This window comes from Pseudomonas sp. NC02 (assembly GCF_002874965.1).
In the GTDB taxonomy this organism is placed as follows: domain Bacteria; phylum Pseudomonadota; class Gammaproteobacteria; order Pseudomonadales; family Pseudomonadaceae; genus Aquipseudomonas.
Map to the genome: position 1 here is coordinate 228,396 of NZ_CP025624.1, position 230,168 is coordinate 458,563.

A 230,168-nucleotide genomic window follows, 5' to 3' on the forward strand; every position below is an offset into this window, starting at 1 on the left:
GACCCGCATCTGGGTGATCGACACCCAAAGCCAGACCGTACAACCCCGAGACGTCACCATCGTCAGCCGTGACGCCGACAGCGCCTTGCTCAACGCCGGCGTCAAACCCGGCGAGCGGGTGGTGAGTGCCGGCGTGAACAGCCTGAAGCCCGGGCAAAAAGTTAAAATCGACGAGGACAGCCCGCGATGAAAGGGAGCTTCAACTTATCCGACTGGGCCCTCAAGCATCAGTCCTTCGTCTGGTACCTGATGTTCGTCGCGCTGCTGATGGGCGTGTTCTCGTACATGAACCTCGGTCGCGAGGAAGACCCGTCGTTCACCATCAAGACCATGGTGATCCAGACCCGCTGGCCGGGTGCGACTCAGGAAGAGACCCTGAAGCAGGTCACCGACCGCATCGAGAAAAAACTCGAAGAGCTGGACTCCCTCGACTACGTGAAGAGCTACACCCGGCCCGGCGAGTCCACGGTGTTCGTGTTCCTGCGGGACACCACCAGCGCCAAGGACATCCCGCAGATCTGGTACCAGGTCCGCAAGAAGATCGACGATATTCGCGGCAGCTTCCCCCAAGGCTTGCAGGGGCCGGCGTTCAACGACGAGTTCGGGGATGTGTTCGGCTCGGTGTACGCGTTTACCGCCGACGGCCTGTCGATGCGCCAGCTGCGCGATTACGTGGAGCAGGTGCGCGCCGAAATTCGTTCGGTACCGGGGCTGGGCAAGGTCGAGATGATCGGCCAGCAGGACGAAGTGATTTACCTGAATTTCTCTACCCGCAAACTCGCAGCGTTGGGGATCGATCAGCGCCAGGTGGTGCAGAGCCTGCAATCGCAGAACGCGGTGACGCCGGCTGGGGTGATCGAGGCCGGGCCGGAGCGGATTTCGGTGCGCACCTCCGGGCAGTTCGCCTCGGAGAAGGACCTGGCCAACGTCAACCTGCGGCTCAATGACCGTTTCTATCGGCTGGCCGACGTGGCGGAAATCACCCGTGGCTATGTCGACCCGTCGACGCCGATGTTCCGCTTCAACGGCAAACCCGCCATCGGCTTGGCCATCGCCATGCAGAAGGGCGGCAACATCCAGGACTTCGGCAAGGCCCTGCACAAACGCATGGACGACCTGACCGCCGACCTGCCGGTGGGTGTGGGCGTGCACAAGGTTTCCGACCAGGCCGAAGTGGTGGAGGAGGCCGTTGGCGGCTTTACCAGCGCGTTGTTCGAGGCGGTGATCATCGTGCTGGTGGTGAGCTTTATCAGCCTCGGCGTGCGTGCCGGGTTGGTGGTGGCGTGCTCGATCCCGCTGGTGCTGGCGCTGGTGTTCGTGTTCATGGAGTACAGCGGCATCACCATGCAGCGGGTGTCGCTGGGCGCGTTGATCATCGCCCTCGGCCTGTTGGTGGACGACGCGATGATCACCGTGGAGATGATGATCACGCGCCTGGAAAAAGGCGAGACCAAGGAGCAGGCGGCGACGTTCGCCTACACCTCCACCGCATTCCCGATGTTGACCGGCACGCTGGTGACCGTCGCCGGGTTTGTGCCGATTGGCCTCAACGCCAGTTCGGCGGGGGAGTACACCTTCACGCTGTTCGCGGTGATTGCCGTGGCAATGCTGGTGTCGTGGGTGGTCGCGGTATTGTTCGCGCCGGTGCTCGGGGTGCATATCCTCAGCAGCAAGGTAAAACCCCACAATGCCGAGCCGGGCCGTGTGGGCCGGGCGTTCAATGGCGGCATGCTGTGGGCGATGCGTAACCGCTGGTGGGCCATTGGCATTACTGTGCTGCTGTTTGTAGCGTCGGTGTTTTCCATGCAGTTTGTGCAGAACCAGTTTTTCCCGTCCTCGGACCGTCCGGAAATTCTCGTCGACCTCAACCTGCCGCAAAACGCCTCGATCAACGAGACCCGCAAGGCCGTCGACCGTCTTGAGGCGATCATCAAGGACGACCCGGACATCGCCCGCTGGAGCACCTATATCGGCCAGGGCGCGATCCGTTTCTACCTGCCGCTGGACCAGCAACTGGAGAACCCGTACTACGCGCAACTGGTGATCGTCAGCAAGGGCCTGGAAGAGCGCGGCGCCTTGATTGCGCGCCTGCAAAAACGCCTGCGGGAAGATTTTGTCGGCGTGGGCAGCTTCGTGCAGCCACTGGAAATGGGCCCGCCGGTGGGGCGTCCGATCCAGTACCGGGTGTCTGGCAAGGACATCGACCAGGTGCGCAAACACGCGATCGAACTGGCGACCATGCTCGATAAAAATACCCACATGGGCGAGATCATCTACGACTGGAACGAGCCGGGCAAAGTCCTGCGGGTGGACATCGCCCAGGACAAGGCGCGGCAACTGGGGCTGTCGTCGGAAGACGTGGCGCAGTTGATGAACAGCGTGGTCAGCGGTGCGTCGGTGACCCAGGTGCATGACGATATCTACCTGATCAACGTGGTCGGCCGCGCCGAAGATGCCGAACGCGGTACGCCGGAAACCTTGCAGAACCTGCAGATCGTCACGCCCAACGGCACCTCGATTCCGCTGCTGGCGTTCGCCACCGTGCGTTATGAGCTGGAACAGCCGTTGGTATGGCGTCGCGACCGCAAGCCGACCATCACCATCAAGGCGGCGGTGCGCGACGACATGCAGCCGACCGACCTGGTGAAACAGCTCAAGCCGGACATCGACAAGTTCAGTGCTGGGTTGCCGGTGGGCTACAAGGTCGCCACCGGCGGCACCGTGGAAGAAAGCGGCAAGGCCCAGGGCCCGATTGCCAAGGTAGTGCCGTTGATGCTGTTCCTGATGGCGACCTTCCTGATGATCCAGCTGCACAGCGTGCAGAAGATGTTCCTGGTGGCCAGCGTGGCGCCGCTGGGGCTGATTGGCGTGGTGTTGGCGCTGATTCCCACGGGCACGCCCATGGGCTTTGTGGCGATTCTGGGGATCCTTGCGCTGATCGGCATCATCATCCGTAACTCGGTGATCCTGGTGACGCAGATCGACGCCTACGAGCGCGACGGCTACACGCCGTGGGACGCGGTGGTGGAAGCTACCGAACACCGGCGCCGGCCGATCCTGCTGACCGCAGCAGCGGCCAGCCTGGGCATGATCCCTATCGCCCGTGAAGTGTTCTGGGGCCCGATGGCCTACGCGATGATCGGCGGGATCATCATCGCCACCTTGCTCACGCTGCTGTTCCTGCCGGCGCTGTACGTGGCCTGGTACAAGATTCGCGAGCCGAAGAAAGAACAAGCCTGACGGCCACAGCGGTGACATTCCTACACGGACGTGGGAATGTTCCCTGAAACATTTTTTTGCCCTTCGCACCCGATCAATTGTTTTACCCTCCGGGCCTGATCCTTTGCCAAGGCCTGCCCCATGCGTTGTTTCCTGCTGGTTTGTAGCTTGTTACTGTCGCCCGTGGCCCTTGCCGGCACGGTGCTGGAGAACGCCCTGTGGCGGGTTGAGATCGACCCGGCGACCCTTGCGATCCACGTTATCCCCAGCGACAAGACCGCCGTGCAGGCTTCAAGCGGAGGCCCTGCGCACAGGGTCAACCAGCTCTCCCAAAGCACCCGTCAGGCCAGTTGGCAATGGGACGATGGCGCCTATCGCCTGAGCGCCACCCTCGAGCAACGGGATCTTGCCCTGACGATTACCGCCCGTGATGCCGGTGAGTTGGCGATCCTGCGCCAACCCGCCAGCGCCATGGGCAAGGGCCTGATCTGGCCCCTGGCCGAAGGGCATTACGTGCCGGCGGGCAATGGTGTGTGGCAGGACTTCCTGCTGGAACAGGGCGACGTCAACACCACCCAGGACCTCAGCTTGCCGCTGTGGGGCGTGGATCACGGCGCGTTTACCCTCAACTGGCTGATGACCAATCCTTACAACAACCGTCTGCACTGGCAGGCCGACGGCAAAGGACTGGCGTTGTCCGCCTTCCATGAATTCACCACGCTGGACCCCGCGGCACCGATGACCGTTCTGTTGCACCTGGGCGAAAGCGACCCGCTGGCCGGCGCCAAGCGTTATCACCAGTGGCTGGTGGAGCAGGGGCTGTTTGAACCGTTGGCGGACAAGTTGCGGCAAACCCCGGAAGCGGAAAAGCTGCTGGGCGCCAGCCATATCTACCTGTGGGGCAATGATCTGCTGGCTCCGGGGGATGTGCGCGACTGGCCGCAACTGCTCAAGCTGCTACGCAGCGGCAAAGGCTTGGCGGCTGAATTGAATGGCTTGCTGGACAAAGAGGCTGCGCAGGTTCGGCAGGTCAAGCAACCGTATGAGCAGGCTGTCCTGCTGCGCGGCCTGAACGCGGCGATCAACACAAAGGCCCGGCAAAGCTGGCAGCCCTCCACCGAGCCGAATATGACCCAACTCGCTGATGGCTATGGTGCGCTGCGTCGCGAGTTGGCCGTGGCTTTTGCCGGTGCCTTGAGCGCCACGCCTGAGACTTGGGGCAACACCTTGTCCGTCACCAACGCGCTGAAAGGCGCCGGTCTCAAGCGCCTGCTGGTGACCCAGGGCGAAGGCTGGGAAGGCGGGCTCTGGCATCCTGAGGCGGTGAAGACCGGGGTCGAAGCCGGTTACCTGATGGCGCCCTACGACTCTTATGAAACGGCACTGTCTGCCACTGAAAATCCCGACTGGACCACCGCGCACCTGGGCAGCAAGGCCTATGGCGAGTGCGCGATCGTGTTGAAGGGCGGCCAGCTCAAGACAGGCTTCCAGAAGTCCGGCCACTACACCGACCCGCGCTGCGTGCGGCCGTTGCTGGAGGCGCGGATCAAGGCGGTGCAGGCCAAGTCCGGGTTCAACGCCTGGTTCCTCGACGCCTATGCCACCAGCATGTTGTTCGACAGCTATCGCACGGGTGCGAGCATGACCCAGGCACAAAACGCCGAAGGCAATATCGATGCGGCCCGCTGGATCAATACGGCGCTGAAGTTGCCGGCAGGTTCCGAGGACGGCAACGCGATCACCGCCCGAGGCATCCTGTTTGCCCACGGCATGCAAACGCCGGTGCTGGGCTGGGGTGATCGTGAGATGACCAAGGACAAGCAGTCGCCGTATTACGTCGGGGCTTGGTACCCGCCGGAACAGCCGGCGGTGTTCTTCAAGTCGGTGCCGTTGAAAGAGCCGTTTCGCACGGTCTACTTTGACCCGACGATGCGCCTGCCGCTGTATCAGGCGGTGTTCCATGGCTCGGTGATCACCACCCACCATTGGCTGTTCGACAGCCTGAAACTGAGCAACGTGCGGGCCGAAAGCGAGCTGACGCAACTGCTCTACAACGTGCCGCCGCTGTATCACCTGAGTGCGGCGACGGTGAAGCAGCGCTTGCCGGTGATTCAGCGCCAGGACGCGTTCTTCCGGCCGCTGCATGAACGGTTGGCGACTCAGGCGATGACCGATTTTCGCTGGCTGACGGAAGATAAACAGGTGCAGCAGACCACGTTTGCCGATGGGACGCGGTTGGTGGCGAATTTTGCTGAGGGGCGTATTACGGCTTTTGTGCCTGGCGCCCAGGCTGTGGTGTATCAGGTGGATGAGTGGCGGCTGTGAGTCCTTCGCGAGCAAGCCCGCTCCCACAGGGGAATGCATTCCAAAATGTGGGAGCGGGCTTGCTCGCGAAGGCGTAAGCCCAAACAACAAAGACCTACAGCTTGCGCCACACACTTGCCAGCCACGGCTGTTGTTCCCGAGGCAATCCCGCTGGCCGGTAGTAATGCTCCAACTCCATAAACCCCGCAGCCGTCAGCAATTCCTGCCAGGCCTGCAAGTCGTGATACGAGCCATACCGCGGCCCATTCCAGCCCTCCTGGTTTTCACCCCGAGGGTTTGAGCTGAACAACACTCCACCGACCTTCAACGCCCCATGCAACTGCCCAAGAATGCGCGGCAATTCCTGCTTGGGAATATGAAACAGCACCGCATTGGCGAAGATCCCGTCGAAACGGCCGGCCGGCAAATCCAGCTTCAGGAAGTCCTGTTGCAGCACTTCACAGCCGCTGTCTTCCCGGGCCATCTGTGCAAAGCGCTCCGAACCATCGAGCCCCACCGCGATGTGGCCCATGCGGGTAAACGTCTGCAAATCCCGCCCCGGCCCGCAGCCGAAATCCAGCACGGTAAACGGTGCGTCGCCCTGGATATGCCGCAGCAACGCATCAATGTTCTGGCTCACATCGTGATCGCGGGTGCCTTCACGAAAATCCTCGGCCACTTTGTTGTAGTGGCCAAGGGTGGTGGAGGTGATCTGGTCGAGGTCGTCGGGGGCAAGTTTCATGGCAGGTTATACCGGGCGCTGAGATGGCCCGACTATACCTCACCTCTTGTTCAGAACCCTGGCCAACCGATCGCCGCCCAACTGAATCACGGCTACCAGGATCACCAGCAGCACAATCACGGTGAGCATGATCTGCGTGTCAAAACGCTGATAGCCATAGCGATAGGCAATATCCCCCAGCCCACCGGCGCCAATTGCCCCGGCCATGGCCGAGGAGTTGATCATCGTCACCAGGGTAATCGTGAACCCGCCGACAATCCCCGGCAGCGCCTCCGGCAGCAGCACATGCCAGACGATATGCCAGCGCCGGCAACCCATGGCCTGCGCCGCCTCGATCAAGCCGTGGTCGACTTCGCGCAAGCTGACTTCGGCGATCCGCGCGAAGAACGGCGTGGCCGCGATGGTCAACGGCACCACCGCCGCCCACACGCCATAGGTGGTGCCGACGATCAACCGGGTGAACGGAATCAGCGCCACCATCAAAATCAAAAACGGGATCGAGCGGAACAGGTTAACGAACGCCCCCAGCACCCGATTCAAGGCAGGCGCCTGATAGATGCCGCCCTTGTCGCTGGTCACCAGGAACACCGCCAGCGGAATCCCCACCAGCAATGCAATCAACGACGACACTCCGACCATCAACAGCGTGTCGATGGCGCCCTGCAATAAACGATCAAACCACATAGCCCAGCACCTCCACCTGTTGTGCCCATCGCCCGGCGCGGCTGCGCAGTTCTTCGGCGGTCAGGGACGAGCCGCTCACCGCCAGCAGCAATTGCCCCAAGGCGTGGCCCTGGATGCGTTCCACACCGCCTTGCAGCAAGCGCACGCGCCCGCCGAGGGCGCTGAACAACGCAGCAAGATCGGGTTCGTCTTCGGCACTGCCAGTCAGTTGCAAGCGCAGCACCACGGCGGCGTCCTTTGAGGTCGGATTGGCCTGCAGGCGGCTTTGCAACTCTTCAGGCAGGCCATGTTGCAGCGGCGCCAGCAGGGTTTTACTGACCTCATGCTGCGGGTTGCCGAACACTTCCCACACCGGACCTTGCTCGACCACATGGCCGTGTTCCAGCACCACCACGCGATCGCAGATTTCGCGAATTACGGCCATTTCGTGGGTGATCAGCACGATGGTCAGGCCCAGGCGTTTGTTGATCTCCCGCAGCAGGCCGAGGATGGATTGCGTGGTCTCAGGGTCGAGCGCCGAAGTGGCTTCGTCGCACAACAGAATCTGTGGGTCATGCACCAGTGAGCGGGCGATGCCCACCCGCTGTTTCTGCCCGCCGGACAGCTGGGCCGGGTAAGCCTGGTGCTTATCCTGCAAACCGACCAATTCCAGCAGTTCACGCACCTTCTTCTCGCGCTGCTCCTTGGGCACGCCTGCGACTTTCAACGGCAGTTCGACGTTCTGCCATACGGTCTTGGCCGACATCAGGTTGAAGTGCTGGAAGATCATGCCGATGCGTCGGCGCAGGGCGACCAGGCGGTCTTCGTCGAAGTCGCCGATGTCCACCTGGTCAATCAATACCCGGCCGCTGCTCGGTTGTTCCAGGCGGTTGATGGTGCGGATCAGCGACGACTTGCCGGCGCCGCTGCGGCCGATGATGCCGAAGACTTCGCCGCGCTGGATCGCCAGGTCGATGCCTTGCAGGGCGGGCACGGATTGGCCGTCATAGGTCTTGCCCAGGTTGATAAAGCGCACGTGCGCGCGGTTCAGGTCCGGGTGCAGTTCTGTCTGCTCGGCGTCCCTGGGCGGCAAGCCCAAGTCGCGCAGTTGAGAGTGGGCGGCGGTCATTTTTTATCTTCCCAGCCCACTTGGTAGAGCTTACCAAGGGATTTATCCAACGCGGCGCGCACCACCGGCGAGTGCTGGTAGATGTCGACGAACTTGATCACCCGCGGGTCGGTTTTGCTCTTGGGCTGGACCACGAACTGGATCACGTATTCCGGGTGGTCGAGGCCGTCGAACAGCAGCGCCGACTCGGCATCGAAGGTCTTGGACAGGCGGATATACGCCGGGTAGCCCTGCACCAGGTCGGCGTCGTCATAAGCGCGCACCAGTTGCACGGCTTCGACTTGCAGGATCTTGATCTTCTTCGGGTTGGTGACGATGTCTTCTTCAGTGGCCTTGTAGCCCACGCCCGGCTTGAGCGTGATCAAGCCGGCCTTGGCCAGCAGTTGCAGGCCGCGACCACTGTTGATCGGGTCGTTGGCAATCGCCACGCTGGCGCCCTGGGGCAGGTCGTTGATGCTCTTGTACTTCTTCGAATACAGCCCGACGTTGTTGATGATGCCCGGCGCGTACGGCACCAGGTCAAAGCCTGCAGCGGCCTTGGCGTTTTCCAAAAACGGGATGTGCTGGAAGTAGTTCACGTCGATATCGCCGGCTGCCAGGCTGACGTTGGGTGCGATCCAGTCGGTGAATTCCACCAGTTCGACTTTCAAACCCTGTTTGCCGGCCTCTTCGACGGCGGCTTCCAGGGGAATGGCGAAGGCGGCGGTGGTGCCGACTTTCAAGGGAGCGTCAGCGGCGAATACCGCCGAGCTGAACAATCCGAGGGCGAGCGCCAGTGCTTTGACTGGGTGGCTGAGCAATGTTTTTTTCATAGTAGATTTCCAGTCATAAGGTGTGAGTGCAAACAACTCGGTCAACTGTGGGAGCGGGCTTGCTCGCGAAAGCGGTGTGTCAGTGAATGCATCCGGCGACTGATACAGCGCTTTCGCGAGCAAGCCCGCTCCCACATTTTGGTTCAGTGGCGGTAGGTGGAGCCGGTGTGTTGTTCAGGTAAGTGCGCCGAGTGGTGGAAGACTTTCTCCCGCAACGTCCCGGTGTCATACGCGGTCTTGTACGAGCCCCGGCGCTGCAGCTCCGGCACCACCAGTTCGATAAAGTCGACGTAGCTTTCCGGGGTGACGATGCGCGTCAGGTTGAAGCCATCCAGGCCGGTTTCGCTGATCCATGATTCAAGTTCATCCGCCACCTGTGCCGGCGAACCCACCAGGGTGATGTAGCGCCCGCCAAGAGCGTGTTGCTCAAGCAACTTGCGCCGGGTCCAGTCATTGTTCTGCAGGTTCTTGGTCGCGGACTGGATGGCGTTGCTCTTCACGTACTGGATCGGTTCGTCGATTTCGTACTGTGAAAAATCAATCGCCGTGGATGCCGAGAAATGCGCCACGCCGGCTTCCGCACTGGCGTAGCTCAGGTACTCGGCGTGCTTGGCCCACGCGGCTTCTTCGGTGGCGCCGACAATCACGTTCAGGCCCATGAACACCTTGATATCGTCCGGGTTGCGCCCGGCTTCCACGGCGCTGGCGCGCACCTTGTCCACCTGGATCTTGGTCGAGGCCTTGTTCTGCCCGCTGATGAACACGCACTCGGCGTGACGCCCGGCAAACAGCAGTCCACGGTCGGAGCTGCCCGCCTGGAACAGCACCGGCGTGCGTTGCGGCGACGGCTCGCACAGGTGATAACCCTCCACCTGATAGAACTCGCCCTTGTGCTCGACCTTGTGCACCTTCTCCGGCTGGGCATACACCCGCGCCTGCGGATCGTTGATCACCGCGTCGTTTTCCCAGCTGCCTTCCCAGAGTTTGTAGAGCACCTGCAGGTATTCGTCGGCCTGGTCGTAGCGCCGGTCGTGCTCGACCTGCTCGGTCAGGCCCATGGCCTTGGCGGCGCTGTCGAGGTAGCCGGTGACGATGTTCCAGCCCACCCGGCCACGGCTCAGGTGGTCGAGGGTCGACATGCGCCGGGCGAACAGATACGGCGGTTCGTAGGTGAGGTTGGCGGTCAGGCCGAAGCCAAGGTTTTTGGTCACCGCCGCCATGGCCGAGACCAGCAGCAACGGGTCGTTGACCGGCAGCTGGATCGCCTCCTTGAGCGGCACGTCCACCGAGTTCTGGTAGACGTCATACACGCCGACGATGTCGGCGATGAACAGCCCGTCGAACAGCCCGCGTTCCAGCAATTGCGCCAGTTCGGTCCAGTACTCGATGGTTTTGTACTGGGTCGAGTTGTCCCGTGGATGGGTCCACAGGCCGTGGTTGATGTGCCCGATGCAGTTCATGTTGAAGGCATTGAGCAGGATCTTTTTCTTCGCCATCAGATAGTCCCCCGCAGTGGCGGGTTTTCATCGTTGAGGTAGTAATTGCCCACAGCAAAGTACTTCCAGCGCACCGGGTCGTGCAGGGTGTGTACCCGGGCGTTGCGCCAGTGGCGGTCCAGGCCGTGTTCGGCTAGGGTCGCCTGGCTGCCGGCAAGTTCGAACAGGGTGCTGCCGGCCGCCAGGGAAATCTCGGTGCTGAGGGCGCGCACTTCGGCGACCGCGATGGATGCGGCCGCGACGGTGTCGGCATTGCTGTCGGCCTGGGCGCGGTCGAGGAATTCGCCTGAGCGTTCCAGCAGGGCTTCGGTGGCGTGCAGGCGGATGCTCAAGTGGCCGAAGCTTTTCAGGGTCAGCGGATCTCCGGTGGCCTTGTCGCTGGTGGCGTCGATCCACGGCCGGGTCTTGGTGCGCACGAAGTGCAGCGCATCCTCATAGGCAGCGCGGGCGATACCGGTGTCGATGGCGGCGTGAAGGATCTGCGCCAGCGGGCCGACAGTGGTCGGGCGTTCGAAGGCACTCTGGAATGGGATCACGTCCTGGGCCGCGACCCACACGTTATCGAACACCACCGAACCGCTGCCGGTGGTGCGCTGGCCGAAGCCGCTCCAGTCGTCGATCACGCTCAGGCCCTCGCTGTCACGGGTGACAAAGGCCAGTTGCTGCACACCGTTTTCGTCCACCACTGACGTGGGAATACGTTGGGCGTAGATCGCGCCGGTCGAGTAGAACTTGCGGCCGGTGATACGGAAACCGTCACCGTCGCGGGTGATCTTGGTGATGCGGTCGTGGGCGGTCTTGGTGCCCAGTTCTGCCAGCGCATTGCCGAAGCGCTGGCCGGCGAGCACTTCGGCGTACAGGCGTTTTTGCTGCGCCGGGCTGCCGTTCACCCGCAGCACTTCGAGGGCATAAAAATGGTTTTGCGGGATCTGCCCCAGGGACGCATCCGCCTGGGCAATCAGTGCCGTGACCTTGGCCAGGGTGACGTTGGAAACGCCGGCACCGCCGAACTCCTTGGGTACGCTGATGCCCCACAGGCCGGAGCGGGAAAACACGTCCAGCTCAGGCAAGGGCAGGCGGCGTTCACGGTCACGCAAGGCGCTGTCGCGGCGGAAGTCTTCGGCCAGGTCGCTGGCGACAATGAGGGCTTGTTCATCGCTGGTAATAACCGCGACGTGATGAGAAAGGGTCATGCGTATTCTCCAGAGGTCTGGTCGGTTAAATCCAGGAATGTCGGGCAGGTAAAGTGCCGTTCAGGTGATAGGCGCCCACCGCGTGGTACTTCCAGCGCACCGGGTCGTGCAGGGTGTGCACCCGGGCGTTGCGCCAGTGGCGGTCGAGGTTGAATTCGGCGAGGGTCGCGCGGCTGCCGGCCAGTTCGAACAGCTTTTCGCTGGCGAGCAGGGAAATCTCGGTGGTCAGCACCTTGGCTTCGGCTACGGCAATCGAGGCGCGTGCGGCGGACTGCGCGGTGATCGGCGCGGCGCTGACTTGGTCCAGTACCTGGCCGGCCTTGCGCAGCAGGGCTTCAGCGGCGTGCAGTTCGATCTTCAGCTTGCCGATATCGGCGATCACATACAGGTCATCGCTGGCCCGTTCGACCTTGGCGTCGATCCATGGCCGCGAGCGTTCGCGTACAAAGCTGATGGTGTCGTCGATCGCGCCACGGGCGATGCCGGCGTCGATGGCCGCCTGGATCAATTGCGAGACTGCACCCTGGATGCCCGGTGTTTCGCCGAGTCGCCAGGTTTCCACCACCAGTTCGGCGTCCACCGCTACTTGATCCAGCAGCACTGTGCCGCTGGCGGTGGTGCGTTGGCCAAAGCCTGACCAGTCATCGACGATACGCAGGCCTTCGGTGCCACGGCGCACGAACGCCATGACGACTTTGCCGTCATCGTTCAAGGCCTTGACCGCCACCCAATGGGCGAACAGCGCGCCAGTGGAGTAGAACTTCTGGCCACTGACGACGTAGCCGTCACCTTCGGCGGTGATGCGTGACTTGAGGTCCAGGGTGTTTTTGGTACCGCGTTCCGGGCCGCCGTTGCCGATGCGCCAGCCGTCCAGCACGCTCTGGAACAGCTGCTTTTTCTGGCGCTCGCTGGCCGCACCTTGCAGCACGTGCAGGATGCCGAAATGGTTCTGCGGGATTTGCCCCAGCGCCGGGTCGGCCGCGCTGATGATCGCGAACACCTCGGCCAGGGTCACGAAGGACACCTGCGGGCCGCCGTACTCACGGGGAATGGAAATACTGCCCAGGCCGCTGCGGGTGAAGTGTTCGATTTCAGCCCAGGGCAGTTTGCGTTGCTGATCGCGCCTGGCCGCTTGCAGGCGCGCGGCCTGTGCCAGCTCATGGGCGGCGCTCAGGGCCTCGGCGTCGTTGCGCAGCACTTTGGCGGGCAACAACAGCGGGGCAACGTCCAGATCACTCTGGGGGGGTGTTTGTGCCAAGTTAGACATCAGCGCCGCTCCTTGGCTGCACGCAATGCCCTGGCGTTACGCACCGGGGTAATTTTGACCATACCTACCTCACATCCGTTGAAAAGATAAAAAAATCAGGAATGTCCGGTGGTCCGGTGCATATACCCTAAGCGTGTTAAATTTTTTAATAAACTAACTTTTAGGAATATGCATAGAAGGTCTGTCACCCCGGTTCACAAGGCGAGCCGGGGCGACGGGGTTGGTAGGCCAGCGGGGCCCTGGCGGGGCTGGTCGGGGCCTGGGGAGCGAGCGCGGCGATGCGCAGGATGCGGGCTGGCGCCCAGCTTGAATTGTTGCCGACCCGGTCGAGAATGCAGTAGGTCACTTCGAGGCGATGGTCGTCCCCAGCCTCGACAATGATGGCCGACGGCACCCACACCTGCACCGCCTTGCCCACATCGCCAGCCTGGATGCTCGGCAGGTCCAGGCGCACGTCACCCCAGCGCAGGGTGATCTCGTCATCGGTCGCCATGTTCAGGTACGGCTCGATGGTCAGGGGCACGCCACGGCGGATCTGGCTGCTGTTGACGCCATGGCGACGGATGGTCTCGGGCAGGCTGACGGCGGCCAGGTTCTGGTTTTCATCAAGGCTCAGTGCCGAGGGCATGCCGCCGGGGTAGTCGGTCTTGACCTGCACCCGGGTGATGGCCGAACGCGCCGGGCCGTGGCCGACCTGCATGACCCGGTAATGAATCCGTGCCGGGCCATTTTGCACAAAGCTCTCCGGCACTCGCAGGCTGGTGGGCATGCCGATCTTGCCGGCGGTGATACGCCGGGAGGCGGCAAAGCAGTTGTTCCAGAACAACTCGATCAGGTCGCCCTCGTCCATGCCGCAGTAAGGCGCGATGTCGACCTGCAGGTTTGTCGCAGCGAGGGCATTGATGCCTTCTCGATGGGCCTGGGGCAAGGTCGGGGCAGTGAGCAGCGCCTGGGTGGAAATACGCTTCATAAATAATCTCCTTGGTGCAGCCAGCAGCAATCGTTCCGGACATCAGGCGCGGGCAGGCGACGTAGTCCGAAAGAAACGATTTAATAAAAAACCAGAATGGATCCAATCCTCTGGGCGTTAGATAAGAGGCTTGGTTAGTTGGCGTCAAGAGGCTGGGCGGGGCAAACAGGGGGTTATGGAATATTCAGAAGGGTCTTACTGGGAGGGCGCTGCAAGTGCGTGCTTCAGGGTGACTTTTACCCAATGAATAAAGGGTGTTTCCCCAAAAACACTAAAGAGGCGAGTTGCCTTTCGGCAACTCTATAAAGCGAAGCTTCTTACAATGAATCGGCGCAAGTTAGTTGTTGATGAACTTGCTGAGAAACTGCCGGGTACGTTCTTCTTTCGGGTTGGCAAACAGCGCCTTGGCTTCGCCTTGTTCAATAATGACGCCCTTGTCGAAGAAGATCACCCGGTTGGCCACATCCCGGGCGAAACTCATTTCGTGGGTCACGATGACCATGGTGCGGTTTTCTTCCGCGAGGCTGCGAATGGTCGCCAGCACTTCGCCTACCAGCTCCGGGTCCAGGGCCGAAGTCGGCTCATCGAACAGGATCACCTCCGGCTCCATCGCCAGGGCCCGGGCAATGGCCACCCGTTGCTGCTGCCCACCGGAGAGGCGGCGTGGGTAGGCGTCTTCCTTGCCTGCCAGGCCGACCCGGGCCAATAGCTTGCGGCCCAGGGCATCTGCGGCGGCCCGGGGCATCTTCTTGACCACGATCGGGCCTTCGATGACGTTCTCCAGGGCCGTGCGGTGCGGGAACAGGTTGAAGTTCTGGAACACAAAACCCACGTGCTGGCGCAGGCGCCGCACCAGGCTTTGCTGTTGGTTGAGCGGGCGGCTGCTGTCGATCTCGATGTCACCGACCTTGATTCGGCCACTGGTGGGTTCTTCGAGGAAATTCAGGCAGCGCAGCAAGGTGGTCTTGCCGGAACCGCTGGGGCCGATGATGGCGACGACTTCGCCTTCCTTGACCTCAAGGTCGATCCCGTTAAGCACCACCTGACCCTTGAATTGTTTGGTCAGTTTTTCAACCACGATCATGCTTCAAGACTCCAGGTCATGCCGGTTGACTCGTGCTTCCAGGCGGTTTTGCACGTGTGCCAGGACGCTGGCAAGAATCCAGTAGATCAAGGCGGCGGACAGATACATGGTGAAAATTTCGAAGGTACGGGCCGAGACCAATTGCGCCTGGCGGAACAGCTCCGGCACCTGGATGGTGGCGGCCAGGGCAGTGTCCTTGACCAGGGAAATAAAGCTGTTGCCCAGCGGCGGCAAGGCCGTGCGCATGGCCTGCGGCAGGATGGCCCGGCGCAGGGTCTGCGCACGGGTCATGCCGATACTGGCCGCAGCTTCCCACTGGCCGCGCTCGATGGAACCGATGGCGGCACGCAGGATTTCACAGGCGTAAGCAGCCATGTTCAGCGAAAAGCCGATCATGGCCGCCGGGATCGGATCCAGCTCGATGCCCACTTGCGGCAAGCCGTAGTAGATCAGGAACAGCTGTACCAGCAAGGGCGTGCCGCGAAAGAACGACACGTAGACGCGGGCGGTCCAGCTCAACAACTTGAAGCGCGACAGGCGCATCAAGGCCAGGCCGAAGCCCAGCAGCAAGCCGAAAAACATCCCGCCGAGGCTAAGGATGACCGTGAAGTACGCGCCCTTGAGCAGAAAGGGCGCGGAGTCCAGCGCGAGTTGGAAACCTGCTTCCATTATTGAGTAACGTCAGCGTTGAAGTACTTCTCGGACAGCTTCTTCAAGGTACCGTCGGCGCGCAGTTCGTCCAGAGCCTTGTTCACGGCGGCCAGCAGTTCAGGCTCGCCTTTGCGCAGGGCAATACCGGCTTCCTGACGGGAGAAAGCAGCACCGGCAGCGGCGGTGTCCTTGGCTTTCTTGGCGTATTCCAGCGCGGCGAGGCGGTCGATCAGGATGGCGTCGACACGGCCGATGCGCAGGTCCTGGAACTTGGTTGGGTCATCGTTGTAGGTTTTGACGATGGCTTTCGGTTGGTTTTCCTTGAGCCATTGTTCGTAGTTGGTGCCCAGGCCCACACCGATTTTCTTGCCGGCCAGGTCGTCGGCGGTCTTGATGGTGTCGACGTTCTTCGCCAGGGTCAGCGCCTGGATCCCGGAAACGGTGTAAGGCTTGGAGAAGTCATACTTTTCCTTGCGCGCATCGGAGATGGTCACCTGGTTGACGACCGCGTCCAGGCGCTTGGATTCCAGGGCGGCGAGGATGCCATCCCACGGCGTGGCTTGCAGCTTGACCTTGACGCCCAGCTTCTTGGCCAGCGCTTCAGACAACTCGACCTCGAAACCGCTGAGCTTGCCGCTTTCGTCGACGAAGCTGAACGGCGGGTAGGTGCCTTCCAGGCCAATCTTGATTTCGCCGGCTTTCTTGATGTTGTCCAACTGCTCGCCGGCAACTGCCTGACCGAGCCACCCGGCGCCAAGCGCCAGCCCCAATGTGCCAACCAGTAACGTGCGACGGAATACGGAAATAGTCATGAAGAGCCCCTGTGTTTTTTATGTTGAGCGATGCAGGTGACGCGGTAGTCGTATCCTGCCTTAAAAGCGCCGTGTGTGGGAGCCGGGCTTGCCCGCGATTGCATCAACTCGGTGTTTTGGATCTGCCCAGTCATGCGTATCGCCATCAAGCTCGCCTACGGCGCGACTATAAAGCCGGTTTTTAAGACTTGAAAATAATATAAAATCAGATTGATATTTCTTTATGGAATATCAAAAGCTCGAATCATAGGCAAACAACGCCGGTGCGCCACCCGTGTGCAGGAAGATGATCGGCCCCTCTTCAAAGCGCTGGCGTCCAATGCCATCCAGCAACCCGGCCATGGCCTTGCCCGTGTAGACCGGGTCCAGCAGCAGGCCTTCCTGGCTGGCTACCAGCTTGATCGCCGCCAGCGTGCCGGCACTCGGCTCGCCATAACGGGGGGCGAAGTACTCGTCCCACAGGATCACCTTGAACGCGTCCGGCAGCGGCACGCCGAGCAGTTCGGCGGTACGTTCGGCCAGGCCCTGCACCTTGGGGCGCTGGGCTTCGTCGGTACGGGACACCGTGATGCCAATCACTTGCAGCTCGGGCAGCACTTCGGCCAGCGCCAGGGCCAGGCCGCTGTGGGTGCCGGCGCTGCCGGAGGCCAGGACCACGGTGGAGAACGGGATGCCGCTGTCTTCAATCTGCCCGGCCAGCTCCAGCCCGGCGCGCACGTAACCCAGGGCGCCGAGGGCGTTGGAGCCGCCGATGGGCACCAGGTACGGCTTCTTGCCGTTGCTGCGCAGGCGGTCGGCGAGGGCGTTGAGCTGGTCGTCGACGTTGTCCAGGTTCTCCACCAACTCGACCTTGGCGTCGAACAGCTCCAGCAACAGGCGGTTGCCGTTGGCCAGGTAGTTGGGGTCTTCGGTGCCCGTCGGGTTTTCCAGCAGGGCAACGCAGCCCAGGCCCAGCTTGGCGGCCAGCGCAGCGGTCTGGCGTACATGGTTGGACTGGATCGCGCCGGCGGTCACCAGGGTGTCGGCACCCTGGGCCAGCGCATCGGCGGCGAGGTATTCGAGTTTGCGCAGCTTGTTGCCGCCCATCGCCAGCGGCGTGGTGTCGTCGCGTTTGACGTAGACGTCACGCCCCAGCCAGGCCGACAGCCGCTCGAGTTTTTCCAGGGCGGTGGCGCCGCCCAGCAGTTCCAGACGGTTAAAGCGGTCGAGCTGTTGTTTGATCATGGCTACGCACGGGTGGTCAGAGATGCTGGGACTATAGGCAGGCACTTTTGCGTCGGCAACCGCCAATCGCTTATGTCGACGGGTTATTAGCATTGCACTATTGGTTCTTAAGGACGCTCAGGTTCCTTGCCGTAAAGTGATGGGCATTTCGTCAGGAGTGAAGACCGTGAGTGAGCGTTCCAGTCATTGGCAATTACAGACCATCGTCAGCCAGCTGCGCAGCGCCCGGGACCAGTGGCGCACCCGCAACGGCCGGGTCAGCGGCGAGCAGGGCGGGCGCGAGCTGCCTTCACGGGAAGCCGTGGCGCAGATTCTCGAGGCGTTGTGTGGTGCGCTGTTCCCCATGCGTCTGGGGCCGGTGGACCTGCGTGAAGAAAGTGAAGACTTCTACGTCGGCCACACCCTGGATGTGGCGCTGAATGCATTGCTCGCCCAGGCGCGCCTGGAGCTGCGATATGCCGCGCGGCAAGGTGGCCAGGATGACAGTGAAGTCGACGCCCATGCCATCCACCTGATCCAGGATTTCGCCCTGGCGTTGCCAGGCTTGCGCAGCCTGTTGGACACCGACGTGCTCGCCGCCTACCACGGCGACCCGGCGGCGCGCAGCGTGGATGAAGTGCTGTTGTGCTACCCGGGGATTTTGGCGGTGATTCACCATCGCCTGGCGCACCACTTGTATCGGGCAGGCTTGCCGTTGCTGGCGCGCATCAGCGCGGAAATCGCGCATTCGGCGACCGGGATTGATATTCACCCGGGCGCGCAGATCGGCCCGAGCTTCTTTATCGACCACGGGACGGGTGTGGTGATTGGCGAGACGGCGATCATCGGCGAGCGGGTACGGATCTACCAGGCCGTGACATTGGGCGCCAAGCGTTTCCCGGCGGATGAGGATGGGCAATTGCAGAAAGGCCATCCGCGGCATCCGATTGTCGAGGATGATGTGGTGATCTACGCCGGGGCGACGATCCTGGGGCGGATTACGATCGGCAAGGGCTCGACCATTGGCGGCAATGTGTGGCTGACGCGCAGTGTGCCGGCGGGGGCGAACCTGACCCAGGCGAATCTGCAGCATGATGATGGGACGCAGAAATAGAGCAGCGCCCTCTCTAACGATCACACAGATCCAATGTGGGAGCGGGCTTGCTCGCGAATGCGGTGTATCAGTCGCCAGAAGTGTTGGCTGACACGCCGCATTCGCGAGCAAGCCCGCTCCCACATTTTGTCTGCATTCCAAATTTGAGCCGCACTACTCAAATTCGAGCCGTATTTCCCTCAGCAATCGCTGAACGTTTCGTCATCCCCATACGTCATACCTTTCCTTGAGCTAGTGTAGGAAACACCTACCACTCGGCCCTGCGATTAGTCCTCAAACCCCTATCCATGTTTAACTTGACTGTTCGTTCAAGTTAAATCGGTGGTTCGCTGCCCGCTCACAACAGGAGGCTTACCTTTGCTGAGTCCGTTTTTTACAGCCACATCCCATACCCTTGAGGTGCGCCCTACATGAGTGCATCGTCCACACCTTCCAGCGGTCTGGTCCGCATGAACCCGCCGGTGTTTTACTTCGCCGCGAGCTTCATCCTGCTGTTCGGCCTGACCGTCATCGCGATTCCCGAACAAGCCGGCGCCTGGCTGCTGGCCGCACAAAACTGGGCGGCCAACACGGTCGGCTGGTACTACATGCTGGCGATGACCCTGTATCTGGTCTTCGTGGTGGTCACCGCGTTATCGGGCTACGGCAAGATCAAACTCGGTGCCGACCACGACGAGCCCGAATTCAGTTACCTGTCCTGGGCCGGCATGCTGTTCGCCGCCGGGATCAGCATCACGCTGTTTTTCTTCTGCGTGTCCGAACCCCTGACTCACCTGGTGCAACCGCCCCAGGGCGAGGCCCTGAACGGTGACGCGGCGCGCCAGGCCATGCAGATCCTGTTTCTGCACTGGGGCCTGCATGGCTGGGGCGTGTTCGCCTTCGTCGGCATGGCCCTGGCGTACTTCGCCTACCGGCATAACCTGCCGCTGGCGTTGCGCTCGGCGCTGTACCCGCTGATCGGCAAGCGCATCAACGGCCCCATCGGTTATGCGGTAGACGGCTTCGGCATCATCGCCACGGTGTTCGGCCTCGGCGCCGACATGGGCTTTGGCGTGTTGCACCTCAACTCCGGGCTCGATTACCTGTTCGGCGTGGCCCACACCCAGTGGATCCAGGTCGGCCTCATCACCTTGATGATGGGCGCGGCGATCCTGGTGGCGGTCTCCGGTGTCGATAAAGGCGTGCGGGTGATGTCCGACATCAACATGCTGCTGGCCTGCGCGCTGCTGCTGTTCGTGTTGTTCGCCGGCCCTACCCAACACTTGCTCAACACCCTGATCCAGAACATCGGCGACTACCTCGGCGCCTTGCCGACCAAGAGTTTCGACCTCTACGCCTACGACAAACCGAGCGACTGGCTGGGCGGCTGGACCGTGTTCTATTGGGCCTGGTGGATCGCATGGTCGCCGTTCGTAGGCCTGTTTATCGCGCGCATTTCCCGCGGTCGTACCATTCGTGAATTCGTGTTCGGCGTGCTGTTGATCCCGCTGGGCTTCACCCTGGCGTGGATGTCGATCTTCGGCAACAGCGCCATCGACCAGGTACTCAACCACGGCCTTACGGCGCTGGGACAGTCGGCCATTGATGACCCGTCGATGAGCCTCTACCTGCTGCTGGAAACCTACCCGTGGAGCAAGACGGTGATCGCGGTCACGGTGTTTATCAGCTTCGTGTTCTTCGTCACCTCGGCCGACTCCGGCACGGTGGTGCTCTCGACCTTGTCGGCCAAAGGCGGCAACGCCGATGAAGACGGGCCGAAGTGGCTGCGGGTGTTCTGGGGCGCGATGACCGCGTTGGTGACCAGCGCGCTGCTGTTTGCCGGCAGCATCGACTCGCTCAAGTCGGCCGTGGTGCTGACCTCGCTACCGTTCTCGATGATCCTGCTGCTGATGATGTGGGGGCTGCACAAGGCGTTCTACCTTGAGTCGCAGAAGCAGATTGCGCAGATGCATTCCCTCGCGCCGGTATCGGGCTCACGCAAGGGCACGGGCGGTTGGCGCCAGCGCCTGAGCCAGGCGGTGCATTTCCCGTCACGGGATGAGGTGTACCGTTTCCTCGAGACCACGGTGCGCCCGGCCATCGAAGAAGTGACGGCGGTGTTTGTCGAAAAAGGCCTCAACGTCGTCACCCAGCCTGACCCGGCCAATGACAGCGTCAGCCTGGAGATCGGCCACGGCGAGCAGCACCCGTTTGTGTATCAGGTGCAGATGCGCGGCTATTTCACCCCGTCATTCGCACGGGGCGGCATGGGTTCCAAGCAGCTCAACAACCGCCGCTACTACCGGGCGGAAGTGCACTTGAGCGAGGGCAGTCAGGACTACGATCTGGTGGGCTACACCAAGGAGCAGATCATCAACGACATCCTCGACCAGTACGAACGGCACATGCAGTTCCTGCACCTGGTTCGTTAAGGCTCAGGCCCTGATAAACAGGGCCAGTGCCACCAACGGCGCACCGAATACCCCGCTGCCGATCACCAGCTCCGAGACCAGGGGCTGGCCGGCAGTGACCACGCCTACCGCGCCGTTCACCACCGACACCACCAGCCAGATCCCGACAAAGCTGTAGGCCAGAATGTGCCGGCTGACGCCCAGCTTTTGGCCGATGAACAGCATCAGCGCGAGGAGGATCAGGCCGGCGGTGATGACGAGGGCGGTGTGCATATCTTAAGTCTCCTGATACCCGCTGATTTTCCATGAACACCAAACCTGTGGCGAGGGAGCTTGCTCCCGCTGGGCTGCGCAGCGGCCCCAAAAAAGATGGGAGCGCTGCGCACTCCAGCGGGAGCAAGCTCCCTCGCCACAATATTAGTGCGTCGTAGAGTGAGTGCTGCGTGGCCTTCAGACCAAACCACCATTGGCCCGCAGGATTTGCCCGTTCACCCAACCACCGGCCGGGCTCACCAGGAACGCCACCACGCGGGCGATATCTTCCGGTTGGCCCAGGCGTTCCAGCGGTGCCATCTTGGCCAGGCCCTGGATCTGCTCTTCGCTTTTGCCATGCAGGAACAGTTCGGTCGCCACCGGCCCCGGGGCAACGGCGTTGACGGTGATGCGCCGGCCGCGCATTTCCTTGGCGAACACCTGGGTCAGGGATTCCACCGCCGCCTTGCTGGCGATGTACACCGCATAACCGGGGAAGTTGAGGCCGACGGTGCTGCTGGAGAAATTGACGATGCGCCCGCCGTCGTTCAGGCGGGTGGCGGCTTCACGCAGGGCGTTGAAGGTGCCGCGGGTATGGATGTCGAAGTTCTGGTTGTAGAGCTCATCGCTGTGTTGGGCCAGCGGCAGCACCTTGAGAATCCCGGCGTTGTTGATCAGCACATCAACCTTGCCCAGCTGGGCTTCGGTCTCGTCGAACAGGCGCTTGACGTCGGCGGCGCTGGCCACGTCGCCCTGGATCGCTATGGCTTGGTGGCCGGCCTGGCGCAACTCCACTACCAGCCTTGACGCTTCGGTGGCGCTGTTGGCGTAGTTGATGGCGACGGCATAACCGTCGGCGGCCAGTTGTCTGGCAACCACGGCGCCGATGCCGCGAGAGGCGCCGGTAACGATAGCAACTTGGGTAGTCATGATCGGGTTTCCTTGGGGCAGTGGTTGGGTGTGGAGGCAGATTCACATGTTTACCCAGGCCGATAAATGCGCCAGAGTTGCCTTGACTGTTCAAGAATCGCCAACAATGGAGACGCGCCGTGGACCAGGTCAAAGCGATGAAAGTGTTCGTGAGGATTTACGAACGCAGCAGCTTCACGCTGGCGGCCGATGACCTGAACCTGCCGCGCGCCACCCTGACCCACACCCTCAACCAGTTCGAGGCCTGGCTGGGCACGCGGTTGCTTGAGCGCAGTACCCGCCGCGTCCGCCCCACGCTGGATGGCGAGGCCTATTACCTGCGCTGTGTGCAACTGCTGGCGGAGCTGGAAGAGGCGGAACTGGCCTTCCGTTCGGTGGCCCCCAAGGGCCGCCTGCGGGTGGATTTGCACGGCACCCTGGCCAAGTACTTCGTGATTCCGGCGCTGCCGCAATTCATGGCGCGCTACCCGGAAATCGAGCTGTCCATCAGCGAGGCGGACCGCTTCGTCGACCTGATCGCCGAAGGCGTGGATTGTGTGCTGCGGGCGGGCACCCTGGGGGATTCGGCGTTGATCGGTCGCCGGGTTGCGACGCTGCGCCAGGTGACCTGCGCGAGCCCGGCCTACCTGCGCAAATACGGCGAGCCGAAGCGCCTCGCCGACCTGGGCGAGCACCGTGCGGTGAACTATGTTTCACGCACCACCGCGAAGCTGTTCCCCTTCGAATTCATGGTCGACGGCGAGGTGCAGGAAGTGACGATCGAGGGGGCGCTGTCGGTGTTCGGCGCAGAGATTTATGCCGCCAGCGCAGTCGCCGGACTGGGCATTATCCAGTGCCCGCACTACCGCATCGCCGAGCTGATCAACCAAGGCGTGATGCAGGAAATCCTCATTGATACACCACCGCCGCCCATGCCGGTTTCGGTGCTCTACCCGCAAAACCGACACATGTCGCCGAGGGTGCGGGTGTTCGTCGATTGGCTCGCCGAAATCTTCGCCACTGCCCGCTAACCCGCGTCTTTACTGGGTTTCTTAAATTTAATTTCATCCGGGTAAAGGGTGTTTTGACTCCGAACTGTCACATGGCCATCGCCTAATTGTGTGAAGCGTTTGACGCTTTCATTTCAGAACAGTGACGGAGACCGGTACCAATGAAGACGTTATTAAGCCCCATGGTGGGTGCCGCCATGGCGAGCTTTATGCTGTCCGCCCACGCCGATTTTATCGATGACAGCCACGCCGACGTGACCCTGCTCAACCGCTACCTCAACCAGCAGGGGCGGGATGTGGTGAACAGCAATAACAAGGCCCACAGCATCCGCGATTGGGGCCAGGGTTTTGAGTTCAACTTCAAGTCCGGCTACACCGATGGGCCGGTGGGCTTTGGCCTGGACCTGCAGGCGTTCTACGGTTTGAAACTGGACTCCGGCGGCGACCTCAATGACAAGGATCACCAGGGCCGCTACCCCGGCAGCATGTTCCCGCTGGATAACGGCAAGTCGGCCGACCAGTTCGGCGTGCTCAGCCCGACCTTCAAGATGCGCTTCGCCCAGGATGAATTGCGCGTCGGTACGCTGTACGGCAACAACCCGGTGCTGGCTAACACCGACGGCCGCCTGTACCAGCAGACCAACACCGGCGTGCAGTTGGTTTCCAAGGACTTGACCGACTTCACCTTTACCGCCGGTGACATCCTCAAGACCAAGATCCGCAACGAAACCGGCGACCAGGGCATGATCACCGCCGGCGGCACCAAAGAGAGCGATCGCTTCCTCTACGGCGGTGCGGACTACAAAGGTTTGCCGGACACCACCGTCAGCCTGTGGTACTCCAACCTTGAGGATTACTACCAGCAGTTCTTCCTCGGTGCCAAGCGTCATGACGCCTTGCCTGTCGGCGCGATTGACACCGACGTGCGTCTGTACCGCAGCCTGGGTGTGGGTGAAAACGCCGCGGGCGACAAAGACTATTCCGCTGCGGGTCTCTACGGCGATGGCACCTCCAAGGGCCGCATCAACCAGTCCACCGTCAGCCTGTTGGAAAGCTACAGCCTGGACGGCCATACCGTCGGCCTGGGCATCCAGAAAAACAGCGGCGACAGCGACTTCCCGTACCTGGATTCCGGCCTGAACAGCGGTGCCAGCAACCAGGGCCCGGGCTCGGGCGCCGACACCCCGGCACTCACCAACATGCAACTGAACAAATTCCAGCATGCCGGCGAGCGCACCTGGCTGGCGCAGTACAAATATGACTTCGGCAAACTCGGCCTTAACGGCCTGACCTTCGCCACGTCCTACGCACACGGTGATGACATCCGCACCACCCAAGGCACTACGAGCGAATGGGAACGTAACGTCACCGTGGCTTACCAGGTGCCCACCGGCACCCTCAAAGGCCTGGGCGTGACCTGGCGAAATGCCCACGCCAGCCCGGATATCACCGGTGCCACGGTGCAAGATGAAAACCGCTTCTATGTAAGCTACGTCGTTCCACTCTGGTAGGACTTTGCTGTAAAAGGGATAGGCAGACTTAAGCGATTCAGCTGCTTAAAAGGCCCGGGAATATGCTTATTCCCGGGCCTTATTTGCCCCAAGTCCAAGAGAGGATTCGATGACTTACATTGCTGCCGAAAACCGCTATGAATCTATTCCTTACCGCCGCGTAGGTCGCAGCGGACTGGTGCTGCCGGCACTGTCCCTGGGGCTGTGGCACAACTTTGGCGACAGCACCCCGATCGACACCCAGCGCGCCTTGCTGCGCACCGCGTTCGACCTGGGTATCAACCACTTCGACCTGGCCAACAACTACGGCCCTCCATACGGCAGCGCCGAGATCAACTTCGGTCGTTTGCTGCGGGAAGACTTCAAGCATTACCGCGATGAACTGATCATCTCCAGCAAGGCGGGCTGGGACATGTGGCCGGGCCCTTATGGCCAGGGCGGCGGTTCGCGCAAGTACGTGCTGGCGAGCCTCGACCAGAGCCTGCAACGCCTGGGCGTCGATTACGTGGACATCTTCTATTCCCACCGTTTTGATGCCGACACCCCGCTGGAAGAAACCGCCAGCGCACTGGCCACCGCCGTGCAACAGGGCAAGGCGTTGTACATCGGGATCTCGTCCTACTCCGGCGTGAAAACCCGGGAAATTGCGGCGCTGCTCCAGGAGTGGAAAGTCCCGCTGTTGATCCACCAGCCGGCCTACAACCTGCTCAACCGCTGGGTGGAAAAAGACCTGCTGGACGTCACCGAAGAACTCGGTGCCGGGGTGATCGCGTTCACGCCATTGGCCCAGGGCCTGCTGACCGACAAATACCTCAACGGCGTACCGGCGGATGCGCGGGTGAATCGCCCGGGGGGTGGTTCGTTGCAGGCCAAGCACTTGTCCGAGGCCAACATCGCCCACGCCCGCGCGCTGAATGAAATTGCCAAGCGCCGTGGCCAAAGCCTGGCGCAGATGGCGTTGGCGTGGACGTTGCGTGATCCACGGGTCACCAGCGCCCTGATCGGCGCGAGCCGGCCGGAGCAGATCATTGAAAACGTCGGTGCGTTGCAGAACCTGAGCTTCAGCGCGCAGGAGCTGGCGGAGATTGACCGGTTTGCCCAGGAAGGCGGGATTAACTTGTGGGAGAAGCCGTCTACGGCTGAATAAGCGGTAGAGCCCGATTCCTGCATCAACCTCTTCCCAATGTGGGAGCGGGCTTGCTCGCGAAAGCGGAGTGTCAGTCACTGGATATGTCGACTGATTCACCGCTTTCGCGAGCAGGCCCGCTCCCACATTTGATTTGTGGTGTGCCTGCTAGAACGGCACATCTCCAAGAATCGTTGCCCGATGCATCACCCGCCGCTGCGGCCGGTAATCATCCACCGCGTAATGCTGGGTCACGCGGTTATCCCAGAACGCCACGTCATTTTCCTGCCAACGCCAGCGAATGGTGAATTCCGGCCGTGTTGCATGGGCAAACAGCAGCTTCAACACCACGTCGCTTTCCGCCGGCTCCAGTTCGTTGATCTTGCTGGTGAACCCCTCGCTGACGAACAGCGATTTACGCCCGCTCACCGGGTGCGTACGAATCACCGGATGAGACAGCGGCGGGTTCTTGCGCCGGGCTTCTTCCCAGCGCGCTAAATCTTCCGGCGTGTTGCCATAACGCTCCAGCGGGAAGGAGCGGGTGAAGTCATGGGTTGCCGTCAAACCGTCCAACAGCTTTTTGAACGGCTCGGACAACGCCTCATACGCGGCAATCCCGCTGGCCCACAACGTATCGCCACCAAACTCCGGCAGCAGCTTGGCGCTCAGTACCGCACCGAGGGCCGGGGTGGGCAGGAAGGTCACGTCGGTGTGCCAGATGGCGTTGTCGCGCACATCGGTCACGGCGGTGTCGAGGATCAGCACTTCTGGCTGCTCCGGCACGTTGGGGTAGATCGGGTGAATGTGCAGGTCGCCGAAATTCGCCGCGAACCGCGCCTGTTGCTGCGGGTTGATCGGCTGGTTGCGGAAGAACAGCACCGAATGCTTGAGCAGCGCCTGTTCGATGGCGTCGCGGTCTTCAATGTTCAGCGGTTGGGTGATGTCGACGCCACTGATCTGGGCGCCAAGGGCGGTGCTGAGAGGTGTTACGGTCAGGCTGCTCATGGGATTCTCGTCGAAAATTTTTCAGTGTGCCTGGCCATGCCACGGCACCAGTTTGCGCTGCAGGGCACGCAAGCCCATTTCCATGGCGAAGGCGATCAGCGCGATCACCAGAATCCCCAGCACCACCACGTCGGTGACCAGGAACTGCGCGGCGGACTGCACCATGAAGCCCAGGCCGCTGGTGGCCGCGATCAATTCTGCGGCTACCAGGGTCGACCAACCCACGCCCAGGCCAATCCGCACGCCGGTGAGGATGTCGGGCAGGGCGCTCGGCAGGATCACATGGCGAATCAGTTGTGCCCGGGTAGCGCCCAACGACTGCGCGGCGCGCAGTTTGGCCGGGTCGACGGTACGTACGCCGGTGGCGGTCGCGATGGCAATCGGCGCAAAAATCGCCAGGTAGATCAGCAGTACTTTGGACAGCTCGCCGATGCCGCACCAGATCACGATCAGCGGCAGGTAGGCCAGTGGTGGAATCGGCCGGTAGAACTCGATCAGCGGGTCGAGAATGCCCCGGGCGATGCGGTTGGAACCGATGGCAATCCCCACCGGCACGGCGGTCAGCACGGCAAAGCCGAGGCCCAGGCCGATGCGCTTGAGGCTCGCGCCCAGGTGCTGCCACAGGGTGGAATCCATGTAGCCGGTGGTCGCCAGCAGCCAGCCTTTTTGCAGCACGGCCGAAGGCGGTGGCAGGAACAGCGGCTCGATCAGCCCGCTGGCGGTCACGGCCCACCAGATGGCAACCAGGGTCACCAGGGTCAGCACGCTGATCCAGCGGGTGCTCAGGCTGCGGCGCACGGGCACGACGGGTTTGCTCGCCGGCTTGGTGGCCGTGGCCGGTAATTCGTAACTGCTCATGCGGACACCTGCCGTTGGGAGAACACCCTGCCCAGCACGTGTTCGCGGGTTTCGATAAAGCGCGGGTCGGACTTGATCGCGCGTGCCGACTCACCGGCGGCGTAGCGCTGGCCGAAGTCCAGGCTCAGGCGCTCGACGATCTGGCCGGGGTTGGGCGCCAGCAGAATCAAATCCGTGGCGAGGAACACCGCTTCTTCGATGTCGTGGGTAATCAGGAATACCGGTTTGGCCGTGCGCCGCCAGACTTGCAGCAACAGCTCCTGCATCTGTTCGCGGGTGAAGGCATCAAGGGCGCCGAAGGGTTCGTCCATCAGCAGTACGCGGGGGTCGGCAGCCAATGCACGGGCCAGGCCGACACGTTGCTTCTGGCCACCGGAGAGTTGCCAGATACGACGGCTGTCGAAACCGGCGAGGTCCACCAGGGCGAGCATTTCCCGGGCGCGGATTTCCCGCTGGTCCTTGGGCACGCCTGCCAACTCCAGGCCGAAGCCGACGTTGGCCAGCACGTCCTGCCAGGGCAGCAGGGCGTCGTCCTGGAACACCACGCCGCGTTCGGCGCTCGGCCCCTTTACCGGCACACCGTCAAGGGTGATGCGCCCGGCGCTGGGTTCGACAAAGCCGGCAATCAGGTTCAACAGCGAAGTCTTGCCACTGCCGGAAGGGCCGAGGGCCACCAGCAATTGCTGGGGCCCAAGGCTCAGGGAAATATCTGCCAGTACTGGCTCCGGGCTGCCTGGGTACTGTGCGCTGATGCGCTCCAGTTGTAGCAAGGCCATCGCGGTTAACTCCTGGTATCAGTTAGTGATGAACTTCGGGCTGACGTACGGGGCGTAGTCCGGCAGTACGGCGTCGACCTTGCCTTGTTCCTTGAGGAACGCGGCGGTATCGGTGACAGCCTTGGTGGTCGGTGCGCCGAGCAGGGTGACCTGGTCAGCCGCCAGCGGGTAGACGTTGCCTTGCAGCAGCAGCGGAATGTCGCTGGCCTTGGCCCCGGAGAGCTTCACCAGTTTGTCGACGTTGCCTTTGTCAGCCAGCCAGGCTTGTGGGTCTTTGCGGTAGGCGGCGTAGGCATCCAGGGTGACCTTGGCAAAAGCCGTGACGATTTCCGGGTGCTTCTCGGCGAAATCCTTACGCACGATCCAGGCATCGAAGGTCGGCGCGCCGAACTTGGCCAGTTCGCCGGAGGTGATCAGCACCTTGCCGTTTTCCTTGGCTACGCCAAGCGCTGGGTCCCACACGTAGGTGGCGTCGATATCACCACGTTTCCAGGCGGCGATGATGGCCGGCGGGGCGAGGTTGAGGATGGTCACTTTGGACGGGTCGATGTTCCAGTGCTTCAACGCGGCCAGCAGGCTGTAGTGGCCGGTGGAAACGAATGGCACGGCGACTTTCTTGCCGATCAGGTCCTGCGGGCTGTTGATCCCGGAACCGTTGCGGGCCACCAGGGCCTCGGCGCCGCCGATCTGGGTGGCGATCAGGAAAGTTTCTACCGGGACCTTGCGGGTCACGGCAGCGGTCAGCGGGCTGGAGCCCAGGTAGCCGATCTGCACGTCACCGGAAGCGATGGCGGCGATGATGTCGGCACCGTTGTCGAATTTGCGCCAGTCGATCTTGGCGTTGGTGGCTTTTTCGTAAGCGCCGTCGGCCTGGGCGACTTTCGCCGGGTCAACGGTGGTCTGGTAAGCGATGGTCACGTCGGCGGCCTGGGCAAACAGGCTGGCACCGGCCAGGGACAACGCCGCCAAGAGGCGAAGGGGGAAGTGCAGTTTCAAGGGGGAAGTCCTCATCAGGCGGCCGGAGGTCGGCGTGTGAGAAGACTAAATGATCTAAGAATCCGAAAATAAATAACATTTTCGAATTAGCTTATGAGGAGAAACTCGCGCGCCAGGCTAGAAGGCGCGTAGGTCAAATGTGGGAGCGGGCTTGCTCGCGAAAGCGGTGAATCAGTCACCGAATACATCGACTGATACAACGCTTTCGCGAGCAAGCCCGCTCCCACAGGGGTCTGTGTCAGGCTTTTAGTTGCTGATAGCGAGGATGCTCGCCTGGTACGACCCGACAAACACGTCAAAATCACCCACTTCGTTCTGCTCAAGCTCCGCCTGCTGCGCCAGCGAACTGCGCGCCAGCTCTTCAAAGCGTGCCTGTTCCTCTGCCTTCAACGGCTCGCTGCGGAAGTACTCCGCATGCACCTGGCTCTGATGCAGCGAGAACTGCGCAAAGCTCTCTTTACGCTCGCTCATCGCCGCCAGCACCTGGGCCGACGGGGTCAGGGACGAATCCTTGACCTTCGCCAGCTGCGCGTCCAGCGCCTGGCTGTGTTCATTGATGCCCTGGCTCTGGTCCAGCATCGCCGCCAGCGGAGCAATCTGCTCCAGCAGCTCTGCCGCCCATTCCTTCATGTCCACCGATTCGCCACGGCGCTGCAATTGCAGGCCCGGACGGCGGCCTTCCTTGACCACGCTGAGGAAGTTGGAGGTGGCGTTGCCGCACTCATTGTCGGCGAACAGCGGGCTGTCATTCAGCGCGCAATACAGCAGGAACGCATCGAGGAAGCGCGACTCTTGCAAGTCGATGCCCATCGGCAGGAACGGGTTGATGTCCAGGCAACGCACTTCGATGTACTGGATGCCACGGGCCATCAGCGCCTGGATCGGCCGTTCGCCGGTGTAGGTCACGCGCTTGGGCCGGATGTTGGAGTAGTACTCGTTTTCGATCTGCAGGATGTTGGTGTTGAGCTGAACCCACTCACCGTCCTTATGGGTACCGACTTCGACGTACGGTGCGTAGGGCGTTGCCACAGCTTCGCGCAGGCTGTCGGTGTAGCTCGCCAGGTCGTTGTAGCACGGCGTCAGGCCGGCCTGGGCGTTGCTCTGGTAACCCAGGTCGCTCATGCGCAGGCTGGTGGCGTACGGCAGGTACAGGGTGTCGGCGTCCAGCACTTCGAGCTGGTGCGAACGACCGCGCAGGAAACCCGCGTCCAGGGCCGGCGAGGCGCCGAACAGGTACATCAGCAGCCAGCTGTAGCGGCGGAAGTTACGGATCAGCGCGATATAGGCCGTGGACTGGTAATCCCGGTCGGTGCCCACAAAGCCTTCGGCTTCCTTGAGCAACGGCCAGAGGTCTTCCGGCAGGGAAAAGTTGTAGTGGATCCCGGCGATGCACTGCATGGTCTTGCCGTACCGCAGGGCCAGGCCCTTGCGATACACGTACTTGAGCTGTCCGATGTTGGAGGTGCCGTAGTAGGCAATCGGAATATCTTCCTCGGCCGGCAACGGGCACGGCATCGATGGACTCCACAGGTACTCGCTGCCGAGCTTGCTGTAGGCAAAACGGTGGATCTTGTCGAGGCTGCTCAGGGTATCGGCCGGGTTGGGCAACGCCGGCGTGATGAATTCAAGCAGCGACTCGGAATAGTCGGTGGTGATCTGTTCGTGGGTCAGTGCAGCGCCCAGGGCCTCGGGATGCGGCGTTTGTGCCAGTCGGCCTTCACCGGTGACGCGCAGGCATTCGCGCTCGATGCCGTGCAGGCATTGCTCGAGCAAAGAGAGGTGTTCGTGCTTGCCGAGCAGGGCCAGGCGGCGGTTGAGAAGTTCGCTCAAGTTGGATTCCTTCACGCGTCAGTCGCCCCAATATGGGGGTGGTCAGGACGGTCTACAAGGGTGAAGTGGAAACTGGCGTTATCGCCTGGTTTTTGAGCCGGATTGACCCACTCTGAAAGAGCCGCCCTCGTCCCTGAATCTGGCCATCGCGCACGAGGAAAAGTTCGGCGCAACTTTCGAAGCGCCGAAATTAACTCAAATCGATGACAGGGAGCTATAGGACAGCGAAGGTGCCTTGTGCTTTTGCGACCAGTTTTTCGTCCTGGTACACGTCCGCCTCGACCACCAGCGTGCGCCGACCCGGGTGAATCACTCGGGCGGTGCACAGCACATCGCCGTCGGAAACGGCGCGGATGTAGTTGATCTTGCATTCGATGGTCGCGCTCTGCTGGTCGAAACCATGGGAGCTGGAACACGCCAGCCCCATGGCAATGTCCACCAGGCTGAAGATCGCCCCGCCATGGAGCTTGCCAGCGCGGTTGCGCAACTGCGGTTCCAGGGTCAAGGCCACCTCGGCAACACCGGTTTCCAGGCGCTGCAGGCGGCAGCCAATGAGTTCGCTGAAAGCGCTGTGGGTCAAGCCGGCTGGCAGTTCCATTAACGTTTCTTCAGTTGTTTGGCGTTGGCGAACAGCGAAGCCATGGCGTTGTTGGCCGGGGCTGGCGCAGCGGTTTCCTTGCGGGGGGCGGCGCCTTGGGACTGGCGTGGCGCCGAGCCCGGGCGTGCGCCGCGGGCACCGTCGATTTTCTCGCCCGGGGTGTCGCTCATGCGCATCGACAGGCCGACGCGTTTGCGCGGGATGTCGACTTCCATGACCTTGACCTTGACCACATCACCGGCTTTCACCGCTTCACGCGGGTCCTTGATGAACTTCTCCGAAAGCGCAGAGATGTGCACCAAACCGTCCTGATGCACGCCGATATCCACAAACGCGCCGAAGTTGGTCACGTTGGTCACCACGCCTTCGAGGATCATCCCCAGTTGCAGGTCCTTGAGGTCTTCGACGCCTTCCTGGAATTCGGCGGTCTTGAACTCGGGACGCGGGTCGCGGCCAGGTTTTTCCAGCTCTTGCAGGATGTCGGTGATGGTCGGCACGCCGAAGGTTTCGTCGGTGTACTTCTTCGGGTCGAGGCGCTTGAGGAACGCGGCGTCGCCGATCAGCGAGCGGATGTCGCGGTCGGTTTCAGCGGCAATGCGTTGTACCAGCGGGTAGGCTTCCGGGTGGACAGCCGAGGAATCCAGCGGGTTGTCACCGTTCATGACGCGCAGGAAGCCGGCGGCTTGCTCGAAGGTTTTTTCGCCAAGGCGTGCGACTTTTTTCAGCGCTGCACGGGTCTTGAACGCACCGTTTTCGTCGCGGTGGGTCACGATGTTCTGCGCCAGGGTGGCGTTGAGGCCGGAGATGCGGGCCAGCAGCGCAACCGAAGCGGTGTTTACGTCCACGCCCACGGCGTTCACGCAGTCTTCAACCACGGCGTCCAGGCCGCGAGCCAGTTTCAGCTGCGACACGTCGTGCTGGTACTGGCCGACGCCGATGGATTTCGGGTCGATCTTCACCAGCTCCGCCAGTGGGTCCTGCAGGCGGCGAGCAATGGACACGGCGCCACGGATCGACACGTCGAGGTCCGGGAATTCCTTGGAAGCCAGTTCAGACGCGGAGTACACCGAAGCGCCGGCCTCGGAGACCATCACCTTGGTCATCTGCATGCCTGGGTATTTTTTGATCAGCTCGGCGGCCAGCTTGTCGGTTTCACGGCTGGCGGTGCCGTTGCCGATGGCAATCAGGTCCACCGAGTGCTTGGCGCACAGGGCGGCCAGGATGGCGATGGTCTGGTCCCACTTGTTGTGCGGCACGTGGGGGTAAACCGTGGCGTGATCCAGCAGCTTGCCGGTGGCGTCGACCACGGCAACCTTGCAGCCGGTGCGCAGGCCCGGGTCGAGGCCCAGGGTTGCGCGTGGGCCGGCGGGTGCGGCCAGCAGCAGGTCGTGCAGGTTGTGGGCGAATACGCTGATGGCTTCGGTTTCGGCGCCGTCGCGCAACTCGCCCAGCAGGTCGGTTTCGAGGTGGGTGTAGAGCTTGACCTTCCAGGTCCAGCGCACGACCTCACTGAGCCACTTGTCCGCAGGACGATTCTGATTCTGGATGCCGAACTGTTGACCGATCATGCCTTCGCACGGGTGCATGGTGCCTGGCAGCTCGTCGCCGACTTTCAGCGCGGAGCTCAGGATGCCTTCGTTGCGGCCGCGGAAAATCGCCAGTGCACGGTGGGACGGCATGCTTTTCAGCGGCTCGTCGTGTTCGAAATAATCGCGGAACTTGGCGCCTTCCTCTTCCTTGCCGGCGATCACGCGGGCACTCAGGGTGGCTTCCTGCTTCAGGTAGTTGCGCAGTTTTTCCAGCAGGTTGGCGTCTTCGGCGAAGCGCTCCATGAGGATGTACTTGGCGCCTTCGAGGGCGGCCTTGACGTCGGCCACGCCTTTTTCGGCATCGACAAAGCGTGCAGCTTCGGTTTCCGGGGCCAGGGACGGGTCGTTGAACAGACCGTCGGCCAGCTCGCCGAGGCCGGCTTCCAGGGCGATCTGGCCCTTGGTGCGGCGCTTCTGCTTGTACGGCAGGTACAAGTCTTCGAGGCGGGTCTTGGTGTCGGCGAGCTTGATGTCGCGTTCCAGCTGCGGGGTCAGCTTGCCTTGCTCTTCGATGCTGGCGAGGATGCTGATACGCCGTTCGTCGAGTTCTCGCAGGTAGCGCAGGCGCTCTTCCAGATGCCGCAACTGGATATCATCGAGGCTGCCGGTGACTTCTTTACGGTAACGGGCGATGAAGGGCACTGTGGAGCCTTCATCCAGTAGAGCGACGGCCGCTTCGACCTGTTGTGGGCGTACGCCGAGTTCCTCGGCGATGCGGCTGTTGATGCTGTCCATAAAACCACCTGAAATTCTGAAAGCAGGCTCGCAGGCCCGGAAAACAAGGCTCGCGAGGCTGGTTGAGCGGCCCGTCTGGCGCCGCTGCCTGGGTCAAGAGGCAGCCTATTGACCCTCGAAATCGAAAAAATCACTACAAGCGGGTGAAAAAAATCCCCTGGCAGTAAACGGTAACGAACTGACGTTGCCCTGCACAAAGGCGCCGCATTATAACCAGCGTTCTGCCCTTGGGGGGATTGCCGCCAAGGTTGTAGGGCGCGGGTTCGCTGGCGGTAGAGGAAAAATCTGCTAACAATGCACACGGTGCGTATAACGGCAGCTACGCCATAATGCGCGCCGAGATAAGAGGAGCATCTAATGAGCAGCACTGCACAAACTGCTGAAGGCGAAAAAATTCTCATCGTTGATGACGATCCGGGGCTGAGCAGCCTGCTGGAGCGTTTCTTCAACTCCAAGGGCTACCGTGCCCGCGCGGTGCCAAACACCGAACAGATGGACCGCCTGTTGGGACGTGAAGTCTTCAACCTGGTGGTGCTGGACCTGATGCTGCCCGGCGAAGACGGCCTGACCGCCTGCAAACGCCTGCGCGGCGCCAACAATCAGATCCCGATCATCATGCTGACCGCCAAGGGCGATGAGCTGAGCCGCATCAAGGGCCTGGAACTGGGCGCCGACGATTACCTGGCCAAGCCGTTCAACCCGGACGAGCTGATGGCACGGGTCAAGGCCGTACTGCGTCGCCAGGCCGCCCCGGTACCGGGTGCCCCAGGCAGCGAAGACGAAAGCGTGACCTTCGGTGACTACGAGCTGTCGCTGGCCACCCGTGAGCTCAAGCGTGGCGATGAAGTGCACATGCTGACCACCGGCGAATTCGCCGTGCTCAAGGCACTGGTGATGAACGCTCGCCAGCCGCTGACCCGCGACAAGCTGATGAACCTAGCCCGTGGCCGCGAGTGGGACGCCCTCGAGCGCTCCATCGACGTACAGATCTCCCGTCTGCGCCGGATGATCGAGCCCGATCCATCCAAGCCGCGTTATATCCAGACGGTGTGGGGTGTGGGTTACGTGTTTGTGCCGGATGGCACTGCAACCAAGTGACCGATGATTTGCAGAGGCGGGCGTGCCGGTGATGACTCGATAAGAGTCAGCCGGTTGCCCGGCGTTTGCAATTCTGCGAGCTTGGCTCGCTCCTGCAAGGTGTCCAGCTGTCTTTTATGAAAACCCCGTTGTGGTTCCCGCAGAGTTTCTTCTCACGCACCCTTTGGCTGGTGCTCATCGTCGTACTGTTTTCCAAGGCCCTGACACTGGTTTATCTGTTGATGAACGAAGACGTGCTGGTGGACCGGCAGTACAGCCACGGTGTCGCGCTGACCTTGCGCGCCTACTGGGCCGCAGACCCCGAGAACCGCGAGAAGATCGCCAAGGCCGCTACCCTGGTCCGGGTCGCGGGCGCGGGCGTGCCCGAGGGCGAGCAACATTGGCCCTACAGCGAAATCTACCAGCGCCAGATGCAGGCCGAACTGGGTGAAGACACCGAGGTGCGGCTGCGCATGCATGTGTCGCCGGCGCTGTGGGTGCGAGCGCCGAGCCTGGGGGAGGACTGGCTGAAAGTGCCGCTGTATCCGCATCCCTTGCGGGGGCAGAAGATCTGGAACGTGCTGGGCTGGTTCCTGGCGATTGGCTTGCTTTCCACCGCGTCTGCCTGGATTTTCGTGCGCCAGCTCAACCAGCCGCTCAAGCGCCTGGTGTTTGCGGCACGCCAGCTGGGCCAGGGCCGCAGTGTGCGCCTGCCCATCAGCGATACGCCGAGTGAAATGACCGAGGTGTACAGCGCGTTCAACCAGATGGCCGAGGATGTCGAACAGGCGGGGCGCGAGCGCGAGCTGATGCTGGCGGGGGTGTCCCATGACCTGCGCACGCCGCTGACGCGATTGCGGCTTTCCCTGGAACTGATGGGTAACCACACCGACCTTACCGACGACATGGTTCGAGACATCGAGGACATGGACGCGATTCTCGACCAGTTCCTGGCGTTTATCCGCGATGGCAGGGACGAGGTGGTGGAAGAGGTCGACCTGACGGACCTGGTTCGCGAGGTGGTGGCGCCCTACAACCAGAATGGCGAGCAGGTGCGCATGCGCCTGGAGCCGATCCAGCCGTTCGCGTTGCGTCGGGTTTCGATGAAGCGCCTGCTGAATAACCTGATTGGTAACGCGCTGCATCACGCTGGTTCCGATGTGGAAGTAGCAGCCTACGTTTCCGGGGATACCAGTGCGCCTTACGTGGTGCTGAGTGTCATGGACCGTGGGGCCGGTATCGATCCGGCGGAACTGGAAGGTATCTTCAACCCGTTCACCCGCGGCGACCGTGCCCGGGGTGGCAAAGGCACGGGCCTGGGGCTGGCGATTGTGCGGCGGATTGCTTCAATGCATGGCGGCAATGTCGAATTGCGCAACCGGCCGGATGGCGGCCTGGAAGCGCGAGTGCGCTTGCCGTTGGGGCTGATGTTGCCCAGGGACGCGGTCTAAATGTGGGAGCGGGCTTGCTCGCGAAGGCGGTGGGTCAGTCCATAGAAATGTCGACTGATCCACTGCCTTCGCGAGCAAGCCCGCTCCCACACTGGTTTTGCGGTGCTTTACAGGTTGGGTGTCCTCAACCTTTGCCTTTGGTCCTGGTCATATTCGGCCCACCACTCTTCTCCAGATGCTGAATGATGATCCCCGCCACATCCTTGCCGGTGGTGGTCTCAATTCCTTCCAGGCCCGGTGACGAGTTCACCTCCATCACCAGCGGCCCGTGGTTGGAGCGCAATATATCCACACCCGCCACGCTCAACCCCATGACCTTGGCTGCCCGCAGTGCGGTCATGCGTTCTTCCGGGGTGATCTTGATCAGGCTGGCACTGCCGCCACGGTGCAGGTTGGACCGAAACTCACCCGGCTTGGCCTGGCGCTTCATCGCGGCAATCACCTTGTCGCCCACCACGAAGCAGCGGATATCCGCACCGCCGGCTTCCTTGATGTACTCCTGCACCATGATGTTCTGCTTGAGGCCCATGAACGCCTCGATCACCGACTCGGCCGCAGTCGCGGTTTCACACAGCACCACGCCGATGCCCTGGGTGCCTTCCAGCACCTTGATCACCAGCGGCGCGCCGTTGACCATCTCGATCAGGTCGGGAATGTCATCCGGGGAGTGCGCAAAGCCGGTGACCGGCAAGCCAATGCCACGGCGCGACAGCAACTGCAGCGAGCGCAGCTTGTCCCGCGAACGGGCGATAGCCACCGATTCATTGAGGGGAGACACCCCCATCATTTCAAACTGGCGCAGTACCGCGCAGCCATAGAACGTCACGGAAGCACCGATACGCGGGATCACCGCATCGAAGCCTTCCAGCGGTTTGCCCCGGTAGTGGATCTGCGGCTTATGACTGGCAATGTTCATATAGGCGCGCAACGTATCGATCACCACCATCTCATGGCCACGTTCGGTGCCGGCCTCGACCAGGCGACGGGTGGAATACAGACGCGGGTTACGCGACAGCACAGCGATCTTCATGCAGCACCTGTGGCAGAGGTAGTAGAGACCGGGAACACCGGCTTGTCTTGAACGTATTTGACGCCGGGACTGACCACCAGTTGGCCGTCAATCAGGGCCTTGGAGCCCAGCAACAGGCGGTAACGCATGGCCTTGCGGCAGGCGAGGGTGAATTCCACCCGCCATACCCGATCGCCCAGGGCCAGGGTGGTGCTGATCACATACCGCACCTGGGCCTGGCCGTTGGAGCTTTTAATGGTTTTCATCGCCACCAGCGGTGCTTCGCAGCGCCGGTGACGCAGTTGCACCACGCTGCCCAGGTGCGCGGTGAAGCGCACCCACTTTGCACCGTCGCGCTCAAATGGCTCGATCTCGGTGGCATGCAGGCTTGAGGTACTGGCGCCGGTGTCGATCTTGGCGCGCAGGCCTGCCACTCCCAAGTCGGGAAGTGCCACCCACTCACGCAGACCCACAACGGTCAAATGGTCAAATGTCTTCAATATGAATAACCGGCAATTAATTCGCCCAGGCGGCGGGTGATACCTCGGCCAGGGCTTTGAATGCAGGCTTGGCGAACCAGTAGCCCTGCATCAGAAATATTCCACAGTCGGCGAGAAAGTCCCGCTCGCCGGCGCTTTCGATGCCCTCGGCGATGACAATAACGCCCAACTGCTCACAGATTGTGACAATCCCCCGGACGATCACCTGACGGACACGATCACGGTCGACATCGCGGATCAGCGCCATGTCGAGTTTGATCAGGTCAGGTTGGAAATCGGCCAGCAGATTCAGCCCCGAATAGCCCGCCCCGAAATCGTCGATGGCGGTCTTGAAGCCGAATTCGCGGTATTCACGCAGAATATTCGTCAAATGGCGATAGTTATCTACATGCTCGCTTTCCAGGGTCTCGAAAATCAGCCGATCCAACGGAAAATTATGCGCCCGGGCCGCCTCCAGGGTGCTGCGGATGCACAGTTCTGGTCGATAGACCGCATTGGGCATGAAGTTGATTGAAAGGTGCGTCTGCATGTTGAGTGTCGAAGCGGTGGCGATCGCGCGGGTGCGGCATTGCTGGTCGAAACGGTAGCGATTGCTGTCGTTGACCTGATCCAGCACCGACATCGCGCCCTCACCATTCACGCCGCGCACCAAGGCTTCATGGGCAAAGATCGACTGGTCACGCAGGTCCACGATAGGCTGATACGCAAAGGCGAACTCAAAGCCCAGCGGCTCACTTTGCTGGCAGCCCGCACAGGCTTGTTTGGGCGAGGTCAGTGAAATGGGAAAGTCGGTCACACGTTAACCTCGCGAAAACAGGATGCTACCTGGCGTATCTTAGGTGAGCTCAAGGGTTTATGCGTTGAAGGGTTTCAACGGTAAAGTTGCGACATTTTTCAGAGCGAGGAATTCAAGTGGCTCAGAAGCAGGAAGAGGAAGAAAAAGTCCGTTTGGACAAGTGGTTGTGGGCGGCGCGTTTCTTCAAGACCCGTGCCTTGGCCAAGGCGGCGATCGAGAGTGGCAAGGTGCATTGGCGCGGCGAGCGTTGCAAGCCCGGCAAGGAGCCACGCATCGGCGATGAGTTTCAGATCCGTGCCGGGTTTGATGAACGAACCGTCGTGGTCCAGGCGCTTTCAATTGTGCGAAGGGGCGCTCCCGAGGCGCAGGCGTTGTATACCGAGACCGAAGCCAGCATCGCCAAGCGCGAAAACGCGGCGGCCATGCGCAAGGCCGGCTCCCTGGGCATGACCACCGACGGCAAGCCAAGCAAGAAGCAGCGGCGCGACCTGTTCAAGTTTCGCGGCAGTGGCAATGATGATTAATCGGCAGACCGCAGGAGCCAGGTCGGCTCCTGCTATTTCAACTCAAACGCTGCGAATCACGCTCAAGCGCTTAACCAGCGGTACTCGCCGAAACAATTCAAACACCGGGCCCGTCACTCGCACCAGCCCCCGCGAAACCTTCGCTGCAAAGGGCGTGTAGTAACCCCAGCCCAACGCCAACAGCGCCAGCAACACCCCACCGATATAATCGTCCTGCCCCCAATGCGCACCGGCTACCAGCCGCGGCATCATGAACAGCAGCGCCAAGCCCCAGATCACCAGCACCTGCCCGATCCGCTTGGCAAACACGGTCATGAACATGCCCCAGATCAGCAATACCGATGCATGATCCCCCGGGAAGCTCTGGCTGGAGCGGTCCTTCAACTCCCATGTCTTCTCCAGGCCCGGGAAATAGTCGCTCATCTGAATCGCGCCGCTGATCACCATCGACGGGCTATGGTGTTGCCAGCCCATCTGCGCTGCCAGCTTGGAAAACAGCATGCGGATAAACAGCAACAGCAGCAGAATGCCCAGGAAGCCGAAAAACGCCTGGCGCACTTCAATCGCCTTGAACACCCAGTCGCCACGGATCAACAGCGTCAGCAGAATCACCCCGACCACCGCGTCAAACGGCCGCAAACTGGCCACCGCCCACACATGCAGCCACGCGGAGCTGCTTGCCAGCGGGTCATTGAGCAGATGAAACAGCCACTCGTCGAAAACCGTGCAGAGCGCCTGGCCCGCCGGCCAGAGCCAAAAACACAGCAGCCCCACAGCGAGTAAATTACACAGGGCCAATCGCCCGAGGTCCCACCTGGCTTGGAACAAACCCGGATTGTTCATAAACTGTTTCCTCTTTGCTTTGAAGCGCTTCGTTTTCCCACAGAAGGCCGCACCAAAACGGTGCTAAAGCGTGTAATTCTATAAACCTTGTCATCTTTTTGTCATCAATTCAGATACCCAGACCTATGACTGATCTACCGGATACCGACTTCACCCAACGCTTCATCTTCGACGACAGCGACGCCCGCGGCGAACTGGTCGCCCTGGAGCGCAGCTATGCCGAAGTCCTCGCCAAGCACCCCTATCCGGAGCCGGTCGCGCAATTGCTCGGCGAGCTGATGGCGGCTGCCTCGCTGCTGGTGGGCACCCTGAAGTTCGATGGTTTGCTGATCCTGCAGGCCCGCTCCGAAGGCCCGATCCCGCTGCTGATGATCGAATGCTCCAGCGAGCGCGAAATCCGTGGGCTGGCCCGCTACGACGCGGACCGCATCGCCGCCGATGCGACCCTGGCTGACCTGATGCCAGACGGCGTGCTGGCCCTGACCGTCGATCCGACGGTAGGCCAGCGTTACCAGGGCATCGTCGACCTCGATGGCGAAACCCTGTCCGACTGCTTCACCAATTATTTCGTGATGTCCCAGCAAGTGGGCACCCGCTTCTGGCTCAACGCCGACGGCAAGCGCGCCCGTGGCCTGCTGCTGCAACAACTGCCGGCCGACCGCATCAAGGACGAAGAAGACCGCGCCGACAGCTGGGCCCACATCACCGCCCTGGCCGGCACCCTGAAAGCCGAAGAGTTGCTGGGCCTGGATAACGAAACCATCCTGCACCGCCTCTACCACGAAGAGGCCGTGCGCCTGTTCGACGTGCAGTCCCTGCGCTTCCACTGCAGCTGCTCCCGCGAACGCTCGGCCACGGCCCTGGTCAGCCTGGGCCTGGAAGACGCGCAGGACCTGGTGGTGGAACACGGTGGCAACATCGAGATCGACTGCCAGTTCTGCAACCAGCGCTACCTGTTCGACGCTGCCGATATTGCTCAATTATTCGCCGGCGCGGGCGTAGATACCCCTTCAGGCACCCGCCACTAAAACGTTTAAGCACAGGTAAATCACCTGACAAACGCCGGATTTCCGCCGTTCTGACCGGAGGGCCCTACTCTTTTTGGGCTTTTCTGGCATAATCCGGCCCACTTTTTTCGCGGTAGTAGTGCGCAACTTTCTACTACAAAACGTTTGGAGCACTCGGCCACTGGCCGACGGGGAACCTCATGACGCAAGCCAATAACGCCGTATACACCGATCTGAGTGTTGACGATCTGGTCAAAGAAGCCCTGCAGCGCGGTGAAGGCGTGCTTGCCGATACCGGTGCGCTGGTCGTAGAAACCGGTCACCGTACCGGCCGTTCGCCAGTCGACCGCTTCATCGTTGAAGAGCCTTCCACCCAGGCTGCCATTGCCTGGGGCCCGATCAACCGCAAGTTCCCGGCCGACAAGTTCGATGCCCTGTGGGCTCGCGTCGAGGCATTCAACAACGCGCAAGAGCATTTCGTTTCCCACGTTCACGTAGGGGCTGCAGAAGACCACTACCTGGCCGTGAAAATGACCACCCAGACTGCCTGGCAGAACCTGTTCGGTCGTTGCCTGTTCATCAACCCGGCCCAGTACAACCCGGCCGGTCGTGAAGAGTGGCAAGTGCTCAACGTGGCCAACTTCGAATGCGTGCCAGAGCGTGACGGCACCAACTCCGACGGTTGCGTGATCCTCAACTTCGCCCAGAAAAAAGTCCTGATCGCCGGCATGCGTTACGCCGGTGAGATGAAAAAAGCCATGTTCTCGGTGCAGAACTTCCTGCTGCCGGCCTCCGACGTGCTGCCGATGCACTGCGCCGCCAACATCGGCGAAGCCGGCGACGTGACCCTGTTCTTCGGTCTGTCGGGCACCGGTAAAACCACCCTGTCCGCCGACGAAAGCCGCTACCTGATCGGCGACGACGAACACGGCTGGGGCGAAGGTGTGGTGTTCAACATCGAAGGCGGTTGCTATGCCAAGTGCATCGACCTGTCCGAGAAGAACGAGCCGGTGATCTGGAAAGCCATCAAGCACGGCACCGTGCTCGAAAACGTGGTGATCGACGATGCCAAGCACGCCGACTACACCAACGTCAGCCTGACCCAGAACAGCCGCGCCGCCTACCCGCTGGAGCACGTGGCCAAGCGTTCCGAGAAAAACCTCGGTGGCGAGCCAAACGCTGTGATCTTCCTGACCTGCGACCTGACCGGCGTACTGCCGCCCGTGTCGATCCTCAGCGAAGAACAAGCGGCCTACCACTTCCTGTCCGGCTACACCGCCCTGGTGGGCTCGACCGAAATGGGTTCGGGCGGCGGCATCAAGTCGACCTTCTCCACCTGCTTCGGCGCGCCATTCTTCCCACGCCCGGCTGGTGAATACGCAGAACTGCTGATCAAGCGCGTGCGCGGCTTCGGCTCCAAGGTCTACCTGGTCAACACCGGCTGGACCGGCGGCGGCTACGGCGTTGGCAAGCGCTTCAACATCCCGACCACCCGTGGCGTGATTGCAGCGATCCAGAGCGGTGCGTTGATTGGTGCCGAGACCGAGCACCTGGACACCATCAACCTGGACGTGCCATTGGCCGTACCGGGCGTCGAGACTGGCCTGTTGAACCCACGTAACACCTGGGCTGACAAGGCTGCCTACGATGAAGCGGCGAAAGCGCTGGCGGGTCTGTTCATCGAGAACTTCAAGAAGTTTGAAGTGAGCGATGCGATCAAGGCTGCGGGTCCGAAGTTGTAAGATTCGGCCGTTGTGAAAAAGCCGCCCCTAGTGGGCGGCTTTTTTGTGGGCGAAGGATCAGTCGACGAGGTGCAGAACCACGGCTCCCACTAACACCAGCACCACACCGGTCACTTGCACCGCTGACAGCCGCTCCTTGAAAAACACAAACCCCAGAATCGCGGCGATCCCACCGGACAGGGTGCTGATCACTGTCACCACGGAAACCGACCCCGCCATTGCACCCCACGAGAACGCCGAGAACCCACCCAGGTTCATCAGGCTCGCGCTGGTCAGCGTTGCGCAGTTTTTCAGCGGTGGGATTTTCAGGCCGTCTTTGATCTTAAGCACCATCAACACCAGGACGCACAGGCCAACCAAATACCCAAGCCAAAGCATCGTGACCGGGCCAAGCGTCGGCAGGGTGTAGCGGCCCTGCACCCAAAAGCTTGTGCCGTAGAGCAACGCTGCGAGCATCGCGTAGGCGATTGAGCGGCTGGAGCTGTTGTGAGGGATGCCATTGTCCTTGTGAATGCTGGACAGGATCACGCCAATTACGCAGAGAGCGATGCAGCCGAGTTGGATCAGGCTGATGTGTTCGCCGCTGGCCCATGACAGCAAAGTAGTCACGACACCGTAGGACGTCACCAGCGGCGCGACAATCGCCGCTTTGCCCAGCGAGAAGGCCTTGGACAGCGCAAGGGCGCCGGAGACGGTCAGCAGGGCTGCTGCGGCTCCCAGGAGCCACACACTCAAAGGCGCCGCGAGGGATTTGACGAGGAAAGCCGGGAATATGACCAGCAGCAGGGTCATGATCAGGAAGCCCAGCGCCTGGCCGAAGTACACCGCGCGTTTGACGCCGACAGCTCGGGCGTTGAGGCCCACGAGGAAGTCCGTGCCGCCCCAGAGCAGGGCGGCCAGCAGGCCCATTAGTACGTCCATGTAAGGTCCTTGTTATTTTTTGAAGGCTGCGGTGTATCAAATTAAGGTTTTTTGTTCGCCCGGTTTTCCAGGGCTTGCGTGTCCCAGCGTTGGGCCTTGATAGCCAGGTAAAGCATGCCGATGGTCAGCGGGATTTTGTCGCCGCGGCCTTTGGCTCTGTGCTTCAGGAAGACATCGAAGACGGGAGGTTGGAAATAACGATAAGCGTCGTAGTCGTTCAAGTCGACAGCGAAGTCTTGCTCCAGAGCTTCCATCAATTGATTGGCTTCGGTGCCGTCGCAGCCCAGTTCGAGGTTGATGGCGGTTTCAAGGCGCAACGTCTTATGTTCGGGCAGGCCAATTTCTTCATGCAGCAGTTGCAGGAGCTGCTGCATCGCGATGTCTTCGGGGAAGTTGGGGGCCAGGTTCATGGTGGTTACGCGAGAGTGGGTGGAGGCGACCGACTTTATCGATGGCACCGCGATCCTTCAAACGAAACTGGTCAAATGTGGGAGGCGGGCTTGCCCGCGATGGCGGTGTTTCAGTGGTAAAGGTGTTGTCTGACACTCCGCTATCGCAGGCAAGCCAGCTCCCACATTTGATCGTTCCCACGCTCCGCGTGGGAATGCATCCCGTGACGCTCCGCGTCACCAGTGTTCATGGCTTGGGTCGTGCGCGGATGACGGGACGCGGAGCGTCCCTGGCGGCATTCCCACGCGGAGCGTAGGGAACGATCGGGGCTAGCGCGGGGTGCTGATACACCGCTCGAAAATCGCCTCCAACCCCCGATAATCACACGCCACCGCATCGATGTTCGCCGGTATCCACGCCGCATTCTTCACCAGCCACCAATTCACCGAAAACCCGGCATTCACGATGATCTGCTCGAACAGAATCCGCTGCGCCCGGCCGTTCCCTTCGCGAAACGGGTGGATCACGTTGAGGTCGCCATAGGCCTCGGCAATTTGCGTCACCAACTCTGCCTGCGTCACCCCGACAAACCAGTTCGCCTGCGCCATGTGCTGGATGATCTTGCTCGCCTCAGGCGGGATACGCTCCGGTGTGCAGAACAGCGTGTCGCCTTTCTGGATGTTGACCGTACGCAGTTCCCCGGCCCATTCGTAAATGTCTGCGAACAGGGTGCGGTGGATGTGTTGCAGGCGTTCCAGGTCGTAGGGCGGGGGATACAGCGGAAGGCTGCCGACAGCGATTTCAGACAGTTCCCGCTCGGCCTGGTGCAGGCGTTCTTCGTCGAACAAATCGAGGCGGTTACGCAGGACGCTGCTACCGGGGTAGCAGTACGGGTCCTGGCCCACGCCATATTTGTCGAGCATCAGCGTGGGGTGTTGCGGTACTTGGCGAGGACGGCTTCGCGGGTCGGCAGGGGTTTGTCGACGTCGGCGGGCTGGGTGTCGAACCCTTCCAGGCGCAGGCTGGCGAGGTAGTTGGAACGACGGATCTTGTCGTAGTGATCCTGCTTTTGCTCAAACGTCAGTTCGGCCATGACAGCGTCCTCTCGGTGCGAAGGTTGATTGTAGCGCAATGAGTTTCGAGATGCGTCCCGCGTAAGGTTGGAACGATTCTTACGGGTGCCTACTCCACTTCCCAGGCTGTGTATCATCCAGACTCTTTTTTCCTTGCGACCTTTCTCGATTCGCTGAATGCGCTGGTCTATGTTTTGGGCTCGTTCAGCGGTCAATGGAGTGACAGCTTATGCACAACACCCTCCAACAGGTCTTTGGTTATCCACAGTTTCGTTTGGGCCAGGAGGCGGTGGTCAGTGCCGTGCTGGCCGGCCGTTCGGCGGCGGCGATTTTTCCCACCGGTTCCGGCAAGTCCCTGTGTTATCAACTTTCCGCCGTGTTGCTGCCGCACCTGACGCTGGTGGTGTCGCCGTTGCTGGCGCTGATGCAGGACCAGTTGGGTTTCCTGCAGCGCCACGGTATCTCGGCGGGCAGCATCGACTCGGCCCAGAGCCGCGATGATGCCAATGACGTCATGGCCCGGGCGCGTTCGGGCGAGCTGAAGATCCTGATGGTTTCCGTGGAGCGCTTGAAGAACGAGCGCTTTCGCAACTTCCTGCAAAGCGTGCCGATCTCGCTGCTGGTGGTGGATGAGGCTCACTGCATTTCCGAATGGGGCCATAACTTTCGCCCGGACTACCTGAAGCTGCCGGATTACCAACGCCAGTTCCGCATCCCCCAGGCGCTGCTGCTGACCGCCACGGCGACGCCCAAGGTGATCGCTGACATGCAGGCCAAGTTCGCCATTGCACCTGACGATGTGATCACCACCGGCTTCTATCGCTCCAACCTCAACCTGCTGGTTGAGCCCGTCAGTGGCCAGGACAAGCGACGACGGCTGGTGACGTGGATGCAGGAGCGAGCCAATCAGCCAAGCATCGTCTACGTAACGCTGCAAAAAACCGCGGAGCAGATTGCCGAGCATTTGAATCGCAATGGAATCCAGGCCGAGGCTTATCACGCGGGCCTGGCTCACGATAAGCGGGAGGCCATTCAGAAGCGATTCATGGGCGGTCAGTCCAACTGCATCGTCGCCACCATTGCCTTCGGCATGGGCATCGACAAAAGCGATATCCGCAACGTGGTGCACTTCGACCTGCCCAAATCCATCGAGAACTACAGCCAGGAAATCGGCCGTGCCGGGCGTGACGGGCAGCCGTCTGAGTGTCTGGTTCTGGCCAACCGCGACAGCCTGAATATCCTGGAAAACTTTGTGTACGGCGATACGCCGGAACAGGAAGGTATTCGCCGAGTCCTGGAGGAAATACAGGCGGTCCGTGCCGATGGACAGTGGGAGTTTATGCTCCGCTCACTGTCGGACCACAGCAACATCCGTGAACTACCGCTGAAGACCTTGCTCGTGCAGCTTGAACTCAAGGGTGTGATTGCGCCGCGCTACGCGTTTTATGCCGAATACCGCTTCAAGTATTTGATTGAACCAGAGGCATTGCTGGCGCGTTTTACCGGCGAGCGGCAGCAGTTTGTCGCAGCGATTATCCAGGTCTGCAAACGGGCGAAAACCTGGGCGACGGTGGACTTCGACGCGCTGTATCAACAGCACCAGGCCGAGCGCAGCCGGGTGGTGAAGGCCCTGGATTACTTTCAGGAACAAGGCCTGATCGAGATGGAAAGCCGGCAGATGACCGAGGTTTACGCCCTGCTGAATACCGACTTCGATCCACAGGCGCTGAGCACGGAGTTATACACAGGCTTCAAGCAGCATGAGGTGACGGAGGTGGCGCGAATTCACGCCATGCTGGATCTGTTCGCGACACAGGAGTGCCTGGGTTACCGCCTGGCGCACTATTTCGGCGATGAAAACGCGCCCCGGCAGTGCGGGCACTGCTCGGTGTGCCACGGTAACGTCGCCCACTTGCCGGCGCCGCCGAACTTGCCGCCGCTTGTGGATAAAAACTTTCTCGCGCTGTGCGGTGAATTTATCCACAGCCACCATGAGTACAGCGGCGACTTGCCAAGCGCGGAGCGGCTGACACGGTTTTTATGCGGTCTCAGCGTGCCGTTGTTTACCAAGCTGAAGGCACGAGGGATTCCAGGTTTCGCGGTACTGGAGGAGTATCCCTATGCAGAGGTTCGTGAATGGGCGGAGGCAGGGTTGGAGGCACTCTGATTTCCGGTCTGGAGGGTCGCGCTTTCCCTTCCAGTGGCAGACGCCGCCGACAGCCGGACCGTGCCCGCACGTGAGAAGGTTTGACGCTTCACTTCTTCTGCAAAGGAATTGCCCATGGCTTTTGGTTTTTCTCGTGGTGTTGTCCCCGGCGTCTTGCTGTTCGCCGGGTTGCTGGTGGCACAAGGCACGCTGGCCTCGGTCATCCCGTTGAGCGTGAATGACTGTCGGCAGATGCAGCTTCGCAACACTATCACCGCCGCCAATCCATTGCCCTGCGCACGCCTGGCGCGGGTGACGTTCAGCTATGTGGACTTTGGCGGAGTGCTGCATAACAACGGGCAGCTCGTGGTGCTGGATGCCATCGCACCCCATGTGGAGGAGATCTTCAGGCAGTTGCTGCAACGTCGGTTCCCGGTGCATCAGGCGGTCAGGCTGGAAACCTATCGAGGCAACGACAAGGTCTCGATGGCCCGCAACAATACCAGTGGTTTTAATGGGCGCCAGGTCAGTGGCGCTTCGGGGTGGTCGCTGCACGCCTATGGCGCCGCAATCGACCTTAACCCTCTGCAAAACCCATTCGTTTTGTTCGGGCGTAACCCGCGAGGTGAATTCACCGGCCAGGCCACTGTTGAGCCCAGGGCAAGTACCGCAAATGCTGTTAACCGCCTGGATGCCCGCCCCGGCAAGCCGGCGCGCCCTGGCCGGGCAGAAGAGGTGATTGACCTGTTCGCCGAACACGGTTTTTTGACCTGGGGTGGTTATTGGGATTTTCCGCTGGATTACCAACACTTCCAGATCGGCCGGCGTTCGTTCGTGGAGTATCTGGCGCGGGTCACGCCGCAGCAGGCCAGCGCTGCAGTCGAGACCTATATCACCGCCTATCGCCAGTGCCTGCAGCAATCGGCCGAGACGGATCAAGCGCTCAAGCGTATGGCGTGCGTCCAGCAAACGATTGAGCAAAGCCCAACCTAGGCTTGCGGGTAGTGCTTGAACCCAGTATCAAGAGAGCCTCCTCCTGCCCGGGTTTTACCGATGACCAACGCCATGCCACAACGCGCCGATTACCGCCACTTCCAGCCGATCATCACGCGCTGGCACGACAACGATGTATACGGCCATGTGAATAACGTCACCTACTACAGCTTCTTCGACACCGCGGTGAATACCTACCTGATCGAGCAGGGCGGGTTGGATATTCATGACGGCGAAGTGGTTGGGTTTGTGGTGAGTTCGGCGTGCGACTACTTCGCCTCGATTGCCTTTCCGGACCGCATCGAGATCGGCCTGCGGGTGGGCAAGTTGGGCAACAGTTCGGTGCAGTATGAGTTGGCGGTGTTCAAGGCGGGAGAAGAAGATGCCTGTGCTGCGGGGAGGTTTGTGCATGTGTTTGTGGATCGAGCGTCGAACCAGCCGGTGACGATCCCGGGGATGTTGCGCGAGGCGTTACAGCGATTGGTGATCTGAATACGATCTGCGAAGCAATGAAAGTCAAATGTGGGAGCGGGCTTGCTCGCGAAGGCGGTGGATCAGTCGCCGGATGTATCGGCTGATACAACGCCTTCGCGAGCAAGCCCGCTCCCACATTAAACCCGCGTTGTTCTTTCGATTCGCGCGTTACCGGTGGTGGCGATAGTGATGCTTGTTTTTGCGATGCCCATAAGCATGGCCGCGCCCGCGATGGTCATCGCGGTCATAACGGCGGTTATCGCGCCCACGGTAACGACGATCATCGTCATCGCTCTTGTTGCCCATGTAGTTGCCCAGTGCACCACCGGCGCCACCGCCGGCTGCTGCGCCGATCAGGCTGCCGGTGCTGCCGCCGACACTGCGACCCACCACGTTGCCGCCGGCCGCGCCCAATGCGCCGCCAATGGCTGCTTCACCGCGGCTGCGCTTGTCTGCGCCCACCGCACTGCCGCCTGCGCCGCCAAGAGCCGCACCGATGGCTGAACCAGTGTTACCGCCCAACTGCTGACCTACGACAGAACCTAGAACCCCGCCCAATGCGCCGCCCACACCGGCTTCGGTGGTGCCACCGGCCATGGCTGCGCCACTGACCAGGCCAAGGGACAACAAGAGAATCGAGGAGAACTTCATAGAGGAACCTCAAGAGGATGACGGCGCGATCCTGAGGTTGTATCGAGACGGTGACAATCGAAACCCGACCAGTGGTATGGGTTGTATACAATTCTCTAAGTTACTGTTTTGTATGAGGAACTTAAGTGAGTTTTGCGAGTCTTTAGTTACTTCGGAACGGCCGCTTTTATGCAAAAGCGGCCTTTTTTGTGCCCGTAAGAAACTCGGGTGCTGTCTGTGGCGAGGGAGCTTGCTCCCTCGCCACAATGAGGTGTCGCTTAGGCCGACTTCGCCATGATCAAGCCGGTTGCACTCGCTGCTTCCAGGCGGATCGCTACAAACTTCGACGTTGGCGTATGGCTGCCATCCCCCGTGCTTTCCAGCGGCACCAGCGGATTCACTTCCGGGTAATAAGCCGCAGCCTGCCCCGCCGGAATATCAAATGCCAGCAAGGTAAAGCCCTTCACCCGACGCTCACGGCCGTCGTCCCAGATCGACACGATGTCAGCCTTCTGCCCCGGCTTGAAGCCCAGGCGGATGATGTCGGCTTCATTGACGAACAACACATCCCGCTGGCCCTTGACCCCACGATAGCGGTCGTCCAGGCCATAGATGGTGGTGTTGTACTGATCGTGGGAGCGCATCGACTGCATGATCAGGTCCGGCAATTGCCCGGTGTTGCGGGTGCGTTCGTGCACCAGGTCCTTGGGCAGGATGTTCGGGCGGAAGTTGGCGCGGCCCGACGGGGTGTTCCAGCGACGGGCGCCAGCCGAGTTGCCCAGGTAGAAACCGCCCGGGTTTTTCAGGCGCTCGTTGAAGTCCTTGAAGCCCGGAATGGTGTCGGCGATCAGGTCGCGAATACGGTCGTAATCGGCCACCAGCCAGTTCCAGTCCACCGGCTTGCTGCCCAGGGTGGCGGCGGCAATGCCCGCCAGAATCGCAGGCTCGGATTTCATCTGTTTCGACAGCGGCTGCAGTTGGCCGTTGGAGGCGTGGACCATGCTGAATGAGTCTTCAACGGTCACGGCTTGCGGACCTTCGGCCTGGATGTCGATGTCGGTGCGGCCCAGGCATGGCAGGATCAGCGCGTCCTTGCCATGCATCAGGTGGCTGCGGTTGAGCTTGGTGCTGATCTGTACGGTCAGGTCGCAATTGCGCAGTGCTTCAAAGGTGCGTGGGCTGTCCGGCGTGGCTTGGGCGAAGTTGCCGCCCAAACCGATAAAGACCTTGGAGCGGCCTTCGAGCATGGCGTGAATCGCTTCCACCACGTTGTGGCCGTTATCGCGCGGCACCTGGAACTGGAAACGACGCTCCAGGGAATCGAGGAACGCCACCGGTGGCCGTTCGTTGATGCCCATGGTGCGGTCGCCCTGCACGTTACTGTGGCCACGCACCGGGCACAGGCCTGCGCCCGGGCGGCCGATGTTGCCGCGCAGCAGCATCAGGTTGGCGATTTCCTGGATGGTCGGCACCGAGTGGCGATGCTGGGTGATGCCCATCGCCCAGCACATGATCACGTTCTTGCCTTTGGCGTACATGCGCGCCGCTTGCTCGATCTCCACCAGGGTCAGGCCGGACTGCTCGACGATTTCATCCCATGAGGTGTCGTCGATCTTGCCCAGGTAATCCAGCACGTTGGCGGTGTGTTCGTTGAGGAAGTCGTGGTCGAACACGGCCTCCTTGCCTTCGGCCTGGGCCTGGCGTTCCCACAGCAGCAGGAACTTGGCCATGCCCCGCAGGATGGCCATGTCGCCTCCCAGCGCCGGGCGGAAGTAGGCGGTGTTGGTTGGCTTGTCGCCGTTGGTGAGCATTTCCAGCGGGTGTTGCGGGTGCTGGAAGCGTTCCAGGCCACGCTCTTTCAGCGGGTTGATGCACACCACCTGGGCGCCGCGTTTTACCGCTTCGCGCAGTGGCTCCAGCATGCGTGGGTGGTTGGTGCCGGGGTTCTGGCCCCAGACGAAAATCGCATCCGCATGCTCGAAGTCATCGAAGGTCACGGTGCCTTTGCCCACGCCCACGCTTTGCGCCAGGGCGACGCCGCTGGCTTCGTGGCACATGTTCGAGCAGTCCGGGAAGTTGTTGGTGCCGTAGGCGCGCACAAACAGTTGATACAGGTAAGCCGCTTCGTTGCTGGCCCGGCCCGAGGTATAGAACTCGGCCATGTCCGGGTTTGGCAGCGCATTGAGGTGCTTGCCGATCAAGTCGAAAGCCGATTCCCAACTGATAGGTTTGTAACGGTCGGTTTCGGCGTCGTAGCTCATCGGCTCGGTCAGGCGGCCTTGGTACTCAAGCCAGTAGTCGCTCTGCTCCAGCAGCGCGCTGACGCTGTGCTTGGCGAAGAATGCCGCGTCGACCCGGCGCTTGGTGGCTTCCCAGTTGACCGCCTTGGCGCCGTTCTCGCAGAACTTGACCATGCCGCTTTCCGGCGAGTCGCCCCAGGCGCAGCCCGGGCAGTCGAAGCCGCCGTTCTGGTTGGTCTTGAGCATCATGCGGATGTTTTTCAGCGCGTTGTCGCTGGTCAGCCAGGCTTGCGCCACGCTGATCAGTGCGCCCCAACCACCCGCCGGGCCTTTATAGGGCTTGTAGCGCGGGGTGGGTTTGTCGTCGGCTTGATGATGATTACTCACGCTTGATTCTCCATCGCAGGGCTATAGACCCGCGGCGCACTTTTCTGCGGCAGGTGGATGAGATTGAGGTTGTGCCGGCGAGCCCATTGCAGGGCCAGGCCGGTGGGCGACGACAGGCTGACCAGGGTCTGGATGCCTGCACGCAAGACTTTCTGGATCAGTTCGAGGCTGCAGCGACTGGTAACAATCGCCAGGCCGCCGTCGGTCGGAATCTTTTGGCGGATCAGCGCACCGATCAGCTTGTCGAGGGCGTTATGCCGGCCGATGTCTTCACGGCCCAGCAGCAATTCGCCCTGGTTGTTCATGAACACCGCCGCATGCACCGCGCCGCTGTACTGGCCCAGCGGTTGGAACGCGCTGATGCGCTGGCGCAGGCCATCCAGCCATTCGGCAGGCGGCAACGGCGCGCCGGGCAACACCTTGAGGTTGGGCAGCGCCTGCTCCACGGCTTCTACGCCGCACAGCCCACAGCCACTGGTGCCGGCAAGTTGCCGGCGCTGCTGCTTCATATTCCAGAACGCGCGGCTGGAAATCTGCACCTGAGCGTATTGGGTCGAGCCCGAACCGCTGATTTTCAGGTCATAAATGTCGCTAACGTCTTCGATAATGCCGCTACCGATGCTGAATCCGACAATAAAGTCTTCAAGGTCGTTCGGCGTCACCAGCATCACCGCCTGGCTGATGTCGTTATAGGCAATCGCCAACGCGACTTCCTCGGCAAGCGCGGTGCTGGCCGATTCGGTGTGTTCGAGATTACAAAACTGGTAGCTCTGGCTGGCGGCGGGCGCGGGCGTTTCGAGGGCGGGCGCCGCGCAGACTGGGCGCTGGGCGTTCATTGGGCATTACCACCGGGAGTATTCAGCTGTAAGACTAGGCGCGACAAAGGGTCGCGTCTAATCGTCAGTACTGATCTACCGATAGATGCCGTCGATCAAGTCTCGATCAGCGATTTCTGATATAGCGCAAAACACGCTTCCGCCAAGGCCGAACGGGGTGCACTGCGGCGCATGATTAACCCCAGGCGAGCCAAAGTGTGAGCGTCTTCAATGGGTTGCAGGCGCAGGTGCTCGGTGAGGGCGTCGAGGCCGCCGTCCAGTGGCATCACCGCGCAACACAGGCCGCCGTGCACCGCTTGTAACAATTGATGGACGGCATCGGTCTGCAACAGCGGCTGCGGGTTGAGGCCACGGCTGTGGAAGTTATGGTCGATGGACTGGCGAAAGTGCATGCCGCTGGTGAGCATGCCCAAGGGCAGTTCGATCAGCGCCTCCCAACTCAGGGGCTTGTCGCCGAAGCTGAAGAACCGTTGGTCGTACAGCAGGCCCATGCGGGTTTCGCCCAGGGCCAGGGAGTCGAAACGTTCGGCGTCCAGGCGCTCGAGGTACGACACACCGAGGTCCAGGCGGTTGCTGGCAAGTTGTTCAAGGATTTGCTCGGAGCTTAACGCGGACAACTCAAAGCGCAGGCTGGGGTGTTCCTTGTGCAGCTTCTGCATCAACGCCAGCGGATCGAAGCTCGACAACGGCACCACCCCCAGGCGCAACGTGCCTACCAGGTTGCCGCGACACGCAGCGGCCTCGGCCTGCAAGCCGTCATAGGCCGCCAGCACCGTGCGTGCCCAGGCCAGCACGCGTTCGCCGGGGGCGGTAAAGCCTTCGAAGCGCTGCCCGCGATTGACCAGCGGCAACTGCAGCTCTTCCTCCAGGCTGCGCAGGCGCATCGACAGGGTCGGCTGGGTGATATGGCAGCGCGCCGCCGCCTGGCCGAAGTGACGGGTTTCGTCGAGGGCGATGAGGAATTTCAGCTGTTTGATGTCCATCTTCGCTCCGGGCTTATTCCAATGCGGTGGGATTCTAGCGTGTTTGGGTCTTTGGTCAGGCTGGAACCCAATTCTGTAGGACTGGTCTAGTCTTTGGCATCTGGAAATTAAATCCCAAGGAGAGCGCACCATGAGTCTTTTAAGCTTTGTTAAGGAAGCAGGCGAGAAGTTGATTGACCTGTTGACACCGGGTAATGCCAACGCGAGCGAGCAGTTAAAAGAGCACGTGGCCAAGGTTGGATTGGGTAACCCCAATGTGCAAACCACCGTCGACGGTGACAAGGTGACCGTGACAGGTGAAGTCGCCAGCCAGGAAGAGAAAGAGAAGATATTGCTGGCGCTGGGCAACATCGCCGGCGTTGCGAGTGTTGATGACCAGATCACCGTTTCCGGTCCTGCTGTCGCGGCGGCCCGCTTTGTCGTGGTGAAAAAGGGCGACACCCTGAGCGCTATTTCGCTGGCGGTGTATGGCAACGCCAACCAGTACAACAAAATCTTCGAGGCCAACAAGCCGCTGCTGTCCCATCCGGACAAAATCTACCCAGGGCAGACGCTGCGTATTCCTGAGTAATCCGCGGACCCAATGTGGGAGCGGGCTTGCTCGCGAAAGCGGTGGATCAGTCAATATATTCAGGGCTGACACACCGTATTCGCGAGCAAGCCCGCTCCCACATTGGACCTTCAGCGTTGTTACAAACCTACGATCAAGTCCCGGTAATCCTCAACCGCTGCAAACTCCGCCGTGTCCTTGGGCCCCTTCCGGCTGTCCGGTTCCTTCACCGCCAGCAAGTGCCCCACGCCAAAATCCCGGGCGCTGCGCAGGATCGGCAAGGTGTCGTCGATAAACAGGCTGCGGGCCGGGTCGAAGGCGATGTCGGCGTGCAGGGCGTCCCAGAACTGCGGGTTTTCCTTGGCGAAACCATAGTCATGGGAGCTGATCAGTCGCTCGAAATAAGGCGCCAACTCGATGCGTTCCAGCTTCAACGACAGCGAATCCCGATGGGCGTTGGTGATCAGGATCACCCGCTTGCCCGCCTGTTTGATCGCCGCCAGGAAGGTGTCGGCATCCGGGCGCAAGGCAATCAGGTGTGCGGTTTCCAGCTTGAGCTCGCGCACCGGGATCTTGAGTTCGGCGCTCCAGAAATCCAGGCAATACCATTGCAACTGTCCGGCGTTACGCTCGAACAGCGGCTGCAGCTCCATCTCGGCCATGGCCCGGCTCACACCATGCAACTCGGCATAGCGCTGGGGCAGGTGCTCCATCCAGAAATGGTTGTCGAAGTGCAGGTCGAGCAAGGTGCCGTCCATGTCCAGCAGGACGGTGTCGATGGCGTGCCAGGGCAATGGAGGCATAAAGAACACTCATGTAAGAAAAGATATCCGACACAGACAATCGGAAAAGCCACGGTATAGTAACCCGATCACGCCAAGGAGCCGCTCATGCGCCAGAAACCCACCGTCCTCGCCCGCGAAATAGTCGCCAGTAGCCGTTTGTTCCGCGTGGAGGAAGTGCAATTGCGCTTTTCCAATGGCGTGGAGCGGACCTACGAGCGCCTGGTGGGCAGGGGGGCCGGTTATGGCGCGGTGATGATCGTGGCGATGATCGACTCGGACCATGCGTTGCTGATCGAAGAATATTGCGGCGGCACCGACGAGTATGAACTGTCACTGCCCAAGGGCCTGATCGAACCGGGCGAAGACGTGTTGGCGGCAGCCGACCGTGAGCTCAAGGAAGAAGCCGGTTTCGGCGCCCGCCAGTTGGAGCACATCACCGAGCTGTCGCTGTCCCCCGGCTACATGAGCCAGAAAATCCAGGTGGTGCTGGCCACCGAACTGTATGAAGAGCGCCTGGAAGGCGACGAGCCCGAGCCGATGCGCGTCGACCGGGTCAACCTGCGGGAGCTCTCGCAGTTGGCGCAGAACGAGCAGTTCAGCGAGGGCCGCGCGTTGGCCGCGCTGTACCTGGTACGCGACCTGTTGACTCAACGTGGAGCGTTCCAGCCATGAGCGAACTGTTCCTGGGTCACCCGTTTATTGCCCCCGCGATCGAATTGGCCCGCCAGGCTGGCGAGGTCATCCTGCCGTATTGGCGCGCCGATGTTGCCGTCACCACCAAGACCGATGATTCACCGGTCACTGCCGCCGACTTGGCTGCCCATCACTTGATCCTCGCCGGGCTGACTGCGTTGGACCCGAGCATTCCGGTGCTGTCGGAGGAAGACGCGGACATTGACCAGAGCGTGCGCGCCGGTTGGCAGCGCTGGTGGCTGGTGGACCCGCTGGATGGCACCAAGGAATTCATCTCCGGCAGCGAGGAGTTCACCGTCAACATCGCGCTGATCGAAAAAGGCCGCGTGGTGTTCGGTGTGGTGTCGATGCCTACCAGCGGTCGGTGCTACTTCGGGGGTGCCGGGCTGGGTGCCTGGCGTTCCGATGTAGGTGCTGCGCCCAAGCAAATCCAGGTGCGCCAGACCCCGGCGAGCGGTGAAGCATTTACCGTGGTTGCCAGTCGTCGCCACACGAGCCCTGAACAGGATCGCTTGCTCGCTGGCTTGAGTGCCGGATTGGGCGAGTTGAAGCTGGCCAATATCGGCAGTTCTTTGAAGTTTTGCCTGTTGGCTGAGGGCAGCGCCGATTGCTACCCGCGCCTGGCGCCCACCTCGCAGTGGGACACCGCTGCGGCACAGGGTGTGCTGGAAGGAGCGGGCGGTGAAGTGCTGGAATTGAATGGGCAGCCGTTCAGTTACCCGGCGCGGGAATCGCTGTTGAATCCATTCTTTTTGGCACTGCCGGCCAAGGCTGAATGGCGTGAGCGGTTGCTGACTCTGGCCCGTTCTTAAACACAGCGCCGGTCAAAAATGTGGGAGCGGGCTTGCTCGCGAAGGCAGTGTGTCAGTCACCAGATGTATTGGCTGATCCACCGCTTTCGCGAGCAAGCCCGCTCCCACATTTGTTATGTGTGCAGGACGTACTGCCCGGTAAAGGCCACGGCCCGCTCTTCACTGCCCTCGTTGACGATCCATGTCTCCAGCGCCAAGCGCGCCCGGCCATAACGCTTGTAGGTGGCGACGAATCGCTTCCACACCTTGTCATCAGGCGCCTGGCAAATCGCCGTCGCATCGGTAGTCACCGGCAGCGGATAACTGATCTGCCCTTCCTGAATCACGATATGCCCGTCTTCAATCCCTTCCTCGCGCAACTGCAAATGCAGCCAGCCCCAACCTGCCAGCACGGCGCCGCAATACAGGCTGCCGCCAAACATGGTGCTCTTGTGGTTGATGTTGGCGTCGAGCGGCAAGCGCAGTTGCAGCTGCCGGTCCTGCCAGTCGATAACCTTGAGGCCCATTTCCCGGGTCAGGGGAATGTCGTGGTGAAGGATCGATTCCAGGTAACGGCTATCGCGACTCATGGTGGCCTCGTGGCAGGGGGAAAAGGGTCATTCGTCGTCAGCGTGACTGTTGCCGCTGTCGGCGAAGTTCAGCCCGTGCTTGCGCAGTTTGTCGTGCAGGGTTTTACGCGGCACGCCCAATGCCTCGGCGAGGCTGCGCATGGAGTTGTGGGTGCGTGCCAGTTCGGCGGCGATCAGGCTTTTTTCAAACTGTTCGACCTGTTCGCTCAAGCCGCCGGGCGTGCTGGTGAGGATGCCCGGCGAAGGACTGTCCGGGGTGCTGTCCAGCGCCAGTTCAAGGCCCAGGGCGAAACGCTCGGCGGCGTTTTGCAGCTCGCGGACATTGCCCGGCCAGCTGTGACGCAACAACAACGCGCGCTGGCCCGGTTGCAGCTCTTTCATCGGTAGCCCGTGGCGTGTGCTGGCTTCGTCGGCAAAGTGCTGGAACAGCATCAACGCATCCTCACCCCGTTCGCGCAGCGGTGGAATGCGCAGCGGCGCAACGTTGAGGCGGTAATACAAGTCCGCCCGGAAGCGCCCCTGGTCGGCGGACTGGCGCAGGTCTTCCTTGGTGGCGGCGATGATGCGGATATCCAGCGGGATCAGCTGGTTGCCCCCCAGACGCTCGACCACACGCTCCTGCAACAGCCGCAGCAGCTTGACCTGCACATCCAGGCTCATGCTTTCGATTTCGTCGAGAAACAGCGTGCCGCCGTTGGCGAATTCGAATTTGCCGATGCGCCGCTTCTGGGCGCCGGTAAAGGCCCCGGGCTCATGCCCGAACAACTCGCTTTCCACCACCGACTCGGCCAGGGCGCCGGCGTTGATCGCCACAAACGGGCCGCTGCGGCGGTTCGACAGATCGTGCAGCGCACGCGCTACCACTTCCTTGCCGGCACCGGTTTCACCGAGGATCAGCACATCAGCCTTGGTCGCCGCCAGCGCGCCAATCTGCTCGCGCAGGCGCAGCATTTGCGGGGAGTGGCCCACCAGGCGTGTACTCAATTGCTGACGGTCGCTCAGGGCCAGGCGCAGGCTGCGGTTGTCCAGCACCAGGCGGCGCAGGGCCAGGGCGCGGCGCACGCTGTCGAGCAGGGCGTCACTGGCGAAGGGTTTTTCCAGGAAGTCGTAGGCGCCGGTGCGCATTGCCTGCACCGCCAGTGGCACGTCGCCGTGGCCGGTGATCAGCAGTACCGGCAGCTCCGGGTCCTGGGCGTGGAGTTCCTTCAACAGTTCCAGGCCGTCCATGCCGGGCATGCGGATGTCGCTCACCACAACCCCCGGCCAATCCCGGGACAGGCGCGCGGTCAGGCCCTGGGCTTCGCCGAGGGTCAGGACTTTCAGCCCGGCCAGGTCCAGGGTCTGGCAGAGGGCCTGACGCAGGTGTGGATCATCGTCGATCAACACCACCTGAATCTGGTTATCGATACTCATACACTGCGGTCCTCGGACGGTTGCAGACTGACACCCGGTGCTCCGGCGCGCAGTTTCAAGGTTAACAGTGCGCCGCCTTCCTTGTGGTTGGCGAACAACAGTTCACCGCCAAAGGCGCGCATCAGGGTGTCGCAGATCGCCAGGCCCAACCCCAGGCCCTGGGTGCGGGTCTTGGTGGTGTAGAAGGGCTCGCTGGCGCGGCCCAGGGCTTCCATGCAGAAACCCGGGCCGTTGTCGCGAATGTACAGGTTGACGCCCTGTTCGGTGGTTTGGGCACTCAGCCAGAGTTTGCGCGGCGGGCCTTTTTCGGTCAGGGCGTCCAGAGCGTTGGCCAGCAGGTTGCCCAGCACCTGGCGCAGGCGGGTTTCGCCGGCCGCCACCCACAAGGTGGCCTCGGGCAGGTCGCGGATCAGTTCCACTTCCATTGCCCGCCGCCGCTTGGCCAGCAGCGCCAGGGCATCGTCCAGGGCCGGTTGCAGGGCCACGCTTTCCGGCGCATGCCGGTCGCGTCGGGCGAAGGCGCGCAAGTGAGCGATGATCGAGGCCATGCGCCCGGTCAACTCGCTGATCAGCTTGAGGTTGCCACGGGCGTCGTCGGTGCGCTCATGGTCGAGCAAAATCCCGGCGTTTTCCGCGTAGCTGCGAATCGCCGCCAACGGCTGGTTGAGTTCATGGCTGATACTCGCCGACATGGTGCCCAGCGCCGACAACTTGCCGGCCTGCACCAGGTCATCCTGAGCCCGCACCAATTCCTGCTGGGCATGTTCGCGTTCCAGCACTTCCTGCTTCAGCCGACGGTTGAGGCCTTCCAGGTCGCTGGTCCGCTCGATCACGCGCATCTCCAGTTCGCGACGGGCCTTGGCTTCGAAGGCGATGCGTTCCAGGTAGTGACGACGGCGCTGCATCATCAGGCCGAGCAACAGCATCAGCACCAGCAAGGCGGCGCCACCCACCGCGACCACGGTGCGCACCGGGCGGCTGATCAAGGTGCGCGGCGCGAGAATCTCGACTTTCCAGCCGGTTTCGGCGATGTCGGTGGATTGGCGCACCCACGCCGTCGGGCTGAGGCTCAGCGGCTGCGGGTCGCGGGTCGGATAGGGCTGGATGGCGATGATGGCGCGGCGTTCTTCATCCGTCAGCGGCCGGGTGGCACGAAAGCGCCATTGCGGGCGCGAGGTCAGGATCACCACGCCGTTGTGGTCGGTGACCAGCAGTTGTTCGGGGGTGTTGCCCCACAGGCTTTCGGTGTGGTCCAGGTCGACCTTTACCACCAGCACACCGATGATCTTGTCGCCATCGCGTACGGCGGCGGCGAAGAAGTAACCGCGCTTGGCTGAGGTGGTGCCCAGGCCGAAGAAGCGCCCGAGGCGCCCGGCCATGGCTTCGCTGAAGTAGGGGCGAAAGGAAAAATTACGCCCGACGAAGCTGTCCTGCTTGTCCCAGTTGGACGCGGCGAGGGTCTTGCCGGTGGTGTCCATCAGGTACATCACTTCCACCCCGGCCTGCGCGGCAACGTCCTTGAGCAGGTGGTTGGCATTGACCAGGTTGGTGCTGACGTGAGGCGCGTCGATGGCGGTGCGCAGGGCCGGCAGGTCACCGAGAATTTGTGGCAACACTTCGTAGCGGTGCAGGGTGCCCAGCAGGTTGGCGACGTACAGGTCCAGCGTCTGGCGGTTCTGGCCGGCCAGTTCGTTGCGGTAATAACGCTCGGCCAAGTGCTCCAGCGGCCACAACAGCGGTGCCAGGCATAGCGCCAGCAATGCCAGGCTGCGCCAGCGGGGTCTTCGCGGAAGGGGTGGAGTCATCGGAGTCATGCGCCTGTGGGTACAGGCGCATTATGCCTAGTGCTGCTCGGCAAGACACTCGCGCAATGCGTCATGCCACTGCGGTTGCGAGACATGCCATTGCTGTTGCAGGCGGCTGCAATCGAGGCGCGAGTTCAGCGGGCGCCTGGCCGGCGTTGGATAGGCGCTGGAGGGAATAGCTTCCAGCTCGGCGCAGGCACGACCGTTGGCCCGTAGTTGCTCGCCGATGGCCTGGGCAAAGCCGAACCACGAGGTCTCGCCCTGGGCCGTCAGGTGGTAGACACCCCAATCCCCGGCCTGGCCCGCCTGCCAGCGCTCGATCAGTGTACGGGTGCTGTTGGCGATGGTCCCGGCCCAGGTCGGCGCGCCGATCTGGTCGGCGACGATGCGCATCTGCGGTTTTTCCTGCAGCAGGCGTTGCATGGTCAGCAGGAAGTTCTTGCCGTGGGTCGAGTAGACCCAGCTGGTGCGCAGGATCAGGTGTTCACCGCCGACGGCCGCGATCGCCTGTTCGCCCGCCAGCTTGCTTGCGCCATAGACGCCCAGCGGGTTGGTTGCGTCGTCCTCGTTGTAGGGGGCGGCCTTGCTGCCGTCGAACACGTAGTCGGTGGAATAGTGAATCAGCGGAATGCCCAGTGCCTTGGCTTCCTCGGCGAAAATCCCGGGCGCGGTGGCGTTGATGGCGAAGGCCACGTCCGGCTCGCTCTCGGCTTGATCGACGGCCGTATGGGCGGCTGCGTTGATGATCAGGCCCGGGCGATGGGCGCGTACCTGGTCGCGGATCTGCTCGGGATGCGCCAGGTCCAGTTGATCGCGGCCCAGCACGATCAACTCGCCCAGGCCCCGGAGACGTTGTTGCAACTCCCGGGAGACTTGGCCATGTTGGCCGCTGATAAGGATTTTCATGGGAACAGGTCGGCCTCTTGCAGGCTTTTCCCGGCCTGGTCCTTGGCGGACAGTTGCGGCGTCTCCGTCAGTTCCCAGTCGATGGCCAGCGTCGGGTCGTTCCAGAGGATGCAACGCTCGGCGCTCGGCTGGTAGTAATCGGTGGTCTTGTAGAGGAACTCGGCGTAGTCGCTCAGCACCACAAAGCCGTGGGCGAAACCTTCCGGTACCCACAACTGGCGATGGTTATCGGCGCTAAGCCGCACGCCCACCCATTGCCCGAAGTTGGGCGAGCTGCGGCGGATGTCGACGGCCACATCCAGCACTTCGCCGGCGATGACGCGCACCAGTTTGCCCTGGGTATGTTCGAGCTGGTAATGCAGGCCGCGCAGCACGCCTTTTTGCGAGCGCGAGTGGTTGTCCTGCACGAAATCACGCTTGAGCCCGGTGGCCTCTTCGAAGGCGCGGGCGTTGAAGCTTTCGTAGAAAAAGCCGCGCTCGTCACCGAACACTTTCGGTTCGATGATCAATACGCCTGGCAACGACGTGTCGGTGACCTTCATTTTTGCTCCCCGGCCAGTGAATACAGGTATTGGCCGTAGCCGGTCTTGCCGAAGTACTTGGCCCGCTCCAGCAAGTGGTCACGGTCGATCCAGCCGTTCTCGTAGGCGATTTCTTCCAGGCACGCCACTTTCAAACCCTGGCGGTGCTCGATGGTCTGCACATACGTCGAGGCCTCCAGCAGGCTGTCGTGGGTGCCGGTGTCGAGCCAGGCGAAACCACGGCCGAAGCGCTCCACGTGCAGGTCGCCACGATTGAGGTAGGCGTTGTTGACGTCGGTGATTTCCAATTCGCCGCGCGGCGATGGCTTGACCGCCTTGGCGATCCTGATCACGTCGTTGTCGTAGAAATACAGGCCGGTCACCGCGTAGCTCGACTTTGGCTTGGCTGGTTTTTCCTCGATGGACAGCGCGCGGCCCTGGCTGTCGAAGTCGATCACGCCGAAACGCTCCGGGTCCTTGACCCAGTAACCGAATACCGTGGCGCCAGATGGGCGTTCGGCAGCCGTGCGCAGTTGTTCGCCGAAGTGCTGGCCGTGGAAGATGTTGTCGCCCAGGATCAGGCATACCGGGTCATCGCCGATAAACTCTTCGCCAATCAAAAACGCCTGGGCCAGGCCGTCCGGGGACGGCTGCTCCGCATAAGTGAACCGCACGCCAAACTGGCTGCCATCGCCCAACAGGTTGCGGTATTGCGGCAGGTCTACCGGGGTGGAGATCACCAGGATTTCCTTGATCCCGGCCAGCATCAGCACCGAGATCGGGTAGTAGATCATCGGCTTGTCATACACCGGCAACAGTTGCTTGGAAACGCCCAGGGTAATGGGGTGCAAACGCGTGCCGGAGCCACCGGCCAGTACGATTCCCTTCATCATGCGATCAGATCCTTAAAGTCGGTGTTGCCCAGTCGTTCGCCTTGATAACTGCCGTCCTGGACCCTGCGGCACCATTCCAGGTTATCGAGGTACCACTGCACGGTTTTGCGCAGGCCGGTTTCAAAGGTTTCCTGCGGAACCCAGCCCAGCTCGCGTTCGATCTTGCTGGCGTCGATCGCATAGCGCTGGTCGTGGCCCGGGCGATCCTTGACGAAAGTGATCAGGTCAGTGAATTTCTCCACGCCCGCCGGGCGTTGTGGTGCCAGTTCTTCCAGCAGGCCGCAGATGCTGCGCACCACGTCGATATTCTTCTGCTCGTTATGGCCGCCGATGTTGTAGGTCTCGCCTACCACACCTTCAGTCACCACTTTGAACAGCGCGCGGGCGTGGTCTTCGACGAACAGCCAGTCGCGCACTTGCAGGCCGTCGCCGTACACCGGCAATGGTTTACCTGCGAGGGCGTTGAGGATCACCAGAGGAATCAGCTTCTCGGGAAAGTGGAACGGCCCGTAGTTGTTCGAGCAATTGGTCAACAGCACCGGCAGGCCGTAAGTGCGCTGCCAGGCGCGTACCAGGTGATCGGACGCGGCCTTGCTGGCCGAGTACGGCGAGCTTGGGGCGTAGGGCGTGGTTTCGGTGAACAGGTCATCGACGCCGTGCAGGTCGCCATACACTTCATCGGTGGAGATGTGGTGGAAGCGGAAGGCGCTCTTTGCCGGTTCTTCCAGCTTCTGCCAATAACCGCGTGCGGCCTCCAGCAGGCTGTAGGTGCCGACGATATTGGTCTGGATAAAATCCGACGGGCCGTCGATGGAACGGTCCACATGAGACTCGGCCGCCAGGTGCATGATCGCGTGGGGCTCAAAGCGCGCCAGTACGGCGCTGACGGTGGCCTGGTCGATGATATCGGCCTGGACAAACTCGTAGCGGCTGTTGCTCGCGATGCTGGCCAGCGACTCAAGATTGCCGGCGTAGGTCAATTTGTCCAGGTTGAGCACTTCGTGCCCGGTGTGTTGAATCAGGTGCCGGATCAGAGCGGAGCCGATGAATCCGGCGCCGCCGGTGATGAGAATGCGCATGTCGGAGGCCCTTTTCCTTAGACAGACATTAAGCGAATGGAGCATAGCTTGAGTTGTGGAGCCAGGTGGTGCAAGGGGCCACAGTCAGATTGACGGCACTGCGCGGGACTGGGGGTTGCGTAACCCCCGTCAACAATGGCGATATAAGCGCCTGATAAAAAAGCCAGGGGTCTTCACATGTTGCTCGCCACGTTGATTCATCGCGCCAGCCTGCCTTGCCCGCAAGTCGGGCCTGTGCCTGCGACGCAGCTACTTGAGCAGCATTACGGCCTGGGTGGGGCGTTGCAGTCCCTCGGCAGCCAGCAAGACCTCAACTACCGTATCGACAGCGAGCGTGGCCGCTTTGTGCTGAAAATCTGCCGGGGCGACTACGCCGCCGTCGAGCTGCAGGCCCAGCACGCCGCTTTGAAGCATCTGCAGGGCCATTCGGATGTACGGGTGCCCAAGGTGATCTCGTCGCTTGCTGGCGAAGAACTGCTGACCGAGACCGTCGCCGGGCAAACCGTGCACCTGCGGTTGCTGGACTACATCGACGGCCAGCCGCTGACCCATCTGCCCCATCTGGGGCGCGAGGTGATCGCAGGCTTCGGCGAACTCTGCGGGCGGATGAGCCAGGCGCTGGCCGACTTCGAGCATCCGGGCCTGGAACGTACCCTGCAATGGGACCCACGCCATGCCCTTGAGCTGATCACTCATTTGCTGTCGACCCTCGAAAACCTCCCGCATCGGGCCGGGCTGGAGCGCGTGGTGGAGCAGGTCGGGCAGCGTCTGCTGCCGTTGGCCGACCGCCTGCCCTGGCAAGCCGTGCACATGGACATCACCGATGACAACGTGGTCTGGCAGCGTGATGCCCAGCGGCATTGGCAGATTGAAGGCGTGATCGATTTTGGCGACCTGGTGCGCACCTGGCGCATTGCCGACCTGTCGGTGACCTGCGCGGCGCTGCTGCATCATGCCGAGGGTGATCCGTTCGCAATCCTGCCGGCGATCCAGGCGTGCCACCGGATCACGCCGTTGCAGCGCGAAGAGTTGCAGGTGCTATGGCCGCTGATCGTCGCGCGGGCCGCGGTGTTGGTGCTGAGCAGTGAACAGCAGCAACGCCTGGACCCGGATAACGCGTACCTGTTGAAGAATGCCGAGCATGAGTGGGAAATTTTCCACGTAGCCACCTCGGTGCCCTTTGAATTGATGGAGGCGGCGATCCTGAACTGCGTCGGTGCCGAATTGCCGCCGATTGTCGGTGAAGGCTTCGCGCCTTTGTTGCCGGGGCTCGTTGGGCGTGAATTCGCGTTGATCGATCTGGGCGTGCTCAGCCCGCATTTCGAGGCCGGTAACTGGGAACAGGAGGGCATTGATCGCCGATTGCTGGAACAAGCGGCCGTGGTCCATGGCCTGGCAGCCAGTCGTTATGGTCAATACCGTCTGTCCCGCACCCAACCCGACAGTGCCGTCGAGCCCGACACCTTCGCGCTTCACGTAGAACTGCACATGCCCTTGGGCGCCACGGTGGAAGCACCGTTCGCCGGCACCTTGCGCCATGGCGCCGACGGCCTGCTGAGCCTGCATAGCGCCCAGTTGAGTGTTCGGTTGTGGAACGTGAACGCCTTGTTGAAGCACGGCGCCGCAGTGGTAAAAGGCCAGGTAATCGGCGACGTGGTCGCGCCGCTGACAGTACAACTGTGCCGCGCCGAGCTTGAGCCGCCGCTGTTCTGCACGCCTTCCCGGGCGGCGGCATGGCAAGCGTTGTGCCCATCCCCGGCTACCTTGCTGGGGCTGGCCTGCGACGCCGAGCCGGAGCTCGACCCCGAAGCCCTGCTGGCGCGCCGGGACGCCAGCTTCGCCCGCTCGCAGAAGCACTATTACGTCGACCCGCCGCGCATCGAGCGCGGCTGGCGCAACCACCTGATCGACATGCAGGGCCGTTCCTACCTCGACATGCTCAACAACGTCGCCGTCCTCGGCCACGGTCACCCGCGCATGGCCGAGGTGGCGGCGCGGCAATGGTCGCTGCTCAACACCAACTCGCGCTTCCACTATGCGGCGATTGCCGAATTCTCCGAGCGTTTGCTGGCGCTGGCGCCGGACTCCATGGACCGGGTGTTCCTGGTCAACAGCGGTACCGAGGCCAACGACCTGGCGATTCGCCTGGCCTGGGCCTACAGCGGCGGGCGCGACATGCTCAGCGTGCTGGAGGCCTATCACGGCTGGTCGGTGGCGGCGGATGCGGTGTCGACCTCGATTGCCGACAACCCCCAGGCCTTGAGCAGCCGCCCGGACTGGGTGCACCCGGTGACCGCGCCGAATACCTATCGCGGCGAGTTTCGCGGGCAGGACAGCGCCCCCGACTACGTACGCAGCGTGGAACACAACCTGGCGAAAATCGCCGCGCAGAATCGCCAGCTGGCGGGTTTCATTTGCGAGCCGGTGTATGGCAATGCCGGCGGGATTTCCTTGCCGCCGGGATATTTGCAGCAGGTGTACGCGCTGGTTCGTGAGCAGGGCGGCGTGTGCATCGCCGACGAAGTGCAGGTGGGCTACGGCCGCATGGGGCATTTCTTCTGGGGCTTTGAAGAGCAGGGCGTGGTGCCGGACATCATCACCATGGCCAAGGGCATGGGCAATGGCCAGCCGTTGGGCGCGGTGATCACCCGCCGGGAAATCGCCGAGGCGCTGGAGGCCGAGGGTTACTTCTTCTCCTCATCGGGAGGCAGCCCGGTGAGTTGCCGGATCGGCATGGCGGTGCTGGATGTGATGGAGGAAGAAAAGCTGTGGGAAAACGCCCAGGAGGTGGGCGGACACTTCAAGGCGCGGTTGGAGGCGCTGGTCGAGCAGTATCCATTGGTGGGCGCGGTGCATGGTTCCGGGTTTTACCTGGGGCTGGAATTGGTCCGCGATCGACAGACCCTGGAACCGGCCACCGAAGAGACCGCGCTGCTGTGTGACCGGCTGCGGGAACTGGGGATCTTCATGCAGCCCACCGGCGACTACCTGAACATCCTCAAGATCAAGCCGCCGATGGTCACCTCACGGCACAGTGTGGATTTCTTCGTCGACATGCTGGCGAAGGTTCTAGAGGAAGGCTTGTAACAATAAACTCGATTGTTATCGGTAAAATTTGATCATTTTTCGATGAGTGGATATTTATTAGCTTCAAAAGCCGATTTTTATCCGCTATAAAGGCGTCCACTTGCCCGCCGCCGAGGAGATGATTCATGAGCCGTATCGTTACCGTTGCCGCGACCCAGATGGCTTGTTCCTGGGACCTTGATGCCAATCTCGAAACCGCTGAAAGGCTGGTGCGTGAGGCCGCCGCCAAGGGCGCGCAGATCATCCTGATCCAGGAACTGTTCGAGGCCCCGTACTTCTGCCAGAAGCCGAACCCGGACTACCTGCAACTGGCGACCACGGTTGAAGATAACGTCGCGATCAAGCACTTCCAGAAGGTCGCCCGGGAACTGCAGGTGGTGTTGCCCATCAGTTTCTATGAACTGGCCGGCCGCGCGCGTTTCAACAGCATTGCGATCATCGACGCGGACGGCTCCAACCTCGGGATTTATCGGAAAAGCCACATCCCGGACGGCCCGGGCTACCATGAAAAGTATTACTTCAACCCCGGCGACACCGGCTTCAAGGTGTGGAACACCCGCTATGCGAAGATCGGCGTGGGCATCTGCTGGGACCAGTGGTTCCCGGAAGCCGCCCGCAGCATGGCGCTGCAAGGCGCGGAAATCCTGTTCTACCCGACCGCCATCGGCAGCGAGCCCCACGACAAGACAATTTCTTCCCGTGACCACTGGCAGCGGGTACAGCAAGGCCATGCCGGCGCCAACCTGATGCCGCTGATCGCCAGCAACCGCATCGGTAACGAAGAGCAAGACGGCTACGACATCACCTTCTACGGCTCGTCCTTCATTGCCAATCAGTTCGGCGAGAAAGTAGAAGAACTCAACGAAACCGAAGAAGGCATCCTGGTGCACCGCTTCGATCTCGATGAACTTGAACACATTCGCAGCGCCTGGGGTTCGTTCCGCGACCGCCGTCCGAACCTGTATGGTGCGCTTAAAACCCTCGACGGTTCCCTGGAGTCCTGAATCGCCATGACCACTTTGCACAGCACCCCCCGCGCCGACGGCTTCTACATGCCTGCCGAATGGGCGCCACAGACCCAAACCTGGATGATCTGGCCCGAGCGCCCGGACAACTGGCGCCTGGGCGGCAAGCCGGCGCAGGCCGCCCATGTGGCGGTGGCCAAGGCCATTGCACGTTTTGAACCGGTGACCGTGGCGGTCTCGGCCGGCCAGTACGAAAACGCCCGGGCGCGCCTGGACGTGCCGAATATTCGCCTGGTGGAAATGTCCAGCGACGACGCCTGGGTCCGCGATACCGGGCCGACCTTCGTGATCAACAACAGCGGTGAAGTGCGCGGTGTGAACTGGGACTTCAACGCCTGGGGCGGTTTTGATGGTGGCTTGTACTCGCCGTGGAACCGCGACTCCCAGGTGGGCGGCAAGATCCTCGAGATCGAGCGCAGCCCGCGTTATCGCACCGAAGGGTTTGTGCTGGAAGGCGGTTCGATCCACGTCGACGGCGAAGGCACCCTGATCACCACCGAAGAATGCCTGCTTAACCGCAATCGCAACCCGCACCTGCAGCGTGAGGAAATCGAAGCGGTGCTCAGCGCCAACCTGGCGGTGGATAAGATCATCTGGTTGCCGGATGGCCTGTTCAACGACGAAACCGATGGGCATGTGGATAACTTCTGCTGCTACGTACGCCCGGGCGAAGTGTTGCTGGCCTGGACCGACGACCCGCAAGACCCGAACTATGCGCGCTGCCATGCCGCCATGGACGTACTGCAAAGCAGCACCGACGCCCAGGGCCGCTCGTTCACAGTGCATAAAATGCCGATCCCGGGGCCGCTGTACGCCACCGAGGAAGAATGCGCAGGCGTGGACCCGGTAGACGGCACCCAGGAGCGCAATCCCACCGTGCGGTTGGCCGGTTCCTACGTCAACTTCCTGATCGTCAACGGCGGCATCATCGCGCCGAGTTTCGACGACCCGCTGGACAGCCGCGCCAAGGAGATTCTGCAGAACCTGTTCCCGCAGCATGAAGTGGTGATGGTGCCTGGCCGCGAACTGTTACTGGGGGGCGGCAACATCCACTGCCTGACCCAGCAACAGCCGGCCCCGCACAAAAACTGAGTGCACTTGTAACAGCCTGGTGCCGGGTTTAACGGCAATCGAGTGCGCCATGTTTTGCGCGCTCACGGCAAGCCCGCGGCCCGTCAGGTTCGCGGGCTTTTTTGTGTGCATGTGCCGACAAACCGGGCACATTGGCATAGCTCTTGTATCGCTGTTGCGACACACAGCACGGTGTATGACTAAGCGGTTCTGTCATAAACCTTGAGTAAGTTAGCCGCTCATGCCGTCGGAGAGAGCGCTGAAATGAATGCCGATATCAACCTGATGTACACGCGCACGTTCCACCCTTTGCGGGTGAACGGTGACGCGATCCACGCGCTGGCGCTCTGGTTGAAGGCAAACGGTTCGCGGCAGATCAGGACGCCCGACCCGCGCCGGGTGATGAGCGAACGGTACCCGGCGGGGCTGTTCAGCGAGGACGAGGTGCAGGCGTTGTGTGAATTGATGCAAGGCTGACGGTTGTTTTCAATGTTGCACTGGACCTTGTGGTGAGGGAGCTTGCTCCCGCTGGGCTGCGCAGCAGCCCCAAAACAGATCATCGAGTTCTATCTGAAAAAACACAGTCGCCTATTTTGGGGGCGCTTCGCACCCCAGCGGGAGCAAGCTCCCTCGCCACGCAAGCCTGTTAGAAGCTATAGGTGCCAGTCACCACCAAGCTGCGCGGGTCGCCGAACTGAATCTGCGCTGCACTCGTCGCTGACGCGTAGTACGTCTTGTCGCTGATATTGTTCAGCGCCGCCCGCACATCCCATTCCTTCTGCCGAAACCCGGCCAGTGCGTCCCAGCGCCCATAACCCGGCAACGCCACCGTGTTGGCGTTATCCGCATAACGCTCACCCACCAGCGTCAGCCCGGTTTCCGCGTACCAGCCCATCTCCGGTTTCCAGGTGACGAACAGGCTCGCGTTGCGCTTGGCCACGTCGCTGATGCGCTTGCCTTCAAAGCCATTGTTGTCTTTCACCACCGTGGCGTCCTGCAGGCCGACGCCACCGCGCACGTACCAGTTGCCGACGATCTTGCCGGTAGCGGTCAACTCCACGCCACGGGAACGCTGCTCGCCGCTGAGCAGGGTGATGGTCGGGTCCAGCGGGTCGCGGGTGCGGCGGTTGTAGAGCTCCAGTTCATACACCGCCAGGGTGGTGCTCAGGCGGTCGTCGAGCCAGTCGCTCTTGACCCCGATTTCCTTCTGTTTGGTCAGCTCCGGGCTCAGGTCGTTGGCGTTGCCCGTGGCATTGGGCGTGATGCCGATCAGGCCGCCGCCGGTCGGCGAGAACGTCTTGCTCCACGAGGCATAGAACGAATGGTGTTCCAGCGGCGTCCAGACCAGGCCCACGCGCGGGCTGGTGCTGTGGCTCACGACCTGTTCCGAGGCGTTGGTCAGTTTGTTGGTGGACTCCACATCAAAGCGGTCATAGCGCAAACCGGCGAGCAGTTGCCATTGATCGTTCAGGCGCAGTTGGTCCTGCACATACACTCCCTGGCTTTGCGCTTCGGTGTGACTGCTGCTGAATGCCGGCAGGCGACCGTAGTGGCGCAGGTCCGGGTTGGGGTTGTACACATCCACGCTCGGCACAGCGGCGAGCGGCGCTCGATAGAGTTTCGGGTCACGGCGCTGGTTGCCCAATTCCACTCCGGTGAGCAAGCGATGCTCCAGGCCGAAGGTGGTGAAGCCGCCTTCCAGTTCGACGTTGTTGAGGATGTTGCGGGTGGTCAAGTCCTGCTGCCAGCGCTGGCGCCCGACCTTGCCGGTTTTTGGGTCGTAGCTGACGGCATAAGTGTTATCGAAGTCGCTGTCCAGGGTGAACACGCCCAACGTATGGCGCAGTTGCCAACTGTCGTTCAGCTCATAGGCAAGCCGCGAACGCAGGGATTGGGACGTGTCGTCGATGTAATCGCGCTTGTCACCATAAGTGGTGCCGCGGCTGACATCCGCCGGCCGCCCATTGACCCCGGGAATGCCCCGGTCCGGCGTGCGGTTGTAGCGGCTGTATTCGTACTGCACCAGCCAGTTCAGGTCGGGGCTCAGTTGCCAGCTCATGGACGGTGCAAACAGTTGGCGATTGCCGCTGACGCCGTCGCGGAAACTGTTGTTGTCCTGGTTGCCCATGTTCAGGCGCAGGCTGATGGTGTCGGTGGGGTCGGTGCTGAGGTCCGCGTACAGGCTGCGCAAATCATTGCTGCCGCCCTGGGCCTCGATGCTGGAGGCGCGACCGGCCTGGGGCAGCTTGCTCACCCGGTTGACGATGCCGCCCTGGCCGCCGCGGCCGTACAACACGGCTGCCGGGCCCTTGAGTACTTCGATGCGTTCGATGTTGTGCAGGTCGCGCACGTATTGGCTGTCGTCGCGAACGCCGTCCAGGTAGAAGTCGTTGCTGGCGTCGAAGCCGCGGATGCGCAGGCTGTCGAACCGTGTGTCGGCGCCGCTGCTGACGTTGGGTATACCGCTCAAGGCCTGGCCCAGGTCATTGGTGCCGTAGGAACGCAGGTTGTCGGTTTTTACCGAGTCGATGGCCTGGGGCACATAACGCACGGGTGTGGCCGTGCGGGTGGCGGTGCTGGTTTCCTTGACGCGCGGGTCGTCCTCGTCAGCTTCGGCGCTCACGGAGGTTTCCGGCAGGACAGTGGCAGCGCAGGTAAATCCGGCAGACAGCAGGACAGAGAGCCCAAGGGTCATGGGCGTCAGGCGAAGGGCAGGCATCGGGGTGTGTATCCAAAAAGGTTGGCAGGATAAAAGCGCGTTAATGATAATGCTTACTATTTGCGCAGGTTATCTATTCCTGGGCGGACCTTTCTGAAAAATGTTACGGCGTATGTTTTTCAAGGGTATTCGACCGATTCTCGAAACAGTCTGAAAGCCGATCCGGGGTTTTTCCCAATTGTGCGTAAGACTAATCTGCCGGTCATCAACATCCATCGGAGCCCGCCATGTCGGCAGCCACACTTCACTACATTTACGACCCGCTGTGCGGCTGGTGTTACGGCGCCGAGCCGCTGCTGAGCGCCGCCCGGAGCGTGTTATCAATCCAGTTGCACGGCGGCGGCATGATGACCGGCGCGAATCGTCAATCCGTATCGCCGCAGTTGCGTGACTACGTAATGCCCCACGACCGGCGCATCGCCGAGTACACCGGGCAACCGTTTGGCGAGGCGTATTTCGAAGGTTTGTTGCGGGACCACGGTGCGGTGTTCGATTCAGCCCCGCCGACCAGCGCCGTGCTGGCCGCAGAAAAAATCGCCGGTCGAGGCCTGGAACTGCTGGCGCGTCTGCAAACGGCGCACTACGTCGAAGGTCGCCGAATTGCCGATAAGGACGTGCTGCTGACCCTGGCCGAATCCATCGGTTTGGATCCCCAAGCCTTCACCGCCGCTTTCAGTGAAATCCTTGGCGCAGCAACTCAAGCGCACATCAATGACAGCCGCCAATGGCTGGCAAAAGTCGGCGGCCAGGGCTTCCCCACACTGGCCCTGGAGCAGAATGGGCAACTGCAATTGCTCGATATCAGCCCCTGGTTGGGCAAGCCAGAAGCCTTCGTTGAGTGGCTGAGACAAAGAGTCGCAATTTCGATTCAACCCACCCAATCGAGTGCACCAATGTGTGGCCTGCAGGGGTGTGCAGATCCAGGAAGCGCTTGATAGAGCCTTGCGCAATGATGGCTATTTAATGTTTCTTAGACTTTTTTAGCCTAAATACAGAAGATTCACGAAATTGACACACAGTAAAGGGCGCGGATAGGATTCGCCCCAACGCCTGTGGCTAACCGCCATGACTTCCCCAATAAAAAAAGGCCCGCGGCATTTCACGTCGTCCGCGGGCCTTTTTTTATCTGGGAAAGTCGACACCAGAAAAGCAACACGGAGCCTGGTGTCACAGCGCGTACTCAACCAGTAATAAGGAATATAAGAAAATGTTGAAGCAACGGATGGGGCTGATCGCTCTGGGGATTTTGAGCGCTACGCAAGCAATGGCTGACGACCAATCCCAATCGAAGGGTTTTGTTGAAGACAGCCACCTGAACATCGCGGCACGCAACGCTTACATCAGCCGCGACTACAAAAACGGCAAGCAAGACAAAGCCGAATGGGGCCAGGGCTTCATCGGCAAGTTCGAATCCGGTTTCACCCAAGGCACCGTCGGTGTGGGTGTGGACGTGATCGGCCAATACGCCATTCGCCTGGATGGTGGTAAAGGTCGCAGCGGCGCTGGCGGTATCGACTTCTTCAAGCAAGGCGACAGCGGCGAAGCGGCCAACGACCTGGCCAAGGGCGGCGCTGCCGTCAAGGCACGCATCTCCAACACCGTGATCAAGTACGGTGATCAGATGCCAGCCGTGCCGGTCCTGGAATACGACAACTCCCGCCTGTTGTCCGAAACCTATACCGGTACCTCGATCGTCTCCAAGGAAATCGCCGGCCTGCAACTGGACGCTGGTCACTTCACCAAGGAAGCTCGCAAGAGCGCCGAGGGTTCCGACAGTGGCGCGCTGAAAAGCATCGACTACATCGGCGGTAGCTACAAATTCACTGAAAGCCTGTCGGCAGCGCTCTACGCTTCCAACATGCAGGACGTGCTGAAGAAGCAATACGTCAACGTCAACTACGTGCTGGCCCTGCCAGAGAAGCAATCGTTGACCTTCGACTTCAACGGCTACAAGACCAAGCTCGACCGTAGCTTCGCCCTGGAAAACCAAGGTGACGCCGACGCTCGCGACAACAAAATCTGGAGCCTGGGCGCCACGTGGGCCGTTGGCCCGCACAGCTTCACCGTGGCTCACCAGCGCAGCACCGGTGACACCGGTTACCTGTACGGCGGCTACCGCAACGCAGGCGGCATCGGCGACGGTGGCAACACCATCCTGCTGGCCAACTCCTACTGGTCTGACTTCAACGGCAAGGACGAGCGCTCCTGGCAAGCAGGCTACGGCCTGGACTTCAGCGCCTTCGGCGTGCCTGGCCTGACCTACAACATCGCCTACGTGCGCGGCACCAACATTGACGACGGTTCCAACCGCGGCAGTGGCACCGAGCGTGAAATCTTCAACCAGTTCAAATACGTAGTACAGAGCGGCCCGGCCAAAGACCTGAGCCTGCGTGCCCGTGCGTCGTGGTTGCGCGTTTCCAACAACGCCAGCAACTACAACGTGGGTGGTAACGAGATCCGCCTGTTCGCCGACTACCCAATCAACGTTTTCTAATTGATTCGGCGTCGCGCCTGATTCAAGGCGATAAAAAACCCCGACTGGTTCGGGGTTTTTTTATGCCTGCGATCAGCGCTTGCTGGCGGCTGCGATGATCACATCTGCGACCTTTTGCGGCTGCGACAGCATCGGCACATGGCTGGTTTGCACCACGGTGGTGGTGGCATTGATTTTCTTCGCGTAGGCCTGCTCCAGGCCCGGGTCGATCATGCGGTCCTTGGCGGCGACGATGTAATAGTTGGGTTTGGTTTTCCAGGCGGCGACCGTGATTTTATCGTCGAACGCCTTGCCCAGAATCGGCCCCTGGGTCACGGCAATCAGGTTGGCCTGGTCGGCAGGCAAGTCCTGGGCGAAGTTTTTCGCCACGGACGCGGCGGGCAAATACAAGTAGCCGGAAGCGTCGGCACTGATGGTCTCGAGACCCGGCGGGGTTGGGTAGCCTTTCTCGGACTCGGCAGAACTCTGGCCCTCGGACGGCGCGAACGCGGCCACATAAACCAGTGCCTTGACCTTGTCGCTGGTGCCGCCCTGAGTGATCACACTGCCGGCCCACGAATGGCCCACCAGAACCACCCGCCCACTCTGGGCATCAATCACCCGCTGGGCGGCGGCCACATCATCGGCCAGGGACGTCAGCGGGTTTTGCACCGCCACCACCTTCAAGCCTTTGGCCTGCAACAGCGGAATCACCTTGTTCCAGCTGGAGCCATCGGCAAAGGCGCCGTGTACCAGCACCACGGTGGTGTCCGACAGCGCCGGTGTGGCGGCATAGGCCTGGCCGGTGAGCATCGCGGCGGCCATCAGTGTAGGCAGCAACAGGGTTTTGAATGTGGATTTAAGCATGTGGGGCACGTCCGTAAGTGAGGGGTTATCGGCCAGCACTCAAGGCGTTTGCAGCCTGCCTTAAGCATGTAGGCAAGACGCGCGGGGAGGGCGGTTATTCCAGGGAGCAGTAAAAAAACGCAGCGCCGGACGTCTCGATTGATTACATAGCATCACTAATGAAGTACTCCGCCCCACCTTTATCCACCTCAGGCAACCTCTTAAATTGGCCTCACTGCCTGCCCACCATGTCGATGGGCAAGTCACTGGAGCCTTGTCATGCCATTTGTCAGCGTACGTATCACCCGCGACGGCGTTACCTCGGAGCAGAAAGCCCAGGTCATTGCCGAGATCACCGAAACCCTCGAACGCGTCCTCAACAAACGCCCCGACCTGACCCACATCGTCATCGAAGAAGTCGACACCGATAACTGGGGCTACGCCGGCATCACCACCACCCAGTACCGCAAACAGCTCGCGGAAAACCCGTCATGAGCACGCCTGTCACCATCGACTTCATCTCCGACGTGGTGTGCCCGTGGTGCGCCCTCGGCGCCACCGCCCTGGAGCAAGCCATCGACAACCTGGCGGGCGAAGTGAAGGTTGAACTGACCTTCAAACCCTTCGAACTCAACCCCGACATGCCGGCCGAAGGCGAAAACGCCGTCGCCCACATGATGCGCAAATACGGGCGCAGCGCCGAGGAAGTTGCCAGCGGCAAAAGGATGCTGATGGAGCGCGGCGCGGCCATCGGCTTCACCTTCGACCTGGAAAAGCGCAGCCACTTCTACAACACCTTCGACGCCCATCGGTTGCTGTTTTGGGCGTTGCAGCAAGGGCGCCAGCTCGAGCTGAAAAAGGCGCTGTTGCGCGGGTATTTCAGCGATGGCCAGAACGTCAGCGATCACGAAACCCTGGCGCGTCTGGCCGCCGAAGCCGGGCTGGATATTGAAGGCGCACGACGGGTGCTGGGCTCTACCGCCTACGCCAATGAAGTGCGCGAGCTGGAAGCGTTCTACCGCGAGCACGGCATCAACTCCGTACCGGCCATGGTCCTCAATGGCCGCCAGCTGGTCTCCGGGTCGCAATCCGTCAGTTACTACGAACAGATGCTGCGGGAAATGTCCGCCGCGGCTGCTTGAACCATCCCATTTTCCCTATAGAGGTTTCATCATGAGCAATTCGAAAAAAGTCGTTGTGATCACCGGCGCATCCCAAGGCCTGGGCGCTGCTGCAGTGAAGGCTTACCGCGAGCTGGATTACCGCGTGGTTGCCACCTCCCGTTCGATCAAACCGTCGACGGATCCGGACATCCTCACCGTGGCCGGCGACATCGCCGACCCGGCCACCGCCGAGCGCGTCATCCGCGAAGGCGTAGCGCGTTTTGGCCGTATCGACAGCCTGATCAACAACGCCGGGATCTTCGTCGCCAAACCGTTCACCAGCTACACCCACGAAGACTACGTAAACGTGTTGGCGGTGAACCTGAACGGGTTCTTCTACATCACCCAACTGGCGATTACCGAGATGCTGAAACAGGGCGCCGGGCACATCGTCAACATCACCACCAGCCTGGTGGACCACGCGATTGATGGCGTGCCGTCGGTGCTGGCCTCGCTGACCAAAGGCGGGCTGAACTCGGCGACCAAATCGCTGGCGATTGAATACGCCAAGCGCGGGATTCGCGTGAATGCGGTGAGCCCGGGGATTATCAAGACGCCGATGCATGGGGAAGAGACGCATGCGGCGCTGGGCAGCCTGCATCCGGTGGGGCACATGGGTGAAGCGCGGGATATTGCGCAGGCGATTGTGTACCTGGAATCGGCTGGGTTTGTGACCGGGGAAATTCTGCATGTGGACGGTGGGCAGAGTGCTGGGCACTAAGCGATACGGCTGAATAAAAAATGCCCCGGACCGTGATGGTTCGGGGCGTTTTTTGTGTGGCGGCTTCTAGCCAGACACTCTAAAACAAACAACAAAGAACAAATGTGGGAGCCGGGCTTGCCCGCGATGGCGATGGCCCAGCCAACACACTCACAACCTGACACACCTACAGATTATTGCCCGGCGACTCCAACACCTTCACCACATCATCAATCACTGCCTTGCTCATCTCCTGCAGATAGTGCGAAGCCCAGGCGTACCGGTCCGTATCCCGAATCATCGCCGCGTCCTCCGCCAACAGCTTGGCCACATGCAGCAAATCGGAAACGTGAGACAGCGCTTCGCTCAGGGAAACCCCGCTGTTAACGCGGAACAGAGGCTGGTCGGAATGGAATGAAAAAGGGGTAACGCCGAGGGTAGTGAAGCCAGACGGATTTGGAGCGCTCATCGGTAAAACTCCCATATCTAGTGAGAGCTACCACGTTCGTTATCAGGCGAATGGGTGGCAGCTGTGCGCAGGCTGATAAACCGGAGATACAGGAACCCGGCAGACCCGAAGGTCTCCCACGCACAGCCGCCATTGCACGAAATGGTGGGCGTAAAAAAACGCCTGCACATCGTGGTTGTGGGGCGCTGTTGCGCCTGCATCTTGCCGGGTTATCAGGCCCGATCGCTGAATTGGCAGCGACGGGGGAGGGTAGCGTGGTGGTGGGGTGGGTGCAACTGGGGAAATAGTTGTTTCGTTTTTCTGCTGCCGTGCTTGCTTCTGGCGGCCTGAAGATGAGTCTGTCGCGTCTTCTCAGAACGCGGAGCTTGAAGGGCAGGTTTGCCATTCCTGCAGCCAGCTCAGGATGAAAAATCGTGCGGCTCGTGCAGTTATGCCGTTTTATGGATACGTCATAATTATTGGCTACCCATAATTTCGCATAAAACGCTGAAGGCGGGACTTCGCTACGGGAATTGGTCTATCTGGAGGCTCACCGGCTTGTTCAGTTTGGGCGCCAGGCGTAGACAGAATATGAACACCCCAGAAACAACAAAGCCCCCGCATTTCTGCGAGGGCTTCGTTTTGTATGGTGCGGCACCAGGAGTCGAAAAACGTCTTAACTTATTGAAAATAATGGATTTTATTTTCTTATTAATTAATTCTACCTCATGAACTATCCTTGTGGACAGCCAAATGATGCTGTCATCCGTGGGGCGAGGGGGGAGATATAGGAGCCAGTCAATAGGCAGTGGTGACAATAATAATAAGACCATTGGACCTACTTTGGGGTGGTGGTGCTTGTTGACGTGCAATGGCAAAAAAGTTAATTTTTAACTGTTAAGATTAGGTCTCACTTCACCGGCTTGTAAGATAATCAAATCAGGGATGTAAAATTGCGTAGGAAACGAATTATGTTTGAGCTTTGCTTGTTTGATCTTGATGAGACTTTGATTAAAACTGAAGATTTAAAAGAAGTGCGCGAGGCGTGTAAGCGCAATCAGAATCCTGCCCACCTTCAGAAGGTGGTAGACGGATTGAAGTCTAAAAAAGATCGATGCATTTACAGTTTAGAAATATTGAATTTGATTAGGTCGACATACCCGAAGCTCAAGATAGGTGTTTTTACAAGATCTCCAAATAGCTACGCGAAAACCGTACTAGATTGGGCATACCCGGGTTTTAACTGGGATATTTTAGTTGCCTATGAAGATGTGAGGCATACAAAGCCTTATGGAGAAGGTATCAAGAAAGCCATGACGGCTTTCAATATTGAATATTTAGATCGGGTAATGCTTGTTGGCGACAATGACGCCGATGTTCGCGCCGCTTATAACTGTGGGTGCTTGGTTACTTTAGATAAGGGAGCATGGCCTTATAAGTGGGGCCAAGAGCACTGGAGGGCATTAGATTACATACCCGATGCAGTGATCAGTGCTCCTGAGCAAATTATTGAGGTTTTGGCTAATCCGGTGGCTTTTCTCCCTGCCTTAGAGCGGGCTTTTGCTGGTGATGAATCGAAAGAAAACACCACTCGGTTTGATAAGGTAAATTATTTTGTCGCTAAGACCGCCGGTGGCGACAATACGGCCTATCCTATTTTTGTTTGCGGTCGTTCTTTTGCGAATTATGACTCGATAAGCGAGCGAAAAAAATGGCATGAGCTTACCGAGTCTATTGAAAAAAATAAAGATTCTGACGAGTTTCCGGTAGAGTGGGTGGAAACAGTAAGAGTCTTTATAAGAAAAAATTACATGGCCTTTTTTAGACCTATAAATATTGTTATTTCAGTCGTCCCTCATAGGCCTGGTCGAAAACCACGTTTAGAAAACTTTTTGACTCAGCTCAAAAAGTCGTTTGAAGAAGTACCTATGCTGAATTACAATGTCTCTATTGCACCTAAGTTGCTAGAGTATAAGGTGGGTGTAAAGTCTCAGCACAACGATCATCTCGGGCGAGATGATAGATTTATTAATGTACGAGATCATTTGGTTGTTAAGATGCCGGAGCTTATAGTTGCTGGTACTTACTTTCTTGTCATTGATGACGTGACAACTACCGGAGCGTCATTGATTTATGCGTCTAAATATCTGAAGGCGGCTGGCGCTATAGACGTTAAATGTCTCTCAATGGCTAAAAATATTGGTAACTTGTATACATGAGTACAATTTCGAGTTCGACGCAGTTTTTTCTAGCGCTTTCAATGCTTAAAGGCGTCGGGCCTGTTACGTTGCGGAAAATAGCCCGCGGATATCATTTGAATGAAATTGATATCGAAGTGGTAGCAAGTAATACCCCGCAAATTGCTAAGGCGCTACTAAGCGCAGATGCTTGGTCAAACGCTTTGCGGGAAGCGGAAAGACAAATTGAGCAAGCCTGCCAACATCAATCCCGTATTATATCTCCATGTGATAGCGACTACCCAAAATTGCTTTCTATCACAAAGGATGATCCTTTTATATTGTATATAAAGGGCGCCTTAGCTAAAAACCCAGAAAAGTCGGTAGCTATTATTGGGACACGTGAACCGACTCCTCATGGACAAATCATTGCGACAAGAATTACGCAATTTTTCGTTGAAGAAGGCTGGAGTATTGTCAGTGGATTGGCTATCGGATGTGATGGTATCGCGCATCAGGCTGCTTTAGATGCAGGAGGACATACAGTCGCCGTATTAGCTCATGGACTTCATACTGTTGCACCTTCTCGTCACAAAAAGCTAGCAGAAAACATAGTTGAAGCTGGTGGAGCGTTAATAAGTGAATACCCTTTTGGCCAAGATATCCAAAAACAACAGTATGTTAAACGTGATCGGACCCAAGCGGGCTTAGCGCAAGGTGTAGTCATGGTCCAATCTGACATTATTGGTGGAAGCTTGCATGCGTCACGCGCTGCAATAGACTATGGACGTTGGCTTGCTGTGCCATATCCCACTGGCAAGGACTTGGAGAACAAGGAGCTCAAAGTACAAGCAAATTTAGTAATTGCAGATGCGGGCGATGCGGAGAGAGTGGCTCTACTTAGGTGTTCGTTGAAGGATCTGTCTCTTGTTAAGGTCCTGCGCAGTAAGGAAGACTATTTTTCAATGCTTTTTCCGCGAGCCGGCGGCGAAACTGCGACGTCTCAGCTAGATACTTTTGACCAAGTTGATTCCGGTCGTCATATTACTCACGTTACTCCAGCGTCCGAAAATAAAATCAGTATTGAAATATCAAACCCCGCGCCCAATGCAGGTATGGGAACTGATGCTTTGCTCACGGAGCAAATACACATTTTTGATGAGACTAAGAAGGGTGATGCGTCAGTCTCTGTGGTTTCAAGTAATACGTCATCCCAGCACTTGGCAGAGAATATAAAACAATATCGTATCGTTTTGTTCAGAGTGGGTGGGAATCCAATAAGGATCGTGGGTGCAGAATCACTTGATTTTAAGAGGTATAAACCCCTTGAGTCCTCGCTTGAAGGTGCAGACGTATCGAGTTTGTTGGGGGCTAGACTAGGATATATTCAAGGCAAGATTGATGAACTCCTAATTGTTTCTAATGTTGAAGGTTTTAAATCGTCTTTTTTGATTGAAGATATAGTTAGCCATATTGAGAGGGTGATTGATCTTTTAAAGCTATCCATCACTCTCAATAGCTATAGTGAGAAGCGCATAGACTTTGATAAATGCGAGGTTAAGTGTTATCTACGCAATGATAACGTCTCGTCGGCATCGGTGATTGGCTCAGGCTTTAATGTTCCGCTCGAGAGAGTATTAGACGGTTTTCTAACTTTTCCATATAAATCGGGGGGCGCCCATCTTATTGAAGAGGTTGATGGGGGAGTCGTATATCTCGAAGATCTAGTAGAAGCGTTTAATAAGATTGTTAGTCGGACCTGTATGGCGGGCTAGTTTATATGGGTTTTAACAGATTGCTAGTTTGGATTTGATCATACCTAAAAGATGCTCGTTATTTGGCGCATAGATTTTAGGTATGATTTCCTCGCTGAATGTGTAAATTTGCTCTATGCCTGCTCTGTAGTTTGACCTTGTAAATTTGTAATTAGATCTATCTTAGGTGTCTCTTCGAGTGATTCCCTTTGAGTTCTTAAATTGTCAAGAAGGTAATCATTGGTTAACGAGAATTCGTCGAATATCGTGAACCAGTTCTTAACGTATGCCTTAATTTTTCCGTCTTTTGTTACTAGCCCAGGTTCGCCGTGCATTTGCATGCCTTTCATTCGACTCCCGATAGAGTAGTCGCTCTTAGATATACTCCGCCCCACCAGTATCAATTCAAAGCGCATTAACTCGCTGCTAAATATGGGGTAATTACTTAATATGCTTGCATACTCGTCAAGTTGTCGAAGGTGGTTGTGATTCAACGCAATGCCTGGGCGTTTTATTTCTATGATCACACATCTATAGAATTTCTTTCCCTGAGGATCAAACTCAGGTTTCTTTCTAGCCAAAAACAAATCGACCTGCCGATTTGCTCCTATAATATCAATTCCTTCTGCAAGAGCATCCTCTTCAATCTTGTGTATCCCAGCTATCTTTTCGCGCAGAGCTTTCGTGGTTTTTGTAAATGAGTCTTCTTCTGCGCCGAGAATGTCGTATGAAGGACCAAAAAGCCAAGTGTGGTTTTCGATTATTTTTTGTAGGTCAGGAGTTTCTTTAGTTTCTTTGTAGTGAACTTCCATTACTTCTTTTAACTGGTTAACGGCGAGTTCTCGGCGTTGTAGAATTTCAATTGTACTAATTATATGTTCAAGTTTTGAGCGCTGTAGCTGATCTGCAAAGGAATTTAATGTCTTTTGGTCTAAGTCCATTACGCTATCTAGGACATCTAACAGGCTGTCGTTTTGATTAGATACGAGAATTTTGTCCAAAAGCCTTACGATTATTTTACTTTGTTTAGGCTTTAATTTGTTGAAGATAGATGGGTCAGCTAAAAGGATATCTCTTAGTACGGACTTAAGGAATCCCAAACGCCATTTTGCATAATCAGCCTCCTCATGCTTGTACTCTGGGAATATCCCTTGGCTTTCGAAGTTTTCTATTTGTTGATCAGCCTGGGCTCGAAGAAAGTCGTAATAAATTATCTGGGTGAAGCTTACTGCTTCAGCTAGTAATTTTTTCCATACGGGGGATGATTGATTGTGGCCGTCTTGGGAAACTAGGTCCTCTTCGACATCTTCAAATTTTTCTGCCCATGGCGATGTTATATATATGCTTGGGTAGAAATTTGGTTTTTTATTGAACTTGCTGTATTGTTTGTGAATTATTTTGTTTTCAGAGTTTAGCAGGTAGTTATATGACTGCTCGGAGCCCGGTTTATTGTTCCATCGTATTACGCGTAGCTTGAATTCATTGCCTTCAATTTCACAACTGTGAATTCTAATTTCATGACTTGGAATTTCAATTTCTTTATCGTTAAGAAATAGTGATTTTTTAGTGTTTAGAGCTAGAAACCAGCTAAATTCGGTTGCCAGCTTACTTGCAAGTATTTCGTCGTTTGGTAAGTTTTTTGTGAATTCTGAAAGTTCTACACATGTGCCACTTTTTTTGGATGATAAGAGAGCGTGCTGATTTGAGACTTCTAGATGTCTAATTTTAAAATCTTTGATGTTAAGATCGCTGATTGATATTTTTGCATCGCCGTCTTCGTTTCTAGTGAACCAGGTCGCATCTTTACAGATACTGTGGAAGGCTAAGCGACCTCGTCCATGCGATCCGTGCTGAGTTTGATCATCTTTTTTCTGTGATTCGTTGAATTTCGCAAAGTTGTTTTTATGGTTTTTATAATCTATCCCCTCTCCGTCATCTAAGACTGTTACTGAACTGGGGGTTTCTAATTCGTCTCTAGTTATTTTGATTTTAATTGACGAAGCTTTGGCGTCGAAACCATTCCAAACTAATTCAAATAATGTTTGCCATGGTTCAAAGTTTCGAAAATGTTTTCGAATCCCTTCTCCAGTGATCTCCGTGGATCCTATAAAATCCACCCTTTCAGGATTCGTACTCATTTTTTTTCCCTATTGTTCAAGCTCAGTCCGGAAGATAGTCCATTAGTATTTATGCTAGCTATTTTTCTGATGATCCATGTGCATGGTTTAATTATAATAAGAGGCGTAAACCTAAAGTGTTACCATACTGGAAGAGATATCAGATCTGCAATTAAAAAAGCTCCTAATGAGGCGGCCGCCTAGGTGATGTCCTTATCGTCTTAACCTGTAGATCATTTCACAGCTCCCAAGATTTTCCGAGGCGGCGTGCTATAAGTTTTGCGGAAAGTAAGTAGTAGTAGCGCGTTGGCTTTTTGCTGCTTTTGAGCTTGTATTCAAGAAACCACGCAAGATGCTTTTGCTGCCACGTCCATGGATTTTCTCGGTACCAGCGTTCAGAAATTGCAGCTTGAATGGCCTTTGCTTGACGTAGGTGACGCTGGCGCGTGGCATGCGACCCGGTCATGACGCCTGCCAGGAACAGCTCCATTTCGAATGGCTTGCTCATGCTCGCCCGCCAATGTACGCCGAAACTACGTCGATACGACTGTGCCCCAGTTCATAGCTTATTTGTACTCGGGCCTTATGATCGAGGTGATGGTCGGTCTGGAAGCAATCGCCGCCGTTGATTGGCGCAAGGTGGTGCGTGATTTGCTCATAGCGTTCGCACGCATAGGCCGCTCTTAATTCGTGGAAGCCTTTGAGACTGTGCATTTGGAGTATGTGCCGGGCAGGGCGGACGATACGCTGTTGGAAATCGAAATAGCTTTCGCTCGATGCAAGCAGATTGCGGCTGCCGTCGGGTGAGACCTATTCGGCATACCTGAGAGCGTCGTGAATATGCTCATCCACCTCAATCCAACGAGGAGCTGACACACCAGAGGAGCGTAAAGGGGACGGATTTATTTATCGCTCTGCGCTGTTCCGTCTCAACCCAAAATTTCGCATGCAAAGATCGATGCGAGCGTCGTTACAGAAGGTGGGGGTTTCGAAAGGATTGCAGAGGGGCGTGGGAGCAGGTAGATGATCAGCGGAAAGTAGAGAGGCTGCCAGATCAGGATCTGTAGTAAGAGCAATCCAGAAACAACAAAGCCCCCGCATTTCTGCGAGGGCTTCGTTTTGTATGGTGCCGGCACCAGGAGTCGAACCCGGGACCTACTGATTACAAGTCAGTTGCTCTACCAACTGAGCTATACCGGCGTGTTAGGGCGACGATTATAGCGATTGGCAAGCATCTGTAAACCCCTGAATTCTGACTATTTTTGCAACCGACCGGGTTTTCTCTGCTCGGCCTCGTTTCAGCCACCCCAGCCCCGCCAATCCCATGCGCTGGATCACTGGAAAGGCCTGCGTGCAGAAAGCGGCAAGTGCCAGTTCCTGTCCTGGAACAACAACCTCGAGCCCGACGGCCGCTTCACCATCACGTTTTTCCGCGATGCGCAGCAAACCCAGCCGATTCAAACCGAGAACGGTACCTGGTGTGGCTGCGGACCCGACTGGCGATTGCCAGGAGGATTATGAGTTCACCGAGCACCGTATTCGCGGTTAATGCCTTTTAACTTCAGATGAAATTTTGTGGCGAGGGAGCTTGCTCCCGCTGGGCTGCGCAGCAGGCCCAAAACAGTGGGAGCGCTGCGCACTCCAGCGGGAGCAAGCTCCCTCGCCACAGGTTTTGTCGTTCAGCTTTTTAGTTGCCTTCGTTGCACGAGTCGGCAAATTTCTTGTACTCAAACACCCGCTTCTGCCCATGGGAATCCAGGTAGGTCATCCGCGCATTCACCACGCCACACGCCGCGCCTCCATCGTCCACGGTCGACAGTACCTGCTGTACATCCAGCTTGGGGCTGGCCTGGGCCGAAAAGGCGGCAACGTTGAGCAAGGCAAACAGGCTGCTGGCGATCAGGGTGTTGCGGTTCATGGTGGTGTCCTCTGAGGTTCAATAGGGTGTGTGTTGCGTTGGAGCCTATTGAGCGCCCGGGAGGTATCCGGCCTGTGTCATGCACCCGGCGTTTTGCCTCGGCATGTGTTGAGAAGGGGATTGCATACAACTTGATACAGAAACATATCCATTAGAGGTATTAGTGCCTCAGGGTCTTTCTCTTAGATGTTTTCGACATAACGGTCATCGTTTTTCCCTTGAATAAGGTGAGTCTTACCGTATTCTGTTTCGAAATATTAAGCGTCATATAAATAGCGGAATCGTTTAACCCGGTTTACGGAACGTTGGCGGTTAATTACTAAGTTGTAATTTGATTCGTCAGCTAAGCAATTTTTCCTGACCAGGCGGCCAGGAAAATTGTTAGAAGCCGCCGCAAGCTTCTGATCTGAAAGAAATTGATAAAAAATCGCCAAATAAGTCAAAAATACGGCACTCAGCCGCTCGTCGGAAATAATTAATCCCAAAGCATCAAAATACTGACACCATCAATCTGATATCACAGAATGCCGCCAGCCAACACATAACTAGAAAAACCAAGGTCAGCCCAACGGGCTGACCTTTTTAACGCCTTTAAAGCGTAATAACCGGGGAGGGCCGTGGGTGAGTCGCGCAGACGATATTTCAAAACTATTCAATAAGCTGGGCGCCAATCCAAATGGCTACCGGGAGATGTACGCCGTCCATGATTATCTTGAGGATGACGTGGTGGTTGAGCGTTTCGAGGCCGTGCCCATCCCGGCCCAAACCGCTTGCACCGTCGCGCTGGATGAGCCGCCGTCGGCGCCATTGCTGCGCTTGCTCGAAGAGCTGACCCAGGGCGAAGCCGATCACCTGCAACCTCCCGAAGTGGTCGAAGGGCCGACCGGTGAGGTGTACTCGGATCAATCCTCACCCAAGGTGATCGTGGTGGTCTCGCTCAAGGGCGGTGTCGGTCGCAGCACGCTGACCGCGGCCATTGCCAGCGGCTTGCAGCGTCAAGGCCACCCGGCCGTGGCGCTGGACCTGGACCCGCAAAACGCCCTGCGTCATCACTTGTGCCTGGGCCTGAATTTGCCCGGCATCGGCGCGACGAGCTTGAGCAATGAGTCCTGGGAAGGCCTGGCTGAGCGCGGCTTTGCCGGTTGCCGCCTGGTGGCCTTCGGTGAGACCAACAACGACCAGCAAAAAAACCTCAATCGCTGGCTCGGCGAAGACGCCCAATGGCTGCCCCGGCACCTGGCCGGCTTGCAGTTGAATGGCCAGGACACTGTGGTGATCGACGTGCCTGCCGGCAACACGGTGTACCTGCACCAGGCCATGGCCCTGGCAGACGTGGTGTTGGTGGCGGTGCAGGCGGATGTTTCCTCATTCAGCACCCTGGCCCAGATGGACAGCGTGCTGGCGCCGTACCTTGAGTGCGAAAAACCACCACAGCGTTACTACGTGATCAACCAACTCGACGGCGCCCACCGCTTCAGCCTGGACATGGCCGAAGTGTTCAAGGCCCGCCTCGGCGATGCACTGCTCGGCACGGTCCACCGTGACCCTGTGTTCAGTGAAGCCCAGGCCTGCGGCCGCGATCCCCTCGACCCTACCGTCAACAGTCTCGGCTGCCAGGACATTCACGCCCTGTGCCGCACGCTGCTCGAACGCATCGATTCGGACCTTCCATGACCGACATTACGTCCTCTACGCCCCACACTCCGGGGCGCGCCGAGCAGCGGCTGGACGCCGCGATTTCGCGCTTCAATCGCTGGCCCGATACGCTGCGCAAAGTGCTGGTGGTGATCAGTTGTGTGGTCGGCACCTTGCTGTTGGTGAGCATTGTCAGCGCCCCGCTGGACCTCTACAGCCAATGCCTGTTTGCCGCCGTGTGCTTCCTTGCGGTGCTGGTGCTGCGCAAGATTCCCGGGCGCATGGCGATCCTCGCGCTGGTGGTGTTGTCGCTGGTGGCGTCGCTGCGCTACATGTACTGGCGGCTGACTTCCACCCTGGGTTTTGAAACCTGGCTCGACATGCTGTTCGGCTACGGCCTGGTGCTCGCCGAGCTGTACGCGCTGGTGGTGCTGATCTTCGGCTACGTGCAAACCGCCTGGCCGCTGCGCCGCGAGCCGGTGTGGCTCAAGACCGAACCGTCGGAGTGGCCCACCGTCGACGTGTTCATCCCGACCTACAACGAGGCGTTGAGCATCGTCAAACTGACCATCTTCGCCGCCCAGGCGATGGACTGGCCCAAGGACAAGTTGCGCGTCCACGTGCTCGACGATGGCCGTCGCGACGACTTCCGCGATTTCTGCCGCAAGATCGGCGTGAACTACATCCGCCGCGACAACAATTTCCACGCCAAGGCCGGCAACCTCAATGAAGCGTTGAAGGTCACCGACGGCGAGTACATCGCGCTGTTCGACGCCGACCACGTGCCGACCCGTTCCTTCCTGCAAGTCAGCCTCGGCTGGTTCCTCAAGGACCCCAAGCTGGCGATGCTGCAAACGCCGCACTTCTTCTTTTCACCCGACCCGTTTGAAAAGAACCTCGACACCTTCCGCGCCGTGCCCAACGAGGGCGAGTTGTTCTACGGCCTGGTGCAGGACGGCAACGACCTGTGGAACGCGACGTTCTTCTGCGGCTCGTGTGCGGTGATCCGCCGCAAGCCCTTGCTGGAAATCGGCGGCGTGGCCGTCGAGACCGTCACCGAAGACGCCCACACCGCGCTCAAGCTCAACCGCCTGGGCTACAACACCGCTTACCTGGCGATCCCGCAAGCCGCGGGCCTGGCCACCGAAAGCCTGTCACGCCACATCAACCAGCGCATCCGTTGGGCGCGGGGCATGGCGCAGATTTTCCGCACCGACAATCCGCTGCTGGGCAAAGGCCTGAAGTGGGGCCAGCGCATCTGCTACGCCAACGCTATGCTGCACTTCTTCTATGGCTTGCCGCGGCTGGTGTTCCTCACCGCGCCGCTGGCCTACCTGATTTTCGGCGCGCAGATTTTCCACGCCTCGGCGCTGATGATTGTCGCCTATGTGTTGCCCCACCTCGTGCATTCGAGCCTGACCAACTCGCGGATCCAGGGGCGCTTCCGCCACTCGTTCTGGAACGAGGTCTACGAGACCGTACTGGCCTGGTACATCTTGCCGCCGGTATTGGTTGCATTGGTCAACCCCAAGGCGGGCGGCTTCAACGTCACCGACAAGGGCGGAATCATCGACAAGCAATTCTTCGACTGGAAACTCGCCCGGCCGTACCTGGTACTGCTGGCGGTGAACCTGGTCGGGCTGTGCTTCGGTCTTTATCAGTTGATCTGGGGCGACGAGTCCACCGCGGTCACCGTGGCGATCAACCTGACCTGGACCCTCTACAACCTGATCATCACCAGCGCTGCAGTGGCGGTGGCTTCCGAAGCGCGGCAAGTGCGCTCCGAGCCGCGGGTCAGCGCGAAATTGCCGGTCAGTGTGATCTGCGCCGACGGTCGTGTGCTCAAAGGCACGACCCAGGATTTCTCGCAGAACGGCTTCGGCCTGATCCTCGCCGACGGGCACCAGATTGCCCGGGGCGAACAGTTGCAGTTGGTGCTGTCGCGCAACGGACAAGACAGCCTGTTCCAGGCGCGGGTGGTGTTCAGCAAGGGCGCGCAGATTGGCGCGCAATTCGATGCACTGTCCCTGCGCCAACAAAGCGAACTGGTACGCCTGACGTTTTCCCGCGCCGACACCTGGGCCGCGAGTTGGGGTGCCGGCCAGCCCGATACACCGTTGTCAGCCCTGCGTGAAGTCGGTGCCATCGGCATCGGCGGCCTGTTTACCCTGGGTCGCGCCACGCTGCATGAATTGCGTCTGGCCCTGCGCCGCACTCCCTCACAACCGCTCGATACGCTGATGGACAAGCCATGACTTCCACACTATTTGCCCGCCCGCAGTCGCGCGGCGTGCTCGCGCTGATGATCGCTTCGCTGCTGGGCCTGGGCTCGCAGGCACAGGCCGCTGCACCCGCTGTTGCGGTGCAGAGCACTGACGACGGCTACAGCCTGACCCTCAAGCAACTGGGCCGTCGCGACACCATGAACCTGCAAGGCGTGGAAGCGTCCGACAGCGTCAACTTCGACATCCGTGCCGATGAAGTGGTGAAGGGCGCGCAACTGTTGCTCAAGTACAGCTACTCGCCGGCGCTGCTGGCGGACCTGTCGCAGATCAACGTGCTGGTCAACGACGAAGTCGCCGCCAGCCTGCCGCTGCCCAAAGAGGGCGCAGGTATCCAGCAGGAAAAACTGGTGCAGATTCCGGCGCACCTGATCACCGAATTCAACCGCTTGAGCCTGCAGTTCATCGGCCACTACACCATGTCCTGTGAAGACCCGCTGCACAGCAGCCTGTGGGCCAAGATCAGCAACAGCAGCGAGCTGAAAGTGCAGGTGCAGCCGATCGTCTTGAAAGACGACCTGTCGGTGCTGCCGCTGCCGTTCTTCGACAAGCGCGATGCGCGCCAGGTCAGCCTGCCGTTCGTGTTTGCCAGCGCGCCGGACAATGCCGCGCTGGAAGCTGCCGGTGCGCTGTCGTCGTGGGTAGGCGGCTTGGCCAGCTACCGGGGTGCGACGTTCCCGACCACCCTTGGCGAGATTCCGGCCAAGGGCAACGCCATCGTGCTGGTGCAAAGTACCCAGGCTGTGGATGTACACGGTGTGGCGGTCCCTGAGCCTAAAGGGCCGACCCTGACCCTGATCACCAACCCCAACGACCCGAATGGCAAGCTGCTGATCGTCTCCGGCCGTGATGGCGCCGAACTCAAGCGTGCCGCCACCGCCGTGGTGCTGGGCAACCCGGTGTTGACCGGCAACAGCGTGGTCATCACCAGGCTCGACACCCTGGCCCCGCGCAGCCCTTACGACGCGCCGAACTGGCTGCCCAGCAACCGTCCGGTACGCCTTGGCGAGCTGGTAGAACTGAAAAAACTCAACGTCTCCGGCTACAACCCGGGCCCGATCAGCGTCGACCTGCGCCTGCCGCCCGACCTGTTCAACTGGCGTGAAGAGGGCGTGCCGCTCAACGTCAAATACCGCTACACGCCGCAGCAGGTGTCCACCAACTCCTCCTTGCTGATCGGCCTGAATGACCAGTTCATGAAGTCTGTCGCGTTGCCGTCGGTGAGCAACCTGGGCGGCGGGCAGAGCCTGCTGGACCAGCTGAAGAAAGACGAAACCCTGCCCCGTGAAGTGACGACCCTGTTGCCGATCAGCTCGGCTTCGCCCAAGTCCAAGCTGCAACTGCGCTTCATGTACGACTACATCAAGGAAGGCGAATGCCGGGACATCATCGTCGACAACATGCGCGGTGCGATTGACCCGGACTCGAGCCTGGACCTGAGCAGCTACCAGCACTTTATCGCCATGCCGAACCTCGGCGTGTTCAACGATTCCGGCTTCCCGTTCACTCGCCTGGCTGACCTTTCGGAGTCGGCGGTGGTGATGCCGGACAACGTCGGCACCGATGAATTGAGCGCCTACCTGACTGTGATGGGCCGCTTCGGCGAGTCCACCGGCTACCCGGCCACCGCCGTCAAAGTGGTGCAGGCCAAAGACGTGCAAAGCGTTGCCGACAAAGACCTGCTGGTGCTCGCCACCGGCGGCAACCAGCCGCTGCTGCAGCAATGGCAGCAATACCTGCCGGCCACCAGTGACGGCCTGCAGCACCACTTCTTGTTGTCTGACCTGCCACGTTATGTGCGCAGCTGGATCAGCCCGGACGCCGCGGCCAACCAGCATACGGCCAATGCCGGCATCACCTTCAGCGGCCTGAGCAACAGCACCTGGTTCGCCGGCTTCCAATCACCGCTCAAGGCCGGGCGCAGCGTGGTGCTGATCGCCAGCAACCAGCCTCAGGGCCTGCTTGAAGCGACCTCGGCGCTGATTGGCGGTGACGACTACAAAGACTCGATCCAGGGCAGCCTGGCGGTGGTGCAGGGCACGCAGATCAGCTCGTTGGTCGCGGACCAGCAGTACTACGTCGGCGACCTGAACTACTTCAAATTCATGCAATGGCAGCTGTCCCAGAACCTGGGCTGGATGCTGGCGATTACCTTCCTGGGGCTGCTGGTGCTGACCTGCCTGATCTACCTGGCACTGCGTGCCCGTGCAAAACGGCGGTTGGCATGAACCCTTTGCGTAGCGCGATCCTGGCGGTGATTGGCAGCACATTGCTTGCCGGTGCCGCCCAGGCACAGACCTGCGATTGGCCGCTGTGGCAGAACTATGCCAAGCGCTTTATCCAGGACGATGGCCGGGTGTTGAACTCGTCCATGAAGCCGACGGAAAGCAGCTCGGAAGGGCAGTCGTACGCGATGTTCTTTGCCCTGGTGGGCAACGACCGGGCGACCTTCGACAAGCTCTGGACCTGGACCAAGTCCAACATGGCGGGCGCCGACATCGGCCAGAACCTGCCGGCCTGGCTGTGGGGCAAGCGTGACGATGGCAAGTGGGGCGCGATCGACAGCAACTCCGCCAGCGACGCCGATTTGTGGATGGCCTATGCGTTGCTTGAAGCCGCGCGCGTGTGGAACGCACCGCAGTACCGCAGCGACGCGCAACTGGTGTTGGCCAACGTTGAACGCAACCTGATCGTGCGCGTACCGGGCCTGGGCAAGATGCTGTTGCCGGGGCCGGTAGGCTATGCACACGCGGGTGGCCTGTGGCGCTTCAACCCCAGCTATCAAGTACTGCCGCAACTGCGCCGTTTTGCAAAAGAGCGCCCGAACGCCGGCTGGAACGAAGTGGCCGAGAGCAACGCGAAGATGCTCGCCGACCTGCCGAGCAATCCCCATGGCCTGGCGGCCAACTGGGTCGGTTATCGCGCCACCAGCGCGAACACCGGGCTGTTTATCGTCGACCCGTTTTCCGATGACCTGGGCAGCTACGACGCGATCCGCACTTACCTCTGGGCCGGCATGACCGCCAAGAGCGACCCGCTGGCCGCGCCGATGCTCAAGGCCTTGGGCGGGATTTCCCGTGCCACTGCTGCGTCGGTCAGCGGTTATCCACCGGAGAAAGTCCACGTGCTGACCGGTGAAGTCGAGAAAAACAACGGCTACACGCCGACGGGTTTCTCGGCCTCCACCATGGCCTTCTTCCAGGCCCGGGGCGAAACCGCCCTGGCGCAATTGCAAAAGCAGAAAGTCGACGACGCCCTTGCCAAGGCGCTCGCGCCTTCGGCCCCGGACAGCGCCCAGCCGATTTACTACGACTACATGCTCAGCCTGTTCGGCCAGGGCTTCGCTGATCAAAAGTACCGTTTCGAACAAGACGGCACGGTGAAATTATCCTGGGAGTCTGCATGCGCCGTCACACGCTAGCCATTGCGATTCTGGCGGCCCTGGCTTCCAGCGCCAGCTTTGCCGAAACCACTGACCCGCAAAGCCTGCTGATCGAGCAGGGCTATTACTGGCAGTCGAAAAAGAACCCGGAACGCGCCCTCGAGACCTGGCAGAAACTGCTGCGCCTGAGCCCTGAACAGCCGGATGCGCTGTACGGCATCGGCTTGATCCAGGTGCAACAACAGCGTCCGGCCGAAGCGCAAAAGTACCTGGCCCGCCTGCAGGCGTTGAGCCCGGTACCGCGCCAGGCCTTGCTGCTGGAGCAGGACATCACCGTCAACATCCCGGCCAACGCCAAGTTGCTGGAACAGGCCCGTGAACTCGGCGAGCCTGAAGAAGAGCGCGAACAAGCGGTGGCGCTGTATCGCCAGATCTTCCAGGGGCGCCAGCCCCAGGGCCTGCTTGCCCGCGAGTATTACAACACCCTGGGCTTCACGCCCAAGGGCACGAACGAGGCCATCGCCGGCTTGCAGCGTTTGTCCCGCGAGCGGCCGAACGACCCGATTGTGGCGCTGTTCCTGGCCAAGCATCTGGCGCGTAACCCGGCCACCCGCGCCGACGGCATCCGCGCCCTGGCCAAGCTGGCACCGAACAACGACGTGGGCGGCAACGCCGATGAAACCTGGCGCTTTGCGCTGATCTGGCTCGGCCCGCCGAAGAGCGACCAGGTGCCGTTGTTCCAGCAGTTTCTGGCTGCGCATCCGGACGACAGCGAAATCCGTGCGCTGATGAACAAGGGCATTGCCCAAGGCAAGACCGGCGCCGGTTGGCAGCGTGATCCGCAGATGACCAAGGCGTTCAAGGCGCTGGATGATGGCGACCTGAAAACCGCCGAGCCGCTATTGGCGGCGCGCCTCAATGAAAAATCCAATGACGTCGATGCCCTCGGCGGCATGGGCGTGCTGCGTCAACAGCAGCAGCGTTTCAGCGAGGCTGAAAGCTACCTGGTTCAGGCCACCCGTTTGCCGGGTGGCGCGGCATGGCAGTCGGCGCTCAATGATGTGCGCTACTGGAACCTGCTCAACCAGGCCCGTGACGCCCAGCGTGGCGGGCGCGGCAGCCAGGCCCGCGACCTGGTGGCCCAGGCCGAACGCTTGAACCCTGGCCAGCCCGGCGCTGCCGTGGCACTGGCGGGTTTCCAGGCCCAGGACAATCAGTTCGACACCGCCGAAGCCGGCTACCGCAAAGTGCTCGCCCGTCATCCTGGCGACCCGGACGCGCTGAGCGGCTTGATCAACGTGCTGTCCCAATCGGGGCAGCCGGAAGAAGCCTTGAAGCTGATCGACTCGGTGTCGCCCGCCGAGCGCGCGAAGTTCGCGCCGAGTGTGAAAATCACCGCGTTGCGCGCTACCCAGGTCGGCAAGCTGGCCGAGCAGCGGGGCGATTTGAAAGCCGCGCAAGCCGCCTACAAACAAGCCCTTGATGCCGACCCGGAAAACCCGTGGACGCGCTTCGCCCTGGCGCGCATTTACCTGCGCGACGGCCAGATTCGCAACGCCCGTGCCTTGATCGACGGCTTGCTGGCCAAGCAGCCGAACCAGCCGGACGCGCTGTACACCAGCACGCTGCTGTCGGCGGAGCTGGGTGAGTGGAAAAAGGCTGAAGAGACCCTGGCGCGTATCCCTGCGGGGCAACGTACCGCTGACATGAACGAGCTGGGTATCGATATCGCGCTGCACAAGCAGACCGACATCGCCATCGAGACCGCCCGCCGTGGCCAACGCCCGGAAGCCCTCGCGCTGCTGGGCCGCAGTGAAGCCATGACCCGGCAGAAGCCTGAGCGCCTGGCGGTGCTGGCGGCCGCTTATGTGGAAGTCGGCGCGACGCAGCAGGGCCTGGATATCATGCAGAAGGTTCTGGATAACAATCCGAACCCGACTGTCGACCAGAAACTGCTGTACGCCAATGTGCTGCTCAAGGCTAACCACTACACCGAGGCGGGCGACATCCTGCGTGAAGTGCAGGGCAAGCCGCTGAGTGAAACCGGTCGCCAGCGTTACGACGATTTGATCTACCTGTACCGGGTCAAACAGGCTGATGCCCTGCGTGAGAAAAACGACCTGGTCGCGGCCTACGACATGCTGTCGCCGGCCCTTGCCCAGCGTCCCAACGACGCAATGGCGGTAGGTGCCCTGGCGCGGATGTACGCGGCCAGCGGCAATAGCAAAAAGGCCATGGAGCTTTATGCGCCGCTGATTCAGCAGAACCCGAACAACGCTCGCCTGCAACTGGGCCTGGCGGATATCGCGCTGCAAGGCCGTGATCGTGGCCTGGCGGAAAGCGCCAGTGAAAAGGCGCTGTCCCTGGAACCGGGCAACCCCGAGATCCTCACCTCGGCTGCGCGCATCTATCAGGGGCTGGGCAAGAACAACGAAGCCGCTGCACTGCTGCGCAAGGCGTTGGCGATTGAGAACAGCCAGAAGAGCCAGACGCAATTGGCTCAGGCCGGCTCCCAGAGCGCGCCTTACAACCCCTTCGTCGGCTTGCCGGGCCAGCGTCGCCAGGTCACCGACCTGACCGTTGCCGGCGCCGTGCCGCCGCCGATTGATGCACCGACCAATGTCGTGCCGGACAATGCCCTGGCAGCCTCCGCGCGTCCGGCGTCGAACAACTGGAACGAGCCGTTCGAGCCACCGTCGAGCATTGCTGCACTCGACACCGCCAACCTCAGCCCGGCACGTCGTGCGCTGGATACGATCCTGCGGGATCGCACCGGTTACCTGGTGCAGGGCTTGAGCGTTCGCAGCAACAATGGCGAAAGCGGCTTGAGCAAAATCACTGACGTCGAGGCGCCGTTTGAAGCGCGGATGCCGGTGGGTGATCTGAACGTTGCGCTGCGCGTGACGCCGGTGCACTTGAGCGCTGGTAGCGTAAGCGACGATGCCTTGTCACGTTTTGGCAAGGGCACCCCGAAACCGGCCGGCTCGCAGAGCGACACCGGTGTAGGTCTCGCTGTGGCGGTGGAAGATCCGGACAAGGGGCTCAAGGCTGACGTCGGTGTTAGTCCGCTGGGCTTTACTTACAGTACCGTGGTCGGTGGCGTCAGTGTGGCCCGACCGTTTGAAGCCAATTCGAACTTCCGTTATGGCGTCAATGTATCCCGGCGTCCGGTCACCGATAGCGTGACGTCCTTTGCGGGTTCTAAAGACGGCGATGGGAATAAGTGGGGCGGCGTCACCGCCAATGGTGGCCGTGGCGAGTTGAGCTATGACAACCAGAAACTTGGTGTGTACGGCTATGGTTCGTTGCACGAATTGCTGGGCAATCACGTCGATGACAACACCCGTCTGGAATTGGGGAGCGGCATCTACTGGTACCTGCGCAACAACCCGTCCGACACCCTGACGTTAGGTATCAGTGGCTCGGCCATGGGCTTCAGTGAGAACCAGGGTTTCTACACCTACCGCCAAGGCGGGTACTTCAGTCCGCAACGCTTCTTCTCTCTAGGTGTTCCGGTGCGTTGGGCCCAGAGTTTTGACCGTTTCAGCTACCAGATAAAGAGCTCGGTGGGTGTGCAGCATATCGAGCAAGATGGCGTCGCTTATTTTCCAGGCCACAAAGAGCTGGGTAATCAAGCATACGACTCCAGCAGCAAGACCGGCATCGGCTACAGCTTCAATGCCGCCGCCGAATACCGCCTCAGCTCGCGCTTTTACCTGGGTGGCGAAGTCGGTCTCGACAACGCCCAGGACTATCGTCAGTACGTCGGTAACGCCTACCTGCGCTACTTGTTTGAAGACCTGAGCGGGCCTATGCCCTTGCCGGTCAGTCCGTACCGTTCCCCTTATTCGAATTGATTGATAGGAGTCATCCATGCCTGTTTCCGCTTCTGCTATTGCCGGCCTGACCCTGCTGGTATTGGGCGAAAGTCACATGAGCTTTCCTGATTCACTGCTCAACCCGCTGCAGGACAACCTCACCGCCCAGGGCGCCAAGGTTCACTCCATCGGCGCGTGCGGCGCCGGTGCAGCCGACTGGATCGTGCCGAAGAAAGTCGAGTGCGGTGCCGAGCGCCTGCCGGTTGGCAAGGCCGAGATTTTCGGCAAGAACGCCATGAGCACCACCCCGATCAAAGACCTGATCGCCAAGGACAAGCCGGACCTGGTGGTGATCATCATCGCCGACACCATGGCCTCGTACCCGGAGCCGCAGTTCCCGAAAGTCTGGGCCTGGAAAAGCGTGACTTCCCTGACCAAGGCCATCACCGAAACCGGCACCAAGTGCGTGTGGGTTGGGCCGGCGTGGGGCAAGGTCGGTTCGCAGTACAAGAAGGATGATGCGCGCACCAAGGTGATGTCGCAGTTCCTCGCCACCAACGTGGCGCCGTGCACCTACGTTGACTCGCTGACCTTCTCCAAGCCGGGCCAGTGGATCACCACCGACGGCCAGCACTTCACCATCGACGGCTACCAGAAGTGGGCCAAGGCGATCGGCGACTCCCTGGCGAAGTTGCCACCGGCCGCCGTGGGCAAAGGAGCGCAATAATGAAACGGATTACCCTGGGCCTGGCGACCTTGCTCGCCAGCGTCAGCGCCTACAGCGCCGACATCCCGCTTTACCCCACCGGCCCGGAGAAGGATTCGGCCTTCCTGCGCCTGGCCAACGGCACCGACGGCGAGCTGAAATTGTTGCCCCAGGGTTCCAAGGCCAGCCTGGTGTTGGGTGGCGACAAACTGGTGTCTGACTACCTGCCGGTGTCGGGCGGCAAGACCCCGATCAAGGGTGTGTTGAGCCAGGGCGGCAAGGATTCCGAGCTGGCCGTGACCGTCGCGCCGGGCGAGTTCGCCACCGTAGTGGCCGTGCCGGACGCCAAGGGCGGCACGCGCCAGTTGGTGATCCACGAACAGCCGGATGACTTCAACGCACTGAAGGCCTCGCTGGCCTTTATCAACGCCGACGCCGCCTGCGTCGACGCGAGCCTGGAAGCCGTGGCGCAAAAAGCCGAACTGTTCAAGAAGGTCGCCGAAGGCGCGATTTCGCGCCGCATGATCAACCCGGTGGAGCTGTCGGTGCAGCTCAAGTGCGCCAACGCGCCGGTGGGCCAGCCGCTGACCTTCACCCTCAAGGCCGGCGAACGCTACAGCGTGCTCGCACTGCCATCGGCCGCCGGTTCGAGGTTGCTGTTTACCTCCGACACGCTCGCTAACTGATCGGGCCCGACACCACCATGGTCTTTGCCTCACTGGAATTCCTCACGCTGTTCCTGCCGGCCTTCCTGTTGATTTATGCGCTGGCCCGTCCGGGCTGGCGCAACGTCATCCTGTTGATCGGCAGCTGGCTGTTCTACGGCTGGTTGAGCCCGCTGTTCCTGTTCCTGCACATGGTGTTGACCGTGGTGGCGTGGGTCGGCGGTTTGCTGGTGGACCGTTCCCGTGAAGACGGCAAGGGCCGGGTGCGGCTGTTGATCGCGTTGATCGTGTTCAACACCGCGGTGCTGTGTTGGTACAAGTACGCCAACATCGTCGCGGGCACCGTGAGTGAGGTGATCACCTGGTACGGCGCGATGCCGCTGGATTGGCAGCGCGTGGCGTTGCCGGCCGGGTTGTCGTTCATCGTGCTGCAGGCGATTTCGTACCTGGTGGATGTGCATCGGCACACGGTGCCGGTGGAGCGCAGCTTCATCAATTACGCGACCTATATCTCGATGTTCGGCCACTCGATTGCGGGCCCGATCATTCGTTATGACTGGGTGCGGCGCGAGCTGAACCAGCGTTATTTCAACTGGCCGAATTTCAGCCTTGGCGCCCGGCGTTTCATGATCGGCATGGGCATGAAAGTGCTGGTGGCCGACACCTTGTCGCCGTTGGTGGACATCGCCTTCCACCTGGAAAACCCGAGCCTGGTGGATGCCTGGATCGGCTGCCTGGCGTACTCGTTGCAACTGTTTTTCGACTTCGCCGGCTACAGTGCCATGGCCATCGGCCTGGGCTTGATGCTGGGCTTCCACTTCCCGGAAAACTTCAACCGGCCATACCTCGCCAGCAGCATCCAGGACTTCTGGCGGCGCTGGCATTTGTCGCTGTCCAGCTGGCTGCGGGACTACCTGTACATCGCCCTCGGCGGTAACCGCGATGGCGTATGGCGTACCTACCGCAACCTGTTCCTGACCATGGCGATTGCCGGGTTGTGGCATGGCGGCGACAGTTGGAACTACCTGTTGTGGGGTTCGGCCCACGGTATCGCGTTGTGCATTGACCGGGCGTGGTCGCGCTCGAGCCTGCCGAGCATTCCGCCGGTGCTGTCGCACATCTTGACGCTGCTGTTTGTGTGCCTGGCCTGGACGCTGTTCCGCGCACCGGACTTCCATTCGGCACTGACCATGTACGCCGGCCAATTCGGCATGCATGGCATGGCCTTGGGTGATGCGTTGGCCGTGGCCATGCGCCCGGCCCATGGCATGGCCGCGTTGCTCGGTTTGGTGTGCATCATCGCGCCGATCTGGCAGACCCGCTGCGAGCAGCGTTTTGGTACGCAGCCCTGGTTTGTGGTGGCCGCATCCCTGTGGCCGGTGGCCGGGTTTGTGTTGTCGTTCGCGCTGATTGCCAGCCGCGATGCCGTGCCGTTTCTGTACTTTCAGTTCTAAGGAAGCCTGACGATGCCCGCCCCTACCGCGCCGACCCCACCGAGTGAATTGGCCGTCCGCACCAGCCCCCTGGCGGGCTGGGTGTTGGTGCCTTTCCTGGCGGCGGGGCTGTTGTCTTGCGTCTGGCTGATGGTCAAGGGGCCGGTGAGTTTCCTGCCGCCCAAGGTCGACAGCGACATGCTGCTGCACGGTGAAGTGACCCATCGGTTCGCCAAGGAATTGTCCAAGGCACCGATGGCCATCGAAGCGGCAAACCTGGAGCGCGGCGCCAGTTGGCTGGCGTTCGGCGACACCGGGCCGCGGGTGCGCCAGGGCTGCCCGGGCTGGCTGTTTATCAGCGATGAGCTGAAGCTCAACCGCCACGCCGAAGACAATGCGCGCACCAAGGCCGACGCGGTGATCGACCTGAAAAAGCAGCTGGGCCAGCGCGGTATTGATCTGCAAGTGATGGTGGTGCCGGATAAAACCCGCATCGCCGCTGCCCAGCGTTGCGGCTTGTATCGTCCGGCCGTGCTGGATGGCCGGATCCAGCAATGGAGCACGCTGTTGCAAGCGGCGGGCGTTGAAGTGCTGGATTTGACCGACACCCTGAAACCCCTCGGCCCGGACGCCTACCTGCGTACCGACACGCACTGGAGCGAAATCGGCTCGAATGCCGGCGCCCGCGCCGTGGCCCTGCGCATCCAGCAGCGCGGTATCCAGGCCACGCCGGAGCAAGCCTTCGACATTACCCAGGCACCGCTCGCACCGCGACCGGGTGACCTGGTGCGCCTGGCCGGTCTCGATTGGTTGCCGCCGAAGTTTCAGCCGGTGGGCGAGCAGGTTGCGGCCAGCACCGCGCATGAGAACGGCCCGGCGGCGTCGAGTAACCCTGACGATTTGTTTGGTGACGCCGGCCTGCCGAACGTGGCGCTGATCGGTACCTCGTTTTCGCGCAATTCGAATTTCGTGGGTTTCCTGCAAAAAGCCCTGAACGCTCCGGTGGGTAACTTCAGCAAGGACGGCGGCGAATTTTCAGGCGCCGCCAAGGCTTATTTCGACAGCCCGGCGTTCAAGCAGACGCCGCCCAAGCTGCTGATCTGGGAGATCCCGGAGCGGGATTTGCAAACACCTTACGACCCGATAAAGATTAGTCAGTAAATTGACCATTTACCGCTCGTCTTAAAGATTTCTTCAGAAACAGCAAAATAATGACACTTTCATTCCTTTGTCACAGAATGCGTACACAAAGGCGCCCACAAAAAGACCTGCGGTAAGCATCAGTACAGCTGACCTTTCACGTCTTTAAGATGCGTCGTGAGGGAGTGTTGGCGATGAGCCGTACCGATGATCTTTTTTCGTTGTTCGATAAGACGACTGCCAGTGATGTTCAAGGGATGGATTCGATGCTGCAGTTCTTCGAAGACATGCCGGTCGACGACAGTGCCAGCCTCAATATGGGCAGTGGCGCGTCGTTCTCCCGACATTCCCCTTGTGCCAACGAGCAGTCCCGCGAAGTCGCGAACATCCGGGCGAAGGTGGTAGCGCTGGTTTCGGTCAATGGCGGCGTCGGCCGCAGCACCCTGGCCACGGCGCTGAGCAGCGGTTTGCAGCGCCTGGGGCAGCCAGTGGTGGCGCTGGACCTGGACCCGCAAAACGCGCTCTATCACCACTTCGGCCTGGGCCACACCTTGCCCGGCATCGGGCGCACCAGCCTGCACAACGAGCGCTGGAGCCAGATCCTTCATTCAGGCTTTGCCGGTTGCCAGGTGATCACGTTTGGCGAAACCGATATCCGTCAGCAGGAAGACCTCCAGCGCTGGCTGAAACAGGAGCCGCATTGGCTGGCGCAACATTTGTCGGCCCTGGGCTTGGGTGAGCAGGACACGGTGATCATCGACACCCCGGCGGGCAATAACGTCTACCTGCATCAGGCACTGAACGTGGCCGATGTGGTGCTGGTCATCGCCCAGGCGGATGCGGCTTCCCTTGGCACCCTGGAGCAGATGGAGCAGTTGCTGGCGCCACACCTTGATGATCGGCCGGCGCTGCGTTGCCATTTCGTGATCAACCAACTCGACGAGACCTCGGGCTTTAGCCTGGACATGGTCGAGGTGTTCAGGAAGCGCCTGGGTGACAGCCTGTTGGAGGTGGTGCATCGGGATCCGGCGATCAGCGAGGCCCTGGCTTTTGGCAGCGATCCGCTGGATAACCAAGCCGCAAGCATGGCCTGTGACGATATCAATGCGCTTTGTCGCCTGCTGGTTGCCCGCTGAAAAGCCCGGGTTATGCCGCTAACCTCAGGTGCTTATGCACAATCGGTTGGTTCGACCTGTCATCAAACCGCAATTTTGCGGAGCGGTTCTCATCACGCTGCAACTGCCTGTTTTGCGTGCGTTTTATTTTGTGAACAAAAAATGACCAGTCAGCATTTTGCGCCGCGAAGCTTGCCGGCAGGGCCTCTGCCAGAATTCCATCAACAGAGTTATCCACAGGGCACGTTGCGACAAAATGCCCTTTAATTGCGCTCGGCGAGCAGCATCAGGTTGCGCGGGGTGAGCGGTGTTTCGCAGAAGCTGCCGACTTGAACCCTGTAACCGTTTTCTTCGAGAAACAATGCCCGGTCCAGCACCAGCCACATTTCCAGCGGGCGCCGAAACAGACCACGCACTAATTCCAGGTTTCGCACCTGTGCCAAGCGCTGCCAGCCTTGGGCCTCCAGTGCCGACCAATCCTGTTCCCCTGTGGATAATCCCTTGAGGGCCGCCAGTTCGCGGCAGTAGTCGGCGAACGGCTTGGCCAGCCAACTCGCGGGCAGGGACGGAGTGGGCAGGTAAGCATCGCTCCCGCGCAGTTGCCGCTGCAGAACATCAAAACCCAGGCGCCTGGCCATCGACGTATCGCGCTGCTGACGCACTCGAGCGCCGGCGGTAACGGTTTCGCTCAGCGGCAGGCCGAGGTCTTCCACCGATAAATGCAGTGACGACGCCTGGGCGGCAATCGACAGCGGCTGGTACTGCTCGGCGCGGATGCGGTTGTAGCAGCAGGGCGCCACGGCCAACTGCTGGCAGCCGGCGGCGCTGGCCAGTCGGAGCAGGCGCACATGCAGGTCGCCGCAGGCGTGCAGTGCCACTGGGGTTTGGTCACGGTTGATCTGCACGTCGGCCATCACGTCTTGCAGGCGATGGCTGACGGGCAATTGATGGTGTTCGCTGAGGGCTTGCCCTGAGGCGATGAGGGCCGGGTCGTATTCCAGGCAGGTCAGTTGCTGCCCGGGTTGCAACAGGCGGCGGCCGAGGTGGCCCTTGCCGGCACACCAGTCGAGCCAGTGTTCGGGGGTTTGGCGAAATTGCAGCGCGGCGCCGAAGGCTTCGATCTGCTGCCATTTGCGGCCGGGTACATCGACGTTCAGGCGATGGCGGGCGGCGGGTAGCGGGCGGGATGGTAAGTTATCCACAGCGCTGAGATTCAGCGACTGCATGGCCAGCTCAGGGAAAGGCGCAGGCGCCGGCAAGTGGTGAGGCTGGTTATGGCTGGTTTCCGCTTCGGCCAGCGAGCGCTGGCGCAGCCAATGGGCCAGTTCGGGATGCTGGGTTTCCCACGGCAATTGCAGATGGGTAAAGGGCCGTGGTCGCCACAGCCCTTGATGTTCGGTGAGGAACGTATCCAGCGCCTGGAAGCGGGCGAGCAGGTGCTCACCCGTCAACAAGGCGTCAGCGGCCCTGGCAGGCATCGACCCGCAACCAGCGCTCCAGCAGCTTGAAGAAGCGCACCAGGACGTAGGACATCAGCAGGTAGAACAACCCGGCAGCGAAGAAGATCTCCACCGGCAGGTAGGTGCGGGCAATGATCGTGCGGGCCATGCCGGTCAGTTCCAGCAGGGTCACGGTACTGGCCAGGGCGCTGGCCTTGAGCATCAGGATCACTTCGTTGCTGTAGGCCGGCAGGCCGATGCGCGCGGCACGCGGCAGGATGATGTAGAACAGCGCCTTGGGCCTGGACATGCCCAGCGCCCGCGCGGCTTCGATTTCACCCGGCGGGATGGCCTGGATCGCGCCGCGCAGGATCTCGGCGATATAGGCGGCGGTGTGCAGGGTCATGGTGGCGGTGGCGCACCAGAACGGGTCCCGCAGGTACGGCCACATGAAGCTTTCACGCACGGCGTCGAACTGTGCCAGGCCGTAGTACACCAGGAACAGCTGCACCAGCAGCGGCGTGCCGCGGAAGAAGAAAATGTAGCAGTAGGGCAGGGTGCGCACGTACCACAGGCGTGACGAGCGGGCGATGCCCAGCGGGATTGCCAGCAGCAGGCCGGCGATCACGGCGATGGCCACCAGCTCCAGGGTCAGGGTTGCGCCCTGGGCCAGTTTCGGCAGCCATTTGATGATCACGGCCCAGTTCAGGCCCAGGTCGAAATGCGACAGCCAGCTGTAGTCGCCACTCATTGCGTGCTCCTCGCAAAGCCGCGCGCGGCACGTTTTTCCAGGAAGTGCATGCCGGTCATCGCCAGGACAGTGAGGCCCAGGTACATGAAGGCCGCGACCATAAAGAAGGTGAAGGGCTGCTTGGTGACGGTCACGCCGATCTGCGCGTGGCGCATGATTTCTTCCAGGCCGATCACCGAGACCAGCGCGGTGTCCTTCATCAGAATCATGAACAGGTTGCCCAGGCCCGGCAGCGCGATGCGCCACATCTGCGGCATGATCAAGCGGGTGAAGATCCGGACCTTCGACAAGCCCAGTGCGACACCGGCTTCACGGTGGCCCTTGGGAATGGCCAGGATCGCGCCGCGGAAGACTTCCGTGGCGTAGGCGCCAAAGCACAGGCCCAGGGCGATCACCCCGGCGGCGAAAGCGCTGAGGGAAAGGTCGGGGTTGCCGAAAAACTCCCCGAGGGAGCGCATCAGGTTGACCGTGCCGAAGTAGATCAGCAGGACCCACAGCAGTTCCGGGATGCCGCGAACCAGGGTGGAGTAGCTGCCGCCAAGCCATTGCAGCGGCTTGTACGGGGAAGTCTTGGCCAGGGCGCCGGCCAGCCCGAGCACCAGCCCGAGGCACAGGGCGGTGAGCGCCAGCTTGACGGTCATCAGCGCACCGGCGGCGAGCGCCGGGCCGAATCCGTAGAGGTCGAAATTCATGGTTTAGTCGTTTCGCAAGGCAAAGCTCAGGACCGGCGCACTCAAGCGAGCACGCCGGGCAGGCCATTCAGGATCACTCGATACTGAAAGGGAAGTACTTGTCGTTGATCTTCTTGTAGGTGCCGTCGGCCTTGATTTCAGCCAGGGCTTTGTTCAAGCGCTCGCGCAGCGGGTCGCCTTTGCGTACGGCGATACCGATCTTGTCGCTCTCGACCACCGGGTCGCCCTTGAATTCGTAGGCGGAGCCGTCTTTGCTTTTCAGCCACTCGTACTGCACGTACTTGTCGGCGAGCATCCCGTCCAGGCGGCCGGAAGTCAGGTCGAGGTAGGCGTTTTCCTGGGTGTCGTAGAGCTTGGCGGTGGTGTCCGGCAGCTTGTCTTCCAGGTAGGTACCGGCCAGCGTTGCGCGCTGTGCACCGATGATCTTGCCCTTCAGGTAGTCCGCGTCGGTCTTGAAGTCTTTGTTGGCTTTGGGCGCGATGAACTGCAGCTTGTTGGAGTAGTACGGGTCGGTGAAGTCGACGGCCTGCTTGCGTTCATCGGTGATGGACAGCGAGGAGACCAGGAAGTCGAACTTCTTGGCATTCAGGGCCGGGATAATGCCGTCCCAGTCGGAGACATACACTTCGCACTTCTCGACTTTCATCTTGGCGCACAGGGCGTCGCCGATGTCCTTGTCGAAGCCGACGACGTTGCCGCTGGCATCTTTATTGTTGAACGGCGGGTAGGCCGCTTCGATCCCCATTTTCAAGGTTTCAGCCATCGCCGTGGCGCTGAACGCCATCGAAACAGCGGCGGCCAAGAGGAATTTTTTATAGTTCTGCATGCATGTTGCTCCGTTAGCGGTTGCTGGACATGAATTGTTTGCAGCGCGCCGAAAGCGGGTTTTCAAATACCTGCTGTGGCGATCCTTGCTCTTCGACCAGGCCCTGGTGCAGGAACACCACTTCACTGGACACCTGGCGGGCAAAGCCCATTTCATGGGTGACCAGCAGCATGGTGCGGCCTTCTTCGGCCAGGGCGCGGATCACATTAAGTACTTCCTGAACCATTTCCGGGTCAAGGGCCGATGTGGGCTCGTCGAACAGGATGACTTTGGGCTGCATGGCCAGGGTGCGTGCGATCGCGGCGCGTTGTTGCTGGCCGCCGGACAGTTGCGCGGGGTAGGCATGACGCTTGTCACTGATGCCGACCTTGGCCAGCAAGGCTTCGGCGATTTCAGTGGCTTCGGCCTTGCTCTGGCCGAGCACGCGGCGCGGGGCCTCGATGATGTTGTCGAGGACGCTCATGTGCGGCCACAGGTTAAAGTTTTGAAACACAAAACCGATTTCGCTGCGCAGGCGGTTGATCTGTTTGCCGTCGGCGGCCACCAGTTCGCCGTTTTTCGCAGCCTTGAGCTTGAGCTCTTCACCGGCCACCAGGATTTGCCCCTGGTGCGGGTTTTCCAGCAGGTTGATGCAGCGCAGGAACGTGGACTTGCCGGAACCGGAGGAACCCAGGATCGAGATCACATCGCCGTCGCGGGCGGTCAGCGAGATACCTTTAAGCACCTCCAGCTCACCATAGCGTTTATGCAAGTTGCGGATTTCAAGCGCGGGCGTGGCCTCAGCCATGTGCGGTCCTCATTGTGTTCATTGCGCTCCTGCTGTTGGCCCGCCTTCCTGGCGAGGCGCCAAGCTAGCATAGCGTCCGGATGACAGCCAACAGCCCTGCAGGCGGTAAACAGACGGTCTGCGGCAGGGTGTCGCATCGGCACAGCAGTGTGTCGCGCCATCAACAACCGAACAGCCGTTTGAACCAGTATTCCTACAGGTTTCGCGTAAAAAAGGGCGCGATGGTGCCAGCTTTGGCCGGGTGTTGGAAGGGTTAAACCGGCGAACGGTCTTTATCAGCCCTTTTATGGGGCGTCACGTACAAATTGTGTGTGTTTTTGGTGCACTGATTCGTCTTTCAAGTGAGTCGCACAGTAACGCTATAGCGGAATGCCATTAGTGTCAGTGACTTACGAGAGCTATTGAGTTTCCCTACAGCCCGCGTCAATCGCGGCTCTGTAACATTTTGGCGCAAATCTTGCGTAAAAAATAAAGAACGCCCCGTTGGTTTCTTTTCACGAGAAAGACGCCAGACCGGGTGGACCGTATTCGCAATTCCTCGCAAAGGTGTGTCAATGAGTAGTACGCAAAGCTCCAATGACCTCGAACAGGGGCTCAAACCGCGTCACGTCACCATGCTGTCGATTGCCGGCGTTATCGGTGCCGGGTTGTTTGTGGGCTCCGGCCACGCGATTGCTGCGGCGGGCCCGGCCGTGCTGCTGGCTTATGCCGCCGCCGGTACGCTGGTGGTGTTGGTGATGCGCATGCTGGCCGAGATGGCCGTGGCATCGCCGGACACGGGTTCGTTCTCTACTTATGCCGACCGTGCGATCGGGCACTGGGCCGGTTTCACCATCGGCTGGTTGTACTGGTGGTTCTGGGTGCTGGTGATTCCGCTGGAAGCCAACGCTGCCGCGACCATCCTGCACGCCTGGTTCCCCGGCGTGGCGATCTGGGCCTTCACCCTGATCATTACCTTGCTGCTGACCGCGACCAACCTGTTCAGTGTGAAGAACTACGGCGAGTTCGAGTTCTGGTTTGCGCTGATCAAAGTGGTGGCGATCATTGGGTTTGTGATCCTCGGCATCCTGGCGATCTTCGGCTTCCTGCCGGGCAGTCAGGTCAGCGGCGTTTCGCACCTGTTCGACACCCAGGGCTTCCTGCCCAACGGCATGGGCGCGGTATTGGCGGCGATCCTGACCACCATGTTCTCGTTCATGGGCACCGAGATCGTGACCATCGCGGCCGCTGAATCGAAGAACCCGGGCCAGCAGATTTCCAAGGCCACCAACTCGGTGATCTGGCGGATCGGCTTGTTCTACCTGGTGTCGATCTTCATCGTCGTGGCCCTGGTGCCGTGGAATGATCCTGCGCTGGCAGCGGTCGGTTCCTACCAGACCGTGCTGGAACGCATGGGCATCCCGAATGCCAAGCTGATCGTTGACCTGGTGGTGCTGGTGGCCGTGACCAGTTGCCTGAACTCGGCGCTGTACACCGCTTCGCGCATGATGTTCTCCCTGGGCCGTCGCGGTGATGCACCGGCGGTGTCCAAGATCACCAACAAGAGCGGCACGCCTTACTGGGCGGTGTTGCTGTCTACCGGCGCGGCGTTCCTGGCGGTATTCGCCAACTACGTGGCACCGGCGGCAGTGTTTGAATTCCTGCTGGCCAGCTCCGGCGCCATCGCGCTGCTGGTGTACCTGGTGATCGCCGTTTCGCAACTGCGCATGCGCCAGAAACGCACGGAAGCGGGCGAGAAGATTGCCTTCAAGATGTGGCTGTTCCCGGGCCTGACGTATGCGGTGATCGTGTTCATCGTGGGCGTGCTGACGATCATGTTGTTCCAGGAAGCGCATCAGGTGGAGATCATTGCCACCGGGATCCTGAGCTTGCTGGTCGTTGCGGCGGGGCTGATGGTGTCGCGTCGGCGCAAGGGCCGGAAGGTTGGGGCGGCGGTGCTTAACTGACGGAGTGCTTTCGTCGCAATACCGTTGATCAAATGTGGGAGCGGGCTTGCTCGCGAATGCGGTGGATCAGTCGACATTTGAGCTGACTGACACACTGCCTTCGCGAGCAAGCCCGCTCCCACATTTCGTTTTGTATCAGTCTTCGGAATTCACCAGCGCCTGTGACGCCGCGACGTAATCGGCCTGGAATTCCGGCGACTCAATCCACGCCAGCGCTGCCGCTTCATCCTCGGTATCCGTGGCCCACTGGCGATACTCGATCAGCGCCGCGAGGATAAAGTCCGTCGCTTCTTCTTCGCCTTCCTGCTCCAGTACCACTGCCAGCAGCGGGTGCGCCAGGAACACGGCACACAGCGCCTGCTGGCTGGTTTCGCCAGCGGTGCGCATCTCCAGGAACAGCTCGGTCAAATCCACCGATTCAAGATCAATGCGGCTGTCATCGCCGGCAAAGGCATCCGGCTTGGTGGCGACGGCGCGTTGGGTGCGATTCTGCTTGGCCTTGGCTTTTGCCCGGTGGGCGCGTTTTTGCTGCTTGTTCGGCGAAGCCATGGGCTCACGTCCTTGGTGTCAGGATCTGGGGGTGGGGTATTGAAGCGCAGGTCTGGAGAAATCCCAAGGCTTTCTAGGTGCGATCCGTCACTTGGCGCCCCGGCGTGCCGTTGGCCAACTCTCCCCTTTGCAGCCAAGCCAATGCAATCGGCCACAACCGATCCTGATACTGGCTGCGAAAGAATGCGAAGTGTCCGACCTCTTTTTCGCCGATATCTTCAGGGGCGATCCGCAGGTGCGTGCGCTCGCTGCCGTCGAAGTAACCCAGCAGGCGCTCGATTGCCGCCACCGTGCCAAACGGGTCGTCGGTAATGCTGATGGCCAATATCTGTGCCTTCACCCGCGAAAACGGCAACTCGGGCAAGGCTCGCCCACTCGGACGTTTTTCATAACTCGGCGTCGGCGTACTCCAGTCGCGTACCACGCCCGCCGGGGTATCCTCCAGCCAGCCTATGCGTTTGCCCGGGAAGTAGCCAAAAACCGCTGTCACCAGCGGCATCACCACATGCCATTTGGCAAGCATCCGCCAGCGCCCGCTCGCCTCGTAGTCGCGCCAGTAGGCAAACTGCGCGCCTACCGTCACCAGGCGCCGAATCACTGCGCCGGAAGCCCCGAGTCCCGCCGCACATCCGCCAAAACTGTGCCCGACCACATCAATCGGTTGGCCGGCAAACTCCCGCTGGGCCCGCTGCAGGATCGCTTCGAAGTCCAGCACGCCCCAATCGGACCATGAGGCCTTGAACCCTTTCAGCGAGCCGCTGCGGGATTCGCCGATGCCGCGGTAGTCGTAGGTAATGACGTCGAAGCCATTGGCAAACAGGTAATCGGCAAACCGTGAGTAGTGACGGCAGCGTACGGAGGTGGCGGCGTTGATGATGACGACCGGGCGTTCAACGTCTGTGCGCGGATGGCGCCATGTGAAGCCGCCGATGGAATGCCCATCGGCTGTGGGCTCGCGGAATGCTTCGGCTTGAGTTCGGGCTGGCAGGTTCATGAACAGGCTCGATCATTGCGCTTTCGATGGGGTGTCAAAGGCCCGTGCGCAGTTTTATGAGAAGTCGAAACTAACAAATTTCTGCTACGAAGACCCCGGGGATTTTTCTGAGGCTCGACCTGAGCGGCACAGATGCCTAGGCTTAGACCCTTTCGCCCACCAGAGCCGGCCCATGACCCGCGACACCCTCGAACAAAACCAGATCCCGATCTACTTCGCCAGCGTGGTGCTGGCTGCCGTTGTTGGCCTGCTGGCGCCCTCCATGGCTCAAGGTGTGGCCGCCCTGGTTACGCCCGCCATCGCCGTGCTGATGTACGCGATGTTTCTGCAAATCCCCTTTCTGGACCTGCGCCAGGGCTTGGGCAACAAACGCTTTATGGCCGCATTGCTGCTGGCCAACTTCATCCTGATTCCGCTGCTGGTGTGGGCGCTGACTCGGGGCCTGGTGGAACACCCGGCGATCCTGGTGGGTGCGTTGCTGGTGCTGTTGACGCCGTGCATCGACTACGTGGTGGTGTTTACCCATATCGGCAAGGGTGACTCGCGGTTGATGCTGGCAGCGACCCCGATTCTGTTGTTGCTGCAACTGCTGCTGTTGCCGGTCTACCTGGGGTTGATGCTGGGGGCGCAGTCGCAGGTAGTGGTTGCAGTGGGGCCGTTTGTCGAGGCCTTCCTGCTGCTGATCGTTGCCCCCATGATTCTGGCGGTGCTGACCACTTCCCAGTCCCGGCGCTCACCGGTCGTCAGTGCCTGGAACGATGCCTGGGCCTGGCTGCCCGTGCCGGCCATGGCGCTGGTGCTGATGGTGGTGATCGGTTCGCAGATCACCGCCGTGGTCCGCGATATCGGCCTGCTGGCGCCGGTGATCCCGGTGTATATCGGCTTCCTGTTGCTGGCCCCGCTGATGGGGGCGCTGGCTTCGCGCCTGTTCAAGCTATCGGCGCCCACGGCGCGGGCGGTCACCTTCAGCGCCTCCACGCGTAATTCCCTGGTGGTGCTGCCGCTGGCGCTGGCGTTACCCGAAGAGATCCGTGGGCTCGCTGCTGCCGCAGTGATCACGCAAACCCTGGTGGAATTGGTAGGGGAGCTACTCTATATCCGCCTGCTGCCGCTGCTGATCTGGCCCGCTCGTCGTTAGGCGGATGAATGTTTGATTCCGTTCAGGGCTTATTCAGGGTGGCGTTCGGCAACATGAGCCGGTTTACCCCACCTGACAGGCTGAATAATGGATCAACACAATCGCTTTCGAATGGAATCGCTGGGTATTTTCCTCATCGCCCTGCTGCTGTTCACCCTGGGCATCTGGGACCAGCAGCCACAGGGCTTCGACGGCCGCTGGGCCGTGTTCATGCAAGAGATGTTTCGCCACGGCGCGAGCCTGTTTCCTACCACCTACGGTGAGCCTTACCCGGACTATCCGGGCACCGCGACCTACCTCAGCTACCTCTTTGCCCGTTTATTCGGCGCGCCCAACGACCTGGCTAACGTGATGCCCACCGCCCTGGCGTCTGCCGGGGTCATGGCGCTGATCTACCGCTTGCTGGTGCCGTCGGGCCGGGCGTGGGCGCTGCTGACGGTGCTGCTCACCGCATTGACTGCCCAGTTGCTGGAGAAGTCGCGCTCGGTGTGCCTGGACCAGATGATCTCGTTGTTGTGCCTGGGGTGTTTCTACCTGCTGCATACCGGTGAGCGCCTGGGCTCGCGGCTGCGCCAATATGCGATCTTTCCGTTGTTCGTGGTGGCGTTTGCCATTCGCGGGCCGCTGGGGTTGATCGAGGTGTGCGGGGTGGCCTGTGTCTACTGGGCGCTGGGCACCGCTCGTACGCGGCAAGAGCGGATTGCACTGCTGAAAAAGGTGATTGCCCACGGCGTGGTCGGTTTGATCCTGCTGGCCGGCTGTTGGTGGGCGCTGTTGAAACTGGCGCGGATCAGCGGGGGCGATGCTTTCGTCGATGATGTGCTGCGGATGCAATTCACCGGGCGCCTTGATGAAACCGGTGAGGCGTTCTACTTCTACTTCAAGCTGAGCCTGTACCGCTATTTCCCGGTGGTGCCGCTGGCATTGGCGACGATGATTGCCCTGCGCCACAAATGGTCGGCCCGCCACGACGATGCCGATGTGCAGTTGATGCTGCGTTTGGCCGCCTGCGGCCTGATGATTTTGCTGGGCTTGTCGGTGCCGCACTTCAAGCGCGCCTACTACATCGTGCCCATGGTCCCGATGTTTGCCGCGGTGGCCGCCTATGGCTTGCTCCAGGCCCAGGGCTGGTTGCTCGGCGTGCGGCGTGGCTATGAGTGGCTGGTGGCGGTCCTGCCGGTGCTGGGCATTGTCGTGGTGTTTGTCTGTCGGCATCTGTGGCACAAGCACGGCTACTGGCCGGACGTTTCAGTGCCGGCGCTGGTGGGTGTGCTGATCGTGCTGCAACTCGCAGCCGTGATTGCCTGGCGCCGTTTGCAGGGCAATCTCGGCCAGCGCCTAGTGGTGCTCAGCGTGATTGCGCTGGCCACCCAATGGCTGGTGCTGGTGAAGGTTGTGGAGCCGGCCAAGGACCTGCAATTCGACACCAGGAACTTCGTAAGCGCGGTGGAAAAGCTGCGTGCCGATAATCCCGGGACCCTGGTGTTCGTCGATCTGGCCAAGGACACCTGGGCGATTCGCTACATCATGAATCTGGATCACGACGAGCAGCCGCTGTTCATCGGGCGCAACCAACCCTTGCTGGTGGATACGCTACCGCGCCCCGCCTGGGTGATTGTGGAGCGCAAGCAAACCGCATTGCTCAGCGGCACGCCGCTGGAACACATGGCGCCGGTGTTCAATGGACGGTTGAATGACAACCCGCTGCTGGTGTTCCTGGTGAAGTGACTCAGTCGCCTTGACATCCTTGTCGGTGGTGACGCCGACGAGAGTGGCGATCACTGGGGAATTAAGGATGGATCAATGGGGTCGGAATGAGGTGTTGATAACCGGCACTTTGGATCGTCTTACTGTATGGTCGCCGCCTGGATGACCGGTTGGTCTGATTGGAGCGCTTTGCAGCCTGCCGCAAAACAGGCGCCTGCTAGGCTTGGGTACTTTCGTGGTGATGAGTTTGGGTGCGACATGGAAGCAGTAAAAATGGATTTTGAGTATGCCGGTGCCGAGAGCGTCGGTAGTGCCCACGTGATCGGCCGTTCCTGGCTTGGCGGCCTCAGCATCTGTTTCGACGGAGGCTGCAGCTACCCCTCGATGATCAGCGTGCTGGAGGCTGTGTTCAGGCGCTACGGACGCCTGGTGCGTTTTGGCGAGTCGCTCTCGGCGCAGGATTGGATTGCGCGCGTGGAGGAGAGTGGTTTTCACATCTCCGAGCAGGAGCGGGTTGCGGTGTTGACGTTGATGCGGGGCGGGGGCTGAAGGAGTCAAAAACGGCAGGCAACAAAAAACCCGCACCAGGCGGGTTTTTTGTGTGTTTCAGATGACATTTGCACCACCTGAAACTAATTAGTGGTGCCCAGAGACGGAATCGAACCGCCGACACGGGGATTTTCAATCCCCTGCTCTACCGACTGAGCTATCTGGGCAACGGGGCGCATTAAACGGGTTTTTCAGGGGGTCGTCAAGCAAGTTTTCAAAAAATATTTAATTATTACCGTCGCTTACGGGCCAACCCCCAAATTTGATCAATTATTCAGCAGGTGGCACGTAGCCGTCGGCCTTGGCGTAATCCTCGCCGGAAAAATACTTGTCCATCTCGCCCTGCAGGTATTTGCGGTCTTCGGCGTTCATCATGTTCAGGCGCTTTTCGTTGATCAACAGGGTCTGGTGCTTTTGCCAGTCAGCCCAGGCCTTGGCGGAGACGTTGTCGAAAATGTCCTGGCCCTTGGCGCCAGGGAACGGGGCGCGCTCCAGGGCGGGCAGTTCTTCGTGGTACTTGCGGCAGATGATGGTGCGGGTCATGACGGAACTCCTGCGTTCAATACTTCAGCCGCGCGCTTCAGCAGTTTTTTCACCGGGGCGGCAAGGCCCAGGCGCGGCGGGGTGGCGAGGTTATACCAGAGCCAGTCAGCCTCGGCCACGTGATGGGCAGACTCCTGGGCCTGGACCAGCCAGGGTTCGATAGCCAGTTGGAAGTGGCTGAAGGTGTGGATCAGGCTCGGCAGCTCCTGGAGTTTGCCCAGCGCCAGCGAGTGCTGGTTGGCCAGGTGTTCCAGGTCGGCCAGGTCATCCAGCTCCGGCAGGCTCCACAAACCGCCCCACAGGCCCGTGGAGGGGCGACGGTAAAGCAGGATCGCGCCCTCGCCATTGGCCAGCATCGGCATCAGCGTGCGCTTCTGGGGCACGGTCTTGCGTGGCTTGGGGATCGGGTAGCGGGTTTCCAGGCCGAGCAGGTGCGCTTCGCAGCCCTTTTCCAGCGGGCACAGCAGGCAGCTGGGCTTGCTGCGGGTGCAGAGGGTGGCGCCCATGTCCATCATGGCCTGGGTGTAGGCGTTGACGCGGTCATGGGGCGTAAAGCGCTCTGCGGTGGCCCACAGCTGTTTGGCGACCTTCGGCTCGCCCGGGTAACCCTCTTGCGCGGTAAAGCGCGCCAGCACGCGTTTGACGTTGCCATCGAGGATCGGCGCTCGCAGGCCCATGCTCAGGCTGGCAATCGCACCCGCGGTGGACAGGCCAATGCCGGGCAGTTCGGTGAGTTTTTCGACGTCACGGGGAAACTCGCCGCCATATTCGGCAACGACGATCTTCGCGGTCTTTTGCAGGTTGCGCGCCCGGGTGTAGTAACCCAGCCCGGTCCACAGGTGCAGCACTTCGTCTTCCGGCGCGGCAGCCAGGGCTTCGACCGTTGGCAAGGACGCCATGAACCGGTCGAAGTAGTTCAGCACGGTGCTGACCTGGGTCTGCTGCAACATGATCTCCGAGACCCACACCCGGTAAGGCGTGATGCCCTGTTGCCAGGGCAGGTCATGGCGACCGTGGCGGTCGTACCAGTCGAGCACCGCCGTTGAAAACTGCTCGTTTCTCATCGTTTGAACAGGCCTTTAAGCGCGTCTTTCAGCTGTGGATTGACCTTGTCGAGCTTCTGTTCAAGCTTCTCGCTGAGCTTGTTGCCCGCCGCCTTGATGGCGACCTGGCTCAAGCCGTCCTTGTCCAGGCGGCAGGCCTTGGCGCCCAGTTCCAGCGGGCCACGGCAGCGCAGCGGGACTTCGATGTTCTGGAAGTTGGAGCCCACCTGGCAAGCCGGGTCCGGCACGTCGCGCTGGTCGCCTTCGACGATGATGCCGACGCGGTAGTCCATGCCCAGCACGCGCAGGTCGACGTCACCGTCACCGTTGACGGTCAGGCCCGGGATGCGCACTTTCAGGTCGGGGTTGCTGGCCACGCCATTGCGCAAGGTCAGGTTGCCCTTGAGTTCCTGGAACGGGGTGTCCTTGCCGCGCTGGTCGCCGCTGAGGGTCTTGCGGTTGAGCAGGGCGATGCCGGTGCACAGCTGTTGCTCGATGTTGGCGTTGAGCAGCACGCCGTTGTTGATCGCGAAGCTGGCGGTACCGTTGAGGCTGTCGATCAGGGCTTTCTGGCTATTGCCGCGGCCGTTGAGGTTGCTGTCGAGGGTGAGCTGGCCCTTCACCGGCGGGTTCTGCCCCTGGGCTTGCAGGATGCGTTCGACCGGTACCTGCTTGATGCGGGTTTGCAGCGCCAGCAGCGGGATGTCCTGGCGCACGTCAAGGTTGCCGTTGGCCTGGAAGGTGCCGTTGTAGAGGCCGCCGCTCAAGGTATCGAGCTTGAGCTGGCCATCGAGGCCGGAGGCTTTCAGGGCGGCATTCTGGATCGGCAGCTTGCTCAGGGTCAGTTGGCCAAAGGACAGGTCGGCGTTTACGTCCAGGGTGCGCAGGCGGGTCAGCGGCAGCAGCTTGTCGGTACTCCACGCGGCTTTGGTCGGGGCGTCCGGCAACGGTGTGGTGCCACCGGCCGCCATGGCGCCGGCTTCGCTGTTCTGCACTTCAGCCTGGCGCGCGGCCGCAGCGCCCTTGGCGGCTTCGGACTTGGCCGGCAGGTAGTTGTCGGCGTTGAACGTATCGGCCTTGAGCTGCACCCGCAGGGATTGCCTGGCGAAATCATCCACGGCCACGCGACCGGTGAAGGTGCTGTCGTCGAGTTTCAGGTTGAGGTCTTCAAGCGCCAGGCTGGTCGGCGTGCCCTTGAGGCGGCTGACCAGTTCGACCTTGCTCAGGCTGCCGGCGGCCATCGGTGGCAGCGGGTTGCCGACGCTGTCGAGGAACTTGGCCAGGTCAAACTGGGCAATCGACAGGGCGCCGCTGAACTGTGGAGTCTTGTCCAGGTCGTTGACCTTCAGCTCGCCCAGGGCGCGCAGTTGGTTCAGCGACAGCTTCATGCCGGTCCATTCGGCGATATTCGCAGACTGGTCCACCAGCAATTGGCCCTGGGTCGAAAAGGTCACGGTCTTGCCTTGCAGCGGCTCGCCGGTGGCTTCACCAGTGACCTTCATGTCTTCGAACTGGTAGCGCTTGAGGGCGCGCTGAATGCGCAGGTTGCCGTTCACCTCGGTCTTGACGCGCATCAGCGGCTGGTTGGTGCCGAAGAACGCGGTGAGTTTGACCGGGATGCTTGCACCTTCGTGCACGGCGCCGGCACTCAGCTGGATGCTTTCGGCGCTGAACTGCTTGCCGGTCTGCTCGTCGTTGTATTCGACGCGGGCGTTGTTGATGGTCAGGCTGTCGATGTCCAGGCGGATCGGCTGCGGCGGCTTTTCAGGCTTGGGCGGTGTGGCCGCTTCAGTCACGGCAGGCGTGGTGGCGGCGGTAGCCGGGTCCGGCACATTCTTGCCGATGTCTTCCCAGTTGCCGTGGCCATGCACGTCTTTGTTCAGGCGCAGGTTCAGGCCTTCGACACGTACATCGCTCATCTGCACTTCACGGCGCAGCAGCGGCAGCACGCGCACCGACAGGCCGAGCATCTGCAGATCGGCAAACGGTTGGCTCGGATTGGTCAGGGTCGCAACGCTGGCCTCGTGCAATTCAAGACCGAGCCAGGGGAACAGGCTCCAGCCGATGTCGCCATTGAGCGTCAGCTCGATGTGGGCCTTGTCGCGGGCAATCTGGCGAATCTCGTCTTTGTAGTCGTTGGGATCGAAGAGATGGGTCAGGGCAAAGCCTAGAGCCACAATGATCAGCAACAGCCCGAGAAGTACCAGACCCAGGATTTTGCCGAACGCTTTCATGGGCGAGTCCTTGTATGTCGATTTTAAAATTTAGCCGAAGAGTATAACGCTCGTAGCCCTATGGCTGTTTAGGGATCGTTACATGGCGTCAAACAAATCAGATAACTCCAGAAAGGTGATATCAGTTTGGTTTTTCTGTCATCCACAGATGCTAATCTGCGCATGTTCGTCTGCCGTCTGCGACTAAACGTCGCGTTTAAAAGGAGCTTTACTCAACAAAACGGCCACGCCTTGCGTGTAAGGCCGAGGGAGAGAGCGCCCGACGGACACATACTAATAACTGGGGGAAACACCAATGAGCACTAGCACTGCGGCGGGTAATACTGCTGCACAGCCTGCGTTCCTGTCCAAGGAACGCATTATCGCCAAGCCCGGGTTCAACCGTTGGCTGGTACCACCGGCCGCCCTGGCGATCCACCTGTGTATCGGCATGGCCTACGGTTTTTCGGTGTTCTGGCTGCCGTTGTCCAAGGCGCTGGGGATCACCGCACCGGTCGCCTGCGCGCCGGACATGAGCTTCATCAGCCAGGTCTTCTCGTCGCAATGCGACTGGCCCATCTCCATGCTGGGCTGGATCTACACCCTGTTCTTCATCTTCCTCGGCTGCTCTGCGGCGATCTGGGGCGGCTGGCTGGAACACGCCGGGCCACGCAAGGCTGGTGTCGTTTCGGCCTTGTGCTGGTGTGGCGGCCTGCTGATCTCTGCGTTGGGGATCTATACCCACCAGATCTGGCTGATGTGGATCGGCTCCGGGGTCATTGGCGGTATCGGCCTGGGCCTGGGCTATATCTCGCCGGTCTCGACCCTGATCAAATGGTTCCCGGACAAGCGCGGCATGGCCACCGGCATGGCGATCATGGGCTTCGGCGGCGGCGCGATGGTGGGTGCCCCGCTGGCAGCCGCCTTGATGGGCCACTTTGCCTCGCCGACCAGCGTTGGCGTGTGGCAGAGCTTCGTGGTCATGGCCGTGATCTACTTCGTGTTCATGATCGGCGGCGCCTTGTCCTACCGTGTTCCGCCTACCGGCTGGAAGCCTGAGGGCTGGACTGCCCCGGCAAAAAAAGCCAGCAACGCGATGATCACCCACCGTCACGTGCACGTGAACGTGGCCTGGAAAACCCCGCAATTCCGCCTGGTGTGGCTGGTGCTGTGCCTGAACGTGTCTGCCGGCATCGGCATCCTCGGCATGGCTTCGCCGCTGCTGCAGGAAGTGTTCGGCGGCAAGTTGCTGGGTAACGGCCTGGCATTTGGCCAACTGGATGCCGGCCAACTGGCTTCCATCGCGGCCATCGCAGCCGGCTTTACCGGTCTGTTGAGCCTGTTCAACATCGGTGGCCGGTTCTTCTGGGCATCGTTCTCCGACTACCTTGGCCGTAAAAACACCTACTTCGTGTTCTTCGCATTGGGCTTTGCCCTGTACGCGCTGATCCCGAACCTGGGTCACCTGGGTAACGTCGCGCTTTTCGTGGCGGCGTTCTGCATCATCCTGTCGATGTACGGCGGTGGTTTTGCGACGGTGCCGGCTTACCTGGCGGACCTGTTCGGTACGCAAATGGTGGGTGCGATCCACGGTCGCCTGCTGACCGCTTGGGCAGCGGCGGGCGTACTGGGCCCGGTGCTGGTGAACTACCTGCGTGAGTATCAGTTGAGCATCGGCGTTGAACGCGCTGCCGCCTACGACATCACCTTGTACATCCTCGCCGGCCTGCTGGTGCTGGGCTTTATCTGCAACCTGCTGGTACGGCCGGTGGCAGACAAGTACTTCATGACCGACGCCGAACTGGCTGCCGAGCAGGCACTGGGCCACGACAAGGGCGCCGATTCCAGCACCGTGCTGGAGTGGAAAGCCTCCTCCGGCAGCGTGCCATTGGCGGTGGCTGCCTGGCTGGTGGTGGGTATTCCGTTGGCGTGGGGCGTGTGGGTCACCCTGCAGAAAACTGCGGTACTGTTCCACTAACACCGCGTAACCCTTGTGGGAGCGGGCTTGCTCGCGAATGCGATGGATCAGTCAGCACATGTATTGGCTGACACACCGCTTTCGCGAGCAAGCCCGCTCCCACACAAAGCTGCTCCCACACTTGTACTGACATGTCTATCCCCGACACTCCATCAGTCTTATCCCCTCCGATGTTTCTGTTTAGCGCCCGCGCCCCTATAATGGCTGCCTTTTTCGCCCAATGATTTTGCGGAGCTGGTGATGGCCGAACGTAAGGCGTCCGTCGAGCGCGACACTCTGGAAACCCAGATCAAAGCCTCGATCAACCTGGATGGCACCGGAAAGGCCCGATTTGATATCGGTGTACCTTTTCTTGAGCACATGCTGGACCAGATCGCCCGTCACGGGCTGATCGACCTGGATATCGTCAGCAAGGGCGACCTGCATATCGACGACCACCACACGGTGGAAGACGTCGGTATCACGTTGGGCCAGGCATTTGCCAAAGCCATCGGCGACAAGAAAGGCATCCGTCGCTACGGTCACGCCTATGTCCCGCTGGATGAAGCGCTGTCGCGTGTGGTCATCGACTTCTCCGGCCGCCCGGGCCTGCAGATGCACGTGCCGTACACCCGCGCCACCGTGGGCGGCTTCGACGTCGACCTGTTCCAGGAATTCTTCCAGGGTTTCGTCAACCACGCCCTGGTCAGCCTGCACATCGACAACCTGCGTGGCACCAACACCCACCACCAGATCGAGACCGTGTTCAAGGCTTTCGGCCGTGCCCTGCGCATGGCCGTGGAGCTGGATGACCGCATGGCCGGGCAAATGCCGTCGACCAAGGGCGTCCTGTAATGCAGACGGTCGCGGTTATCGACTACGGCATGGGTAACCTGCACTCGGTGGCCAAGGCCCTCGAGCACGTAGGTGCCGGCAAGGTGCTGATCACCAGCGATGCCGACGTGATTCGCGAAGCCGACCGGGTAGTGTTCCCGGGGGTTGGCGCGATTCGCGACTGCATGGCCGAGATTCGTCGCCTGGGCTTCGACAGCCTGGTGCGTGAAGTCAGCCAGGACCGGCCGTTCCTCGGCATCTGCGTGGGCATGCAAGCCTTGCTCGACAGCAGTGAAGAGAACGACGGCGTCGACTGCATCGGTCTGTTTCCGGGCCAGGTGAAGTTTTTCGGCAAGGACCTGCACGAAGACGGCGAGCACCTGAAGGTGCCGCACATGGGCTGGAACGAAGTGCGCCAGACCGTGGATCACCCGCTGTGGCACGAAGTGCCGGACCTGGCGCGTTTCTATTTCGTACACAGCTATTACATCGCCGCCGGTAATCCGCGCCAGGTGGTGGGTGGCGGGCACTATGGCGTCGACTTCGCCGCGGCCCTGGCCGACGGTTCGCGCTTTGCCGTGCAATTCCACCCGGAGAAGAGCCATACCCATGGCCTGCAATTGCTGCAGAACTTCGCCGCGTGGGACGGGCGCTGGTAATGGCCAAGAAGGTCAAGCCGCCGATCTTGAACCTCACTCCCCAGCAGGAGAGTGAGGCCACCGACAAGATCAAGCGTTTCATGGAAGACCGCTTCGAGCTCAAGCTCGGCTCGTTCGAGGTCGCAGAAATCCTCGAACTGTTCACCACTGAAATTGCTCCGCACTATTACAACAGGGCGATTTTCGATGTGCAGACGCACCTTAAAGAAAGGTTCGAAAGCATCGAAAGCGACTTGTGGGCGCTCGAGAAACCCTGATTTCCCGAGCAACGCTGAATATCGAATAAGGTTTGCCAGATGCTGATTATTCCCGCAATCGATCTCAAGGACGGCGCCTGCGTACGTCTGCGCCAGGGCCGCATGGAAGATTCCACGGTGTTCTCCGATGACCCGGTGAGCATGGCTGCCAAGTGGGTGGAAGGCGGTTGCCGTCGTCTGCATCTGGTGGACTTGAACGGTGCGTTCGAAGGCCAGCCGGTCAACGGTGAAGTGGTGACGGCGATCGCCAAGCGCTACCCGAACCTGCCGATCCAGATCGGCGGCGGCATCCGCTCCCTGGAAACCATCGAACACTACGTGAAAGCAGGCGTGAGCTACGTGATCATCGGCACCAAGGCCGTGAAAGACCCGGCCTTCGTCGCCGAAGCCTGCCGTGCGTTCCCCGGCAAAGTGATCGTGGGCCTGGACGCCAAGGACGGTTTCGTCGCCACCGACGGCTGGGCCGAGATCAGCACCGTCCAGGTGATCGACCTCGCCAAGCAGTTTGAAGCCGACGGCGTCTCCGCCATCGTTTATACCGACATCGCCAAAGACGGCATGATGCAGGGCTGCAACGTACCGTTCACCGCTGCGCTGGCTGCGGCCACCAGGATCCCGGTGATCGCTTCCGGCGGTATCCACAACCTGGGCGACATCAAGTCGCTGCTGGACGCGAAGGCGCCGGGGATCATCGGCGCCATCACCGGCCGGGCGATCTATGAAGGCACCCTGGACGTCGCTGAAGCCCAGGCTTACTGCGACGCCTACAACGGCTGAGGACTGACCATGGCGCTGGCCAAACGCATCATCCCTTGCCTGGACGTCGACAACGGTCGCGTGGTCAAGGGCGTCAAGTTCGAGAACATCCGTGACGCCGGCGACCCGGTGGAGATCGCCCGTCGCTACGACGAACAGGGTGCTGACGAGATTACCTTTCTCGACATCACCGCCAGCGTCGATGGTCGCGACACCACGCTGCATACCGTGGAGCGCATGGCCAGCCAGGTGTTTATCCCGCTGACCGTGGGCGGTGGCGTGCGCACCGTGCAGGACATTCGCAACTTGCTGAATGCCGGCGCGGACAAGGTTTCGATCAACACCGCCGCGGTGTTCAACCCGGAATTTGTCGGCGAAGCCGCACAGCACTTCGGTTCGCAATGCATCGTGGTTGCCATCGACGCCAAGAAAGTCTCCGGCCCGGGCGAAACTCCGCGCTGGGAGATCTTCACCCACGGCGGGCGCAAGCCGACCGGGCTGGATGCCGTGCAGTGGGCGATGAAGATGGAAGCCCTGGGTGCCGGTGAAATCCTGCTGACCAGCATGGACCAGGACGGCATGAAAAACGGCTTCGACCTGGGCGTGACCCGCGCCATCAGCGACGCACTGGGTATCCCGGTGATTGCTTCCGGCGGCGTCGGCAACCTGCAGCACCTGGCCGACGGCGTGATCGAAGGCCACGCCAGCGCAGTGCTGGCGGCGAGTATTTTCCACTTTGGCGAATACACCGTGCCTGAGGCCAAGGCCTACATGGCGGCGCGCGGTATCGTCGTACGCTAAACGTCACTGGACACCATGGCAGGCTCGCGGCACTCTCTGGGCTTGCCATGGATTCCGGTAACTTTCATGTTCAAAGACCTGCTGCTCGCCCTCGCCAGTACCACCGTTCTGCTGACGGGTTCGGCTTACGCTGATGAACCGTCCGACGGCGCTTCCCTGGTGTTGCTGACGGAAAACTTCCCGCCGTACAACATGGCGAAAAACGGCAAGAACTTCGCCAAGGAAGAGAACATCGAAGGCATTGCCGTGGACATCGTCCGCGAGACGTTCCAGCGTGCGGGTATTTCCTACAACCTGACCCTGCGGTTCCCTTGGGACCGGATCTACAAACTCGCCCTGGAAAAACCCGGTTACGGCGTGTTCGTGATGGCGCGCTTGCCGGACCGTGAGGCGCTGTTCAAATGGGTCGGCCCCATCGGCCCGGACGATTGGGTGCTGCTGGCCAAGGCTGACAGCAAGATCCAGCTGAGCGACCTTGAGCAGGCGCGGCGCTACAAGATCGGCGCCTACAAGGGCGACGCCATCGCCGAGAGCCTGGAGAAGCAGGGGCTCAAGCCGGTAATCGTGTTGCGGGATCAGGACAACGCGAAAAAGCTGGTGGATGGTCAGATCGACCTGTGGGCCACCGGGGACCCGGCGGGCCGTTATCTGGCACGCCAGGTCGGGGTGACCGGGCTCAAGACTGTGTTGCGTTTCAACAGCGCGGAGCTGTACCTGGCGCTGAACAAAAACGTGCCGGATGACGTAGTGGCGAAACTCCAGGCGGCCCTCGATCAGTTACGGCAGGAGGGTGTCGTCGATGAAATCATGGGGCGTTATCTCTAGGTCGTTTTCTGTGGGCTCGGGCACCGCTGCTGGTACTTCCTCTGGCTCCTCAACAGCAGTAACCGCCGCTTCAGGTTGCAGCAGCTCGCTGAAGTAGACGTTATCTCCGCTGGCATAGGTCAGGGTTGGCCCGAGCTGGCTGCCGTCAGCCCGCAATAGCTCGTATCGGCTTTTGACCAGGTAGGCAGCGATGGATTTATTCGCCGGGATGTAAGCCATCACATCCGCCACGCCCTCCCGTTCCCAGCCTTGTGCGGTCAAGCCCGTATGCGTGAAGTCGCGATTGAGGTTGGCACTGATACTCAACGGATGCCGGGGTGCCCAGGCAGCCTTTATATCGACGCCGGTCAAGGAGCGCAGGCCCAAGGAGAAATCACTGATCTCTCCTTTTGCGAATACCCAACTGAAGGTTTGGCTTGCTGGCGTGGTGTTTTGACCGCTGGCCACCAAGCTGTACTGGTCGATTCTTTTCAACCGATATACCGGGCACGTTTGCAGTTTTTCCAGGGGCGTCAGGGTCGGGTCGTTCACGGTAAACCAGGGCAGTTCGCACACATGAATACCCTCTGTTACCTGCTCCGGCATCGTGCGTCCTGGTGCCATTTCGGGTGAAAGTGGCGGCAAATCTTCGGAATGAAGCGCAAGGTCCAGCCGCAGGGCGTGCACCGGGCTTTGCCTGGTTGGCTTGGCATAGCCCTCGGCGCCGGTAAAGGTGCCCGGTGCCAGGTAGGCTTGGCCAGGAGCTGCTTGCGACGGGGAGACACCCCAGGCGCTGAAGTCCCGGTGGGCGCCGCTGCCTTGGTCGCTCCAGATCAATTGGTCGACATAGGCCTGAGTCACCAGGTCTTCTCTGACACAGCGGATGGTATTGCGTGGTGGTTTGTCGTTACCGAGGCCACAGACCAGCCCCATCGCCACATAACCTTCTGGAGCGGTGGGTCGCCAGATTGAGAAATTGGCGCGTGCCCTTGGTCCCGAGTGTTCCCAGACTCTCTCGAAGTCGACGGGGGGCCGCAAGGCGGTGCCATTCTCCCGGTCAACTTCGCTGACAACAGCGACGATGTTCAGTTGATTGATGTTGTGGTAACCCGCCACCGCCACATCACCCAGCGGGACGAAGTTGCCCAGCGCGTCGGAGGATGTGCTCGGGCGCCAGAAGGTCACGGGTTTTTCGGCGCGAGTGCCTTTGTCGTTCCATACAGGAACGAACTCGGTGGTGAAGTTGATCAGCAGGTCTTTGTATTGCAGTGAGTTCATCTACAGACTCTCCAGTGGATACGAAGATCCACTATCGAAGAGTCCGCTCGGTCAGGCGCGGTAGCTATATAGCACTAGCGGTAAGTGCCGTTTTTTCCGTGGCCGGCCATGGCCTGGTTGCTGCGCAGGCTGATCATCAACTTGATGTCGATCCACTCGACGCCCTGGGCCTTGAGCTTGGGCAGCTCACGTTCGAGTACCGCCAGGGTCTGTGGATAAGGGTGGCCGATCATCACCGCCGACCCCTGTTTGTGGGCCAGCTTGATCGCGGTCTGCAGCTGGGTGGTGATGGCCGCTTCGGTGCGTTCGTCGTCGAGGAACACATCCCGCGAGACGCTGGCCAGGCCAATCTTTTGCGCCTCGGCGGCGGCGACGGTTTTAGCGCTGGTGCGGCTGTCGACGAAGAACTTGTGGCGTCGTTGCAGCTCACCCATCAACCAGGCCATGGCCTCCGGCTGGGCGGTCATGCGACTGCCCATGTGGTTGTTGATGCCGGCGGTGTAGGGCACGGCCTTGAAGGCTGCGTCCAGGCGTTTGCCGAGCTCTTCGATGGGCAGGTCGGGGTGCCAGGCGAACGGGCCGGTGGCCGGGTCCATGGGCATGTGCAGGATGACGATCTTGCCGGCCTTGTGGGCTTCGCGGGCGAATTCGGCGGCGTGGGGTGTGTCGGGCATGATCGCCGTGGTCACCGGGCCGGGCAGGGCGAGCACACGACGATCCCGGGGCAGGTTTTGCCCAAGGTCGTCGATGATCAGGGTCAGGTAGGCTTTGTGTTCAGCGGGGGCTGCACTGGCGGGGTTGCCTTGGGCGACTCCCGCCAGACAGCACAGCAAAGCGATGATCAGTCCACGGCGCATATCAACGGCTGCGCGTAATGCTCAGGCCCTTGAGCAGGCTCAGCGCCTGGGCCAACTGATAATCGTCGTCCTGCGGCATCGGCTTGGCTTTCGAGCCGCTGCCGGTCGGCTGGTCGGCGCCGCCGTTGCCATTGCCCAAGTGGCCTTGCAGGTCCGCTTCCTTGTAGAACTCGCTGTCGGCTTCGTTGGTGATCTTGGCCTTGCGCACTTCGATGTCCGGCACGATGCCCTGGGCCTGGATCGAGCGACCGTTCGGCGTGTAGTACAGCGCCGTGGTGATCTTCAAGGCACGCTCGTTGTTCAGCGGCAGCACGGTTTGCACCGAGCCTTTGCCGAAGCTGGTGGTGCCCATCAGCACGCCGCGTTTCTGGTCTTGCAGGGCGCCGGCGACGATTTCCGAAGCCGAGGCGCTGCCGCCGTTGATCAGCACAACCATCGGCACGCCTTCGCTGAGGTCGTTGCCGGTGGCCGAGAAGCGCAGCTCGGAGTTGGCGATACGGCCCTTGGTGTAGACGATCAGGCCCTTGGTGATGAAGTGGTCGACCACCTCCACCGCTGCCTGCAACACGCCGCCCGGGTTGTTGCGCAGGTCGAGCACGATGCCGCTGAGTTTCTTGCCGTTGTCTTTGCGCAGCTTGGCGAGGGCCTTGGCCACTTCGTCGCCGGTCTTGACCTGGAACTGGGTGATACGGATGTAGCCGTAGCCCGACTCCAGCAGCTGGCTCTTCACGCTTTTGACCGTGATGGTGGCGCGGGTCAGGGTCACGTCGAACGGCGTGCCGCCGTCGCGCACCAGGGTCAGGGTGATTTTCTGGCCGATCTTGCCGCGCATCTTGTCGACGGCTTCGGTCATGGTCTGGCCGCGGGTCGGCTGGCCGTTGATCTTGACGATAAAGTCACCGGCCTGGATGCCGGCCTTGGACGCAGGGGTGTCATCGATCGGCGAAACGACCTTGATGTTGCCGTCGTCGGCGCCGACTTCAATGCCCAGGCCACCGAATTCACCGCTGGTGCTCTCCTGCAGCTCGGCGAAATCTTCCGGGCCCAGGTAGGCGGAGTGCGGGTCAAGGTTGCTGAGCATGCCCTTGATGGCATTTTCCAGCAGGGTCTTGTCGTCCACAGGTTCGACATAAGCGGCCTTGATCCGGTCCATGACCTCGGCAAAGGTGCGCAACTCGTCCAGCGGCAGCGGGGCCTTGGTGGTCGCGGCCGTGGCCGACTGGGCGGTCTGGTCGGCGAATGCCAAAGGCGCGCCGATCACCAGAGCGATCGTCAGGGCCAGCGATGTGAGGCGGGACAAATGCAGCATGTCGAACGAACTCCTAATGTAGATGCGACCCTTATCCTTGGGTACGGCACCATTGTGCCGGGTCGCTCGGGCGGCCCTGCTGACGAATAGCGAAGTACAGCGCCGGGGTGTCCTGGCCACCACTGTTACCGACAGTGGAGATGGATTCACCGGCTTTTACAACATCACCTGCCGCTTTAAGCAAAGTTTGATTGTGGCCGTAAAGGCTCAAATAGCCATTACCGTGGTCAAGAATCACCAGCAAACCTGCACCACGCAGCCAATCGGCGAATACCACACGGCCGCCGTGGATAGCGTGGACCTGGGTGCCGGCACCGGCACTGATCATCACACCGTCCCACTTGGCGCGGGTGTCATCGCCACGGGTTTCACCAAAGCGTGCCAGTAATCGACCATCAACTGGCCATGGAAGTTTGCCCCGAGCTGAAGCAAAAGGTCCGCCGAAGGATTCGCCGGCGCTGGAAACCAGCGGGCCAGGCGCTGCACGCGCCGGTTTACGCGGGGCCGGGGCGTCGGTAGTGGCGCTGGCGACTGCCTCGGCGGCTTCACGCTCGCGCTTTTTTTCGGCTTCCTGCTGGGCAATCAGCGCTTTTTGCCGCGCCTGCTCTGCCTCACGGGCCTGGCGCGCCAGGGTTTCCTCGATGGTTTTCAGGACTTTGCCCAGGTCGGCCTGGTCTTGCTCGCGGGCCTGGAGCTTGGCGTCACGGGCCTTCACGTCGTCATTCAGCTTGGCCAGCGCCTGCTGGCGCTCCTTGCGGACCTTGTCCAGTTCGTCGCGCTGGCTGTCGAGGGCGGTTTTCTGGTCGAGCAGCTGCGACTGCTGGTTGGCGATTTCCTGCTCGACGTTGGCCAGCTGGCGCAGGGTCTCGTTGAAGCTTTTCAGTTGCTCCAGGCGGGCCTTGCTCAGGTAGTCGTAATAGGTAAGGGTGCGGGCGAATTTTTCCGGGTTCTGCTGGTTGAGCAGCAGCTTGAGGTATTCCTGGCGGCCGTTCTGGTAAGCGGCGCGGGCCTGGATCGCGATCAGGCGTTGCTGTTCAACGCGTGCGCTCTGGAGTTTTTTTTTCTCACCGTCGAGTCGCTCCAGTTCCGACTCGCTCTTCTTTAGTTCTTTTTGCAGCTCCTGGACCTGCTTCTCCAGCTTGCCCATCTCGGTTTCCGTGCCGCGCAGGTCTTTCTGCACGCCGGACTTCTCTTCCTGGAGCTTGCCGAGCAGCTTCTTCAGCTCGGTAATGTCCTGACGCGTAGCGTCCAACTGTTGTTGGGTTTGTGCGCGCTCATCGGCAAACGCCGGTTGGAGCAGGCAGACAAGAGCAAGGGTAATCAAGGCGCGAAGCATAGAGGCGGGCGACACCAGGGAAAGGGACGGCCTAGTATGCCCGCCAAGCGCTGCAAAAAAAACGCCCAATTCGGCTTGGCAGGCAAGTTAGGTGCCCAGTGGCCGCATTCTGCAAGCAATTGTGGGCAAGTCCCATAGCCCTTTGAAGGCGACGAGCGGTAGAGAGCGTCGTGTCGTGCTTCTGCAGTTGTTTTGTGTGCTTCGCGAAATGCCTTGAAATGCTCCGCCCTGACGGTGCATTTGCGCTCGGAATAGACTCTTCGGCCCTGTTAATCCGACGGTCGGCATAGTCAGTAATGCCTTGTATTCACGAGTCAAAAGGCCAGCAAACGTGGCTTGATTATGGGCTTCCCGACCTTCGTAGTCTGGATCGGGCTTTGCGAGCGCGTCCACTTGAGGAAGTGGCCGCCGGCAATGACGTCGAAGCGGCCATCGATATAGTCGCAATGCATTTTGGCATTGCCCATTCGAGCTGTTCGGAAGTGGAAGTTGCCTCGCCTTTGGGGCAAATAGCGATCAGGCGTAGCTGTCTGCAGCACATTGTTGAAAAGCGGCAGGACGCCAGAGAGCGTTATGTCAGGTTCGCCTTGGACACATTGACGGGGCCTCTGGAAATATGGCGTGTTGCTTATAGCGATTGCTCCGCCCGTTTAGCATTCATTGGGGCTTATGAATCCAGGAGGCAGATACTGGTGGTGGTCAATATTCAGGCTGGCAATGTGCTGTGGAACTTCATGCAGGCAGACGCCAAGGCCTTGAACAAGCATCGTCATGGTGAGTTGCTCTACAAGCGTTACGAGCTTTTGTGACGCCCAAAGAAAAGGGCAGCTCTTTCGAACTGCCCTAAGTAGTGCTTGCTTGATATTCATATACACACCCTCAAGCAGGGGTGTGGAGGTCTCACCCTACGCGGATATCCAGCCATCTGCGGGGTTCCTACGCCAGTTATCGCCGCTGGAGGCAACTGGTTTCGCGCTCAAGTCCATTATTGACGGGCTGCCTGTTTTGAGCAACCCCTGAACTGTGTCAGACCAGAATCGAAGTGCCAGTCATCTCTTTCGGCTTCTCCAGCCCCATCAGCATCAACATGGTCGGTGCCACGTCGGCCAGCACGCCGCCATCACGTACTTTAAAGTCACGTTTGCCGACGTAGATGAATGGCACCGGCTCGGTGGTGTGGGCGGTGTGGGCCTGGCCGGTGGATTCGTCGGACATTTGCTCGCAGTTGCCGTGGTCGGCGGTGATCAGCGCTTCGCCGCCCACCTTGTCCAGGGCGTCGACGATGCGGCCGACGCACAGGTCCAGGCATTCCACGGCTTTTACCGCCGCTTCCAGGTTGCCGCTGTGGCCCACCATGTCACCGTTGGCGTAGTTGACCACGATCACGTCGTAGCGCTGGTGTTCGATGGCGTCGACGATCTTGTCCGTGACTTCCGGGGCACTCATCTCCGGCTGCAGGTCGTAGGTGGCGACTTTCGGCGACGGGATCAGGATGCGTTCTTCACCCGGGAACGGTTCTTCACGACCGCCGGAGAAGAAGAAGGTCACGTGGGCGTACTTCTCGGTTTCGGCAATGCGCAGTTGGGTCTTGCCGTTTTTCGCCAGGTAATCCCCCAGCACGTTTTCCAGGCTGCCCGGGGCGAATGCCGACGGGGCCGGGATGTTGGCGGCGTATTGGGTCAGCATCACGAATTCGACTTTCGGCTGGCGGGCGCGCTCGAAGTCCTTGAAGCCGGCATCGACGAATACGTGGCTCAGCTCGCGGGCACGGTCGGCGCGGAAGTTCATGAACACCACGGCGTCGCCATCTTCGACCTTGACCGGTTCGCCGATGGTGGTGGCCTTGACGAATTCGTCACTCTCGCCACGGGCGTAGGCGGCCTCCAGGCCTTCCTGGGCGGTGGCGGCGTTGAATTCGGCCTGGCCGTCGACGATCAGGTTGTAGGCCTGTGCCACGCGGTCCCAGCGGTTGTCGCGGTCCATGGCGAAGTAGCGGCCAACCAGGCTGGCGATGCGGCCTTTGCCGAGGGTCTTGAAGGTTTCATCCAGCAGTTCGATGGAGGACTGGGCACTTTTCGGCGGGGTGTCGCGGCCGTCGAGGAACGCGTGCAGGTAGATCTTCTCGGCGCCGCGCTTGAAGGCCAGTTCGGCCATGGCGATCAGGTGGTCCTGGTGGCTGTGGACGCCGCCGTCCGACAGCAGGCCCATGAAGTGCACGGCCTTGCCGGCCTTGACCGCTTTATCCACTGCCGCGCAGATGTTTGGGTTCTCGAAAAACTCACCGTCGCGGATCGCTTTGGTCACGCGGGTGAAATCTTGATAGACCACTCGTCCGGCACCGAGATTCATATGGCCGACTTCCGAGTTGCCCATTTGGCCGTCCGGCAGGCCAACATCCATGCCCGAGCCCGAGATCAGGCCGTTCGGAACGGTAGCGCTCAGACGGTCCAGTACTGGCTTGCTGGCCGAGTACACGGCGTTGTCGTGGTGGCTTTCACTGTGTCCGAAGCCATCGAGAATTATCAGGACCAAAGGTTTAGGCGTAGTAGTCATAGATCCTCTCGCGGCGGTAATGAATGAAGGGAATAGAAAAGGGAGTGGCAGTTTAAAGCGAAGTTCCGACCACGTCACCGCTTTACGGGGGTTGGCCGACCATGACGGCTGTGTATACTTACCGCCATTTTAACGCCCTGGAACCTCCTTGATGGTTGATCACCTGATTGCATTTGCCACTACCCACTATTTGCTCGCTGGTGCGTTCGTCGTACTGCTGGCGCTGCTGATCGCTCACGAATTGAGCCGCGGTGGCCGCAGCCTCAGCACGTCCGAGCTGACCGCCCTGGTCAACAAGGATGAGGCCGTAGTGGTGGACATTCGTCCCGCCAAGGATTTCGCCGCCGGTCACATTGTCGGCGCGCTGAACATTCCCCAGGACAAACTGATTTCGCGCCTGGCCGAGCTGGAAAAGCACAAGGCCAAGACCATTATCCTGGTCGACGCCCAGGGCCAGCACTCCGGCACCCACGCCCGCGAGATGCTGAAAACCGGCTTCAACGCCGCCAAACTGTCGGGTGGTATTTCCAGCTGGCGTGGCGATAACCTGCCGCTGGTGAAGTGATATGAGCCAGGTTGTCGTTTATTCCAGCGATTATTGCCCTTATTGCATGCGGGCCAAGGCCCTGCTTGTGAAAAAGGGCGTTGTCTTCGAAGAGATCAAGGTTGATGGCAAGCCCCAGGTGCGCGCCGAGATGACCAAGAAAGCGGGACGCACGTCCGTGCCGCAGATCTGGATCGGTGACAAGCATGTCGGTGGTTGCGATGACCTGTTCGCACTCGAGCGCGCCGGTAAACTGGATGCGCTGCTTCACGTCTGACTCCTAACCCCTAAAAGACCCCAAGATCACGAAGGATCTGCGATGACTGACCAACAGAACACCGAAGCGGCAGCAGAAGAAGCTCAAGGCCCACAATTTTCCCTGCAGCGTATTTACGTACGTGACTTGTCGTTCGAAGCGCCGAAAAGCCCGGCCATCTTCCGTCAGGAATGGACCCCGAGCGTTGCGCTGGACCTGAACACCCGTCAGAAGGCCCTGGAAGGTGACTTCCACGAGGTCGTGCTGACCCTGTCGGTCACCGTCAAGAACGGCGAAGAAGTGGCCTTCATCGCTGAAGTGCAACAGGCCGGTATCTTTCTGATCCAGGGCCTGGACGAAGCGTCCATGAGCCACACCCTGGGCGCGTTCTGCCCGAACATCCTGTTCCCGTATGCCCGTGAGACCCTGGACAGCCTGGTCACCCGTGGCTCGTTCCCGGCGCTGATGCTGGCTCCAGTGAACTTCGATGCCCTGTATGCGCAAGAGCTGCAGCGCATGCAACAGGAAGGCTCGCCAACGGTTCAGTAAGCTGTTCTGAGCAACGACGCCGATCCAATGTGGGAGCGGGCTTGCTCGCGAAAGCGGTACTTCAGTCGATATCTTCGTTGACTGGCACTCCGCTTTCGCGAGCAAGCCCGCTCCCACATTCGTTATGCAGTGTTACTTGAACCCCAGTTGCCGCCAACCTTCGTAAACCGCGACGGCCACGGTATTGGACAGGTTCAGGCTGCGGCAGCCTTCGCGCATCGGCAGGCGCAGGCGGTGGCCGTCTGGCAGGGCGTCCAGCACGTCTGCCGGCAGGCCGCGGCTTTCCGGGCCGAACAGGAAGGCGTCGCCTTCGGCAAAGCTGGCATCATGAAACGGCCGCGAACCCTTGGTGGTAAACGCGAACAACCGTGGGTGGTTCAGGCTTTCCAGGCAGCTGGCAAGGTCGGCGTGGCGTTGCAGGGTGGCGTACTCGTGGTAGTCCAGCCCGGCGCGGCGCAGGCGCTTGTCGTCCATGTCGAAACCCAAGGGCTCGATCAAATGCAGGTGGCAGCCACTGTTGGCGCACAGCCTGATAACGTTGCCGGTATTCGGCGGAATTTCTGGTTGAAAAAGGATGACGTGAAACATGCACGGCTCCGAAGGCAAAGATGCGCTGCATTCTACCCCTGAAGAAGACCCCAGGCCGAAGCTATTGCCACGGGTTTTAGGCTCGTTGGCGATTGTCGGCTTGATGGTAGGCCTGATGATCGGCCGGCTGACCACGCCAGACCCGGTTGAGCTGCAGCAGGTAGAGCCCGCCGCCGATGGCCTGGTGGTGTGGTTCAACAGCGAACCCAAGCTGCACGGCGAGCATATCGACGGCACCGTGGCGCTGCTGTTCGATGCGCTTGGCAAGGCCCAGGGCGGCCAATTGAAGGTCAATGACAAGGATGTGAACTGGCGCGTACGCAAGACCGATGGCGGCTTGCTGCTGAACCTGGTGGCGGCTCGGCCGTTGCGCGGGGAGTGGTCGGGAGAGAAGGCCGATGGACGCTGGCGGGTGGAGATCCATCTCCAGGAGCAATAAAAGAGGGAATCCCCGGCCTGCCTGTACCAAGGTTCCCAAAACGGGCTGGGGCTATGGGCGCGTTGCCTCATAAGCCCCGGGTGTAAAGAAGGGAGTTCCCGGCCTGCCTGTACCAGGGCTCCCAAAACGGGGTGAAGCCAAAGGCTTCGGTGTTAAAGAGGGAATCCCCGGCCTGCCTGTACCGAGGTTCCCGAAACGGGTGTGGGGCGCGACGCGATCCGCATCAAACACCCCGGGTGTTAAAGAGGGGATTCTCGGCCTGCCTGTACCAAGGTCCCCGAAACTGGGTAGTAACAGGGTTATTGCAGGGCGCGTGCCAGAATTGCGAAGTGGCGCCAAAAAATTTCTTCAGAAAGCGCAAAGCCCCGGAATACGGGGCTTTGGCTTTTTTGGGTTTTAATATTTTCTTAACAAGGCATGGGTTTCAGGCGTTGGATAAGTGCGCGATGCCGGTTCGTGGTGCATTGAAGCGGTGCACGGTCTTAGCCTGGTACAAAACAAATGTGGGAGCTGGCTTGCCTGCGATGGCGCTGTGTCAGTCGATAAATCCAGTGACTGACACAGCGCCATCGCGGGCAAGCCCGGCTCCCACATTAGATCTTCAGTGGATCAGGGATTAGTGATCAGGCCTCATCACCTTCGTCATCATCCCCACCGTCAACCTTCATCCCCAGCTCCTTGATCTTGCGTGTCAGCGTATTGCGGCCCCAGCCCAGCAGCACGGCGGCGTCGCGACGACGTCCAGCAGTATGCTTGAGGGCGGTTTCGATCATGATCCGCTCGAAAGCCGGCACAGCGCTGTCCAGCAGGTTCGACTGGCCACGTGCCAGGGCCTGGTCGGCCCATTGGCGCAGCGCCTGCTCCCAGTTGGTCACCGGTGCCGAATCCTGCGGCAGGCTCAGCAGCTCAGGCGGCAGGTCGCTGATATGCACTTCGCGCCCCGAAGCCATCACCGTGATCCAGCGGCAGGTGTTCTCCAGCTGACGCACGTTGCCCGGCCATGGCAGGTTCTTCAGGTATTCCTCGGTCTCGCTTTTCAGCAGCTTCGGCTCGACGGCCAGCTCCTGGGCGGCGCGGCTGAGGAAGTGACGGGCCAGGGTCGGGATGTCCTCGCGACGGTCCGACATCCGTGGGATGTGGATGCGGATCACGTTCAGGCGGTGGAACAAGTCTTCACGGAATTTCCCGGCGTGCACCAGGGTTTCCAGGTTCTGGTGCGTCGCCGCGATGATACGTACGTCGACCTTGACTGGCGTGTGCCCGCCTACCCGATAAAACTCGCCGTCGGCCAGGACCCGCAGCAAGCGCGTCTGGGTGTCGGCCGGCATGTCGCCGATTTCATCGAGGAACAGCGTGCCGCCGTCGGCCTGTTCAAAACGGCCACGGCGCAGGTTGGCCGCACCGGTGAACGCGCCTTTTTCATGGCCGAACAGTTCCGACTCCATCAAGTCTTTCGGGATCGCCGCCATGTTCAGCGCAATGAACGGCGACGCCGCCCGTGGGCTGTGACGGTGCAGGGCGTGGGCCACCAGCTCTTTACCGGTACCCGACTCGCCATTGATCAGCACGGTGATGTTGGAGTGGCTCAAGCGCCCGATGGCGCGAAACACTTCCTGCATCGCCGGCGCTTCGCCGATGATTTCCGGGGTACGGGTCAGGGCCGGCGGGGCTTCCTGGTTCTGCTGTTCCTGGGCGTGCTGGTTGGCGCGTTTTACCAGCGCCACCGCTTCGTCCACGTCGAACGGTTTTGGCAGGTATTCAAAGGCGCCGCCCTGATAGGACGCGACAGCGCTGTCCAGGTCCGAGTGCGCGGTCATGATGATCACCGGCAGGCGCGGGTGCTGCTCGCGAATCCGCGCCAGCAAGTCCAGGCCACTGGCGCCGGGCATGCGGATGTCGGAGATGATCACGTCGGGCTGCTGGCGAGCCAGGCGGCTCATCACCCCGTCGGCGCTGTCGAAGCTCTGGGTGGTCATGCCTTCCTGTTGCAAGGCTTTCTCCAGGACCCAGCGGATAGAACGGTCGTCATCGACGATCCAGACAGTTTCACTACGGCTCATGTCGATGGGGCTCCTTGTTCCAGTGGCAGAAAGATCGAGAAGGTGGTGTGACCGGGATGGCTCTCACATTCGATCAAACCCTGGTGCTGGCTGATGATGTTCTGGGTAATGGCCAGGCCGAGCCCGGTACCGTCCGGGCGGCCGCTGACCATTGGGAAAAAGATGGTTTCCTGCAGTTCTGCAGGGATGCCGGGGCCGTTGTCGATGATCTCGACCTTGGTCACCAGGCGATGGCGCACGTGGCCAATGGTGAACTGGCGCAGGGCACGGGTGCGCAGGCTGATGCGCCCCAGGCGCAGCTCGTTCTGGCTGCTGATGGCCTGCATGGCGTTGCGCACGATATTGAGCACCGCCTGGATCATCTGCTCGCGGTCGATCAATACGTCGGGAATGCTTGGGTCGTAGTCGCGCACCAAGGTGATGCAGCCCTGGCTTTCGGCCTCCACCAACTGGCAAACCCGCTCCAGCACTTCGTGCACGTTGGTCATTGCCAGCGACGGCAGCTTGTTGGAGCCGAGCATGCGGTCTACCAGGTTACGCAGGCGGTCGGCTTCCTCGATGATGACGTTGGTGTAGTCCTTGAGGTTTTCGTCCGGCAGCTCGCGGGCCAGCAGCTGTGCGGCACCGCGAATCCCGCCCAGGGGGTTCTTGATCTCATGGGCCAGGCCGCGCACCAGCATCTTGCTGGTTTCCTGCTTGGACAGTTGCGCCTCTTCCTTGGTGATGCGCAGCAGGCGATCGCGGGGATGCACCTCCAGCAGCAACAAGGTGGCGCCGTGGCTGAGGATCGGTGTTACCGCGTAGTCGACGGTGAGGGTCTGGCCGGTGAGGGCGGTGAGCATCGCTTCGCGCTTGGTGAACGGGTGCGCCTGCTCCACGGCCTGGCGCAACGAGCTCAAGGCCTCGGCCGACTCAGTGAACAGCTCACTGATGAATTGCCCATGGCTGCGCTGCCCGCTGATGGCCAGCAGCATCTCCGCCGCCGGGTTCATGTACTCAAGGCGCAGTTCGTCATTGAGCAGAATGGTCGCGGTGGTCAGGTTGTCGAGTAACAGGCGGTGCAGTGCGTCGCTGATGGTCATTAGGACCTCTTTTGGAGCAAGGCGCGGGCTTGAGGCACACGCTGATACAAGGAAAATGCAAAAACCAAACCAAAGCTCCGAAAAGAAGCGTTAAAGCCCTGAAATGGGGGCTTAAGGCGCGAAACTGTGGCGTTCTGCCAGCTTGGACGGGAAGTTTCGAACCAAAATGGGTTGCGTAAGTGGGAAGGGTGCAGCGTATCGCACCAATATAGTGCGAATTTGAAAAGTCTGTTCAGGAAGCTGGTGGCAGCGACTGATTGGCTGAATGGGTCGGATCTAAATTGTGGGAGCGGGCTTGCTCGCGAAGGCGGCGTGTCAGTCATGCATATATCAACTGACACACCGCCTTCGCGAGCAAGCCCGCTCCCACATTTTTGATGGCGTTCGCAATTTTAGATTTTATAGAGGCACAGCTCGGCGGTGGCGCGGATCATTGCCAGTTGGTGCAGCGCGTCTTTGGCAGGTGCGTGATTGGCCTGGGCCAGCCATTGCGGGCATTGCGGGTTGGTGCGCTCCGGGGTGAAGTCCGCCAGCTGTTGCAGCAGGCGTTTTTGCAGCAGGTCCAGTTTAGGGCGGATCTGGCCGACCAGATCCGGGCGTGGGTCATTCGGCGCCTTGCCTTGCAGCTGCCAGTCGGAAAGGTGGGCGTACTGCACCAGTTTGTTCGCCTCGATCTGGGCCGAGAAAAACTGCTCGGCCTGTGCCGGTGCCAGTTTGTAGCTCGGCGCCTGGGCGACGACGCTGGCGATCACGTCCTGCTCCCGTGGGCGGTCTTCGACGGGCTTGTGGCTGTCCCATTTGCTCAGTGCCACCTGGTCGGCAATCGCCAGGCGTTCGGCAATGCTGTCGAGCAGCGGGGCGAGGGTGGGTGGTGCTGCGAATACATTGGCGCTGATGGCCAGCAAGATGAACCCAATTTTGAGTTTCAAGGCAGATCCCTCTTCTGTAGGGGCGAGCTTGCTCGCGAAGGTCGTTAACGATAACGCGTAAGTATTGAAGAAATGCGGTGCCTTTGAATTTTTCGCGGGCAAGCCGGCTCCCACAGGGTTTTGCGGGCAAAAAAAAGACCTCCCGAAGGAGGCCTTTTTCATCACGCCGCGTTACGCAGCGCTACCGGATCAGCAGCTGTAGTACAGCTCGTATTCCAGTGGGTGTACGAAGGTGCGGACCTTGATTTCTTCTTCGCTTTTCAGGGCGATGTAGGCATCGATAAAGTCGTCGCTGAACACGCCGCCTTTGGTCAGGAACGCACGGCCCTTGTCCAGCTCTTCCAGGGCTTCTTTCAGGCTGCCGCACACTTGTGGGATCTCTTTGGCCTCTTCAGGCGGCAGGTCGTACAAGTTTTTGTCGGCGGCATCGCCAGGGTGGATCTTGTTCTGGATACCGTCCAGGCCGGCCATGACCAGGGCAGCGAAGGCCAGGTACGGGTTGGCTGCCGGATCCGGGAAACGGGCTTCGATACGGCGAGCGCGAGGGCTGGACACGTAAGGAATACGGATCGAGGCGGAGCGGTTGCGAGCCGAGTAGGCCAGCATTACCGGAGCTTCGAAACCTGGAACCAGACGCTTGTAGGAGTTGGTCGACGGGTTGGTGAAGCCGTTCAGGGCCTTACCGTGCTTGATGATACCGCCGATGAAGTACAGGGCAGTGTCGGACAGGCCGGCATAACCTTCGCCAGCGAAGGTGTTCTTGCCTTCTTTGGCGATGGACAGGTGAACGTGCATACCCGAACCGTTATCGCCGTACAGAGGCTTAGGCATGAAGGTAGCGGTACGGCCGTAGGCATCAGCCACGTTGTGTACGCAGTACTTCAGGGTCTGAACTTCGTCAGCCTTGGCAACCAGGGTGTTGAACTTCACGCCGATTTCGTTCTGGCCGGCAGTCGCCACTTCGTGGTGGTGAACTTCGATGACCAGGCCCATCTCTTCCATGGCGTTGCACATGGAGGTACGGATTTCGTGGTCGTGGTCGAACGGAGGAACCGGGAAGTAGCCGCCTTTGATACCTGGACGGTGGCCTTTGTTGCCGCCTTCCACGTCCTGGTCGGACATCCACGAACCTTGTTCGGAGAAGATCTTGAACATGGAGCCAGAGATGTCGGACTTGAACTTGACCGAATCAAAGATGAAGAATTCTGGTTCCGGGCCTACGAATACGGTGTCGCCGATACCGGTCGACTTCAGGTATTCCTCGGCACGCTTGGCGATCGCACGTGGGTCACGGTCGTAGCCCTGCATGGTCGAAGGCTCGATCACGTCGCAGACGATGATCAAGGTTGGGTCTTCGGTGAACGGGTCGAGTACGGCAGTGCTGTCGTCCGGCATCAGGATCATGTCGGAAGCTTCGATGCCTTTCCAGCCGGCAATGGAGGAGCCGTCGAACATTTTGCCTTCTTCGAAGAAGGCGTCATCCAGCGCGTCGCGAGCCGGCATGGTCACGTGGTGCTGAGTGCCTTTGGTGTCCGTGAAGCGCAGATCAATCCATTTGACGTCATGATCTTTGATGAGTTGAACCGACTTCGACATAGTGTCCTCCGGGTGGCTTCGGGCTGGGGTAGTGGAGTAGCCCTTAGAATGTGGGTGATGCCGGCGCGAATACTCGACCAAGGCAACCTGCCTCACAAGAGAGCAAATTGCATGCCAGTGCCCCGACATGGGTTTTTTGCCACAAAAACGCCCCTATAAAGGTGCAATCCGCTGAAACGGAAGAAATTGCGCACCGCAATGTAGCGCTTATTTTGGTTTATGACCCGTTTTGGTGCGCGAAAGGTCAGTTGCATATTAACTGGTTAAACCTTGAGCGATTTCCGCTATAATCCGCGCCCCCCTTTTTCGGCTGGGCCTGCGCGCGCTGTTTTCATGAAATTAATCGTTAAAGTCTTCCCCGAGATCACCATCAAGAGCCGACCGGTACGGATGCGTTTCATCCGTCAATTGGCCAAGAACATCCGTGCCGTGCTCCGCGATCTGGACCCGGCTGTGGTGGTGAATGGTGTGTGGGACAATCTCGAGCTGGAAACCCGCCTCACAGACCCCAAGGCCCTGAAGGACATGACCGAGCGCCTGAGCTGCGTGCCGGGCATCGCGCATTTCCTGCAGGTCGACGAGTACCCGCTGGGCGACTTCGACGACATCACCGAAAAGTGCAAGCAGCACTACGGCGATGTGCTGGCAGGCAAGGTGTTTTCAGTGCGTTGCAAACGCGCCGGCAAGCACCCGTTCAGCTCCATGGATGTCGAGAAATACGTGGGCAGCAAGCTGCGTCGCGAGTGCGGCGCTGCCGGAATTTCCCTGAAAGAGCCGCAAATTGAAGTGCGGATGGAAATTCGCGACCAACGGTTGTTTGTGATCCACAGCCAGCACGACAGCATCGGCGGCTACCCGCTGGGTGCCCTGGAACAGACCCTGGTATTGATGTCCGGCGGTTTCGATTCCACTGTCGCGGCCTACCAGATCATGCGCCGCGGGCTGATGAGCCACTTCTGCTTCTTCAACCTGGGCGGGCGTGCACACGAATTGGGCGTGATGGAAGTCGCGCATTACATCTGGAAGAAGTACGGCAGCTCGCAACGGGTGCTGTTTGTCAGCGTACCGTTCGAGGAAGTCCTGGGAGAAATTCTCGGGAAAGTCGATAACAGTCATATGGGCGTAGTATTGAAGCGTATGATGTTACGCGCTGCGTCCCGAATCGCGGATCGGCTGGAAATCGACGCACTGGTCACCGGTGAAGCGATTTCCCAGGTGTCCAGCCAGACCCTGCCGAACCTTTCGTTGATCGACTCTGTGACCGAGAAGCTGGTACTGCGCCCGCTGATCGCCAGTCACAAGCAAGACATCATCGACCTGGCGACCCAGATCGGCACGGCGGATTTCGCCAAGCACATGCCGGAATATTGCGGGGTCATCTCGGTGAACCCCAAGACCCACGCCAAGCGCAACCGCGTGGAGTACGAAGAACAACAGTTCGATATGGCGGTGCTCGAGCGTGCGCTTGAGAACGCCAAGCTGGTGCCGATCGATCGGGTTATCGACGAATTGGGCCAGGATTTGCAGATCGAAGAAGTCAGCGAGGCTCTGGCCGGTCAGATCATCATCGACATCCGTCACCCGGATGCCGCTGAAGACGAGCCGCTGGAAATTGCTGGCATCGACGTACAAACGCTGCCGTTCTATGCATTGAATGCGCGTTTCAAGGAACTGGATGACAGCCGTCAGTACCTGTTGTATTGCGACAAAGGCGTGATGAGTCGCCTGCATGCCCACCATTTGCTCAGTGAGGGGCATGCCAATGTGCGCGTTTATCGACCGAGCTAAGAGCCCGGGGCTGTTTGCCTGTGGCCTGCGTCACCGGCCCCCCGACTCTGCCGTCAAGCTGTAACGGCAAGGCCTGACTCTACTGTTAATCGCTGCCACGACCTGTCAGCACACCGAATCCTCTGATCGAGATACACAAGTGATCGAAAATCTACGCAACATCGCCATCATTGCTCACGTTGACCATGGTAAGACCACCCTGGTAGACAAACTCTTGCGTCAATCCGGCACCCTGGAGCGCAACGAGCTCAACGACGAGCGCGTGATGGACTCCAACGACCAGGAGAAAGAGCGCGGTATTACCATTCTGGCGAAAAACACCGCCATCAACTGGAACGGCTACCACATCAACATCGTGGATACCCCGGGCCACGCCGACTTCGGCGGCGAAGTTGAACGCGTAATGTCGATGGTTGACTCCGTTCTGCTGCTGGTTGACGCTCAAGACGGCCCTATGCCGCAAACCCGTTTCGTGACCAAGAAGGCTTTCGAAGCCGGCCTGCGTCCGATCGTGTGCATCAACAAGGTTGACCGTCCAGGCGCGCGTCCGGACTGGGTTCTGGACCAGATCTTCGACCTGTTCGACAACCTGGGTGCCACCGAAGAACAGCTGGACTTCAAAGTCGTCTACGCCTCGGCCCTGAACGGCATTGCCGGTCTGGAACACACCGACATGGCTGAAGACATGACCCCGCTGTACCAGTCGATCGTCGACAACGTACCGGCTCCGAAAGTTGACCGTGAAGGCCCGTTCCAGATGCAAATCTCGGCACTGGACTACAACAGCTTCCTGGGTGTTATCGGTGTTGGCCGTATCGCTCGTGGTAGCGTCAAGCCGAACACTCCGGTGGTCGCCATCGGCGCCGACGGCAAGAAGCGCAACGGTCGTATCCTGAAGCTGATGGGTCACCACGGCCTGCACCGCATCGACGTTGAAGAAGCGTTTGCCGGTGACATCGTGTGTGTGAGCGGTATGGACTCGCTGTTCATCTCCGACACCCTGTGCCAGCCGGACAACGTCGAGGCGATGAAGCCTCTGACCGTTGACGAGCCAACCGTTTCCATGACCTTCCAGGTAAACGACTCGCCTTTCTGCGGTAAAGAAGGCAAGTTCGTGACTTCCCGTAACATCAAGGAACGTCTGGACAAAGAGCTGCTGTACAACGTTGCTCTGCGCGTTGAAGAAGGCGACTCGGCTGACAAGTTCAAGGTTTCCGGCCGTGGTGAGCTGCACCTCTCGGTACTGATCGAAACCATGCGTCGCGAAGGCTTCGAAATGGGCGTTGGTCGTCCTGAAGTGATCATCCGTCAGGTTGACGGCGTGAAGCAGGAACCGTTTGAAAACGTCACCATCGACACCCCTGAAGAATCCCAGGGCAAGGTCATGGAAGAGATGGGCCTGCGTAAGGGCGACCTGACCAACATGGTGCCGGATGGCAAAGGCCGTGTGCGTCTGGAATACAACATCCCTGCTCGTGGTCTGATTGGTTTCCGTAACCAGTTCCTGACCCTGACCAACGGTGCTGGCATCCTGACCTCGATCTTCGATCGCTACGACACCATGAAGTCCGGCGACATGTCCGGCCGTCAGAACGGTGTTCTGGTATCGGTAGAAACCGGCAAGGCGCTGACCTACTCCCTGGAAACCCTCCAGGCGCGTGGCAAGCTGTTCGTTGAACACGGTCAAGAGATCTACAACGGTCAGATCGTTGGCCTGAACAGCCGTGACAACGACATGGGCGTCAACCCAACCAAAGGCAAGAAGCTCGACAACATGCGTGCTTCGGGTAAAGACGAAACCATCGCTCTGGTTCCACCTGTTCGCTTCACCCTGGAACAGGCTCTGGAATTCATCCAGGACGACGAGCTGTGCGAAGTTACGCCTAAGTCGATCCGCCTGCGTAAGAAGATCCTGGACGAAGGCGAGCGTACCCGCGCTGCCAAGAAAGCCAAGAACTGAGTTAACTCAGGCTGAATGAAAAACGCCCCCGGTCGAAAGGCCGGGGGCGTTTTTTTATGCCTGCAATATCTGTAGTGACTGTGCGGGCCCCTTCGCGAGCAAGCCCGCTCCCACATTCGACCGCGTTTTTTCAGGATGAATGAGGTCAAGTGGGGGAGCGGGCTTGCCCGCGAAAGCGGTAGTTCAAGCAATAAAAAATCTGGATCAGAACTTGTCGAGGGTCTTGAACCTGGTCTCGCGCACCACTTCCTTCGGCTTGTACGCGCAATACCCCGGGCGCGGCCCGATTTTCGGGTGATTGCGGCAAGTATCCGGGCGCTTGTCATAAATAGTGCAGAAGCGGCTCTTACGATCCAGGTACAGGCAATCGTTGTTGCTCATGCGCTGCAGGGTGAAGATCTCGGATTTGGCGTTGAAGCGCTCGACGATGCCTTCCTTCTGCAAGCGCTTGGCGATGTTCTTCGGCGGGTCGCCACGCTCGAACTCATCGACGATGCCGATGCGGATCAGGTCCTTGATCTTCACCTCAACCGGCAGGGTGCAGCAGCTCGACACACAGCCGCCACACATATGGCTTGAGTATTTCTGCCAGGTCTCGAGACGGTCGAGTTCCGCGGCGGCGATCAGTTGAGGCTTCATCAGGTTTCCAAGAGGGGTGTTATCCGGCGCGGGATCATACCGGAACTGGTGGTTTTTTGAACAATATCTTCCAGCTTTCAGCTCGAAGGCTGTGCCGGGCCACAAACGGGCACGGCCCCTGCATCAAATTCCCGCAAAGGTGAATGAGTTAAAAAACTGCCGAACCAGAGCGTCTACCGTCTGTCAGACCGTCTAGGCTCTAGCAACTCCTTCTATCTCGCCCGAGGTCGCATCGATGTCTCAGGAACCGCTTGTACGAGAAGCAGAGGTAGCCGCATTTCGCGATGCCGTCTTGACCAAACTTACCTATGCGGTGGGCAAGGACCCCGATCACGCCTTCGACCACGATTGGTTTGAAGCCATCGCACTGGCCGCCCGCGACCACATGGTCGACCACTGGATGGACCACACGCGGCACATCTACCGCAAGGGACAGAAGCGGGTCTATTACCTCTCGCTGGAATTCCTGATCGGCCGTCTGCTCTACGACAGCCTGAGCAACCTTGGCTTGCTGGACGTGGCCCGTGAGGCCATGAGCGAGTTGGGTGTGGACATGGAGCGCATTCGCCTGCTGGAGCCCGACGCGGCCCTGGGCAACGGTGGCCTTGGCCGCCTGGCGGCCTGCTTCATGGAAAGCATGTCGACCCTGGGCATCGCCGGCCATGGCTATGGCATTCGGTATGAGCACGGCCTGTTTCGCCAGGCGATTGTCGATGGCTGGCAGCAGGAGCAAACCGAACGCTGGCTGGATTTCGGCAACCCCTGGGAGTTCGAGCGCGCCGAAGTGATCTACCCGATCGGCTTTGGCGGTGGTGTGGAAACCGTGCTGGATGCGTCCGGCAAGTCGATCCAGGTCTGGTCGCCGAATGAAACCGTACGCGCGGTGGCGTATGACACCCCGGTCGTCGGCTGGCGCGGCGCCAGCGTCAACACCCTGCGCTTGTGGCGCGCCCGGGCCGTCGAAGACCTGCACCTGGAACGCTTCAACGCCGGTGACCACCTGGGCGCCGTCGCCGAAGTGGCCCGCGCCGAAAGCATCTCCCGAGTGCTTTACCCGGCCGACAGCACCGAAGCAGGGCAGGAGCTGCGCCTGCGCCAGGAGTACTTCTTCGTCTCCGCCTCGTTGCAGGATCTACTGCGTCGCCACAAGAATATGCACGGCTCGGTATTGAGCCTGGGCGAGCACGCGGCCATTCAACTCAACGACACTCACCCGTCGATCGCGGTGGCCGAGTTGATGCGTCAGTTGGTGGACCTGCACGACATCCCGTGGGATGCCGCCTGGGACGTCACCGTCGAAACGCTGTCGTACACCAACCACACCTTGCTCCCCGAGGCGTTGGAAACCTGGCCGGTCGGCCTGATGGAGCGCATGCTGCCGCGGCACATGCAGATCATCTACCTGATCAACGCCCAGCATATCGACTCGCTGCGGGCCAAGGGCATCCATGACTTCGACGTGCTGCGTGCCGTCTCGCTGATCGAAGAAGACAACGGTCGCCGCGTACGCATGGGCAACCTGGCGTTCCTCGGCTCCCACAGTGTCAACGGCGTATCCGGCCTGCACACTCAACTGATGCGCAGCACGGTGTTCTCCGAACTGCACAAGCTCTACCCGGACCGCATCAACAACAAAACCAACGGCATTACCTTCCGCCGCTGGCTGTACCAGGCCAACCCCAAGCTCACGGCGATGCTGGTGGAGGCACTGGGCCCGGACGTGCTGGATAACCCCGAACAGCGCCTGGCAGACCTGGAACCGTTTGCCGAGAAGCAAGCCTTTCGCAAGGCCTTCGCCGAACAGCGCCTGCACAGTAAGCGGGCACTGGCCGACATCATTCACGAGCGCCTGGGGATTTCGGTCAACCCGGCGGCGATGTTCGATGTGCAGGTCAAGCGGATCCACGAGTACAAGCGCCAGCTGCTGAACCTGATGCACACCGTCGCGCTGTACCAGGCGATCCGGGCCGAGCCGGGCACCGACTGGGTGCCGCGGGTGAAGATCTTCGCCGGCAAGGCCGCGGCCAGCTATCACCAGGCCAAGCTGATCATCAAGCTGACCAACGACATCGCCCGTACCGTCAACAACGACCCTACCGTGCGCGGGTTGCTCAAGGTGGTATTCCTGCCCAACTACAACGTCAGCCTGGCGGAAAGCATCATTCCGGCGGCCGACTTGTCGGAGCAGATTTCCACCGCTGGCTTTGAAGCCTCGGGCACCAGCAACATGAAATTCGGCCTCAACGGCGCGCTGACGATCGGCACCATGGACGGCGCCAACGTCGAGATGCACGAGCGCGTGGGTGCCGACCACATGTTCATCTTCGGCCTCAGTGCCCAGCAGGTGGAAGCGCGCAAACACGCGGGCGAGTTCAACGCCGGGCCAGAGATCGCCGCGTCCCATCGCTTGAATGATGTGCTGCAAGCGATTCGTGGCGGGGTGTTCTCACCGGATGATCCGGGCCGTTATGCCGGGTTGGTGGATTCGCTGATCGACTACGACCGCTTCCTGGTCTGTGCCGACTTCGATTCCTACTGGGATGCCCAGGCGCGGGTCGAGGCCCATTGGCACGACTCCAAGGAATGGTGGCGTTCGGCGGTGCTCAATACCGCGCGCATGGGCTGGTTCTCGTCGGACCGGACCATCCGCGAATACGCGACGGAAATCTGGAAAGCGTTGGATTAGACACTGCAATAAAAAATGTGGGAGCGGGCTTGCTCGCGAAAGCGCAGTGTCAGTCGACAAATTTGTGACTGATCCACCGCCTTCGCGAGCAAGCCCGCTCCCACATGGGGTCCGTGTCGATATACTGAGCATCGCCTTTGCCCGCTTCGGGCTGCTTATGGATATCGACCATGCAATGGATTTTCATGCTGATTGGCCTGGTGCTCGGCTGGACACTCGACGAGTCGTTCAGTGATGCGGGCATTGGTGCGCTGCTCGGTTTGGGCATTGGCCAGGCGATTCGCCTGTCGATGCTCGCCTCGCGTACGGAGGAACAAGGCCGTCAGCTGGAGTCTGCCCGCAACGCCCTGAAAGTGGTCGAGCAACGCCTGGCCTTGCTGGAAAGGCCTGCTGCCGTTGAAACCCCCGGACCTGTGTTTGTCGAAGAGCCGCTGCCGGTAGCGGCGCCGCCTGAACTCGTCTGGGAATTACCCGCCGAACTGGAACCTGCCTACTCAAGCGTGGTGGCCGAACCCAGCCAGCCATTGCCGGCTGATGTGTGGCGGGCCGAACCGAGCGCGAAAATCCCTGAACAGCCTGCCGCGCCTGCGGTGCCTCGCGGCCCCAACTTTATCGAGCGCGCAATCAGCGGTGCCCGCAACTGGCTGTTCGGTGGCAACACCGTGCTGCGGGTCGGCGTGGTGTTGTTGTTCCTCGGCCTGGCCTTCCTGCTGCGCTATGCCACTGAAGGCATGGTGGTGCCAATCGAGTTGCGTTACGCAGGTGTCGCCGGTTGCGCATTGGCACTGCTGGGCCTGGGTTGGTGGCTGCGGCTGCGCAACAGTAATTACGGGTTGATGCTGCAGGGCACCGGCATTGCGGTGTTGTACCTCACGGTGTTCGCCGCGATGCGCCTGCACCCGCTGCTCGACCCCGGCGCGGCACTCGGCTTGCTGGTGGCGGTCACCGTTTTCTCGGCGATCCTGGCGATTACCCAGGACGCCCTCGGCCTGGCCTGCGCCGCTGCACTCGGCGGTTTTGCGGCACCGATCCTCACGTCCACTGGCGCCGGCAACCATGTGGCGCTGTTCAGCTATTTCGCCCTGCTCAACGCAGGCATTCTCGCCATCGCCTGGTTCAAGGCCTGGCGCCTGCTCAATTTGATCGGTTTTGTCGGCACCTTCGGCATCGGCTTCGCCTGGGGCATGCGCTCCTATACACCGGAGCTGCTGTGGAGCACCGAGCCGTTCCTGATTCTATTTTTCCTGATGTACCTGGGCATCGGCCTGTTGTTCGCCCGGCGCAAGTTGCTGGAGATGCGCGACGCGCCGGACGATGACAGCCGTGGCGCGTTGCTGCGCTGGTCGGCGGCCAAGGGCGATTATGTCGACGGCAGCATGCTGTTCGGTCCGCCGCTGGTGGGCTTCGGTTTGCAGTTTGCGCTGGTGCAGCACCTGGAATTTGCCGCTGCGTTCAGCGCGCTGGCCCTGGGCATCATCTATATGGGCCTGGCTCGTTTGCTGAGTGGCGGGCGCGCCTTGCTGCTGGCGGAAACCTGCCTGGCGCTGGGTGTGATCTTCGCCAGCCTGGCGATTCCGTTGGGCCTCGACGCACGCTGGACCGCGGCGGCCTGGGCCGTGGAAGGCGCCGGGATTTTCTGGCTCGGCCTGCGTCAGCAGCGGCCTTTGGCACGGGCGTTTGGCTTGCTGTTGCAAGTCGGTTCGGCGCTGGCGTTCCTCAGCGAATTGCGGATTGGCGAGACCAGCCTGCTGGACGGTGCACCCTTGGGTGCGTTGTTGCTGGGGGCGGCCTTGCTGTTCAGTTTCGACCAATTGCGCAAGGCGCCGGTGGAGCACGCGGCGCAGTGGGAGCGTCGAGGTTTGCCGGTATTGGCCTGCGTCGGCCTGGGCTTCTTGTACCTGCTCGCACCGTTGCTGCTGTGGACCCAGGGCACGGCCATCAGTTGGGCGCTTGCCGGTCTTGCGACCTTGCTGGTGGGCCTGCGCATCGGCTCGCGTACGTTCCTCTTCACCGCGTTTGCCGTGCAACTGCTGGGTGGCGCGCTGTTCCTGCTGCGCCTGCAAGCGGGTGCTGATTCAGGCGCGGTGTTCAGTGCGGGCTGGAGCGGCTTGCTCACCGCATCGCTGATTGGCCTGGCATTGATCGGCGGCATGCTGCTGGCCGCGCGGGACACCATGGTGCGCAGCGATGTGCGGTTGTTGCGTGGCCTGTCGGTGGTGTTGCTCGCCGGGTTGGTGCTGATCAACCTGGCGGTGCTGTTTGTGCTGCCGTGGGAGACCGCCAGCGGCGTGTGGGCGGCCAGTGGTTTGTTGATCATCTGGCTGAGCCTGTACCTGCAACAGCGCGTCAGTTTTGTCTTCGGGTTGTTGCTGCAAGTGATCGGCGGCGCTTCGTTCCTGATCGCGGTGCCGGACCTGCTCGGGCCGCTGACCAGCGAAGGCTTGCGTCCTTTGGGTCATAGCGGCTTCTGGACGCCAATGGTGCTCGGGCTGGCAGCGCTGGTCGGTGCCTGGCGCTTGCAGCGCAGGCCTCATGCGCCGGTGTTCGAGGCGTTGAGTTTGCAGCGGCTGTCCGACGTGCTGCTGGTGTGGGGTGCGGGTTGGTGGACGCTGGCGTTGGTCAGCGAAGTGCTGCGTTTTGCACCGTCGATGCTGCAAGGCACCTGGCTGTTGGCGGTAGCGGCGGTGAGTGTGGCGATCTGGGCGGTATTGGCCCTGAGGCTGCAATGGGCGTCGCTGGGCTTGCTGTGCACGCTGTTGATGCCGGCGGTGGGCGTGGTGTTGCTGGGCGCGTGGGGCTCGCGTTATCACCCGGCGGCGAACTTCGCCTGGCTGGCATGGGCAGCGGTGTTTGCGGTGCACTTCGTGTCGCTGCGACGCCTGGCTTCGGTCATTCCGGAGAAAGCCCTGAGCGCCGCGCATGTGCTTGGTTGCTGGCTGCTGATCGGCGTGCTGGCGCTGGAGCTGCGCTACGGCCTGTTGCTGCTGTCCGAGGAATACAACGCCTGGCGCTGGCTGGGCTGGGCGATCCTGCCGAGCCTATACCTGGTGCTGGCCGTCGCGCCACGCAGTTGGCCGTGGCCGGTGTCGGCGTACCCGCGCGAGTACCGGTTGTATGCCGCGTTGCCGCTGGCGGTGTTGATGCTCGGCTGGTTCTGGCTGGCGAATATCTTCAGCGACGGCACCGCCGAGCCGCTGCCGTATGTGCCGCTGCTTAACCCGCTGGATATTGGATTGCTATTCGCGCTGTTGGGTGTGTACCTGTGGTCCCGCAGTGCCGCACCGCAACGCGGGCCGCGCGCCGAACTGGTCGCCCAGGCGGTCTCCGGTGTCTCGTTGTTCGCCTTCTTCACCGCGCTGGTGATGCGCACGGCTCATCACTGGGGTGGCGTGCCGTTCCATCTGGATGCGTTGCTGGAGTCGATGCTGGTGCAGGCCGGGCTGTCGATCGTGTGGACCCTGATTGCCCTGAGCCTGATGATCGGCGGCCATCTGCGTCATCGGCGTGAGGTGTGGCTGATCGGTGCGGCATTGATTGCCGTGGTGGTGGCCAAATTGTTCTTCGTCGAATTGAGCAACCGTGGCGGGCTGGCGCGGATCGTATCGTTTATCGGTGTGGGCGGGCTGTTGCTGGTGGTGGGCTATTTCGCCCCGCTGCCCCCCAAGCGCCCCGAGCCGGTGGTTGAAACTGAAGGAGTGGCTTCTTGATGGGCAAGTTGAGTGTGGCGCTGTTGGGGTTGTGCACGACGTTATCGGCCTGGGCCCAGGAGACGCCCGCCGATTTCACCACGCGTGTGCCGCTGACGGTCAGTGGCGAAGGCCCGTGGTACCGCCTGGAACTGCCGCTGGCGGTGCAATTGAGCGCCCGTCAGGCCGACCTGAGTGATGTGCGGGTGTTCAACGCCGATGGCGAGCCCCAGGCTTACGCGCTGGCGCGGCAGTCGGCGCAAAGCACCGAAAGCCGCAGCCTGTCCAACGTGAAGTGGTTCCCGTTGTACGCTGCGGCTGACTCCTCCGAAGCCGTGCCCAGCGTGCGTGTGCAATCCACGTCCACCGGCACGCTGGTGCAAGTGCAGCCGCCGAGCCAACTGGAGGCCGGCGAAGAGGTCCTGCGCGGCTGGTTGCTCGACGCGAGTGCGATCAAGGCCCCGTTGCAGCAACTGATCCTCGACTGGACGAGCGAGCGCGACGGCTTCCAGCGTTTCAGCATCGAAGCCAGCGACGACTTGCAGCACTGGCGCGCGTGGGGCGAAGGGCAGGTGGCGCGGTTGTCGTTTGCCGATGAGCGCGTCGAGCAGCATGAAGTGAGTTTGCCGGGGCAGTCGGCGCGGTATCTGCGTCTGCTGTGGAAAGGCCAGGCGGCACCGGCGCTGACGTCGGCGCAGTTGGAGAGTGTCAGCGCCCACAACCTGCCGTTGCCGCTGGTGTGGTCGCAGCCGTTGTCGGGCAGCCGGCTCAAGGCCGGGGAATACAGCTGGCAGTTACCCAACGCACTGAACGTCGAACGCTTGCGAATCGACTTGAGCCAACCCAACAGCCTGGCGCCGGTCACCTTGTCGGGCCGCCGGGAAAGTAATCAGGCCTGGCAGCCCATGAGCAGCGGTTTGCTCTACCGGTTGACGCAAAATGGCCAGGACGTTTTACAGAACGAACTGCAGTTGCCGGGCCAGGCTGTTGCGCAGCTCAAGCTCGACGTGGACGAGCGTGGTGGTGGCCTGGGCGTGGAGGCGCCGACCTTGAGCTTTGCGGTGCGGGCCACGCAGTTGGTGTTCCTGGCGCGGGGCGAGCCACCGTTCACCCTTGTGCTCGGCAATCCGTCGGTGAAAGGCGCGAACTTGCCGCTGTCGACCCTGATTCCGGACTACAGCGCCGAACGTCTCGCGGGGCTTGGGCAGGCCAAGGTGGCGGGCGAGGCGGTGGTCACATCGGCTGCGGTCGCGGCCCCGGTTGTTGCCGGGCCGAACTGGAAAAAGCTCGGTCTTTGGGCCGTGCTGCTGCTCGGTGTGGCGGCCCTGGGCGCCATGGCCTACAGTTTGCTGCGCAAGCCACCGGTGGCACGTTAAATAAAGTCCATGAACTCTATTGGGTTTAAATCCTCTGATAGGAGGAAATACGCCCCGACTCGCGTTAAACTGCGCGGGTTTTTAGCCCCCCATTTCCGGAGCCTTCCATGTCCCGCGTTACCCTGAGTCGCTATTTGATCGAGCAGACCCGCAGCAACAACACGCCTGCCGATCTGCGCTTCCTTATCGAAGTGGTGGCGCGTGCTTGCAAGGAAATCAGCCACGCCGTGTCCAAAGGCGCGCTGGGTGGTGTCCTGGGCAGCATGGGCACTGAAAACGTACAAGGCGAAGTGCAGAAGAAGCTTGACGTGATCTCCAACGAAATCCTGCTCGAAGCCAACGAGTGGGGCGGTCACCTGGCCGGCATGGCGTCCGAAGAAATGGACAATGCCTACCAGATCCCGGGCAAATACCCGAAAGGCGCGTACCTGCTGGTATTCGACCCACTGGACGGTTCGTCGAACATCGACATCAACGCGCCAGTCGGCACCATCTTCTCGGTACTGCGTTGCCCGAACGAATACCTGAGCCAGAACGAAGCCCTGAACGAAAAGGCCTTCCTGCAGCCGGGCACCGAGCAGGTAGCTGCCGGTTACGCGATCTACGGCCCACAGACCATGCTGGTGCTGACCCTGGGCGACGGCGTCAAGGGCTTCACCCTGGACCGCGAAATGGGCAGCTTCGTGCTCACCCACGAAGACATCACCATTCCTGCGTCCACCCAGGAATTTGCAATCAACATGTCCAACCAGCGTCACTGGGAAGAGCCGGTTACCCGCTACGTGGGCGAGTTGATGGCCGGCGAAGAAGGCCCGCTGAAGAAGAACTTCAACATGCGCTGGGTGGCTGCGATGGTTGCCGACGTGCACCGCATCCTGACCCGTGGTGGCCTGTTCATGTACCCACGCGACAGCCGCGAGCCGTCCAAGCCAGGCAAGCTGCGCCTGATGTACGAAGCCAACCCGATGTCGTTCCTGGTTGAGCAGGCGGGCGGTGCGTCCACCGACGGCCACCAGCGCATCCTCGACATCCAGCCTGAAGGCCTGCACCAGCGCGTGGCGGTGTTCCTGGGTTCGAAGGAAGAAGTTGAGCGTGTGACCGGCTACCACAAGGCGTAAGTCCTTGCGGTAAGCAAAAGCCCCGAAACGTTTCAGCGTTTTCGGGGCTTTTTTGTTTTCGCTCGTCGGGAACCAGACACCTCTTTTCCCTTCTAAGCTTCTGGCAGACCCCCAAGCTGCTTCGTCTCTCCAGGAGTTTTTCCATGTCGTTACGCCGTCTCGCCCTGTTGTCGTTTTGCGTGCTTCTGGCCGCTTGCAGCAAGGTCACTCAAGAAAATTACGCAAAACTGTCGGCCGGCATGCCAAAGGCCGAGGTGGAGTCGTTGTTGGGCAAGCCGACTGATTGTTCTGGCGCGCTGGGTATGTCCAGTTGCACCTGGGGCGATAAAAACAGCTTTATCAGCGTGCAATATGCCGGTGACAAAGTACTGATTTTTTCCGGGCAAGGCCTGAAGTAAACCGGGGCGAAAGCCTGCGGGAGAAAAACAACATGATGCGTTTCGTTCTATACCTCTGCGCCAGCCTGTTTTTGGCGGGCTGCGCCAGCCATTCTGGCGATGATCTGCAACCCAAGACTGTTGGCAGCGTCAACCTCAAGCGTTACCAGGGCACCTGGTATGAGTTGGCCCGTTTGCCGATGTACTTCCAGCGCAATTGTGCGCAGTCCGAAGCCCGCTACACGCTGTTGCCCGATGGCAACATGTCGGTGTTCAACCGCTGCCTGACCCCTGAGTGGAAGTGGCAGGAAGCCAAGGGCACTGCAACGCCGCAGGTCGCCGGCAAGACCGACAAACTGTGGGTCGAATTCAATAACTGGTTCACCTCGCTGTTGCCGGGCGTGGCCAAGGGCGATTACTGGGTGCTGTACGTCAGCGATGACTACAAGACCGCCATTGTCGGCAGCCCGAGCCGGCGCTACATGTGGTTGCTGTCGCGCACGCCGACGGTCAGCGCCGACACCCGCGAAGACCTGCTGAGCAGGGCGCGGCAGCAGGGGTATGACACCACACGTTTGATCTGGCGTACGTCGGACAAGCAGATGGCGAAGACCTCGCAGTAACGGAAGAACGCCATCGCTCCAATGTGGGAGCTGGCTTGCCTGCGATAGCGGTGTTGGATTCACCATCGCTATCGCAGGCAAGCCAGCTCCCACATTTTGTTATGTGTCGTCTGTCAGCCCAGCAAATCCCGCAAGACCTGGGTAAACGTCCGGCTGCTGTCTTCTTCGGCGGCGTGATGCCCGTCGCGCACCACCCACTTCCCGTTGACCAGCACGTCGCGCACCTGGCGATCACCACCGGCAAACAACCAGCGATTGAGGATCCCGTCTTCGTTCGCTGTCGCCAGGTACGGATCGTTGCCGTCCAGCACCAGCCAGTCCGCACGCTTGCCAACTTCCAGGCGCCCAATCGGCTGCCCCAACGCTTCGGCACCGCCGTCCAGCGCGGCATCGAACAGCGTACGCCCAACCATCGGCTGATCGCTGCGATACAGCCGGTTGCGCCGCTGGTCCCGCAGCCGCTGCCCATATTCCAGCCAGCGCAATTCTTCCACCACGCTCAGTGATACATGGCTGTCGGAACCAATCCCCATGCGCCCGCCCTGGGCCAGGAAGTCCACCGCCGGGAAAATCCCGTCGCCCAGGTTGGCTTCGGTGGTCAGGCACAACCCGGCAATCGCCCGGCTCCTGGCCATCAACGTCACTTCTTCCGGATTGGCGTGGGTGGCGTGCACCAGGCACCAGCGCTGATCCACTTCAACATGGTCATACAACCATTGCAGCGGGCGCTGGCCGCTCCAGGCCAGGCAGTCGTCGACTTCCTTCTGCTGCTCGGCGATGTGGATATGCACCGGGCACGCCTTGTCGCTGGCGGCCAGCACTTCGCTGATCTGTTGCGGTGTGACGGCGCGCAGCGAGTGAAAACACAGGCCCAGCCGTTGTGCCGGTTGCGCGGCCAGAATCGGTTGCAGGCGTGATTGCAGGCTCAGGTAATTTTCGGTGCTGTTGATAAAGCGGCGCTGGCCTTCATTGGGTGCCTGGCCGCCGAAACCGGAGTGGCTGTAGAGCACCGGCAACAACGTCAGGCCGATACCGCTGCTGGCGGCGGCCTGGCTGATTTGCCGCGACAGCTCCGCAGGGTCGGCATAGGGCTGGCCGCTGACGTCGTGGTGCACGTAGTGAAATTCGGCCACCGAGGTGTAGCCGGCCTTGAGCATTTCGATATACAACTGGCGCGCGATGACCTGCAACTGGTCGGGGCGGATCTTGCCGACCATCCGATACATCAGGTCGCGCCAGGTCCAGAAACTGTCATTCGGGTTGCCGGCCACTTCCGCCAGCCCGGCCATCGCGCGCTGGAAAGCGTGGGAATGCAGGTTCGGCATGCCCGCCAGCACGGGGCCCCTGAGCCGTTCGGCACCGTCTGCACTGGCGTTGGGCTCAACCTTGGTCAGCAGGCCATCGGCGCTGACTTCAAGACGTACATCGTTGGCCCATCCATTAGGCAGCAGCGCGCGTTCGGCAAAGAAAGCGGACATGATTCAGGCACCCCAGTCGTGTGTTTATTTGTATATACATATACAGACGTTTGCCTGCTCGGTAAACTCCGGCAAGCTATGCTTCTTTTTCACCTACAAGGATTTCCTGTGTCGACTCCGCCCGCCAAGTCTCCACTGGCTGCCCACATGGACGAAAGTCCGGCGCCCTTGTATGCCCGCGTCAAACAGATGATCAGCCAGCAGATTCTCAACGGCAACTGGCCGCCGCATTATCGCGTGCCTTCGGAGAGCGAACTGGTCAACCAGTTGGGCTTCAGCCGCATGACCATCAACCGCGCCCTGCGCGAGTTGACTGCCGAAGGCCTGCTGGTACGCATGCAAGGTGTGGGCACCTTTGTCGCCGAGCCCAAGAGCCAGTCGGCGCTGTTTGAAGTGCACAACATTGCCGATGAGATCGCCTCCCGCGGTCATCGCCATACGTGCAAGGTCATTACCCTCGGTGAAGAAGCCGCCGGCTCCGAGCGCGCCGTCGCGCTGGAAATGCGCGAAGGCGGGCGGGTGTTCCACTCGTTGATCGTGCACTACGAAAACGACATTCCGGTGCAAATCGAAGACCGTTTCGTCAACGCCCTGGTAGCACCGGAATACCTGCAGCAGGATTTCACCCAGCAAACGCCCTATGCCTACCTCAACCAGGTGGCGCCGCTGACCGAAGGCGAGCACGTGGTCGAGGCGATCCTGGCCGACGCCGACGAATGCAAGCTGCTGCAAATCGAAACCAGCGAGCCGTGCCTGCTGATTCGCCGCCGCACCTGGTCTGGCCGCCAGCCGGTCACGGCCGCACGTTTGATCCACCCCGGTTCCCGTCATAGCCTGGAAGGACGTTTCAGTAAATGAGTTCGATGAAAGTCTGGCGCGCTACCGATTACATTCGCATGCCGTGGAAAAACGGCGGCGGCAGCACTGAAGAAATCACCCGTGACGCGGGGGAGGGCCTTGACGGTTTCGGCTGGCGCCTGTCGATTGCCGATATCGCCGAGTCGGGCGGGTTCTCCACCTTTGCCGGGTACCAGCGCATTATCACCGTGCTGCAAGGCTCGGGCATGGTGCTGACGGTGGATGGCGAGGAACAGCTCGGTTTGTTACCGCTGCAGCCATTCCCGTTCAAGGGTGACAGCCAGGTGTCCTGCCGCTTGATCGGCGGGCCGATCCGCGATTTCAACCTCATCTATTCGCCGCAGCGCTATCAAGCGCGGTTGCAATGGATGGACGGCACGCAGCGTTTCTTCAGTGCCGCGCACACCGTGCTGGTGTTCAGCGTGGCCGATGAAGTGAAGGTGCTCGGTGAGCGGCTGAACCGTCACGACTGCCTGCAACTGGACGGTAACACCGGTCTGCTGGACGTCAGCGTGATTGGCCGTTGCTGCGTTATCGAATTGACTGCCGCCGCTTGAACAGGTGGGGGTTTCTTCCCCCACATTTTGTTTCCCTCTTCCCGCACCAACTTGTTACCGAACGCCCCAGCATGGCGCAAAGCCCTGCCTCGATGACAAGTCTCCCGCACTGTAAAAATCCCCCGTAAGAAAATTCATCATGCTGCGAAGCCTTGTTTTCCAAGGCTTCCACCCTCGTCCCGGAAAAATCTTCAAACCTTGCGCGCAAAGTTGGCCGCTTGATTGCATATGCTTGTATGTACAAGTAAAGATGTGTGCGTAAGAGTCCACGAGCATCCTCTTCGCACCCATCAATGTTCGCGCATTGATCGTTGAGGATTTTTTTGTGACCAAGCCTACCCAATACCGTGACGTTGAAATCCGTGCCGCACGCGGCAACACGCTGACCGCCAAAAGCTGGCTGACTGAAGCGCCGCTGCGCATGTTGATGAACAACCTCGACCCGCAGGTTGCCGAAAATCCGAAAGAACTGGTGGTGTACGGCGGTATCGGCCGTGCGGCACGTAACTGGGAATGCTACGACAAGATCGTCGAAAGCCTGACCAACCTCAACGACGACGAAACCCTGCTGGTGCAATCCGGCAAACCCGTCGGCGTGTTCAAGACCCACAGCAACGCCCCGCGCGTGCTGATCGCCAACTCCAACCTGGTACCGCACTGGGCGAGCTGGGAGCATTTCAACGAACTGGATGCCAAGGGCCTGGCCATGTACGGCCAGATGACCGCCGGCAGCTGGATCTACATCGGCAGCCAGGGCATCGTGCAGGGCACCTACGAAACCTTCGTCGAAGCCGGTCGCCAGCACTACAACGATGACCTCAAGGGCCGTTGGGTCCTGACTGCCGGCCTCGGCGGCATGGGCGGCGCCCAGCCACTGGCCGCGACCCTGGCCGGTGCCTGCTCGCTGAACATCGAATGCCAGCAGGTCAGCATCGACTTCCGCCTGAGCAGCCGCTACGTCGACGAACAAGCCACCGACCTCGACGACGCCCTGGCGCGCATCGACAAATACACCAAGGCCGGCCAGGCGATCTCCATCGCGTTGCTGGGCAACGCGGCGGAAATCCTGCCGGAGTTGGTGAAGCGCGGCGTGCGCCCGGACATGGTCACCGACCAGACCAGCGCCCACGACCCGCTCAACGGCTACCTGCCCGCCGGCTGGACCTGGGACGAATACCGCGCCCGCGCCAAGACCGAACCGGCCGAAGTGATCAAGGCCGCCAAGCAGTCGATGGCCGTGCACGTCAAGGCCATGCTCGAGTTCCAGAAACAAGGCATCCCGACGTTCGACTACGGCAACAACATCCGTCAGATGGCGCAAGAAGTGGGCGTGGAAAACGCCTTCGACTTCCCGGGTTTCGTCCCGGCCTACATCCGTCCGCTGTTCTGCCGTGGCATCGGCCCGTTCCGTTGGGCTGCGCTGTCGGGCGACCCGCAAGACATCTACAAGACCGACGCCAAAGTCAAAGAGCTGATCCCGGACGACGCGCACCTGCACAACTGGCTGGACATGGCCCGCGAGCGCATCAGCTTCCAGGGCCTGCCGGCGCGTATCTGCTGGGTTGGCCTGGGCCAGCGCGCCAAGCTCGGCCTGGCATTCAACGAAATGGTGCGCAGCGGCGAGCTGTCGGCACCCATCGTGATCGGCCGCGACCACCTGGACTCCGGCTCGGTGGCGAGCCCCAACCGTGAAACCGAATCGATGCAGGACGGCTCCGACGCCGTGTCCGACTGGCCACTGCTCAACGCCCTGCTCAACACCGCCAGCGGCGCGACCTGGGTTTCGTTGCACCACGGCGGCGGCGTCGGCATGGGCTTCTCCCAGCACTCGGGCATGGTGATTGTCTGCGACGGTACCGACGAAGCCGCCGAGCGTATCGCGCGCGTGCTGCACAACGACCCGGCGACCGGCGTGATGCGTCATGCGGATGCGGGCTACCAGATCGCTATCGATTGCGCCAAAGAGCAGGGCCTCAATCTCCCGATGATCAAATAACTAATGTGGGAGCGGGCTTGCTCGCGAATGCGGTGTATCAGTCACTGAAGTCGTTAGCTGACCCATCGCTTTCGCGAGCAAGCCCGCTCCCACATGTGATCTGCGTTTCACCCAAAAACAATCCATCAGAGGTTGAACATAAATGGCAGTAAAAGACGCTCGTGCAAGCACCACCCCGTTGATCGAAAGGCGTTCGATCGACTACATCCCGGAAGCGGAAAGACACGGCCGTCTATTGAGTCAGTTCACCCTGTGGTTGGGTGCCAACCTGCAAATCACTGCGATTGTCACCGGGGCCCTGGCCGTGGTGCTGGGCGGTGATGTGTTCTGGTCGTTGATCGGTCTGTTGATCGGTCAACTGCTGGGCGGTGGCGTCATGGCCCTGCATGCGGCGCAAGGCCCGCAACTGGGCTTGCCGCAGATGATCTCCAGCCGCGTGCAGTTCGGCGTGTATGGCGCGGTGATTCCCCTGGTGCTGGTGTGCCTGATGTACATCGGTTTTTCTGCCAGCGGCTCATTGCTGGCGGGGCAGGCGGTGGCGCAGTTGCTTCACGTTGAAGACTGGGTCGGCATCGTATTGTTCGCGGGGCTGATCATGGTGTTTACGATCTTCGGCTACCGGGTGATCCACGGCATCGGTCGCATCGCCAGCGTGCTGGGGGTGGTTGCCTTCGTGTACCTGTTCTACAGGCTGCTGGCCGGTAACGACATCGGTGCGTTGCTGGGCAACAAGCATTTTTCCCTCAGCAGTTTCCTGCTGGCGATTTCCCTCTCGGCGTCCTGGCAGATTGCGTTCGGCCCGTATGTGGCGGACTACTCGCGCTACTTGCCGCGCAGCACGCAGGCCTCGAAAACCTTCTGGGCCGTGGGCCTCGGTTCGGTGATCGGCGCGCAGGCTTCGATGGTGTTCGGTGTGTTTGCGGCAGCCCTGGCAGGCTCGCAATTCGCTCACCACGAAGTGTCGTTTATCGTCGGCCTGGGCGGCACCGGGATCGTCGCGGCGCTGCTGTATTTCAGCATCGCCTTCGGCAAGGTCACCGTCACCACCCTCAACGCCTACGGCAGCTTCATGTCGATCGCGACAATCATCAGTGGTTTCCGTGGCAGCCGGCATATCGGCAGTGGCACGCGGCTGTTGTACATCTTCGTGATGGTGTCGATTGCCGCCGCGCTGGCGTTGCTGGGCAAGGACTCGTTCCTCAAGGATTTCTCCGCGTTCATCCTGTTCCTGCTGGCGTTTTTCACGCCCTGGAGTGCGATCAACCTGGTGGACTTCTACTGCATCACCAAAGAGCGCTATGACATCCCGGCCCTGTCCAACCCCAACGGTCGCTACGGTCGCTGGAACCTGATGGGCATCAGCATCTACGTGTTCGGCGTGCTGATTCAGATGCCGTTCATCTCGACGCATTTCTACACCGGCCCACTGGTCGCGAGCCTGGGCGACACCGATATCTCGTGGATCATCGGGCTGGTGGTGCCGGCGGCGTTGTACTACTGGGCTGCGAAAAAATGGCACAGCCCGATTTCTGAGCGCCTCGTGCTGCCCGATGTGCAGGGCGCCGCTGCTCAACCTGCTTAACCAGAACCCGGTACGCATGACAAACAGCGAATTGAAACAGCAAAACTGGCGAAAACTTTCCTCAAGGGACATCCTGAACTCTGGCACGCATGGTGAGCGACAACGCAGCCAAGAAAATCGACGCGGCCTTGTAGGTTGAGCGTTTCCGGTTGCCGCCACAGGCAACCGGGCGCCCGGCCACAATCCACTGGATCGAGAGCACACTATGTTTCCTGAGAGTTTTACGTTTTCCATCGCCGACTGGGTCAACAGTTGGGTCGATGCGCTGGTGACCAACTACGGCGATGTGTTCCGGCACATCTCCGATACGTTGCTGTGGGCCATCGTTAACCTGGAAGGTTTGCTGCGCGCAGCGCCCTGGTGGTTGATGTTGCTGATTGTCGGCGGTATTGCCTGGCATGCCACTCGCAAGTGGTTCACCACCGTCGTGATCGTCGGCCTGCTGTTTCTGGTGGGCGCGGTCGGTCTGTGGGACAAGCTGATGCAAACCCTGGCGCTGATGATGGTGGCCACGGTGATCTCGGTGCTGATCGGCATTCCTCTAGGGATTCTGTCGGCCCGCAGCAACCGCCTGCGTTCGGTGCTGATGCCGCTGCTGGACATCATGCAGACCATGCCCAGCTTCGTGTACCTGATCCCGGTGTTGATGCTGTTCGGCCTGGGCAAGGTCCCGGCGATTTTCGCCACGGTGATCTACGCCGCACCGCCGCTGATTCGTCTTACCGACCTGGGCATTCGCCAGGTGGACGGTGAAGTCATGGAAGCGATCAACGCCTTCGGTGCCAACCGCTGGCAGCAACTGTTCGGCGTGCAACTGCCGCTGGCCCTGCCGAGCATCATGGCCGGGATCAACCAGACCACCATGATGGCCCTGTCGATGGTGGTGATCGCCTCGATGATCGGCGCCCGTGGCCTGGGTGAAGATGTACTGGTGGGCATCCAGACCCTCAACGTTGGACGCGGCCTTGAAGCCGGTCTGGCGATCGTGATTCTTGCCGTGGTCATCGACCGCATTACGCAAGCCTATGGTCGTCCACGGCATGAGGCGAGCAAATGACTACTGTCAGCAAAATTGAAGTCAAAAACGTATTCAAGATTTTCGGCAACCGCTCCAAGGATGCACTGGCGTTGATTGGCCAGGGCAAGAGCAAGGACGAGGTGCTGGCCGAGACCGGTTGCGTGGTGGGTGTGAACGACCTGTCCCTGAGCGTCGACACCGGTGAAATCTTCGTGATCATGGGGCTGTCGGGTTCCGGCAAGTCGACCCTGGTGCGTCACTTCAACCGGCTGATCGACCCTACCAGCGGTGCGATCCTGGTGGACGGTGAAGACATCCTGCAACTGGACATGGAAGCCTTGCGCCAATTCCGCCGGCACAAGATCAGCATGGTGTTCCAGAGCTTTGGCCTGCTGCCTCACAAGAGTGTGCTGGACAACGTTGCCTACGGCCTGAAAGTGCGTGGCGAAACCAGGCAAGTGTGCGCCGAGCGTGCGCTGCACTGGATCGAAACCGTGGGCCTCAAGGGCTATGAAAACAAATACCCGCATCAACTTTCCGGCGGCATGCGTCAGCGTGTAGGCCTGGCCCGGGCGCTGGCGGCCGACACCGACATCATCCTGATGGACGAGGCGTTCAGTGCGCTCGACCCGCTTATCCGTGCCGAGATGCAAGACCAGTTATTGGAGCTGCAAAAGACCCTGCACAAGACGATCGTGTTCATTACCCACGACCTCGATGAGGCGGTGCGCATCGGCAACCGCATTGCGATCCTCAAGGACGGCAAGCTGATCCAGGTCGGCACGCCCCGCGAGATTTTGCATTCACCGGCGGATGAGTACGTGAACCGGTTTGTCCAGCGGCGGGTGGCGGTGGTTTGATCCGATATTTGTGGTGGGTTGGCTGAGGCTGTCGCAGGCAAGCCAGCTCCCACATTTGGAATGCGTTTCCCCTGTGGAAGCTGGCTCGCTTGCGATGAGGCCAGTGAAGCTGCACAACAATTGCGAATTTCATGAAGAGGTCAACGATGTCCCAGGCTGAAAAAATCATCATCGCCGACGCCCCGATGCGTTGGCAGGACGTGGTCGCCGTGGCTCGCCACGGTGCGATCCTCGAACTCTCGGGCCAGGCCTGGGCTCGCATCGACAATGCACAGGCCATCGTCCAGCGCATCGTCACCAGCGGCGAGCGCGCCTACGGCATCAACACCGGCCTGGGTGCCTTGTGCAACGTGTCGCTCAAGGACGAACAACTGAGCCGGCTGTCGCGCAATACCCTGCTCAGCCATGCCTGCGGCGTCGGTGCGCCACTGAGTGTGGAGCAAACCCGCGCGATCATTTGTGCGGCAATCATTAACTACAGCCACGGCAAATCCGGCTTGCATCCGCAGGTGGTGCATTCGCTGCTGGGGCTGCTCAACCATGGCATCACGCCGCAAGTGCCGTCCCAGGGGTCCGTGGGTTACCTGACCCACATGGCGCACATTGGCGTCGCCTTGCTCGGCGTCGGCGACGTCAGCTATCGGGGCCGTATCGTTCCCGCACACCAGGCGCTGGCTGAAGAAGGTTTGCAGCCCGTAGTGCTCGGTGCCAAGGACGGGCTGTGCCTGGTCAACGGCACGCCGTGCATGACCGGCCTCAGCAGCCTGGCCCTGGCCGATGCGCACCGCCTGCTGCAATGGGCCGATGTGATCGGTGCCATGAGCTTCGAAGGCCAGCGCGGCCAGATCGACGCCTTCGACGAAGAAATCATCGCGCTCAAGCCGCACCCGGGCATGCAGCAAGTGGGCATCAACCTGCGCGCGTTGCTGGACGGCAGCGAAGTGATCGCCAGCAGCAAAGGCATTCGTACCCAGGACGCCCTGAGCATCCGTTCGATTCCCCAGGTGCACGGCGCGGCCCGCGACCAACTGGAACACGCCACCCGGCAGATCGAAACCGAACTCAACGGTGCCACCGATAACCCGCTGGTGCTCGGCACGCCAGACAGCTACCGCGTGGTGTCCCAGGCCAATCCCCACGGGCAGTCCGTGGCCCTGGCGGCAGACATGCTGGCCATCGCCATGGCCGAAATCGGCTCCATCGCCGAGCGTCGCCTGGACCGTCTGATCAACCCGCACGTCAGTGGTTTGCCGGCGTTCCTGGTGAGCAACCCCGGGGTCAACTCCGGGATGATGATCGTGCAGTACGTCGCCGCCTCGCTGTGCGGGCAAAACCGCCAGTTGGCGCAACCGGCGGTGCTCGACAACTTCGTCACCTCGGGCCTGCAGGAAGACCACCTGAGCATGGGCACCAACGCCGCCCTGAAGCTGTATTCGGTGCTGGAAAACGTCACCCAGATCCTCGCCATCGAGTACTTGCTGGCGGCCCAGGCGTTCGAGTTCCTCCAGGAGCAACGCTTCGGCGCCGGCACCGATGCCGCCTGGCGTTTGCTGCGCGAACACGTCCCGGCCTACGACCAGGACCGCTGGCTGGCGCCAGACATCGCAGCCACCGCCGCGTTGCTCAAGGACGCCGATTTACTGCAACGCACGCTACCGAATTTGCACTGACCTTTTCCCAACAATAACCAGCGTGCCAAGCCGACTGATCCTCTAAAAGAGCACAGCGGCGGATAACGGAAGCATCCGGAGCGACTGGTAGTTAACAACACTCTCAAAAGGAGCATGAATGTGACTGCGCTAAACCTGATTCCAGGCCAACTGAGCCTTGCCCAACTGCGGGCCATCTACCAGCAGCCGGTAACCCTCAGTCTGGATGACAGCGCCTCGGCCCAGATCGAAGCCAGTGTCGCCTGTGTGGAGCAGATTCTCGCCGAGAACCGCACCGCCTACGGCATCAACACCGGTTTCGGCCTGCTGGCCTCGACCCGCATTGCCAGCGAAGACCTGGAAAACCTCCAGCGTTCCCTGGTGCTGTCCCACGCCGCCGGCGTCGGTGAGCCCATCAGCGATGCGCTTGTACGGCTGGTCATGGTGCTCAAGGTCAACAGCCTGAGCCGGGGCTTTTCCGGGATTCGCCGGCAGGTCATCGACGCGCTGATCGCCCTGATCAATGCCGAGGTCTACCCGCACATTCCACTGAAAGGTTCGGTGGGCGCCTCCGGTGACTTGGCACCATTGGCCCACATGTCGCTGGTGCTGCTGGGCGAAGGCAAGGCCCGCTACAAAGGCGAATGGCTGGAAGCTACCGAAGCGCTGAAAGTTGCCGGCCTGACGCCGCTGACCCTGGCGGCCAAGGAAGGCCTGGCGCTGCTCAACGGCACCCAGGTTTCCACCGCTTATGCATTGCGTGGGCTGTTCGAGGGCGAAGATCTGTTCGCCGGTGCCCTGGCCTGTGGCGCCCTTACGGTGGAAGCCGTGCTGGGTTCGCGCTCGCCGTTCGACGCACGCATTCACGCTGCCCGGGGCCAACGCGGCCAGATCGACTCTGCGGCCGCGTATCGCGCCCTGCTGGGTGAAAGCAGCGAAGTGTCGCAATCCCACGAGAACTGCGACAAGGTCCAGGACCCGTACTCCCTGCGTTGCCAGCCACAAGTCATGGGCGCCTGCCTGACCCAGTTCCGCCAGGCGGCCGAAGTGCTGGTGGTGGAAGCCAACGCCGTGTCGGATAACCCGCTGGTGTTTGCGGCTGAAGGTGACGTGATTTCTGGTGGCAACTTCCACGCCGAACCGGTGGCCATGGCGGCGGACAACATGGCGCTGGCCATCGCGGAAATCGGCTCCCTGAGCGAGCGTCGCATCTCGTTGATGATGGACAAGCACATGTCGCAACTGCCGCCATTCCTGGTGGGCAATGGCGGTGTGAACTCCGGCTTCATGATCGCCCAGGTGACGGCGGCGGCATTGGCCAGCGAGAACAAGGCACTGGCGCATCCCCATAGCGTCGACAGCCTGCCGACGTCAGCCAACCAGGAAGACCACGTGTCGATGGCCCCGGCGGCGGGCAAGCGCCTGTGGGAAATGGCCGAGAACACCCGCGGTGTGCTGGCGGTGGAATGGTTGGCGGCTTGCCAGGGCCTGGACCTGCGCAATGGCTTGAAGACTTCGCCGGCGCTGGAAAAGGCGCGTGGGATCCTGCGCAGCAAAGTCGCGTTTTATGAGAAGGACCGCTTCTTTGCGCCGGACATCAATGCCGCCAGTGAGCTGCTGGCAACGCGTTGCCTGAACGAGCTGGTGCCGGCGAAGTTGTTGCCGAGCTTGTAAGAGCGACACCGATCCAGTGTGGGAGCTGTCGAGCCCCGGCGAGGCTGCGATGGCGCCGGAACAGGCAACACTTTCGTAGCCTGACCCGCCGCTATCGCAGCCTCGCTGGGGCTCGACAGCTCCCACATTTGATCTTCTACAGATTCGAATTTTCTCAGGATAAAAATAATTAAGGACGAGAAATGCACCAGCAAGAAAAGACGTTAAAACGCGGGCTCTCCGCCCGACATATTCGCTTCATGGCCCTCGGTTCCGCGATCGGTACCGGGCTGTTCTACGGCTCTGCCTCCGCCATCCAGATGGCCGGCCCGGCCGTGCTCCTGGCCTACCTGATCGGTGGCGCCGCGGTGTTCATGGTCATGCGCGCCCTCGGCGAAATGGCCGTGCATAACCCGGTGTCCGGCTCCTTCGGCCAGTACGCCAGTACCTACCTGGGCCCGATGGCCGGCTTTATCCTCGGCTGGACCTACGCCTTTGAAATGATCATCGTCTGCCTCGCCGACGTCACCGCCTTCGGCATCTACATGGGCTTCTGGTTTCCCGAAGTCGCGCGTTGGGTCTGGGTGCTGGGCATCGTGTTGCTGATCGGCGGCCTGAACCTGTGCAACGTCAAAGTCTTTGGCGAAATGGAGTTCTGGCTGTCGCTGCTCAAGGTCGGTGCCATTGTCGCAATGATCCTCGGCGGCTTCGGCATCATGCTGTTCGGCATTCACTCGGCGGGCGAAGCACCCGCTACCGGCCTCAGCAACCTGTGGGCTCACGGTGGCTTCATGCCGAACGGCGTGGGTGGCTTGATCGCGTCCTTCGCGGTGGTGATGTTTGCGTTTGGCGGCATCGAAATCATCGGCATCACCGCCGGCGAAGCCAAGGACCCGCAGCGGGTGATCCCCAAGGCAATCAACGCCGTGCCGTTGCGTATCCTGCTGTTCTACGTGCTGACGTTGTTTGTGCTGATGGCGATCTACCCGTGGCCGCAGATCGGCAGCCAGGGCAGCCCGTTCGTGCAGATCTTCAGCAACCTGGGGATAGGCTCGGCGGCGACCATCCTTAACATTGTGGTGATCTCGGCCGCCGTCTCGGCCATCAACAGCGACATCTTCGGCGCGGGTCGCATGATGTATGGCCTGGCCCAGCAAGGGCAGGCGCCCAAGGGTTTTGCCCAACTGTCGAGCCAGGGCGTGCCATGGATGACCGTAGTGGTGATGGGCGCCGCGTTGCTCGGCGGTGTGGTGCTCAATTACCTGATCCCGGAAAACGTGTTCCTGGTCATCGCCTCGATTGCGACCTTCGCCACGGTGTGGGTATGGCTGATGATCCTGGTCACCCAGGTGGCCATGCGTCGCTCGATGACCAGGGAACAGATTGCCGAGCTGAAATTCCCGGTGCCGTTCTGGCCCTACGCGCCAGCGGCCGCCATCGTGTTCATGCTGTTCATCTTCGGCGTGCTGGGTTACTTCCCGGACACCCAGGCCGCTCTTATGGTCGGCGCCGTGTGGATCGTCTTGCTGATCGTCGCCTATCTGCTGTGGGTCAAGCCCGCCGCCGGGCAAACGGCCAAGGTCCACTACGACCCGGCTTTGTCTCATCGATAACCTAATGGAGGCGTTGATGAAAACGCTTTGGCAACACTGCCACGTTGCAACCATGGCCCAGGGCAACTACTCGATCATCGAGGACGCCGCCATTGTTACCTCGGGCACGCTCATCGAGTGGATCGGCCCGCGCGCCGATCTGCCGGATGCGAACTACGCAACCACCCATGACCTGCAAGGGGCGTGGGTCACGCCCGGGCTGATCGACTGCCACACCCACACGGTGTTCGGCGGCAATCGCAGCGGCGAGTTCGAGCAGCGGCTGCAAGGCGTGAGCTACGCCGAGATCGCAGCGGCCGGTGGCGGTATTGCCAGCACCGTGCGCGCCACGCGTGCGGCGAGCGAAGATGAACTGTTTGCCAGCGGCCACAAGCGCCTGCGCAGTTTGCTGCGCGACGGTGTAACCACCGTCGAGATCAAGTCCGGCTACGGCCTGGACCTGGCCAGCGAGCGCAAGATTTTGCGGGTGATCCGTCGCCTCGGCGCCGAGTTGCCGGTCAGTGTGCGCAGCACCTGCCTGGCGGCGCATGCGTTGCCGCCGGAGTACGTGGACCGGGCCGATGCCTACATCGAACACATCTGCACCGAAATGCTCCCGGCGCTGGCAGCGGAAGGCCTGGTGGACGCGGTCGACGCCTTCTGTGAGTACCTGGCGTTCTCGCCGGAGCAGGTGGAGCGCGTGTTCATCGCCGCCCGGAAACTTGGCTTGCCGGTAAAACTGCACGCCGAACAGTTGTCGTCCCTGCATGGCTCCAGCCTGGCGGCGCGTTACCAGGCGCTGTCGGCGGACCACCTGGAATTCATGACCGAGGAAGACGCCATCGCCATGGCCGCTTCCGGCACCGTCGCGGTGTTGCTGCCGGGCGCGTTCTACTTCCTGCGGGAAACCCAGTTGCCGCCGATGGAAACCCTGCGCAAGCACGGCGTGAAGATCGCGATCGCCAGCGACCTCAACCCGGGCACCTCGCCGGCGTTGTCGGTGCGCTTGATGCTGAACATGGCCTGCACCCTGTTCCGCATGACCCCGGAAGAAGCCCTGGCCGGCGCCACGCAACACGCGGCCACCGCCCTGGGCCTGGGCAACAGCCATGGCTCGCTGGAAGTGGGCAAGGTCGCGGATTTTGTCGCCTGGCAGATTGATCGTCCCGCCGACCTGGCCTACTGGCTGGGTGGCGAGCTGGATAAACGCGTCGTGCGCCACGGCGTCGAAGTCACCGTTTAAGGAGTACCGCTGTGGATAAGGTTCTGAACTTCAAACAAGGCCGTGTGCCGCTGCTGATCAGCATGCCCCACGCGGGCCTGCGCCTGACGCCGGCGGTGCAAGCCGGGCTGATCCCCGAGGCGCAAAGCCTGCCGGACACCGACTGGCACATTCCCACGCTGTATGACTTCGCCGAAGCGCTGGGCGCCAGCACTCTGGCGGCGGAGTATTCGCGCTTTGTCATCGACCTGAACCGGCCTTCAGACGACAAGCCGCTGTACGTTGGCGCAACCACCGGCCTGTACCCGGCGACACTGTTTGACGGTGTGCCGCTGTTCCGCGAAGGCCTGGAACCGTCCAAGGCCGAGCGCGCCACGTACCTGGAGCAGGTGTGGACGCCGTATCACCGCACCCTGCAAAACGAACTGGCCCGGCTCAAGGCCGAGTTCGGTTATGCGCTGCTGTTTGATGCGCATTCGATCCGCTCGGTGATCCCGCACCTGTTCGAAGGCAAGCTGCCGGACTTCAACCTCGGCACCTTCAACGGCGCGGCCTGCGATCCGCAGCTGGCCAGCGAACTGGAAGCCATCTGTGCCGGCCACCCGCAGTACAGCCATGTGCTCAACGGGCGCTTCAAGGGCGGGCACATCACCCGTCACTACGGCAACCCGGCCGAGAACATCCACGCCGTGCAGCTGGAGTTGGGGCAGTGCACCTACATGGAAGAGTTTGAGCCCTTCCGTTATCGCGCCGACCTGGCCGAGCCGACGCGGGTGGTGTTGAAGGAACTGCTGGAAGGGTTCCTGGCGTGGGGCAAGCGGCATTACTCCTGAGTGGCGTCGCTGCTGAGATAGCCTTCGCGAGCAAGCCCGCTCCCACATTCGACCGTGTTTCTTCAGGAGGAACACGGTCGAATGTGGGAGCGGGCTTGCTCGCGAAGAGGCCCTCAACAGCAACACACCTCCCAAGTCGTCTGTGTGCAAATCCCTGTCGCCACAGTTCGCTTTGATCAAGGTCTCGCTGGGTAAGGTGTTGGGCACGGCGCGTCAGACGCCACTCCCACAATAAAAACTGCCGAGTGAGACCGCATCGATGAAAAGACTGTTCAACCGTTGTCTGTTGATTCTCACCGGCGCCGCACTCTTGAGCGCCAACGCGATGGCTGCCGACCCGGCCTCGTGCAAGGTCGTGCGCATGGGCGTGGTCAGCTGGACTGACGTGATCGCCACCAGCGGCATGGCCGATGTGCTGCTCAATGGCCTGGGCTATGACAGCAAGCAAACCAGCGCCGTGCAGCAGATCATCTTTGCCGGCATCCGCGACAAGCGCCTGGATATATTCCTGGGCTATTGGAAACCGGCGATGGACAACAACATCGCACCGTTCCTCGCGGCCAAGCAGGTCAAGGTGTTCGACAAGCCGAGCCTGTCCGACGCTCAAGCGACGCTGGCGGTGCCGCAGTACGTTGCCGACGCCGGCTTGAAAACCTTTGCCGACATTGCCCGCTTCAAGGACAAGCTGGGCGGCAAGATCTATGGCATCGAGCCGGGCAGCGGTGCCAATACCGATATCCAGAAAATGATCGACAGCAACCGCTTTGGCCTCGGCGGCTTCAAGCTGGTGGCGTCCGGCGAGGCAGGCATGCTGGCGGCGGTGCAGCGGGCAGTGAATCGCAAGGAGTTCGTGGTGTTTGTCGGCTGGACCCCGCACCCGATGAACATCAACATGAAAATGGCGTACCTGACCGGCAGTGAAGATGTGTTCGGTGCCAACGAAGGCATGGCCACGGTCTCCACGGTGACGGCGCCGGATTACGCCGAACGTTGCCCCAATGTGACCCGCCTGCTGGAGAACCTGACCTACACCGCGGCCCAGGAAAGCCAGTTGATGGTGCCGATCATGGACCGCAAGACGCCGCAGGATGTGGCCAGACAGTGGCTGCGCGACAATCCCGAGGATTTGCAGCGCTGGCTGGCGGGTGTAACGACCCTGGATGGAAAAGACGGCGTGGCGGCGGTGCAGGCCAGCCTCAAGCCCTGAGCAAATGAAGATCAAAATGTGGGAGCGGGCTTGCTCGCGAATGCGGTGGTTCAGCCACACAAGTATTGACTGATACACCGCATTCGCGAGCAAGCCCGCTCCCACATTGGATTCGTGGCGGCTGTTAAATCCTTATCTTCAGGACGATGCTTCGATGTCCCATTACCCGATTTCCGCGCAGATGTGCGCCTTCGTCGAAAAAACCGAATCCTTCACCAGCGACGACACATCGCTGGCCGGATTGCGCCGAGGCTACGACCGCATGTGCCAGGCGTTCACCCCGGCGCGGCCCGAAGGGTTACAGGTGTCAGACGTTTCCCTGGGTGGCGTGGGCGTACGCATTTATCAACCGGCGACGCAAACCCCTGATAGCGGCTGGCCATGCATCCTTTATATGCACGGTGGCGGCTGGGTGGTCGGCGGCCTGGATTCCCATGACTTCATGTGTGCTGAGCTGGCCGACTCACTGCAAGTGCTGGTGATCGCCATCGATTACCGCCTGGCACCCGAACACCCGTTTCCGGCCGCCTTTGAGGATTGCCGTGCGGTCTGGCAGGCGATCCAGGTGGGCGAAGCGCCCCAGCCGATCAACCTTCAGCGTCTGGTGGTGGCCGGTGACAGCGCCGGCGGTAACCTGGCGGCGGCCCTCTGCCTGGGCCTGCGGGATGACCATCAGCCGCAGCCCCTGGCGCAAGTCCTGATCTACCCCGGCCTGGGCGGCCCCGCCGACCTGCCGTCCCGCCGCGATTGCGTCGACGCGCCGTTGCTCAGTACCGCCGACACCGAGTGCTACCTCGCCCTTTATCTGCGTGGGCCGGGCAAGCCGTCGCCCTACGCCATGCCATTGCTGGCCGTGGATTTCAGCGGGTTGCCGCAGGCTTTGATCGCTGTCGCCCAGTTCGACCCGTTGCGGGACGACGGCATGCTCTACGCCGAACGCCTGCAAGGCGCCGGGGTGGCGGCCACGCTGTATCCCGGCAAAGGCCTGGTTCACGGCTGCCTGCGGGCCCGGGGCCAGGTGTTGGAGGTCGACCGGCTGTACGTTTATCTGCTGGACTACCTGCGTGGTGTTCTGCTGACACAGGTCTAGGTCCACGAGGACATGCTCATTGCACAATTCGGGTTTATGATGCCAGACGGCAAAATAATAGACGTCCCCCCAGGGATGAACTCGACCCCTTACGGAGCGCGCAATGCAGACTTTGTACCCGCAGATCAAACCCTACGCCCGGCACGATCTGGCCGTCGATGAAACCCACGTCCTGTACGTCGACGAAAGCGGTTCCCCGGAAGGCTTGCCCGTTGTGTTCATCCATGGCGGCCCCGGCGCCGGGTGTGATGCCAATAGCCGCTGCTATTTCGATCCTAATCTGTACCGAATTGTTACTTTTGATCAGCGTGGCTGCGGGCGCTCCACCCCACGGGCCAGCCTGGAAAACAACACCACCTGGGACCTGGTGGCCGACCTTGAGCGGATTCGCGAACACCTGGGCATCGAAAAATGGGTGCTGTTCGGCGGTTCCTGGGGCTCGACCCTGGCCCTGGCCTACGCGCAAACCCACCCGGAGCGTGTGCACGGCCTGATCGTGCGGGGCATTTTCCTGGCCCGCCCCCAGGACATTCAGTGGTTCTACCAGGCTGGCGCCAGCCGGCTGTTCCCCGATTACTGGCAGGACTACCTGGCGCCCATCCCGGCGGAGGAGCGGCACGACCTGCTCAGCGCCTACCACAAGCGCCTGACCGGCAACGACCAGATCGCCCAGATGCACGCGGCCAAGGCCTGGTCCACGTGGGAAGGGCGCATGTTGGGCCTGTGCCCGAACCCGCAATTGATCGAGCGTTTCTCCGAACCCCAGCGCGCCCTGTCGATTGCCCGTATCGAATGCCATTACTTCACCAATAACTCGTTCCTTGAACCTGACCAACTGATCCGCGACATGCACAAGATCGCCCACCTGCCTGGCGTAATCGTGCATGGCCGCTACGATATGATCTGCCCGCTGGACAATGCCTGGGAGCTGCATCAGGCCTGGCCCAACAGTGAGCTGCAGATCATCCGCGAGGCCGGCCATGCGGCTTCCGAACCCGGAATTACCGATGCGCTGGTGCGTGCGGCGAGTGAAATGGCACGGCGCCTGCTTGATTTGCCGCCTGAAGAAGCATGAAGGGCCTTTTGCAACGGGTGCGCGGCGCCCGGGTCGAGGTAGAAGGGCAGGTGGTCGGGGCGATAGACCAGGGTTTGCTGGTGCTGGTGGCTGTCGAGCCTTCGGACACGCAAGCCAGCGCCGACAAGCTGCTGCATAAGCTGCTTAACTATCGGGTGTTCAGCGACGACGAGGGCAAGATGAACCTGTCCTTGAAAGACATAGGCGGCGGTTTGCTGCTGGTGTCGCAGTTCACCCTGGCGGCAGACACCAAGAGTGGGCTGAGGCCGAGCTTCTCCACGGCGGCACCGCCGGCGTTGGGCGAGGCGCTTTTCGACTATCTGCTGTTACAAGCGCAACAATTGCATGGCACGGTAGCGGCAGGGCGTTTTGGCGCTGATATGCAGGTGCATTTGGTCAATGATGGGCCGGTCACCTTCCTGTTACAGACGTGAATGTACTGAAAACGACTTGTGATGCCCAAAAAACCGGGTTTTCGCTACAAATACTTCGCTGACCCTGATGCGTTGTCACGCGGGCTACTAGATAATCGCGCGCTACGGGGATCAGCGTTAATTGGTCCATTTTTGACTTAGGTAGAGACTTGTCCGATAGCCATTGGGGAATCATTTAGCCCCATGGGAGTCGGAACAATGCTCGCCAACCTGGCATATAGATAGCTGGCCGTTGGTTTTTTGATCTGTTTTCGGCGAGGGTTGCTCGTGATTGTTAGTCCCTGTAATGCACCAAAATTGTCTGCCAAACGGTTACGAAACGTACTGGTGACGGGCTCTGCCCTGTTTTGCCTGTTCGGCGCGGGTCAACTGTGGGCATTCAGTCTGGATGATGTGTCGGCCAAGGCAAAAGAGCTGGCCGGGCAGAAATACGAAGCTCCGCGCAGCAATTTGCCGAACGAATTCCGCGAAATGAAATTCGCTGATTACCAGAAAATTCGTTTCCGCAACGAAAAAGCCGAGTGGGCCGATCAGAACACCCCGTTCAAGCTGTCCTTCTACCACCAGGGTATGCATTTCGATACACCGGTGAAAATCAACGAAGTCACCGCCGACAGCGTTCAGGAAATCAAGTACGACCCGTCCCGCTTCGATTTCGGCGACGTCAAGTTTGATCCCAAATCCACCGAACAGCTGGGTTATGCCGGTTTCCGTGTGCTGTACCCGATCAACAAGGGCGACAAGCAAGACGAAATCATGACCATGCTCGGCGCCAGCTATTTCCGCGTCGTGGGCAAGGACCAGGTCTACGGCCTGTCTGCCCGCGGCATGGCGATCGACACTGCGTTGCCGTCCGGCGAAGAATTCCCGCGTTTCACCGAGTTCTGGATCGAGCGTCCAAAACCGGGTGAGAAACAGCTGGTGATCTACGCCCTGCTGGATTCGCCGCGGGCCACCGGCGCTTATCGCCTGATCCTGCGCCCGGGTACCGACACCATCGTCGACGTCAAATCCCAGATGTACCTGCGTGACAAGGTCACCAAGCTGGGCATCGCCCCGCTGACCAGCATGTTCCTGTTCGGCGCCAACCAGCCGTCCAAGGTCCTCAACTACCGTCGCGAGCTGCACGATTCCAGCGGCCTGTCGATCCATGCCGGCAACGGCGAGTGGATCTGGCGCCCACTGAACAACCCCAAACACCTGTCGGTCAGCAACTTCACCGTGGAAAACCCGCGTGGTTTCGGCCTGCTGCAACGCGGCCGCAACTTCAGCCACTACGAAGACCTCGACGACAACTACGACAAGCGCCCAAGCGCCTGGATCGAGCCTGAAGGCGATTGGGGCAAGGGCTCCGTCGACCTGGTAGAGATTCCGACCGCCGATGAAACCAACGACAACATCGTTGCGTTCTGGAGCCCGGAAACACTGCCGGAGCCAGGCAAGCCGCTGGACGTTGCCTACCGCCTGCACTGGACATTGCAAGACGCCGAGTTCCATTCGCCAGAAAGCGCCTGGGTCAAGCAGACCCTGCGTTCCACCGGCGACGTCAAGCAATCCAACCTGATCCGTCAGCCAGACGGCAGCGTGGCTTACCTGGTGGACTTCGAGGGCCCGTCCCTGAAGAAACTGCCAGCTGACGCACCGGTTCGCAGCCAGGTCAGCGTGGGCGACAACGCCGAAATCGTTGAAAACAGCGTGCGCTACAACCCGCACACCCAAGGCTGGCGCCTGACCCTGCGCATGAAGATCAAGGACGCAGGCAAGCCGACTGAAATGCGTGCTGCTCTGGTTCAGGACATCGTGCAGCCGGAACCGGAGAAGGTTTCGACCCAAGTGTTGAAAGCCGACAAGGTCCTGGCCAAGCAGCACGAGAAAGCAGCCAAGAAAGACGCCAAGGACAAGGACGCCAAGCAGCCGGAAGCGGCTGCCCCAGCCACACCACTCCCTACCCAGGATCAGGCCAAGACAGAGCAAGTCCTGACCGAAACCTGGAGCTATCAGTTGCCTGCCGATGAGTAATTCTCAAGTCCAGCCAGAGACTCTTGCCGAGTACCTGGCGCATCTACCGATGACCGATGAGCAGCGCGCCGAACTGGCGGGCTGCGAGTCCTTCAGTGAATTGCACAAGCGCCTGTCATCGTCCACGTTCGACGCGCCTGCCGACGCTGCCCAGGCATCGGTAGGCGCCCGGCTGACCCTCAACACTGCCGAAGAGCTGCAAGACGCCGAAATGCTGGTGCTCGACGCCAGCGGCCGGGTTTGCCTCAAGGCCACGCCGCCGATCCGTCGGACCAAGGTCGTGCCTGAGCCGTGGCGCACCAATATCCTGGTGCGTGGCTGGCGCCGCCTGACCGGCCGCACGAATCCACCGGCCCCGCCGAAGGATGAGCGCGTACTGCCGGCCGCCCGCTGGCGCACCGTCGGTTCGATCCGTCGCTATATCCTGCTGGTGCTGATGCTCGGCCAGACGATCGTTGCCGGCTGGTACATGAAAGGCATCATGCCGTACCAGGGCTGGTCCTTCGTCGACTTTGACGAGATCCGCAACCAGACCCTGCTGCAAACCGCGACCCAGGTACTGCCTTACGCCCTGCAAACCAGCATCCTCGTGCTGTTCGGGATTCTGTTCTGCTGGGTCTCGGCCGGTTTCTGGACCGCGCTGATGGGCTTCCTGGAACTGCTGACCGGTCACGATAAATACCGTATCTCCGGTAAAAGTGCCGGTGACGAGCCGATTCCGAAAGACGCCCGCACCGCCCTGGTCATGCCGATCTGCAACGAAGACGTGCCCCGGGTATTTGCCGGCCTGCGCGCGACGTTCGAATCGGTGGCTGCCACCGGTGACCTGGACCGTTTCGACTTCTTCGTCCTCAGCGACAGCAACGAGGCCGACATCTGCATCGCCGAGCAGCAAGCCTGGCTCGACGTGTGCCGCGAAGCCGGTGGCTTCGGCAAGATCTTCTATCGCCGTCGTCGCCGTCGCGTCAAACGCAAGAGCGGCAACCTCGACGACTTCTGCCGTCGCTGGGGCGGTGACTACAAGTACATGGTGGTGCTCGACGCCGACAGCGTGATGAGCGGCGAATGCCTGACTAGCCTGGTGCGCCTGATGGAAGCCACGCCGGATGCCGGGATTATCCAGACCGCGCCACGTGCGTCGGGCATGGATACCCTGTATGCGCGCATGCAGCAGTTCGCCACCCGGGTGTACGGCCCGCTGTTTACCGCCGGCCTGCACTTCTGGCAGCTGGGTGAATCCCACTACTGGGGTCACAACGCGATCATCCGCATGAAGCCGTTTATCGAGCACTGCGCCCTGGCGCCGTTGCCGGGTAAAGGTGCGTTTGCCGGTGCGATTCTTTCCCACGACTTCGTTGAAGCGGCGCTGATGCGCCGTGCCGGCTGGGGCGTGTGGATTGCCTACGACTTGCCGGGCAGCTACGAAGAGCTGCCGCCGAACCTGCTGGACGAACTCAAGCGTGACCGTCGCTGGTGCCACGGCAACCTGATGAACTTCCGCCTGTTTTTGGTAAAAGGCATGCACCCGGTGCACCGTGCGGTGTTCCTCACCGGCGTGATGTCGTACCTGTCGGCACCGTTGTGGTTCTTCTTCCTGGTGCTGTCCACGGCCTTGCTGGCGGTCAACACACTGATGGAGCCGCAATACTTCATGGCGCCGCGCCAGTTGTATCCGTTGTGGCCACAATGGCATCCGGACAAGGCGGTGGCGCTGTTCTCCACCACCATCGTGCTGCTGTTCCTGCCTAAATTGCTGAGCATCATCCTGATCTGGGCCAAGGGCGCGAAAGAGTTCGGCGGCAAGTTCAAGGTGACCCTGTCGATGCTGCTGGAGATGCTGTTCTCCATGTTGCTGGCGCCGGTGCGGATGATTTTCCACACCCGTTTCGTACTGGCCGCGTTCCTCGGCTGGGCGGCGACCTGGAACTCGCCACAGCGTGACGACGACTCCACGCCATGGAGCGAGGCAGTCAAGCGCCACGGTCCGCAGACCCTGCTCGGCTTCTTCTGGGCGCTGCTGGTGGTGTGGTTGAACCCAAGCTTCCTGTGGTGGCTGGTGCCGATCGTCGGTTCGCTGATGCTGTCGATTCCGGTGTCGGTGATTTCCAGCCGGGTCAAACTGGGCCTCAAGTCTCGCGACGAGAGCCTGTTCCTGATCCCCGAGGAATACAATCCGCCCCAGGCGCTGTTGTCGACCGACAAGTACACCCACGAAAACCGTTGGCATGCGCTCAATGACGGTTTTGTGCGGGCGGTGGTCGATCCGCAGCAGAACGCCCTGGCGTGCGCCTTGGCAACTTCCCGTCACGGGCAGGCGGAGCCGATTGAATGGCTGCGTGTTGATCGGGTTCGCCACGCGTTGAAAGTCGGCCCGGCCGGCCTCAACAACGGTGAACGCCTGGCCTTGCTCAGCGACCCGGTCGCCCTGGCACGCTTGCACGAGCAGGTCTGGAGCGAAGGCCACGCCGAGTGGCTGAGCGCCTGGCGCGAATCGGTCAAGGCCGATCCGCATGCGCCATTGCTGCCATTGAAGCCGCTGTCGTCCCAGGCTCAACCGGCCTGATTCCGACGCCCCCGAGGTGCCACCTCGGGGGCGTTTGCGATAACCGTCCTACGTTGTTTTTCCCTTCTGCTGCATCGCGCTAACTCCTTGTTATTTCGAAACAAAAGACCCTTCTCCGAGGCATATTGCCGTGCCTGCGAGTGGGTTAGCATCGCCCACCAAATCTGACTCGAAGCCTGCGGCTTACGCGATCTTGCGCGTGGCCGGGTGTGGGAGTGTTAAATGGAACAGGGGCTTTTTTCATGATCAAAAGGTATTTGTCGATGCTGCTGCTCGGCATCGTCACATTTTCCCACGGTTACCTGGCGCATGCCGGAGCCATAGATGAGGCCGTTCGGCGGGGTGTGTTGAAAGTCGGCACCAATCCGGCCTACGTGCCCTTTGAGATGACCGACAAGAAAGGCCGGATCGTCGGGTTTGAAATTGACCTGCTTCGGGAGATGAGCAAGGCGCTGGGGGTCAAGCTGGAGCTGGTTTCGGTACCGTATATCGACCTGATTCCCGGCCTGCTGGCCAGCCGGTTCGACCTGATCGGCAGCGGCATGACTGTCACGCAGGAGCGCAACCTGACCCTCAATTTCAGCGACTCGTTCATCATCGTCGGCCAGACCGTGCTGCTGAACCCTCGGTTGGCCGACAAGGTCCAGAGCATCGAGGACTTGAACGAGGCCGGTTACCGGATCGTGGCCGCCGAAGGCACCACAGGCGAGGCGGCGGCGAAAAGGTTTCTCGGCACTGCACGGCTGCGCAGTTTTCCAACACCTGAAGAAGGCGTGCGCCAGGTGGTGGAGGGCAAGGCCGATGCGTTTATCCATGATGCGCCGTATAACCTGATCGCCATTACCAAGCCCCAGAACAGTGCGCTGTTGGCGCTGGAGCAACCCTTTACCTACGAGCCCCTGGCGTTCGGCTTGAAAAAGGGCGATTACGACAGCCTCAACTGGATCAATCATTTCCTCAACCAGGTGGCCCAGGACGGCACCTACGATCGGCTGCATGACAAGTGGTTCAAGGACTCGGGCTGGATGGCGGAAGTGGACTGGTAGTCATAACTGCTTACACATCAAGCAATTGGCTGGGCCGTGGATCGAGGTGTCTAGCCATGCCTTTCTCTGCACGGTTGTGGGGCTTTTCTGTCATACCTTGGCAACAAATCCCGGCGAAACCTTTGTACCCGGCGGTGAGTGAGTTAGGATCGCACCCCGAAATGGTGCAGCCCTTTTGCGCGCCGACCTCACAAGAAAATGAGTTCAGGGGACTTGATGATGAAAAAGTATCTTTCGATGCTGCTGCTGGGTGTCACCGCACTGGTGGCGGTCAACGCGGCACATGCCGGCGCCATCGATGATGCGGTCAAGCGCGGTACGCTGAAAGTCGGCATGGACCCGACTTACATGCCGTTCCAGATGACCAACAAACGCGGTGAAATCATCGGCTTTGAAGTCGACATCCTCAAGGCCATGGCCAAGTCGATGGGCGTGAAGTTCGAGCCGATTTCCACCGGTTACGACGGCATCATCCCGGCCCTGTTGACCGACAAGTTCGACATGATCGGCAGCGGCATGACCCTGACTCAGGAACGCAACCTGCGCCTGAACTTCAGCGAACCGTTCATCGTGGTCGGCCAGACCCTGCTGATCCGCAAGGAGCTGGAGGGCACCATCAAGTCCTACAAAGACCTGAATGACGAGAAATACCGCCTGACCTCCAAGCTCGGCACCACCGGCGAGATGGTGGCCAAGAAGCTGATCTCCAAAGCCAAGTACCACGGCTATGACAACGAGCAGGAAGCTGTTCTGGACGTGGTCAACGGCAAGGCTGACGCCTTCGTCTATGACGCCCCGTACAACGTGGTGGCCGTGAACAAGGTCGGCGCCGGCAAACTGGTGTTCCTTGATCAGCCGTTCACCTTTGAACCCCTGGCGTTCGGCCTGAAGAAGGGCGACTACGACAGCATCAACTTCATCAACAACTTCCTGCACCAGATCCGCAACGACGGCACCTACGATCGCATCCATGACAAGTGGTTCAAGAGCTCTGAGTGGCTCAAGGATATGGAATAAAAGCTGACCTGCATTGATCGTTCCCACGCTCCGCGTGGGAATGCAGCCCGTGACGCTCTGCGTCACAAAGCGGACGCTGAGCGTCCAGTGAGGCATTCCCACGCAGAGCGTGGGAACGATCTCGACATATCCCGGAACCTGAAATGAAACAGAAAAAAGCCCAATGGCCCTGGCACCTGCTGACGGTGCTGGTGCTGGTCGGCCTGGCCGGCGCGTTGTATTACGCCACCTCGCTGATGTCCTACGAATGGCGCTGGAACCGCGTGCCGCAGTACTTCGTCTACCAGGCCGAAGAATCCCAGCGTGCGTCGGACATTTCCACCGTCAGCGAGTTGGTGCGCAAGGGCGATGTGGCTGACGTCACCCTGCGTAATGACGAGGGCAACGAACAGCACCTGACCGTGGCCGAGAACAGTCTGCAAGTGGCCAAGGGCGATGACGTGGCCGAGGGCGATGTGGTCGGCGTCACCCGGCATTGGGCTGCAGGCCCTCTGCTGTGGGGCTTGTGGACTACGTTGTGGCTATCGGTGGTGTCCGGGGTGCTGGGACTGTTGATCGGCCTGGCGACCGGATTGTGTCGCCTGTCGAACAACCCGACCTTGCGCGATCTGTCGACGATCTACGTCGAACTGGTACGCGGTACGCCACTATTGGTGCAGATCTTCATTTTCTATTTCTTTATCGGCACGGTGCTCAACCTGTCCCGGGAATTCGCCGGGATCGCCGCGCTGTCACTGTTTACCGGCGCGTATGTGGCGGAAATCATCCGTGCCGGCGTGCAGTCGATTGCCCGGGGCCAGAATGAAGCGGCACGTTCCCTGGGGCTCAGTGCTGGCCAGTCGATGCGCCATGTGGTGTTGCCGCAAGCCTTCAAGCGCGTGCTGCCGCCCCTGGCCGGGCAATTTATCAGCCTGGTGAAGGACACGTCCCTGGTGTCGGTGATCGCGATTACCGAGCTGCTCAAAAGCGGCCGCGAGGTCATCACCACCTCGTTCTCGCCGTTCGAAATCCTGTTCTGCGTCGCAGGCCTGTACCTGCTGATCAACCTGCCGCTGTCGAAAATCGCCAGCCGGCTTGAGCGGAGGCTCGCGCAAAGTGATTGAAGTCCGCGATCTGGTAAAAGTCTTCGACACCCGTGGCCACGTCGTGCGCGCGGTGGATAACGTGACCACGCAGGTGGCCAGGGGTGAAGTGCTGGTGGTGATCGGCCCGTCCGGTTCCGGCAAGTCGACGTTCCTGCGCTGCCTTAACGGCCTGGAGGAATTCGATTCCGGCTCGGTAAGCATCGACGGCCTGCAACTGGCAGACCCGAAAACCGACGTGAACGCCTACCGCCGTGAAGTCGGCATGGTGTTCCAGCACTTCAACCTGTTCCCCCACATGACCGTGCTGGAAAACCTCTGCCTGGCGCAAAAAGTCGTGCGCAAGCGCGGCAAGAAAGAGCGCGAGGCCAAGGCCCTGGCGCTCCTGGAGAAAGTCGGCATTGCCCAGAAAGCCCACGAGTTCCCGTCGCGGCTTTCCGGTGGCCAGCAGCAACGCGTCGCGATTGCCCGCGCGCTGGCGATGGAGCCCAAGGTGATGCTGTTTGACGAGCCCACCTCGGCCCTGGACCCGGAAATGGTCGGCGAAGTGCTGGACGTGATGAAGACCCTGGCCCTGGAAGGCATGACCATGGTCTGCGTCACCCATGAAATGGGCTTTGCCCGAGAAGTGGCTGATCGCGTGCTGTTCTTCGATCACGGCAAACTGTTGGAGGACGCCGCCCCGGCGCAATTCTTCGATGCGCCGAAGGACCCTCGCGCCCAAGCCTTCCTGCGCCAGGTTCTATAAATGCGTGGGAATGCTTCTTGTGGCGAGGGAGCTTGCTCCCGCTGGGCTGCGTAGCGGCTCCCAAAAAAGATAGGAGCGCTGCGCACTCCAGCGGGAGCAAGCTCCCTCGCCACAGGTTGGGTTTTTTCAGACCTTGAACTTGCCCACCCACACCTGCAAATCCGCCCCCAGGCGCGCCAGTTCGACACTGGCCGCCGCTGTGTCCTGACTCGCGGCCCAGGTCTGTTCCGATACATCCTTGACCTTCAACACGCTGCGGTTGATCTCCTCGGCGACCGCGGTTTGTTCCTCGGCGGCAGCGGCAATCTGCGGGTTCATCTCCTGAATCACTGACACGGTACGGGTGATACCCGCCAGTGCGTCTCCTGCGCGACGGGTCAGTTGCACGCTGTTGTCGGTGAGGCTGCGACTGTTGTCCATGATGTCGGCCACCTGCTGCGTGCCCCGGTGCAGGCCGCTGATCAACTCCTCGATTTCCTCGGCCGACTGCTGGGTGCGTTGTGCCAGGCTGCGCACTTCATCGGCGACCACGGCAAACCCCCTGCCGGCTTCGCCTGCGCGAGCCGCCTCAATCGCGGCGTTGAGGGCCAGCAAGTTGGTCTGTTCCGATACCGACTTGATCACTTCCAGCACGCTGCCGATCTTCCGGCTTTCCTGTTGCAGGCCTTGCATGGCCTGGCTTGAACGAGCCATCTCCTGAGCCAGGTGCTCGATGTGGGTAATGGCCTCAGCCACCACCTGATCGCCCTGGCCCGCCTGCCGGTCGGCCTCGGCAGCAGCCAGCGACGCTTGCTCGGCATGGCGCGCAACTTCCTGGGAGGTGGCGAGCATCTCGTTCATGGCGGTGGCCACCTGTTCGGTTTCCTGCTTCTGGCCGTCGACCCCGTCGCGGGTTTGCTCGGTGACCGCCGAGAGTTGCTCGGCGGCGCTGGCGATCTGCTGGGCGCTGTCGCCGATGCCGCTGATCAAGCCCCGCAGGTTGAGGGTCATTTGCCCGATGCTGCGCTGCAACTGCCCCAGTTCATCCTGGCGCGAGGCCTGGATGTCGTGGCTCAGGTCACCTTCGGCAATCCGGTTGGCCACGGACAGGGCCTGGCGCAGCGGCGCGACGATCTGGCCGGCGATCAACCAGGCGGCCACGACGCCGAGCAACAGCGCCGCTGCAGTAACGTTGAGCAGCAGGGTGCGGGCGAGGCTGGCTTCGTTGTCACGCTTGGCGGTCTGGTCCTGGCTCAGCAGGTCGCTTTCCGTGAGCAATTGATCCAGCCACTGTTCAAGCTGGTTCTGGGTGGTTTCGGCGCTGAGTTGGGCGTCCTTGAGGCGTGTCAGGTGAGTCCGAAAATCGAGCAGGACTTTTTTCAGGGCGCTGGCGTCAACCGGCAGCGCGCCTACCGCCGCCTGGGCGCCATCCAGGGCCAGTAGCGCATCACTCACGCCCTTGGCATAGGCGTCCAATGACGCAGCGGCCCAGGCGGGGCTCTGGGCGCGGTCTTCGGCTTGTTCCAGGGCCTGGCGCAATTGTTCCACGGCATCGAGGGCCTTTTCATCGTCTTGATTGGGCAGGTTGCTCGACAGTTCAGAGAGGCTGTCACTGCTCTGGACTGAGCTGCGCTTGAGCTGTTCACGGGCGTTTTCACGTTGCTTGATCAGCCCCTCCAGGCCGCTTAAGGCGGTCTTGAAACTGGTGACGAAGCGTCGGCTTTCCTGCAGTTGTTGTTGGTTGACCGGGTCGGTAAATCGTGGGGAAAGATCCACCAGGAACTGGTCGATCTTGTCCATGTGCAGCTCTATTTTGGACAGGCTGGCCGGGTCGTTAAGGGTGCGATAGACGATGCGATCAGCGCGCAACTCTTCGCCGACGACTGCCAATTGCGAGAGCAGCGTGAGTTTTTGGGAGCGCTCGAGGGATGCGCTCAAGGCTTGCCAGCCGGTAGAGGCGATGATCAGGCTGAGGCTGAGCACCAGGCCAAAGCCCAGGGCAAGTTTGAGGCTGATGCTGATGTTTCCGAGCAGGCGGGTCAGTGGACGAAACATGGTGAACCTCCAACGAATCAAAAGGAGCGTCTCAAGCGTCCGGCCAACAATGGTCAGGGGAGTTGAAACGCTACTTTTATTCGGCGCCAGGTGTGTGATCCACGACCTGAAAAACGCGTAGGAAATTTCACATATTGTCGGAGCGACGGCCCTGATGGCCGCCGCAAGCGGGTCAGACCTTGAAGCGACCTACCAGGCTTTGCAGGTAAACCCCCAGGCGCGCCAGCTCGGCACTGGAAGCCGCGGTTTCTTCGCTGGCCGCCGAGGTTTGTTCGGAAACGTCCCGCACGTTGAGCACGCTGCGGTTGATCTCTTCGGCTACGGCGCTTTGCTGCTCGGCGGCGGTGGCGATCTGCTGGTTCATCGCCTGGATCGCCGAGACGGTACGGGTGATGTTCTCCAGGGCATTGCCGGCCCGACGGGTCAGCTCGACGCTGCTGTCGGTCAGGCCGCGACTGTTGTCCATGATGGTTGCCACCTGCTGGGTGCCGCTTTGCAGGCCGACGATCAACTCTTCGATTTCCTCGGTGGACTTCTGCGTCCGCTGGGCCAGGCTGCGCACTTCATCGGCAACCACCGCAAAACCGCGTCCGGCCTCACCGGCGCGCGCCGCTTCAATCGCTGCGTTAAGGGCCAGCAGGTTGGTTTGCTGGGCCACCGACTTGATGACGTCCAGCACACTGCCGATCTTGTCGCTCTCACGCTTGAGATGGCCCATGGCTTCGGTGGAGTTGCCCACCTCGCTGGCCAGGCGCTCGATCTGGGCGATGGCCTCGCCGACCACCTTGTCGCCTTCACGGGCCTGCTGGTCGGCGGCTACGGCGGCTTCCGAGGCTTCTTCAGCGTTACGGGCGACTTCCTGCACGGTAGCGGCCATTTCGTTCATGGCGGTGGCCACCTGGTCGGTCTCGACCTTCTGGCTGTTGACCCCGGCGCTGGTCTGCTCGGTAACGGCCGATAGCTGCTCGGCGGCACTGGCGATCTGGGTGACGCCGTCGCTGATACCGCCAATCAGCTCCCGCAGGCCCACGGTCATGCTTTGCATCGACCGTTGCAGTTGCCCCAGTTCATCCTGGCGCCGGGAGATCAGGTTGTGGCTCAGGTCGCCGGACGCCACGCGCTCGGCGACTTTGAGGGTCTGGTTCAATGGAATCACGATCTGCCGGGTAATGGCCCAGGCGGCGAGTACACCAAACGCCAGCGCGAGGGCGGTGGCCAGTAACAGCAGGTTCTTGGCGTGGGCGGCATCGGTATCACGCACCACGGTTTGCGAAGTGGTGAGTTTGTTACTGCGGTCGAGCAGGATATCGCCCTGCTCGCCCATGATTTTCATCGCGGCGGCACTGGCCACCTGAGAGTCGCGGTACTGGCTCACGGCGGCGCGGTAGGCCTGCAGCGAAACGCTGGCGTCTTGCAGGTTGGCCCGGTATTGCTCGGGCAACGGGTCGTTGAGGTCGGTGATTTTCTTCAGGGCGTTGTCGATGGCATCCAGCGCCGGTTGTTCGGCCTCGACCTTGCCGCTGTAGGTGTAGCCGCGCACCTGGAAGCGCGCTTGCTGGATCAGTTTGCTCAGGTCGACCACGCTGTTGAACAGGGTGACGCTGTCGCCTTGCAGCAGGGATTTTTCCACTTCGTTGATTTTCGCGACGGCGTTGTCGGCGGTATCGCCCAGCTTGCTGCGGGCGCCTTCACGCTTGAGGCCGGCCTGCACCATGGCGCCGAAGGCTTTTTTGTATTGGCCCAAGGCATCCTGTTGCTGCTCTACCACGAGCTTGTCGTCGGGTTGCTCGATCAGGTCTGCGGCGGTTTTCAGGCCACTGTCCAGCTGGGTGATCAGGTCGTTGACCGCGCTGGTGCCTTGTTCGCCACGGCGCATTTCGAAGTCCAGGCGCGCCAGGCGCAGGTCCTTGGTCAGCCCGTTGAGGCTGGAGATGTAGCCCAGCTTGTCGCCACGGCTGATCACGCCGCTGAGGCCGGTCCAGCCGGTGAAGGTGATCAATAGGGTCAAGACCAATACCAGGCCGAAGCCTATGCTCAGCTTGCGGTTGACGCTGACATTCCCCAGTTTCTCGGCTAACCAACGATACATGCTGCGAACTCCCCTGGAACAAGGCTTGGACTTATTCAGAGCGTATCGGCAGATTCGGATGTTTCTGTAGGAGCGAGCTTGCTCGCGAAGGTCGTCAACGATAACGCGGGCATTCTGAGTGAGCGCGGTGTCCTTGAGTTTTTCGCGAGCAAGCTCGCTCCTACAGGAGAGGGCGGTGTTAGAAAAGGCGGGCGAGCAATGCGGTGACGGCGGTTTCGACCCTCAGGATCCGCGCGCCGAGTTGCACCGGCTGCAACCCGGCCTTGGCCAGCAGGTCCACCTCGTAGGGAATCCAGCCGCCTTCCGGCCCGATCGCCAGGGTGACCGGCTCATCCAGCCCGCGAGGGCAGGGCGGATAGTCGCCAGGGTGACCAATCAGGCCGAGGGTGCCTTGCGCCATGGCGGGCAGGCGGTCTTCGACGAATGGCTTGAAGCGCTTTTCGATCACGATCTCGGGCAGCACCGTGTCCCGGGCCTGTTCCAGGCCGAGGATCAATTGCTCGCGAATCGCTTCCGGCTCCAGGAACGGCGTCTGCCAGAAGCTCTTTTCCACGCGATAGCTGTTCACCAGCACCACTCGCGGCACGCCCATGGACGCCACGGTTTGTAGCACCCGGCGAAGCATTTTCGGGCGGGGCAGGGCCAGCAGCAGGGTCAGGGGCAGTTTGGCCGGCGGCGGCTGGTCGAAGGTCACTTCCAACTCGGCTTCCCGGGCTTCCAGGCGCAGCAACTGCGCGTTGCCCATCAAGCCGCCGATGCGTCCGACCCGCAGGCTGTCGCCTACGGCGGCACGGTGGACTTCCTGCATATGCACCAGGCGCCGATCACGCAGCACCACCCGGTCGGCCGCGATAAAGTCGGCCTCCTCAAGCAGCAGCAGGTTCACGGCTGGGTCGCTGGCGGCTGGTCGTCGTCGGCGGGTTGGTCATCGGGGTGATCGCCACGCTTGCTCACCAGGCTGCCAAACAGGATGCCAATCTCGAACAGCATCCACATGGGTACGGCCAGCAGGGTCTGGGAGAAGATGTCCGGCGGGGTCAGGATCATGCCGACCACGAAGCAGCCGATGATCACGTAGGGGCGGATCTTCTTCAGGTATTTGACGTCGACCACGCCGATCCATACCAGCAGCACCACGGCCACCGGGATTTCGAAGGCCACGCCGAAGGCGAAGAACAGCGTCATCACGAAGTCGAGGTAGCTGGTGATGTCGGTCATCATTTCCACACCGGCCGGGGTGGCGGCGGCGAAGAACTTGAAGATCAGCGGGAACACCAGGAAGTAGGCAAAAGCCATCCCGGTATAGAACAGCAGGATGCTCGACACCAGCAGCGGCACGGCGATGCGTTTTTCATGCTTGTACAGGCCCGGCGCGATAAAGCCCCAGATCTGATGCAGGATCACCGGGATCGCCAGGAACAGCGAAACCATCATCGTCAGCTTCAACGGCGTGAGGAACGGTGACGACACGTCGGTGGCGATCATCGTCGCGCCAGCCGGCAAGTAGTCGCGCAGCGGCGTGGAGACGAAGGTGTAGATCTGCTGGGTGAAGGCAAACAGCCCGGCAAAGATGATGAAGATCGCCGCGACACAGCGCAGCAGGCGGGTGCGCAACTCGGTGAGGTGCGAGACCAGTGGCATGTGCTGGTCGGTTTCCGGTTTATCAGCGCTCATGGGGCTCGCGGCGGCAATGTAGGGTCGTGGGGCGCGGGCGACACGGCAGGTGTCGGCGCGGGTTCGGTCGGGGTCACGGGCGCAGTGGGCGCAGGCTCGACGGCGTGCACGGGTTCAGCGACCGGTGCAGGCGCGGGTGCGGCGGGCGGAGCAATCGAATGCTCGGCCACAGGCTCGACCGGCTTGGGCGTTTCCTGCACCGGTGAGAGAATCTTCCGTGCCTCCTGCTCCAACGACAGAATGTGTTCGTTGTGCAGTTGCCGGCGAATCTCGTCGGCGCCGATTTCCCGTTCAACTTCCTGTTTGATCGCGTTGAAACTGCGTTTCAGGCGCCCGATCCACAGGCCGGCCGTGCGCGCGGCGCCGGGCAGGCGTTCCGGCCCCAGTACCAGCAGGGCCACGAGGCCGACGAGCAGCAGTTCAGAGAAGCTGATACCAAACATTATTCAGTACTCACGAGTCTTTTTGGTTCTGCTCTTTGACGTGCTCGGCCTGCACGTCGAAGGTGCGACGTTCAGTGATCGGCTGAGTGGCCTGCGGGTGTACAGGCTGCGCCGGTGGCACCGGATTGACGGCCGGGTCGGCAGGCTTTTCGTCGTCGTTCATGGCCTTGCGAAAGCCCTTGATCGATTCACCGACGTCGGTGCCGAGGTTTTTCAGTTTCTTGGTGCCGAACACCAGCACAACGACCACAAGAATGACGATCCAGTGTTTCCAGTCAAAAATGCCCATGCTGCAATTCCTCTGTAAAAGTTGGTCAGACGGACGGGCGCGAGGCCTTTTCGGCATGCCCGGACAAGCCGAAGCGACGGTCCAGTTCATCAAGCACTGCCTGTGGATGCTGCCCCAGTTGGGCGAGCATGACCAGACTGTGGAACCACAAGTCGGCAGTTTCGTAGATCACGTCGCTGCAGTCGCCGCTGATTTGCGCGTCCTTGGCCGCAATAATCGTCTCGACGGATTCTTCGCCGAGTTTTTCCAGGATCTTGTTCAGACCCTTGTGGTACAGGCTGGCGACGTAGGAGCTGTCGGCGTCCGCGCCTTTGCGGTCTTCCAGCACCTGGGCCACACGGTTGAGGGTATCGCTCATGTTCAGTGTCCTGCCGAATAGATAGCGTGCGGGTCTTTGAGCACGGGCTCGACGGTCTTCCACTCGCCGTTCTGGAACACGCGGTAGAAGCAGCTGTGACGGCCGGTGTGACAGGCGATATCGCCGATCTGTTCGACCTTGAGGATCACCACATCGGCATCGCAGTCTATGCGCATCTCATGCAGGGTTTGCACGTGCCCGGACTCTTCGCCCTTGCGCCACAGTTTGCCACGGGAACGTGACCAGTAGATGGCGCGGTTCTCGGCGGCGGTCAGGCTCAGGGCCTCGCGGTTCATCCAGGCCATCATCAGCACGCGCCCGGTCTTGTAGTCCTGGGCAATGGCCGGCACCAGGCCGTCACTGTCCCACTTGATCTCGTCCAGCCAGTCTTTCATTTTCGGCTCCGGCAATTTGCGACAGTGTATAACCGGATTGGCTATCGACGCACGATCAGATACACGCCCACCGCGACCATGATGCCGGCCGGCCAGTGGCCCAGTTCATTCAACGGCCCGCCGGCGGCCAGTATCGTACCGCCCACCAGGTGCGCGGCGCCCAGCAGGCGCAGGAACCAGTCGTCCTTGCGCTTGTGCCACGGCGGTGCCGGGTCCTTGGCGTGGGGCTGGGACATGCGCTCCAGCAGGTCGCGGGTCATGTTGGCCAGGTGCGGCAGTTGCTCGACCTGGCTTTGCAGGTTGCCCAGCAGGGTTTTCGGGCTGATACGGTCCCGCATCCAGCGCTCGAGGAACGGTTGGGCGGTGTTCCACAGGTCGAGGTCCGGGTACAGCTGGCGGCCCAGGCCTTCGATGTTCAGCAGGGTCTTTTGCAACAGTACCAACTGCGGCTGCACTTCCATATTGAAGCGCCGCGCCGTCTGGAACAGACGCATCAGCACCTGACCGAAGGAAATATCCTTTAACGGTTTTTCAAAGATCGGCTCGCACACAGTGCGGATCGCCGCTTCGAATTCGTTGAGCTTGGTTTCGGCCGGCACCCAGCCCGAATCGATGTGCAACTGCGCCACGCGGCGGTAGTCACGCTTGAAGAAAGCGAACAGGTTGCGCGCCAGGTAATCCTGGTCTTCCGGGGTCAGGCTGCCGACGATGCCGCAGTCGATCGCAATGTACTGCGGGCTCCACGGGTTCACGGTGCTGACGAAAATGTTGCCGGGGTGCATGTCGGCGTGGAAGAAGCTGTCGCGGAACACCTGGGTGAAAAAAATCTCCACGCCGCGCTCGGCAAGCATCTTCATGTCGGTGCGCTGGTCGGCCAGGGTCGCGAGGTCGGTGACCTGCACGCCGTAGATGCGCTCCATGACCAGCACTTTCGGGCGGCACCAGTCCCAATAGACTTGCGGCACGTACAGCAGCTGCGAGCCTTCGAAGTTGCGCTTGAGCTGGCTGGCGTTGGCCGCTTCGCGCAGCAGGTCGAGTTCGTCGTAGATGGTTTTTTCGTAGTCCAGCACCACGTCCACCGGGTGCAGCAGGCGCGCATCGGCAGAGAAGCGCTCGGCGGCGCGGGCGAGGATGAACAGCCACGCCAGGTCCTGGCCGATGATCGGCTTGAGGCCCGGGCGGATCACCTTCACCACCACTTCTTCGCCGCTTTTCAGTTGCGCGGCATGCACCTGGGCCACCGAGGCCGAGGCCAATGGCGCGATGTCGAAGCGGCTGAAGACTTCGCTGATCTTCTTGCCCAGTTGCTCTTCAATCAGCGTGACTGCCAGTTGCGAGTCGAACGGCGGCACGCGGTCCTGCAACAGCATCAGTTCGTCGGCGATGTCTTCGGGCAACAGGTCGCGGCGGGTGGAGAGGATCTGCCCGAACTTGATGAAGATCGGCCCCAGGTCCTGCAACGCCAGGCGCAGGCGCGCGCCACGGCTCAGCTCGAGGGTCTTGCGCGGGAACCAGCGCCACGGCAGCACATAGCGCACCGCCAGCAGAAACCACGGCAGCGGCAGGGCGAACAGCAGGTCATCGAGGCGGTAGCGGATTACGACGCGCTGGATACGAAACAAACGGCGGACGGCGAGCAGCTTCATGCGTTATCGCTTGAATCAAGGGAGCGGCTCAGGCGCTCGAAGCGCGCCTCAAGTCGTTCCAGGTCGAGTTTGGCCTGGTCGAGTTCGCGAAAGCGCGCTTCCGCTTCCCGTTGTCCGACCAGGGTGCGCGATTCTTCGCTCAGGTATTCGGCGAGGTTCTGGTTCAGGCTGGCGAAACCCTGCTGGTACCAGCGCGTGCGGCTGCGCAGATGACCGCTGATCAGTTGGGTGGCCACCGGGCCGAGCCAACGTGACAGCTCGTATTCCCAGTCCAGTTCCAGGTCTTGCAGCACGGCGGCCAGGTCCATCAGCACCGCGCTGTCGCCTTCAAGTTCCACGTCCGGGCCGTGGAGGATCGCCGTCTTGTCCCGGCTCAGGGCCAGGCGCAGCAGGCTTGAGCCGGAAGCGCGCAGGGTGCAGTCGGCGTCGGCGGCCCAGTGGGACGCCAGCAACAGGCCTTCATCGCTGGGCAGGATAAACAGCTGCAAGGCGGGGCTGGTGCAATCGACGGCGATGATCCTGCCGTTCAGGTGCGCCAGCCGTGCCAGGGCGGTGCTGTCCAGGCGCAGTACACGGTTGAGGCCGTGTTCGACGCTGGCGAGAAGGCCTGCGAACAGCATCAGGGCTTGATGCCGCGGTGCAGGGCGACGATGCCCGAGGTCATGTTGTGGTAGGTCACGCGGTCGAAACCGGCCTCTACCATCATCGACTTCAGGGTTTCCTGGTTCGGGTGCATGCGGATCGATTCGGCCAGGTAGCGGTAGCTTTCGGCGTCATTGGTGATCAGCTTGCCCATCAACGGCATGAAGGCGAACGAGTAGGTGTCGTATACCTTGGACATCAGTGCGTTGGTCGGCTTGGAGAACTCCAGCACCAGCAGGCGACCGCCGGGCTTGAGTACGCGCAGCATCGAGCGCAGTGCGTCTTCCTTGTGGGTCACGTTACGCAGGCCGAAGGCGATGGTCACGCAGTCGAAGTGGTTGTCCGGGAACGGCAGCTTTTCAGCGTCGGCCTGGACGAACTCGATATTGCCCGCCACACCTTTGTCCAGCAGGCGATCACGACCGACCTTGAGCATCGAGCCGTTGATGTCGGCCAGTACCACTTGGCCGGTGGGGCCCACCAGCTTGGAGAACTTGGCGGCCAGGTCGCCCGTGCCGCCTGCGATATCCAGCACACGGTTGCCGGTGCGTACACCCGACAACTCAATGGTGAAGCGCTTCCACAGGCGGTGCATGCCGCCGGAGAGCACGTCGTTCATCAAGTCGTACTTGGCGGCTACCGAGTGGAACACCTCGGCGACTTTTTCCGCTTTCTGGCTTTCCGGGACGTTCTTGAAGCCGAAGTGAGTGGTGGGTTCGGCATCGCTGCCTTTGCGCTGATCAGTCATATCGCTGTCACCAAAAGAGAATGGGGGCATTCTAATCCCCAAGGCATGCTTTGTCTTGGCAAGGCTGAAGGTAAGATAGGTGGTCACCGAGACCTTTTGCCGCATGGCGGGTCGACAAGTCTCTATAACGAGGAGTCATTCAAATGGCCCGTATACAGGTTGAACGTGCCCACACACTGGGCAAAGACGCTGCGCGAGAAAAAGCCGACAAGTTGGCGAGCAAACTCAAGGAGCAATATGGCCTGGAGTCTTCCTGGGCCGGCGACACACTGAACCTCAAACGTTCGGGCGTTAAAGGCACCGTGAAAGTGGCGGAAGATTCCCTGCGGATTGAAGTCGAACTGGGCCTGTTGATGTCGGCCATGAGTGGCACCATCAAGTCCGAAATCGAGAAGGCACTGGATAAAGCCCTGGCCTGATTTGCGACCTTCTTAGGGTGCCGATTCTAATTTTTCTGCCTACTTTGTGCCCAAGCCCCCAACTTCTGTGGGCAGTTCTTCCCCCCTTTATGCGTGAGGTGCACCATGGCCAAAGTTATTTTGAAGAAAAAAATTGCTACCGGAACTAACGCCCTGACTGACGTTAAATCCTATGCCCGCAAGATCTGGCTGGCCGGTTTGGGGGCTTACGCCAAGGTCGGAAGCGAGGGCGCCGAGTACTTCAAAGAGCTGGTTAAGACTGGTCAACATGTTGAAAGTAAAGGCAAAAAAGTTGTGATTGAACAACTTGATGCAGCCAACAGTCAGATTGATCAAGTCAAGAGCGAAGTCTTCGGCGTCAAAGGTCGAGTCGAAGTGCAACTGGATAAAGTTGAAAGCGCTTTTGATAGTCGTGTTGGAAGTGCCTTGAATCGGATCGGCATTCCGTCTAAACATGACGTGGAGACACTCTCTGCTAAGCTCGATGAGCTGACGGCATTGCTCGAACGTGTCGCGCGTAAACACTAAGGAGACAACGGGATGGCTGGTAAAAAGACTACTGATAAAGAAGGCAGCTCGTGGATCGGGGAAGTTGAAAAATACTCCCGCAAGATCTGGCTGGCCGGTTTAGGCGTGTACTCGAAGGTGAGCAGTGACGGCGGTAAATACTTCGAGACTTTGGTTAAGGACGGCGAGAAGGCCGAGAAGTTGACCAAGAGCACAGTGGGTAAACAAGTCGATGCGGCAAAGGCTTCCGCCGGTTCTGCCAAATCACGTATCAGCGACAAGTGGGGCGAACTGGAAGGGGCTTTTGACAAGCGCCTGAACAGTGCCATTTCGCGACTCGGCGTACCTAGCCGTACTGAAGTGAAAGCGCTGCACAGCAAGGTCGATACCTTGACCAGGCAAATCGAAAAACTCACCGGCCTTAAAGCTGCGCCAGTTGCGGCTAAAACTGCAGCGGCTAAACCGGCTGCCAAGCCTGCGGCGAAAACTGCAGCGGCCAAGCCTGCTGCTAAAACCGCCGCTAAACCGCTGGTCAAGGCCGCCGCCAAACCGGCAGCCAAGCCCGCCGCCAAGGCGCCGGCCAAAGCTGCTGCAAAACCGGCTGCCAAGCCTGCGGCGAAAACCGCAGCGGCTAAACCGGCCGCCAAGCCTGCCGCTAAACCAGTGGCCGCTAAAGCAGCTGCAAAACCTGCGGCGAAACCTGCAGCCAAGCCGGCAGCAAAAGCAGCAGCCAAGCCAGCGGCGAAAACCGCTGCCGCCAAACCTGCTGCTGCCAAGCCAGCCGCTGCGAAACCTGCAGCCAAGCCGGTTGCTGCCAAACCCGCCGCCAAGCCTGCGGCTGCCAAACCTGCAGCGGCCAAGCCAGCTGCAAAACCGGCTGCGGCGAAGAAGCCGGCCGTAGCCAAAAAGCCAGCAGCGCCGAAGCCAGCGGTAGCGGCCAAGCCTGCAACTGCAGCGCCGGCGACCAACTCGGTCACGCCACCGACGCCTGCTGCTACCCCGACTGCAACGCCGGCAAGCCCGACGCCTACCAGTCAGTCCTGATTTTTACGGGACACATAAAAACGCCCGGCCTGCGAAGGTCGGGCGTTTTTTATGGAATCTACAGAACAACACAAATCCAATGTGGGAGCGGGCTTGCTCGCGAAAGCGGTGGATCAGTCACACATGTATTGACTGACACTCCGCTTTCGCGAGCAAGCCCGCTCCCACATTTTAGTCCGCGTCGTCCAGGTAGCGCAGCGCCAACCTCTCTGTCGCCAGCCTCGCCGGCATCAGCAGATGCGGGGCCACCAGCATCATGATCTGGTACACCACCACCCGCACCTCACCTTCTCGGTCGAGAATCCGCTGGTAGTCCAGGGAAAACAGCAAGGTCATGGTGATCTGTTCCACCAACTGCCCCAGCGCCTGGGTTTCACTGACCAGTTGCCCATCCGTCTTGAGGCGGGCCAGCAACGAGGCCAGCGTGCGCTTGAGCGCCGTCAGCAGGTTGCGGATGCCCTTGGCCAGTTTCGGCAAGCGGCCCGCCAGGTTCGACAGGTCCTGGAACAGAAACCGATAGTGCGCCATGCGCTCCACGATCAGGTGCAGGAACAGCCAGTAATCCTCGGCCGCCAGTTGTGCGTCTTCCGGCGGATCGAGCAACGGCGCCAATTCGTTTTGAAAGCGCTCGAACAGCCCGAGCACCAACGGTTCCTTGCCATGGAAGTGGTAATAGAGATTGCCGGGGCTGATCCCCATTTCATTGGCCACCTCCATGGTCGACACGTTCGGCTCGCCCTTGTGGTTGAACAACTGCAAGGCACATTCAAGGATACGGTCGCGGGTCTTCATCCAGTCTTCTTAAAGTCGTCGTGGGGCTCAGCGGACTCGCACATAGGTGCCCGGCGCCGCTTCCATCGGTGGGTAATTCTGGTTGCCCAGGGCGGTCAGTGTTTCGCGCTGCACACCGGAGCGCTGCTGGATCCACGCCAGCCAGTTGGGCCACCAGCTGCCCTCGACATGATTGGCGTCGTAGTACCAGGCGCGCGGGTCGCTGCTCAGCTTGAGGTTCTCGACATAGTTGGCCTTGGGGTTGCCCGGCGGGTTGAGGATGCTCTGGACATGCCCGCTGTTGGACAGAATGAAGCGCTTGTCGCCGCCCAGCAGTTGGGTGGAGCGGTACACCGCGTCCCACGGCGTGATGTGGTCGTTGATGCCGCCCACGCTGAAGCTGTCCACCGTCACCTTCTGCAAGTCGACAGGCGTGCCGCACACCTCCAGGCCGCCGGGGTGGCTCAGCGGGTTGTGCTTGAAGAAGTCCAGCAAGTCGCCATGCAGCGCGGCGGGCAGGCGGGTGTTGTCGTTGTTCCAGTACAGGATGTCGAAGGCCGGCGGTTCCTTGCCCAGCAGGTAATTGTTGATCCAGTAGTTCCAGATCAGGTCGTTGGGACGCATCCAGGCGAATACCTTGGCCATGTCCCGGCCGTCGAGTACGCCTTGCTGGTAAGAGCGGCGCTTGGCGGCTTCCAGCGTCTGTTCGTCGGCGAACAGGGTGGCGGGGCTGTCGATCTGGCTGTCCAGCAGGCTCACCAGGTAGCTGGCGCTGGAGATGCGGCGCAGCTGGCGCTTGGCCTGCAGATGGCCTTGCAGCGCGGCGATGGTCAGGCCACCGGCGCAGGCGCCCATCAGGTTGACCTCACGGGCGCCGGTGATTGCGCGGGTTACGTTCAGCGCTTCTTCCAAAGCCGCGACGTAGGTGGACAAGCCCCATTCGCGGTGGCGTACATCCGGGTTGCGCCAGCTGACCATAAACACTTGCAGGCCATTTTTCAGGGCGAACTGGACGAAGCTGTTGTTCGGGCTCAGGTCGAAAATGTAGTACTTGTTGATTTGCGGCGGCACCACCAGCAGCGGCTTGGCGTACTGTTTTTCGCTCATGGGCTTGTACTGGATCAGCTCCAGCAGTTCATTGCGAAACACCACCGAACCGGGTGTGGTGGCCACCGTCTTGCCGACTTCAAAGGCCTGCTTGGTGACCTGGCGCGGCAAGCCGTTGTTGTGCAGCAGGTCGTCGAACAGGTTGCTGACGCCACGCACCACGCTGTTGCCGCCGGAGTTGAGCAGCTCCTTGATCGCCAGCGGGTTGAGCAGGGTGTTGGATGGCGACACCGCATCGTTGAGCAGGGCAAAGGCAAAGTGCGCCCGCGCCTGGTCGTCGGCGCTGAGGTTGCTGTCGTCGATCCAGTGGCGAGTCTGTTTTTGCCAGCTCAGGTAGGCTTGCAGGCTGCGCCGATAAAACGGGTTGAGCTGCCAGGTCGGGTCGGCGAAGCGGCTGTCCTTCGGGTTCGGCTCGTGCACCGTTTCCCCGAGCAGCACGCGGCCCAATTGCCCGCCCAACTTCAAGGCGTGACGGGCGGTGTGCACCGGGTTGCGCAAGCCGTGTGCGGCGACGCTGCGCAGGGTCGAGAGCAAATCCCGGCCGCGCAGGCCGGTGATCGCACTTTCAATATTGATGAACGCGGCGGGTGTGGGCACCGGGTTCGATACGGGTCTTTCTCGCATGCGCCAACACTCCTTCGTCAAGCCATCAACAAGCACGCCAATTCAGAACCATAGTCGGTTCTGGCCAAGTTGCGCGGCGCGGTCGTCCTGACCGCCGCCGGCTAAAGTGCGGGTTGCGGGTGAATCACCGCCCTCAGGCGTTCTTCCTGGAGAAACTTCATGATGATCGGCGCCACGGCCTCGGCCCGGGTAATCAGGAACAGATGGCCGTCGTCGATGATGTGCAGTTGGGCGTTGGGAATGCGCCAGGCCAGCATGCGCATGTTGATCAGCGGGATCAGTGGGTCGTCGTCGCCGGCCAGCACCAGGGTCGGCTGCTTGATCTTGTGCAGCCAGTGGATGCTGGTCCAGCCAAGCCCGGCGAACAGTTGCCAGTAGTAACCCAGCTTGCCCGCCGAACGCACTTTGCTCGCGTGTTCGGCGGCCAGTTTCGAATCCCGACGGAAGGAGCCGCCGTAGATCATCGGTGCAATGCGCACCACGTGGGACGGTTGGATATAACGCCGGGGGCTGGCCATCAGCCACAAGACCTTCGGCTTGCCCGGCACCATGAAGGCACCGGCGGCGGTGGCGGCCAGAATCAGCTTCTTGCAGCGTTCCGGATAGTCATAGGCGAACTGCTGCGCCAGCGCGCCGCCCCAGGAAACGCCCACCGCGTTGACCTGGCCATAGTCCAGGTAATCGAGCATGCGCGCGGTGAGTTTGGCCAGGCCGGGAAAGCGATAAGGCCGGCTGGGGGTCGACGAGCCGCCGACGCCTGGCACATCAAAGGCAATCACTTCCAGGTCCGGGTCCAGGGCCTGGACGAACGGAAACACCAGCTCAAGGTTGGCGCCGATGCCGTTGAAAATCAGCAGCGGCGTCAAGTGAGGCTTGCCCGGGCGTACCGCCGTGCGGATGGCTTGGCCATCCAGGTCGATGGTACGGAAGATGAACGGTTGCGGCATGGGCTTACCCTGCAAAATGGCGCTATTTCCCTGCGGGAACACGGTCAATGTGGGAGCTGGCTTGCCTGCGATGCAGACGCTACGGTGTATCAGGCACACCGAGTTGATGCCATCGCAGGCAAGCCAGCTCCCACATTTGATCCCATTCCCGCCTACCTTTCGTGAACGTATGTGCCCGGCGCCGCTTCCGCCGCTGCATAAGTCTTGTTGCCCAGGTTCGCAGGCGCCTTCTTCAACTTGCCCGACCGCTCCGCCTGCCACGCCTGCCAATGCAACCACCACGAATCGGTGTGCTTGGTGGCGTTCTCCTGCCAGTCCAGGGCCTTGCCCGGCATCGTATCGCTGGTCTGGTAACGCGATTTTGGATTGCCCGGCGGGTTCAGAATGCTCTGGATATGCCCGCTGCTGGACAGCACAAACTCCACCTTGCCGCCAAACAGCTGCGCCGACTTGTAGCAGGACTGCCACGGTGTGATGTGGTCGTTGGTGCCGGCCAAAGAATAAATATCGGCAGTGACCTGCTTCAGGTCGATCGGCGTGCCGCACACTTCCAGGGCATTGGCGCGCACCAAGGGATTGTTCTTGAACAGTTCGATCAGGTCGCCATGGAACGCGGCCGGCAAGCGGGTGGTGTCGTTGTTCCAGAACAGGATGTCGAACACCGGTGGCTCGTTGCCTAGCAGGTAGTTGTTGACCCAGTAGTTCCAGATCAGGTCATTGGGGCGCATCCAGGCAAACACCTTGGCCATGTCGCGGCCTTCCAGCACACCGGCCTGGTAGGAATGGCGCTTGGCTGCTTCCAGGGTCTGTTCGTCGACGAACAACGCCACCTGGGTGTCCAGGGTCGTGTCCAGCACGCTCACCAGCAGGGTCAGGGCGTTGACCTTCTTCTCGCCCAGCGCCGCGTAGTGGCCCAGCAGGGCGGTGCAGGTGATGCCGCCGGAGCAGGCGCCGAGCATGTTGATGTCTTTGCTGCCGGTGATCGCGCTCACCACATCGACCGCTTCTTTCAGCGCCTCGATGTAGGTCGACAGGCCCCACTCGCGCTGGGCCTTGGTCGGGTTGCGCCAACTGACGATAAACGTCTGCTGGTTATTGCGCAGGCAGAAGCGCGCCAGGCTCTTGTCCGGGCTCAGGTCGAATACATAGAACTTGTTGATCTGCGGCGGCACCACCAGCAGCGGACGTTCGTGCACCTGCTCGGTGATCGGCCGGTATTGGATCAGCTCCAGCACATCGTTGCGAAACACCACGGCGCCTTCGGTGGTGCCCAGGCTCTTGCCCACTTCAAAGGCGCCCATGTTGACCTGGCTCGGCATGCCGCCGTTGTGCACCATGTCCTTGGCCAGGTGGGACAGGCCATCCAGCAGGCTCTTGCCGCCGGTTTCAAAGAAGCGTTTGACCGCCGCCGGGTTGGCTGCGCTGTTGGTGGGCGCCATGGCCTCGGTCATCAGGTTGATGACGAAGTGGCCGCGGCTGATGTCGTGTTCCGACAGGTTGCTGTCACCGATCCAGTCGTGCAGCTCCTTGCGCCACGCCAGGTAGGTTTGCAGGTAACGTTTGTAGAGCGGGTTCTGGGTCCACGCCGGGTCGTTGAAACGACGGTCGTCGGCCTCGGGTGTCAGCTGTGATTTGCCGAACACCACGTTCTTCAATTCGACGCCGAAATGGGCGACGTGCTTGACGCTGTGCAACGGTTGTTTGATGGCCTGGGTCAGCACCATCCGAGCGGATGCCAGTAAATCCTTTTTCCGTAACGCGATGATCGGGTTCAGCCCCAGGGTGTTTTCCGAGGCCTGGCGTTTCAAGTCATCGTTGTTCTTGTTACTCATCTACGACGCTCCATTGTCCGACAGACGAGTACCGGGTACCGCTGTGTACCACTACTTGCCACACAGCACAGCCTGGTACTACTGCTCGGGTGACCGTTAATACCGCATCGTCAAATGCAGGGAACTTGCCAGTTCCATTGGTTACCCGAGTTTAATTTTTTTCGCAAGCGGGCCAATCGTTGGCCACGACAGAGGGGCATTCAAGCAGATGGAATTAGAAAATGCCCACTAATGAGCAAGAGGCCTGGGCTAGAGCATCAGCCGCACGACCGACTGGCTCGGGTCGCGGGTTTTTCCGGCGGCTTTCAGCTCGGCAAGATAGTCAGCCCACAGCGCGTCCTGACGCACGGCAAGTTGATAGAGGTAGTCCCAGGTGAACAATCCGCTGTCATGGCCATCGTCGAAGGTCAATTTCAGTGCGTATTGGCCGGCGGGTTCGATCTTGGTCAAGCCGACATTGAGCTTGCCGAATTGCAGGATCGGTTTGCCGTGGCCCTGGACCTCGGCGGAGGGGGAGTGCACGCGAAGGAATTCGGCGGGCAGTTGATACACCTCGTCGGGACCGTAGGTGAGGCCCAGGGTCCTGGAGGCTTTGTGCAGGTTGATGGCGGTAGGCAGTTTGGTCATTTGGGGAACCGCTCAGAGATGATCCTGAAGGAACCGGCTTTAAACTGTGGGAGCGGGCTTGCTCGCGAATGCGGTGGGTCAGTTCATGCAATTGTGACTGACCCACCGCATTCGCGAGCAAGCCCGCTCCCACATTAAAGCAGAGCGGTTCCTGCGTGAGGCTTACAGGATATAACGAGACAGATCTTCGTTCTGCGCCAATTCGCCCAGGTGGCTGTTGACGTAGTCGGCGTCGATCTTGATTGCTTCGCCATTCTGCGCGCCCGCCATGTCGCCGGCACTGAAGGACACTTCCTCCAGCAGGCGCTCAAGCAGGGTGTGCAAGCGACGGGCACCGATGTTCTCGGTCTTCTCGTTGACCTGCCAGGCAATCTCCGCCAGACGCTTGATACCGTCCGGCAGGAACTCAATCCCCAGGCCTTCGGTTTTCAGCAGCTCGCGGTATTGCTCGGTCAGCGACGCATGCGGCTCGCTGAGGATGCGTTCGAAATCGCCCGGCGTCAGCGCTTTCAGTTCAACGCGAATCGGCAGGCGGCCTTGCAGCTCCGGCACCAGGTCGCTTGGCTTGCTCAGGTGGAACGCACCGGACGCGATAAACAGGATGTGGTCGGTCTTGACCATGCCCAGCTTGGTGTTGACGGTGCAACCTTCGATCAGCGGCAGCAGGTCGCGCTGCACGCCTTCGCGGGACACATCGACGCCGCCGGAATTACCGCGCTTGGCCACCTTGTCGATCTCGTCGATAAACACGATGCCGTGCTGCTCGACTGCTTCCAGGGCCTTGGCCTTGAGTTCTTCCTCATTCACCAGGCGCCCGGCCTCTTCGTCGCGCACCAGTTTCAGCGCTTCCTTCACCTTGAGCTTGCGGCTTTTCTTCTTGCCCTTGCCCATGTTGGCGAACAGGTTCTGCAACTGGCTGGTCATTTCTTCCATGCCAGGCGGTGCGGAGATGTCGACGCCGGACACTTCCGCGACTTCGATCTCGATTTCCTTGTCGTCCAGCTGGCCTTCACGCAGGCGCTTGCGGAACAGCTGGCGGGTGTTGGAATCCGAGCTCGGTGCGGCGTCTTCGTTGAAGCCCATGCGTGCCGGTGGCAGCAGGGCGTCGAGGATGCGTTCTTCGGCGGCGTCTTCGGCGCGATGGCTGACCTTGGTCATTTCCTGTTCGCGCAGCAGCTTCAGGGCAGCGTCGGCCAGGTCACGAATGATCGACTCGACGTCACGGCCCACATAGCCCACTTCGGTGAACTTGGTGGCTTCGACCTTGATGAACGGAGCATTGGCCAGCTTGGCCAGGCGCCGGGCGATCTCGGTTTTACCGACACCGGTCGGGCCGATCATCAGGATGTTCTTGGGGGTTACTTCAACGCGCAATTCTTCGGGCAGTTGCATCCGGCGCCAGCGGTTACGCAGGGCGATGGCAACGGCGCGCTTGGCATCGTCCTGGCCGATGATATGGCGATTGAGTTCATGGACGATTTCGCGGGGAGTCATGGACATAGTAATTGGCGGTCCTCAAGCGGGAATAAGCCTGCGGCTTATTCGGCGAGGTCCTGCTCCTCAATGGTCAGGTTGTGGTTGGTGAAGACACAGATGTCGCCAGCGATACCCAGGGCCGTCTCGACGATTTCCCGGGCCGACAGGTCGGTTTTCTTCAGCAGGGCGCTGGCAGCGGCCTGGGCGTAACCGCCGCCGGAACCCATGGCGATCAGGCCTTCTTCGGGTTCAACCACGTCGCCGTTGCCGGTGATGATCAGCGAGGCGTCTTTGTTGGCGACGGCCAACATGGCTTCCAGGCGGCTGAGGGAGCGGTCGGTGCGCCATTCTTTGGCGAGCTCGACGGCGGCACGGACCAGATGGCCCTGGTGCTTCTCAAGTTGGCCTTCAAAGCGCTCGAACAGGGTAAAGGCGTCAGCGGTGGCGCCGGCAAAACCGGCGAGGACCTGGCCGTGGTACAGGCGACGGACTTTTTTCGCGTTGCCTTTCATCACGGTATTGCCAAGTGAAACCTGGCCGTCGCCGCCCATGACGACTTTGCCGTGGCGGCGAACTGAAACGATGGTGGTCAAGGGGAGAGTCTCCACGCTGCGGGGCGAAAATGCCCTGATGGAACTCATATGGGGGTGGCGGGGGGATTTCAACTGTAGGACGGGAGGGCGGACGAGTGGTGTTTATGTGTCGGACCCGGTCCTGAGGCCGATGAAAATCAAATGTGGGAGCGGGCTTGCTCGCGAATGCGGTGTATCAGTCACTGGAAATATTGACTGGTCTGGCGCCTTCGCGAGCAAGCCCGCTCCCACATAGGTACTGCTGTGTGTCCGGAATCAGCGGCTCTGGCGTTGTTGTAACAACAGGTTGCTAAACCCGGCGCCGGCCAGTTGTTTCTGGGCCACGGTCAGCTGTTCACGGTTGCTGAACGGCCCTACCAGCACGCGATACCAGGTCGCATCCTTAACCGTCCCGGACTCCACCGTCACCGCCTGCCCCAACAGAATAATCTGCGCGCGCACCCGGTCCGCATCCGCCTGTTTCGGGAACGAGCCCGCCTGCAGGAAGAACTTGGTCACGGGCGCGGCCTTGGTGGTGGCGACCGGCGGCGGTGGCGGCGGGGTAATCCCGGCCAGCGCAGCCTGGGCCCGGGCCGTGTCGATCTTCGCTGCTTCCGCCGGGGTAACCGGCGTAGTCGGCACCGGCTGCGGCGTCGGCAGGGTTTTCTCCGGCACGGCGTCCGGCGGCACGATCACTTCCGATTCCGGCAGCAGCGTGTAGAAGTCGTACTTCGGCTTCACCGGCGCAGTCGGGCTAGGCGGTGTCTTGTTCGCCTCGGCCATTTTCGTGGCCTTCTGCTGTTCTTGCTTGACCCGTTTGACGTCATCGCCCTTGCCCGGGTCGAGCTTCATCAGGAACACCACAAACGCGCCGACCGTCAGGCCGATGGCCATCCACAACCAGCCCGGAATAGGCTTCTTCGCCGGTGCCTGGTAGCGGCTGGCGCCGCGCTTGGGTGCAGGTTTTTTCTTGGCAGCCAACTTACATACGCTCCAGAGTTTCCAGGCCCAACAATTCCAGGCCTTGCTTGAGGGTCCGTCCTGCCAGTGCGGCGAGGCGCAGGCGGCTCTGCTTTTGGGCTTCGTCGTCTGCGGTCAGGATCGGGCAGTTCTCGTAGAAGCTGGAGAACAAACCGGCGACTTCGTACAAATAGGTGCAGAGGATGTGCGGTGTGCCTTTTTCGCCGACGCTGTTCAGCACTTCGCCGAATTGCGCCAGTTTGGCGGCCAGTTCCTGCTCGTGTGGCGCCTCAAGGTTGATCTGGCCTTCGACTTCGCTGAAGTCCTTGCCCAGCTTGCGGAACACACCGGCCACCCGCGTGTAGGCATACAGCAGGTACGGCGCGGTGTTGCCTTCGAAGTTGAGCATCAGTTCGAAGTTGAAGCTGTAGTCGCTGGTGCGGTGCTTGGACAGGTCGGCGTATTTCACCGCGCCAATCCCCACGACGCGGGCGATGTTGCGCAGGTCGGCTTCGGCCAGCTCCGGGTTCTTTTCCTTCACCAGGTTGTAGGCGCGGTCCTGGGCTTCGTTCAGCAGGTCGATCAGCTTCACGGTGCCGCCGTCACGGGTCTTGAACGGGCGGCCATCGGCGCCGTTCATGGTGCCGAAGCCCATGTGTTCCATCTGCATCGGGTGGGTCACGAAACCGGCGCGGCGCGCCACTTCGAACACTTGCTGGAAGTGCAGGGCCTGGCGCTGGTCAACGAAATACAGGGCACGGTCGGCTTTCAGCACGCCGCTGCGGTAGCGCACGGCGGCCAGGTCGGTGGTGGCGTAGAGGTAGCCGCCATCGGCCTTGACGATGATCACCGGCAGCGGGTCGCCGTCGGCGGTCTTGAATTCTTCGAGGAACACGCACTGCGCGCCGTTGCTTTCAACCAGCAGGCCCTTGGCCTTGAGGTCGTTGACCACGTTGATCAGGTCGTCGTTGTAGGCGCTTTCGCCCATCACGTCGGCCATGGTCAATTTGACGTTGAGCAGCTCGTAGATTTCCTGGCAGTGGGACAGCGAGATCTCGCGGAAGCGGCCCCACAGTTCCAGGCATTCGGCATCGCCGGCTTGCAGCTTGACCACCAGGCCACGGGCGCGGTCGGCGAATTCTTCGGATTCGTCGAAACGCTTCTTGGCGGCGCGGTAGAAGTTCTCCAGGTCCGACAGCTCATTGCTGGTGATCGGGTTTTCCTGCAGATAGGCCATCAACATGCCGAACTGGGTGCCCCAGTCGCCCACGTGGTTCTGGCGGATCACGTCATCGCCGAGGAACTCCAGGACCCGCGCCACGCCGTCACCGATGATGGTGGAGCGCAGGTGGCCCACGTGCATTTCCTTGGCCAGGTTCGGTGCCGACAGGTCGATGGCCACGCGCTGTGCCGGGCCGGCCTTGCGCACGCCGATTTTCGCGTCGGCCAGGGCCGCGTCCAGGCGCGAAGCCAGGGCCTGGGTGTTCTGAAAGAAGTTGATGAAGCCTGGGCCGGCGATTTCAGCCTTGGTTACCTGCGGGTCGGCCGGCAGCGCGGCGATGATTTTTTCCGCCAGGTCGCGCGGCTTCAGGCCGGCCGGCTTGGCCAGCATCATCGCGATGTTGCTGGCGAAATCACCGTGGGTCTTGTCGCGGGTATTTTCCACCTGGATCGCCGGCGTCAGGCCTTCAGGCAACACACCTTCGTTGACGAGTTGGGTGAGGGCTTGTTGGATCAGCTGGCGAATGGTGTCTTTCATGGTGTTCTCTTTCGACCGCAAGCGGTGGCGCGCGATGCGCAGGTGGAAAAACTGGGCATTATCCGTGGCGAGGGCGGGCTTGCCAACCTTCGCGGGACCTTGACGGACGATTAACCTGTGGCGAGGGAGCTTGCTGTGGCGAGGGAGCTTGCTCCCGCTGGAGTGCGTAGCGCTCCCGGCTTTTTTGGGGCTGCTACGCAGCCCAGCGGGAGCAAGCTCCCTCGCCACAGGGGGTTAGTACAAATCTACCGGGTCTACGTCCAGCGACCATCTCACCTGGCGACCACTGGGCATTTGCTCCAGCGCAAGTAACCAGCTGCTTAATAAACGATGCAGCGGCGCGCGGGCGCTGGCTTGCAAGAGTAGCTGGGCGCGGTAACGCCCGGCGCGGCGTTCCATCGGTGCTGGCACCGGGCCCAATAGCTCGATGCCGGTCAGACCCAGTTCCCCCAGCAAACGTTCAGCCTCGCTGCACGCTTCATCCAGGAAACCTTCGGCCTGCCCCGGCTTGTGCGCTTCGGCCCGCAGCAGCGCCAGATGCGCAAACGGTGGCAGACCTGCCGAGCGTCGCTCGCTCAAGGCCTGTTCGGCGAAGGCAAAGTAGCCTTGTTCTGTCAGTTGAATCAGCAGCGGGTGGTCGGCCAGGTGCGTCTGGATGATCACCTTGCCCGGCTCTTCGGCCCGCCCGGCCCGGCCTGCGACCTGCACGATCAACTGCGCCATGCGCTCGCTGGCGCGAAAATCCCCGGAGAACAGCCCGCCGTCGGCATCCAGGATCGACACCAGGGTCACCCGTGGGAAGTGATGCCCTTTGGCAAGCATCTGCGTGCCCACCAGAATGCACGGCTGGCCCTTCTGGATCGTGGCGAACAACTGATTCATCGCGTCCTTGCGCGAGGTGCTGTCGCGGTCGACCCGCAGCACCGGGTAATCCGGGAACAGGATGCCCAGTCGTTCTTCGGCGCGCTCGGTGCCCGCGCCCACCGGTCGCAAGTCGACTTTGCCGCACTGCGGGCAGTGCCGCGGCACCCGCTCCACATGGCCGCAGTGATGGCAGCGCAACTCGCCGGAGCGCTGGTGCACGGTCATTCGCGCATCGCAGCGATTGCACTCGGACATCCAGCCGCAGTCGTGGCACAGCAGCGTCGGCGCAAAACCCCGGCGGTTGAGGAACACCAGCACTTGCTGGCCCGCCGCGAGGGTTTGCCCGATGGCTTGCTGCATCGGCCCGGAAATGCCGCTGTCCAGCGGGCGACTTTTTACATCCAGGCGCAGGAAGCGGGGTTGCTTGGCACCGCCGGCACGTTCATTGAGACGCAGCAGGCCGTAGCGCCCGGTGTAGGCGTTGTGCAGGCTTTCCAAGGAAGGCGTGGCCGAGCCCAGCACAATCGGGATGTTTTCCTGGCGGGCACGCACCAGCGCCAGGTCGCGGGCGTGGTAGCGCAGGCCTTCCTGCTGTTTATAGGAGCCGTCGTGTTCTTCGTCGATGATGATCAGCCCGGGATTTTTCATCGGGGTGAACAGCGCCGAACGGGTGCCGATAATAATGTCGGCCTCGCCGTCCCGGGCGGCGAGCCAGGATTCCAGGCGCTCGCGGTCGTTGACCGCCGAGTGCACCAGGGCGATGCGCGCGTTGAAACGCTGCTCGAAACGCGCCAGGGTTTGCGGGCCGAGGTTGATCTCGGGGATCAGCACCAGTGCCTGTTTGCCGGCTTCGAGGGTTTCGCGGATCAGTTGCAAATAGACTTCGGTCTTGCCGCTGCCGGTGACGCCGGCCAGCAGGAACGCGTGGAAACTGTCGAAACCGGCGCGAATCGCCTCGTAGGCGGCGCGTTGTTCGGGGTTGAGCGGCAATTCCGGCTGAGCCAGCCAGTGTTCGTGGCGCTCGCCGGGGGCGTGCTTGCGGATTTCCACCTGCACCAGGCCCTTGGCCAGCAGCAAGTCCAGGCTGTCCTTGCTCAGCATCAGCTTGCTTAAAAGCTGATGGGCGACGCCGTGGGGATGCTGGGCCAGGGTTGCCAGGGCTTCACGCTGGCGCGGGGCGCGGGCGATGCGCGGGTCGTCCATGCGCGCCCCCGGGACCATCGACCAGAAACGCTCCTGACGCGCCTCGGCCAGTTCGCCCTGGCGCAACAGCACCGGCAGCGCCCAGCTCAAGGTGTCGCCGAGGCTGTGCTGGTAATACTGCGAGGTCCACAGGCACAGTTTGAACAGTGCGGGCGGCAGCGGCGGCGTGCTGTCGAGGATGGCCACGGCGGGCTTGAGCTTCTCGGCGGGCACTTCGCTGTGATCGGCGACCTCCACCAGGATGCCGATCATCTCCCGCCGGCCAAACGGTACCCGTACGCGCATGCCGGGCTGCAACTGCGACCGCAATACGCCGGCAGGGGCCCGATAATCGAACAGGCGGCGCAGGGGCGAGGGCAGGGCGAGGCGCAAAATGGCGTCGGGCACGCGGGGGTTCTCATATGACGGGCGGCGAAGAAGGGCGGGAGCCTAGCAGACCAGCGGTGGATGTGGGAGCCGGGCTTGCCCGCGATAGTATCGACACGGTGCACCTGAGGCACCGCCGCGCCTGCATCGCGGGCAAGCCCGGCTCCCACAGGGCCTTGTGTATGCCGCGCTTTTCTGATGAAAGGGGCCGTTGTGCTTCTTGCGCGTTTAAAAAGGTCTGGTAGAATCCGCGGCCTAATTACGTGCGGTATTCAACAATAGTGTTGATTGGCGGCACGCTAGCCTGAGGAATACACCATGAAAGCCGATATCCATCCAAACTATGTTGCCATCGACGTTACCTGCAGCTGCGGTAACAAGTTCGAGACCCGTTCGACTTTCGGCAAAGCTCTGCCAATCGACGTGTGCAACGAGTGCCACCCGTTCTACACCGGTAAGCAGAAGACTCTGGATGTTGGCGGCCGTGTTGACCGCTTCAAGACCCGCTTCGGTGCTTTCGGCGCTAAAGCTGCTCCTAAAGCCGAGTAAGGCTGGTCCGCTTGGATGGCCTGTATGGCTTGTCCTCGCTGATGAAAAAGGCGTCCCTTGTGGGCGCCTTTTTTGTGTCTGCGATTTGGCTGGCGCCCGCCCAGGCCGAGGTGTTCTGCCCGGCGCCCGGCGATGTCGCGACCTTCGACGTGCAGCGGGTAGTGGATGGCGACACCGTGCGCCTCAAGGATGGCCGCAGCATACGCATGATCGGCGTCAATGCCCCGGAAACCGGCAAGCAGGGGCGCACTGACGAGCCCTTCGCCGTGGCCGCTCGCGAGCGCCTGCAAAGTCTTGTGGGCGCGAGCGGTGGGCGCGTTGGAGTGGTGCCCGGACGGGAGAGCAAGGACCGTTACGGCCGCACCCTGGCCCATCTCTACGGTGCCAATGGAGCAAATCTGGAAGCGCAGTTGCTCGCCGAAGGCCTTGGCTTCCAGGTGGCGGTCGCGCCGAATGTGGCACTGGTGGCCTGCCAGCAAGCCGCCGAACGCAGCGCCCGGCAGGCCCGGCTGGGGGTGTGGCGCCGGTCACCGGTGGTCGATGCGGCGAAGATCCGGCGCTCGGGCTTTGCGGTGGTCAGCGGTCAGGTGAACAAAATCGAACGCAATCGCGGCGGAGTCTGGATTGAGTTGCAGGGCTCACTGGTACTGCGCATTGCACCCAATCTGGTGGGCCGATTCGACAGTGCACTGTTGAAGGGTTTGCAGGGCCAGTCCATCGAAGCCCGCGGCTGGGTGCTGGACCGCTCCCGACGCGGCGGCCTGGAAAAGGGCCAGGCACGCTGGCTGTTGCCACTGACCGATCCCGGCATGCTCGAGCAGGCGCCGTAAGAAAAAATTGTAGACATTTTTCAGGTCGATTGTGAACAGTTGAGCCCTTGTATCCCGTGGCTCTTGGCCAAAAGTCGTAGGGCAGGGCCCTTGACACCTGTGACTGCCCAGTCTTGTGGGGACTTTGCGACACGCGTATCCTCGGCGGTCCGTCGACCAACAGTAAAAGCGGAATGCCGATATGTCTGATTTGAAAACTGCCGCTCTCGAATATCATGCCCATCCTCGTCCAGGAAAGCTGAGTGTAGAGCTCACCAAAGCCACTGCCACCGCCCGCGACCTGTCGCTGGCCTACAGCCCTGGCGTTGCCGAGCCCGTACGTGAAATCGCCCGCGATCCTGAACTGGCCTACAAGTACACCGGCAAAGGCAACCTGGTTGCAGTGATCTCTGATGGCACCGCGATCCTCGGCCTGGGTAACCTCGGGCCATTGGCTTCCAAGCCAGTCATGGAAGGTAAAGGCGTGCTGTTCAAGCGCTTCGCCGGCATTGACGTATTCGATATCGAAGTGGATTCCGAAAGCCCGCAGGCTTTCATCGACACCGTCAAGCGCATCTCCATCACCTTCGGTGGCATCAACCTGGAAGACATCAAGGCACCTGAGTGCTTCGAGATCGAAAAGGCCCTGATCGAACAGTGCGACATCCCGGTATTCCACGATGACCAGCACGGCACCGCGATCGTTACCGCGGCCGGCATGATCAACGCCCTGGAAATCGCCGGCAAAACCCTTGGCGAAGCCAAGATCGTTTGCCTGGGCGCCGGCGCCGCGGCCATCTCCTGCATGAAGTTGCTGGTGAGCATGGGCGCCAAGCTGGAAAACATCTACATGGTCGACAGCAAGGGCGTTGTGCAGTCCGAGCGTACCGACCTGAACCAGTACAAGGCGATGTTCGCGCATCCGTCCTCCAAGCGTACCCTGGCTGATGCCCTGGACGGTGCAGACGTGTTCGTTGGCCTGTCCGGCCCGAACCTGCTGAGCGCCGAAGGCCTCAAGTCCATGGCCGCCAACCCGATCGTGTTCGCGTGCTCCAACCCGGATCCGGAAATCTCCCCGGAACTGGCCCATGCCACCCGTAACGACGTGATCATGGCCACCGGCCGTTCGGACTACCCGAACCAGGTCAACAACGTACTGGGCTTCCCGTTCATCTTCCGTGGTGCCCTGGACGTTCGCGCCAAGCGCATCAACGAAGAGATGAAAGTCGCGGCCGCCAACGCCCTGCGCGAACTGGCCAAGCTGCCGGTTCCTCAGGAAGTGTGCGACGCCTACGGCGGCATCAAGCTGGAATTCGGTCGTGAGTACATCATCCCGAAACCAATGGACAAGCGCCTGATCACCCTGATCTCCGATGCCGTGGCCAAAGCCGCAATCGAGACGGGTGTGGCCACCCTGCCGTATCCGAAGAACTACCCGCTGCAAAGTGTGGATGATGTGTTCAACGGCTAAGCCGTTGTAGCGCACCACCAAAAAGCCCCGGCTCTTGCGAGTCGGGGCTTTTTTTGTGGCTGGCAATTGGCTCGAGCCTGGCGGTGATCCAACTGTGGGAGCGGGCTTGCTCGCGAAGACGGTGTGTCAGTCGGCCCATCTGAGCCTGATACTCCGCTTTCGCGAGCAAGCCCGCTCCCACATTGGAACTGCGTGTTAGAACAAGTCGATCGGCGCCGCCTCGTCCGCCGGCAGCGGGCTGCCCGGTGCAACACCATTGCCCAGCTCGTTGACCGACGGCGGCGTGTCCTCGCTCTTGAACAGCTCGAAGTACGCATTCGGCGTGCTCGGCGCTGCTGCACGGCCGCTGACCGGGTCGATCCGCAGGCTCAGGATGCCTTCCGGTTCCGGCTGGGTATGCAGCGGCATATCCTTCAGCGCGGCGCCCATGTAGCTCATCCAGATCGGCAGCGCGACGGTGCCGCCGAACTCCCGGCGACCGAGGCTTTCCGGCTGGTCGTAACCGGTCCATACGGTGGTCACGTAGTCGGCGTTGTAGCCGGAGAACCAGGCATCCTTGGAATCGTTGGTGGTACCGGTCTTGCCGGCGATATCGGCACGGCCCAGGGCCAGGGCGCGACGCCCCGTACCTTTCTTGATCACGTCTTCCAGGATGCTGTTGAGGATGTAGGTGGTACGGCCATCCACAACGCGTTCGGCTACCGCCGGCGCTTGAGGTGCGGCGGGGGCGCCGGCTGCCGGGGCTTCGCCTGGCGTCGGCTCGATGGTGATGCCGCCGTTGGCCGGTGCTGCCTGGCCGTCAGTGGCCGCGACGCCATTGACCACGTCGCCCGGTACCCGTGGTGGGTTGGCGGTGAACAGGGTTTCGCCGCTACGGCTTTCTATCTTGTCGATCAGGTACGGGGTGATCTTGTAGCCGCCGTTGGCAAAGGTGCTCCAGCCGGTGGCGATTTCCATCGGCGTCAGCGTGGCGGTACCCAGTGCCAGGGACAGGTTGGGCGGCAGGTCCGACTTGTTGAAGCCGAAGCGGGTGATGTAGTCGATGGTCTTGCCTACGCCCATCGCCTGCAGCAGGCGGATCGACACCAGGTTACGCGACTTGTACAGCGCCTCGCGGACGCGGATCGGGCCGAGGAAGGTGTTGGTGTCGTTCTTCGGGCGCCAGACCTTGTCCAGGTACTCGTCGACGAACACGATCGGTGCATCGTTGACCAGGCTGGCGGCGGTGTAGCCGTTATCCAGTGCAGCGCTGTAGATGAACGGCTTGAAGCTGGAACCCGGCTGGCGCTTGGCCTGGGTGGCGCGGTTGTAGTTGCTCTGCTCGAAGGCAAAGCCGCCGACCAGGGCACGGATTGCACCGTTCTGCGGGTCAAGCGACACCAGCGCGCCCTGTGCCACGGGCACCTGGCTGAATTTCAGGCTGTCGTCCTTCTGGCGCTGCACGCGAACCAGGTCACCGACCTGGGCCACGTCCGACGGCTGCTTGGGCATCGGGCCCATGCTGTTGGTGTTCAGGAAAGGGCGGGCCCATTTCATGCTGTCCCACGACACATGCTCTTCGCCGGTGCGCGTCAGTACCTGCACGCCATCTTTCTTCACCTGGGTGACGATGGCGGGTTCAAGGCCGCTGATCGGGCGCTGTTTGCCCAGCTCGACGGTCCAGGCGCTCAGGGTCTTGCCCGGCAGGCGCGATTCAGGGCCGCGGTAGCCATGGCGCTGGTCATAGGCGACCAGGCCATCGTGTACCGACTTGTTGGCGATTTCCTGCAGGTTGCTCGGAATCGTCGTGGTCACGCGGAAACCTTCGGTGTACGCCTCGCTGCCATAGCGGCCGACCATCTCGGCACGGGCCATTTCGGCGATATACGGGGCATTCACTTCCGGGGTCGGCACGTGATAGCTGGCGTTCAGCGGCTCGGCCACCGCACTTTCGTACGCGGCCTGGTCGATCTTGCCCAGCTTGTACATGCGGCCCAGGATCCAGTCGCGGCGCTCTTTGCTGCGCGCCGGGTTGGCCAGCGGGTTGAAGCGCGAAGGCGCCTTGGGCAGGCCGGCAATCATCGCCATCTGCGCCAGGCTGGCGTCACGAATCGATTTGCCGTAGTAAACCTGTGAAGCCGCCTCGATGCCGTAGGCGCGGTTGCCCAGATAGATCTTGTTGACGTACAGCTCAAGGATCTCGTCCTTGGTCAGCTGACGTTCGATCTGCAACGCCAGGAGGATTTCCGTGGCTTTGCGGGAAAAGCTGCGTTCGCTGGTGAGGAAGAAGTTCTTCGCCACCTGCATGGTGATGGTGCTGCCACCGGATTGAATGTGTCCGCTTTTTACCAACTGCGTGGCCGCCCGCACCAGGCTGCTTGGGTCGACGCCATAGTGATTGGCGAAGTTATCGTCTTCAGCCGACAGCAGGGCGTTGATGAAATTGGGTGGAATGTCGGCGAAACGGATCGGTGTGCGGCGCATTTCGCCGAACTCCGCGATCAGTTTTTCGTCGCTGCTGTAGACCCGCAAAGGAATCTGCAACTGGATACTTCTCAGGGCCTCTACGGAGGGCAAACCGGGACTAAGGTAGAGATAGGCCCCGCTGAGCACGAGCATCAGCCCGCAGACGATCGCGACAATGGAGTACCCGAAAAACTTCAGCAGACGAATCAAGGCTTTTGGATTTCCAAGGAAAAGAATGGGTTAGGCGTCGGGGCATGCACGGCAAGTGGTGGATCGACCCGGCCAGCAGATAAACGCGGGAAAAAACGCTGGGCATTAAAGCATTTTTCGGCTTCGGGCGTCATTCGCGCCGCTCATACAAGCCGACCGAATGCAGGAAGCCTGGCAGCAATCAGTCCGTAAGACAGGGAAAGTTTTGGGGAGTTTTATGAGAAAGGGATTTTTCAGGCGAAAAGCCGATGCCGTCCTGGGTATCGACATCAATGACACCGGCGTCAGGCTGGTGGAGCTGGAGGCTTCAGGCACTGGCTACAGCGTGCGTGGCTACGCCATGCAGCAGTTGCCGGCCCATGCGGTGGTCGACAGCAGCGTGGTTGATTTCGATGCCGTCGCGCAGGCACTTTCCCGGGCGCTGGTACAGGCGCATACATCACTCAGGCATGCCGCCGTGGCCGTGGCAGGGCCCTCGGTGATTACCCGCGTGCTGGAGATGGACACGGGGCTGACGGATGCTGAAATGGTGCGTCGAATCCATGGGGAAGCAGACCAGTACATTCCTTATCCGCTGGAGGATGTGGCTATCGACTTCCAGGTGCAGGGCCCGTCGGCCCATGACCCGCAAAGCGTCGATGTGCTGCTGGTTGCCTGCCTCAAGGAACAGGTGGAGGCCCGTGAGGCGGTTTTGGCCCTTGCGGGGCTGGCGACGCGGATAGTGGATGTCGAAGCATTTGCATTGGCTCGCGCGGGCAGGCAGGCTTCGGACAGCATCACGCCGGGCCGTCGTGTCGATGGCGCGCAATGGGCCGTGGATGCCCAGGGAATGGGAGTGGCCTGCGGGCTGGCCCTGAGGAGTTTCGACTGATGACACGAATCAACCTGTTGCCGTGGCGCGCAGAACGGAATGAGCGGCGGCGCAAATATTTTCTGGTGTTTTTGGCAGGGGCTGCAGCGGTGGCGCTGGCTGCGGTTTGGCTGGCAGACCAGGTGATCGACCGTGCAATCGATCGGCAGTTGGCCCGCAATAACCAGTTGAGCCAGGGTGTCATCGGGCTCGACTCGCGGATCAAGGCCATCGACGAACTGCATGAGCAGCGCCAGCAGTTGATGGAACGGATGAAAGTTGTGCAGGGTTTGCAGGACGATCGTGCGGCGGGTGCTCAGTTGCTGGACCAGTTGGCCCGTGCCGTGCCGGACGGGGTGCAGTTGCGTGAAGTGAGCGTCGACGGCGGTTCTGTTTCCATCAGCGGCACGGCCGGATCGAACCGGGACATTGCTCAGTTCATGCGTGGCCTCGAAGCTGCCGAAGACTTGGAAGCGCCCCGGCTTCAACGGGTTCGCGGCGCGCAGGAGGGCGACGACAATGGCTTCCAGTTGACGGTTCGCCATGGTCACTCGGATGAGGTGCGCCAATGAGAGGGGCGTCAGGCCTGCCAGGGCTGACGGAATCCGATATAACCCAGCTCTGCCAGAACGCCGCCAACTGGCCCTTGCCGGGCAAGGCGTTGCTGGCTGGCGCGGTGGTTTGCCTGCTGTGGGCGGTGGGCAATACCTTCTACTTGAGTGGGGCGCGGGAGCAACTGCGCCAGCTTGAGTCGCAGGAAGTGGCGCTTGAACAGCAGGTCGCGCTGAAAACCATCCAGGCTGCCGGCCTGGAGTCCCTGGTCCGCGAACTCGAAACAATGCGAGGCCATTTCGCCAACCTGTTACGGCGGCTGCCTGCCGACACCCAGGTACCCGGCCTGCTTGAAGATATTGGCCGCCTGAGTGCCGCCAATGGCTTGGTGCTGGAGGCCATCGAACTTCGGGATGACCAGCCTCGTGCCCTGTACATCGAATCGCCCATGCAGATTGGCGTCACCGGGACTTTTCACGACCTGGCGGCGTTCATCAACGGCATGGCCAGCTTGCCGGGAATTGTCACGGTGCATGACTTGGCATTCAGTCCTGTCGATCCCTCGGTGTTGCATCTCAGTCTGGTAGCCAGGACCTATCGTCACAACCGCCAGGCGGGCGATGACCTGGAGGTTGATTTGCACCCGCCGGCACAGGCTGTCGCCGAGCCCGGGCCGCAGCAAGTGGCGTACGATTTTGCAGCCTTGCGCGACCCTTTCCAGCCGCCCTCTCGCCAACTGGTTCGACCCGCCGGGCGACCGGCTGCCGGACCTGATCTCGCCAGGCCTCGCGGAATCCTCGAAGGCTTCGCCGTGGAGCAGTTCGAAATGGTCGGGACCTTGTCCCTGGGGGCTCAAACCTTCGCCCTGCTGCGCGGAGCGTCGTCTGTCCATCGGCTGGCAATCGGCGATTACCTGGGTCCGGACCACGGGCGCATCACGGCGATTCATGACTCCCATGTCGAACTGGCCGAGCTTTTCCCGGATGGCCAGGGCGCGTGGCTGGAACGCTCGCAAACCCTTGCCCTGAACGTGAACTCATAACGGAAACAAACAATGAAAAGGACTTTTTCGTCCTTCGGTGTGGCGCTATGGATAGCGTTCACGGCACCGATGGTCATGGCTGTGCCCAATCGAATCGACTTGATTCACCTGCCGCCACCTGGCAATGCGCCCCTGAGTACCGGACGCGTGGCATTCACCGGGGACAAGCTGTCCCTCAACTTCCAGAACATCGAGTTGCGCGCGGTGCTGCAGCAGATTGCTGACGTTGCCGGCCTCAATCTGGTGACCAGTGACGACGTGCAGGGTTCGATCACCCTGCGCCTCAAGGACGTGCCCTGGGACCAGGCCCTGGACCTGGTGTTGCAAACCAAGGGGCTGGACAAGCGTGTGACGGCCAATGTGCTGCTGGTCGCGCCGGCCGAGGAGTTGGCCGCCCGCGAGTTGCTGGCGATGGAGTCGCGCAAGCAAATGACTGAGTTGGCACCGCTGCGCCGCGAGTTGCTGCAAGTCAATTACGCCAAGGCGTCGGACCTGGCCAAGCTCTTCCAGTCGGCCGTGGGCCTGGAAGGTGCAACCGATGAGCGCGGCTCGGTGGCGGTGGATGACCGCACCAACAACATCATCGCCTACCAGACCCGGGAGCGGCTGGAGGAGCTGCGCACGATTGTGGCGCAACTGGATATTCCGGTAAGGCAGGTGATGATCGAGGCGCGGATCGTCGAGGCCAATGTGGATTACGACAAAAGCCTTGGCGTGCGCTGGGGCGGGCAACTGAATCGGGGTAACTGGAGCGCTGGCGGGATCAGGAAACCGCTGGCCGAAGGCGCCGAGCCGCCTGAAACCCCGCCCAGCTCGCCGTTTGTGGACCTGGGGGCGGTCAACGGCAGCGCCGGCCTGGGTGTCGCGTTTATCACCGACAACCTGCTGCTGGACCTGGAACTGACCGCCATGGAAAAAACCGGCAATGGTGAAATCGTTTCGCAGCCCAAGGTCGTCACCTCCGACAAGGAAACCGCGCGAATCCTCAAGGGCACCGAGATTCCCTATCAGGAGTCCAGCTCCACCGGCGCGACCTCGGTGTCGTTCAAGGAGGCCTCCTTGTCATTGGAAGTGACCCCGCAAATCACCCCGGACGGCTGGGTGATCATGGAGGTCAAGGTCACCAAGGATGAGCCCGACTACCTGAACAGGCTCAACGATGTGCCGCCGATCAAGAAAAACGAGGTCAATGCCAAGGTGCTGGTCAAGGACGGGGAGACCATCGTGATCGGCGGGGTTTTCTCCAATACTCAAAGCAAAGTGGTAGATAAAGTGCCATTTTTGGGCGATGTGCCGTATCTTGGCCGCCTTTTCCGGCGGGATGTGGTTTCGGAGAAAAAATCCGAGCTGCTGGTATTCCTGACTCCGCGTATTATGAATAACCAGGCGATTGCTGTGAGTCGTTGATTCTGTGCGAAATTTGATTCTTGTAGGACCGATGGGGGCTGGAAAAAGCACCATCGGCCGTTTGCTGGCCAAAGAGCTGCGCCTGCCATTCAAAGACTCCGATAAGGAAATTGAATTGCGCACGGGCGCCAATATCCCGTGGATCTTCGATAAGGAAGGCGAACTGGGCTTTCGCGACCGCGAGCAGGCGATGATTGCCGAACTGTGCGGCTGCGATGGCGTGGTATTGGCCACCGGCGGTGGCGCAGTGATGCGCGACGAGAATCGCCGGGCGTTGCACGCCGGCGGTCGCGTGGTTTATCTGCACGCGTCTGTCGAGCAGCAGGTGGGCCGCACCGCTCGCGACCGCAATCGCCCATTGCTGCGCACCGCCGACCCGGCAAAAACCCTGCGGGACCTGCTGACGCTGCGCGACCCGCTTTATCGGGAAATCGCCGATCTGGTGGTGGAAACCGATGAGCGGCCGCCACGAATGGTGGTTCTCGACATTCTCGAGCGCCTGGCACAGTTGCCACCCCGTTAAAGCCAGGGCCGAAATGCGCTATCCTCGGCGGCGCGTCATGACCGTCCGAGTTGTGGCGTAGAGCCATCAGGCAGCGTCAGATCCCGACGTTGCCGACAACGTTAATGTAGGGCAGGACGCCTGCTTTCATCTTCAACGCGGGGACACATGCAGACACTTAAGGTCGATCTTGGCGAGCGCAGCTACCCGATCCATATTGGCGAAGGTTTGTTGGACCAGCCCGAGTTGCTCGCACCGCATATTGCCGGGCGGCAAGTGGCGATCATCTCCAATGAAACGGTCGCGCCGCTGTATCTTGAGCGTCTGAGCCGCAGCCTGGCGTCGTACTCGGTGATCTCGGTGGTGCTGCCGGACGGCGAGGCCTTCAAGACCTGGGAAACCCTGCAACTGATCTTTGATGGCCTGCTGACGGCCCGTCATGACCGGCGCACCACGGTGGTTGCCCTGGGTGGCGGTGTGATCGGCGACATGGCTGGCTTTGCAGCCGCCTGCTATCAGCGCGGCGTGGACTTTATCCAGGTACCGACCACCTTGCTGTCCCAGGTCGATTCGTCGGTGGGCGGCAAGACCGGCATCAACCACCCGCTGGGCAAGAACATGGTCGGCGCGTTCTATCAGCCGAATGTGGTGCTGATCGACACTGCCACCCTCAATACCCTGCCACCCCGCGAGCTGTCGGCGGGCCTGGCGGAAGTCATCAAGTACGGACTGATCTGCGACGAGCCGTTCCTGACCTGGCTGGAAGAACACGTCGACGCCCTGCGCGCCCTCGACCAGGTGGCACTCACCGAAGCGATTTCCCGCTCCTGCGCCGCCAAGGCGCTGGTGGTGAATGCCGACGAACGTGAGTCCGGCGTGCGCGCCACCTTGAACCTCGGCCACACCTTCGGCCATGCGATCGAGACCCACATGGGCTATGGTGTGTGGTTGCATGGAGAGGCCGTAGCGGCTGGCACAGTGATGGCATTGGAGATGTCGCAACGCCTGGGCTGGATCAGCGCCCAGGAGCGTGATCGCGGGATCCGCCTGTTCCAGCGCGCCGGGTTGCCGGTCATTCCTCCCGAGGAGATGACCGAGGCAGATTTTCTCGAACATATGGCAATAGACAAGAAAGTGATCGACGGTCGACTGCGACTGGTGCTGTTGCGCCGAATGGGCGAAGCGGTAGTGACCGACGATTATCCGAAAGAGATTTTACAGGCCACGCTGGGAGCGGATTACCGCGCCCTGGCCCAGCTTAAAGGTTAATAAGATCCCGATGACTAGTTTGCATGCCGACGAGGCGTTCCTCGGCCATTACCAGTTAAGCCACGACCCTTTTGCTCCTCGGGTGCCTGGTTTCAAGTTTTTCCCTGCGCAACGCAAGCCGGTGCTGGGACAACTGCACCACCTGGCGCGCTACAGCCAGTTGCTGCTGGTGGTCACCGGCCCATTGGGCAGCGGCAAGACCTTGCTGCGCCAGGCACTGGTGGCCAGCACCAACAAGCAATCGGTACAGAGCGTGGTGGTTTCCGCCCGTGGTGCCGGTGATGCGGCAGGCGTGTTGCGTCAAGTGGCCCAGGCCCTCGACGTGTCCACTGCCGAGCCGAATGCGATCCTCAAGCAAGTGGTGCAACTGGGCCTGACCGGCCAGGAAGTCTACCTGCTGGTGGATGACGCCGAGCAGCTCGACGAATCTGCCCTGGAAGCGTTGCTGGCCCTGGCGGCCGGTACGCCTGAAGGGCGCCCGCATGTGTTTCTGTTTGGCGAGTCTTCGCTGATCGCCGAACTTGAACAGATCAGCGGCGAGCAGGAGCTGTTCCACGTCATCGAACTGCAGCCTTACGAAGAAGAAGAAACCCGCGAATACCTGGCCCAGCGGCTGGAAGGCGCAGGGCAGGGCATCGAACTTTTCTCCGCTTCGCAGATCTCTGATATTCACGAAAGCTCCGACGGCTGGCCTGGCACCATCAACCAGGTTGCCCGGGATGCCATGATCGAAGCCATGATTGCCAGCCGCTCAGCGGTAAAGCGTCCAAAGATGGGGTTTACTATGCCGAAGAAGCACGTATTGGCAATTTCTGCCGTTGTCGTGGTTGCCGTCGCCGCCGCCTGGTTGATTCCAGGTCGCAACAAAGCACCGACCACCGCTGGCGCGCCAACCGAACAGGCGCAGTTGCCACTGGGCAAGCCAACACCGAACGTTGAGTTTGCCAACTCCGGCCAACCCACCAACCTGCCAATGGTCGGCCAACCGGTGATGCGCGGCCCGCTCGCCGAAGAAGCTGGCGGCATCTCCGAAGGCGACGATGGGGTGCCCGTTGAAGGCTCCAGCGCCACGCCGCCGACCGTGACCACCACCGCGCCACCTGCGGGCGTGCCAGCCGGTCAGCCAGCGGCCAAGCCGACGCCAGCGCCAGCCCAGGTCGCCACCGCCAAGCCTGCGCCTGTTGCCAAGCCGGTCGCCCCGGCGCCTGCGGCCAAACCGGCTCCAGCCGCCAAGCCTGCCGAAAAACCGGCCGTCGTGGCCAAGGCCGCGACTGGCGCTGCCGGCAGCAGCTGGTATGCCAGCCAGCCTACCGGTAATTTCGTGGTGCAGATCCTCGGCACCAGCTCCGAAGCCAACGCCCAGGCGTTCGTGAAAGAGCAGGGCGGCGAGTACCGTTATTTCAAGAAAGTGCTCAACGGCAAGCCTCTCTATGTAATCACGTACGGCAACTTCTCCAGCCGTACAGCAGCGGAATCCGCTATCAAGGCCTTGCCAGCGAAGGTTCAGGCTGGTAAACCTTGGCCTCGCACTGTCGCCAGCGTTCAACAAGAACTGGCAACAACTCGCTGAAGATCCGGCGGCCTTACCCAGGCCGCCCTCTCGGCACCTCAAAAAAAACAACACAGCGTGCAGCCCTGAAGGCCGCGCGCTTTGTGGTGTCTGCGTCACAGTGGCTTTTGAGTCGTAGCGGTCAAAATTAAAAAAGTTTTGACTAGCACAGCATATCGCTTTAAACCTTTCATAAATGCGACATAGATTTGCGACATTTCGTCGCTAAATTTGTGAGCGTCTGTGTCGGTGTGTACAATGACCTCCCTTTTGCCCCCGCTAAGCCGGCGTACGTTCGGCGTGGAAGGTAACCGGTTGAATTGAAAAGAAATTTGCCTCGGAATAAGAGGCAGCCTGGTGAGAAAGTGTCTATGAAAGCAGGTCTGTACCAACCCGATGAATTCAAGGATAACTGCGGTTTCGGCCTGATAGCCCACATGCAGGGCGAGCCCAGTCATACCCTTTTGCAAACGGCCATCGAGGCCCTGACCTGCATGACCCACCGCGGTGGGATCAACGCCGACGGCAAGACCGGTGACGGTTGCGGCTTGCTGATTCAAAAGCCCGACCAGTTCCTGCGCGCAGTCGCCAAGGAACATTTCGGCGCCGATTTGCCCAAGCAGTACGCTGTGGGCATGGTGTTCTTCAACCAGGACCCGGTAAAAGCCGAAGCTGCTCGCGAGAACATGAACCGCGAGATCCTGGCCGCTGGCCTGCAGCTCGTCGGCTGGCGCAAAGTGCCGATCGACACCAGCGTACTGGGCCGCCTGGCCCTGGAGCGCCTGCCGCAGATCGAACAAGTGTTCATCGCAGGCGACGGCCTGAGCGACCAGGACATGGCGATCAAGCTGTTCACCTCTCGTCGTCGCTCGTCCGTGGCCAATGCCGCCGACACCGACCACTACATCTGCAGCTTTTCCCACAAGACCATCATTTATAAAGGCCTGATGATGCCGGCGGACTTGACCGCCTTCTATCCAGACCTGAGCGATGAGCGCCTGCAAACCGCAATCTGCGTGTTCCACCAGCGCTTCTCCACCAACACCCTGCCGAAATGGCCGCTGGCCCAGCCATTCCGCTTCCTCGCCCACAACGGCGAGATCAACACCATCACCGGCAACCGCAACTGGGCCGTGGCCCGTCGCACCAAGTTCGCCAACGACCTGATGGACCTGGAAGAACTCGGCCCGCTGGTCAACCGCGTGGGTTCCGACTCCTCCAGCATGGACAACATGCTCGAACTGATGGTCACCGGCGGCATCGACCTGTTCCGTGGCGTGCGCATGATCATTCCGCCAGCGTGGCAGAACGTCGAGACCATGGACCCCGACCTGCGGGCGTTCTATGAGTACAACTCGATGCACATGGAACCGTGGGACGGCCCGGCCGGCGTGGTAATGACCGACGGTCGCTACGCCGTGTGCCTGCTCGACCGTAACGGCCTGCGCCCGGCGCGTTGGGTGACCACCACCAACGGCTTTATCACCCTGGCGTCGGAAATCGGCGTGTGGAACTACAAGCCGGAAGACGTGATCGCCAAGGGCCGTGTTGGCCCGGGCCAGATCCTCGCCGTGGACACCGAGACCGGTCAGATCCTTGACACCGATGCCATCGACAACCGCTTGAAGTCCCGTCATCCGTACAAGCAATGGCTGCGCAAGAATGCCCTGCGCATCCAGGCAACCATGGAAGACAACGACCACGGTTCTGCCTTCTACGACGTCGACCAGCTCAAGCAGTACATGAAGATGTACCAGGTCACCTTCGAAGAACGTGACCAGGTGCTGCGCCCACTGGGCGAGCAGGGCTACGAAGCCGTCGGCTCCATGGGCGATGACACGCCAATGGCCGTGCTGTCCCAGCGCGTGCGCACGCCGTACGACTATTTCCGCCAGCAGTTCGCCCAGGTGACCAACCCGCCGATCGACCCGCTGCGCGAAGCCATCGTGATGTCCCTGGAAGTGTGCCTCGGTGCCGAGCGCAACATCTTCCAGGAATCGCCTGAGCACGCTTCCCGCGTGATCCTCAGCTCGCCGGTCATTTCCCCGGCCAAGTGGCGCTCGTTGATGACCCTGGATCGCCCAGGCTTCGACCGGCAGATCATCGACCTGAACTACGACGAGAGCCTCGGCCTGGAAGCCGCGGTGCGCAATGTCGCCGATCAGGCGGAAGAAGCCGTGCGTGCCGGCCGTACCCAGATCGTGCTGACCGACCGCCATATCGCCCCGGGCAAGTTGCCGATCCACGCTTCCCTGGCCACCGGCGCGGTACACCACCGCCTGACCGAAAAGGGCCTGCGTTGCGATTCCAACATCCTGGTTGAAACCGCCACCGCCCGCGACCCGCATCACTTTGCGGTGTTGATCGGCTTCGGCGCCTCGGCGGTGTATCCGTTCCTGGCTTACGAAGTACTCGGCGACCTGATCCGTACCGGCGAAGTCCTGGGCGACCTCTACGAGGTGTTCAAGAACTACCGTAAAGGCATCACCAAGGGCCTGCTGAAGATCCTGTCGAAGATGGGCATCTCCACCGTCACGTCCTACCGCGGCGCGCAATTGTTCGAAGCCATCGGCCTGTCGGAAGAAGTTTGCGAGATGAGCTTCCGTGGCGTGCCAAGCCGCATCAAGGGCGCACGTTTCGTCGACATCGAAGCCGAGCAGAAAGCCCTGGCCGCCGAAGCCTGGAGCGCGCGCAAGCCGATCCAGCAAGGTGGCCTGCTGAAGTTCGTGCACGGTGGCGAATACCACGCCTACAACCCGGACGTGGTCAACACCCTGCAAGCCGCCGTGCAGCAAGGCGACTACGCCAAGTTCAAGGAATACACCGCGCTGGTGGATAACCGCCCGGTGTCGATGATCCGCGACCTGTTCAAGGTGAAAACCCTGGACACGCCGCTGGCCATCAGCGAGATCGAGCCACTGGAATCGATCCTCAAGCGTTTCGACTCCGCCGGTATTTCCCTGGGCGCCTTGTCGCCTGAGGCTCACGAAGCCCTGGCCGAAGCCATGAACCGCCTGGGTGCGCGTTCCAACTCCGGCGAAGGCGGTGAAGACCCGGCGCGCTACGGCACCATCAAGAGCTCGAAAATCAAGCAGGTCGCCACTGGCCGCTTTGGTGTGACCCCGGAATACCTGGTCAACGCCGAAGTGCTGCAGATCAAGGTTGCCCAGGGCGCCAAGCCGGGCGAAGGCGGGCAACTGCCAGGCGGCAAGGTCAACGGCCTGATCGCCAAGCTGCGTTATGCAGTGCCGGGCGTGACCCTGATTTCGCCGCCGCCGCACCACGACATCTACTCGATCGAGGATTTGTCGCAGCTGATTTTCGACCTGAAACAAGTCAACCCGCAGGCCCTGGTCTCGGTGAAACTGGTAGCGGAAGCCGGCGTGGGCACCATCGCCGCCGGTGTGGCCAAGGCCTATGCCGACCTGATCACCATCTCCGGCTACGACGGCGGCACCGGCGCTTCGCCGCTGACCTCCATCAAGTACGCCGGTGCGCCGTGGGAACTGGGCCTGGCCGAGACTCACCAGACCCTGCGCGGCAACGACCTGCGCGGCAAGGTCCGGGTGCAGACCGACGGTGGCCTGAAAACCGGCCTCGACGTGATCAAGGCCGCAATCCTCGGCGCCGAAAGCTTCGGCTTCGGCACCGCGCCAATGATCGCCCTGGGCTGCAAATACCTGCGCATCTGCCACCTGAACAACTGCGCCACCGGCGTGGCGACTCAGAACGAGAAGCTGCGCAAGGACCACTACATCGGTACCGTCGACATGGTGGTGAACTTCTTCACCTACGTCGCCGAAGAAACCCGTGAGTGGCTGGCCAAGCTGGGCGTGCGTTCCCTGGAAGAGCTGATCGGCCGTACCGACCTGCTGGACATCCTCGAAGGCCAGACCGCCAAGCAACAGCACCTGGACCTGACGCCGCTGTTGGGCAGCGATCACATCCCGGCCGACAAGCCACAGTTCTGCCAGGTTGACCGCAACCCGCCGTTCGACAAGGGCCTGCTGGCCGAGAAGATGGTCGAGATGGCCACTTCGTCGATCAACGACGCAAGCGGCGGCGAATTCGCCCTGGATATCTGCAACTGCGACCGTTCCATCGGCGCACGCATCTCCGGCGAAATCGCGCGCAAGCACGGCAACCAGGGCATGGCCAAGGCGCCGATCACCTTCCGCTTCAAGGGTACCGCTGGCCAGAGCTTCGGCGTATGGAACGCCGGTGGCCTGAACATGTACCTCGAAGGCGACGCCAACGACTACGTGGGCAAGGGCATGACCGGCGGCAAGCTGGTGATCGTCCCGCCAGTGGGCAGCGTCTACAAGACTCAAGACAGTGCCATCATCGGCAACACCTGCCTGTACGGCGCAACCGGCGGCAAGCTGTTTGCCGCGGGCACGGCCGGTGAGCGTTTCGCAGTGCGTAACTCCGGTGCCCACACCGTGGTTGAAGGCACGGGCGATCACTGCTGCGAGTACATGACCGGTGGTTTTGTCGCGGTGCTGGGCAAGACCGGCTACAACTTCGGTTCGGGCATGACCGGCGGTTTCGCCTACGTGCTCGACCAGGACAACACCTTCGTCGACAAGGTGAACCACGAGTTGGTGGAGATCCAGCGGATCAGCGGCGAAGCGATGGAATCCTATCGCAACCACTTGCAGCATGTGCTGGACGAATATGTCGAGGAAACCAACAGCGAATGGGGTCGCAACCTCGCTGAAAACCTCGATGACTACCTGCGTCGTTTCTGGCTGGTCAAGCCCAAGGCTGCCAACCTGAAATCGTTGCTTTCCAGCATCCGTGCCAACCCGCAGTGATATGCGCCTGAAGAGTTTGATGAGGTTTTAACATGGCTGAACGTCTGAATAACGACTTCCAGTTCATCGATGTCGGGCGCAAAGATCCGAAGAAGAAACTGTTGCGTCAACGCAAGAAAGAGTTCGTGGAAATCTACGAGCCCTTCAAACCCCAGCACTCGGCCGACCAGGCCCACCGCTGCCTGGGTTGCGGTAACCCGTATTGCGAATGGAAGTGCCCGGTGCACAACTTCATTCCGAACTGGCTGAAGCTGGTGGCCGAGGGCAACATCCTCGCCGCCGCCGAGCTGTCTCACCAGACCAACACCCTGCCGGAAGTGTGCGGCCGGGTGTGCCCGCAGGACCGTCTGTGCGAGGGTGCGTGCACCCTCAACGACGGCTTCGGCGCGGTGACCATCGGTTCGGTGGAGAAGTACATCACCGACACCGCGTTCGCCATGGGCTGGCGCCCGGACATGTCCAAGGTCAAGCCGACCGGCAAGCGCGTCGCGATCATCGGCGCGGGCCCGGCGGGCCTGGGCTGTGCCGACGTGCTGGTGCGTGGCGGCGTGACCCCGGTGGTGTTCGACAAGAACCCGGAAATCGGTGGCCTGCTGACCTTCGGCATCCCCGAGTTCAAGCTGGAAAAAACCGTACTGAGCCATCGTCGCGAAGTCTTCACCGGCATGGGTATCGAGTTCCGCCTCAATACCGAAATCGGCAAGGACGTGACCATGGAGCAACTGCTCGAAGAATACGATGCCGTGTTCATGGGCATGGGCACCTACACCTACATGAAGGGTGGCTTCGCCGGTGAAGACCTGCCGGGCGTGTACGACGCTCTGGACTTCCTGATCGCCAACGTCAACCGCAACCTGGGCTTTGAAAAGTCGCCGGAAGATTTCGTCGACATGAAAGGCAAGAAGGTCGTGGTGCTGGGCGGTGGTGATACCGCGATGGACTGCAACCGCACTTCGATTCGCCAGGGCGCCAAGTCGGTGACCTGTGCCTACCGTCGTGACGAAGCCAACATGCCGGGTTCGCGCAAAGAGGTGAAGAACGCCAAGGAAGAAGGCGTGAAATTCCTCTACAACCGCCAGCCGATCGCTATCGTCGGTGAAGACCGTGTCGAAGGCGTGAAAGTGGTCGAGACCCGTCTCGGCGAACCGGACGCCCGTGGCCGTCGCAGCCCTGAGCCGATCCCGGGTTCCGAAGAGATCATCCCGGCAGACGCCGTGGTCATCGCCTTCGGTTTCCGCCCAAGCCCGGCGCCGTGGTTCGAGCAGTTCGAAATCCAGACCGACAGCCAGGGCCGCGTTGTAGCCCCGGAACAAGGCCAGTACAAACACCAGACCAGCAACCCGAAAATCTTCGCCGGTGGCGACATGGTGCGCGGGTCTGACCTGGTAGTGACGGCCATCTTCGAAGGCCGCAACGCCGCCGAAGGGATCCTGGATTACCTGCAGGTCTGACCCCGATCCCGGATTGAAATGGGATCAAAATGTGGGAGCGGGCTTGCTCGCGAATGCGGTATATCAGTCACCAGATGTGTTAGCTGACCCACCGCTTTCGCGAGCAAGCCCGCTCCCACATTTGTTTTGTGGCGCTTTCATATCCGCGACAAATTGACCCGATAGACAAAAGGCACGGCTCTTGCCGTGCCTTTTGCGTCGCGCTCTGAGAAAATGCCCGCACTTTTTTTGCGGATGCCGACATGACTGCCCTCAAGAACGACCGTTTCCTTCGTGCCCTGCTCAAGCAACCCGTGGACGTCACCCCTGTGTGGATGATGCGCCAGGCCGGTCGCTACCTGCCGGAATACCGCGCCAGTCGCGCCCACGCCGGCGACTTCATGAGCCTGTGCATGAACCCGGAGTTCGCCTGCGAAGTCACCATGCAACCGCTGGACCGCTATCCACAGTTGGATGCGGCCATCCTGTTCTCCGATATCCTGACCATCCCTGATGCGATGGGCCAGGGCCTGTACTTCGAAACCGGCGAAGGCCCGCGTTTCAAGAAAGTCGTCAGTACCCTGGCCGACATCGAAGCCCTGCCGATCCCCGATCCCCACAAGGACCTGGGCTACGTCATGGACGCCGTCAGCACCATCCGCCGCGAGCTGAACGGCCGCGTGCCGCTGATCGGCTTCTCCGGCAGCCCGTGGACCCTGGCCACCTACATGGTCGAAGGCGGCTCGTCGAAAGACTTCCGCAAGACCAAGGCCATGCTGTACGACAACCCGCAAGCCATGCACCTGCTGCTGGACAAGCTGGCGCAGTCGGTCACCTCCTACCTCAACGGCCAGATCATGGCCGGCGCCCAGGCGGTGCAGATCTTCGACACCTGGGGTGGCAACCTGTCGGCGGCGGCGTACCAGGAGTTCTCCCTGGCCTACATGCGCAAGATCGTCAGCGGCCTGATCCGCGAACACGAAGGCCGCAAGGTGCCGGTGATCATGTTCACCAAGGGCGGCGGCCTGTGGCTGGAAAGCATCGCCGACGCCGGCGCCGACGCGCTGGGCCTGGACTGGACCTGCGACCTCGGCGAAGCCCGTCGCCGCGTGGGCAACAAGGTTGCGCTGCAAGGCAACATGGACCCGACCGTGCTGTACGCCAAGCCGGAAGCCATCCGCACTGAAGTCGGCCGCATCCTCGCCAGCTACGGCAAAGGCAGTGGTCACGTGTTCAACCTTGGCCACGGCATTACTCCGGAAGTTGATCCGGAGCACGCAGGCGCGTTCCTGCGGGCGGTGCACGAGTTATCGGCGCAGTATCACGAGTGATCGCGCGGCAATGAAAAAGCCCGGCAGATGCCGGGCTTTTTTGTAAGCGCTGGTTAAGCCTTGGCTTCCTGCAACGGCGGCAACTTCGCCAGCTTCAACGCCACCAGCAACGCGACGATCAACAGCGCGACGATAAACCCGCCAATCCCGTTCCACCCGGCGTAGTGCCAGAAGAAACCACCCGCCGTCCCCGCAATACTCGACCCCACGTAGTAACTGAACAGGTACAGCGACGACGCCTGGCCCTTGGCTTTCAGCGCGCGGCGGCCGATCCAGCTGCTGGCCACCGAGTGGGCGCCGAAGAAGCCGAAGGTGAAGATCAGCATGCCGGGCACTACCAGCCACAGCGGGGTAAACAGCGTCAGGGCGATGCCGCCGAGCATCAGCACGATGGTGCCCCACAGCACTCGGCGACGGCCCAGGCGGTCGGCCAGGGAGCCGATTTTCGCCGAGCTGTAGATACCCGAGAGGTAGACCAGCGACAGCAGGCCTACCACGGCCTGGCTCAAATCGTACGGGTCCGCCAGCAAGCGGTAGCCGATGTAGTTGAACATCGTCACAAAGGCGCCCATCAGCACGAAGGCTTCGAGGAACAGCCACGGCAGGCCGGCGTCCTTGAAGTGCATGGTGAAGCCGTCCACCAGGCTGCGCGGGTGCAGGGTGCTGGCGCGGAAGTTGCGCGATTCGGGGAGGATCTTCCAGAACACCGTGGCTGCGATCAGCGCCAGGGCTCCGATGATCAGCATCGCCGTGTGCCAGCTGACGAAGTCGATCAGTACGCCGATGATCAAGCGCCCGCTCATGCCACCGATGGCGTTACCACCGATGTACAAACCCATGGCCAAGCCGATGTGTTGCGGGTGGATCTCTTCACTCAGGTAGGTCATGGCCACCGCTGCCAGGCCGCTGAGGGACAGGCCCACCAGTGCGCGCATCAGCAGGATGCCTTCCCAGCTTGGCATCAGGCCGCTGGCGATGGTGCACAGTGCGGCGCAGAACAGCGCGGCAACCATCACCGGCTTGCGCCCCAGGGTGTCGGAAATCGGCCCGGTGATCAGCAGGCCAATGGCGAGCATGCCGGTGGCCACCGAGAGAATCAGGCTGCTTTGCGCGGCATTGATGGAAAATTCGTGGGACAGCGCCGGCATCATCGGCTGTACGCAGTAGAGCAGGGCGAAAGTGGCGAAACCACCGGAGAACAGCGCCAGCACCGTGCGCATGAACATCGGGGTGCCTTTTTCGATGTACTGCTCGTTGAGCTGTGCCACCACTTCATCGAGGGCGGTGGGCGGTACTTCTTGAGCAAGCGGAGCGACAGCAGATTTCACGCGGGACCTCGGGGAGGAAAGGCTGCCAGGGCTGGCAATGCAAAAAAGAATATAGCTCCCTATTGATTCTTTCCAATATATTGTTCGACCTGTTTAAGAGCTTTTACGACCTAATGAGGTTTTCATGGAACTGCGCCACCTGCGTTACTTCATCGCCGTGGCTGAAGAGCTGCATTTTGGCCGCGCCGCGCAGGTGCTGGGGATCTCCCAGCCGCCCCTGAGCCAGCAGATCCAGGCGCTGGAGCAGGAGATAGGTGCGCGGTTGTTTGAGCGTACCAATCGTCGGGTCGAGCTGAGCGAGGCCGGCAGGTTGTTCCTGCAAGAGGCGCGGTTGGTGCTGGCGCAGGTGGATAAAGCGGCGGACGTGGCGCGTCGGGCGCAGCTGGGGGAACTGGGGGAGTTGAAGATTGGCTTCACCTCTTCTGCGCCGTTCAACTCCAGCATCCCACAGGCGATCTTCGCGTTTCGCCAGGCATTCCCGGCGGTGCATTTGAATCTGCAGGAGATGAGCAGCACGGAGGTGGCCGAGTCGCTGGTGGATGAGTCGATTCAGGTGGGGTTGATGCGACCGTTGCCGTTGCCCGATTCCCTGAGCGTCGTGGAACTGATGCGCGAGCCCTTGGTGGCCGTGCTGAACGCTGGGCATCCGTTGGTGGAGGGCAGTGAGCGGGGTTTGCACCTGGCGCAATTGGCCGAAGAACCGTTTGTGTTTTTCCCGCGGACTTACGGCAGCGGGTTGTATGCTCAATTGATGAGCCTGGCGCGTGATGCCGGCTTCAGCCCGCACTTCGCGCAGGAAGCCGGGGAGGCGATGACCATCATCGGCCTGGTGGCGGCGGGGTTGGGTGTCTCGGTGTTGCCGGCGTCGTATCAGCGGATCCGCATTGATGGCGTGGTGTATCGCACGTTGCTGGATCAGGAGGCGGTGACGGCGGTGTGGCTGGTGCAGCGCAAGGGTCAGCAGACGCCGATGGCCAAGGCGTTTGTCGAGCTGCTGACCCGCAAGGCATTGGTATGACCGACGCATAACCTGTGGCGAGGGAGCTTGCTCCCGCTGGGCTGCGCAGCAGCCCCGAAACCCGACGACTGAGTTTTACCAGGCAACCCTCAATCGCAGGTTTCAGGGGCGCTTCGCGCCCCAACGGGAGCAAGCTCCCTCGCCACAGGGCAGCGGGTGTTTCAGTTCTGCTTCGACGTCCCGGTCTGCTGGAGCAACTGCGCCGTGTCACTCACACCATTGGTGCGCAACGCCGCCAGGATGTCACGGTCCAGCATGCTCACCCAGCGGTTGTAGTTGCGGTGAATCTTGCCGTCCTTGTAGCCCAGGTCGCGGCTGTCGCGGTAGGTGATGGCGTAGCTGGTGGCGGTGTAGCGGATGTCGATTTCAGCGTGGAACTGGTTGCGCACGTTGATCTCGGCCTGCACCAGTTGCGGGCTCAGGCGCTGTACCACCCATTGGCGTTTGTTCAAGGCCGCGATAATGGTCTGCTTCATTTTTTCTTCGTTGACCTGCGGGTTCGCCGGCAAGTCGTGCTGGGTGTTGAGCACCGGTTTGTTGGTGCAGCCAGCGGTGGTGAGCAGGGCCAAAGCGACCAGTGTTGCGCGTAGCAGGGAAGACATTCCATTTCTCCAGTCAGTAAAAAAATTTACACCCAGCGGCGGAAAATCAGCGAAGTGTTGACGCCGCCAAAGGCAAAATTGTTGTTCATCACGTAGTCGCTGTGCAGCTCGCGGAACTCACCTTGCAGGTAGTCCAGCTCGCCGCAGCGCGGGTCGACTTCGTCGAGGTTGAAGGTGTGCACGTATTGGTTGCGGTTCATCATCTCGATGCTGAACCACGACTCCAGCGCGCCGCATGCGCCCAGGGTATGCCCAAGGAAACTCTTCTGCGAACTGATGGGCATGCGGCTGCCGAACAGGCTGCTGGTGGCCAGGGTTTCGGCGATGTCGCCCTGGTCGGTGGCGGTGCCATGGCCGTTCACATAGCCGATCGCGTCGGGCGCAAGCCCCGCATCTTCCAATGCCAGTTCCATGGCGCGGCGCATGGTGGCCTGTTCCGGGCGGGTGGTGTGCTGGCCGTCGGCGTTGCTGCCGAAGCCGACGATTTCCGCGTGGATATGCGCGCCACGGGCCAGTGCATGTTCCAGCTCTTCGAGCACCAGGATGCCACCGCCTTCGCCGATCACCAGGCCGTCGCGGCCACTGTCGTAGGGACGCGGGCTGGTTTGTGGTGCATCGTTTTTCAGGCTGGTGGCGTACAGCGCATCGAACACCATGGCTTCGGTAGGGCACAGCTCTTCGGCGCCACCTGCCAACATCAGCGGCAGGCGGCCGAACTTGATGGCCTCATAGGCGTAGCCGATGCCCTGGCTGCCGCTGGTGCACGCGCTGGACGTGGGGATCAGCCGGCCGGTGAGGCCGAAGAAAATGCTGATATTCGCTGCCGTGGTGTGGGGCATCATCCGCACGTAGGAGTTGGCGTTCAGCCCCTCGGCCACCGAGTTCAGCAGCATATTGCCGAAGGCCTTGATCTCGTCGGTGCTGCCGGTGGACGAGCCACAGGCCACGCCCATGCGCCCGTCCTTGATCGACTCGTCGCCCAGCAAGCCGGCATCTTTCAGCGCCTGCTCCGCTGCCCATACCGCCAGCCGGGAAACCCGGCCCATGCTGCGCAGTTGCTTGCGGGTCCAGTGGGCGGGTACCACGAAATCATCGATCGGCCCGGCCAGCCGTGTGTTCAGTTCGGTGAAACGGTCCCACTCATCCATGCGCCGGATGCCGCTGCGGTTGGC

The 230,168-nt window shown here is 60.9% G+C and carries 195 protein-coding genes, 2 tRNA genes and 5 pseudogenes (2 of these 202 cut by a window edge); 104 read left to right on the plus strand and 98 right to left on the minus strand.

The window, feature by feature from the left end; genetic code table 11:
• The 3 genes from C0058_RS01080 to C0058_RS01090 all read left to right on the plus strand — a co-directional run.
• A protein-coding gene (locus C0058_RS01080) for an efflux RND transporter periplasmic adaptor subunit (protein ID WP_102367881.1) crosses the window boundary here: on the plus strand, positions 1-190 show its end. The gene continues 881 nt to the left of window position 1, outside the view; only the last 190 of its 1,071 coding nucleotides appear in the window; its start codon lies beyond the left edge, outside the window; the stop codon is at positions 188-190.
• Positions 187-3,240, plus strand: coding sequence for an efflux RND transporter permease subunit (locus C0058_RS01085; protein WP_087692737.1), 3,054 nt, complete (start codon positions 187-189; stop codon positions 3,238-3,240). The genes C0058_RS01080 and C0058_RS01085 overlap by 4 nt, the downstream gene beginning before the upstream one ends.
• 120 nt (positions 3,241-3,360) lie before the next feature.
• Positions 3,361-5,544: a glycoside hydrolase gene (locus tag C0058_RS01090; RefSeq protein ID WP_102367882.1), complete on the plus strand. Its 2,184-nt coding sequence runs from the start codon at positions 3,361-3,363 to the stop codon at positions 5,542-5,544.
• Positions 5,545-5,638: 94 nt separating this feature from the next.
• On the opposite strand, the gene C0058_RS01095 is transcribed toward C0058_RS01090, so the two are convergent.
• The 12 genes from C0058_RS01095 to C0058_RS01150 all read right to left on the minus strand — a co-directional run bounded on the left by C0058_RS01095 (position 5,639) and on the right by C0058_RS01150 (position 17,566).
• A complete protein-coding gene (locus tag C0058_RS01095) occupies positions 5,639-6,265 on the minus strand; it encodes a bifunctional 2-polyprenyl-6-hydroxyphenol methylase/3-demethylubiquinol 3-O-methyltransferase UbiG (protein ID WP_008435824.1) in 627 nt (208 codons plus the stop codon).
• A gap of 39 nt (positions 6,266-6,304) precedes the next feature.
• Entirely contained in the window at positions 6,305-6,949 is a 645-nt protein-coding gene (locus tag C0058_RS01100; protein WP_003211840.1) for a methionine ABC transporter permease, read from the minus strand.
• Positions 6,939-8,057, minus strand: a complete 1,119-nt coding sequence (locus tag C0058_RS01105; protein ID WP_102367883.1) for a methionine ABC transporter ATP-binding protein — start codon at positions 8,055-8,057, stop codon at positions 6,939-6,941. The genes C0058_RS01100 and C0058_RS01105 overlap by 11 nt, the downstream gene beginning before the upstream one ends.
• Complete coding sequence (locus C0058_RS01110) at positions 8,054-8,869, minus strand: MetQ/NlpA family ABC transporter substrate-binding protein (protein WP_003211844.1); 816 nt, start codon at positions 8,867-8,869, stop codon at positions 8,054-8,056. The genes C0058_RS01105 and C0058_RS01110 overlap by 4 nt, the downstream gene beginning before the upstream one ends.
• A gap of 143 nt (positions 8,870-9,012) precedes the next feature.
• Positions 9,013-10,365, minus strand: a complete 1,353-nt coding sequence (locus tag C0058_RS01115) for an LLM class flavin-dependent oxidoreductase (RefSeq protein WP_102367884.1) — start codon at positions 10,363-10,365, stop codon at positions 9,013-9,015.
• Positions 10,365-11,558, minus strand: a complete 1,194-nt coding sequence (locus C0058_RS01120; protein WP_102367885.1) for an SfnB family sulfur acquisition oxidoreductase — start codon at positions 11,556-11,558, stop codon at positions 10,365-10,367. The genes C0058_RS01115 and C0058_RS01120 overlap by 1 nt, the downstream gene beginning before the upstream one ends.
• Positions 11,559-11,583: 25 nt before the next feature.
• On the minus strand, positions 11,584-12,825 hold the full coding sequence (locus C0058_RS01125) for an SfnB family sulfur acquisition oxidoreductase (protein ID WP_008435817.1): 1,242 nt from the start codon (positions 12,823-12,825) through the stop codon (positions 11,584-11,586).
• Positions 12,826-13,009: 184 nt separating this feature from the next.
• The gene (locus C0058_RS01130) at positions 13,010-13,795 is read right to left on the minus strand and encodes a hypothetical protein (RefSeq protein WP_003211852.1); all 786 of its coding nucleotides are present in this window, start codon (positions 13,793-13,795) and stop codon (positions 13,010-13,012) included.
• A gap of 337 nt (positions 13,796-14,132) precedes the next feature.
• Positions 14,133-14,879 (minus strand): L-cystine ABC transporter ATP-binding protein TcyN, encoded by a 747-nt coding sequence (tcyN, locus tag C0058_RS01135; protein WP_087692733.1) that lies wholly within the window; start codon positions 14,877-14,879, stop codon positions 14,133-14,135.
• 3 nt (positions 14,880-14,882) lie between these two features.
• Positions 14,883-15,548: a cystine ABC transporter permease gene (gene tcyL / locus C0058_RS01140; protein WP_003211857.1), complete on the minus strand. Its 666-nt coding sequence runs from the start codon at positions 15,546-15,548 to the stop codon at positions 14,883-14,885.
• Positions 15,548-16,342: a cystine ABC transporter substrate-binding protein gene (gene tcyJ / locus C0058_RS01145; protein ID WP_003211859.1), complete on the minus strand. Its 795-nt coding sequence runs from the start codon at positions 16,340-16,342 to the stop codon at positions 15,548-15,550. Before tcyJ ends, tcyL begins: the two co-directional genes overlap by 1 nt.
• A 231-nt stretch (positions 16,343-16,573) precedes the next feature.
• Positions 16,574-17,566, minus strand: coding sequence for a D-cysteine desulfhydrase (locus C0058_RS01150; RefSeq protein ID WP_008435811.1), 993 nt, complete (start codon positions 17,564-17,566; stop codon positions 16,574-16,576).
• 166 nt (positions 17,567-17,732) lie between these two features.
• On the opposite strand from C0058_RS01150, the gene epsC reads away from it, so the two are divergent.
• Together epsC and betT are read left to right on the plus strand one after the other, a co-directional pair.
• Positions 17,733-18,659, plus strand: coding sequence for a serine O-acetyltransferase EpsC (gene epsC / locus C0058_RS01155; RefSeq protein ID WP_003211862.1), 927 nt, complete (start codon positions 17,733-17,735; stop codon positions 18,657-18,659).
• 449 nt (positions 18,660-19,108) lie between these two features.
• Positions 19,109-21,070, plus strand: coding sequence for a choline transporter BetT (gene betT / locus C0058_RS01165; protein WP_003211865.1), 1,962 nt, complete (start codon positions 19,109-19,111; stop codon positions 21,068-21,070).
• A 3-nt stretch (positions 21,071-21,073) separates the two neighbouring features.
• On the opposite strand, the gene C0058_RS01170 is transcribed toward betT, so the two are convergent.
• Together C0058_RS01170 and C0058_RS01180 are read right to left on the minus strand one after the other, a co-directional pair.
• Positions 21,074-21,322, minus strand: coding sequence for a hypothetical protein (locus C0058_RS01170; RefSeq protein WP_003211868.1), 249 nt, complete (start codon positions 21,320-21,322; stop codon positions 21,074-21,076).
• 177 nt (positions 21,323-21,499) lie between these two features.
• The gene (locus C0058_RS01180) at positions 21,500-22,231 is read right to left on the minus strand and encodes an SDR family oxidoreductase (RefSeq protein WP_008435807.1); all 732 of its coding nucleotides are present in this window, start codon (positions 22,229-22,231) and stop codon (positions 21,500-21,502) included.
• A 119-nt stretch (positions 22,232-22,350) separates the two neighbouring features.
• Here C0058_RS01180 and C0058_RS01185 point away from each other — a divergent pair, with 119 nt between their 5' ends.
• The 3 genes from C0058_RS01185 to mgrA all read left to right on the plus strand — a co-directional run bounded on the left by C0058_RS01185 (position 22,351) and on the right by mgrA (position 25,878).
• Positions 22,351-23,241, plus strand: coding sequence for a LysR family transcriptional regulator (locus tag C0058_RS01185; protein WP_102367887.1), 891 nt, complete (start codon positions 22,351-22,353; stop codon positions 23,239-23,241).
• Between the two features lie 161 nt (positions 23,242-23,402).
• Positions 23,403-24,731: an OprD family outer membrane porin gene (locus tag C0058_RS01190; protein WP_080673292.1), complete on the plus strand. Its 1,329-nt coding sequence runs from the start codon at positions 23,403-23,405 to the stop codon at positions 24,729-24,731.
• Between the two features lie 109 nt (positions 24,732-24,840).
• On the plus strand, positions 24,841-25,878 hold the full coding sequence (gene mgrA / locus C0058_RS01195) for an L-glyceraldehyde 3-phosphate reductase (RefSeq protein WP_003211877.1): 1,038 nt from the start codon (positions 24,841-24,843) through the stop codon (positions 25,876-25,878).
• A 147-nt stretch (positions 25,879-26,025) separates the two neighbouring features.
• Here mgrA and tauD read toward each other — a convergent pair whose 3' ends face one another.
• From tauD to C0058_RS01230, 7 genes are all read right to left on the minus strand, one after another.
• Complete coding sequence (gene tauD / locus C0058_RS01200) at positions 26,026-26,862, minus strand: taurine dioxygenase (protein WP_003213162.1); 837 nt, start codon at positions 26,860-26,862, stop codon at positions 26,026-26,028.
• A gap of 21 nt (positions 26,863-26,883) precedes the next feature.
• Positions 26,884-27,720, minus strand: coding sequence for a taurine ABC transporter permease TauC (tauC, locus tag C0058_RS01205; RefSeq protein WP_003213163.1), 837 nt, complete (start codon positions 27,718-27,720; stop codon positions 26,884-26,886).
• The gene (gene tauB / locus C0058_RS01210) at positions 27,717-28,496 is read right to left on the minus strand and encodes a taurine ABC transporter ATP-binding subunit (RefSeq protein WP_102367888.1); all 780 of its coding nucleotides are present in this window, start codon (positions 28,494-28,496) and stop codon (positions 27,717-27,719) included. The genes tauC and tauB overlap by 4 nt, the downstream gene beginning before the upstream one ends.
• An 18-nt stretch (positions 28,497-28,514) precedes the next feature.
• A complete protein-coding gene (gene tauA, locus C0058_RS01215; protein ID WP_003213167.1) occupies positions 28,515-29,492 on the minus strand; it encodes a taurine ABC transporter substrate-binding protein in 978 nt (325 codons plus the stop codon).
• Positions 29,493-29,738: 246 nt separating this feature from the next.
• Complete coding sequence (gene gshA, locus C0058_RS01220; protein ID WP_008435798.1) at positions 29,739-31,322, minus strand: glutamate--cysteine ligase; 1,584 nt, start codon at positions 31,320-31,322, stop codon at positions 29,739-29,741.
• Positions 31,323-31,536: 214 nt separating this feature from the next.
• On the minus strand, positions 31,537-31,920 hold the full coding sequence (locus tag C0058_RS01225) for a PaaI family thioesterase (RefSeq protein WP_003213170.1): 384 nt from the start codon (positions 31,918-31,920) through the stop codon (positions 31,537-31,539).
• Positions 31,920-34,244 (minus strand): Tex family protein, encoded by a 2,325-nt coding sequence (locus C0058_RS01230; protein WP_102367889.1) that lies wholly within the window; start codon positions 34,242-34,244, stop codon positions 31,920-31,922. Before C0058_RS01230 ends, C0058_RS01225 begins: the two co-directional genes overlap by 1 nt.
• Before the next feature lie 357 nt (positions 34,245-34,601).
• Here C0058_RS01230 and ompR point away from each other — a divergent pair, with 357 nt between their 5' ends.
• On the plus strand, positions 34,602-35,342 hold the full coding sequence (ompR, locus tag C0058_RS01235) for a two-component system response regulator OmpR (RefSeq protein ID WP_003213175.1): 741 nt from the start codon (positions 34,602-34,604) through the stop codon (positions 35,340-35,342).
• 116 nt (positions 35,343-35,458) lie between these two features.
• Positions 35,459-36,772, plus strand: coding sequence for an ATP-binding protein (locus tag C0058_RS01240; protein WP_003213176.1), 1,314 nt, complete (start codon positions 35,459-35,461; stop codon positions 36,770-36,772).
• Between the two features lie 124 nt (positions 36,773-36,896).
• On the opposite strand, the gene rimK is transcribed toward C0058_RS01240, so the two are convergent.
• From rimK to C0058_RS01255, 3 genes are read right to left on the minus strand one after another with little or no spacing between them, the layout of a single operon-like run.
• Positions 36,897-37,802 carry a 30S ribosomal protein S6--L-glutamate ligase gene (gene rimK, locus C0058_RS01245; protein WP_003213178.1) on the minus strand — a complete coding sequence of 302 codons (906 nt, stop codon included), beginning with the start codon at positions 37,800-37,802 and terminating at the stop codon, positions 36,897-36,899.
• Positions 37,799-38,263, minus strand: a complete 465-nt coding sequence (locus tag C0058_RS01250) for an ATP-dependent zinc protease (RefSeq protein ID WP_371132397.1) — start codon at positions 38,261-38,263, stop codon at positions 37,799-37,801. Before C0058_RS01250 ends, rimK begins: the two co-directional genes overlap by 4 nt.
• Positions 38,264-38,297: 34 nt before the next feature.
• Positions 38,298-39,077 (minus strand): EAL domain-containing protein, encoded by a 780-nt coding sequence (locus tag C0058_RS01255; RefSeq protein ID WP_102367890.1) that lies wholly within the window; start codon positions 39,075-39,077, stop codon positions 38,298-38,300.
• Positions 39,078-39,193: 116 nt separating this feature from the next.
• Here C0058_RS01255 and C0058_RS01260 point away from each other — a divergent pair, with 116 nt between their 5' ends.
• Positions 39,194-39,601 carry an RNA-binding S4 domain-containing protein gene (locus C0058_RS01260; protein WP_003213184.1) on the plus strand — a complete coding sequence of 136 codons (408 nt, stop codon included), beginning with the start codon at positions 39,194-39,196 and terminating at the stop codon, positions 39,599-39,601.
• A gap of 42 nt (positions 39,602-39,643) precedes the next feature.
• On the opposite strand, the gene C0058_RS01265 is transcribed toward C0058_RS01260, so the two are convergent.
• The gene (locus C0058_RS01265; protein ID WP_003213187.1) at positions 39,644-40,444 is read right to left on the minus strand and encodes a phosphatase PAP2 family protein; all 801 of its coding nucleotides are present in this window, start codon (positions 40,442-40,444) and stop codon (positions 39,644-39,646) included.
• Between the two features lie 125 nt (positions 40,445-40,569).
• On the opposite strand from C0058_RS01265, the gene hslO reads away from it, so the two are divergent.
• Positions 40,570-41,472 carry an Hsp33 family molecular chaperone HslO gene (gene hslO, locus C0058_RS01270; RefSeq protein ID WP_102367891.1) on the plus strand — a complete coding sequence of 301 codons (903 nt, stop codon included), beginning with the start codon at positions 40,570-40,572 and terminating at the stop codon, positions 41,470-41,472.
• 179 nt (positions 41,473-41,651) lie between these two features.
• Complete coding sequence (locus C0058_RS01275) at positions 41,652-43,193, plus strand: phosphoenolpyruvate carboxykinase (RefSeq protein WP_003213191.1); 1,542 nt, start codon at positions 41,652-41,654, stop codon at positions 43,191-43,193.
• A 57-nt stretch (positions 43,194-43,250) separates the two neighbouring features.
• Here the strand turns inward: C0058_RS01275 and C0058_RS01280 are convergent, their stop codons facing one another.
• The 4 genes from C0058_RS01280 to C0058_RS01295 form a co-directional block, all read right to left on the minus strand.
• Positions 43,251-44,102, minus strand: a complete 852-nt coding sequence (locus C0058_RS01280) for a DMT family transporter (protein ID WP_102367892.1) — start codon at positions 44,100-44,102, stop codon at positions 43,251-43,253.
• A 53-nt stretch (positions 44,103-44,155) separates the two neighbouring features.
• On the minus strand, positions 44,156-44,524 hold the full coding sequence (locus C0058_RS01285; protein WP_102367893.1) for a DUF1493 family protein: 369 nt from the start codon (positions 44,522-44,524) through the stop codon (positions 44,156-44,158).
• A gap of 309 nt (positions 44,525-44,833) precedes the next feature.
• Positions 44,834-45,427: a putative adenosine monophosphate-protein transferase Fic gene (locus C0058_RS01290; RefSeq protein ID WP_003213199.1), complete on the minus strand. Its 594-nt coding sequence runs from the start codon at positions 45,425-45,427 to the stop codon at positions 44,834-44,836.
• Positions 45,427-45,597, minus strand: coding sequence for a YhfG family protein (locus C0058_RS01295; RefSeq protein WP_003213201.1), 171 nt, complete (start codon positions 45,595-45,597; stop codon positions 45,427-45,429). The genes C0058_RS01290 and C0058_RS01295 overlap by 1 nt, the downstream gene beginning before the upstream one ends.
• Positions 45,598-45,806: 209 nt before the next feature.
• Here C0058_RS01295 and C0058_RS01300 point away from each other — a divergent pair, with 209 nt between their 5' ends.
• The 3 genes from C0058_RS01300 (at position 45,807) to C0058_RS01310 (ending at position 49,208) form a co-directional block, all read left to right on the plus strand.
• Positions 45,807-47,744, plus strand: a complete 1,938-nt coding sequence (locus tag C0058_RS01300) for an ATP-dependent DNA helicase RecQ (protein WP_102367894.1) — start codon at positions 45,807-45,809, stop codon at positions 47,742-47,744.
• A 114-nt stretch (positions 47,745-47,858) separates the two neighbouring features.
• The gene (locus C0058_RS01305; protein WP_003213205.1) at positions 47,859-48,716 is read left to right on the plus strand and encodes a M15 family metallopeptidase; all 858 of its coding nucleotides are present in this window, start codon (positions 47,859-47,861) and stop codon (positions 48,714-48,716) included.
• A gap of 60 nt (positions 48,717-48,776) precedes the next feature.
• Positions 48,777-49,208: a thioesterase family protein gene (locus C0058_RS01310; protein WP_003213207.1), complete on the plus strand. Its 432-nt coding sequence runs from the start codon at positions 48,777-48,779 to the stop codon at positions 49,206-49,208.
• A gap of 150 nt (positions 49,209-49,358) precedes the next feature.
• Here the strand turns inward: C0058_RS01310 and C0058_RS01315 are convergent, their stop codons facing one another.
• From C0058_RS01315 to C0058_RS01330, 4 genes are all read right to left on the minus strand, one after another.
• The gene (locus C0058_RS01315) at positions 49,359-49,841 is read right to left on the minus strand and encodes a glycine zipper domain-containing protein (protein WP_008435777.1); all 483 of its coding nucleotides are present in this window, start codon (positions 49,839-49,841) and stop codon (positions 49,359-49,361) included.
• Positions 49,842-50,098: 257 nt separating this feature from the next.
• Positions 50,099-52,447, minus strand: a complete 2,349-nt coding sequence (locus C0058_RS01320) for an FdhF/YdeP family oxidoreductase (protein WP_102367895.1) — start codon at positions 52,445-52,447, stop codon at positions 50,099-50,101.
• Positions 52,444-53,283, minus strand: coding sequence for a formate dehydrogenase accessory sulfurtransferase FdhD (gene fdhD / locus C0058_RS01325; RefSeq protein WP_102367896.1), 840 nt, complete (start codon positions 53,281-53,283; stop codon positions 52,444-52,446). The genes C0058_RS01320 and fdhD overlap by 4 nt, the downstream gene beginning before the upstream one ends.
• A 95-nt stretch (positions 53,284-53,378) precedes the next feature.
• Positions 53,379-54,266: a LysR family transcriptional regulator gene (locus tag C0058_RS01330; protein WP_003213213.1), complete on the minus strand. Its 888-nt coding sequence runs from the start codon at positions 54,264-54,266 to the stop codon at positions 53,379-53,381.
• Positions 54,267-54,396: 130 nt separating this feature from the next.
• On the opposite strand from C0058_RS01330, the gene lysM reads away from it, so the two are divergent.
• Entirely contained in the window at positions 54,397-54,837 is a 441-nt protein-coding gene (gene lysM / locus C0058_RS01335; protein WP_003213215.1) for a peptidoglycan-binding protein LysM, read from the plus strand.
• Between the two features lie 119 nt (positions 54,838-54,956).
• Here lysM and yrfG read toward each other — a convergent pair whose 3' ends face one another.
• Positions 54,957-55,619: a GMP/IMP nucleotidase gene (yrfG, locus tag C0058_RS01340; RefSeq protein ID WP_102367897.1), complete on the minus strand. Its 663-nt coding sequence runs from the start codon at positions 55,617-55,619 to the stop codon at positions 54,957-54,959.
• Between the two features lie 87 nt (positions 55,620-55,706).
• Here yrfG and nudE point away from each other — a divergent pair, with 87 nt between their 5' ends.
• Positions 55,707-56,273, plus strand: a complete 567-nt coding sequence (gene nudE, locus C0058_RS01345; protein WP_003213218.1) for an ADP compounds hydrolase NudE — start codon at positions 55,707-55,709, stop codon at positions 56,271-56,273.
• Positions 56,270-57,106 (plus strand): 3'(2'),5'-bisphosphate nucleotidase CysQ, encoded by an 837-nt coding sequence (cysQ, locus tag C0058_RS01350; RefSeq protein WP_003213220.1) that lies wholly within the window; start codon positions 56,270-56,272, stop codon positions 57,104-57,106. Before nudE ends, cysQ begins: the two co-directional genes overlap by 4 nt.
• 113 nt (positions 57,107-57,219) lie before the next feature.
• Here the strand turns inward: cysQ and C0058_RS01355 are convergent, their stop codons facing one another.
• The 7 genes from C0058_RS01355 to rfbB are packed head-to-tail and all read right to left on the minus strand — an operon-like array spanning position 57,220 to position 64,292.
• A complete protein-coding gene (locus C0058_RS01355; protein WP_003213222.1) occupies positions 57,220-57,675 on the minus strand; it encodes a YiiD C-terminal domain-containing protein in 456 nt (151 codons plus the stop codon).
• Between the two features lie 27 nt (positions 57,676-57,702).
• Positions 57,703-59,088, minus strand: coding sequence for a sigma-54 dependent transcriptional regulator (locus C0058_RS01360; protein WP_003213224.1), 1,386 nt, complete (start codon positions 59,086-59,088; stop codon positions 57,703-57,705).
• Positions 59,085-60,893, minus strand: coding sequence for an ATP-binding protein (locus C0058_RS01365; protein ID WP_023659335.1), 1,809 nt, complete (start codon positions 60,891-60,893; stop codon positions 59,085-59,087). Before C0058_RS01365 ends, C0058_RS01360 begins: the two co-directional genes overlap by 4 nt.
• Before the next feature lie 36 nt (positions 60,894-60,929).
• Positions 60,930-61,799, minus strand: coding sequence for a dTDP-4-dehydrorhamnose reductase (rfbD, locus tag C0058_RS01370; RefSeq protein WP_102367898.1), 870 nt, complete (start codon positions 61,797-61,799; stop codon positions 60,930-60,932).
• A complete protein-coding gene (gene rfbC, locus C0058_RS01375; RefSeq protein WP_008435750.1) occupies positions 61,796-62,341 on the minus strand; it encodes a dTDP-4-dehydrorhamnose 3,5-epimerase in 546 nt (181 codons plus the stop codon). Before rfbC ends, rfbD begins: the two co-directional genes overlap by 4 nt.
• A complete protein-coding gene (gene rfbA / locus C0058_RS01380) occupies positions 62,338-63,213 on the minus strand; it encodes a glucose-1-phosphate thymidylyltransferase RfbA (RefSeq protein ID WP_032899443.1) in 876 nt (291 codons plus the stop codon). The genes rfbC and rfbA overlap by 4 nt, the downstream gene beginning before the upstream one ends.
• Complete coding sequence (rfbB, locus tag C0058_RS01385; RefSeq protein WP_008435746.1) at positions 63,210-64,292, minus strand: dTDP-glucose 4,6-dehydratase; 1,083 nt, start codon at positions 64,290-64,292, stop codon at positions 63,210-63,212. Before rfbB ends, rfbA begins: the two co-directional genes overlap by 4 nt.
• Positions 64,293-64,469: 177 nt before the next feature.
• On the opposite strand from rfbB, the gene C0058_RS01390 reads away from it, so the two are divergent.
• From C0058_RS01390 to C0058_RS01405, 4 genes are all read left to right on the plus strand, one after another.
• Entirely contained in the window at positions 64,470-67,379 is a 2,910-nt protein-coding gene (locus C0058_RS01390) for an aminotransferase (RefSeq protein ID WP_102367899.1), read from the plus strand.
• 125 nt (positions 67,380-67,504) lie between these two features.
• A complete protein-coding gene (aguB, locus tag C0058_RS01395; protein WP_008435737.1) occupies positions 67,505-68,383 on the plus strand; it encodes an N-carbamoylputrescine amidase in 879 nt (292 codons plus the stop codon).
• 6 nt (positions 68,384-68,389) lie between these two features.
• Positions 68,390-69,496 carry an agmatine deiminase gene (aguA, locus tag C0058_RS01400; protein ID WP_102367900.1) on the plus strand — a complete coding sequence of 369 codons (1,107 nt, stop codon included), beginning with the start codon at positions 68,390-68,392 and terminating at the stop codon, positions 69,494-69,496.
• Positions 69,497-69,739: 243 nt separating this feature from the next.
• A complete protein-coding gene (locus C0058_RS01405) occupies positions 69,740-69,952 on the plus strand; it encodes a hypothetical protein (protein ID WP_003213240.1) in 213 nt (70 codons plus the stop codon).
• Positions 69,953-70,121: 169 nt separating this feature from the next.
• Here the strand turns inward: C0058_RS01405 and C0058_RS01410 are convergent, their stop codons facing one another.
• The gene (locus C0058_RS01410; RefSeq protein ID WP_102367901.1) at positions 70,122-72,194 is read right to left on the minus strand and encodes a TonB-dependent siderophore receptor; all 2,073 of its coding nucleotides are present in this window, start codon (positions 72,192-72,194) and stop codon (positions 70,122-70,124) included.
• Between the two features lie 227 nt (positions 72,195-72,421).
• Between C0058_RS01410 and C0058_RS01415 the strand changes: the two genes are divergently transcribed.
• Positions 72,422-73,129: a DsbA family protein gene (locus C0058_RS01415; protein WP_102367902.1), complete on the plus strand. Its 708-nt coding sequence runs from the start codon at positions 72,422-72,424 to the stop codon at positions 73,127-73,129.
• Between the two features lie 272 nt (positions 73,130-73,401).
• Positions 73,402-74,688 (plus strand): OprD family porin, encoded by a 1,287-nt coding sequence (locus C0058_RS01420; protein ID WP_003218115.1) that lies wholly within the window; start codon positions 73,402-73,404, stop codon positions 74,686-74,688.
• Positions 74,689-74,760: 72 nt separating this feature from the next.
• Here C0058_RS01420 and C0058_RS01425 read toward each other — a convergent pair whose 3' ends face one another.
• Positions 74,761-75,534, minus strand: coding sequence for an alpha/beta fold hydrolase (locus C0058_RS01425; protein WP_174717769.1), 774 nt, complete (start codon positions 75,532-75,534; stop codon positions 74,761-74,763).
• Between the two features lie 258 nt (positions 75,535-75,792).
• On the opposite strand from C0058_RS01425, the gene C0058_RS01430 reads away from it, so the two are divergent.
• The 3 genes from C0058_RS01430 to C0058_RS01440 are packed head-to-tail and all read left to right on the plus strand — an operon-like array spanning position 75,793 to position 77,397.
• Positions 75,793-76,008 (plus strand): 4-oxalocrotonate tautomerase family protein, encoded by a 216-nt coding sequence (locus C0058_RS01430; protein WP_003218111.1) that lies wholly within the window; start codon positions 75,793-75,795, stop codon positions 76,006-76,008.
• Positions 76,005-76,655, plus strand: coding sequence for a DsbA family oxidoreductase (locus tag C0058_RS01435; RefSeq protein WP_102367903.1), 651 nt, complete (start codon positions 76,005-76,007; stop codon positions 76,653-76,655). The genes C0058_RS01430 and C0058_RS01435 overlap by 4 nt, the downstream gene beginning before the upstream one ends.
• 31 nt (positions 76,656-76,686) lie before the next feature.
• Positions 76,687-77,397, plus strand: coding sequence for an SDR family NAD(P)-dependent oxidoreductase (locus tag C0058_RS01440; RefSeq protein ID WP_003218108.1), 711 nt, complete (start codon positions 76,687-76,689; stop codon positions 77,395-77,397).
• A 166-nt stretch (positions 77,398-77,563) separates the two neighbouring features.
• On the opposite strand, the gene C0058_RS01445 is transcribed toward C0058_RS01440, so the two are convergent.
• Positions 77,564-77,845, minus strand: a complete 282-nt coding sequence (locus C0058_RS01445) for a DUF3077 domain-containing protein (protein ID WP_102370209.1) — start codon at positions 77,843-77,845, stop codon at positions 77,564-77,566.
• Positions 77,846-78,795: 950 nt separating this feature from the next.
• On the opposite strand from C0058_RS01445, the gene C0058_RS01455 reads away from it, so the two are divergent.
• Together C0058_RS01455 and C0058_RS01460 are read left to right on the plus strand one after the other, a co-directional pair.
• Entirely contained in the window at positions 78,796-80,043 is a 1,248-nt protein-coding gene (locus tag C0058_RS01455) for an HAD hydrolase-like protein (RefSeq protein ID WP_102367905.1), read from the plus strand.
• Positions 80,040-81,776, plus strand: a complete 1,737-nt coding sequence (locus C0058_RS01460) for a DNA-processing protein DprA (protein WP_102367906.1) — start codon at positions 80,040-80,042, stop codon at positions 81,774-81,776. Before C0058_RS01455 ends, C0058_RS01460 begins: the two co-directional genes overlap by 4 nt.
• Before the next feature lie 113 nt (positions 81,777-81,889).
• Here the strand turns inward: C0058_RS01460 and C0058_RS01465 are convergent, their stop codons facing one another.
• The 4 genes and pseudogenes from C0058_RS01465 to C0058_RS01480 all read right to left on the minus strand — a co-directional run bounded on the left by C0058_RS01465 (position 81,890) and on the right by C0058_RS01480 (position 85,072).
• On the minus strand, positions 81,890-83,893 hold the full coding sequence (locus C0058_RS01465) for an ATP-binding protein (protein ID WP_102367907.1): 2,004 nt from the start codon (positions 83,891-83,893) through the stop codon (positions 81,890-81,892).
• A gap of 217 nt (positions 83,894-84,110) precedes the next feature.
• Positions 84,111-84,380, minus strand: coding sequence for a hypothetical protein (locus C0058_RS01470; RefSeq protein ID WP_102367908.1), 270 nt, complete (start codon positions 84,378-84,380; stop codon positions 84,111-84,113).
• Positions 84,377-84,754, minus strand: a pseudogene (locus tag C0058_RS32955) (integrase); the annotation flags it as partial. The pseudogene C0058_RS32955 and the gene C0058_RS01470, both read right to left, overlap by 4 nt.
• Positions 84,755-84,996: 242 nt before the next feature.
• Positions 84,997-85,072, minus strand: a tRNA-Thr gene (locus C0058_RS01480).
• Between the two features lie 45 nt (positions 85,073-85,117).
• Here C0058_RS01480 and C0058_RS32960 point away from each other — a divergent pair.
• Positions 85,118-85,421: pseudogene (locus tag C0058_RS32960) on the plus strand (hypothetical protein).
• A 138-nt stretch (positions 85,422-85,559) separates the two neighbouring features.
• Here the strand turns inward: C0058_RS32960 and C0058_RS01490 are convergent.
• A complete protein-coding gene (locus tag C0058_RS01490; RefSeq protein ID WP_102367909.1) occupies positions 85,560-85,790 on the minus strand; it encodes a DUF2790 domain-containing protein in 231 nt (76 codons plus the stop codon).
• A gap of 690 nt (positions 85,791-86,480) precedes the next feature.
• Between C0058_RS01490 and bcsQ (C0058_RS01495) the strand changes: the two genes are divergently transcribed.
• From bcsQ (C0058_RS01495) to bcsQ (C0058_RS01540), 10 genes are all read left to right on the plus strand, one after another.
• The gene (gene bcsQ / locus C0058_RS01495; protein WP_102367910.1) at positions 86,481-87,464 is read left to right on the plus strand and encodes a cellulose biosynthesis protein BcsQ; all 984 of its coding nucleotides are present in this window, start codon (positions 86,481-86,483) and stop codon (positions 87,462-87,464) included.
• Entirely contained in the window at positions 87,461-89,680 is a 2,220-nt protein-coding gene (bcsA, locus tag C0058_RS01500; RefSeq protein WP_102367911.1) for a UDP-forming cellulose synthase catalytic subunit, read from the plus strand. The genes bcsQ (C0058_RS01495) and bcsA overlap by 4 nt, the downstream gene beginning before the upstream one ends.
• Entirely contained in the window at positions 89,677-91,935 is a 2,259-nt protein-coding gene (gene bcsB, locus C0058_RS01505) for a cellulose biosynthesis cyclic di-GMP-binding regulatory protein BcsB (RefSeq protein WP_008435714.1), read from the plus strand. The genes bcsA and bcsB overlap by 4 nt, the downstream gene beginning before the upstream one ends.
• Positions 91,932-93,128 carry a cellulose synthase complex periplasmic endoglucanase BcsZ gene (bcsZ, locus tag C0058_RS01510; protein ID WP_102367912.1) on the plus strand — a complete coding sequence of 399 codons (1,197 nt, stop codon included), beginning with the start codon at positions 91,932-91,934 and terminating at the stop codon, positions 93,126-93,128. Before bcsB ends, bcsZ begins: the two co-directional genes overlap by 4 nt.
• Entirely contained in the window at positions 93,110-96,946 is a 3,837-nt protein-coding gene (locus C0058_RS01515; RefSeq protein WP_102367913.1) for a cellulose biosynthesis protein BcsC, read from the plus strand. Before bcsZ ends, C0058_RS01515 begins: the two co-directional genes overlap by 19 nt.
• A 16-nt stretch (positions 96,947-96,962) precedes the next feature.
• Complete coding sequence (locus tag C0058_RS01520; RefSeq protein WP_003218072.1) at positions 96,963-97,634, plus strand: SGNH/GDSL hydrolase family protein; 672 nt, start codon at positions 96,963-96,965, stop codon at positions 97,632-97,634.
• A complete protein-coding gene (locus tag C0058_RS01525) occupies positions 97,634-98,299 on the plus strand; it encodes an alginate O-acetyltransferase AlgF (RefSeq protein WP_102367914.1) in 666 nt (221 codons plus the stop codon). Before C0058_RS01520 ends, C0058_RS01525 begins: the two co-directional genes overlap by 1 nt.
• A gap of 17 nt (positions 98,300-98,316) precedes the next feature.
• Positions 98,317-99,732, plus strand: a complete 1,416-nt coding sequence (locus tag C0058_RS01530; RefSeq protein ID WP_003218070.1) for an MBOAT family protein — start codon at positions 98,317-98,319, stop codon at positions 99,730-99,732.
• A gap of 12 nt (positions 99,733-99,744) precedes the next feature.
• Complete coding sequence (locus tag C0058_RS01535; protein ID WP_102367915.1) at positions 99,745-100,872, plus strand: cell division protein FtsQ; 1,128 nt, start codon at positions 99,745-99,747, stop codon at positions 100,870-100,872.
• Between the two features lie 173 nt (positions 100,873-101,045).
• Positions 101,046-101,987 (plus strand): cellulose biosynthesis protein BcsQ, encoded by a 942-nt coding sequence (gene bcsQ / locus C0058_RS01540; RefSeq protein WP_102367916.1) that lies wholly within the window; start codon positions 101,046-101,048, stop codon positions 101,985-101,987.
• 242 nt (positions 101,988-102,229) lie between these two features.
• On the opposite strand, the gene C0058_RS01545 is transcribed toward bcsQ (C0058_RS01540), so the two are convergent.
• The 5 genes from C0058_RS01545 to C0058_RS01565 form a co-directional block, all read right to left on the minus strand.
• Complete coding sequence (locus C0058_RS01545) at positions 102,230-103,444, minus strand: methyltransferase (protein ID WP_102367917.1); 1,215 nt, start codon at positions 103,442-103,444, stop codon at positions 102,230-102,232.
• On the minus strand, positions 103,425-104,114 hold the full coding sequence (locus C0058_RS01550) for an ABC transporter permease (RefSeq protein ID WP_032899447.1): 690 nt from the start codon (positions 104,112-104,114) through the stop codon (positions 103,425-103,427). Before C0058_RS01550 ends, C0058_RS01545 begins: the two co-directional genes overlap by 20 nt.
• Before the next feature lie 38 nt (positions 104,115-104,152).
• Positions 104,153-104,848 carry an ABC transporter permease gene (locus C0058_RS01555; RefSeq protein WP_003218063.1) on the minus strand — a complete coding sequence of 232 codons (696 nt, stop codon included), beginning with the start codon at positions 104,846-104,848 and terminating at the stop codon, positions 104,153-104,155.
• A gap of 73 nt (positions 104,849-104,921) precedes the next feature.
• Positions 104,922-105,674: an ABC transporter substrate-binding protein gene (locus C0058_RS01560; protein WP_003218061.1), complete on the minus strand. Its 753-nt coding sequence runs from the start codon at positions 105,672-105,674 to the stop codon at positions 104,922-104,924.
• Between the two features lie 13 nt (positions 105,675-105,687).
• A complete protein-coding gene (locus C0058_RS01565) occupies positions 105,688-106,461 on the minus strand; it encodes an ABC transporter ATP-binding protein (RefSeq protein ID WP_003218059.1) in 774 nt (257 codons plus the stop codon).
• A gap of 554 nt (positions 106,462-107,015) precedes the next feature.
• Here C0058_RS01565 and gabP point away from each other — a divergent pair.
• Positions 107,016-108,407: a GABA permease gene (gene gabP, locus C0058_RS01570; protein ID WP_003218057.1), complete on the plus strand. Its 1,392-nt coding sequence runs from the start codon at positions 107,016-107,018 to the stop codon at positions 108,405-108,407.
• A gap of 135 nt (positions 108,408-108,542) precedes the next feature.
• Here gabP and C0058_RS01575 read toward each other — a convergent pair whose 3' ends face one another.
• Both C0058_RS01575 and C0058_RS01580 read right to left on the minus strand, forming a co-directional pair.
• Positions 108,543-108,956 carry a hypothetical protein gene (locus C0058_RS01575; RefSeq protein WP_008435696.1) on the minus strand — a complete coding sequence of 138 codons (414 nt, stop codon included), beginning with the start codon at positions 108,954-108,956 and terminating at the stop codon, positions 108,543-108,545.
• Positions 108,957-109,029: 73 nt separating this feature from the next.
• Positions 109,030-109,950 (minus strand): alpha/beta fold hydrolase, encoded by a 921-nt coding sequence (locus C0058_RS01580; RefSeq protein WP_102367918.1) that lies wholly within the window; start codon positions 109,948-109,950, stop codon positions 109,030-109,032.
• Between the two features lie 172 nt (positions 109,951-110,122).
• On the opposite strand from C0058_RS01580, the gene C0058_RS01585 reads away from it, so the two are divergent.
• The 3 genes from C0058_RS01585 (at position 110,123) to C0058_RS01595 (ending at position 113,344) form a co-directional block, all read left to right on the plus strand.
• Positions 110,123-111,088: an arsenic resistance protein gene (locus C0058_RS01585; protein ID WP_102367919.1), complete on the plus strand. Its 966-nt coding sequence runs from the start codon at positions 110,123-110,125 to the stop codon at positions 111,086-111,088.
• A gap of 87 nt (positions 111,089-111,175) precedes the next feature.
• Positions 111,176-112,816, plus strand: coding sequence for a glycosyltransferase family 39 protein (locus tag C0058_RS01590; protein ID WP_032899441.1), 1,641 nt, complete (start codon positions 111,176-111,178; stop codon positions 112,814-112,816).
• A 252-nt stretch (positions 112,817-113,068) separates the two neighbouring features.
• Entirely contained in the window at positions 113,069-113,344 is a 276-nt protein-coding gene (locus tag C0058_RS01595; RefSeq protein ID WP_008435692.1) for a hypothetical protein, read from the plus strand.
• 91 nt (positions 113,345-113,435) lie between these two features.
• Here C0058_RS01595 and C0058_RS01600 read toward each other — a convergent pair.
• The 4 genes from C0058_RS01600 to C0058_RS01615 form a co-directional block, all read right to left on the minus strand.
• Positions 113,436-113,511: transfer RNA gene (locus tag C0058_RS01600), tRNA-Phe, on the minus strand.
• A gap of 103 nt (positions 113,512-113,614) precedes the next feature.
• Positions 113,615-113,887 (minus strand): oxidative damage protection protein, encoded by a 273-nt coding sequence (locus C0058_RS01605; RefSeq protein WP_087693327.1) that lies wholly within the window; start codon positions 113,885-113,887, stop codon positions 113,615-113,617.
• Positions 113,884-114,951, minus strand: coding sequence for an A/G-specific adenine glycosylase (gene mutY, locus C0058_RS01610; RefSeq protein ID WP_102367920.1), 1,068 nt, complete (start codon positions 114,949-114,951; stop codon positions 113,884-113,886). The genes C0058_RS01605 and mutY overlap by 4 nt, the downstream gene beginning before the upstream one ends.
• Positions 114,948-117,164, minus strand: coding sequence for an AsmA family protein (locus C0058_RS01615; protein ID WP_102367921.1), 2,217 nt, complete (start codon positions 117,162-117,164; stop codon positions 114,948-114,950). The genes mutY and C0058_RS01615 overlap by 4 nt, the downstream gene beginning before the upstream one ends.
• A gap of 295 nt (positions 117,165-117,459) precedes the next feature.
• Here C0058_RS01615 and C0058_RS01620 point away from each other — a divergent pair, with 295 nt between their 5' ends.
• The 7 genes from C0058_RS01620 (at position 117,460) to C0058_RS01650 (ending at position 123,232) form a co-directional block, all read left to right on the plus strand.
• Positions 117,460-119,121 carry an OFA family MFS transporter gene (locus C0058_RS01620; RefSeq protein ID WP_102367922.1) on the plus strand — a complete coding sequence of 554 codons (1,662 nt, stop codon included), beginning with the start codon at positions 117,460-117,462 and terminating at the stop codon, positions 119,119-119,121.
• A gap of 240 nt (positions 119,122-119,361) precedes the next feature.
• Positions 119,362-119,955 carry an imidazoleglycerol-phosphate dehydratase HisB gene (gene hisB, locus C0058_RS01625; RefSeq protein WP_003218037.1) on the plus strand — a complete coding sequence of 198 codons (594 nt, stop codon included), beginning with the start codon at positions 119,362-119,364 and terminating at the stop codon, positions 119,953-119,955.
• Positions 119,955-120,593 carry an imidazole glycerol phosphate synthase subunit HisH gene (hisH, locus tag C0058_RS01630; RefSeq protein ID WP_003218034.1) on the plus strand — a complete coding sequence of 213 codons (639 nt, stop codon included), beginning with the start codon at positions 119,955-119,957 and terminating at the stop codon, positions 120,591-120,593. Before hisB ends, hisH begins: the two co-directional genes overlap by 1 nt.
• Positions 120,593-120,850: a DUF2164 domain-containing protein gene (locus C0058_RS01635; protein ID WP_003218033.1), complete on the plus strand. Its 258-nt coding sequence runs from the start codon at positions 120,593-120,595 to the stop codon at positions 120,848-120,850. Before hisH ends, C0058_RS01635 begins: the two co-directional genes overlap by 1 nt.
• Before the next feature lie 39 nt (positions 120,851-120,889).
• Complete coding sequence (hisA, locus tag C0058_RS01640) at positions 120,890-121,627, plus strand: 1-(5-phosphoribosyl)-5-[(5-phosphoribosylamino)methylideneamino]imidazole-4-carboxamide isomerase (protein WP_008435688.1); 738 nt, start codon at positions 120,890-120,892, stop codon at positions 121,625-121,627.
• 9 nt (positions 121,628-121,636) lie between these two features.
• Complete coding sequence (hisF, locus tag C0058_RS01645; RefSeq protein WP_003218030.1) at positions 121,637-122,407, plus strand: imidazole glycerol phosphate synthase subunit HisF; 771 nt, start codon at positions 121,637-121,639, stop codon at positions 122,405-122,407.
• 66 nt (positions 122,408-122,473) lie between these two features.
• Positions 122,474-123,232 carry an ABC transporter substrate-binding protein gene (locus C0058_RS01650; RefSeq protein ID WP_003218028.1) on the plus strand — a complete coding sequence of 253 codons (759 nt, stop codon included), beginning with the start codon at positions 122,474-122,476 and terminating at the stop codon, positions 123,230-123,232.
• On the opposite strand, the gene C0058_RS01655 is transcribed toward C0058_RS01650, so the two are convergent.
• From C0058_RS01655 to C0058_RS01670, 4 genes are all read right to left on the minus strand, one after another.
• The gene (locus C0058_RS01655; protein ID WP_102367923.1) at positions 123,185-124,489 is read right to left on the minus strand and encodes a Vps62-related protein; all 1,305 of its coding nucleotides are present in this window, start codon (positions 124,487-124,489) and stop codon (positions 123,185-123,187) included. The two genes, C0058_RS01650 and C0058_RS01655, sit on opposite strands and share 48 nt — an antisense overlap.
• Positions 124,490-124,563: 74 nt before the next feature.
• On the minus strand, positions 124,564-125,346 hold the full coding sequence (locus tag C0058_RS01660; RefSeq protein ID WP_008435686.1) for a divergent polysaccharide deacetylase family protein: 783 nt from the start codon (positions 125,344-125,346) through the stop codon (positions 124,564-124,566).
• A gap of 1 nt (position 125,347) precedes the next feature.
• Positions 125,348-126,655: a S41 family peptidase gene (locus tag C0058_RS01665; RefSeq protein WP_003218023.1), complete on the minus strand. Its 1,308-nt coding sequence runs from the start codon at positions 126,653-126,655 to the stop codon at positions 125,348-125,350.
• Positions 126,656-126,686: 31 nt separating this feature from the next.
• Entirely contained in the window at positions 126,687-127,991 is a 1,305-nt protein-coding gene (locus C0058_RS01670; RefSeq protein WP_102367924.1) for a murein hydrolase activator EnvC, read from the minus strand.
• A 377-nt stretch (positions 127,992-128,368) separates the two neighbouring features.
• On the opposite strand from C0058_RS01670, the gene C0058_RS32520 reads away from it, so the two are divergent.
• Entirely contained in the window at positions 128,369-128,800 is a 432-nt protein-coding gene (locus C0058_RS32520; protein ID WP_256346889.1) for a PBECR2 nuclease fold domain-containing protein, read from the plus strand.
• Positions 128,801-129,017: 217 nt separating this feature from the next.
• On the opposite strand, the gene gpmI is transcribed toward C0058_RS32520, so the two are convergent.
• The gene (gene gpmI, locus C0058_RS01680; protein ID WP_087693337.1) at positions 129,018-130,544 is read right to left on the minus strand and encodes a 2,3-bisphosphoglycerate-independent phosphoglycerate mutase; all 1,527 of its coding nucleotides are present in this window, start codon (positions 130,542-130,544) and stop codon (positions 129,018-129,020) included.
• Positions 130,545-130,695: 151 nt separating this feature from the next.
• On the opposite strand from gpmI, the gene C0058_RS01685 reads away from it, so the two are divergent.
• The 3 genes from C0058_RS01685 to secB are packed head-to-tail and all read left to right on the plus strand — an operon-like array spanning position 130,696 to position 131,893.
• Positions 130,696-131,109 carry a rhodanese-like domain-containing protein gene (locus C0058_RS01685; protein ID WP_003218014.1) on the plus strand — a complete coding sequence of 138 codons (414 nt, stop codon included), beginning with the start codon at positions 130,696-130,698 and terminating at the stop codon, positions 131,107-131,109.
• Position 131,110: 1 nt separating this feature from the next.
• Complete coding sequence (gene grxC / locus C0058_RS01690; RefSeq protein ID WP_003218011.1) at positions 131,111-131,365, plus strand: glutaredoxin 3; 255 nt, start codon at positions 131,111-131,113, stop codon at positions 131,363-131,365.
• A gap of 42 nt (positions 131,366-131,407) precedes the next feature.
• Entirely contained in the window at positions 131,408-131,893 is a 486-nt protein-coding gene (gene secB / locus C0058_RS01695) for a protein-export chaperone SecB (RefSeq protein WP_003218009.1), read from the plus strand.
• A gap of 132 nt (positions 131,894-132,025) precedes the next feature.
• Here secB and C0058_RS01700 read toward each other — a convergent pair whose 3' ends face one another.
• Entirely contained in the window at positions 132,026-132,481 is a 456-nt protein-coding gene (locus C0058_RS01700; protein WP_003218007.1) for a tRNA (cytidine(34)-2'-O)-methyltransferase, read from the minus strand.
• On the opposite strand from C0058_RS01700, the gene C0058_RS01705 reads away from it, so the two are divergent.
• Positions 132,480-132,920 carry a hypothetical protein gene (locus C0058_RS01705; RefSeq protein WP_003218005.1) on the plus strand — a complete coding sequence of 147 codons (441 nt, stop codon included), beginning with the start codon at positions 132,480-132,482 and terminating at the stop codon, positions 132,918-132,920. The genes C0058_RS01700 and C0058_RS01705 overlap by 2 nt on opposite strands.
• A gap of 623 nt (positions 132,921-133,543) precedes the next feature.
• Here C0058_RS01705 and ntrC read toward each other — a convergent pair.
• From ntrC to glnA, 4 genes are all read right to left on the minus strand, one after another.
• The gene (gene ntrC / locus C0058_RS01715) at positions 133,544-134,980 is read right to left on the minus strand and encodes a nitrogen regulation protein NR(I) (protein WP_008435682.1); all 1,437 of its coding nucleotides are present in this window, start codon (positions 134,978-134,980) and stop codon (positions 133,544-133,546) included.
• Positions 134,977-136,062 carry a nitrogen regulation protein NR(II) gene (glnL, locus tag C0058_RS01720; protein ID WP_003218001.1) on the minus strand — a complete coding sequence of 362 codons (1,086 nt, stop codon included), beginning with the start codon at positions 136,060-136,062 and terminating at the stop codon, positions 134,977-134,979. Before glnL ends, ntrC begins: the two co-directional genes overlap by 4 nt.
• Positions 136,063-136,454: 392 nt before the next feature.
• Positions 136,455-136,991: a chorismate mutase gene (locus C0058_RS01725; RefSeq protein ID WP_102367926.1), complete on the minus strand. Its 537-nt coding sequence runs from the start codon at positions 136,989-136,991 to the stop codon at positions 136,455-136,457.
• 189 nt (positions 136,992-137,180) lie between these two features.
• A complete protein-coding gene (gene glnA, locus C0058_RS01730) occupies positions 137,181-138,587 on the minus strand; it encodes a glutamate--ammonia ligase (protein ID WP_003217999.1) in 1,407 nt (468 codons plus the stop codon).
• 333 nt (positions 138,588-138,920) lie between these two features.
• Here glnA and thiI point away from each other — a divergent pair, with 333 nt between their 5' ends.
• Complete coding sequence (gene thiI / locus C0058_RS01740) at positions 138,921-140,375, plus strand: tRNA uracil 4-sulfurtransferase ThiI (protein ID WP_023659343.1); 1,455 nt, start codon at positions 138,921-138,923, stop codon at positions 140,373-140,375.
• A 139-nt stretch (positions 140,376-140,514) separates the two neighbouring features.
• Positions 140,515-142,335, plus strand: coding sequence for a translational GTPase TypA (typA, locus tag C0058_RS01745; RefSeq protein ID WP_003217997.1), 1,821 nt, complete (start codon positions 140,515-140,517; stop codon positions 142,333-142,335).
• Positions 142,336-142,539: 204 nt separating this feature from the next.
• Here typA and C0058_RS01750 read toward each other — a convergent pair whose 3' ends face one another.
• Positions 142,540-142,974 carry a YkgJ family cysteine cluster protein gene (locus tag C0058_RS01750; RefSeq protein WP_003217996.1) on the minus strand — a complete coding sequence of 145 codons (435 nt, stop codon included), beginning with the start codon at positions 142,972-142,974 and terminating at the stop codon, positions 142,540-142,542.
• A gap of 235 nt (positions 142,975-143,209) precedes the next feature.
• On the opposite strand from C0058_RS01750, the gene C0058_RS01755 reads away from it, so the two are divergent.
• The 6 genes from C0058_RS01755 (at position 143,210) to C0058_RS01780 (ending at position 152,840) form a co-directional block, all read left to right on the plus strand.
• Positions 143,210-145,660 (plus strand): glycogen/starch/alpha-glucan phosphorylase, encoded by a 2,451-nt coding sequence (locus C0058_RS01755; protein WP_003217995.1) that lies wholly within the window; start codon positions 143,210-143,212, stop codon positions 145,658-145,660.
• Positions 145,661-145,830: 170 nt separating this feature from the next.
• Complete coding sequence (locus tag C0058_RS01760; protein WP_102367927.1) at positions 145,831-149,367, plus strand: DUF2339 domain-containing protein; 3,537 nt, start codon at positions 145,831-145,833, stop codon at positions 149,365-149,367.
• The gene (locus C0058_RS01765) at positions 149,367-150,722 is read left to right on the plus strand and encodes a DUF3999 domain-containing protein (RefSeq protein ID WP_102367928.1); all 1,356 of its coding nucleotides are present in this window, start codon (positions 149,367-149,369) and stop codon (positions 150,720-150,722) included. The genes C0058_RS01760 and C0058_RS01765 overlap by 1 nt, the downstream gene beginning before the upstream one ends.
• A 107-nt stretch (positions 150,723-150,829) precedes the next feature.
• Positions 150,830-151,840, plus strand: a complete 1,011-nt coding sequence (locus C0058_RS01770; RefSeq protein ID WP_003217989.1) for a class 1 fructose-bisphosphatase — start codon at positions 150,830-150,832, stop codon at positions 151,838-151,840.
• 143 nt (positions 151,841-151,983) lie between these two features.
• Positions 151,984-152,238 carry a hypothetical protein gene (locus C0058_RS01775; RefSeq protein ID WP_003217986.1) on the plus strand — a complete coding sequence of 85 codons (255 nt, stop codon included), beginning with the start codon at positions 151,984-151,986 and terminating at the stop codon, positions 152,236-152,238.
• 32 nt (positions 152,239-152,270) lie between these two features.
• Positions 152,271-152,840 (plus strand): lipocalin family protein, encoded by a 570-nt coding sequence (locus C0058_RS01780; protein WP_003217984.1) that lies wholly within the window; start codon positions 152,271-152,273, stop codon positions 152,838-152,840.
• Positions 152,841-152,953: 113 nt separating this feature from the next.
• Here C0058_RS01780 and C0058_RS01785 read toward each other — a convergent pair whose 3' ends face one another.
• The gene (locus tag C0058_RS01785; protein ID WP_102367929.1) at positions 152,954-154,318 is read right to left on the minus strand and encodes a formimidoylglutamate deiminase; all 1,365 of its coding nucleotides are present in this window, start codon (positions 154,316-154,318) and stop codon (positions 152,954-152,956) included.
• A gap of 78 nt (positions 154,319-154,396) precedes the next feature.
• On the opposite strand from C0058_RS01785, the gene hutC reads away from it, so the two are divergent.
• The 22 genes and pseudogenes from hutC to C0058_RS01900 all read left to right on the plus strand — a co-directional run bounded on the left by hutC (position 154,397) and on the right by C0058_RS01900 (position 180,419).
• Positions 154,397-155,176, plus strand: coding sequence for a histidine utilization repressor (hutC, locus tag C0058_RS01790; protein ID WP_173406113.1), 780 nt, complete (start codon positions 154,397-154,399; stop codon positions 155,174-155,176).
• Entirely contained in the window at positions 155,173-155,733 is a 561-nt protein-coding gene (locus C0058_RS01795) for a HutD family protein (protein ID WP_102367930.1), read from the plus strand. The genes hutC and C0058_RS01795 overlap by 4 nt, the downstream gene beginning before the upstream one ends.
• 325 nt (positions 155,734-156,058) lie before the next feature.
• Positions 156,059-157,729, plus strand: coding sequence for a urocanate hydratase (hutU, locus tag C0058_RS01800; RefSeq protein WP_102370210.1), 1,671 nt, complete (start codon positions 156,059-156,061; stop codon positions 157,727-157,729).
• A 142-nt stretch (positions 157,730-157,871) separates the two neighbouring features.
• A complete protein-coding gene (locus C0058_RS01805) occupies positions 157,872-159,311 on the plus strand; it encodes a cytosine permease (RefSeq protein ID WP_102367931.1) in 1,440 nt (479 codons plus the stop codon).
• Positions 159,298-159,445, plus strand: a pseudogene (locus C0058_RS01810) (histidine ABC transporter substrate-binding protein); the annotation flags it as partial. The gene C0058_RS01805 and the pseudogene C0058_RS01810, both read left to right, overlap by 14 nt.
• Before the next feature lie 71 nt (positions 159,446-159,516).
• Positions 159,517-160,368, plus strand: a complete 852-nt coding sequence (locus C0058_RS01815; protein ID WP_003209260.1) for a proline/glycine betaine ABC transporter permease — start codon at positions 159,517-159,519, stop codon at positions 160,366-160,368.
• Positions 160,365-161,189, plus strand: coding sequence for a glycine betaine/L-proline ABC transporter ATP-binding protein (locus tag C0058_RS01820; protein ID WP_003209262.1), 825 nt, complete (start codon positions 160,365-160,367; stop codon positions 161,187-161,189). Before C0058_RS01815 ends, C0058_RS01820 begins: the two co-directional genes overlap by 4 nt.
• A 146-nt stretch (positions 161,190-161,335) precedes the next feature.
• The gene (gene hutH, locus C0058_RS01825) at positions 161,336-162,859 is read left to right on the plus strand and encodes a histidine ammonia-lyase (RefSeq protein ID WP_102367932.1); all 1,524 of its coding nucleotides are present in this window, start codon (positions 161,336-161,338) and stop codon (positions 162,857-162,859) included.
• A 114-nt stretch (positions 162,860-162,973) separates the two neighbouring features.
• Positions 162,974-164,512: a histidine ammonia-lyase gene (gene hutH, locus C0058_RS01830; protein ID WP_085984627.1), complete on the plus strand. Its 1,539-nt coding sequence runs from the start codon at positions 162,974-162,976 to the stop codon at positions 164,510-164,512.
• A gap of 182 nt (positions 164,513-164,694) precedes the next feature.
• Entirely contained in the window at positions 164,695-166,104 is a 1,410-nt protein-coding gene (locus C0058_RS01835) for an amino acid permease (RefSeq protein ID WP_003209267.1), read from the plus strand.
• 16 nt (positions 166,105-166,120) lie between these two features.
• A complete protein-coding gene (hutI, locus tag C0058_RS01840; protein WP_102367933.1) occupies positions 166,121-167,326 on the plus strand; it encodes an imidazolonepropionase in 1,206 nt (401 codons plus the stop codon).
• An 11-nt stretch (positions 167,327-167,337) separates the two neighbouring features.
• On the plus strand, positions 167,338-168,138 hold the full coding sequence (hutG, locus tag C0058_RS01845; RefSeq protein WP_087692905.1) for an N-formylglutamate deformylase: 801 nt from the start codon (positions 167,338-167,340) through the stop codon (positions 168,136-168,138).
• A 259-nt stretch (positions 168,139-168,397) separates the two neighbouring features.
• On the plus strand, positions 168,398-169,345 hold the full coding sequence (locus C0058_RS01855) for a choline ABC transporter substrate-binding protein (RefSeq protein WP_008439284.1): 948 nt from the start codon (positions 168,398-168,400) through the stop codon (positions 169,343-169,345).
• A gap of 154 nt (positions 169,346-169,499) precedes the next feature.
• A complete protein-coding gene (locus tag C0058_RS01860; protein WP_102367934.1) occupies positions 169,500-170,435 on the plus strand; it encodes an alpha/beta hydrolase in 936 nt (311 codons plus the stop codon).
• Positions 170,436-170,538: 103 nt separating this feature from the next.
• Positions 170,539-171,510 (plus strand): prolyl aminopeptidase, encoded by a 972-nt coding sequence (gene pip / locus C0058_RS01865; protein WP_008439282.1) that lies wholly within the window; start codon positions 170,539-170,541, stop codon positions 171,508-171,510.
• A complete protein-coding gene (dtd, locus tag C0058_RS01870) occupies positions 171,507-171,944 on the plus strand; it encodes a D-aminoacyl-tRNA deacylase (RefSeq protein WP_087692908.1) in 438 nt (145 codons plus the stop codon). Before pip ends, dtd begins: the two co-directional genes overlap by 4 nt.
• 267 nt (positions 171,945-172,211) lie before the next feature.
• Positions 172,212-173,963 (plus strand): glucan biosynthesis protein G, encoded by a 1,752-nt coding sequence (locus C0058_RS01875; RefSeq protein ID WP_008439280.1) that lies wholly within the window; start codon positions 172,212-172,214, stop codon positions 173,961-173,963.
• A pseudogene (gene mdoH / locus C0058_RS01880) lies at positions 173,956-176,531 on the plus strand (glucans biosynthesis glucosyltransferase MdoH); the annotation flags it as partial. The gene C0058_RS01875 and the pseudogene mdoH, both read left to right, overlap by 8 nt.
• A gap of 237 nt (positions 176,532-176,768) precedes the next feature.
• Entirely contained in the window at positions 176,769-177,572 is an 804-nt protein-coding gene (locus C0058_RS01885) for a transporter substrate-binding domain-containing protein (protein ID WP_043226395.1), read from the plus strand.
• A 219-nt stretch (positions 177,573-177,791) separates the two neighbouring features.
• A complete protein-coding gene (locus tag C0058_RS01890) occupies positions 177,792-178,589 on the plus strand; it encodes a transporter substrate-binding domain-containing protein (protein WP_003209284.1) in 798 nt (265 codons plus the stop codon).
• 143 nt (positions 178,590-178,732) lie between these two features.
• A complete protein-coding gene (locus C0058_RS01895) occupies positions 178,733-179,692 on the plus strand; it encodes an amino acid ABC transporter permease (RefSeq protein WP_003209286.1) in 960 nt (319 codons plus the stop codon).
• On the plus strand, positions 179,685-180,419 hold the full coding sequence (locus C0058_RS01900) for an amino acid ABC transporter ATP-binding protein (protein WP_087692909.1): 735 nt from the start codon (positions 179,685-179,687) through the stop codon (positions 180,417-180,419). The genes C0058_RS01895 and C0058_RS01900 overlap by 8 nt, the downstream gene beginning before the upstream one ends.
• A gap of 126 nt (positions 180,420-180,545) precedes the next feature.
• Here C0058_RS01900 and C0058_RS01905 read toward each other — a convergent pair whose 3' ends face one another.
• The 12 genes and pseudogenes from C0058_RS01905 to ubiE all read right to left on the minus strand — a co-directional run bounded on the left by C0058_RS01905 (position 180,546) and on the right by ubiE (position 190,737).
• Positions 180,546-182,453 carry a methyl-accepting chemotaxis protein gene (locus C0058_RS01905; protein WP_102367935.1) on the minus strand — a complete coding sequence of 636 codons (1,908 nt, stop codon included), beginning with the start codon at positions 182,451-182,453 and terminating at the stop codon, positions 180,546-180,548.
• A 172-nt stretch (positions 182,454-182,625) separates the two neighbouring features.
• Positions 182,626-183,498, minus strand: a complete 873-nt coding sequence (locus tag C0058_RS33175; protein WP_371103578.1) for a methyl-accepting chemotaxis protein — start codon at positions 183,496-183,498, stop codon at positions 182,626-182,628.
• Positions 183,484-184,542, minus strand: a pseudogene (locus C0058_RS33180) (methyl-accepting chemotaxis protein); the annotation flags it as partial. The pseudogene C0058_RS33180 and the gene C0058_RS33175, both read right to left, overlap by 15 nt.
• 178 nt (positions 184,543-184,720) lie before the next feature.
• Entirely contained in the window at positions 184,721-185,428 is a 708-nt protein-coding gene (locus tag C0058_RS01915; RefSeq protein ID WP_003209293.1) for a 16S rRNA (uracil(1498)-N(3))-methyltransferase, read from the minus strand.
• Positions 185,425-186,216 (minus strand): twin-arginine translocase subunit TatC, encoded by a 792-nt coding sequence (tatC, locus tag C0058_RS01920; RefSeq protein ID WP_026078063.1) that lies wholly within the window; start codon positions 186,214-186,216, stop codon positions 185,425-185,427. The genes C0058_RS01915 and tatC overlap by 4 nt, the downstream gene beginning before the upstream one ends.
• On the minus strand, positions 186,213-186,659 hold the full coding sequence (gene tatB / locus C0058_RS01925; RefSeq protein ID WP_003209296.1) for a Sec-independent protein translocase protein TatB: 447 nt from the start codon (positions 186,657-186,659) through the stop codon (positions 186,213-186,215). The genes tatC and tatB overlap by 4 nt, the downstream gene beginning before the upstream one ends.
• Positions 186,660-186,669: 10 nt before the next feature.
• Positions 186,670-186,948, minus strand: coding sequence for a twin-arginine translocase TatA/TatE family subunit (locus C0058_RS01930; protein WP_003209298.1), 279 nt, complete (start codon positions 186,946-186,948; stop codon positions 186,670-186,672).
• A gap of 25 nt (positions 186,949-186,973) precedes the next feature.
• Positions 186,974-187,306 carry a phosphoribosyl-ATP diphosphatase gene (locus tag C0058_RS01935; protein WP_008439273.1) on the minus strand — a complete coding sequence of 111 codons (333 nt, stop codon included), beginning with the start codon at positions 187,304-187,306 and terminating at the stop codon, positions 186,974-186,976.
• A gap of 2 nt (positions 187,307-187,308) precedes the next feature.
• Positions 187,309-187,701 carry a phosphoribosyl-AMP cyclohydrolase gene (hisI, locus tag C0058_RS01940; RefSeq protein ID WP_003209300.1) on the minus strand — a complete coding sequence of 131 codons (393 nt, stop codon included), beginning with the start codon at positions 187,699-187,701 and terminating at the stop codon, positions 187,309-187,311.
• A 41-nt stretch (positions 187,702-187,742) separates the two neighbouring features.
• Positions 187,743-189,347, minus strand: a complete 1,605-nt coding sequence (gene ubiB / locus C0058_RS01945; protein ID WP_003209302.1) for a ubiquinone biosynthesis regulatory protein kinase UbiB — start codon at positions 189,345-189,347, stop codon at positions 187,743-187,745.
• Complete coding sequence (locus C0058_RS01950) at positions 189,344-189,967, minus strand: SCP2 domain-containing protein (RefSeq protein ID WP_003209304.1); 624 nt, start codon at positions 189,965-189,967, stop codon at positions 189,344-189,346. The genes ubiB and C0058_RS01950 overlap by 4 nt, the downstream gene beginning before the upstream one ends.
• The gene (ubiE, locus tag C0058_RS01955) at positions 189,967-190,737 is read right to left on the minus strand and encodes a bifunctional demethylmenaquinone methyltransferase/2-methoxy-6-polyprenyl-1,4-benzoquinol methylase UbiE (RefSeq protein ID WP_003209306.1); all 771 of its coding nucleotides are present in this window, start codon (positions 190,735-190,737) and stop codon (positions 189,967-189,969) included. The genes C0058_RS01950 and ubiE overlap by 1 nt, the downstream gene beginning before the upstream one ends.
• Before the next feature lie 143 nt (positions 190,738-190,880).
• Between ubiE and C0058_RS01960 the strand changes: the two genes are divergently transcribed.
• From C0058_RS01960 to C0058_RS01970, 3 genes are all read left to right on the plus strand, one after another.
• Positions 190,881-191,156 (plus strand): polyhydroxyalkanoic acid system family protein, encoded by a 276-nt coding sequence (locus C0058_RS01960; protein WP_008439272.1) that lies wholly within the window; start codon positions 190,881-190,883, stop codon positions 191,154-191,156.
• Between the two features lie 105 nt (positions 191,157-191,261).
• Positions 191,262-191,684: a phasin family protein gene (locus C0058_RS01965; protein WP_087692913.1), complete on the plus strand. Its 423-nt coding sequence runs from the start codon at positions 191,262-191,264 to the stop codon at positions 191,682-191,684.
• A gap of 12 nt (positions 191,685-191,696) precedes the next feature.
• Positions 191,697-192,707 carry a phasin family protein gene (locus C0058_RS01970; protein WP_102367937.1) on the plus strand — a complete coding sequence of 337 codons (1,011 nt, stop codon included), beginning with the start codon at positions 191,697-191,699 and terminating at the stop codon, positions 192,705-192,707.
• Positions 192,708-192,878: 171 nt separating this feature from the next.
• On the opposite strand, the gene C0058_RS01975 is transcribed toward C0058_RS01970, so the two are convergent.
• From C0058_RS01975 to C0058_RS02025, 10 genes are all read right to left on the minus strand, one after another.
• Positions 192,879-193,499, minus strand: a complete 621-nt coding sequence (locus C0058_RS01975) for a TetR/AcrR family transcriptional regulator (RefSeq protein ID WP_003209312.1) — start codon at positions 193,497-193,499, stop codon at positions 192,879-192,881.
• A 27-nt stretch (positions 193,500-193,526) separates the two neighbouring features.
• A complete protein-coding gene (phaC, locus tag C0058_RS01980; protein ID WP_008439266.1) occupies positions 193,527-195,209 on the minus strand; it encodes a class II poly(R)-hydroxyalkanoic acid synthase in 1,683 nt (560 codons plus the stop codon).
• A gap of 101 nt (positions 195,210-195,310) precedes the next feature.
• Positions 195,311-196,156, minus strand: coding sequence for a poly(3-hydroxyalkanoate) depolymerase (gene phaZ / locus C0058_RS01985; protein WP_003209316.1), 846 nt, complete (start codon positions 196,154-196,156; stop codon positions 195,311-195,313).
• A gap of 152 nt (positions 196,157-196,308) precedes the next feature.
• Positions 196,309-197,988 carry a class II poly(R)-hydroxyalkanoic acid synthase gene (phaC, locus tag C0058_RS01990; RefSeq protein WP_003209318.1) on the minus strand — a complete coding sequence of 560 codons (1,680 nt, stop codon included), beginning with the start codon at positions 197,986-197,988 and terminating at the stop codon, positions 196,309-196,311.
• A 249-nt stretch (positions 197,989-198,237) separates the two neighbouring features.
• Positions 198,238-198,615 carry a gamma-butyrobetaine hydroxylase-like domain-containing protein gene (locus tag C0058_RS01995; RefSeq protein WP_003209319.1) on the minus strand — a complete coding sequence of 126 codons (378 nt, stop codon included), beginning with the start codon at positions 198,613-198,615 and terminating at the stop codon, positions 198,238-198,240.
• A 162-nt stretch (positions 198,616-198,777) separates the two neighbouring features.
• Entirely contained in the window at positions 198,778-200,115 is a 1,338-nt protein-coding gene (gene hslU, locus C0058_RS02000) for an ATP-dependent protease ATPase subunit HslU (protein WP_008439258.1), read from the minus strand.
• Between the two features lie 38 nt (positions 200,116-200,153).
• Entirely contained in the window at positions 200,154-200,684 is a 531-nt protein-coding gene (gene hslV, locus C0058_RS02005; protein WP_003209323.1) for an ATP-dependent protease subunit HslV, read from the minus strand.
• 255 nt (positions 200,685-200,939) lie between these two features.
• A complete protein-coding gene (locus C0058_RS02010) occupies positions 200,940-201,644 on the minus strand; it encodes an SPOR domain-containing protein (RefSeq protein ID WP_003209324.1) in 705 nt (234 codons plus the stop codon).
• A gap of 1 nt (position 201,645) precedes the next feature.
• Positions 201,646-203,382, minus strand: a complete 1,737-nt coding sequence (gene argS, locus C0058_RS02015) for an arginine--tRNA ligase (RefSeq protein WP_003209327.1) — start codon at positions 203,380-203,382, stop codon at positions 201,646-201,648.
• Positions 203,383-203,616: 234 nt separating this feature from the next.
• Complete coding sequence (locus C0058_RS02025) at positions 203,617-205,836, minus strand: primosomal protein N' (RefSeq protein WP_008439257.1); 2,220 nt, start codon at positions 205,834-205,836, stop codon at positions 203,617-203,619.
• Between the two features lie 297 nt (positions 205,837-206,133).
• Here C0058_RS02025 and rpmE point away from each other — a divergent pair, with 297 nt between their 5' ends.
• The 3 genes from rpmE (at position 206,134) to C0058_RS02040 (ending at position 208,644) form a co-directional block, all read left to right on the plus strand.
• Positions 206,134-206,364, plus strand: coding sequence for a 50S ribosomal protein L31 (rpmE, locus tag C0058_RS02030; RefSeq protein ID WP_003209330.1), 231 nt, complete (start codon positions 206,134-206,136; stop codon positions 206,362-206,364).
• Between the two features lie 41 nt (positions 206,365-206,405).
• Entirely contained in the window at positions 206,406-207,194 is a 789-nt protein-coding gene (locus tag C0058_RS02035) for a thermonuclease family protein (protein WP_102370211.1), read from the plus strand.
• Between the two features lie 181 nt (positions 207,195-207,375).
• Complete coding sequence (locus C0058_RS02040; protein WP_102367939.1) at positions 207,376-208,644, plus strand: malic enzyme-like NAD(P)-binding protein; 1,269 nt, start codon at positions 207,376-207,378, stop codon at positions 208,642-208,644.
• A 195-nt stretch (positions 208,645-208,839) separates the two neighbouring features.
• On the opposite strand, the gene C0058_RS02050 is transcribed toward C0058_RS02040, so the two are convergent.
• Positions 208,840-211,296 carry a penicillin-binding protein 1A gene (locus C0058_RS02050; protein ID WP_371316571.1) on the minus strand — a complete coding sequence of 819 codons (2,457 nt, stop codon included), beginning with the start codon at positions 211,294-211,296 and terminating at the stop codon, positions 208,840-208,842.
• 220 nt (positions 211,297-211,516) lie between these two features.
• Here C0058_RS02050 and pilM point away from each other — a divergent pair, with 220 nt between their 5' ends.
• The 10 genes from pilM (at position 211,517) to hemE (ending at position 226,048) form a co-directional block, all read left to right on the plus strand.
• Entirely contained in the window at positions 211,517-212,170 is a 654-nt protein-coding gene (pilM, locus tag C0058_RS02055; RefSeq protein WP_023659347.1) for a type IV pilus biogenesis protein PilM, read from the plus strand.
• Positions 212,170-212,721 carry a PilN domain-containing protein gene (locus C0058_RS02060; protein ID WP_102367941.1) on the plus strand — a complete coding sequence of 184 codons (552 nt, stop codon included), beginning with the start codon at positions 212,170-212,172 and terminating at the stop codon, positions 212,719-212,721. The genes pilM and C0058_RS02060 overlap by 1 nt, the downstream gene beginning before the upstream one ends.
• Positions 212,718-213,743, plus strand: a complete 1,026-nt coding sequence (locus tag C0058_RS02065; RefSeq protein ID WP_102367942.1) for a pilus assembly protein PilP — start codon at positions 212,718-212,720, stop codon at positions 213,741-213,743. Before C0058_RS02060 ends, C0058_RS02065 begins: the two co-directional genes overlap by 4 nt.
• A gap of 69 nt (positions 213,744-213,812) precedes the next feature.
• Positions 213,813-215,150, plus strand: coding sequence for a type IV pilus secretin PilQ (locus C0058_RS02070; RefSeq protein ID WP_102367943.1), 1,338 nt, complete (start codon positions 213,813-213,815; stop codon positions 215,148-215,150).
• Between the two features lie 4 nt (positions 215,151-215,154).
• The gene (gene aroK / locus C0058_RS02075; protein WP_003209345.1) at positions 215,155-215,673 is read left to right on the plus strand and encodes a shikimate kinase AroK; all 519 of its coding nucleotides are present in this window, start codon (positions 215,155-215,157) and stop codon (positions 215,671-215,673) included.
• A 147-nt stretch (positions 215,674-215,820) separates the two neighbouring features.
• The gene (aroB, locus tag C0058_RS02080) at positions 215,821-216,921 is read left to right on the plus strand and encodes a 3-dehydroquinate synthase (protein ID WP_102367944.1); all 1,101 of its coding nucleotides are present in this window, start codon (positions 215,821-215,823) and stop codon (positions 216,919-216,921) included.
• A gap of 10 nt (positions 216,922-216,931) precedes the next feature.
• Positions 216,932-218,491 carry an SPOR domain-containing protein gene (locus tag C0058_RS02085; RefSeq protein WP_003209350.1) on the plus strand — a complete coding sequence of 520 codons (1,560 nt, stop codon included), beginning with the start codon at positions 216,932-216,934 and terminating at the stop codon, positions 218,489-218,491.
• A 350-nt stretch (positions 218,492-218,841) separates the two neighbouring features.
• Positions 218,842-223,287, plus strand: coding sequence for a glutamate synthase large subunit (gene gltB, locus C0058_RS02095; protein ID WP_003209351.1), 4,446 nt, complete (start codon positions 218,842-218,844; stop codon positions 223,285-223,287).
• A 32-nt stretch (positions 223,288-223,319) separates the two neighbouring features.
• A complete protein-coding gene (locus tag C0058_RS02100; RefSeq protein WP_003209353.1) occupies positions 223,320-224,738 on the plus strand; it encodes an FAD-dependent oxidoreductase in 1,419 nt (472 codons plus the stop codon).
• Positions 224,739-224,980: 242 nt separating this feature from the next.
• Entirely contained in the window at positions 224,981-226,048 is a 1,068-nt protein-coding gene (hemE, locus tag C0058_RS02105; RefSeq protein ID WP_087692524.1) for a uroporphyrinogen decarboxylase, read from the plus strand.
• Positions 226,049-226,101: 53 nt separating this feature from the next.
• Here hemE and C0058_RS02110 read toward each other — a convergent pair whose 3' ends face one another.
• Complete coding sequence (locus tag C0058_RS02110) at positions 226,102-227,319, minus strand: MFS transporter (protein ID WP_371132458.1); 1,218 nt, start codon at positions 227,317-227,319, stop codon at positions 226,102-226,104.
• A gap of 181 nt (positions 227,320-227,500) precedes the next feature.
• Between C0058_RS02110 and C0058_RS02115 the strand changes: the two genes are divergently transcribed.
• Positions 227,501-228,394: a LysR family transcriptional regulator gene (locus tag C0058_RS02115; protein WP_003209358.1), complete on the plus strand. Its 894-nt coding sequence runs from the start codon at positions 227,501-227,503 to the stop codon at positions 228,392-228,394.
• Positions 228,395-228,555: 161 nt separating this feature from the next.
• Here C0058_RS02115 and C0058_RS02120 read toward each other — a convergent pair whose 3' ends face one another.
• Positions 228,556-228,996 (minus strand): hypothetical protein, encoded by a 441-nt coding sequence (locus tag C0058_RS02120; protein ID WP_003209360.1) that lies wholly within the window; start codon positions 228,994-228,996, stop codon positions 228,556-228,558.
• A 26-nt stretch (positions 228,997-229,022) separates the two neighbouring features.
• Positions 229,023-230,168, minus strand: partial view of a beta-ketoacyl-ACP synthase gene (locus tag C0058_RS02125; RefSeq protein ID WP_008439241.1) — the 3' portion only. Its footprint extends 81 nt past the window's final position; 1,146 of the gene's 1,227 nt are visible here — the last part of the coding sequence; its start codon lies beyond the right edge, outside the window; the stop codon is at positions 229,023-229,025.

What these genes read in the sequence shown, in the direction of transcription:
- bcsQ (WP_102367916.1), top strand. Translation starts at nt 101,046, where the DNA reads ATGAGCCGTACCGATGATCTTTTTTCGTTGTTCGATAAGACGACTGCC.
- C0058_RS01775 (WP_003217986.1), top strand. Translation starts at nt 151,984, where the DNA reads ATGTCGTTACGCCGTCTCGCCCTGTTGTCGTTTTGCGTGCTTCTGGCC.
- C0058_RS01390 (WP_102367899.1), top strand. Translation starts at nt 64,470, where the DNA reads ATGTTGCTCGCCACGTTGATTCATCGCGCCAGCCTGCCTTGCCCGCAA.
- C0058_RS01315 (WP_008435777.1), bottom strand. Translation starts at nt 49,841, where the DNA reads ATGAAGTTCTCCTCGATTCTCTTGTTGTCCCTTGGCCTGGTCAGTGGC.
- C0058_RS01305 (WP_003213205.1), top strand. Translation starts at nt 47,859, where the DNA reads ATGGCTTTTGGTTTTTCTCGTGGTGTTGTCCCCGGCGTCTTGCTGTTC.
- C0058_RS02035 (WP_102370211.1), top strand. Translation starts at nt 206,406, where the DNA reads ATGAAAAAGGCGTCCCTTGTGGGCGCCTTTTTTGTGTCTGCGATTTGG.
- C0058_RS01225 (WP_003213170.1), bottom strand. Translation starts at nt 31,920, where the DNA reads ATGGAACTGCCAGCCGGCTTGACCCACAGCGCTTTCAGCGAACTCATT.
- C0058_RS02065 (WP_102367942.1), top strand. Translation starts at nt 212,718, where the DNA reads ATGAGAGGGGCGTCAGGCCTGCCAGGGCTGACGGAATCCGATATAACC.
- phaZ (WP_003209316.1), bottom strand. Translation starts at nt 196,156, where the DNA reads ATGCCGCAACCGTTCATCTTCCGTACCATCGACCTGGATGGCCAAGCC.
- C0058_RS02115 (WP_003209358.1), top strand. Translation starts at nt 227,501, where the DNA reads ATGGAACTGCGCCACCTGCGTTACTTCATCGCCGTGGCTGAAGAGCTG.
- aroB (WP_102367944.1), top strand. Translation starts at nt 215,821, where the DNA reads ATGCAGACACTTAAGGTCGATCTTGGCGAGCGCAGCTACCCGATCCAT.
- nudE (WP_003213218.1), top strand. Translation starts at nt 55,707, where the DNA reads ATGCGCCAGAAACCCACCGTCCTCGCCCGCGAAATAGTCGCCAGTAGC.
- hutC (WP_173406113.1), top strand. Translation starts at nt 154,397, where the DNA reads ATGCTTCTTTTTCACCTACAAGGATTTCCTGTGTCGACTCCGCCCGCC.
- gabP (WP_003218057.1), top strand. Translation starts at nt 107,016, where the DNA reads ATGAGTAGTACGCAAAGCTCCAATGACCTCGAACAGGGGCTCAAACCG.
- C0058_RS01435 (WP_102367903.1), top strand. Translation starts at nt 76,005, where the DNA reads ATGAGCACGCCTGTCACCATCGACTTCATCTCCGACGTGGTGTGCCCG.
- gpmI (WP_087693337.1), bottom strand. Translation starts at nt 130,544, where the DNA reads ATGACTACTACGCCTAAACCTTTGGTCCTGATAATTCTCGATGGCTTC.
- glnA (WP_003217999.1), bottom strand. Translation starts at nt 138,587, where the DNA reads ATGTCGAAGTCGGTTCAACTCATCAAAGATCATGACGTCAAATGGATT.
- C0058_RS01430 (WP_003218111.1), top strand. Translation starts at nt 75,793, where the DNA reads ATGCCATTTGTCAGCGTACGTATCACCCGCGACGGCGTTACCTCGGAG.
- secB (WP_003218009.1), top strand. Translation starts at nt 131,408, where the DNA reads ATGACTGACCAACAGAACACCGAAGCGGCAGCAGAAGAAGCTCAAGGC.
- C0058_RS01765 (WP_102367928.1), top strand. Translation starts at nt 149,367, where the DNA reads ATGGGCAAGTTGAGTGTGGCGCTGTTGGGGTTGTGCACGACGTTATCG.
- C0058_RS02060 (WP_102367941.1), top strand. Translation starts at nt 212,170, where the DNA reads ATGACACGAATCAACCTGTTGCCGTGGCGCGCAGAACGGAATGAGCGG.
- hslO (WP_102367891.1), top strand. Translation starts at nt 40,570, where the DNA reads ATGACTGATCTACCGGATACCGACTTCACCCAACGCTTCATCTTCGAC.
- ntrC (WP_008435682.1), bottom strand. Translation starts at nt 134,980, where the DNA reads ATGAGCCGTAGTGAAACTGTCTGGATCGTCGATGACGACCGTTCTATC.
- hemE (WP_087692524.1), top strand. Translation starts at nt 224,981, where the DNA reads ATGACTGCCCTCAAGAACGACCGTTTCCTTCGTGCCCTGCTCAAGCAA.
- C0058_RS01150 (WP_008435811.1), bottom strand. Translation starts at nt 17,566, where the DNA reads ATGATCAAACAACAGCTCGACCGCTTTAACCGTCTGGAACTGCTGGGC.
- C0058_RS01095 (WP_008435824.1), bottom strand. Translation starts at nt 6,265, where the DNA reads ATGAAACTTGCCCCCGACGACCTCGACCAGATCACCTCCACCACCCTT.
- C0058_RS01240 (WP_003213176.1), top strand. Translation starts at nt 35,459, where the DNA reads ATGAAAACCCCGTTGTGGTTCCCGCAGAGTTTCTTCTCACGCACCCTT.
- C0058_RS01355 (WP_003213222.1), bottom strand. Translation starts at nt 57,675, where the DNA reads ATGAGTCGCGATAGCCGTTACCTGGAATCGATCCTTCACCACGACATT.
- tatC (WP_026078063.1), bottom strand. Translation starts at nt 186,216, where the DNA reads ATGAGCGCTGATAAACCGGAAACCGACCAGCACATGCCACTGGTCTCG.
- C0058_RS01755 (WP_003217995.1), top strand. Translation starts at nt 143,210, where the DNA reads ATGTCTCAGGAACCGCTTGTACGAGAAGCAGAGGTAGCCGCATTTCGC.
- C0058_RS01410 (WP_102367901.1), bottom strand. Translation starts at nt 72,194, where the DNA reads ATGCCTGCCCTTCGCCTGACGCCCATGACCCTTGGGCTCTCTGTCCTG.
- C0058_RS01815 (WP_003209260.1), top strand. Translation starts at nt 159,517, where the DNA reads ATGTTTCCTGAGAGTTTTACGTTTTCCATCGCCGACTGGGTCAACAGT.
- grxC (WP_003218011.1), top strand. Translation starts at nt 131,111, where the DNA reads ATGAGCCAGGTTGTCGTTTATTCCAGCGATTATTGCCCTTATTGCATG.
- fdhD (WP_102367896.1), bottom strand. Translation starts at nt 53,283, where the DNA reads ATGAACGCCCAGCGCCCAGTCTGCGCGGCGCCCGCCCTCGAAACGCCC.
- C0058_RS01555 (WP_003218063.1), bottom strand. Translation starts at nt 104,848, where the DNA reads ATGAATTTCGACCTCTACGGATTCGGCCCGGCGCTCGCCGCCGGTGCG.
- gltB (WP_003209351.1), top strand. Translation starts at nt 218,842, where the DNA reads ATGAAAGCAGGTCTGTACCAACCCGATGAATTCAAGGATAACTGCGGT.
- C0058_RS01780 (WP_003217984.1), top strand. Translation starts at nt 152,271, where the DNA reads ATGATGCGTTTCGTTCTATACCTCTGCGCCAGCCTGTTTTTGGCGGGC.
- C0058_RS01930 (WP_003209298.1), bottom strand. Translation starts at nt 186,948, where the DNA reads ATGGGCATTTTTGACTGGAAACACTGGATCGTCATTCTTGTGGTCGTT.
- C0058_RS01520 (WP_003218072.1), top strand. Translation starts at nt 96,963, where the DNA reads ATGCCTGTTTCCGCTTCTGCTATTGCCGGCCTGACCCTGCTGGTATTG.
- phaC (WP_008439266.1), bottom strand. Translation starts at nt 195,209, where the DNA reads ATGCGAGAAAGACCCGTATCGAACCCGGTGCCCACACCCGCCGCGTTC.
- C0058_RS01525 (WP_102367914.1), top strand. Translation starts at nt 97,634, where the DNA reads ATGAAACGGATTACCCTGGGCCTGGCGACCTTGCTCGCCAGCGTCAGC.
- ompR (WP_003213175.1), top strand. Translation starts at nt 34,602, where the DNA reads ATGAGCAGCACTGCACAAACTGCTGAAGGCGAAAAAATTCTCATCGTT.
- C0058_RS01860 (WP_102367934.1), top strand. Translation starts at nt 169,500, where the DNA reads ATGTCCCATTACCCGATTTCCGCGCAGATGTGCGCCTTCGTCGAAAAA.
- phaC (WP_003209318.1), bottom strand. Translation starts at nt 197,988, where the DNA reads ATGAGTAACAAGAACAACGATGACTTGAAACGCCAGGCCTCGGAAAAC.
- C0058_RS01785 (WP_102367929.1), bottom strand. Translation starts at nt 154,318, where the DNA reads ATGTCCGCTTTCTTTGCCGAACGCGCGCTGCTGCCTAATGGATGGGCC.
- C0058_RS01565 (WP_003218059.1), bottom strand. Translation starts at nt 106,461, where the DNA reads ATGGCTGAGGCCACGCCCGCGCTTGAAATCCGCAACTTGCATAAACGC.
- tcyJ (WP_003211859.1), bottom strand. Translation starts at nt 16,342, where the DNA reads ATGACTATTTCCGTATTCCGTCGCACGTTACTGGTTGGCACATTGGGG.
- C0058_RS01805 (WP_102367931.1), top strand. Translation starts at nt 157,872, where the DNA reads ATGGCAGTAAAAGACGCTCGTGCAAGCACCACCCCGTTGATCGAAAGG.
- C0058_RS01115 (WP_102367884.1), bottom strand. Translation starts at nt 10,365, where the DNA reads ATGGCGAAGAAAAAGATCCTGCTCAATGCCTTCAACATGAACTGCATC.
- C0058_RS01515 (WP_102367913.1), top strand. Translation starts at nt 93,110, where the DNA reads ATGCGCCGTCACACGCTAGCCATTGCGATTCTGGCGGCCCTGGCTTCC.
- C0058_RS01545 (WP_102367917.1), bottom strand. Translation starts at nt 103,444, where the DNA reads ATGCCTGCCAGGGCCGCTGACGCCTTGTTGACGGGTGAGCACCTGCTC.
- C0058_RS01585 (WP_102367919.1), top strand. Translation starts at nt 110,123, where the DNA reads ATGACCCGCGACACCCTCGAACAAAACCAGATCCCGATCTACTTCGCC.
- C0058_RS01415 (WP_102367902.1), top strand. Translation starts at nt 72,422, where the DNA reads ATGTCGGCAGCCACACTTCACTACATTTACGACCCGCTGTGCGGCTGG.
- hutH (WP_102367932.1), top strand. Translation starts at nt 161,336, where the DNA reads ATGTCCCAGGCTGAAAAAATCATCATCGCCGACGCCCCGATGCGTTGG.
- hisI (WP_003209300.1), bottom strand. Translation starts at nt 187,701, where the DNA reads ATGAAAGACTGGCTGGACGAGATCAAGTGGGACAGTGACGGCCTGGTG.
- lysM (WP_003213215.1), top strand. Translation starts at nt 54,397, where the DNA reads ATGAGTCTTTTAAGCTTTGTTAAGGAAGCAGGCGAGAAGTTGATTGAC.
- mgrA (WP_003211877.1), top strand. Translation starts at nt 24,841, where the DNA reads ATGACTTACATTGCTGCCGAAAACCGCTATGAATCTATTCCTTACCGC.
- C0058_RS01105 (WP_102367883.1), bottom strand. Translation starts at nt 8,057, where the DNA reads ATGACCGCCGCCCACTCTCAACTGCGCGACTTGGGCTTGCCGCCCAGG.
- ubiE (WP_003209306.1), bottom strand. Translation starts at nt 190,737, where the DNA reads ATGACTGATCAGCGCAAAGGCAGCGATGCCGAACCCACCACTCACTTC.
- C0058_RS01125 (WP_008435817.1), bottom strand. Translation starts at nt 12,825, where the DNA reads ATGTCTAACTTGGCACAAACACCCCCCCAGAGTGATCTGGACGTTGCC.
- C0058_RS01190 (WP_080673292.1), top strand. Translation starts at nt 23,403, where the DNA reads ATGGTGGGTGCCGCCATGGCGAGCTTTATGCTGTCCGCCCACGCCGAT.
- C0058_RS01580 (WP_102367918.1), bottom strand. Translation starts at nt 109,950, where the DNA reads ATGAACCTGCCAGCCCGAACTCAAGCCGAAGCATTCCGCGAGCCCACA.
- hslU (WP_008439258.1), bottom strand. Translation starts at nt 200,115, where the DNA reads ATGTCCATGACTCCCCGCGAAATCGTCCATGAACTCAATCGCCATATC.
- hisH (WP_003218034.1), top strand. Translation starts at nt 119,955, where the DNA reads ATGCAGACGGTCGCGGTTATCGACTACGGCATGGGTAACCTGCACTCG.
- C0058_RS01575 (WP_008435696.1), bottom strand. Translation starts at nt 108,956, where the DNA reads ATGGCTTCGCCGAACAAGCAGCAAAAACGCGCCCACCGGGCAAAAGCC.
- bcsA (WP_102367911.1), top strand. Translation starts at nt 87,461, where the DNA reads ATGACCGACATTACGTCCTCTACGCCCCACACTCCGGGGCGCGCCGAG.
- C0058_RS02040 (WP_102367939.1), top strand. Translation starts at nt 207,376, where the DNA reads ATGTCTGATTTGAAAACTGCCGCTCTCGAATATCATGCCCATCCTCGT.
- pip (WP_008439282.1), top strand. Translation starts at nt 170,539, where the DNA reads ATGCAGACTTTGTACCCGCAGATCAAACCCTACGCCCGGCACGATCTG.
- hutH (WP_085984627.1), top strand. Translation starts at nt 162,974, where the DNA reads ATGAATGTGACTGCGCTAAACCTGATTCCAGGCCAACTGAGCCTTGCC.
- thiI (WP_023659343.1), top strand. Translation starts at nt 138,921, where the DNA reads ATGAAATTAATCGTTAAAGTCTTCCCCGAGATCACCATCAAGAGCCGA.
- rfbC (WP_008435750.1), bottom strand. Translation starts at nt 62,341, where the DNA reads ATGAAGGTCACCGACACGTCGTTGCCAGGCGTATTGATCATCGAACCG.
- C0058_RS01180 (WP_008435807.1), bottom strand. Translation starts at nt 22,231, where the DNA reads ATGACTACCCAAGTTGCTATCGTTACCGGCGCCTCTCGCGGCATCGGC.
- C0058_RS02120 (WP_003209360.1), bottom strand. Translation starts at nt 228,996, where the DNA reads ATGTCTTCCCTGCTACGCGCAACACTGGTCGCTTTGGCCCTGCTCACC.
- C0058_RS01265 (WP_003213187.1), bottom strand. Translation starts at nt 40,444, where the DNA reads ATGAACAATCCGGGTTTGTTCCAAGCCAGGTGGGACCTCGGGCGATTG.
- C0058_RS01935 (WP_008439273.1), bottom strand. Translation starts at nt 187,306, where the DNA reads ATGAGCGATACCCTCAACCGTGTGGCCCAGGTGCTGGAAGACCGCAAA.
- tcyL (WP_003211857.1), bottom strand. Translation starts at nt 15,548, where the DNA reads ATGGAAGCAGGTTTCCAACTCGCGCTGGACTCCGCGCCCTTTCTGCTC.
- C0058_RS01650 (WP_003218028.1), top strand. Translation starts at nt 122,474, where the DNA reads ATGTTCAAAGACCTGCTGCTCGCCCTCGCCAGTACCACCGTTCTGCTG.
- C0058_RS01285 (WP_102367893.1), bottom strand. Translation starts at nt 44,524, where the DNA reads ATGAACCTGGCCCCCAACTTCCCCGAAGACATCGCGATGCAGCAGCTC.
- C0058_RS01530 (WP_003218070.1), top strand. Translation starts at nt 98,317, where the DNA reads ATGGTCTTTGCCTCACTGGAATTCCTCACGCTGTTCCTGCCGGCCTTC.
- C0058_RS01280 (WP_102367892.1), bottom strand. Translation starts at nt 44,102, where the DNA reads ATGGGCCTGCTGGCCGCCCTGCTCTGGGGCGGCACGGACTTCCTCGTG.
- C0058_RS01705 (WP_003218005.1), top strand. Translation starts at nt 132,480, where the DNA reads ATGCACGGCTCCGAAGGCAAAGATGCGCTGCATTCTACCCCTGAAGAA.
- C0058_RS02085 (WP_003209350.1), top strand. Translation starts at nt 216,932, where the DNA reads ATGACTAGTTTGCATGCCGACGAGGCGTTCCTCGGCCATTACCAGTTA.
- C0058_RS01085 (WP_087692737.1), top strand. Translation starts at nt 187, where the DNA reads ATGAAAGGGAGCTTCAACTTATCCGACTGGGCCCTCAAGCATCAGTCC.
- C0058_RS01445 (WP_102370209.1), bottom strand. Translation starts at nt 77,845, where the DNA reads ATGAGCGCTCCAAATCCGTCTGGCTTCACTACCCTCGGCGTTACCCCT.
- tauB (WP_102367888.1), bottom strand. Translation starts at nt 28,496, where the DNA reads ATGGCCTTGCTACAACTGGAGCGCATCAGCGCACAGTACCCAGGCAGC.
- bcsB (WP_008435714.1), top strand. Translation starts at nt 89,677, where the DNA reads ATGACTTCCACACTATTTGCCCGCCCGCAGTCGCGCGGCGTGCTCGCG.
- C0058_RS01635 (WP_003218033.1), top strand. Translation starts at nt 120,593, where the DNA reads ATGGCCAAGAAGGTCAAGCCGCCGATCTTGAACCTCACTCCCCAGCAG.
- C0058_RS01950 (WP_003209304.1), bottom strand. Translation starts at nt 189,967, where the DNA reads ATGCTGTTCGCAGGCCTTCTCGCCAGCGTCGAACACGGCCTCAACCGT.
- C0058_RS01100 (WP_003211840.1), bottom strand. Translation starts at nt 6,949, where the DNA reads ATGTGGTTTGATCGTTTATTGCAGGGCGCCATCGACACGCTGTTGATG.
- C0058_RS01535 (WP_102367915.1), top strand. Translation starts at nt 99,745, where the DNA reads ATGCCCGCCCCTACCGCGCCGACCCCACCGAGTGAATTGGCCGTCCGC.
- aguB (WP_008435737.1), top strand. Translation starts at nt 67,505, where the DNA reads ATGAGCCGTATCGTTACCGTTGCCGCGACCCAGATGGCTTGTTCCTGG.
- bcsQ (WP_102367910.1), top strand. Translation starts at nt 86,481, where the DNA reads ATGTACGCCGTCCATGATTATCTTGAGGATGACGTGGTGGTTGAGCGT.
- C0058_RS01425 (WP_174717769.1), bottom strand. Translation starts at nt 75,534, where the DNA reads ATGCTTAAATCCACATTCAAAACCCTGTTGCTGCCTACACTGATGGCC.
- rpmE (WP_003209330.1), top strand. Translation starts at nt 206,134, where the DNA reads ATGAAAGCCGATATCCATCCAAACTATGTTGCCATCGACGTTACCTGC.
- C0058_RS01460 (WP_102367906.1), top strand. Translation starts at nt 80,040, where the DNA reads ATGAGTACAATTTCGAGTTCGACGCAGTTTTTTCTAGCGCTTTCAATG.
- hisA (WP_008435688.1), top strand. Translation starts at nt 120,890, where the DNA reads ATGCTGATTATTCCCGCAATCGATCTCAAGGACGGCGCCTGCGTACGT.
- pilM (WP_023659347.1), top strand. Translation starts at nt 211,517, where the DNA reads ATGAGAAAGGGATTTTTCAGGCGAAAAGCCGATGCCGTCCTGGGTATC.
- tauD (WP_003213162.1), bottom strand. Translation starts at nt 26,862, where the DNA reads ATGAGCAGCCTGACCGTAACACCTCTCAGCACCGCCCTTGGCGCCCAG.
- C0058_RS01110 (WP_003211844.1), bottom strand. Translation starts at nt 8,869, where the DNA reads ATGAAAAAAACATTGCTCAGCCACCCAGTCAAAGCACTGGCGCTCGCC.
- aguA (WP_102367900.1), top strand. Translation starts at nt 68,390, where the DNA reads ATGACCACTTTGCACAGCACCCCCCGCGCCGACGGCTTCTACATGCCT.
- C0058_RS01490 (WP_102367909.1), bottom strand. Translation starts at nt 85,790, where the DNA reads ATGAACCGCAACACCCTGATCGCCAGCAGCCTGTTTGCCTTGCTCAAC.
- C0058_RS01360 (WP_003213224.1), bottom strand. Translation starts at nt 59,088, where the DNA reads ATGAGTATCGATAACCAGATTCAGGTGGTGTTGATCGACGATGATCCA.
- C0058_RS01605 (WP_087693327.1), bottom strand. Translation starts at nt 113,887, where the DNA reads ATGACCCGCACCATCATCTGCCGCAAGTACCACGAAGAACTGCCCGCC.
- C0058_RS01120 (WP_102367885.1), bottom strand. Translation starts at nt 11,558, where the DNA reads ATGACCCTTTCTCATCACGTCGCGGTTATTACCAGCGATGAACAAGCC.
- C0058_RS01290 (WP_003213199.1), bottom strand. Translation starts at nt 45,427, where the DNA reads ATGCTCGACAAATATGGCGTGGGCCAGGACCCGTACTGCTACCCCGGT.
- betT (WP_003211865.1), top strand. Translation starts at nt 19,109, where the DNA reads ATGAACCCGCCGGTGTTTTACTTCGCCGCGAGCTTCATCCTGCTGTTC.
- C0058_RS01405 (WP_003213240.1), top strand. Translation starts at nt 69,740, where the DNA reads ATGAATGCCGATATCAACCTGATGTACACGCGCACGTTCCACCCTTTG.
- C0058_RS01230 (WP_102367889.1), bottom strand. Translation starts at nt 34,244, where the DNA reads ATGGACAGCATCAACAGCCGCATCGCCGAGGAACTCGGCGTACGCCCA.
- C0058_RS01820 (WP_003209262.1), top strand. Translation starts at nt 160,365, where the DNA reads ATGACTACTGTCAGCAAAATTGAAGTCAAAAACGTATTCAAGATTTTC.
- hisF (WP_003218030.1), top strand. Translation starts at nt 121,637, where the DNA reads ATGGCGCTGGCCAAACGCATCATCCCTTGCCTGGACGTCGACAACGGT.
- C0058_RS01470 (WP_102367908.1), bottom strand. Translation starts at nt 84,380, where the DNA reads ATGAGCAAGCCATTCGAAATGGAGCTGTTCCTGGCAGGCGTCATGACC.
- C0058_RS01795 (WP_102367930.1), top strand. Translation starts at nt 155,173, where the DNA reads ATGAGTTCGATGAAAGTCTGGCGCGCTACCGATTACATTCGCATGCCG.
- yrfG (WP_102367897.1), bottom strand. Translation starts at nt 55,619, where the DNA reads ATGCCTCCATTGCCCTGGCACGCCATCGACACCGTCCTGCTGGACATG.
- dtd (WP_087692908.1), top strand. Translation starts at nt 171,507, where the DNA reads ATGAAGGGCCTTTTGCAACGGGTGCGCGGCGCCCGGGTCGAGGTAGAA.
- C0058_RS01670 (WP_102367924.1), bottom strand. Translation starts at nt 127,991, where the DNA reads ATGCTTCGCGCCTTGATTACCCTTGCTCTTGTCTGCCTGCTCCAACCG.
- C0058_RS02070 (WP_102367943.1), top strand. Translation starts at nt 213,813, where the DNA reads ATGGTCATGGCTGTGCCCAATCGAATCGACTTGATTCACCTGCCGCCA.
- rfbA (WP_032899443.1), bottom strand. Translation starts at nt 63,213, where the DNA reads ATGATGAAGGGAATCGTACTGGCCGGTGGCTCCGGCACGCGTTTGCAC.
- C0058_RS01855 (WP_008439284.1), top strand. Translation starts at nt 168,398, where the DNA reads ATGAAAAGACTGTTCAACCGTTGTCTGTTGATTCTCACCGGCGCCGCA.
- C0058_RS01700 (WP_003218007.1), bottom strand. Translation starts at nt 132,481, where the DNA reads ATGTTTCACGTCATCCTTTTTCAACCAGAAATTCCGCCGAATACCGGC.
- C0058_RS01655 (WP_102367923.1), bottom strand. Translation starts at nt 124,489, where the DNA reads ATGAACTCACTGCAATACAAAGACCTGCTGATCAACTTCACCACCGAG.
- C0058_RS01295 (WP_003213201.1), bottom strand. Translation starts at nt 45,597, where the DNA reads ATGGCCGAACTGACGTTTGAGCAAAAGCAGGATCACTACGACAAGATC.
- C0058_RS01300 (WP_102367894.1), top strand. Translation starts at nt 45,807, where the DNA reads ATGCACAACACCCTCCAACAGGTCTTTGGTTATCCACAGTTTCGTTTG.
- C0058_RS01960 (WP_008439272.1), top strand. Translation starts at nt 190,881, where the DNA reads ATGGCCCGTATACAGGTTGAACGTGCCCACACACTGGGCAAAGACGCT.
- C0058_RS01595 (WP_008435692.1), top strand. Translation starts at nt 113,069, where the DNA reads ATGGATTTTGAGTATGCCGGTGCCGAGAGCGTCGGTAGTGCCCACGTG.
- bcsZ (WP_102367912.1), top strand. Translation starts at nt 91,932, where the DNA reads ATGAACCCTTTGCGTAGCGCGATCCTGGCGGTGATTGGCAGCACATTG.
- C0058_RS01895 (WP_003209286.1), top strand. Translation starts at nt 178,733, where the DNA reads ATGAAACAGAAAAAAGCCCAATGGCCCTGGCACCTGCTGACGGTGCTG.
- C0058_RS01770 (WP_003217989.1), top strand. Translation starts at nt 150,830, where the DNA reads ATGTCCCGCGTTACCCTGAGTCGCTATTTGATCGAGCAGACCCGCAGC.
- tauC (WP_003213163.1), bottom strand. Translation starts at nt 27,720, where the DNA reads ATGAGCAGTTACGAATTACCGGCCACGGCCACCAAGCCGGCGAGCAAA.
- C0058_RS01615 (WP_102367921.1), bottom strand. Translation starts at nt 117,164, where the DNA reads ATGAAAGCGTTCGGCAAAATCCTGGGTCTGGTACTTCTCGGGCTGTTG.
- cysQ (WP_003213220.1), top strand. Translation starts at nt 56,270, where the DNA reads ATGAGCGAACTGTTCCTGGGTCACCCGTTTATTGCCCCCGCGATCGAA.
- C0058_RS02100 (WP_003209353.1), top strand. Translation starts at nt 223,320, where the DNA reads ATGGCTGAACGTCTGAATAACGACTTCCAGTTCATCGATGTCGGGCGC.
- C0058_RS01465 (WP_102367907.1), bottom strand. Translation starts at nt 83,893, where the DNA reads ATGAGTACGAATCCTGAAAGGGTGGATTTTATAGGATCCACGGAGATC.
- rfbB (WP_008435746.1), bottom strand. Translation starts at nt 64,292, where the DNA reads ATGCGCATTCTCATCACCGGCGGCGCCGGATTCATCGGCTCCGCTCTG.
- C0058_RS01665 (WP_003218023.1), bottom strand. Translation starts at nt 126,655, where the DNA reads ATGCTGCATTTGTCCCGCCTCACATCGCTGGCCCTGACGATCGCTCTG.
- mutY (WP_102367920.1), bottom strand. Translation starts at nt 114,951, where the DNA reads ATGAGAAACGAGCAGTTTTCAACGGCGGTGCTCGACTGGTACGACCGC.
- glnL (WP_003218001.1), bottom strand. Translation starts at nt 136,062, where the DNA reads ATGACCATCAGCGACGCACTGCACCGCCTGTTACTCGACAACCTGACC.
- C0058_RS01090 (WP_102367882.1), top strand. Translation starts at nt 3,361, where the DNA reads ATGCGTTGTTTCCTGCTGGTTTGTAGCTTGTTACTGTCGCCCGTGGCC.
- C0058_RS01885 (WP_043226395.1), top strand. Translation starts at nt 176,769, where the DNA reads ATGATCAAAAGGTATTTGTCGATGCTGCTGCTCGGCATCGTCACATTT.
- C0058_RS01560 (WP_003218061.1), bottom strand. Translation starts at nt 105,674, where the DNA reads ATGCAGAACTATAAAAAATTCCTCTTGGCCGCCGCTGTTTCGATGGCG.
- C0058_RS01835 (WP_003209267.1), top strand. Translation starts at nt 164,695, where the DNA reads ATGCACCAGCAAGAAAAGACGTTAAAACGCGGGCTCTCCGCCCGACAT.
- hisB (WP_003218037.1), top strand. Translation starts at nt 119,362, where the DNA reads ATGGCCGAACGTAAGGCGTCCGTCGAGCGCGACACTCTGGAAACCCAG.
- C0058_RS01420 (WP_003218115.1), top strand. Translation starts at nt 73,402, where the DNA reads ATGTTGAAGCAACGGATGGGGCTGATCGCTCTGGGGATTTTGAGCGCT.
- C0058_RS01130 (WP_003211852.1), bottom strand. Translation starts at nt 13,795, where the DNA reads ATGAAGCGTATTTCCACCCAGGCGCTGCTCACTGCCCCGACCTTGCCC.
- C0058_RS01620 (WP_102367922.1), top strand. Translation starts at nt 117,460, where the DNA reads ATGAGCACTAGCACTGCGGCGGGTAATACTGCTGCACAGCCTGCGTTC.
- C0058_RS01685 (WP_003218014.1), top strand. Translation starts at nt 130,696, where the DNA reads ATGGTTGATCACCTGATTGCATTTGCCACTACCCACTATTTGCTCGCT.
- C0058_RS01365 (WP_023659335.1), bottom strand. Translation starts at nt 60,893, where the DNA reads ATGACTCCACCCCTTCCGCGAAGACCCCGCTGGCGCAGCCTGGCATTG.
- C0058_RS01660 (WP_008435686.1), bottom strand. Translation starts at nt 125,346, where the DNA reads ATGCGCCGTGGACTGATCATCGCTTTGCTGTGCTGTCTGGCGGGAGTC.
- tatB (WP_003209296.1), bottom strand. Translation starts at nt 186,659, where the DNA reads ATGTTTGGTATCAGCTTCTCTGAACTGCTGCTCGTCGGCCTCGTGGCC.
- C0058_RS01975 (WP_003209312.1), bottom strand. Translation starts at nt 193,499, where the DNA reads ATGAAGACCCGCGACCGTATCCTTGAATGTGCCTTGCAGTTGTTCAAC.
- tcyN (WP_087692733.1), bottom strand. Translation starts at nt 14,879, where the DNA reads ATGATCGTGGTTGAAAAACTGACCAAACAATTCAAGGGTCAGGTGGTG.
- rfbD (WP_102367898.1), bottom strand. Translation starts at nt 61,799, where the DNA reads ATGAAAATCCTTATCAGCGGCCAACATGGCCAAGTCTCCCGGGAGTTG.
- argS (WP_003209327.1), bottom strand. Translation starts at nt 203,382, where the DNA reads ATGAAAGACACCATTCGCCAGCTGATCCAACAAGCCCTCACCCAACTC.
- C0058_RS01170 (WP_003211868.1), bottom strand. Translation starts at nt 21,322, where the DNA reads ATGCACACCGCCCTCGTCATCACCGCCGGCCTGATCCTCCTCGCGCTG.
- C0058_RS01455 (WP_102367905.1), top strand. Translation starts at nt 78,796, where the DNA reads ATGTTTGAGCTTTGCTTGTTTGATCTTGATGAGACTTTGATTAAAACT.
- C0058_RS01760 (WP_102367927.1), top strand. Translation starts at nt 145,831, where the DNA reads ATGCAATGGATTTTCATGCTGATTGGCCTGGTGCTCGGCTGGACACTC.
- C0058_RS01970 (WP_102367937.1), top strand. Translation starts at nt 191,697, where the DNA reads ATGGCTGGTAAAAAGACTACTGATAAAGAAGGCAGCTCGTGGATCGGG.
- C0058_RS01890 (WP_003209284.1), top strand. Translation starts at nt 177,792, where the DNA reads ATGAAAAAGTATCTTTCGATGCTGCTGCTGGGTGTCACCGCACTGGTG.
- ubiB (WP_003209302.1), bottom strand. Translation starts at nt 189,347, where the DNA reads ATGAAGCTGCTCGCCGTCCGCCGTTTGTTTCGTATCCAGCGCGTCGTA.
- C0058_RS33175 (WP_371103578.1), bottom strand. Translation starts at nt 183,498, where the DNA reads ATGCAAAGCATGACCGTGGGCCTGCGGGAGCTGATTGGCGGTATCAGC.
- C0058_RS01995 (WP_003209319.1), bottom strand. Translation starts at nt 198,615, where the DNA reads ATGACCAAACTGCCTACCGCCATCAACCTGCACAAAGCCTCCAGGACC.
- C0058_RS01330 (WP_003213213.1), bottom strand. Translation starts at nt 54,266, where the DNA reads ATGGACATCAAACAGCTGAAATTCCTCATCGCCCTCGACGAAACCCGT.
- C0058_RS01965 (WP_087692913.1), top strand. Translation starts at nt 191,262, where the DNA reads ATGGCCAAAGTTATTTTGAAGAAAAAAATTGCTACCGGAACTAACGCC.
- rimK (WP_003213178.1), bottom strand. Translation starts at nt 37,802, where the DNA reads ATGAAGATCGCTGTGCTGTCGCGTAACCCGCGTCTGTATTCCACCCGT.
- C0058_RS01275 (WP_003213191.1), top strand. Translation starts at nt 41,652, where the DNA reads ATGACGCAAGCCAATAACGCCGTATACACCGATCTGAGTGTTGACGAT.
- C0058_RS01590 (WP_032899441.1), top strand. Translation starts at nt 111,176, where the DNA reads ATGGATCAACACAATCGCTTTCGAATGGAATCGCTGGGTATTTTCCTC.
- C0058_RS01440 (WP_003218108.1), top strand. Translation starts at nt 76,687, where the DNA reads ATGAGCAATTCGAAAAAAGTCGTTGTGATCACCGGCGCATCCCAAGGC.
- hutI (WP_102367933.1), top strand. Translation starts at nt 166,121, where the DNA reads ATGAAAACGCTTTGGCAACACTGCCACGTTGCAACCATGGCCCAGGGC.
- C0058_RS01750 (WP_003217996.1), bottom strand. Translation starts at nt 142,974, where the DNA reads ATGAAGCCTCAACTGATCGCCGCCGCGGAACTCGACCGTCTCGAGACC.
- C0058_RS01310 (WP_003213207.1), top strand. Translation starts at nt 48,777, where the DNA reads ATGACCAACGCCATGCCACAACGCGCCGATTACCGCCACTTCCAGCCG.
- C0058_RS01905 (WP_102367935.1), bottom strand. Translation starts at nt 182,453, where the DNA reads ATGTTTCGTCCACTGACCCGCCTGCTCGGAAACATCAGCATCAGCCTC.